Genomic DNA, 224,025 nt, shown 5'->3' on the forward strand with positions numbered 1-224,025 from the left:
ATCCAATGGTGGTATGGCCATAACGCCGTCGGCTTCTTCCTCACCGCGGGCTTTCTCGGCATAATGTATTATTTCGTGCCCAAGCGCGCCGAGCGGCCGATCTATTCCTATCGCCTGTCCATCGTGCATTTCTGGGCGCTGATCTTCCTCTACATCTGGGCCGGCCCGCATCATCTGCACTATACGGCGCTGCCCGATTGGGCGCAGACGCTCGGCATGACCTTCTCCATCATGCTGTGGATGCCCTCCTGGGGCGGCATGATCAACGGCCTCATGACTCTCTCCGGCGCATGGGACCGGCTGCGCACGGACCCCGTGCTGCGCATGCTCGTCGTCTCCGTGGCCTTCTACGGAATGTCCACTTTCGAAGGGCCGCTGATGTCGGTGAAGGCGGTGAATGCGCTCTCGCATTACACCGATTGGGGCATAGGCCATGTGCATTCGGGCAGCCTCGGCTGGGTCGGCTTCGTCTCCTTCGGCGCGCTCTATTGCCTCATCCCCTGGGTTTTCGGCCGCAAGCTCTATTCGCTGAAGCTCGTCGACTGGCACTTCTGGATCGCGACCATCGGCATCGTCTTCTACATATCGGCGATGTGGGTCGCCGGCATAATGCAAGGGCTGATGTGGCGCGCCTACACGCCGCAGGGATTCTTGGAATATTCCTTCATCGAGACCACCGAGGCGCTGCATCCCGAATATGTGATCCGCGCGGCGGGCGGCGGCCTCTTCCTCATCGGCGCGCTCATCATGGTCTACAATATCTACAAGACGCTGCGCGCGCCCGCGGCGGCGAGCGCCACAGAATTCTCGCCCCTTCCCGCCCCCGCGCAATAAGAGGAGAGAGACATGTCCGACATTGCGCGCAACGCGCCGACGGGCGGCCTGCAGAAGCGGCTCGAGACCAATTCGATCCTGCTTCTGCTGGCGATCCTGCTGCTGGTCTCGATCGGCGGAATCATCGAGATCGTGCCGCTCTTCTATCTGCACAACACGATCGAGAAAGTGGAGGGCGTGCGGCCCTATTCGCCGCTCGAGCTTTCCGGCTACAACATCTATGTGCGCGAAGGCTGCTACACCTGCCATTCGCAGATGATCCGTCCCTTGCGCGACGAGGTGGAGCGCTACGGTCATTACTCGCTCGCCGCCGAGAGCATGTATGACCATCCGTTCCAATGGGGCTCCAAGCGCAACGGGCCGGATCTCGCGCGCGTCGGCGGACGCTACTCCAATGATTGGCAGCGCGACCATTTGCGCGATCCGCGCTCCGTCGTGCCGGCGTCGATCATGCCGGGCTATCCCTTCCTCGCGCAGACGCCGCTCGACGCCGAGCATATCGTCGAGCAGATGAAAACGCTGCGTCTCGTCGGCGTGCCTTATTCGGATGCGCAAATCGACAACGCCAAGGCCGATCTTTCGGCGCAGAGCGCGCCCGACGATCCGGGCGCCGAAGCGCTGCGCCGCCGCTATCCCAATGTCGTCGTCAATGACCAGACCGGCAGGAATGGCGTCACCGAGGAGGATGCGCTCATCGCCTATCTGCAGCATCTCGGCGTCTCGGTGAATTTCAAGCTCTATGACGACAAAGCCGCAGTGAATGTGAGGTGAGCCATGACCACTTACGAATCGTGGCGAGAGCTCTCAGCGAGCTCGGGCCTTTTCTTCTTCGTCGCATTGTTCGCCGGAATCCTGGCCTATGCGCTATGGCCCTCCAATCGCGAAAAATTCCGACGCGCCGCCGAGACGCCATTGCGAGAGGACTGAAGACATGTCGACGCGACAAGCTCACAGCGACGCGGCCCGCATCGATCCGCATTCCAAGACCAGGACGACCGGCCATGAGTGGGACGGCATAGAGGAGCTCGACACGCCGCTGCCGCGCTGGTGGGTCATCACCTTCTATGCGACCATCCTGTGGTCGATCGGCTATTTTCTCGCCTATCCGGCGCTGCCGACTCTTTCTGGCGGCACGCAGGGCCTCATCGGCTGGCATTCGCGCGCATCGGTCGCGCGCGACATGGAGCAGCTGAGCGAGATTCGCGGCCCGGTGCTGGAGCGCCTCGCCAACGCGCCGCTGGAGGAGATAGAGGCGCGGCCGCAATTGCTCAGCGCCGTGCGCGCATTGGGCGCCGCCGCTTTCGCCAATAATTGCGCCGGCTGCCATGGCGCCGGCGCGCAAGGCGCGAAGGGCTATCCCAATCTCAATGACGATGATTGGCTGTGGGGCGGCAAGCTCGCCGATATTCGCCGCACCATTGAGCATGGCGTGCGCTGGGACGCCGATAAGGAGACGCGCAGCGAGACCATGCCCGCCTTCGGCCGCGATGGAATGCTCGACGCGAAGCAGATTTCCATCGTCGCCGATCAAGTGCGCGCGATGGCGAAGCTTCCCGGCGGCATAGCGACTGCGCAAGGCGCCAAGCTATTCGACGATAATTGCTCCGTCTGTCATGGCGTCGACGGCAAGGGCAATCATGACATGGGCGCGCCCAATCTCACCGACGCTCTGTGGCTGTTCGGCTCCGACAAGGAGACGATCTCGAGCCGCATCGCCAATGGCGGCGGCGGCGTGATGCCGGCGTGGAAGGATCGCCTCGACGAGCCGACGATCAAGGCGCTCACCATCTATGTGCATACGCTCGGCGGCGGCGAGTGAGGGAGAGGAAAATGACGAGCGCCGATATGGGCAAGGCGAAGAGCGGCTCGCTCTATGCGCCACGCAAGACGATCTATCCGAAAGAGGTCGAAGGCGAGTTCCGCCGCATCAAATGGTGGCTGCTGGCATTCACTCTCTCGGTCTATTATCTGCTGCCTTTCGTGCGCTGGGATCGTGGCCCCGACGCCCCGTCGCAAGCGGTGCTCGTCGATTTTCTGCATCGACGCTTCTATTTCTTCTTCATCGAGATCTGGCCGCAGGAGGTCTATTATCTCACCGGCCTCTTGATCCTCGCCGCGCTCACCCTCTTTCTGATGAACGCGCTCGCCGGGCGCATATGGTGCGGCTATCTCTGCCCGCAGACTGTGTGGACCGATCTCTATCTTTCCGCCGAGCGTTGGATAGAGGGCGATGCGCGCGAGCGCGCCCGCAAGGACGCCGGCCCACGCACGGCGAAGATTTGGCGCGAGAAGATCGCCAAGCATGCGCTATGGCTTCTCATCGCCTGGTGGACGGGCGGCGCCTGGGTGCTCTATTTCGCCGACGCGCCGACGCTCGTCTATGCGCTCGCGACCTTCCAGCCGGGAATCTCGGAAGCCTATATTTGGATCGGCATACTCACCTTCACCACCTATATGCTCGCCGGCCATATGCGCGAGCAGGTGTGCCTCTATATGTGCCCCTGGCCGCGCATACAGGCCGCGCTCACCGACGAATATGCGCTGAATGTCACCTATCGCTATGATCGCGGCGAGCCGCGCATGTCGCTGAAGCAGGCGAGCGCGCTTCGCCTCGCCGGCGCGCCGGCCGGCGATTGCGTCGATTGCGGCCAATGCGTCGCCGTCTGCCCGACAGGCGTCGACATTCGCAAAGGCGCCTCGCTCGGCTGCGTGCAATGCGGCCTGTGCATAGACGCCTGCGACGCCGTGATGGCGAAGATCGGCCGCTCGGCGCGGCTCATCGCCTATGACACGCAGATGAATTGCGAGCGCCGTCGCAAGGGCGAGGCACCCGTCTACAAGCCATTGCGCGCGCGCACCATCATCTACGCGGCGCTCATCGTGGCGATCGCCGGGCTCATGTCCGCAAAGCTGGCGACGCGCGAGGATGCGCGCCTCTCCGTGCTGCATGATCGCAATCCGCTCGCCGTCACGCTGGCCGACGGCAGCATTCGCAACGCCTATACGATTCGCTTCGCCAATATGAGCGCCGAGCCGCGTCGCTTTCTGCTGGAGACCAGCGGCGTCGAGGGCGCCGAGGTGGAGATCGTCGGCGTCGAGCCCGACGCCGAAGGCCGAATGATCGTCGGCGTCGGCGCCGATCAGACGCGCGAGACGCGCGTGCTCGTCACATGGCGCGGCGCGCGCAGAGCCAAGGGACAGACGCCGATCCTCTTCACCTCCAAAGAGCTGGAGAGCGACGCATCCGTCACTATGAGAGACGTATTCGTGACTCCATGAGGAAAAAGCCATGTCGCACACAAATCTGATGCGCGCGGCGCCGCAGCGTCGCCTCGGCGGTTGGCAGGTTCTTTCGCTGCTCGTTCTGTTTTTCGGCGTCATCGCCACGGTCGATGGCGTGATGATCTACGCCGCCATCTCCACCTTCCGCGGCGAGGAGGTGAGCCGCGCCTATGAGAGGGGCCTCGCCTATAATCTCGACATCGCCGGCGCCCGCGAGCAGAGCGCGCGCGACTGGAAAGTCGAGGCGACGATTTTGCGCCGCGGCGCCTGGGAGAATCTCGTCTCGGTTACGCTGCGCGACGAAAATGGCGGCCTGTCGGGGCTGAAGCTCATGGCGGAAATCCGCGCGCCGGTCGATGGCCGCAAGGATGTCGCCGTCGATCTCGCGGAGATCGCGCCGGGCCGCTATGAGGCGCCGATCGTCATCGAATCCGGCTTCCGCGATCTCGTGCTGGTCGCGACGCGCGACGGCCATGAAATGTTCCGCTCCAAGAGCCGCATTCGCATCGATTGAGCGCCCCATGACCATGGACGTCGATTTCTCCGCTCTCGCGACGCGCGACCGCAATGGCGCGCTACGCGTGGAGCTGGCGCTGGACGGCATGACCTGCGCCGCCTGCATTTTCGAGATCGAAGCGGCGCTGAAGGCCGTTCCCGATCTCGTCGCGGCGCGCGTGAATTACGCCGATCGCCGCCTCTCGCTGGAATGGACGGCGCCGACATTCGACTTCGCCGCCGTGTCGGAAAGGCTGCGACGCATGGGCTATCGCGCCCGGCCGTTCGAGCGCGAGAGCGGCGAGAGCGCGGAGCGCGAGATCGCGCGGCGCCTGCTGCGCTGTCTCGCCGTCGCCGGCTTCGCGACGGTGAATGTGATGATGCTGTCCGAGGCCGTCTGGCTCGGCGGCGATATGGACGAAGCGACGCGCGACTTCTTCCATGGCGTCTCCGCGCTGATCGCTCTGCCCGCCACGGCTTTCGCCGGCCAGCCCTTCTTTGCCAGCGCCTTCGCCGCGCTGCGCGCGCGGCGGCTCAACATAGACGTGCCGATCTCGCTCGGCGTGCTGCTGTCGCTCGCAATGTCGGTCTATGAGACGCTCACCCACGCGCCGCACGCCTATTTCGATTCGGCGACCATGCTGCTCGCCTTTCTGCTGCTGGCGCGTTATCTCGATTGCGCCATGCGCCGCAAGACGCGCGCCGTCGCCGCCAATCTCGCCGCTCTGCGCGCGCCCGCCGCTTGTCGCATCGCCGCCGATGGCGCGCAAAATTACGTTCCGCTCGCCGCGCTGGCGCCGGGCGATCGCGTGCTGACGCGGCCGGGCGAGCGCATTCCCGCAGATGGCGTCATCCTTTCCGGCGAGGCGAGCCTCGATGAGAGCCTCGTCACCGGCGAGACGCGCCGCCGCTGCGTTTCTGCAGGCGATACGGTCTATGCCGGCGCGCTGAATTTCGACGGCGCGCTGACGATGCGCGTGCAGGCCGCGGCCGGCGATTCGCTCATCGACGAGATCGAACGCCTGGTGGAGAAGGCGACGGCGGCGCGCTCGCGTTACCTGCGCCTCGCCGATCGGGTCTCGCGCCTCTATGCGCCTCTCGTTCATCTCGCCGCGCTCAGCGCGCTGCTCTCATGGCTCGCGGCCGGCGCATCGCTGCATGATGCGCTGGTGACGGCCATCGCCATGCTGATCGTCACCTGCCCTTGCGCGCTGGCGCTCGCCGTGCCCGCCGTGCAAGTCGCGGCGAGCGGCGCGCTGTTTCGCGCTGGCGTGCTGCTCAATTCCGACGATGCGCTGGAGCGTCTCGCCGAGATCGACACTGTCGTCTTCGACAAGACCGGCACGCTGACGACGCCGGAGCCGCGCATCGTCAATGCGCAGGAGATCGAGCCGACCTTGCTCGAGCTCGCCGCGCGGCTCGCTCATTCGAGCCGTCATCCGCTCGCTCGCGCAGTCGCATGCGAATATCCATATGCCGCGGCGATCGAGGGCGCGCGCGAGGAGCAAGGCGCCGGCGTCGTGGCCATGGTCGACGGCGTCGAGGCGAGTCTCGGCGACGCGCGCTTTTGCGGTGTCGAGCGCGACTGCGCAGCGCTGGCGGCGCGCGGGGACGCATCCGTCATCGCCTTCCGCCATGGCGAGCGCACCGCGGCGCTCATCGTGCGGCAGAGCTTGCGTTACGACGCGCGCGAGACCATCGAAGCGCTCGCGGATCGCGGCTTGCGCGTCATCATTCTGTCTGGCGATCGCGTGGAGCCGGTGGAGGCTGCGGCGCGCGCGCTCGGCGTCGCGGAGTGGCGCGGCGCGATGAAGCCGGCCGATAAGGTGGCGCGTCTCGAGGCGCTGCGCGCGCAGGGGCGCAAAGTGCTGATGATCGGCGACGGGATCAATGACGCGCCGGCGCTGGCCGCCGCGCATGTGTCGCTGTCGCCGATCGACGCTGCGGAAATCGCGCAAGCGGCGGCCGACGCCGTCTTCCTCGGCGAAGGCCTCGCGCCTATTGTGACGACGATCGATGCGGCGCGACGGGCGCGCGCGCTGATGCGCCAGAATCTCGCGCTCTCGCTTCTCTACAACATGATCGCCGCGCCGCTCGCAATAGCGGGACTGCTGACGCCGCTCATCGCCGCCATCGCAATGTCGAGCTCCTCGCTCATCGTCACGCTCAATGCGCTGCGCGCCGGCCGCCGTCGCTCCGACGAGCCGGGAGCCCTGGCGCGCAAGGACCACATGCATCACATAGCCGTAGAGAAGGAGTCGCCCGCATGAATGTCCTTCTCTTTCTCGTTCCGCTCGCTCTGCTGCTCGGCGCGCTCGGTCTCGCGGCTTTCGTCTGGTCGCTGAATGCGGGTCAATATGAGGATCTCGAAGGCGCCGCCGCACGTGCGCTCGCCGACGATGATGTGGAGGATGCGCGAGCATGAGCCTCCAATTCGATCCGCTGCTCGCGCGGCCGAGCGAGACGCTCTGCCTATGCCCACGCATGGGCGAGACCGACGATGCGCCATCGACGCTGCGGCTCGCGCTCGGCTTCGGGCTCGGCGTGCTGGCGCAGGCTTTGGCGCTCTCGCAACTGCCGCAAGCGGCGCTGCTCATCGCGCCGCGCGCGGAGGAGATCGGCTGGCCGCTGGCGCTGATGCTCATCGGCGCGGCGCTCGCCTCCTTTCCGGCGGCGCTGCTCGTCGACGGCTTCGGACGACGCGGCGCCTTCGCGCTTGGGGCGAGCCTCGGCGTCGGCGGCGGGCTGCTCGCCGCCTTCGGCATGACGCGCGGACATTTCCCGGCGCTGTGCCTCGGCGCGCTGTGGCTCGGGCTGGCGCAGGGCTTCGGCCTCTTCTATCGCCATATAGCGGCCTCCGCTCAGGGCGGAGTAAGCGTGCTGGCGGGGGGCGCGCTCGCCGCGCTGATGGCGCCGCTCGTGGTTTTTTGCGCAGAGCTCGCGGGAGGCGGAGCGGCGACCTTGCTCTGCGCATCGCTGCTGCAGATTTTCGCGCTCGCTCTGGCGGTGCGCGCGCCGCATGGTTTCGCTGACGCGCCTTCCTCTCCTTCGTCCTTCGAGACGGTCTCTACGAGACCTCCTCAGGATGAAGGAGAGGAATACGCTACAGCTCACGATCGCGATTCGGTCAAAGTCCGATTTGCGCTGCTGACGCTCGCCGGCGCGGCGGCTTGGGCGATCATGGCGGCGGCCATGCTGCGCGGACCATTGTCGCTCGCCCTCTGCGGGGCGGCGCAGAGCTTCGTCGGCGCAGCGATGGCTTGGCATCTGCTCGCAATGTATGGCCCCGCCGCGCTGGCGGCGCGCTGGCCGACGTTCTTTCCCGCGCTGAAGACGCTTTGCGTCGGGCTCATCGCTCTGGCGGGAGCTTTCGCGCTGCTGCGCTTTTCCGCCTCGCCCACGCTTCTGGCGGGGGGAATGGCGGCGATCGGCGCCGGCTGGTCGCTCGCCAATATCGGCGCGCTGCGGCTGTTGCATGAGAAAGGGCCGGTCCCGCCGGCTGCGCTGGCGCTGCATGACCTCTGCCTGCTCGGCGCGGCGGCTGCGGGCGCGCTGGCCCTTTGACCCGATTTCGCCGCATGCTTTTCGCAAATTGCTGAATTCGGCGTAGACTCCCCTCCGGGACGGGCCTGCGCGGCCGGCGCTCGCGCGCTAAATTGCCCGGCGAGGACGAGAATTATGAGCTTCTGGCGCAAAAAAGAGAGCGGCCGCAGCGAGGCTTCGCCCACGCTGGAGGCTCTGGTGCGGCGCTCGCTGGCGGCGCTGGCGCTCGAGCGGCTGGCGCGCGTCGCCGCTGGGCTGGCCACGCTGCTTCTCATTTTCCTTGCGGTCACCTTCGCTGGCCTCTGGCTCGAAATCGGCGCGAGCGCGCGGGCGCTCGGCGTCGGCGCTTTTGCGCTGGCGGCTTTGTGGATCCTCGGGCGCGGCCTCGTCGCCGGAACGCCGCGGCGGCGCGAGGCTCTGGCGCGTCTCGACGCCTCGCCCGGCGCGGAGCATCGGCCCGCCGCCTCGCTCGAGGACACGCTCGCCGGCGGCGCCGACGATCAGACGACGCGCACGCTCTGGGCGCTGCATCGCGGCCGGCTCGAGCGCAAGCTCGCGGCGATAGAGGTGACGCCGCCGGACCCCGGCCTGCCGCAGCGCGATCCTTTCGCTCTGCGCGCGGCCGCGCTGGTCGCCGCCGTGGCCGCGGCCTTTGTCGCCGGGCCGGATCGCGAGACGCGGCTTCTCTCCGCCTTCGATTGGGAGAGCGGCCCCGCTTCCGCGACGGGGGCGAGGGTCGACGCCTGGTTCGAGCCGCCGGCCTATACGGGCCGGCCGCCGATCGTGGTGCCGCAGCGCGCCGAAGGGCCTTGGGCGCAGATCTCGGCGCCCGTGAATTCGACGCTGGTGCTGCGCAGCCTCGGCGCGCGCGGCGCCGCGACGACGAGCGGCGGGCTCGCGCCGATCGAGGGCGGCAAGCAGAAGCAGGCGAGCGGCGAGGCCGAGGAACGCTTCAAGCTCGCCGGCGACGCCGCTCTGGCGCTGCGCGGCGCCGGGGAGTTCCGCATTCAGGCGATCCCGGATCGCGCGCCGACGATCGAGATCACGCAGCCGCCGCGCAATAATGCGCGCGGCACCATGACGCTCGGCTTTCGTACCGATGATGATTATGGCGTCATCGCCGGCGAGGCGGTCGCCGCTCTGCCCGCCTCGGCGCGGCCGAGCCGCTCGCTCTATCCGCCGCCGCGCCTCGCCCTGCCCGTGCCGCCGACCCGCGGCGGCCTCGGCGAGGCCAAGGCGACGCTCGACTTCTCCGACCACCCCTGGGCCGGCGCGCGCGTGGCGCTGACGCTGGTCGCCCATGACGAGGGCGGCAATGACGGCTTCTCCGCGCCGCTGGACGTCACTCTGCCGGAGCGCCGTTTCGCCAAGCCGCTGGCCCGCGCGCTCGCCGAGCAGCGCCGCAATCTGGCGCTCGACCCCGACCATTCCGCCCGCGTGCTGACGGCGGTGGACGCTCTGTCGCTGGGCTCGGCGCTGTTCGAGACCCCCTCCTCGATCTTCCTGGGGCTGAGCGCCGCCAAGGCGCGGCTGCAAGCGGCGCGCGACGACGCCGATCTGCGCGAGGTCGCCGATCTGCTCTGGGCCATGGCGCTCTCGCTCGAGGAAGGCGACGTCGCGCAGGCCGAGCGCGATCTGCGCGCGGCGCAAAAGGAGCTGCGCGAGGCGCTGGAGCGCGGCGCGAGCGAGGAGGAGATTGCCAAGCTTACGCAGGATCTGCGCGCGGCGATGGAAAAATTCCTGAACGGCCTCGGCCAGAAGAACGGCAAGAACGCGGAGCGCTCCGCGCCGCAGCAGGGCGATCAGCGCGTGCTGACGCCGGACGATCTCAATTCCATGCTGAGCGAGATCGAGAAGGCCGAGCGCTCCGGCGATCTCGCCGAGGCGCAACGCCTGCTCGACGATCTGCAGGATGTGCTGGAAAATCTTCGCCCCGCGCAGGCCGGCCGCTCCGACCCTCGCGCGCGGGAAATGTCGCGCGCGCTGGACGAGCTCGACAAGCTGACGCGCGAGGAGCAGCAATTGCGCGACGAGACCAATCGCGGCCAGCAATCGGGCGGCCAGCAGTCCGGCGGCGACCCGCGACGCGGCGGCAAGGGCCAATCCTCTTCCTCCGACGATGCGCGCGGACGGCAGAAGGCGTTGCGCGACCGCTTGGAGCATGAGCAGGACCGGCTGCGCCGCGCCGGCGAGGCCTCGCCCGATCTCTCCGACGCCGACAAGGCGATGAAGGAGGCCGAGAAGGCGCTCGGCCCCGGCGGCGAGGGAACCGGCCGCGCCGTGGACGCCCAGGGCCGCGCGCTGCAGGCGCTGCGCCGCGGGGCCGACCAGCTCGCCTCCCGCATGCAGGGCGAGGGGGAAGAAGGCGAGGGCCAGAACGGCCGCACGGGCCGCCGCGCCGGAATGCGCCCCGGCGAGGGCGCCGATCCGCTCGGCCGCCCGACCGGCCGCCAACGCGGCCAGGAGGCCGGCGCCCATTACGATCCGCTCGGCCTGCCGCCGGCCGTGCGCGCCCGCCGCGTGCAGGAGGAACTGCGCCGCCGTCTCGGCCAGCCGGAGCGCCCGGCCGAGGAGCTGGATTATTTCGAGAGGTTGTTGCGGCGGTGAGGGGGGTGCGCTGTGGTGGGCCGTCACGCCGCTGACGCACACGACGAGTCGTACACGATCCAGTCGAACTGAGCGCGAACGCCCGTTCAGTCGTCCTCCCCCGCACGGAGCGAGGCGGCGGCGTCAACGGCGCCTCTGCGTATCGACTTGGCGATTTGCTCCGCCAGCCGATTGCTCTTCATAGAACGCACCAGCGTCAATCCGCCGATCAAAATGCCGAGCATCGACCAGGCGCGAGAGAGTCGCTGCTCCTCGTCTCCGCCCGGCAAGCCGTCGGCGACGAGGCCTGCGATCTTTTTCATTTTCGTTTCGAAAAGGGCTTTGACGTCCGGTCCCGATCGCGCGACCTCGGGCGAAAGGGTCGTCATCGCGCAGCCGCATGCGAGATCGTCACGATGGGCCTTGCCGAGATAATAATCGGCGAAGGCTCGCACCCAGTCGGCGCCGTGCTCGCTCTGATACTGCGGAATGGCTCCGATCACCTCGTCGAGTCCCTGTTCCAGCGCATCGCGAAATGCGCCGTCCTTCGAGCCGAAATGGGCGTAAAAGGCTCCCGACGTGACGCCCGCCGCCTTGGCGATGGCGTCGACGCCGACCCCCGCGTACCCATGGCTGCGGAAGCTCCGACTCGCCGCATCGCGCATGCGCTCGCGGGTCTGCTCCTTCTTCGTAGACATCCGCCCTCGATGGCTTTTTATCACGATCGCTATATTTCTCGTTGACAAGATAGCGATCGTTATCCTATGTCTGATATACCGATCGTTATATTTATAGAGCAGCCGGGGCGCAATGCCCCGACCGCCGATCGCCATTTGCGGAATGGCCACGGCGTTCCAGCCGCACCAATCAGGAGAAAAATCTCATGCTCGAGAAAATCCGATTCCGATCGGCCGTCGCGGCTGTGATCGCGCTGACCGCCGCGTCAGGAGCCCAGGCAGGAAAAGCCCAGGCAGGAAACCAAGCCTGCATGACGATCGGCGGCGTAGCGATACCGAATTTTTTTGCAGAAGGAGACAATTCGATGATCATTTCCGCCGCGCTGACCGGGAGCGTGAACACGGCGGCTGGAAAGATCATCGCGCAACGACAAACCCCGACCGGTCTCGAAATGGATATGGAGCATTATTTCGGTCGAGACGACGGCGGCGCCTTTCAGACCAAGGATCTGGCAGTTCTTACCGCCGTGCCGGGAAAACCCGGTCGGTTCATGATCGAGATTTCCTACCACATTCAGGAAAATGTGACCCGTGGGACGTTGAAGGGCTACAAAGGGCAGTTCAACAGTTACGGGCTCGTCGACTTGCGTGATCCAGAAAATTTGGTCGGCCTCGTCCGCTATGCCGGCGAGATCTGCAAATAGGGCGTTTCAAAAAAAGCGCCGCCGGGCGACGCTTTGCGGCCCGGCGGGTTCTGTTGCAGCGAACTGATCGACTCCATGCGCTCCACGCGCGCAAAAAGTCGAATGTCCCCGTTCGCATCAGAGGTGAGAAGTCGAAATGAGGCTTTCGCACGCATCCGAGATCGCGATCACGAAAATCGAGGCGGACATCAAGAGACGCTTGTTCCTAGGAGGGATGCTGGGCGCCGCCTTTGCGTTTTCCACCAAGCCGCTGAGCGCGCAAATGAAAACGCTCAGCGATACGATCGTCTCTTCGGACGGGATCAGCCGCACGACTCTCGAACGCTATGAAAACAGCGCGGGGGAAGAGTTTCGCTTGGTCCTCACCAGCTATCCTGCGGGCGTGGGATTACCCGCTCACCACCATCCCTCGGTCGCCCACAACTACATACTGGAGGGCGTAGCGGAATCGCAGTACGCGGGCGAGGAGCCGAGGAGGTTTGCGGCAGGGGAGAGCTATCAGGACAAGGCCGAGGTTCCGCACATGATTTTCCGAAATCCAGACGCCTCTTCACCACTGAAATATCTGATCGCCTACACGGTCAAAAAGGGCCAGCCCTTTCTCATCATTCCGTGACATGCGAGATCGAAGCGGGAACGGACCGACACCGAGCCGAAATCCCCCGGCGCGCCCCGCCTCGCGCTCCCCGCTTGCCCATCGCCCCCCGCTCCATTAGTCATTGAACCGTAACAGAGCGAGCGCCTCTGGGAGGAGCGGCCCCCATGATGTCCAGCTGGTCCAACATCGCCGTCATGGGCGCGGTCGCCGTCGTCGCCATTGTCGTGCTGCTCGGCCTCGGCAATGTGCTGCGCGGCGGCGACGGCAATCTCTCGCAAAAGCTCATGCGCTGGCGCGTGGGCTTGCAATTTTGCGCTCTGCTGCTGATCCTGGCGATCCTCGCCTTTCGTCACTAGAGCAAGAGCCGCCTAACATGGTCCGCCTCGACAAGATCTACACGCGCGGCGGGGACGCCGGCGCCACTTCCCTGGTCGGCGGCGAGCGTCGCCGCAAGGACGATCTGCGCGTCGAAGCCTATGGCGCGGTGGACGAGACCAATGCGGCCATCGGCCTCGCGCGGCTCGCCACGGGCGAGGACGCCGCGCTCGACGCCATGCTGGAGCGCATACAGAGCGATCTCTTCGACCTCGGCGCGGAGCTGGCGACGCCGCTGAAGCCGGGTGAGGCGGCGTCGGAGAACAGCCTCGCGATCGTGCAATCGCAGGTCGATCGGCTGGAGCGCGAGATCGACGAGCTGAACGCGACCCTCGCGCCGCTCAAATCCTTCGTGCTGCCGGGCGGAACGGCGGCGGCCGCGCATCTCCATCTCGCCCGCACGGTGAGCCGCCGCGCCGAGCGCATAATGGTGGCGCTCGCCAACGCCCCGGAGGAGGCCGTCGGCGCCACGGCGCTGCGCTATGTCAATCGCCTCTCGGATTTCCTCTTCGTCGCCGCGCGCTATGCGAACAAGGACAGGGGCGACGTGCTGTGGACGCCGGGCGCGACGCGCTGAGACGACCGCCATGCCCGCGCCGCTCCCAGTCGTTCTCAGCGCTTATGATCCGCGCTGGCCTCAGCTCGCCGCCGCGCATGCGGAGCGGCTGAAGACTCTCGGCCCGCTGGTCGAGGCCATTCATCATATCGGCTCGACCTCCGTGCCGGGCCTCACAGCCAAGTGGTGAGCGATCTCGCCGAGCTCGATGCGCGGCGGAGCGAGGTGGAGGCGCTCGGCTATGAATGGCACGGCGACTACGGAATAGAAGGTCGGCGCTTCTGCACCTGCTCGGACGCCGCCGGTGGGCGCCTCGCCAATGTGCATTTCTTCGCGGCGAATTCGCCGGGAGTGGCGCGCCACCTCGCCTTTCGCGATTATTTGCGCGCGCATCCAGAGGCGGCGCGCGCCTATGAGCGGGAGAAGCGCCGCGCCCGCGCGCTGCACCCGGACAATTCGCACGATTATACCGATGAGAAGGCCGCCTTTGTGAAGGCGATGGAAAGCGAAGCGCTCGCATGGCGCGAGAGGAATCGGCGCGAACGGACCGAGCCGCTCGCGGAGTGAGGCGCCTCAGCGCTTGCCGTCGATCCAGCTCGCGAGCTTCAGATCGGTCAGCGCGCCGATCTCCGTCACCAGCGCGCCACTGGGGGCGACGAAGGCGGTGAAGGGCAGCTCGCCCTCCCAATGGCGATCGGCCTCGAAATAGAGCCGCTCGACAAAACGATCGGCGAAAGCGAAATTGACGGCCTGCTTCAGCCCCGCCTTCTCCATGCGGGCCAAGGCGCGGCGCCGGTCGCTCTCGGGATCGGCGTTGACGAAGACGAAATCGACACCCGGCGTCTCGCGGGCGAGCTTGCCCCATTCGGCGAGCTCCGAAACGCAGATGACGCAGGTCACAGACCAGAAATGCACGATGAGCGGACGGCCGACGTGAGCCTTGCGGATGGCCTCGAAAGAGCCGCGCGCGTAAGGCGCGACCTCCTGGGCGCGCGTCTCCTGCGCCTGCGCGGCCTGCGGCCATGCGAATTGCGCCAGGGCGCAGGCGGCGACGCCGGCCGCGGCCAATAGCGCATTTCTCATCGTCGGCCGCATCTTCCACGTCTCCTTCTCGCGCCCCTCCTTATTACCCTTAGCGGAAATCCGGCGTGGAGGCGAGCGGCGCCCGGCGGGCGGAAAAGAGGCCGGAAGATTTGCGCCTGTCGCATTGTGTTGTTAAGGCTGGGACCCGCGGCGCGGGGGCGCGCCGACCAACCGATCCCGCCCATGTCCGACACAGCCGACATCTCGACCGACGCGGCCGCGCGCAAAGCCTCGGCCGCCAAAGCCTCCATCGCCGCCAGCGCCGTGCTGACGGTCGCCAAGCTCGCGGCCGGCCTCGCCTCCGGCTCGCTGGCGCTGATCTCGGAGGCCGGTCATTCGGCCGCCGACGTCGCCGCCACAGTGCTGACCTATGTCGCCGTGCGCCAGGCCGAGAAGCCGGCGGACGAGAAGCATCATTATGGCCATGGCAAGGTCGAATCGCTCGCCGCGCTGATCGAGACCGGGCTGCTCTTCGGCCTCGCGCTGGTCGTCGCCGGCCAGGCCGCGCAGCGGCTCGGCGACACGGATGTCGAAATCGACGCCGGCTGGCCCGTCTTCGCCGTGCTGTTTCTCTCCATCGTCGTGGATTTCGCGCGCGCGCGGCGGCTCGGCGCCGTCGCCGAGGAGACGCAGAGCGACGCGCTGGCCGCCGATGCGCTGCATTTCACCAGCGATCTCGTCTCCTCGGCGCTGGTCATCGTCGGCCTCGCGGCCACGCGCGCCGGCTTTGCGCAGGGCGACGCGCTCGCGGCTTTCGGCGTCGCGGTCTTCATCGCCATCGCCGGCTATAGGCTCGGCCGCCGCACTGTGGCGACGCTGCTCGACGCCGCGCCGCAGGAGCTGGTGCCGCAGATACAAGATATTCTGCGCGCGACCCCCGGCGTCATAGCGGTGGAGAGCCTGCGCCTGCGCACAGCCGGCCCCATGGTGATGGGCGAGGCCGTCATCGGCGTCGCGCGGACGCTGCCGCTGGAGCGCGCCGCGCGCATAAAGGAAGACGCCAACGCCGCCATCATCCATGCGGTCCCCGGCGCGCAGATCACCCTCGCCACGCGCCCCATCGCGCTCGACGACGAGACCGTGCTCGAGCGCATTCTGCTGGTCGCCGCCCGGCGCCGCATACAGGTGCATCATATCATCGCGCAGACGGTGGGCGAGCGCCTCTCGATCACGCTGGATCTCGAGCTCGACGGCGGCATGTCGCATGGGCGCGCGCATCAGATCGCCTCGGACCTCGAGCAGGCGATCCGCGAGGAGTTCGGCGAGGCGATCGAGATCGACACGCATATAGAGCCTTCCGAGCCGCATCTGCTCGCCGGCCAGGACGCCGAGCCGCAGACGCGCCGCGCCATCGCCGATGCGCTCGCGCGTCACGCCGCGCGGGGCGGAAAAGTGGTGAATGTCCACGACGTTCGCGCGCGCGAGACGGCCGAAGGGCTCGTCGTCAATTACCACTGCTGCGTCGATCCGCAGCTCTCGGTCGACGCCACGCACGCCGCCGTCGACGAGGTGGAGCGGGCGATGCGCGGCGAATTTCCGAACATCCTTCGAATTGCGGGACATGCGGAAATAAACGACCATTCTTGAGCGCGTCGGAGCGCTCCGCGCCCAGCGTCCATATTGTCTTTTGAACGGAATGCAGCTATCCGTAGCCGGGAATAATGGAATAGTTTTTTCGAGGCCCGCGATCATGTCGAACGTCACCGGCAAAGCCTATGGAATGAACGTCATTACACCGATGAAACCCTGGCGGACATGGTTCAATCGCTTCAGCTTCATGATCTCGCGGTCGATCCCTTCCTCCCTAGGCGGCCTTCTCGGACTCCGCTTCATCCATTTCGCGCGCTGGGCCATCATCAAGCGCGACCAATGGCCCGATCTCGGCCAGGGCAAGCAGCAGATCTCCAATGACTATCTGCTGTTCTGCAGCAATTTCAACGGCACCTGGGACCAATATATCGACGCCTTCGCCGACGGCCTGCCCAACGGCCTCGATCTGCTCTGGTTCACGAGCACGAAATATCCGCATTCCGTGCCGATCACGCCGTTCAAGAATTACATTCGCGCCAATCAGATCGACACGAATTACTATTACAATTCCGTTCCCGGCGCCGCGCAGCGCGATGTGACGGCCGCCCTGCGCGTGCGCGAGGCGTTGCTGAAGCTCGAGGCGAATCTGCAGGGCTCGACGCCGGAGCAGTTCCGCGCGCTCTTCGTCCGCTATCTCAGCACGGTGCAGAACGACCTCGGCTATGAAGGTCGCGCGCCGGTCGCCAGCAATGATACGGAAAACGCCGAGATCAATCGCGAGGACTATCTGCACTTCGCCGGCGAGCTGGCGACGAGCGCCCGCTGACGCATCCGTCCGCAAGACAGAATTCACGTTTTCAAAGAGGCCGTCATGCCGACCTTCGATAGCGGAGCCTATTTCCTCACGACGCTCATTCCCGTCAGCACGACGACGATCGTCGAGGATGGCGTCCCGACCTCGCCCGTGCATGCGCTGCGCAAGCATTTGTCGCTGATGCCGCGCGGCGAGAGGAGCCCTTTCGCGACCAACACGACCAATCATTTCGCGCGTCTCGTCGTCATCGACGACGTCGCCTATAATGGTCGCGAGCAGCCCAACACGCTACTGGTCGCGGCCAGCCCCGAGCTGCCCATCGACCAGAAATACAAGGACATGCTCAATCCGGTGGTCTCGCAGCCGCAGGATCACCTCTCTTGTCCCTTCCTCTTCTTCTCCGCCGATTTCGACTCCAAGACCGGCTCGGACGCCGAGCGCGACGCCTATCTTCGCGATCTGTGGACGCAATCGGAAGCCGAGCTGCGAAAAGTCTTCAAATATTGCCTCGGCTTCGAGGCGCGCGTGCGCGATGCGGCGAGCTTCGCCAAATATGTCGCCGACTGCCAGATCGAGACGACCATGCCCTTCCATGATTATTGGGCGCATGGCGTGCCGGCGGACAAGCTGCCGAACGTGTCGCTGAAGACGGTGGGCCTCGGGGGTCTGGCGATTTTCGCGGTCGCCGCGGCGCTGGTCTATTTCTGGCTGCTGCCGCATTTCCTGCACGGCTTCATCGGCGCGCTGCTGGCGATCGGCGCCGGCGTCGGCGCCGCGGGCCTGGCGATCTATCTCTACATTCTCGACTTCGGCAAGAAGCCCTTTCCCGCAGCGCCCGACTCCACTTTGCCGGATGTGCTGAAGGCGCTCTATCTGCGTCGCGAGTTCACGCGCTTCGCCATCGATCAGCAATTCGACGCCGCCGGCTCGGATCCGGCTTCGGCGCAGCGCCTCTATGACGCTTTCAAAGCTTTCATCGACGCCAACAAGCCGGGCGATGTCGAAGGACCGACGCAAAAGCCGGGCGCAATCGGAATCTAGGGGCGGAAAATGTCAGTCGTTCTCGACCTCGCGGATATTCAGGGCAATATTCTCGAAGCCTATCCCAAGCAGGGCTATTTCAAAGGCCGCACAATTCTGCTGAACATCGGCGGCGACTCGAAGACGAGCCGCGCCGCCAATGGCCGTCATTTCGTGACCAGGCTGCTGCCGCGCGTCACCACGGCGCTGGCCGGCGCGAGCGCCAGCGATGCGGTTCAGCCGCCGGCGATCGCCGTCAATATCGCCTTCACCTTCTATGGGCTGCTCATGCTCGGCGTGCCGACGCGCACGCTGCGCGGCCTGCCCGACGAGTTCATCGACGGCATGGCCGCCCGCGCGCGCATGCTGGGCGATGATTTCAGCGGCGATCACTGGCAAGACGGATGGGACACCGTCTGGCAGAACAAGGGCAAGCCGCCGGAGGCCGCGGTCCATATTCTCATCGTGCTCAATCAGCATTATACGGCGAGCGCCGCCGATCTCGACGCGACGACGGAGGCGATCGTCGCCCTCGCCGCAGAGAATGGCGTGAGCGTGCTCGCCGGCCATAATCCGCCCGGCAAGGAGCAGACGCTCTATCAGGATATTACGGCGCTCTTCGACGCGAATGGCAAGCCGACGCCCAAGGAGCATTTCGGCTTCTCCGACGGCATCAGCGATCCTGTGTTCGAGGGGCAATATCCCGCCGACAGGCTGCAGAACGCCGCGATCGGCCAAGGCGCGGTCGATGGCAATGGCGTTTGGCGCGCGCTGGCGGCCGGCGAGTTCCTGCTCGGCTATCCAGACGAGGCGCAGGAGATTCCGGGCTCCGCCATGCCGCTCGCCTTCAGCCGCAACGGCACGTTCATGGCCTATCGCAAGCTGCATGAGAATGTCGGCGCATGGAACAAGTTCATCGGCGAGCAGGCGGAGAAATTCGCCGCCTTCCGCGGCATTCCGGTGGATGTGGCGCGCGAGACTCTGCTCGCCAAAATGGCCGGCCGCTGGTCGGACGGCGTGCCGCTGATGAAGGCGAAAGACTACGCCGAATGGCAGGCCTTCAACGAGAAATTTCCGGTCGACTCGCCGGAGCGCGAGCGCGAGCTCGTGGACTTCACCTATCGCAAGGATATCGACGGCGAGCAATGTCCGATGACATCGCATACGCGCCGCGTGAACACGCGCGACGCGCTCGACCCTTGGGTGCAGACGGATCCGAAGCAGGCGTCGGGCTCTGTGCTCAATAATCGCCGCCGCATCCTTCGCCGCGGCCTGCCCTATGGCTCCTCCGACCCGGAGGCGACGGATGATGGCGATCACGGCATTGTGATGCTGGTCGTCTGCTCGAGCCTCGCCCGCCAGTTCGAATTCGTGCAGCAGCAATGGATTCATTATGGCCTCGACGCCAATGCGGGCAATGACACTTGCCCCATCGTCGGCAATCATTCGCAGGGCGACGCCCGCAACGGCCCCAAGGCGAAATTCGTGGTGCCGTCCGAGCAGGACTCGGGCAAGCCGCCTTATATCGCCGAGGGTCTGCCGCAATTCGTGGAGACGCGCGGCGGCGAATATTTCTTCGTGCCGAGCCTCACAGCTCTGCGCATGATCGGCATGGGCACGGTCGATCCGACCTGAGGACCCCAGCGGGAAAAAGACGATGACCTTGTTGAAGAACATCTTCGCCGCTCTGCGCGCCTATGCGCTGACGCTCCTCGACGCGGTCGTCGCCCTTTTCTCGCTGATCGCGGTGACGGCGCGCGCGCTCGTCACCGGCAAGGGAACGCTGAAGGAACGTTTGGTCGGCGCGCTCACACGGCCGAGCTCACTGATCGAAATATTCGCGGTCTTCCGCGCCGTGCTGCCCAATTTCGTAATCGGCAAGCAGCTGATCACCAGCTACGAGAACAATGGCACGGCCTTCGTCTTGCGCGCCACGGATGTGATCGAGGTGCTCGACCGCGAGGAGGATTTCGCCGTCGTCTACGAGCCGAAGATGCGCGCCATCACCGGCGGCCCTAATTTCTTCCTCGGCATGCAGAACACGGCGCAATATCAGCACGACACCTCGCTGATGAAGCTCGCCATGCGCCGCGACGATGTGGAGGCTCTGGTGACGCCGCTCGCCCGCGCGCGCGCCGAGGCCTATGCGAGCGCCTTTCCGACGCGCATCGACGTGCCGCAGGAGCTGACGCTGCGCGTTCCGGCCGCGATCGTCTCCGACTATTTCGGCGTCTCCGCCCAGGCCGAGACCGACGCCATCCAATGGGCGACGAGCTTGTTCTGGTGGCTGTTCGTCGATCTCAAAGGCGAGCCGGCGATCGAGACCAAGGCGCTGATGGCCGCCGACGAGCTGCGCAAGGCGATCGACGCCGCCATCGCCGCGCGCAAGGCCAGCGGCGAGACGAAGGACGATGTGCTCGGCCGCGCGCTGGAGCTGCAGAAAGGCGCGCCGGAATTCGACGATCTCGCCATTCGCAACAATCTCATCGGCCTCGTCATCGGCGCGATTCCGACGATTTCCAAAGCCTCGGTGCAGGCGCTCGACCAATTGCTCGATCGGCCGGAAGCGCTCGCCGGAGCCCATGCCGCGGCGGTGGCGGGCGACGAGGCGCTGCTCGGCGCCTATCTCTTCGAGGCGCTGCGTTTCAACCCGGTCAATCCGGTCATCTACCGCCGCGCCAACCGCTCGACGGTGATCGCCGCCAACACGTTCCGCGCCCGTAAGATCCCGGAGGGGGCCATGGTGCTCGCCTCCAATCTCTCGGCCATGTTCGATCCGCTGCAGATCGACAAGCCGAACGAGTTCCGCGTCGATCGTCCCTGGGGCAATTACATCCTCTGGGGCTATGGCATGCACACTTGCTTCGGCGCCTATATCAACCGCGCCGTCATCCCGGCCATTCTGCGCCCCGTGCTGGCGCGACCCAATCTGCGCCGCGCGGCCGGCGCGGCGGGCCAAATCGACGCCTCGACGCCCTTCCCGCAGCATTTCGTGGTAGAGAGCGACTGACGGGCGGCTCGAGCGCGGCGCCCGTCGCCCTTCTCCCGCGAGGAGGGGAAATGAGCTCCGCCGCGCCGAAGGAAATCTCACGTGTCCGACGCCAATGCCGATATAGACGCCCTGCCCTTCGAGAAGGCGATACAGGAGCTCGAGGAGATCGTCGGCAAGCTTGAGAAGGCGAGCGTCTCGCTCGATGATTCGGTGAAGCTCTATGAGCGCGGCGAGGCGCTGAAGAAGCGCTGCGACACGCTGCTGCGCGAGGCCGAGGCCCGCATAGAGAAGATCACGCTCGGCGCCGATGGCGCGCCCAAGGGGACGGCGCCGCTCGACATGGAATGAGCCCGCCGGCGCTTCGCTTCTTTTTAAACTACAGGGCCGTCATTGCGAGGAGCGCAGCGACGAAGCAAATCCAGGGGCCGCCCAACGGCTCTGGATTGCTTCGCTTCGCTCGCAATGACGAGCGAGAGGCGAGGGTTTCGCGCCCGAATCGCTCACTTGCGGATCGTCACCTTGCGGCCGTCGCGAATATCGGCGGGCGGATCGAGCGCGATGGTCTCGTCGCCCGTCAATCCTTGATCGACATCGACATTGGTGCCGAAATCGCGCGTGATGTTGATCTTCGCGAGGCGAACGACATCGTCCTTGCCGATCACCGCGACGCGCGGCCCCTCTGCGCCGAAGAGGATCGACGGCGCCGGAATATTCACCAGCGGCCGCGGACGCGGAATATCGAGCACGACGCGCACGAACATTCCGGGCCGCAGCTCGCCGGTGGGATTGGGCACGTCCACCTCGGTGAGCAGTGTGCGCGAGGCGGCGGCGAGCGAATTGGCGTTGCGCGCGATACGGCCCTTGAAGCTCTTGCCGGGCATCTCCGGCGCCTCGACCTTGGACTCGAGACCATCGACGAGACCCGCCGCCTCCGATTGCGGCACCGACACTTGCACGCGCAGAATATCGTCGCGCGCGAGGGAGAAGAGCGGCGTGCCGCTATTGGCGTCGGCGCTGACGAGATCGCCCACCTCTATGTTGCGCGCCGTCACCACGCCGCGGAAAGGCGCGGTGACGTCCTTGAAGCCGACGAGCTGCTTCAGCCGATCCACATTGGCCTGCGCCGCGGCGATATTGGCCTGCGCGACCTCGACGCCCGCCTGCGCCGATTGCAGATTGGCGTTCTGCGTCTCGACGTTTGCAGCGTTGATGTCGTTGTTCTGCTTGCTCTCGTAATTATTTTTGACGAGTTGCGAGCTGCGGCCGTAGGTGAGCTTGGCGAGGTTGAGATTGGCCTTGGTCTGCTCCACCTGCGCCTTGGATTGCAGCAGTTGCGCCTTGTTGAGCGCGAGCTGCGCCTGCGCCTGCGCATATTGCTGGTCGAGATCGGGCGCCGAAATGCGAACGAGAAGATCGCCCTGCTTCACCTTGCTGCCGATATCGACGCGCCGCTCGGCGATATAGCCCGTCGCGCGCGCGAAGAGGCGCGCCTGCTCGAAGGCGAGCGTCTGGCCGGGCAATTCTATATGCACGGGGCCGGCGACTTTCGTCACCTTGGTCGCGCGCAGGCTGAGCGTCGCATTGGCCTGCTCCTGCTGAAACGCCTGCGCGTCATGCTCCTGCGCCGCATGACGGCGCAGGCCGATGAGCAGCACCAGAGCGAGAAGCGCGAGAAGAAGAAAGAAGGGGAGCTTGCGCAGACGCGGCGGCGGCGCCTCATGCACGCCGACGCCGGTCGAAGCGAATCCGCGTCCCTGCGGCTGCGACATCTCGGTCATAGATAATCCCTCGGAGGCTGAACCTCTCCGCGCCGCAGCAGCGAATAGAGGAAAGGCACGAAAAGCAGAGTCGAGCATGTGCCGAAAGCGATGCCGCCCATCACCGCGCGGGCGAGCGCGGCGTTCTGCTCGGCGCCTTCGCCGAGCGCGAGCGACATGGGCAGAAGGCCGACGAACATCGCCGTCGCCGTCATGATCACCGGACGAATTCGCGTCAGCCCGGCCTCGATCGCCGCCTCTTCCGCGGAGACGCCGGTCGCCTCTCTATGCTCGCGCGCGAAAGTGACGAGCAGGATGGAATTGGCCGAAGCGACGCCGACCGACATTATGGCGCCCATCAATGACGGAATGGAGAAGGTCGTGCCAGTGACGTAGAGCGCGAAGACGATGCCGCAAAAGGCGATGGGCAGAGCGAGAATGACGACGAAAGGATCGCCCCAGCTCTGGAAGTTCACCACCATCAGCAGATAGACGAAGATCATGGAGGCGACGAGGCCGAGGCCGATGCGCGCGAAAGCCTGATTTTTGCTGTCGATCTGGCCGCGAATGACAATGTAGTTGCCGGGCTTCAGCTCCGGCTCGATCTCCGCGATCGCCTTGCGCAAATCCCGCTCGACGCCGCCGAGATCGCGATCCTGAATATTGGCGTAGACGTCATAGGTCGGCTGCGTGTTGGAATGATCGGCTACGCTCTGCTCCACGCCGCGCTTCCATTGCGCGACATTGGTCAGAAGATCGACCTGCGCCGAGCCGGAGCCGCTCAGATCGGAGATCGGCGTGTTGGCGAAGGCGTTGAGCGAGGCGATGCGATATTCCGGCGTCTGCACCGCGACCTGATAGGGAATGCCCGTCACCGGATCGGCCCAGAAATTGGGCGTCACCTGGAAGGAGGACGACAGCGAGATATTCACATTATTGGCGATCTGCTGGACGCTGACGCCGAGCTGCTGGCCCTTCCAGCGATCTATGTCGACGAAGAATTCCGGCGCGTCGAGAATCTGGTGAATATGCGCGTCGACGACGCCGCGCACTTGCGTCACGCGATCCAAGAGCTTGCGCACGATGATCTTATTGCCGGGCGCATCGCGCCCGACGACGCGCAGCGCGATCGGCGCGGGAAGGCCGAAGTTCAAAATCTGCGTGACGATGTCGGCCGGCTGGAAATAGAAGATCGAATCCGGAAAGCGCTGCGGCAGGACTTGGCGCAGCTTGCGCATGTAGCCCGCCGTCGGCGCATGGCCATGCGCGAGCGAGATCATGATCTGCCCGTCATTATAGCCGACCGTTGTGCCGTCGGAGAAAGCGTAATTATAGGTGATCTGCGGCAGGCCGATATTGTCGAGGATCAGAGCGAGATCATGCGGCGGGATCGTCTCGCGAATGACGTCCTCCACCTTTTGGAACAGGCGCTCGGTCTCCTCTATGCGCAGGCCGGAGCGGCCGCGCACATGCAAGGTCATCTGTCCGGCGTCGATCTGCGGATAATAATCCTCGCCGACCGAGACGAACAGAAAGGCGCCGAAGGCGAAGACGCCGGCGACGGCGGCGAGCGTGCGGCCCTTGTGGCGCAGCACCGCGACCAGCAGCAGCGCATATTGGCCGCGCAGCTTCTCGAAGGCATGCTCGAAGCCGAGCTGAATGCGCGTCAGAATAGCGGCGAAGCCGGTGCGGCGCGCGTCGCTCTCACGCTCGCGCTCCGCGTGATGCTCATGGATGAGCAGCTGGTCCATCAAAATCGGCACCAGCGTTCGCGACAGAAAATAGGAGGCCAGCATCGCGAAGACGACGGCCAGCGCCTGCGGCACGAAGAGAAAGCGCGCGGCGTCGGTGAGGAAGAGCACGGAGACGAAGGCCGCGCAAATGGCGAGCGTCGAGATCAGCGCCGGCTTGGCGATGCCGGCGGCGCCCTCCGCCACCGCATAGCGGAAATCCTTGCCCTCTTCGAACAGGCGATAGGTATTCTCGATGGCGACAGTGGCGTCGTCCACCAATATGCCAACCGCGAGCGCCATGCCGCCGAGCGTCATGATGTTGATCGTATGTCCGAGCGCGCTGAGCGCGGCGAGCGAGGCGAGGATCGACAGCGGAATGGAGATGACGACGATCAGCGTGGAGCGCCAGGAGCCGAGGAACAGAAGGATCATCAGCGCGGTGAGACCCGCGGCGATGACGCCCTCGTGCAGCACGTCCGATATTGCGTTGGAGACGAAAACCGATTGGTCGAACAATTCGGCGATCGTCGTGTCCTTGGGGATCGACTCGCGCAGCTTGGCGATGCCGACCTTCACATTCTCGACGACATTGAGCGTCGAGGCGTTGCCGTTCTTCAATATGGTCAGCAGCACGGCGCGCGAGCCGTCGACGCGCACGATATTCTGCTGCGGCGGGTTGCCGTCGCGCACTTGCGCCACGTCGCGGATCAAGAGCGGCGCGCCATCGGCCACGCGGATCGGAATGCTGTTGAGCGTCGATAGCGCGTCGGGCGTCGAATTGAGGCGCACGACATATTGCAGATCGCCCAATTTCACGAGGCCGGAGGGCACCACCAGATTGCCCGCGGTGATGGCGTTGACGACATCGAGCGGCGTGAGGCCGCGCGCCTGCAGCGTCGACGTGTCGAGATCGACCATGATCTGGCGCTGCTTGCCGCCCCAGGGCGTCGGCAGAGTGACGCCGGGCGTCGTCGTCAGCTGCTGGCGGACGCGATAGAGGCCCATGTCGTAGAGCTGCTGCTCATTGAGGCTCTTGCTGGAGAGCGCGAGCTGAATGACCGGCACTTGCGAGGCCGAATAGCGCACGACAGTCGGCGGATTGATGCCGGGCGGCATCAAGGCGCGAATGGAGTTCATCGCCGAGACGACCTGCGTGATGGCGAGCTCTATGTTCACATCCGGCTGGAAATAGATCTTGATGACCGCGACGCCTTGCAGCGTCTGGCTCTCCATATTGCGAATGCCGTTGACGTTGTTGGAGGTGGAGAGCTCGGCATAGGTGGTGACGCGGCTCTCCATCTCGGCGGTGGAGAGGCCAGTGTAGGACCAGATGACCGTCACGACCGGGATGTCGACATTGGGGAACACGTCCTTGGGCGTCGAGACGATCGCCGCGCCGCCGAGGAACGTCATCAAAATGGCCAGGACGTAGAACGTCAGCCGAAACTTGAGCGCATATTTGACGAGTTCCATGGACGTCTTCCACTCTCACCACGCTGCGGGCGGCGCCGTCCGCATCGCTTACGCCTCGTCCGATCCCGGACCGTCGATCAGCCGACCGCGCTCCGCGCCTTCGGCTTTTTCGTCGAGCAGCTCATTTTCTCGATCAGATTGCCGCGCGCCGTCTCCAGCACGCGCATCAATGTCGCGCGGTCCTCGTCGCTGACGCCGGCCAGCGCCTCCTGGCGGGTCGCCTCGGAGATAGGCGCTATGGCCTCGATGAGCGGCCAAGCCGCCGCGGTGAGGAACAGCAGCCAGACGCGCCGGTCGGTCTCGTGCGGCCGGCGCTCCACCAGGCCCAGCGCCTGCAGCCGATCGACGGTGCGGCCGAGCGTGATCGGCTCGAGATCGAGCATTTCGGCGAGCACGCACTGGCTGACGCCCTCATTGCGCGACAGATAGGCCAGGGCCTGGGTCTGCGCGCGCGTCAGGCCTAATTCGCGGGCATTCTGCTCGAACCGCTTGCGCATCAGCCGTGCTGCATCATGCAGCAGAAAGCAGAAGGTGGTCGGCGGCGGCGAGGGCATTAGGCGCGCTTTCTATAGCAGTGCTTTTGATGAGCATGCTTATTAAATAGGTGCGGCGCGGCGAATTCAAGCCCCGCCTGAGCCGCCCCCGCCCTTCGGAAGAAAATTTCGGCCCTATTTAGGATGAAGGCAGGAGCCGATTGCCGCGCGGACCGTCGCGCCTATCGTAATTATGGCAATTCGGCGCCGAGACGGTCCCGAGCCATCACGGCTGGGAGACAAAGGGAGGATGACGGGAATGAGGCTGCTTTTGGCTTGCACATTCTTGCTGATCTGCGCGGCCTCGGCCGACGCCGCGCAGCGCGGGTCGGCCCGCCAGCGCTCGGCCTGCACGGACGACGCCTATAAATTCTGCGAGCGCTACGTGCCGGACGCCGCGGCGGTGGAAAGCTGCCTGAAGGCCAATATCGGCGGGCTCAGCCGCGCCTGCAAGGCGCAGATCCAAGGGGCCGCGGCCGCCAAGAAGCGCGGCCGCCGTCACTGACGCGCAGGCGTCAGAGCCGCCGCGCGAAACGGCGAATGTCGACGCCGTTCTGGGCGAGAAGATCGCGCAAGGCGGGCGGGAGATTTACCACGCGGGTGGCGTTGCCATCATATTGGCAGGCGCTGCGCAGGCTGACGTAATGCCCATAGATGCGATTGGTCTCCTGATCGCCGATAACCGAGCGCGCCTCGCCCAGAAGATAACCGACTTGATCTTCGCTGTATTGAGACACCAGCTGGCAGCCGACGGCGACCTTTTCGGCGCATGCCGGAAAAGAGACCAAGGTGACGACGGCCGCCGTTACGAGAATCTTCATGCTATTTCCTCGATATTGCAGGGTAAGAGCGACCTCGTGTCGCGCTGATCTTCGTATCTGACCTCCTCTCTCTTTCGGAGCTTCTTGGCCGAAGTTTGGCCCGAGGCCGCAGCGCGCCGCGCGCAACCACGCCCGCGGCGCGTCGAAAAGCGAAAACGCGACTATGTTCAACGGAATGTTTACGCTTAACGCCAATGTTCAGGGCCAGATAAGTCCTTTCCGGGACATTTGGCCCGATCGTAATGTGTAAAGCCCGCTCGAGACGGGCGGTTGGAGTAGCGTCATGAGTTTGTCGGTTTCCGGCGATGACCTCCCCTATGGCTCCGGCCCGCTGAGGGCGCGTCCGCTCGGCAATCTCGCCGCAGTGTCGATGGGCGTCGCGGCGCTTCTGGTGCTGCTGGCCTCGCTCGCCTTCGTCCGCACGCCGCAGCAGGAGGCCGCGACCGCGCCGGCCGCTGCGCCAAAGGCGAGCGCCGCGCCCAGCTACGCGTCCACGTCTGCGCCTGCGGCCGCCGCAGAACGCGTCGCCGCCTTCCGGCTCGAGGCGCCCGAGATCGACAAGGATCCGCGGATCACCTTCGATCAGCCGCTTCCTTCGGGCGGGCGCCAGGAAACGCACGCCTTCGGCGCCTTCGACACGGGCCGGCCCTATCTGCGGCTCGATATTCTGCAGCCCGCCGGCGAGAAGCTCGGCAATTCCGACTTCTTCCTCGATGTGGCGCGCCACGCCGCCCAGGCCGGTCTCGGCGTCGTCCGCATCGGCCAGCCGACGCCGCTGGTGACGCGCGCCGGCGCCTTCGAGGCGGCGGAGATCAAATTGTCGCTGCGCGAGGGCGGCGTCGCGGCCGCGGCGGCGGGCGAGCGCACCTGCCTCGCCATGCGCCTCGTCAACGCCAGCCTGTCGATGGAGATCGCCGGCATCGCCTGCGGCGCCGGCGCCAAGCCGATCGACCGCCGCGCCATGGGCTGCCTGCTCGACCGCATCTATTATCTGCCCGCCGGCGACAACAAAGCGCTGGCCCGCTCCTTCCCCAAGACGGAGGGGCCGGGCTGCCTCGCCCCCGCCCCCGCGAGCGACGCCGAGCCCGCCAAGCCCGCCGCGAAAAAACGCGCGGCGCGCCACTGAGCGCGCCTACCTAGGGGCAGTCCGGCGCTTTCGTCGGACCGCTTTCAGCTTTCATGAGGCGCCATTCGCGACGGCCGGTATCGCCCGGCGACGTGATTGGTTATGATCCTGTCGATATCGGAATCAGGAGATGAGGATGCGTCATTTCGTCAGTTTGTCGGCCGGACTCGCCTGCCTTCTCGCCCTCGCGACGGCGGGCGAGGCGCTCGCCAAAACGCATCGCTCCGCGCATCGTCATTTCATTCCCGCGGAGGGAATCGTCGTGGCGACAGGCCCCATCCCCTATGTGCGCCAGCCGCTGGTGGTTCCGCGCCGCAGCTGGCTCGATCCCGGCCCGGTCGTCCCGGTCGGCTCGACCAATCGCTACATGGTGGAAGCCACCTATTTCGCCTATCAGCCGATGGAGGACAATCAGCGCAGCTGGTTCATGCAGGAGACGCTGCCGAACCGCCGCCGCTTCGAGGTTCTGCCCTATCGCGACGGCATCGCGCCGATCTGGTGGCCCTGAGCCCCGCCTCTCGGCTTCGCTTTTTCGGCCGGCCCGCGCTTCGCGAGCCGGCCTTTTTCTTGACTTCCGCCGCTCACGCGGATAATCACCCCCGGTCCGGCGCGGGGAAACCTTCGCCGGCCCGCACCCGTGGCCGTTCCTGAACGGCCTGTCGGCCGGTTTCCGGCAGAGGAGGGCGCGTTCTTTTGACGCGAGAGGCATGCCTCGTCGCGCGGGAACGTGGTTCGGCGACGCTCGCCTCTGACCGAGGCCGGGCGCGGCGTCTCGTTTTCGCGCTTTTGCGAGGCTGCGAAAAGGAAGAGGACGCCGGCAAGTGACGAAACGCGCCGAAGCCAAATATAAAATCGATCGCCGTCTCGGACAGAACATCTGGGGCCGCCCGAAGAGCCCGGTGAACCGTCGCGAATACGGCCCCGGCCAGCACGGCCAGCGCCGCAAGGGCAAGCCCTCCGACTTCGGCACGCAGCTCAAGGCCAAGCAGAAGCTCAAGGGCTATTACGGCAATATCTCCGAGAAGCAGTTCCGCAAATATTATGCGGAGGCCATCCGGCTGAAGGGCGACTCGGGAGACAATCTGATCGGCCTGCTCGAGCGCCGTCTCGACGCCGTGGTCTATCGCGCCAAATTTGTGCCGACCGTCTTCGCCTCGCGGCAGTTCATCAACCACGGCCACATCAAGGTGAATGGCCGCCGGGTGAACATTCCGTCCTATCTCGTGAAGCCGGGCGATGTCGTCGAGGTGAAGGAGAGCTCCAGGCAGATCCTCATCGTCCTCGAGGCAGTCGGCCTCGCCGAGCGCGACGTGCCGGAATATTACGAGGTCGATCATCAGAAGATGACGGCCAAGCTCTCGCGCGTGCCGCTTCCCTCCGAAGTGCCCTATCCGGTGCAGATGGAGCCGAACCTGGTCATCGAGTTCTACTCGCGCTGATCGACTTTCGCCGGCCCGGAGCTTTCGGGCCGGCGTATCTTTATCGTCAGGCCGTGGCGCTGGGCCGGGCGGACGCCGCGGGGCGGAAGGGCGTATCGTCCTCGGGCGCTATCGGCGCATAATGGCCGAACCGTAGATTATGGCTCGCGCGCCCTTTGGCCAGCGCGCTCAGCGCATCGCCATAGCCGAGCAATTCCGCGAGCGGCGCGGTCGCCGTGATCCGCGTGGTCTCGTCGCCCTGCTCCGCCTTCAGAGCCTGCGCGCGCCGGCCGCGCAAATCCTCGATCACCGCTTCCGCAATGTCATTGGGCGCGACTGTCTCGACGCTCATGATCGGCTCGAGCAATTCGCTGCTTTTGGCCAATGCCTCCCGCGTGGCGGCGCGCGCGGCGATCTCGAAGGCCAGCACCGATGAATCCGAGCCATGGCCGGCGCCGTCCACCAGAGCCGCTTTCAGCTCCACGACAGGCCGGCCGAGAATGACGCCGCTCTCCACCACAGAGACGACGCCGCGCTCTACCCCGTCGACGAATTCGGCCGGAACGGAACTCTCCGGCGCACGATTCTCGAAAATCTCGCCGCCCGCGCCATCCGTGTCGAAGACGAGCTTCACGCGGGCGTATTGGCCGGGCCGCTTATGGGTGAAATCGATTTCCTGGCGCCGCGACAGGCGCTCGCGATAGGCGACGCGCGGCGGGCCGATGATCGCCTCGACGGGCGACAGCTCCTGGAAGCGCGCGACAATGTCTCGCAGCCCCTCCTCGCTCGCCGCCTCGAGCAGCGCCTGCGTTCCGCCGATCACATCCAGATCGGAGACGCGCAGTCCGGGCGCGCCGGCGGACAGCCGCGCGAGCGCCTCGACGAGCTCCTCCCAATCGCGTTCGAGCTTGGGCTCTATCGTCACCGAGACGAGCAGCGGCGAATTATTCATGACGGCCTCCCCACATCTCCCGTCGCCGGCGGCGAATCGGGAGTAGGCGAGGCTAGCGGCGGCGTATGACAGGACGTCATACGCCGCGCCCACGCCCGCTCAATTGCGGCGCGCGAGGGAGCGCAGAAAGCCCTCCATATCCTCGGTCAGCTCTTGATCGATCGCCGGCGCCAATTTCAGCAGCAGATTGGCGACGAATGCCTGATCATTGCGCTTTTCCTCGAGCACTTCGCGCAGCACGGGGACATTGTCCTCGATATGGGTGAGGAAGGAAATGCCCTTCTCCAATGTGTCCGTCCAGCGCTCGCGGCTCCACAGCGCCAGCGGATACATGATCTCATGGACGAAATTGGATTTGCGCGCCTGCTCGAAGAAGCGAATGCCGGTGTTCCAATTCTCCTTGGCGCGCAGCGGCGGCGGCGGAATGTCGCCGAGCAGCAGCTTCTTGCCGGCGGCGCCGACATGATCCTCGAGGCTGATGGGCGGATCCATCGGCGTGCGGAAGCTCCACAGCGAGGTCGCGCCGGGGAAATCCTTGCCCATGCTCTCGACGAGCGCGGCCTCGACCTTGTCGGCCGCCGCCTTGTCGCCCTTGAGCGCCGCCGTCATGAAGAAGGCGAATAGCGCATCGCCGCCGTAAGTGACCGCCGCGGCGGCCTTCAATTGCTGGTCCGTGAGCTTGGGCGTGACGCCGTCGGCGGGAACCGTCACATCGCCGGCGCGCAGCGCGGTGATGAAGGTCGTGATCTCCAGCCAGCCCACATAATTGGCGATGAAGGCGTCGGGATCGACATAGACGATCGCGAGATTGAGAGGCTGCTTGCGCTTTTGCAGTTCCGCCATGTCCGTCATGGGTTATCCTTCCTGTCCCCAGTTTTCGCAGTCCCAGGCTATGCTTGGGCGCTCGCTTCCCGAGCCCCTCTCTCGGGCGCGGCGCCCGTCTTCATTCGTCGGCCAGCAGCACGCCGGTGATGCAGACGTCGCCGTCGTCGATCACGAGCGAAAGCGGCGTCAGCTTCCCGCCCTGGCACGGGCCGATGAAGCAATGGCCGGTGTCGAGGTCGAATTGGGAGCGATGCTGCCCGCATTCGAGGAAATTGCCCGACTCGTCGAGGAAATTGCCGGGCGAAGTGTCGAGACGCATCTGCTCATGCGGGCAGGAATTCTCGAAACCGTAGAAGTTGTTGCCTTTGCGCGTGATGATGATCGGCCACGGATTGCTGTCGCCGTTCTCATAGGCGCGCATCAGGACGAAGCCGGTGGCTTGACCGTCCTCTATGTGGCCTGTGCGACAAATCACAAACAGATCGTCCATGGGCTGATCCCTTTCGAACAAACATCCACGCTCCGTGCGACCCGGAGCGGACCCGTGAAATCGGGTAGCAAGCGATGAGCCAGCCTGATCCGGCGCTTGACGATATGGTCAAATCACCATACCAACCGGTTCTGATACGACTTCCGGCGGAACGGTTCGGCGCGTTCCCCCTCTCCCCGCGAGCGGGGAGAAGGAAGGCGGCAAATGCCGCGCGAACCAATCAGCCGGAAGCCGTAGGAGAGAGTTGATGGTGCGCGCTGCGCTCCTCCCGAATTTTTTGAGGACCCGGACCACATGAACGCGCCCGAGCCTGACGAAGCCGCCGCTGGCGCGCGCGAGGACAATGCGCTCAAAGCGCAGCTCATCGGCAAGATCGGCCGGCTGATGAAGGAGCGCGGCCTCAAGCAGGTGGAGGCCGCGGGCCTGCTCGGCGTCAAGCAGCCGGACGTCTCCAAAATGCTGCGCGGCGATTTGCGCCAATTCTCGGTCGAGCGGCTGCTGCGTTTTCTGGTGGCGCTGGGGCAGGACGTCGAGATCGTCGTCAAGCCGCCGAGCGGCGCGGAGGCTCCGGCGCTGCGCGTCGCGCGTCTGTGACGCGGATAGACCATTCTTTTGAAAAAAGAGACGAAGGGATCGTGATGACCGAACTGCGAAGGAGCGCGAAAATATGACCGCCGCCCTTGCGATCGAGCCGAAGCGCGATGACGCGCTCGACCAGAGCATCGCGCGCGCGTCCGGCGCGCTGCGCGCGCTCGCCAGAGGCGACGGCCATTGGTGCTTCGAGCTCGAGGCCGACGCCACGATTCCCGCCGAATATGTGCTGATGCGCCATTTCCGCGACGAGCCGATCGATCACGCGCTCGAGGGCAAGATCGCCGTCTATCTGCGCCGCATTCAGGGCGCGCATGGCGGCTGGCCGCTGTTCCGCGACGGCGCCCTCGATATGAGCGCCAGCGTGAAGGCCTATTTCGCGCTGAAGATGATCGGCGACGGCATAGACGCGCCGCATATGAAGCGGGCGCGCGAGGCGATTCTCAGCCATGGCGGCGCGGCGCGCACCAATGTGTTCACGCGCGCGCTGCTGGCGCTCTATGGCGAAATTCCCTGGCGCGGCGTGCCGGCAATGCCGGTGGAGATCATGCTGCTGCCGAAATGGTTTCCCTTCCATATCGACAAGATCTCCTATTGGGGCCGCACCGTCCTCGTGCCGCTGCTGGTGCTGCAGACGTTGAAGCCGCAGGCGGTCAACCGGCTCGGCGTGCATATCGGCGAATTGTTCACGACGCCGCCGGACGAGGTGAAGGAATGGCCCAAGGGCGCGCATCAGCATAAGGCGCTGATCGCCCTCTTCGGCGCCATCGACGATCTTCTGCGCGCCGCCGAGCCTTATTTTCCCAAAGGCCCGCGCCAGCGCGCGATAAAGGCGGCGGAGGCTTTCGTCACCGCGCGGCTGAACGGCGTCGACGGGCTCGGCGCCATCTTCCCGGCCATGGTCAACAGCCTGCTGATGTATGAGGTTCTCGGCGTCCCCGCCGATGACGAGCGCATCAGGCTCGCGCGCGAATCGATCGAGCGTCTGCTCGTCGTCAAGGAAGACGAGGCCTATTGCCAACCCTGCGTCTCGCCCGTGTGGGACACGGCGCTCGCCTGTCACACGCTGCTCGAGGTCGGCGGCGAGGAGGAAGAGGCCCGCGCCCGCGCCGGCCTCGATTGGCTGGCGCCCTTGCAAGTGTTGGATGTGAAGGGCGATTGGGCCGTGCAGCGGCCGAATGTGCGTCCCGGCGGCTGGGCCTTCCAATACGCCAACGCCTATTATCCCGATGTCGACGACACCGCCGTGGTGGTGACGGCGATGGATCGCTCCTACGCCGGCCGCGCCGAGCGTCCCTATGACGAGCGCATCGCCCGCGCGCGCGAATGGGTCGAGGGGCTGCAGAGCAAGAATGGCGGCTGGGGCGCCTTCGACGCCGACAATGAATATTATTATCTCAACCACATTCCCTTCGCCGATCATGGCGCGCTGCTCGATCCGCCGACCTCGGACGTCTCGGCCCGCTGCGTCTCCATGCTGGCGCAGCTCGGCGACACGATCGAGACCGGCCCCTGCATGAAGGCCGGCGTCGATTATCTCCTCGCCGAGCAGGAGCCGGACGGCAGCTGGTTCGGCCGCTGGGGAATGAACTATATATACGGCACCTGGTCGACGCTCTGCGCGCTCAACGCCGCCGGGCTGAAGCCGGAACATCGCGCCATGCGCCGCGCCGTCGATTGGCTCGTCGCGATCCAGAACGAGGACGGCGGCTGGGGCGAGGATGGAGATAGCTATAAGCTCGACTATCGCGGCTATGAGAAGGCGCCGAGCACTCCCTCGCAGACGGCCTGGGGCGTGCTCGCGCTGATGGCGGCTGGCGAGGTCGGCCATCCGGCGGTCGCCCGCGGCATCGCCTATCTGCAGGCCCATCAGGATGCGGATGGGCTGTGGAAGGAGGAGCGCTTCACCGCCACGGGCTTCCCGCGCGTCTTCTATCTGCGCTATCACGGCTACGCGAAATTCTTCCCGCTCTGGGCGCTCGCGCGCTATCGTAACCTCGAAAGGGGCAACAGCAAAATTGTCCAGACCGGACTCTAATCGTCGCTTGGACGGCCCGGATGAGGTGGAGCCCCCGCGCTTCCTCATCATCACGGGGCTGCTCAGCGAGCGCGCCTGCGCCGAGGGCGAAGGTCTGGTGCCGATTTGCAGCGGCGCCGACACAGAGGGCCTGCGCGCCGCGCTCGAGCGCACGCAGGGCTTCGCGCTCGCCGGCGTCGTCAGCTTCGGCATAGCGGGCGGGCTCGATCCTGCGCTGCGGCCGGGCGACGTCGTCATCGGCGCTTCCGTCGTCGCCGAGAACAAGCGCTATGAAACGAGCGCCGAGCTGTCGTCCATATTGAGCGAAGGTCTCGGCGCCTCGGGCGGCAAGATCGTCTCGGGCGTTATCGCCGGCGTCGAGGCGCCCGTGCTCGACCCCAAGGCCAAAGCCGCGCTGCGCAAGAGGACCGGCGCCGCCGTCGTCGATATGGAGACGCATATCGCCGCGGAATTCGCCGAGCGCCGGCGCCTGCCGCTGGCCGTGGTGCGCGTGGTCAATGATCCGGCGGCGCGGGCGCTGCCGCCGCTGGCCACCTCCGCCGTCACGCCGGACGGCGGCGTCGATTTCCGCGCTGTGTTTCGCGATCTCGCCCGCGAGCCGCGCCAGATCGGCGATCTCATTCTCGCCGGTCTGGATTTCCGCAAATCTTCGGCGACCTTAGGCCGCTGTGGGCGTCTTCTCGGCCCGCTCCTTAGCCTCGGCCTCTCGGAGCTCTGACAGCGTCGCGATATTCTTGTCGAAGACATATTGCGCCGGCCGCTGATTCTCGAGCGAGATGTCGGGCGCAAAATCGCCTTCCGTCTTCACGCCGCGCAGAGCGACCAGCGCCGCCTTCCACGGTCGCGCGACGGCGTCCTTCACCGCCGTGGCCTCGAAGCCGCAATGGACCATGCAATCGGCGCATTTCTCGTAATTGCCGACGCCGTACGAGTCCCAATCGGTCTCGTCCATCAGCTGCTTGAAGGTCGGGACATAGCCCTCGCCCAGAAGATAGCAGGGACGCTGCCAGCCGAAGACGGTGCGCGCCGGATTGCCCCAGGGCGTGCAATGGTAGCTCTGATTGCCGGCCAAAAAGTCGAGGAACAGGCCCGACTGCACAAAGGCCCAGTCGCGTCCGCCGCGGCCGCGCTTCAGAATGCCGCGGAACAGCTCCTTGGTGCGGGCGCGATTGAGGAAATGCGCCTGATTGGGCGCGCGCTCATAGGCATAGCCCGGCGACACCGTCATGCCGTCTATGCCGATGCGCTTCACCTCGTCGAAGAAATCGGCGACGCGGGCCGGATCGGCGTCCTGGAAGAAGGTGCTGTTGATGGTGACGCGGAAGCCCTTGGACTTCGCCAGCTTGATCGCCTCGACGGCGCGCTTGTAGACGCCTGTCTGGCTCACCGCGCGATCATGCATCTCCTCGTCGCCGTCGAGATGGATCGACCAGGTGAAATAAGGGCTGGGCTTATATTGATCGATCTTTTTGGCGAGCAGCAGCGCATTGGTGCAGACGATGGCGAATTTCTTGCGCGCCATTATGCCTTCGACAATCTGCGGCAGCTCCTTGTGCAGCAGCGGCTCGCCGCCCGCGATGACGACGACCGGCGCGCCGCATTCGTCCACCGAGGCGAGGCAGTCCTGCGCCGAGAGGCGCTTGTCGAGAATATGGTCCGGATAGTCGATCTTGCCGCAGCCGGCGCAAGCGAGATTGCAGCGAAACAGCGGCTCGAGCATCAGCACCAGCGGATAGCGCTTCCGACCGGCGAGATGCTGGCGGAGGATATAGCCGCCGATCGACATGATGTAGCGAAGCGGAATGGACAAGAAAGCTGTTCCTTCCAGGGACCGGCTCTTCGACAGAGCGGCGCGGAGGCCGCCCGGCTTCGACGCGCGAGAAACACAGCGTCGGAACGTTCCGTCTAACACGAAAGCTCGACTGCGCAAACCGGCGGCCGAGATCGCCGGCTGCGGCGACTTCGCCTCGAGGATATGGCGTTTTTCAGGCCCGAGCGGATCATGATAGGGTCGCCGCCCCGTTACGGAAGGCGCGAGAGGGAAGCTTGGCCGGCGTGATCGTCAAAATCTGCGGCTTGTCCACCCTGCCGACGCTCGAGGCCACGATCGCCGCCGGCGCGGATATGGCCGGCTTCGTCTTCTTCGAGAAGAGCCCGCGCCACATCACGCTCGAGACGGCGCGAGAACTCGGCCGGGTCGCGCAGGGACGCATCCGCAAGGTGGCGCTCACCGTCGACGCCGGCGATTCCACGCTCGACGCCATCGTGGCCGCCCTCGCGCCGGACCTTCTGCAATTGCATGGGAAAGAGACGCAAGAGCGCGTGGCCGCCGTGAAGGCGCGCTTCCGCCTGCCGGTCATCAAAGCGATCGGCGTCGCCGGCGCCGCGGATGTCGCCAGCGCTGCGGCCTTTCGAGAGGTCGCCGACATTCTCCTATTCGACGCCAAGCCCGCGCCGAATGCCGCCGTCCCCGGCGGGGCCGGGACCGTCTTCGATTGGCAGCTGATGCGCGGCTATAGCGGCGGCGACTGGATGCTCTCCGGCGGCCTCGATCCCGCCAATGTGGCGGAGGCGCTGCGGCTCACCGGCGCGCCGGCGGTGGATGTGTCCTCCGGCGTGGAGCGCGAGCGCGGCGTGAAGGACGAGGCGAAGATCGCTGCCTTCGTCGGGGCGGCGCGCGGCGCATCTGTCTGACGATCTACGCCGCTTTCATCGGAGCGGCGGAGGGTCTAAGAGTGCGCCGCAGCCGAGGCGAGGAGGACCGACAGTGAACGAGCAGACCCCCAATTCCTTCCGCAACGGCCCGGACGAGAACGGCCGCTTCGGCCTGTTCGGCGGCCGCTTCGTCGCCGAGACCTTGATGCCGCTGATCCTCGACCTCGAGCGCGCCTATGGGGAGGCCAAGGCCGACCCCTCCTTCCAGGCCGAGCTGGACAGTCTGCTGAAGCATTATGTCGGCCGTCCGAGCCCGCTCTATTACGCCGAGCGCATGACCGAATATTTGCGCGGCCTCACGGCGGCGGTCGGCGGCGAGGGCGGCGCCAAAATCTACTTCAAGCGCGACGAGCTGAACCACACCGGCGCGCATAAGATCAATAATGTGCTCGGCCAGATTCTGCTCGCCCGCCGCATGGGCAAGAAGCGCATCATCGCCGAGACCGGCGCCGGCCAGCACGGCGTCGCCACCGCCACCGCCTGCGCGCGCTTCGGCCTCGATTGCGTCGTCTATATGGGCGCGGTCGATGTCGAGCGGCAAAAGCCCAATGTCTTCCGCATGAAGATGCTGGGCGCCGAGGTCCGCCCGGTGCAGTCCGGCGCGCGCACGCTGAAAGACGCGATGAACGAGGCGCTGCGCGACTGGGTCACCAATGTCTCCGACACTTTCTATTGCATCGGCACCGCCGCCGGCCCGCACCCCTACCCCGCCATGGTGCGCGATTTCCAATCGGTGATCGGCAATGAGGCGAAGGAGCAGATGTTCGAGGCGGAAGGGCGCCTTCCCGATTCGCTGGTCGCCTGCATCGGCGGCGGCTCCAACGCCATCGGCCTGTTCCACCCCTTCCTCGACGACGCGTCGGTGGAGATTTACGGCGTGGAAGCCGCCGGCCACGGGCTCGACGTCGAGAACGGCCACGCCGCCTCGCTGGCGGGCGGACGGCCGGGCGTGCTGCATGGCAATCGCACCTATCTGCTGATGGACGACGACGGCCAGATTCTCGAAGGCCATTCGATCTCCGCCGGCCTCGATTATCCGGGAATCGGCCCGGAGCATTCCTGGCTGCGCGACATCGGCCGCGTGACCTATCTGTCGGCCACCGACAAGGAGGCGCTCGCCGCCTTCCAGCTCTGCTCCAAACTCGAGGGCATCATCCCCGCGCTGGAGCCCTCCCACGCGCTGGCCAAGGTGATGGAGCTGGCGCCGCAGAAGCCGCAGGATCATCTGATGGTGATGAATCTGTGCGGACGCGGCGACAAGGATATCTTCGCCGTAGCGGAGCATTTGGGCGGGATGTGAGCTAGCCGGCGGGGCCGGCCGGGAGGGGATGCAGATGTCCAAGCCCTTTGACGACAACTCCACTCGCAACGCCGAGCGGGTTTCGAAGCGCGATCGCGGGATTAGCGCGCCGAAGCCCGAGCGCCGCTACATGCTCGATGAGCTTCTGACGGAATCGTCATTTGACGCCTCACCGGCGACCGAGGATTGGATGCGCTCGCCGCCAGTCGGCCGTGAATTGCTCTGAACGCGCGAGGCGACGATCACGCCGCCTCGACTTCCGCCTTGATGCGTTCGCCGAATTCGCGTTCCGCGATCTCGAGATCATATTTCGTCTGCAAATTCATCCAGAACGCCGCACTGTTGCCGAAGTAGCGCCCCAGCCGCAGCGCCGTCTCCGCGCTAACGCCGCGCTTGCCGGCGACGATCTCGCCGATCCGATTGGCCGGCACGCGCAATTTCAGCGCGAGCGCGTGAGCGCTCAAGCCCCGCGCCTCGAGTTCCGCGGCCAGCGTGCGGCCGGGATGGATCGGCCCGAATCGGAAACCGCCCGCGGGCGCTTCGAAAACGTCTTCGCCCTTCTTCGCCATTACGACCTCAATGATAGTCGACGATCTCGACCTCGAAGGCGTCGCCGCCCTCGAAACGAAAGGCGATTCGCCACGGCCCATTGACCTTGATCGCCCATTGGCCCTTGCGGTCGCCCGACAGCCTATGCAGCCCGACGCTGCGCAGTGGCGGCAGATCGTCGAGCGAGGCGGCGCTGTCGAGTTCCGCCAGACGCTGGCGCGCCAGTTCCGCGTCGAGGCCCGAGAACTTCGACTTGCCGGTTTCGAGAAACTGGCGCGTCGCCGTTCCTTTGACGGATCGTATCATATGTGGAGCGTATGACGCTATCCGCAAGCGAGCAACTCCGCCCCCACCCCGCCATTCCCCTTCGCCCTCCCCTATGCTATCGCCTGCGGCCATGAGCACACGCATCGACGCCCGCTTCGAAGCCCTGCGCGCCGAGGGCCGCGCCGCCCTCGTGACCTTCGTCATGGCCGGCGACCCGGACCTCGAGACCTCGCTCGCTCTATTGAAGAGCCTGCCCAAGGCCGGCGCCGACGTGATCGAGCTCGGCATGCCCTTCACCGATCCCATGGCCGACGGCCCCGCCATTCAGGCGGCCGGCCTCAGGGCGCTGCATGCGGGCATGACGCTCAATAAGACGCTCGAGCTGGTCCGCGCCTTCCGCGCGCAGGATCAGGCGACGCCGATCGTGCTGATGGGCTATTACAACCCCGTCTATGTGCATGGCGTGCCCGCCTTCCTCGAGGAGGCGAAGGCGGCCGGCGTCGATGGGCTCATCATCGTCGATCTTCCGGCGGAGGAAGACGCCGAGCTGTGCCTGCCGGCGCGCGCGGCGGGGCTGAACTTCATCCGCCTGGCGACGCCCACCACGGATGACAAGCGCCTACCCAAAGTGCTCGAAAACACGAGCGGATTCGTCTATTATGTGTCGCTCACCGGCATCACCGGCGCGGCGCTCTCGGATTATTCGGGCGTGTCGGAGGCGGTCGCGCGCATCAAGCGCAGCACGCCTCTGCCCATCGCCGTCGGCTTCGGCGTCAAGACGGCGGAGAACGCCGCCGCGATCGCGCGTTACGCTGATGGCGTGGTTGTGGGAACGGCGCTGGTCGATGCGCTGGCGAAATCGCTCGACGCGGAAAATCGCGCCGGTCCGCGGACGGTGGAGGCGGTGACGAGCCTCGTCGCCGATCTCTCCCGCGGCGTGCGCGGCGCGCGGGCGCAAGAGGCGAAGAAGGACGAGCCCTTCTCGCTGAAATCGGCCTTGGGGGCGCTCGCGAGGCTTTGGTCATGAACTGGTATTCCAACGTCGTTCCGCCCAAGATCAAAGCCCTCATCAAGCGCGAGGCGCCGGAGAACGCCTGGGTCAAATGCCCGGAGAGCGGCCAGCTGGTGTTCCACAAGGACATAGAGGACAATCTCTATGTCGTGCCGGGCTCCGGCTATCACATGCGCATTCCGGTGGAGGCGCGGCTCGCCGGCCTCTTCGACAATGGCGAACATGACATCGTGCCGACGCCGGATGTTCCGAGCGATCCGCTGAAGTTCCGCGACATCAAGCGCTATGTCGACAAGATCAAGGAATATCGCCTCAAGACCGGCCATCAGGACGCGGTGACGATCGCCTATGGCAAGCTCGAGGGCGCGGCCGTCACTGTCGCCGTGCAGGACTTCGAGTTCATGGGCGGCTCGCTGGGCATGGCGGCGGGCGAGGCGATCATCGCCGGCATGAGCCACGCCATAGAGAAGCGCACGCCCTTCATCATTTTCACCGCCTCCGGCGGCGCGCGCATGCAGGAGGGCATGTTCTCGCTGATGCAGATGCCGCGCACCACCATCGCCGTGCGCCGGCTGCGCGACGCGCGACTGCCCTATATCGTCGTGCTCACCAATCCGACGACCGGCGGCGTCACCGCCTCCTACGCCATGCTGGGCGACATTCACATCGCCGAGCCCGGCGCGATCATCGGCTTCGCCGGCGCGCGCGTCATCGAGCAGACGATTCGTGAGAAGCTGCCCGAGGGCTTCCAGCGCGCCGAATATCTGCGCGACCATGGCATGGTGGATATGGTGGTGCCGCGCACGGAAATGCGCGAGACGCTGGCCCGGCTCTGCGCGCTGCTGACCAAAGCGCCGCGCCGCGCGGCCTAGAGCATGTTCCCGAAAAGCGCCAAGCGGCTTTCGGAGACGAACATGCGAGCTCGAATCTTTCCAGGAGCGCATTCGGACGTGATTCGTCCGAATGCGCAATAAGAAGCGAAAGCCAGTCCCATGGATCAGCGCGACGCGATTCTGACGCGCTTGCTGGACCTTCATCCCAAGAAGATCGATCTGTCCCTCGGACGGACCGAATGGCTGCTGGCCGAAATGGGCCATCCCGAGCGCCGGCTGCCGCCGATCATCCATGTCGCCGGCACCAATGGCAAAGGCTCGACGCTGGCCTTTCTGCGCGCCATTCTGGAGGCCGCCGGCCAGCGCGTTCATGTCTACACCTCGCCGCATCTCTTGCGCTTCAACGAGCGCATCCGCCTCGCCGGAACGCTGGTGGACGACGCCCGCCTGCAAAAGGCGCTGGAGGATTGCGAGCGCGCCAATGGCCAGCGGCCCGTGACCTTCTTCGAGATCACCACCGTCGCCGCCTTCGCGCTCTTCGCCGAGGAGCCCGCCGATTGGCTGCTGCTGGAGACTGGCCTCGGCGGGCGCTATGATTCGACCAATGTGATCGAGAGCCCCAAGGCCACGATCATCACATCCATCTCGCGCGACCATCCTGAGTTTCTCGGCGATACGATCGAGAAGATCGCCTATGAGAAGGCCGGCATTTTGAAGCGCGGCGCGCCCGCGATCATCGGCTTTCAGCAGCATGACGGCGCCCGCGACGTGCTGGAGCGCGAGGCGCGGCGCGTCGGCGCGCCGCTCTCCATCGCCGGCGAGGATTTCCATATTCGCGAGGAGAATGGCCGCTTCGTCTATGAGGACGAGCGCGGCCTGCTCGATCTGCCGCTGCCGCGCCTGCCCGGCCGCCATCAGCAGGCCAACGCCGCCGGCGCCATAGCCGCGCTGCGCGCCGTCGCGCCGCATATTGGGCCTGAGCATATAGAGGCGGGCCTCACCCGCGCCGAATGGCCGGCGCGGCTGCAATTGCTCTCGCGCGGACGGGTGGCGGATCTGGTGCCGCCGGGCTCGGAAGTCTGGCTCGACGGCGGCCACAATGACGACGGCGGCCGCGTGCTCGCCGAGGCCATGGCGCAATTCGAGGAGAAAAGCGCCCGGCCGCTGGTCTTCGTCTGCGGCGCGCAGGTGACGAAGGACATTCGCGCGCTGATAAAGCATTTCGTCGGCCTCGCGGGCGAGGTCGTCGCCGTGCCGGTCGAGGGCGAGCATAAGAGCTGGCCGCCGGAAGAGATCGCCGCGCTGGCCTGCGCCGAGGGCATGAGATCGGCGGCGGCGCAGAGCGTCGAGGAGGCGCTGGCGATCATCGCGCAGCGCAGCTATGTGGTCCCGCCGCGCATATTGATCGCCGGCTCGCTCTATCTCGCCGCCGGCGTGCTGGCGCTGAACGGCTCCGTCATAGAGTGAAGCGACGCCTCTCCCTTCTCCCGCTTGCGGGAGCAAGGTGGCCCCGCAAAGCGGGGTCGGATGAGGGTCCGCGCCGGAAAGAGCCTCACCCTTTCGCGAGCGCTTCCAGCAGCTTGCGCGCCGCCGGACCGGAGGACGCCGGATTCTGTCCGGTAATCAGCGATCCGTCCCGCACCACATAGCTCGCCCAGTCCGCGCCTTTCGAGAAAAGCCCGCCCTTGGCGCGCAGATCGTCCTCCACCAGAAACGGCACGACCCCGGTGAGGCCCACGGCCTCCTCCTCGCTATTAGCGAAGCCCGTCACCTTTTTGCCCGCGACGAGCGGCCGTCCGTCCGGCGCGCCCACATGTCGCAGCACGCCCGGCGCATGGCAGACGAGGGCGATGGGCTTTCCCGCGCGGATGAAAGATTCCAGCAGCGCGATCGAATGCGCGTCCTCGGCGAGATCCCAGAGCGGACCGTGGCCGCCGGGGTAGAACACCGTGTCGAAATCCTCCTGGCGGACGTCGGCGAGCGGGACCGTCTGCGCGAGCTGCGCCTTCGCCGCCGCATCCGCCTCGAAGCGTCGCGTGAGGTCGGTCTGGAAATCCGGCTCATTGCTCTTAGGGTCGAGCGGCGGCTGGCCGCCCGCGGGCGAGGCCAAGGTGAGCGTCGCCCCTGCGTCCTGGAAGGCGTAATAAGGGGCGGCGAGCTCTTCCAGCCAGAAGCCGGTCTTGCGGCCGGTGTCGCCGAGCCGATCATGCGATGTGAGCACGATGAGAATTTTCATGGGGCCGCTCCGTCGTCTCGCTTTTTCGCGCAAGCGCTCGCCGGAAGATAAGGAGCCCACCGGCAGGCGCCCACTCCAATTCGCCTGCGGCGCCACTTGGATTTCGGAAGAAATTGCTCCACAAGCGTCCTGCCTCTCCCGCCGCGGGCCGAGGCGAGATCGAAAGAGCGCCTGATCGATGACCCTAATGTTGACGAGCGTCGCCAGCGTGGCGGAAGCCGAGATCGCCACCGCTGGCGGAGCGGACGTCATCGATTGCAAGGACGCCACCCGCGGCGCTCTCGGCGCTCTGCCCGTGGCCGAGGTCGCGGCGATCCTGCGTTCCGTCGCCGGTCGCCGGCCGGTCAGCGCCGTCGTCGAGCTGTCGCATGATCCGGCTGTGGCGCGCGCGGCGATAGAAGAGACCGCCGCGCTCGGCGTCGCTTTCGTCAAATTCGCGCTGCCGGCGACGCCGGACGCCGATGCGCTGATCGCGGCTCTGGCTCCGATCGCGCAGCGCGTGCGGCTCGTCGCCGTGCTCTTCGCCGATCTCGGGCCGGACCTCGACGTTCTGCCGCGCCTCGCCGCAGCTGGCTTTGCCGGCGCGCTGCTGGACACGGCGCATAAGGGCAAGGGCAGGCTCATCGAGCATTTCGACATTGGCGCGCTCTCTTCCTTCGTCGAGCGCTGCCATGCGCTGGGCCTCGAGGCGGGGCTCGCCGGCTCGCTGGAGGCGCCGGACGTTCCGCGCCTTCTGGTGACGGGCGTCGATGTGATGGGCTTTCGCGGCGCCCTCTGCCGCGACCACGACCGCAAGAGCGCGATGGACGCCACGGCCGTCGCGCTGATCCGCGATCTCATCCCCGGCGGCCCGGCGCGGGCGAGCGGCAAGGGGGCCGCGCTCGCCGCCAATGTCGATTGGTCGCTGGTCGTCGGCCGCGGCTATCTCGAGAGCCGCGAGCGCACGCGCGAGGTGGACCATGTCTTCGTGCGCGATCTCGTCATTCCGGTCGAGATCGGCGCTTATGATTTCGAGCGCGGCCGCACGCAGCGAGTGCGCTTCAATGTCGATGTCGATGTGACGCGCGTCTCCGCCGGCGGCGACGACATGCGCAATGTCTTCTCCTATGACGTCATCATGGACGCGATAAAGATGATCCTCGCCTCGGGCCACATAGAGCTCGTGGAGACGATCGCCGAGCGCCTCGCCGAGCTGGTGCTGCGGCACGAGCGCGTGCAGGCGCTGACCGTGCAGGTGGAGAAGCTCGATGTCGCGCCGGGCGCGGTCGGCATTCGCATCCGCCGCGAGCGCCAGGCCGAGACCGCCAAGGTTCACAACCTCTTTCCGGGCCTTCCCGATGCCGCCGAGCCCGAGCGCTGAGACGCGGCCTCTCGTCGTCAAGCTCGGCGGAAGCCTCGCCGCCTCCCCCGCCTTGCGCCAATGGCTGGCGGCGCTGCGCGCCTATCCCGGGCCTCTCACCATCGTTCCCGGCGGCGGCCCTTTCGCCGATGCGGTGCGAAGCGCGCAGGAGGCGCTGCGCTTCTCCGACGCGGCCGCGCATGACATGGCCATAATGGCCATGGAGCAATATGGACGCGCATTATGCGACCTCGAGCCGGGCCTCCTTCCCGCCGCGACGCCGCAGGAGGCGGCGGCCACGCATGCCCGCGACGCGGTCGCAGTGTGGAGCCCGGTTGCGATGACGCGCGCCGATCCCCAGATTCTAGCGAGCTGGGACATGACGTCCGACAGTCTCGCGGCCTGGTATGCGCATGAGGCGGGAACGCGCGCGCTATTGCTGATCAAGAGCGTCGATTTCCCACCTCCCCCTGAAGGGGAGGGTGGGGGCGCCGCATCGATCGTCGATCCCTGCTTCGCGCATTATGCGCGCGGGCTCGACGTCTACATCGCCGGCCCCGCGGCCTTGCGCGAGGCGCCTGAAACTTTCGCACGCGGCGGCCTTCCCGGCGCGCGCTTCGATTTCACCAGAGAGCAAAGCATCGCATCATGAAAAAGGTCGTCACGCCGCGCTGGGGCTGGGCGCTCACCGGCTCGGGACATTTCTTCACCGAATGTCTCGACATCATCCGCTCGCTCGACCATGTCGATCTCTTCGTCAGCAAGGCGGCGGCGGAAGTCATCCGCATGTATAAGCACAGGCTCGAGGACATGCCGGACCATGTGCGCGTGTTCAAGGACACGACGGCCAGTTCCGTTCCGGTCGGCGGCTTCTATCACAGCTATTATCACACGCTGATCGTCGCGCCGGCGACCTCCAACACGGTCGCGAAATTCGTCTATGGCATCTCCGACAATCTCGCGACCAATGTCTTCGCCCAGGCCGGCAAATGCCGCGTGCCGACGGTGGTGTTCGCCTGCGATACGGCGCCGGAGCTGGAGACGCAGGCGCCCGATCGCAAGGTGATGGTCTATCCGCGCCGCATCGACCTCGAGAACACCGACAAATTGAAAAACTTCGAGGGGACGCAGGTCGCCGAGAGCCTCGCCGCTCTGCATGAGGCCGTCGAGCGCCGGCGCCGCGAGCTTTCCGCTCGGGAGCCGATCGGGAATGTCTGAGCGCCTTTTGTTCCTCACCGGCCATCTCGCTCTGCCGCGCCTCGAGCGCATGTTGGCGGGCTTCGGAGAGGAGGCCAGGGACTGGCGCATCCACGACATAGGCGTGAAGGTCGCGGCGCTGATGACGCAGGAGATCATCCTGCGCCGCCTGCCGCGCCCGCTCACGGCCGATCGCGTCATATTGCCGGGCCGCTGCCGCGCCGATCTTTCCGCTCTCGCGGAGGCCTTCGGCGCCCCTTTCGAGCGCGGGCCGGAGGAGATCGCCGATCTTCCCGCTTTCCTCGGCAAGCGCGGCGGCAAGGCCGATCTGACGCGCCATGACATGCGCATTTTCGCCGAGATCGTCGACGCCTCCATCATGAGCGTGGAGGAGGTGATCGCCCGCGCGACGATGCTGAAAGAGGCGGGCGCCGACGTCATCGATCTCGGCTGCCTGCCGGACACGCCATTTCCGCATATGGAAGAGACGATCGTCGCGCTGAAAGAGCGCGGCTTTTCCGTCAGCCTCGATTCAGCGAAGCGCGACGAGCTGGAGCGCGGCGCGCGCGCCGGCGCCGATCATCTCTTGAGCCTCGACGAGCATACGCTCTCGATATTGCCGGATAATTCGCCGCTGGTTCCGATCCTCGTGCCCAATCCGCACGGCGATCTCGACTCTCTGCAACGCGCCGCGCGCATCGCCGAGCGACGCGGCATTTCCTACATTCTCGATCCGATCCTCGATCCCATTCACTTCGGCCTCGCCGCCTCCATAGAGCGCTATGTCGAGACGCGCCGCCGCGAGCCCCACGCCGAAATGATGATGGGCACGGGCAATCTCACCGAATTGACCGACGCCGATTCCTCGGGCGTCACCGCCGTTCTGCTGGGTCTGTGCTCCGAGCTGGACATTCGGCATCTGCTCACCGTGCAGGTGAGCCCGCATACGCGCCGCACGGTGCAGGAGCATGACGCGGCGCGGCGCATGCTGTTCGCCGCGCGCGCCGACGCCGCTCTGCCCAAAGGCTATAGCGACGCGCTGCTGCAAATCCACGACAAGCGCCCTTACGCCGCGACGCCGGACGAGATCGCCGAGCTCGCGCGCGAGCTGCGCGACGAGAATTTCCGCATAGAGGTCGCCGCGGACGGCATTCACATTTACGCGCGCGGCTTTCATCGCGTGGCGCAGGACGCAATGTCGCTCTTTCCCGAGCTCGGGGTCGAGAAGGACGGCGCCCATGCCTTCTATCTCGGCGCGGAACTGATGAAGGCGGAAATCGCTTTTCGTCTGGGCAAGCGCTATCGGCAGGACGAGCCGCTGGACTTCGGCTGCGCTTCGGATAGATCGCAGGAGGACGAGACGCGCCTGCGCGAGGCCGGACATACGCTGCGCAAGGCGCGGGAATGATGGATATCTCACGGGACCCGAGCGGGAGCAGCAGCCGATGCCGATGATCCGCGAATGCATCGTCACCACGGTCGGCCCCACGGGCCAACATCACATCGCGCCGCTCGGGCTCATCGAGCAGGACGGATTCTGGGTCATCGCGCCCTTCCGCCCCTCGACGACGCTCGCCAATCTCGAGGCCGCGCCCTTCGCCACGGCCAGCTTCATCGACGATGTGCGCATTTTCGCCGGCTGCGTCTGCGGCAGGAGCGACTGGCCGATGGAGCCGGTCCCCGAATGGCCGGCGCCGCGCCTTTCCACCGCCCTCTCGCACGCCGAGCTGGAGGTAGCGCGCAACGAGGGCGACCCTCAGCGGCCGCGCTTTTTCTGCCGGATAAGAAAAATCGTCTCCCACAAGCCCTTTTTGGGGTTCAACCGCGCTCAATCGGCGGTGGTCGAGGCCGCTATTCTGGCGACGCGGCTCGGAATGCTTCCCCGCGAAAAAATCGACACAGAAATGGCCTATCTCCGCATAGCGATCGACAAGACGGCCGGGGCCGCCGAGCGCGAGGCGTGGGAGCTGGTGACGGCCAAGATCGAGGCTTATCTTCAAACACAGTCGAAATGACCGATTCGCCCCTCGGGGGCGGAACGGCGCGGCGCGCCGGCGGCTCGCTCGATTAAATTTCGACACAAATTTTCACGAAGGATGGACAATGTCCGAAGCAATGACGACAGAGCATCTCGAGCACGCGGAGCATGCCGAGCATGTCGCCCATGAAGGCACGCCCTTCATGACGCAGGTCTCGATGACGATCGCCGTTTTCGCCGTCGTCGCCGCGACCATCGGCAGCCTGGAGACGATCGAGACCGCCGCCACGCTCGGCGCGCAGAACGCCGCCGCGCTCAGCCAGAGCAAGGCGAGCGATCAATGGGCTTTCTTCCAAGCCAAGAGCATCAAGAAGAGCGTGAACGAGGTCGCCGCCAAGCAGGGCGGCCCGCAGGCCGATCCGCTGGCCCGCGAGGCCAAGCGCTATGACGACGAGAGCAAGGCGATCAAGGCCGAGGCCGAGGCGCTCGAGCATCGGGTCGAGGAGCATTTGCACGAGGCCGAGCATCACGAGCATCGCCATCACATTCTGACGATGGCGGTGACGCTGGTGCATGCGGCGATCGCCATTGCGACCATCGCGATCATCACCCGCGGCCGCAAATGGCCATGGTATTCCGGCCTCGCTCTCGCCCTCTCGGGCGTTCTTCTCGCCGGCTACGCCTATATTTGAGCATAGCGCTTCGGCCGGGACCGCGGCGCAGCGTCGCGGCCGCCCCGGCCGAAGCCGGCCAAAAATCCGCGCATTGCCGAGTTTTCGGTCATTATTTCGTAGACTTGTCTCATTTTTAGCGACGACCGGCTCGCGCCGAGCCACCTCGCCGCCAGCGGAGCGCGGGTTGCTTTTTCAGCCGCCATCGCAATCTCTCCGCTTGTGGAGTGCCTCCGATGTCTGCATTGAGCGAATGGCTCTTCGGCGTCGACAATCTGACGCCGCATGGTTTCTGCCTCCTCTGGGAGCCGGGCCTGATCTGGCTCTTCGCGATCTCCGACGGCTTGATCGCGCTGGCCTATTTCTCCATCCCGCTGGCGCTGGTCATCATCGGGCAGAGACGCGCGGACCTCGTGTTTCGGCCCCTGCTATGGCTGTTCGCCGCCTTCATCCTGCTCTGTGGCGCCACGCACTGGCTCGATGTCGTGACCTTGTGGAAGCCGGTCTATGGCGTGCAGGGAATCGTCAAGGCGGCCACGGCGCTCGCCTCGCTCGGGACCTCGATCGCGCTATGGTGGTGGCTGCCGAGCTTTCTGGCTCTGCCCTCGCCCGATCAGCTGCGCAGGGCCAACGCCGCGCTGCTGGAGAGCGAGGAGCGGCTGGCCCATGCGCAGAAGATGGAGGCGATCGGCCAGCTGACCGGCGGCATTGCGCATGACTTCAACAATGTGCTGCAGGTGGTCATCGGCTCGCTCGGCGTCATAGAGCGGCAATTGGCGCGCGGGCGCGCCGAGGAGATCGGCCCGTCGGTGGCCGCGATTCGCAAGGCGGCAAGCTCGGCCTCCAATCTCATCGACCGTCTGCTCGCCTTCTCCCGCCGCCAGACGCTGCTGCCGCGCGTCATCGAGCCGGACAGGCTGGTCGTCGGCCTCGAGGATATGCTGCGGCGCACGCTCGGCTCCGGCGTCGAGCTCGATCTGCGGCTCGGCCGCTGCCGGCGCAGCGTCGTCTGCGACCCGTCGCAGCTCGAGAGCGCGCTGCTCAATCTGGCCATCAATGCGCGCGACGCCATGCCGGCCGGCGGCGTGCTCGAGATCGCGACCGCAGATCGCCGGCTGGACGCCGACCCCGACGATCCCGACGCCACGCCCGGCGATTATGTGGAGATCCGTGTGAAGGACAATGGCGCCGGCATGAGCCGCGAAGTGCTGGCGCATGTCTTCGAGCCTTTCTTCACCACCAAGCCGACCGGGCGCGGCACGGGCCTCGGCCTCTCGCAGATTTATGGTTTCGTGAAACAGTCCGGCGGCTTCGTGCGCATCGACAGCGCTCCGGGAAAAGGAACCAGCGTGCGCCTCTATCTGCCTGGACGCGACCAGCCCAGCCTCGCGCCGGGCGAGGCCTTCGCCGCCCTGGAGGTCGTGGAGCAGAAGCAAGATTACGCCGCGCCCTGCGGAAAGACACTGCTCGTCGAAGATCAGCTGGAAGTGCGCATGCAGATCGCCGACGCGCTCGAGGAGATGGGCTGCGATGTCATAGAGGCCGATGACGGAAACGCCGGGCTGAAGGTGCTCGAATCGGGCGAGAGCTTGCGCCTGCTGGTCACGGATGTCGGCTTGCCGGGCGTGAGCGGACGCCATCTGGCCGAAGCCGCTCGCGCCGCTCACCCCGATCTCCCGATCCTGCTCATCACCGGCTATGCCGGCAAATCGCTCGACAGCCTCGATCTCGCATCGAACATAGAAGTTCTGCGCAAGCCCTTCACGCTCGAGGAGCTCGCCGCCCGCGTGAAGATTTTGCTGGCGCGCGCCGCCGCCGCGGAATAGCCCCCGCTCAGCCGGAAGCGAGCAGAGCGACCGCGCAGGCCGGCGCGCAATCGGCGGCGGCCGTCGCGACCTCCGGGACCGAATCGATGAGATCGGCGATATCGCGATAGGCGCGGCCTTCGGCCAGAGCGAGGCGCGCGACCAAGGCGCGGCCGACGCCGGCGCCTACGATGGGCGCGCCTTCCGCCATTGCGGCGCGCGAGCGCAGCAGCGCGATCTGATCCTCGATCGAACGCATCTGCGCGCGCGCGAGAAAATCCGCGAAGGCGCGCCATTGCGCGGGCGAGGCCTCGGCGGCGTCGCGGCCGGCGAGGCGCGCGAGGCGGGCGATCGATTCGGCGACGCTCTTGCCGCGCCCGTCCGCGGTCGGCTCGGCGTCCTCTGCGACGAGATCGCCGGTCACGCGGCGCACATCGGCCATGGTCGCGAAATTCTCGCGCGCCGGCGGCGTCCAGCGGCCCGCAAAGGGCGCGAGCGTCACGCCGGCGAGCGGATCGCCGCGCGAGAAGCCCGTGTAGACCAGCTCGCCATTGGCGAGGCGCTCTGCGTCGCCGCCGCCGAGGGCGCCGACGCGGCCGCCGGAAATGGGGACGAGATCGGTCGTCGTCGAGCCCATGTCGATGAACAGCGCCTCGGGGAGTCGCCGCGCGACCAGCTCCGCGCTCGCCCGCCAATTGGCGGAGGCGATGGCCTGCGCCGCGCCGCGAACCTCGGCGAAGGGAAGGAAGCCGCCCTCCCCGGCGTAGAACAGAGTCTCGGCCCCCTTCACGCGCCGGGCGACCGCGGAGGCGATGGCGGCGACGCCGGCGGCGCGCGTCTCGAAAGCGTCGGAGAGCTCGGCCGTCATGGTGACGGCGAATCGATCCGCGGCGCCGAGGCGGGCGACCGCCTCCTCTATCGCGGCCTCGAGCCGCGCGAGGCCGTAATGCGGATTGCAGGGCAGCAGCAGGACCTCGACGATCCGCCCGTCAATGGCGCGCGCGGCCTTGAGATGCGCGCCGCCTATGTCGAAGCCGATGACGCTGGCCATGAGCCTTTCCGTTTCGATCGGCGCGTCGCGCGCGCCTTTAAAAAGCAAAAGGGGAGCCGCGAACGGCTCCCCCGATGATAAGTGATCCGGTCGAAGCCGTCAGTTGGCGCCGAAAGGATGCTTGACGTCGTTGCGCTTGGCGACGACCTCGGCGGCCTTCGGCTCGCCCTTGATGGCGCGGGCGATGGCTTCCTTCGTGGCCTGATAGTTGTACTCTTGGATCTTCTTGTCGTCGTTGGCGTCCCAATGGATGAACACGCCGACCGAGATGAAGACGTCATCGGCCTCGGCGAGCGGGATCACGCCCTCGGCGACCGAATCGGCGACCGCCTTGGCGACGCCGGCCTGCGCCGGTCCGAACATCTGAACGGCCTGCTTGGCGTTCTTGATGGTGACCTTGTTGAACAGGATCGTGTTGGGCTTGGCCAGCAGGTTCGGCGCGACGACGGCGAGCAGCGTCGTGAAGCCGTCCTTGTTGTTGACGAGCGCATTGGCGAAAGCGGTCTCGGCCGCGCTGCCGCGCGGTCCGATCAGCAGGTCGATGTGAGCGACTTCATTGCCTTCGCCGACGAGCGACTCGCCGATCATGAGCTTGTTGATCAGGGCCATTTTCTCTTCTTCCTTATCGACATGTCGCTTCGGAGACTCCGAGCCGTTCTCGGCGCCGCGCTGTCGAAGACGCGCCGCCGTCATCAATCATTTCCGCATGACAGCGGCAAGTCGGGAGGACACCTTCGGGAGGAAACCCTCGGGACCAGACCGAACTTGCGCGCTTCTCAGAGAAGGCTGCGCGCCAGCGCGAAAGCGTGGCGGAAATCGAGGCGCAGAGGCTTGTCGGAATTGGTCATCTGCCGGAAGAGGCCGGCCTCCGTTCCGTATTTGATGTCGCCGATGGCGAGCGCGCCTATGCCGAGCGCGCCCGACGGCAGCTCGACGCCCTTGTCGTGCAGCTTGACGCCCTCGACGCCGAGCGGCGGCACGGCGTTGACGTCCGCGGCGATGAGCAGCGATTTGGCGGCGGCGAGGTCTTCCGCGGACAGCACCTGCACGCCGGCGCGGGCCGCGCAGAGAGCGATCTCATGCTCGACGAGGAGAGCGCGCACCTGCTCGGACTTGCTGCCGTCGGCCGGCGTCACCTTCACGCCGAAGCGCTTCTCGATCTCCTCGGCCTGGACGGTCACGCGGTCGAGGCCGCTATAGCCGACGATCGTCACCTCGGCGCCCTCGAGCGCGGCGATGACCGCGGAGGAATAGCCGACGACGCCGGTCGCGCCATAGACGACGATCTTGGCGCCCTTGAGCTCGCGGCCCTTTTTCTCGCGCAGCACCTTCTCGACGAAGGCGACCATGGCGCCGGCGGTGGTGAAGGAGCCATAAGGGTCGGCGAAGAGCGATATCTCGAAGGGCTTCAGCAGCGCCTTCTCGGCGGCGTCCAGCATGTCGAGCGCGAGCACGGCGTCACGGCCGGCGAAGAAAATTCCGGTGCGCAGGGCGGCCGAGGGAGCGCGGGAGAACATCGCGTCCTGCACCAGAGCCGCCACCTCGTCGAGAGTGACATTCGTGTAGGGGATCGCCACGTCGAAGCCCGCGTCGATCGCCATGTTGACGTCGAACGGGCTCATATGCTTCAGCGTGCTCAACATATGAAGGATCGATTTGGCGGCCATGGGAAATTCCTAACCTTTCTGTCCTTGCCGGCGCGCGAGCGCGCTGCGCCTCGCGTGACGCCCGAGCTTAGCCAAGCTTTCGGATGAGCGATACCGGGACGGCGGGCGCGGGCGGAGCCCGGTCTCGAATGGCGAGACGCATAGACCGCAGAACGGGGCGAATGTCCAGCCTATTGTCCCGGCCCTGGACAGCGGAAGCGGGAGGCAGGCGGCCCTCAATAACCGAAGGGCGAGGACCCGAAGGAGGAGCCGGCGCCCGGCGGATCGAAGCGATAGCCGTCGGCGCCCCAGACCGGCGCGGGGCGGACCGGCGCGGCATAGGCGGGCGCGGCATAGACGGGGGCGGCGACCGGCGGCGCGTAGGCCGGGCGGCGGGAGGAGCGCTTCGCCTCGGCGGGAGCGGCGGCGAGAAGCGCGCCGGCGAGGAGGACGATCGCAAAGCCGCCGATTTTCATGATTCATCCCCTCCATGGACCGCAGATGCGGCTCCGCTGGGGAAAATCGGGCGGCGCCCGGCGGCGTCAAGGGTGGCGCGACGACGGCTTTCGCCCGCGTTTCCCCGCATCTCTTATTGCCATCGGCTCGAGCTGGGCGCATTCTTCGCGCCCATGTCGGACGAGGCGTCTCTACTCGCGGCCAACGCCGCTTATTATCGAGCCTTCGTCGCCGCGGACCTGGATGGGATGGCGGCGATCTGGGGCGATGAGGAAATCTGCTGCATCCACCCCGGCTGGCCGCCGATCTTCGGGCGCGAGCAGGTGCTGGCCTCCTTTCGCGAGATTTTGCGCAACCCCATGCAGGACCCGGTTCTGCGCCGCAGCGAGCGCGCGCTGCTCTGCGGCTCCGAGGGACGCATCGTCTGCATAGAGATGGTCGGCCAGACGGCGCTGGTCGCCACCAATTGCTTCCGGCTCGTCGACGGGGCGTGGCGGCTGGTGCATCATCAGGCGAGCCCGCTGATGGTCCAGAGCGAGCCGCCTCCGCCGCCGCAGGCGCCGCCGACGCGCTCGCTGCATTGAAGGTTCGCAGGATCGCCGAAGGTTCACATGATCGCCATGAAGGCGACATCCCCTGTTGACCTTTCGCCGCCCCTGCCTCTATAAGACCGCCCAACCAAGGGCTCGCCCCCCGGGGCGCGGGGTCTTTGCGCGAATTTCATGTCATACGGCCATCGAATGGCGCGGGCTCCCGCGCTCTGCGCCGATCGAAAGGAAAAGACCATGTCCCGCCGTTGCGAACTGACCGGCAAAGGCGTGCAGACGGGCAATCTCGTCAGCCACTCCAATCACAAGACCCGCACCCGCTTTCTGCCCAATCTGGTCAATGTGACGCTGGCCTCGGACGCGCTGGCGCGCTCCGTCCGCCTTCGCGTCTCGGCGGCGGCTCTGCGCTCGGTCGAGCATCGCGGCGGTCTGGACGGCTTCCTCGTCAAGGCGCGCGACACGGAGCTCTCCGACGACGCCCGCGCGCTGAAGCGCGAGATCGTCAAGAAGCTCGCCACCGCCAGCGCCTGATCTCGACGGCCACGGGATGCGAGCCTTTTAAGGCTCGCTCTCTTCCGAGAACGAAGACAAATAGACCCCGCGCCCTGGGCAAGAGCGCGGGGTCTTTCCCGTTTTGGCCGCCCTTGCCGACGCGAGCCCCCAGCCGCGCGCAGGCAATCGCTCCGGGCGGCGTGTCAGCCCCAGATCGACAAAGCTACGCTGAGCAGCAGGGGAAGGGTGGCCAGCGAGAAGATCGCGGCGACGCAGAGAACCCTCTGGACGTCGAGCGGCTCGTGAGACGCCGCGGGCAATCCCGCATTTCGAACTTTGCCAAAGGAAATCATACGCAACTCCCTCGTCACTCTCGGTCGGCCGATCGCTCGGACATCCGATCGTCACTGCACGCGCACCAGACGGTCGCGCCGAAATATTAATGCAACAGCCGCCCTGAAGGTTCCCCGCCGACTCGTTTTCGGCGCGGTTGAGCGCTGGTTGCGAAATTAACTCGACTTAAACTTATTCACCATTCGGTGAATTACGAGAGGCGATTCACGACGACGAGCGCCACCCCGAGCGCCCCCTCCCTCACCCTCCCCCGCTTCGCGGGAGAGGGAAGGCGGCGACGTGACGCGAAATGTCGATGAAGCGCGAAATCTGCTCCCTCTCGCGCGCAGCGGGGGAGGGCTGGGGAGGGGGCGCGGCGCAAACCCGTCACGGCGCCGTGGCGAGGACGCGCGGCCGCGGCGGCGCCGCACGTTGCGGGGCGCGCGCCGGAGCGGGCGCGGCGTTCTCGCTGAACAGCTCGGCGAGCTTTTCCGTCATCGCGCCGCCCAACTCCTCCGCGTCCACAATGGTCACGGCGCGGCGGTAATAGCGCGTCACGTCATGACCGATGCCGATGGCGATCAGCTCGACCGGCGATTTGGTCTCGATCTCCTGAATGACATGCCGCAAATGGCGCTCGAGATAATTGCCCGGATTGACCGACAGAGTGGAATCATCGACCGGCGCGCCGTCGGAGATCATCATCAGAATGCGGCGCTGCTCCTGCCGCGCCAGCAGGCGGCGATGCGCCCAGTCGAGCGCCTCCCCGTCGATATTCTCCTTCAGCAGGCCCTCGCGCATCATCAGGCCCAGATTGCGGCGCGCCCGCCGCCAGGGCGCATCGGCGGCCTTGTAGATGATGTGGCGTATGTCGTTGAGCCGGCCGGGGTTCGGCGGCTTGCCGTCGGCGATCCAGCTCTCGCGCGACTGGCCGCCCTTCCAGGCTTTGGTGGTGAAGCCCAAAATCTCCACCTTCACGCCGCAGCGCTCCAGCGTGCGGGCGAGAATATCGGCGCAGGTCGCCGCCACCGTGATCGGCCGGCCGCGCATGGAGCCGGAATTGTCGAGCAGCAGAGTGACCACCGTATCGCGGAAATTGGTGTCCTTCTCGCGCTTGAAGGAGAGCGGCTGCTGCGGATCGATGACGACGCGCGGCAGGCGCGCGGGATCGAGCATGCCCTCCTCGAGATCGAACTCCCAGGCGCGATTCTGCTGCGCCATCAGCCGGCGCTGCAGGCGATTGGCGAGCCGGCCGACGACAGAGGAGAGATGCAGGAGCTGCTTGTCGAGATAGGAGCGCAGGCGATCGAGCTCCTCGGCGTCGCACAGATCCTCCGCCTTCACCGTCTCGTCGAAGCGAGACGTGTAGGCCCTGTATTCGCCACCGGAACGATCGGCCGAGGAGGTCGGCGGACGCCGCGTCTCCATCGCCTCGTCCACATCGCCGGAGTCGATCTCCTCCAGCATCTCGCTGTCGAGAATTTCGGCGGCTTCGCTCTCGCCCTTCTCCAACGCCTCTTCAGAGGCGGTGGCGGTGTCCATCTCGGAGGAGCCGGACTGCTTGTCCTCCTCGGTCTCCTCGCCCTCGGCCTCGTCGGGGTTTTGCGGTTGGTCCTCGCTCGGCTCCTCGGCGTCCTCCTCGCCTCCCGCGCTCTCGCCCTCGAGCTCGAGCGACGCGAGCAGGCGATGCGCGAGCTGCGCGAAGCCGCGCTGATTCTCGAGCGCCGAGACGAGCTTGTCGAGATCGGCGCCGGCGCGCTCCTCGATCCAGGGGCGCCAGAGATCGACCGCCTTGCGGCCATGCGGCGGCGGCGCAATGCCGGTCAGACGCTCGCGCGCGATGAGCGCCAGAGCGTCCTCGAGCGGCGCGTCCTCGCGCGTCTCGATCTCGGAGAAGCGGGCGCGCTGATAGCGATCGTCGAGCATGGCGCCGATATTGGCGGCGACGCCGTCCATGCGGCGCGAGCCGATCGATTCGACGCGCGCCTGCTCCAGCGCATCGAAGGCGGCGCGGGCGTCGGGAGATTGCGGCTGCACGCGGCGATGGACCGCCTCATCGTGGCAGGCGAGGCGCAGAGCGATGGAATCGGCGTGGCCGCGCACAATGGCGGCGTCCTGGGCGGTGAGCTTGCGCGGCGGCTCCGGCAGGCGCGCCTTGGCCTTGTCGTCGGCGCCGAGCAGCATGGCGCGCTCCGGCGAGAAGGAGACTTCCAGCTCCGAACGCTTGGCCATGGCGCGCATCGCGCCGGCGACGGCGCGCTTGAACGGCTCTTGCGGAGCCTCCTTCGGCGAGGCAGGTTTGCGATTGGTTGCCATGGAAGTCCGTTCGATCGTGAGCTCTGCGCCCGCCTTCGGGCGAGCGAGCCTATATAGCCTATGCCGGATCGACAGTTATGAAAATCGCCGAAGACGAAATCACCCGCGGATTCCGACAACGCGCGAGTTTCTCGTTAACTATCAGCTATTTCGGTCGGCATATGACGGAGCGATGACATGATTTCAATCTAAGATGTTGAATTGTTTACTGTTTTTTCAAGGCTTCCGGTCAATTTCTCGCGCCGAAAGCCCCCGAATCCGAGCCGAGCCATGCATGAGACCGCCTCCCGATATGGAGTCGTCACCGAATTTCGCGACGTCGACGAGCTGTGCTTCAAATGGCAGGTCGAGGCGCCGGTCGGCGGCCTGCCGCCCTATGAGCAGATCGCGCTGGGCAGCCTCGGCCGGCTCGCCGACGATCTGGCGCTGGCCGGGCGCGACGAGGACGGCGGCTTCGCGTTCTTCTATGGCGGCGGCGCCTTCGAGGCCTGGCTGGGCGCGTCGCTGCGCGGCCTGCGGCTCGACGCGCTGGAGCGCAATTACCGCGACGCCATCGGCGAGGCTCTCGAGGCGGCCTGCGCGCGCGGAGCGCCGGCGGCGACGATCGCACGCAGCATTCGCGGCGGCCTGGTGCAAACTTGCGAGATCGTCGTCTTCCCGCTGTCGAGCCATTGGGGCGCGACGCTGTTTCTCGTTTTCGCGCGCGAACGGGCCTCCAAGCACGATCTCGTCGATGCGATCTATCGCGCCACCGACGGCGGGCTGGCGACGCTCGCCGCCGTCCACGCCGGCCGCGACATAATCGATTTCATCATTGTGAGCCTCAACGCCAGCGCCAGCCGATTCTTCGGCGGCGCCGAGCGCGATCAGCAATGGCGGCGCATCAGCGAGATCGTCCCGGCCTGGATGACCGACGGGACCTTCGAACGCTTCTCCGCCATTTTCCATTCGGCGCTCCCCGACACATTCGAGGTCGCGCATCGCTCGGCCGAGGGCGTCGCGATGCATTTGCGGCTCTCCGCCGCGCCCATGGGCGATCTCGTCGGCGTGACGCTCACCGACGTCACGCCGCTGAAGGCGCGCGAGGCCTCCTTCCGCCTGCTGTTCGAGAGCAATCCCATGCCCATGTGGGTGCATGATCCGCAGAGCCTGCGCATCATGGCCGTCAATGACGCGGCGGTCGCCCATTACGGCTATGCGCGCGAGCGCTTTCTCCGCTCCACCTTGCTCGATCTCTATGCGGAGGAGGAATGGCCGGCGGTGACGATCGCCCATGAGAGCGCGGCCAGTCGCCGTCCCTCGGACCGCATATGGATCAATCGCACAGCGGAGGGGCGCGAGATAAAGGTGCAGAATTACGCGCGCGAAATCTCCTTCGACGATCGTCCGGCGATATTGCTCGCCATCGTCGACGTCACCGAGCAGCGCGAGCAGGCCGCCCGCATCGCCCATCTCGCGCATCACGATCCGCTCACCGGCCTCGCCAATCGCGCGCTCTTCCGCGCGCGGCTGACGGAGGGGCTGCAGCGGCTCGAGAGCGGCGCGGAGAGCCTCTGCGTGCTCTATCTCGATCTCGACGGCTTCAAGGATGTGAATGACGCCTTTGGCCATCCGGTCGGCGATCGGCTGCTGATCGCCGTCGCCGAGCGTCTGCGCGAGACTCTGGCGCCGGGCGACATGGTGGCGCGCGTCGGCGGAGACGAGTTCGCCATCGTCCAATCGGGCGCCGGAGCGAGCGAGGCGGACCGTCTCGCCGAGCGCATCGTGAGCGCGGTGAGCGTCCCCTATGAGGTCGACGGCCATGCGGTGACAGTCGGCGCCAGCGTCGGCATTTCGGTCGCGCCCATCGACAGCGGCGACGCCGATATTCTGCTCAAGAACGCCGACATAGCGCTCTATCGCGCCAAGGCGGACGGGCGCGGCCTGCATCGCTTCTTCGAGCCGGAGATGGCGGCCTCCATTCTCGTGCGGCGCACGATGGAGGCCGATCTGCGCCATGCGCTCGCCGCCGGCGAGTTCGAGATCTATTATCAGCCGCTCGTCGACCTTTTGACCAATCGCATCGTCGCCTCGGAGGCGCTGCTGCGCTGGTTCCATCCCATGCGCGGCTCGATTTCGCCCAATGAGTTCATCCCGCTCGCCGAGGAGACCGGGCTCATCACGCCGATCGGCGAATGGGTGCTGCGCGAAGCCTGCCGCGAGGCGGCGAGCTGGCCGGAGCCGATCGGCGTCTGCGTCAATCTCTCGCCCGCGCAATTTCGCTCGCGCTCGCTGGTGGGCTCGGTCCTATCGGCGCTGGCGGCGAGCGGCCTCGCGCCGCAGCGGCTCGAGCTCGAGATCACCGAATCGGTGCTGCTGGCCGAAAACCACGCCAATCTCGCGGTGCTGCATCAGCTGCGCGGCCTCGGCGTGTGCATATCGATGGATGATTTCGGCACCGGCTATTCGAGCCTCAGCTATCTGCGCTCCTTCCCCTTCGACAAGATCAAGATCGACCGCTCCTTCGTGAAGGAGCTGCCGGAGAATCAGGAGTGCGGGGCGATCGTGCGCGCGGTTGCCGGGATCGGCCAATGTCTCGGCGTCGCCACCGTGGCCGAGGGCGTGGAGACGCATGAGCAATTGGCGCGGCTGCGCGCGGAAGGCTGCACGCAGATGCAGGGCTTTCTGTTCAGCCGCCCGGCCCCGGCGGCGGAGCTGCGGCGCATGCTGGAGAGCGATAATCAGAGATGGGCGGAGGCGATGAGCGCGGCGTGAGCTTTTCCGCCGCGGCGCGCCGTAGAATGGTGGGGGAAGTAGGACTCGAACCTACGAAGGCATAGCCAGCGGATTTACAGTCCGCCCCCTTTGCCGCTCGGGACATTCCCCCAGCTTCTCGACGGACCCTAGAGGATAGGTCCCGCGAGCGACGGCCCCGTGAAGGGCCGGTGAAGCAGGGCGCATATGGGGAATTTGCGTCCCCGCTGTCAACCCGAAAATGACCGAAGGCGTCGCCGGCCCGTCGCCGGCTCAGGACTGGCTCTGCGACTGACCCTGGGCGCGGGCGACGCTGACGCGCACTTCCGCGGTCTCGTCGCCGCCGCCGGAATGGGCGGCGCGAATGGGCGCGGCGCCCAGATGATCCAGCGCCACGGCCACGCGCACATAGCTCTCGTCCGGCGAGGCGCCGCGCGTCGGGTCGAAGCCCACCCAGCCGAGCCCCGCCACATGCGCCTCCGCCCAGGCGTGGACGGCCGCGCCGGCGTCGGCGCGCAGCGCATAGCCGGAGACATAGCGCGCCGGAATCTCGAGGCTGCGCGCGCCGGCGATGAAGACATGCGCCGCATCCTGCGCCGAACCGCGGCGACGCGCGAAGACATCGGCCGCCGCGACGGCGCCGCTCGTCGGTCCCTCCGCCACGACGAAGGCTTCGTGCAGCGCGCCGACCAGCGCGTGGAGCCTGGCCAGCGTCTCCTTCTCGCGCGCCGACGCCGCCAGCGCAAAATCGCAGATTGCGTGATCCGCCTCGGTCAGCGGCGTCTCGCGCAAATAGAGTTCCGGCGGAAAACGCTCGATCGCGCCGCGCGCGACGCCGGCCGTGTCGAAGGTCTCGACCGCTCCTTCGACGACGGTGGTGAGCGCCTCGAGCGGCCCATCGACATAGATGCTGTGCACGACATTGCCGAAAGCGTCCTCGCAGGCGCGCAGGCGGCAGTCGCGATCGACGTCGATGCGCCAGTCGAGAACATGCTGCCCGTCGTAATTGCGGGGGGTGAGCGCCAGCTTTTGAATCGCCGCCTTGGCCGGCTCCGCGTAACGATAGATCGTCTCGCGCCTGACTCTTATGTGCATCTTACACCGCAAAGGGAGCCGGAAACGCCGGCTCCGACACATTTCATTCTAGAAAAGATACTGCTCTGACACCAGAGCCCCCAGCCGTTGATTATCGGCGATGAAGCTCTGAATGAAATCATGCAGGCCATTGTGGAACACATTCTCGATGGTCGCATGCTCGAGCTGGCCGAAGACGGTGCGAGCGTGGCGCTGCGCCGGGCCTTGCTTGCCATGCGATTTGCCGAGGCGGTCGAGATTCTGCACCACGCTCTCATAGCAGGCGATGAGCGAGCGCGGCATCTCCGGCCGCAGGATCAAGAGATCGGCGACGAGCCAGGGCTTCAGACTGTCGCGATAGACCCAATGATAGGCGGTGTGCGCGGAGACGGCGCGCAGGATCGCCGTCCATTGGAAATAGTCGAGCGAGCCGCCGACCGCCTCCGTCTCCGGCAGCAGCACGTGATACTTCACGTCGAGCAGGCGCGCGGTGTTGTCGGCGCGCTCGAGATAGAGGCCGACGCGCGAGAACCAATAGGCGTCGTTGCGCAGCATGGTCCGATGCGCGCCGCCGTCATAGGCGGCGGAGACCTGCTTCACGAAATCGAGAAAGCGCGTCACCTCCTCGGCGGAGCGGCTCGCCTGCTCGAAGGCCTTGAGCTCGAGGAAGGCGCCGTTGATCGCCTCCCACATCTCGACAGTGAGCGCGGTGCGCACGGCGCGGGCGTTGACGCGGGCGAGCTCGATGCAATTGCGGATCGAGCTCGGATTGTCCGGCGAGAAGGCCAGAAATTGCGTGACATTGGCCTCGTCGACCGTCAGCCCCGCCGCGTGAAAGGCGGGCGCGGCGCCGGAGGAGAGCAGCGCGCTCTCCCATTCCGTCTCCACGCCGCCATAGGCCCGCGGCAGCGTGGCGAGGCGCCTGGACGCCTGCAGTATGCGCGCGAGAAAATCCGCGCGTTCCATATATCGGGCCAGCCAGAAGAGGTTGTCTGCGGTGCGTGAGAGCATGAGATCCCGTCGTTTCGGCGCGCTGTTCTTACTGTGAATTCGTCATGCGCGCGCGAGCGGCGCGTCGTCGATGATCCATGTGTCCTTGGTTCCGCCGCCTTGGCTGGAATTCACGACGAGAGAATTCTCCGTCATGGCGACGCGCGTCAAGCCGCCGGGCACCACGCTCGCACCATTGGGACCGTAGAGCACGAAGGGTCTGAGATCGACATGGCGGGGCGCGACGCCGCTCGCTACCGACACCGGGCAGGTGGAGAGGGCGAGCGTCGGCTGGGCGATGAAATTGGTGGGATTGTCGGCGAGCTTGGCCGCGAATTCCGCGATCTGCGCCTTGGTGGCGTGCGGGCCGACCAGCATGCCATAGCCGCCGGAGCCATTGACCTCCTTCACCACCAGCTCGCCCAAATGGTCGAGCACATAGCGGAGCGCCTCCTTCTCGCGGCAGCGCCAGGTGGGGACATTCTTCAGCAGCGGCTCCTCGCCCAGATAGAAGCGGATAACCTCCGGCATATAGGTGTAAATGGCCTTGTCATCGGCCACGCCCGTGCCGACTGCATTGGCGAGCGTCACATTGCCTGCATGATAGGCGCCCATCAGACCGGCGACGCCCAGAGCGGAATCGGGACGGAAGGCCAGCGGGTCGAGGAAGTCGTCGTCCAGGCGCCGGTAGATCACATCGACGCGGCGCGGCCCCTCCGTGGTGCGCATAAAGACGACATCGTCCTTGACGAAGAGATCGCGCCCTTCGACCAGCTCTATGCCGAGCTTGTCGGCCAAGAAGGAATGCTCGTAGAAGGCCGAATTATATTGGCCGGGCGTCAGCAGCACGCTCACCGGATCGGCCCCCGCCCCGCGCGGCGCGGCGGAGCGCAGAGTGGCGAGCAATTGATCGGGATAATTCTCGATCGGCGCGACGCGATGCAGCCCGAAGAGATCGGGCAGCAGCCGCATCATCACCTCGCGATTTTCCAGCATATAGGAGACGCCGGAAGGCGTGCGGGCGTTGTCCTCCAGCACATAGAAACCGTCGTCGTCGGTGCGGATGATGTCTATGCCGGCGATATGCACGAAGATGTCATGCGGCACGCGGCGTCCCGCCATCTCCGGCCGGAAGGCGGGATTGCGATAGACGAGCTCGGAGGGAACCACGCCCGCTTTCAAAATCTCGCCGGGGCCGTAGAGATCGGCGAGGAACAGATTCAGCGCCTTCACGCGTTGAATCAGGCCCTTCTCGAGCTGCGCCCATTCGGCGCGGGCGATGATGCGCGGCAGAATGTCGAAGGGAATGAGCCGCTCGGTCGCCTCCTGCGAACCATAGACCGCGAAGGTGATGCCGATGCGCCGAAACAGAAGCTCCGCCTGCGCCCTGCGGGAGGCGAGAAACTCTGGCTCCACCGAGGTGAGCCATTTGGCGAGCTTTTCATAAGGAACACGGGTCACGCCGTCGACGCCGTCCATCTCATCGAATTTCGCCACCTTCGAAAGCACGTTCTCGCTCTCCCTCGAGGTTTCGGCGAACGGCCGATCGCGCCGGACGATGCGCCTTTGTGGCAGAGCGTGGCAAGAAGCGAGCCAGACGGCTCGAGCGTCGCCGAAACCCTTATCGCTCCATCCCGCCTTCTAATCCGTTTGTCGTTGACAAGCCATGCGCCGCGCATCAAAACCAAAAGCGTCGGCGCGATTTTCGAGTCGCACGGCGATCCACACTTGCGAAGGACTCATGGGCAGTAGCCTCGGCAACAGCCGCCTCGGCGCAGCCGCCGCAGCCTCGTCTGCGCGCGTCGCGCCTCACACAGAAGCCCGCGGCCGAAAGGACCGCGTGAGAGGCGTCGCCAGAGCCTAGCGCTCCACCCGCCGCTCACGCCTTCGGCCGCCACAATGGCCAGAAGGACGAGAGCGATGAAGATGTTTTCCCGCCCCTATCTCAACCTCCGTCTGCGCTCGGCGCAGAGCGGCGTCATTCCCATCGTCGCGCCGGCGGAGCTGCGCGATCTGCGCCTCACCGGACGCCGCATGCGGCCGCGCGCCGCCTGGACGATCGACGCCGCCACACGCCGGCCCGTCTGCCTCTGGGACAAGGAGACGGACACGCCCGGCCGCGCCGAGGATGAGGATGCGCAGAGTCGCCAGCGCGGCTTTTCCCGCCGCCATGCGCGCCTCATCCGATCGATACGCGAAAGGCCCTTTGCGCGTCTCGCATCGCGCGCGATCGGGATATGATAGAGCGCTCTCCGATCGAACGGCGTTCCAACGAAGGATTATGAAAATCCGCGCAGTTCGTCCCGGTCGGCGCTCCCGCCGGGACGAACGGCCCAATGCGCGGCCATCGTCATCAAAACTTCACGACGCTGAACTGTAAAGGCTGCGCTCGTACGTTTTTCCCTTTCGCGCGTGCGACATGAAACTCTGCCAATATGCGAATCGCATAGAAGATCGAACGACGAGCCGATGCATTTCCGACTTCTCGCCGCACTGGCGACGCTGACGTTCGCGCTCCAATGCGCGAGCCCATCGACGGCCGCCGACAAGCCGTCCGAGACGCCCGCATTCACATCCCCGCCCGCATTCACATGGGCGGGACTGCATATCGGAGTGAACGCCGGCGGCGGCCTGCCCATTGCGAGCGGCGGAACGCTGCAGGCCGGCAGCGGCTTCACGAGCGGCGCCTTCGACCTCGCGGCGCCGAACCGCGACCGCGCCGGAGCGAGCTTCGGCGCGCAGATCGGCTATGACTGGCAGCATGGCCCTTGGGTCTATGGCCTCGAGACGGATTTGAATTTTCTCGGCCTGCGCCGCGCCTCCACCGGAATTTTTCCAGCGCCGGCCGCCTATCGGCCGCTCGGGATCACGGCCTATGGGCTGACCTCGGACGAAAATGGCGATTACTTCGCCAGCATTCGCGCGCGCCTCGGCTACGCCTTCGACCGCACGCTGCTCTACGCCACTGGCGGAATCGCCGCCGGCGGCTGGCGCGGCGCGTCCAATCTCGTCTTTTATGACGCGGGGGCGCTCGGCCTCTTCTTCGCGCCGCTCTCCAAATCCTCGCGCATGAAATATGCGATCGGCGGCGGGATCGAGCAGGCGCTCGACGACCATGTCTCGGCGCGGCTCGAATATCTCTATGTGAACCAGCAATTGCAGAACCGCGTCTACGACAATAATTTCTCCTTCCAATTCGCCGCGCGTCAACGCAGCGAGGCGCATGTGCTGCGTCTGGGCCTGAACTATCGCTTCGATCCGCAGGAGGAGGCGCGCGGAGACGCCAAGAGCGACGACGAGAAGACGTCCGACACGGCGAAGAGCGAGGACGCCGCGGGCGACGAAGAGAAAGCGAAAAAGGGCGGCAAGAAAGGCAAGCGCGCGGAAAAGGCGAAAGACAAGGAAAAGAAAGAAGAGAAGGACGACAAGAAGGACGAGGAAATCTACAGCTTCCACGGTCAGACGACCGCGGTCGTGCAGGGCTATCCCAAATATCCCGCGCTCTATTCGGGGACGCACAGCTTTCCGCCCAAGGGCCTCGCCGACGCCGGCTCGACCAGCAATCTGTTCGTCGGCATACGCCTTTGGAAAGGCGCCGCCGTCTATCTCAATCCCGAGGTCGATCTCGGCTATGGCCTCGCCAATTCCGTCGGCGCCGCCTCTTATGTGAACGGCGCCGTAGCGAAAGTCGGACGCGCCGCGCCCTATATGCGTTTCCAGCGTTATTTCCTGCGCCAGATCATCGGGCTCGACGGCGGCGAGAAAGTCGAAGATCCCGAAACGGGCTCCTTCAACGAGGTGCTGGAATCGACGCAGAATCAGCTGTCGGGCAAGGTCGACAAGGATCGGCTGATCCTCACCATCGGCAAGTTCAGCGTGCCCGATATTTTCGACGACAACAAATACGCCCATGATCCGACGACGGGCTTCATGAATTTCGGCGTCAACACGCTCGGGGCCTTCGATTACGCCGCCGATTCATGGGGCTACACCTATGGCGCCGCGCTCGAATGGAAGCAGGATTGGTGGAGCGCGCGCGGCGGCCTGTTCCAGCTCTCCGAAATTCCCAACGGCCCCTCTATCGAGCCGCAGATCGGCCGCCAATTCATGGGCGTCGCCGAATTCGAGGCGCGCTACGATCTCTTCGAGCAGCCGGGCGTGATCAAATTCCTGGCCTTCGCCGACAATGGCAATCTCGCCAAGGTACAGGACATCATCGACTTCGCTTATCTCACCGGCAATTTTCCGCCGGATGTGAATAACCCATGGATTCGCAAGCGCCATGTGAAGGTCGGCGGCGGCGTCAATGTGCAGCAGCAGCTCTCCAAGGAGGTCGGCGTCTTCCTGCGCGCCAGCATGTCCGATGGGCGCTTCGAGACGGTGGACTACACCGACATAGACCGCTCGCTCTCGACCGGCTTCACCGCCGCCGGCGCGCTGTGGGGCCGCGACAAGGACGAGATCGGCGGCGCCATGGTGTTCTCCGGCCTCGCCGGCCCGCGCGTGAGCTATTTCGGCCTCGGCGGAACCAGCGTCTATATCGGCGACGGCGGCCTCTCCTACGCCGGCGAGAAAGTGTTCGAGACCTATTACAAATACAATGTTCGCGACGGAGTCGAGCTGACGCTCGACTATCAGCTCATCGGCAATCCCGCGCACAATAGCGCGCGGGGGCCGGTCAATGTCTTCGGCCTGCGGTTGCACGCGCAATTTTGAGCGCGACGCTCGACACGCATCGAGGAGGGCGGCGTCAGTCTTCGGCGTCCGGAAGCGTCTCGAATTCGTAGTCGGGGACGCCCCAGACGAATTGCCTTTCTCCGAAGCGCACGTCCAGGCGGTAGGCCCCAGCGTCGCCTTCCCATAGGATGCGATAACGACAGATCACGGAACCGATCATGTCCGGCGATATGCCCATACGCCGTGCAACGACGGAGCCTGACCGGAAGCGAACTTTTTGCCCCGCACGCATGACTGACGAGAGGCAATTCTCGGGCCGCATCGATAGAGCGGATCGAAAAAGCCGACCCAACGCCCGACCAGCGCGATCGGTCCAGAGAGCAGGCAACAATTGCTTTCTGAGGTCTTGCGGCGAGCGCGACGTAGACATAAATTCGGTAGAATTATCCCTGCGGGCCAATCGCGGACGTCGCGGCTCTCCAAGAGCCTACCCTCGTCCTCGCGGGCTCGAATAATCGCAAGAGGGGGGCGGGAAATGCAGTCCGTCGAGGAATTTCTGGCCTATACGATCAAGCTCGAACAGGACGCCGCCAGCCGATTCGGGCAATTGGCGGATGCGATGGACGCATCGGGAAATCGAGAGGTCGGAAAGCTGTTTCACAGATTGTCGAACGCGTCTCGCGCGCATTTGAACGAAGCGCGGGCTCGTTCCGGCTTCCGCGAAATTCCCGTCATGGAGCCCCGCGACTTCATGTGGCCGGATGAGGAAAGCCCCGAGAGCGCGGCGATCTGGGCCGCCGACCCGCTCATCGGCCGCAGACAGGCGCTGGAGGTCGCGCTGGCAGCGGAAACGGCGGGGCTCGAATATTACAGGAATATCTTCGTCACGACGACCGACCCGGAAATCAAGATGCTGGCGAGGCAGTTCGTCGACGAAGAGAGCGGCCACGTCACGGCTCTGCAAAAGTCGCTCGCAATATAGGGGCCGGAGAACGCCGGCCCGGCCCCGCCACAGACTGGATCGGATCATAGTCGGGGAACCCCACTCACGCGGCGTCGCTGCAGCCGCTGCCGAACAGGATAACGCCGCTCCGCGAAACGGCACCTTCACTCTGCTCTGGCTGCAGGCCGGCAGCTGCGGCGGCTGCACGATGGCGGCGCTGGAGCGCGGCGCTTCCGGCTGGTTCGAGGAGCTGCGCGGCTTCGGCATACGTCTGCTCTGGCATCCGAGCGTCAGCGAGGAGACCGGCGAGGAAGCCCGCGCCATTCTCGCCCGCGTCGAGAGCGGCGAGGAAAGGCTCGGCGCGCTCTGCATAGAAGGCTCGATCCTCCACGGCCCGGAGGGCACCGGCCTCTTCAACAAGCTCTCCGGCACCGGACGCAGCATGCTGGATTGGGCGCGCGCTCTGGCGCCGCGCGCAGATTATTGCGTGGCGGTGGGAAGCTGCGCCGCTTTCGGCGGCGTGCCGGCCGGCGCGCCCGACCCCACCGACGCCAGTGGGCTGCAATATTCCGGCGTCGATATGGGCGGGGCGCTCGGCCCCGATTATCGCTCGGTCAAAGGGCTGCCGGTCGTCAATGTCTCCGGCTGCGCGCCGCATCCGGGCTGGATCATGGAAACGCTGCTCGCGCTGTCGCTCGGCCGTTTCACGCAGGCCGATATGGACGATTACGGCCGGCCGCGCATTTTCGCCGACCATCTCGCCCATCACGGCTGCAGCCGCAATGAATTCTATGAGTTCAAGGCCAGCGCCGAGGATGTCTCCGAGCGCGGCTGCCTGATGGAGCATTTGGGCTGCAAGGCGACGCAGGCGGTGGGCGACTGCAATCAGCGCGCCTGGAACGGCGGCGGCTCCTGCACCCAAGCGGGCTCGACCTGCATCGCCTGCACCTCGCCCGGCTTCGAGGCCACGCGCGGCTTCCATCGCACGCCCAAGATCGGCGGCATTCCGGTCGGCCTGCCGCTGGATATGCCGAAAGCCTGGTTCGTCGCGCTCGCCGCCCTCTCCAAATCGGCGACGCCCAAGCGCGTGCGCGAGAACGCCCGCAGCGACCACGTCGTCCGCGCGCCGACGCCGGGGGCAGAGAAGAAGAAGCCATGAGCCGCATAATCGTCGGGCCGTTCAATCGCGTCGAGGGCGATCTCGAGGTGACGCTCGACGTCGAGAATGGCGTGGTGCGCGAGGCGCGCGTCTCCGCCTCGCTCTATCGCGGCTTCGAGCAATTGCTGCTCGGCCGCCCGGCCGCCGACGCTCTGGCGATCGCGCCGCGCATCTGCGGCATTTGCTCGGTCTCGCAATCTCTCGCCGCCGCCGCCGTGCTGCGCGCCGCCCAGCCGATCGCGCCCGCGCCCAATGGGCTTCTGGCCACCAATATCGCCCATGCGGCGGAGAATATCGCCGACCATCTGACGCATTTCTACGTCTTCTTCATGCCGGATTTCGCCCGCGCCGCCTATGCCGGGCGGCCCTGGCATGCCGCCGCCGAGGCGCGCTTCAAAGCCGTCTCCGGCGCGGCGCTGCGCGAGGCGCTGCCAGCGCGCGCGCGCCTACTGGAAACGATGGGGCTGATCGCCGGCAAATGGCCGCACAGCCTCGCCTTCCGCGCCGGCGGCGTGACGCGGGCGCTGGCGCTCGGCGACGAGATGCGGCTGCGCGCGCTGCTCGCGGATTTTCGCGGCTTTCTCGAGCGCACGCTCTTCGCCGCGCCGCTGGAGGCCGTGACCGCCCTCTCCACCATCGAAGAGCTCGATCGCTTCGCGGACAGCGCCGCCGGCGATTTTGCGGCCTTTCTCCGCATCGCCCGCGATCTTCGCCTCGAGGAGATGGGACGCGGCCCCGGCCTGCTGCTCTCCTCCGGCGCCTATTTCGGCCCGGAGGGCCATCGCTTCCCTGCCGGCCTCCTCGACACGAAGACGGGCGGCCTGCGCGAGCCGCCGCTCGATCATATCGAGGAGGATGTCTCCCACGCCTATATGCGCGACACCGCCGCCGATCCCGCCCTTTCCGACACGCTGCCGGATATTCACCGCGAGGGGGCCTATAGTTTCGCCAAGGCGCCGCGGCTCGAGGGCCGCGCCGTGGAGGTGGGGGCGCTGGCGCGTCAGGCGGTCGCCGGCCATCCGCTGATCCGCGATCTGCTCGCGGGCGGCGGCTCCACCGTCCTCGCCCGCATCGTCGCGCGCGTCCTCGAAATCGCGCTGCTCGCGCAGGCGATGGAGGATTGGACCCGCGCGCTGGCGCCGAGCGAGCCCTATTGCGCGCCCGACGCGCCGCTCGCCGACGGCGCCTTCGTCGGCTTCGTCGAGGCGGCGCGCGGAACGCTCGGCCATTGGGCGAGCTTCCGCGACGGCCAGATCGAGCGCTATCAGATCATCGCGCCGACGACCTGGAATTTCTCGCCGCGCGACGCCGCCGGCGCTCCCGGCCCGCTGGAGCAGGCGCTCGCGGGTCTTTGCGTCGGCGAAGACGGCGCGACCAATGTCGCGGTGCAACATATCGTGCGCTCATTCGACCCCTGCATGGTCTGCACGGCGCATTGACTGTCTAGACTCTTTCCGCGACTGGAAAGCCGCTTCTCCTCGCAGAGCCCTCCGCGAGCGAAGAGATTTTCGGCAATCGCCTGAGAGCCTGGAAAGATTCTCCTTATCCTCGCGCTGGCCCACAACTTGCGCTCTTTTGGGCAAGCGGCGCCGTCGCGCGAATGCCGCATTGCACAAGGGTGGGGAAAATATGGCCGCCATCGAAACCTTCTACGACGTCATTCGCCGTCAGGGCGTCACGCGCCGCAGCTTCACCAAATTCTGCTCGCTCACCGCGGCGAGCCTCGGCCTCGGTCAGACCGCCGCCACGCAAATGGCGCAGGCGCTGGAGACCAAGCCGCGCATTCCGGTGATCTGGATGCATGGGCTGGAATGCACCTGCTGCTCGGAGAGCTTCATCCGCTCGGCGCATCCGCTGGCCAAGGATGTCGTGCTGTCGATGATCTCGCTCGACTATGACGACACGATCATGGCCGCAGCCGGACATCAGGCCGAGGCGATACTGGAAGAGACGAAGGAAAAGTACAAGGGCAAATATATTCTGGCCGTCGAGGGCAATCCGCCGCTGAACGAAGGCGGCATGTTCTGCATCGACGGCGGCAAGCCCTTCGTCGAAAAGCTGAAATGGATGGCCGAGGACGCCATGGCGATCATCGCCTGGGGCGCCTGCGCCTCCTGGGGCTGCGTGCAGGCGGCCAAGCCCAATCCGACGCAGGCGACGCCGATCGACAAGGTCATCAAGGACAAGCCGATCATCAAAGTGCCGGGCTGCCCGCCCATCGCCGAGGTGATGACCGGCGTCGTCACTTACGTCACCACTTTCGGCAGGCTGCCGGAGCTCGACCGGCAGGGCCGGCCGAAAATGTTCTACTCGCAGCGCATCCACGACAAATGCTATCGCCGCCCGCATTTCGACGCCGGCCAATTCGTCGAGGAATGGGACGATGAGGCGGCGCGCAAGGGCCATTGCCTCTACAAAATGGGCTGCAAGGGTCCGACCACCTATAACGCCTGCTCCACCGTGCGCTGGAACGGCGGGGTCTCCTTCCCCATCCAGTCCGGCCATGGCTGCATCGGCTGCTCGGAAGAGGATTTCTGGGACAAGGGCTCCTTCTACGACCGGCTGACCAAGATCAACCAGTTCGGCATAGAGCATAACGCCGATGAGGTGGGCCTCGCGGCCGCGGCCGTCGTCGGCGGCGCCGTCGCCGTCCATGCGGGCGTCACCGCGGTGAAGCGCATCACGACCAAGCACGAAGGGTGATTTGAGCAAGAGATGCTTCGCAACGAGGAACCGATGATCGCCCCACCGTCATTGCGAGCGCAGCGAAGCAATCCAGAGCCGCGGGGCGACCTCTGGATTGCTTCGTCGCTTCGCTCCTCGCAATGACGGTTCTAGGTCCAGCGCACGCGAAGCGATCAGGCGGAAGTCGTATCAGACGCCGCCCGCACAGGGAGGGCTCCGAGAAGCCACGCTTCAGAGCCTTCCGCATCATGAACGAAACGCAAAGAGCGCCGACTGCAACGGCCGATCTCGAGGAAACGCGATCATGGGCATTCAGACGCCGAACGGCTTCAATCTCGACAATTCCGGCAAGCGCATCGTCGTCGATCCGGTCACGCGCATCGAGGGTCATCTGCGCGTCGAGGTCAATGTCGACAAGAACAATGTGATCCGCAACGCGGTCTCGACCGGCACCATGTGGCGCGGCATCGAGGTCATCTTGAAGGGCCGCGATCCGCGCGACGCCTGGGCCTTCACGCAGCGCATCTGCGGCGTCTGCACCGGCACACATGCGCTGACCTCCGTGCGCGCGGTGGAGAACGCCCTCAACATCAGCATTCCGGAGAACGCCAACTCCATCCGCAATATGATGCAGCTGGCGCTGCAGGTGCACGATCATCTCGTGCATTTCTATCATCTGCATGCGCTCGACTGGGTCGATGTGGTCTCGGCGCTCTCCGCCGATCCCAAGGCGACCTCGGCGCTGGCGCAGTCGATCTCCGATTGGCCGCTGTCCTCGCCCGGCTATTTCAAGGATCTGCAGATCCGCCTGCGGAAATTCGTCGAATCGGGACAGCTCGGCCCGTTCAAGAACGGCTATTGGGGCCATGCGGCCTATAAGCTTCCGCCGGAAGCGAACCTCATGGCCGTCGCGCATTATCTCGAGGCGCTCGATTTCCAAAAGGAGATCGTGAAGGTCCAGACGATCTTCGGCGGCAAGAATCCGCATCCGAACTGGCTCGTCGGCGGCGTGCCTTGCGCCATCAACGTCGATGGCAATGGCGCGGTCGGCGCGATCAATATGGAGCGCCTCAATCTGGTGACCTCCATCATTCAGCAGTCGATCGAATTCGTCGAGAAGGTCTATGTGCCGGATGTGCTCGCCATCGGCTCCTTCTACAAGGACTGGCTCTATGGCGGCGGCCTCTCCGGCAAGAATGTCATGGCCTATGGCGATATTCCCGAGCACGCCAACGACTTTTCCCCCGGCAATCTCGGCCTGCCACGCGGCGTGATCCTCAATGGCAATCTGAAAGAGATTTTCCCGGTCGATCACACCGACCCGGAGCAGATCCAGGAGTTCGTCACCCATTCCTGGTACAAATATCCGGACGAAACCAAGGGGCTGCATCCCTGGGACGGCGTCACCGAGCCCAATTACAAGCTCGGTCCCAACGCCAAGGGCACGCCGACCAATATTCAGGAGCTGGACGAAGCCGGCAAATATTCCTGGATCAAGGCGCCGCGCTGGCGCGGCAACGCCGTCGAGGTGGGGCCGCTGGCGCGCTATATCGTCGGCTACGCCCAGGGCAAGGCGGAGTTCAAGGAGCCGACCGACGAGTTTTTGAAGAAGCTCGGCGTTCCGGTCACGGCGCTGTTCTCGACGCTCGGCCGCACGGCGGCGCGCGCGCTGGAGGCGCAATGGGCGGTGCGCAAGATGGAGCACTTCCAGAACAAGCTGATCGCCAACATCAAGGCCGGCGATTCCTCCACCGCCAATATCGACAAATGGAACCCGCAGGCCTGGCCGAAGGAGGCCAAGGGCTTCGGCTTCACCGAGGCGCCGCGCGGCGCGCTCGCCCATTGGATCAAGGTGAAGGACGGCAAGATCGAGAATTACCAGTGCGTCGTGCCGACGACCTGGAACGGCAGCCCGCGCGATCCCAAGGGCAATATCGGCGCCTTCGAGGCCTCGCTGATGGACACGCCGCTGGCCGATCCGCAGAAGCCGCTGGAGATTCTGCGCACCATCCACTCCTTCGACCCCTGCCTCGCCTGCTCCACGCATGTGATGAGCGAGGACGGTCAGGAGATGACGCAAGTCAAGGTTCGCTGAGGAGGCGAGGTCATGACCGAGGCGACGCAAATCCATGGCGTGCTCGACGCTCACGGCGAAAAAGCCGCCGAGCTGCAGAGCGTCTATGTCTATGAGGCGCCGGTGCGACTCTGGCACTGGATCAATGCGGCGGCGATCATCGTGCTGGCGACGACGGGCTATTTCATCGCCTCGCCGCTGCCTTCGACTCCGGGCGAAGCGAGCTCGCAATTTCTGATGGGCTATATTCGCTTCGCCCATTTCTCGGCGGGCTATGTGCTCGCCGTGGCGCTGCTCCTGCGCATCTATTGGGCTTTCGTCGGCAATGAGCACGCCAAGCAGATTTTCTATCTGCCGGTGTGGGACCGCCAATGGCTCTCGGGCGTTCTCTATGAGGCGGGCTGGTACGCCTTTTTGGTGAAGCGGCCGAAGAAATACATCGGCCATAATCCGCTCGGCCATCTGGTGATGCATCTCTTCATGCTCAACCTGGCCTTTCTGGTGGTGACGGGCTTCGCGCTCTATTCCGAGGGCGCCGGCCGCGACAGCTGGCAGTACAAGCTGTTCGGATGGGTGTTCGCGATCTGGCCGAACAGCCAGGACGTCCATACTTGGCATCATCTCGCCATGTGGGGCGTCGTGCTCTTCGTGATCATCCACATCTACACCGCCGTGCGCGAGGATATCGTCTCCCGCCAGAGCCTCATCTCCTCGATGATCTCCGGCGAGCGCGTGTTCCGCGACGAAGCCGACAAGTGACGCCATTGCGTGGCGGCGACGCGGCTCGACGCCGCCTCGCCGCCATGGCTTGTGAGAAGTGACTGAGGAGACGCGATGCGCACTCTCATTCTCGGCATAGGCAATATTCTCTGGGCCGATGAAGGCTTCGGCGTGCGCGCGGTGGAGGAGTTCCATGCGCGCTATGAGACGAGCGGCGACGTCACCATTCTCGACGGCGGCACGCAGGGCCTCTATCTGGTGCAGTTCGTCGAGGCCTGCGATCAGCTGCTCGTCTTCGACGCCATAGACTATGGGCTCGAGCCCGGAACCTTGCGCATCGTGCGCGACGGCGAGGTTCCGCGCTTCATGGGCGCAAAGAAGATGAGCCTGCATCAAACCGGCTTTCAGGAGGTGCTCTCCGCGGCCGATCTGCTCGGCCGCTATCCCTCGCGCCTCGCGCTGATCGGCTGCCAGCCGCAGGACCTCGAGGATTGGGGCGGCCCGCTGACGCCGCCGGTCGTCGCGGCGATCGAGCCGGCGCTCGACGCAGCGGTCGCGACTCTGACAGAATGGGGCGTCGAGTTCCGCCCGCGCGCGGAGAGCGCGCAGAGCTTCCAGCGCCTGCTGGGGCATGACCTCGACCACAACGCCTATGAGAGGCGCCTCGGCGCCGCCGATGAGGAGACGAGACCATGAAGGCGATCCGTTTCGCGGCTGCGACCGCCGCTTTTCTGCTTCCGGCGACGGCTATGGCGCATCCGGGCGCGCATCCGAATGATCTCGCCTATGACATCGCCCATATTTTCACCGAGCCGGATCATCTCCTCGCCATGGCGATGGCGCTCGGCTGGGGCGCTATGGTCGTCGCTGTGGGCCTCTGGTTCAAGCCCTGGCGCGCCTCGTCCTGGCGCTGAGGGAATCGCGAGCATGTGCGTCGGCTTTCCCATGACCGTCATCGAAGGCGACGCTTTCGAGGCGCTGTGCGAGCGGCGCGGCGAGCGTCACGCCGTCTCCATGGCGCTGGTCGGCGCGCAGCCCGCCGGGACGCAGGTGCTGGTCCATGTCGGCACTGCCGTCCGCGTTCTGGACCCGCTCGAGGCCGCGCAGATCGACGACGCTCTGGATGCGGTGGAAAAAGCCCTCGCCGGCGAGAATGTCGATCACCTTTTCGCCGATCTGGTCGATCGCGAGCCGCAGCTGCCGGAATTCCTGCGGAAGTAACGGCCCTGGAAAGCTGCCGCACAAAGCGGTAAGCTGCTTTCCAGGCACAGCCTGTCAAGTCTTCGGCTCCGACTGGAAAGCTTCTTTCGACTCAGTCGCCTAGCTCGTCGCCGTCGCGAGCCGCCCATGGCATGACGATTGCGGCCTCCTCGGCAAAAATAAAATGGGAGGACCGCATGTCCGGGTCGTTGCAGCTCGCGCTGAGCGAAAAAACCGGCGTCGCTCTGCTGGACGAGACCAATATCGACGCTTTTCTGGCCCCGCCGCCCGGCGCGAGCGCGCATACGCTGCTCTTCTTCGGCGGCGATCCGGACCAGCGCAGCGAGACCCATGATGTGGCGATCATCTTTCCACAGCTGGTCAAAGCCTTCGCCGGAAGGCTGCGCGCCGCCATCATCGCGCCCGCCGCGGAAAAGGCGCTGGAAGGACGCTTCAGCGTCTGCGTCTATCCGAGCCTCGTCGTGACCTTTGGCCGCGAGACTCTCGGCGTGCTGCCGAAAGTCTATGACTGGTCCGAATATCTCTCGCGGATCGAGGCGCTGCTGCAATTGCAGGCCGCGCCGGCGAAAGAGCCGCGCGTGCGCATCACCTTCACGGAAGGGGAGACGAGCTCATGAAAGCCGGATTCTGGGTTTCGCCGGACGGCGCCGACGAAGCGATGACGGTCATGCCGATCGGCTATGACGCCGAGGCGGAGACCAAGCGCAGCGTCATCGCTTTTCTCGCGACCGCGACCGGCGAGCAGGCGGTGGCGGAATGTCCGCGCGCGGCGGCTCTGCTGCCGCAGCTCGCCGATGCGCTCGCCGCGCAACGCGCCGATGCGCCGAGCAAGCTCTTCGACATTACCGATTATGAGGCGAAAGAGCGCGAGCTGATCGGCCAGGTGCTCGGCGAGGGCGAGGTGAGCGGCGTCGCCGCCCTCCCCGACGGCGTCACTGCGCAAATCCTCGAGGCCTCCATGGCGGGCCTGTGGCGCGTACGCTTCACCGACGCACAAGGACGGCTCACCGCCGATTATCTCGAGATCGCCACCATTCCCCATGTCGTCGAGCGCGCAGCGGAAATCACCGCCGAGCGCATCGCCATCGGCGCGGAGCCGGAGGGCGCGATGAATGTGATGCCCATGCTGGCCGAGATCGACGCGCGCATGCGCGCGCACAAGCCCGGCGATCCGTCGCATGTCATCAATTTCTCGCTGCTGCCCGTGTCGGAGATCGACATGGAGCATTTGCAGCAAACGCTCGGCAACGGCCCCGTGCAGCTGATCTCGCGCGGCTATGGCTCGGCCAAGATCACCGCGACCGGCGCCCGCAATGTGTGGTCGGTGCAATTCTTCAACGCCATGGGCACGATCATCCTCGACACGTTGGAGATCGGCGACACGCCCGCCGCGGCTTGCGCCGCCGATGAGGATTTCCACGATTCGGCGGAACGTCTGCGCGAGATTCACGAGGCCTATTTCACATGAGCGATGAAACGCTTCCCGATATCGCCCCGGACGCGCGCATGGAATGCGGCGTGTGCTGGCATGTCTATGATCCGGCCGAGGGCGATCCCGTCTGGCAGATTCCGCCGGGCGTCGCCTTCGCCGATCTTCCCGCCGATTGGCGCTGCCCCGAATGCGACGCGCCGCAAGAGAAATTCTTGAGGTGCGAGAATTGAGCGACGCCGCGGCGAGAGGCGAGAAGCTCGCGGATTTCTACCGCCGCGTCCATGAGACGTCGATGCGGGACTCCGGCCTCTGCAACGAGGCGCTCGCCGTCGAGCCGGTGGGCTTTCGCGACTTCGGCCCTTATGCGCTGGGCGTGATCGTCACGCCCTGGTTCGCCAATCTCGTCGTCACCGCGCCGTGCGAGGGCGCCGATGCGCCCTTCCCCGATCCGGCGCGGCTGCAATTGCGCTTTCCGGCCGGCGACGTCGATTTCAATGTCAGCGAGATCGACGGCTTCGGCCGCATCGCCGCCTGCTCGCTGTTCTCGCCCATGGATGATTTCGCCGATCACGACGCCGCACGGACCGCTGCGCGCGCGGCGCTGGACGCACTGCTCGATCCGGCGATGAGCGAAGCGCCGAAGCGCGAGCCGGAGCCTGCCAGCGCGCTCGATCGGCGCGCATTGTTCGGCGGCCGTCGACGCGGCGACGAAGAGGCCTCGCCATGAGCGTAGGCGCCGATCTCGGAGGGCTCGGCCCCGGCGCGATCTCCATCGTCGCCGAGCTCGCCGATGATCGCATCTGCTCGGTGCGCGTGCGCTCGAGCCGGCCCGCGCATCTCACGCGTCTGTTTCACGGCCGCCCCGCCGCGGAAGTGGCGCCGCTCGCCGGACGGCTGTTCTCGCTCTGCGGCCTCTCCCACGCCTTCGCCGCCTCGCGCGCCATCGCCGCGGCGCGCGGAGAAATTCGCAAGCCCACGCCGCAAAATCTCGTCGCGCTCGATTGCGAGCGCCTCTCCGAGACATTGCGCGCGCTGACGACACTGGCGGAGGATGCGGTTCCGCCGACCGCCCTGCGCGCCGTGCTGACGCTGACGCGCGAGCTCGCGACAGGCGACGCGCGCGACCGCGGCGCGACGGCCGCAAAGCTACGCGCCGAGACGGCGAAGCTCGGCCTGCCGAACGACGTGAGCGGCGATACGCCATTCGGCAAATTATCGCGCGAGCTGGCGCGCAGTCCCGCCATAGCCGCGAGCGCGCCCGATACGCTGCGCGCAGAGGACGATGCCCTCGTGCATGAAGGAATACGGGCGCAGGGCGAGAGCTTCAGCGCCACGCCCAGCATCGCCAGCCGCGCGCCGGAGACCGGCGCCTTCGCGCGTCATTGGCGCGAGACCGATCTGTCGCGCGGCGCAATCTGCGCGCGCTTTTCCGCGCGCATGATCGATCTCGATCGGCTCGTGACGCGCCTCTCCAACGGCGCGGAAGACGCCTTCCGCAGCGAGGCTCCCGCTGCGCGCGAAGCCTATTGCGCGGTCGAAACTTCGCGCGGAGAGCTGTATCATTGGGTTCGACTCACACCGGACGATAGGATCGAGAATTATGCGATCGTCGCGCCGACAGAATGGAATTTCCATCCCGCCGGACCCTTCGTCGCCGCCCTGCTCGGCGCGCGAATTCCGCGCGCCGCGGCGGCGCAGACGATCACGCGCCTCGCGGGCCTCTTCGACCCCTGCGTCGCCTTTCGCGTCGAGCTTCGCGAGGCCACCTATGCATGAGATGGCGCTGACCGAGAGCATCGTCGAGCTGATCGAGGAGGAGAGCCGCAAGCAGGGCTTTTCCCGCGTGCGCGTGGTGCGGCTCGAGATCGGCGCGCTCAGCCATGTGGAGCCGGAGGCGATCCGCTTCTGCTTCGAGGCGGTGGCGCATGGCGGAATCGTCCAAGGCGCGCGGCTCGACATCGTGCGCATTCCCGGCGAAGGCTGGTGCCTCGATTGCGCCAAGACCGTCGCCGTCGAAGAAAGATTTGGTCCTTGCCCGGACTGCGGCGGATATCATGTCCAAGTCACCGGTGGCGAGGATATGCGAGTGCAGGAACTGGAGGTCGACTAATGTGCACGGTCTGCGGATGCGGAACGTCCAGCATCGAAGGAAAGCCAGAACATAGCCACGACCATCCGCATGATCATGCGCATGGCCACGCTCACGATCATCATCATGGTCATGACCATGACCACCCCCATGATCACGATCATCATCATGATCACGATCACGGCCATCATCATGATCACCAGCATCCGCACGATCATGACCATCCTCACGCGCATGATCACGATCACGCGCATGATGATCACGGCCATCGCCACGATTACGGCTCCGGCCCCGCGGGCGTTCATGTTCCCGGCCTCAGCCAGGAGCGCATCGTCCGCATAGAGCGCGACATTCTCTCCAAGAACAATGACCACGCCCGCGAGAACCGGGTGCGCTTCGAGCAGTCGGGCGTCTTCGCGCTCAATTTCGTGTCCAGCCCCGGCTCCGGCAAGACGCAGCTTCTCGTGCGCACGATCAGCGATCTGAAAGATCGCTTCCCCATTTCCGTCATCGAAGGCGATCAGCAGACTTCCAATGACGCGGAGCGCATCCGCGCGACCGGCGTTTCGGCCTTGCAGATCAACACCGGCAAGGGCTGCCATCTCGATGCGCATATGGTCTCGCGCGCGCTGGCCGAGCTCACTGTCGCGCCCTCCTCGCTGCTCTTCATCGAGAATGTCGGCAATCTCGTCTGCCCCGCAGCCTTCGATCTCGGCGAGGCCCATAAGGTCGTCGTGCTCTCGGTGACGGAGGGCGAGGACAAGCCGCTCAAATATCCCGAAATGTTCGCGGCCTCCGATCTCATGCTGCTGAACAAATCCGATCTTCTGCCGCATGTGGAGTTCGATGTCGGGCGTTGTCTCGCCAATGCGCTGAAGGTCAATCCAGACCTGCAGACATTGGTCGTCTCCGCGCGCACCGGCGAGGGCATGGCGGCTTTCTACGCCTGGATCGAGGCGCGCGCTGCGCGGGCCGCCGCGAGAAGCGCACGCGCCGCCGCGGCGAAGTGAGGAGAAAAGGCTTATGCCGTCCAGCGAGGCGACGAGGCTGAGGCTGCGCGTGACCGGCGCCGTGCAGGGCGTCGGCTTTCGGCCCTTCGTGCATTCGCTCGCCGACCGCTATGCGCTCGCCGGCTTCGTGCGCAATGATTCGCATGGCGTGCTGATGGAAGTGGAAGGCGCGCGCGTCGATGATTTCGTCGCGGCGCTGCGACGCGAGCCGCCGCCGCTCGCGCGCATCGACACGTTGGAATGCGAGACGATCACGCCGCTGCGCGACGCCAAATTCTCGATCGAGCCGAGCCGCGACGGCAAGACGCAGACGTGCATCACGCCAGACGCCGCCATCTGCGACGATTGCCTGAATGATCTCTTCGATCCGAAGAGCCGTTTCTATCTCTACCCTTTCGTCAATTGCACCCATTGCGGCCCGCGCTACACGTTGACGCGACGCCTGCCCTATGATCGCGCGCAGACATCCATGGCGCCTTTCGCAATGTGCGATGATTGCGCGCGCGATTACGCCGACCCGACCAACAGGCGCTTTCACGCGCAGCCGATCGCCTGCCCGAAATGCGGTCCGCAACTCGCGTATCTGGGGCCGCGAGATGCGAGCCTGAAGGCTCGCGGTCCAGGCGCCGCAATGGACCGCGAGCCTTCAGGCTCGCATCACGCCGCGCTCATCCGGCAAATCGTCACGACTCTCCAGAGCGGCGGCATTGTCGCGCTGAAAGGAATCGGCGGCTTTCACCTCCTCTGCGACGCGCGCGATGAAACAGCCGTCGCCGAGCTGCGCCGCCGCAAGGGTCGCGACGCCAAGCCCTTCGCGGTCATGCTCGCCGACGTGGCGGCGGCAACGCGCGCCGGCCTGTTCGGCGAAGATGAGCTACGCCTACTGCAATCGCGCGCGCGGCCGATCGTCATCGTCGAAAAGCGCGAGGAATTCGTCCCCTCCGTCGCGCCCGGCCTCTCACGCATCGGCCTCATTCTGCCCTATGCGCCGCTGCATCATCTGCTGTTTCACGCCGCCGCGGATCTGGCGCTCGTCGCCACCAGCGCCAATCCGAGCGGCGAGCCGCTGATCGTCGATGACGAAGAGGCGCGCGAGAAGCTCGCCTCCATCGCCGATCTCATCGTCGGCCATGATCGCGCCATCGTCGCGCGCGCCGACGACAGCATCGCCACCATCATCGCCGGCGCGCCTGCGTTGCTGCGCCGCGCGCGCGGCTTTGTTCCCGAGCCCATCGCTCTCGCGAATGACGGCCCCGACATTCTGGCGCTCGGCGCGCATCTCAAATCCACCATCACCGTCACGCGCGGACGCGAGGCTTTCGTCTCGACGCATATCGGCTCGCTCGACGATCGCGCGACGATCGATTTCTATCGCGAGACCATCGCGCGCATGCTCGATATTCTCGATGTGAAGCCCGAGCGCGTCGCCTGCGATCTCCACCCCGATCTCGCCTCGACGCGCTACGCCGAAGAGACGGGGCTGCCCGTCATTCGCGTGCAGCATCACGCCGCACATATCGCCGCCATCGCCGCCGAGCATAAAATCGAAGGCCCGATCCTCGGCGCTGCGCTCGACGGCTATGGCTATGGCGACGACGGCGGCGCCTGGGGCGGCGAGCTTATGCTGGTCGATGAAGGCCATTGGCGCCGGCTCGGCCATATCGCGCCTCTGCCGCTGCCCGGCGGCGACCGCGCCGCGCGCGAGCCCTGGCGCATGGGCGTCGCCGCGCTCGCCGCGCAGGACCGCTGCGGCGATGTGTTCGATCGCTTTCCCGGCATGGAGCTCGCCGGCAAGGTGGCGATGCTGGCGAGCGCGCCGAATGTCGCTCGAACGACGAGCCTCGGCCGCATGTTCGACGCCGCCGCGGCGCTGCTCGGCGTGCGGCTCGTGCAGCAATATGAGGGACAGGCGGCGATGGAGCTGGAGGCGCTGTGCCAAAGCCCGCGCGCGCTGGCCAATGGCTACAGCATCGAGAATGACATTCTCGATCTGACCAAGCTCTTCGCCGCGCTGCTGAAGCCGGGCCTCTCCGCCTCGCAAGGCGCCGAGCTGTTTCATGGAACGCTGATCGAAGCGCTCGCGCAATGGCTTCGCGCGGCGGCGCAGGCGCGCGGCCAAACGCGCGTCGCTCTCGGCGGCGGCTGCATGATGAACAAAATTCTCGCGGAGGGCCTCGTCTCGCGCCTTCGCGATTTTGGAATAGAAGCGCTGCTCGCGCGCGCGGCGCCGACGAATGACGGCGGACTCTCGCTCGGCCAAGCCCATATTGCGCGAATGAGAAAGGTCTAACGAGATGTGCCTCGCCATTCCCGCTCGCGTTGAGGAGCTGCTGCCCGATGATATGGCGCGCGTCAGCGTCGATGGCGTCGGCAAGCTGGTGTCCGTCGCGCTCGTCGATGGCCTCGCGATCGGCGATTATGTCGTGCTGCATGTCGGTTATGCGCTCGCCAAGATCGATGAGGAAGAGGCGATGGCGACGCTCGCTCTGCTGCGCGAGGCCGCGGCGCTGGGAGACGCACAATGAAGCATGTCGACGAATATCGCGACGGCGATCTCGCCCGCGCCATAGCGCAGCGCATCGCTGCAGAAGCGCAGAGCGATCGGCAATATCGCTTCATGGAGTTTTGCGGCGGCCATACGCATGCGATCTCGCGCTATGGCATTGAGGATCTGCTGCCCGAGAATATTCGCCTCATTCACGGCCCCGGCTGCCCCGTCTGCGTGCTGCCGATGGGCCGCATAGACGACGCCATTCGCCTCGCCGCACGCGAGGAGGTCACGCTCTGCACCTATGCCGATCTGATGCGCGTGCCCGCCTCCGGCGGCTCCAGCCTGATGAAGGCCAAGGCCGACGGCGCCGATATTCGCATGGTCTATTCGACGCTCGACGCCATCGCCATCGCCGAGAAGGAGCCGCAGCGCCAGGTCGTGTTCTTCGCCATAGGCTTCGAGACGACCACGCCGCCGACCGCGCTCGCCATTCGCCTCGCGCAGAAGAAGGGCCTGACGAATTTCTCGATCTTCTGCAATCATGTGCTGACGCCGGCGGCGATGCAGGCCATTCTCGACACCGATGATGGCGTCGAGATCGAAGGCTTCGTCGGCCCCGCGCATGTCTCCACCGTCATCGGCTCCGCGCCCTATCGGCGCTTTTCGACCGATTATCGCAAGCCTGTCGTCATCGCCGGCTTCGAGCCGCTGGATGTGCTGCAGGCGATCTTGATGCTGGTGAGACAGATCAACGAGGGTCGCTGCGAGATCGAGAATCAATATCGCCGCGCCGTGACGGAGAGCGGCAACGCCAAAGCCATCGACGAAGTCGCGGAGATTTTCGAGCTGCGCGAAGCCTTCGAATGGCGCGGGCTCGGCGAGATTCCGCACAGCGCGCTGAAGCTGCGCGAAGCTTACGCCGAATTTGACGCGGAGCGCCGCTTCCCTGTGGCGACCAAGCCGGCGCGCGATAATCCGGCCTGCGAATGCGGCGCGATTCTGCGCGGACAAAAGCGCCCGCAGGACTGCAAGCTGTTCGGCGTCGCCTGCACGCCGGAGACGCCCATGGGCTCCTGCATGGTCTCCTCGGAAGGCTCTTGCGCGGCCTATTGGGCTTATGGAAGATTCCGGCAATATCAAAACGAAACGCGGAAAGCGTCATGAACAAGCATGAGCCGGCAGGCCGCAAGCTCGATCTCCGCAATGGCCGCGTGGAGCTTTCGCACGGCTCCGGCGGACGCGCCATGGCGCGGCTGATCGGCGAGATTTTTCACGCCGCCTTCGACAATGAATGGCTCGCCGCCGGGAATGACCAGGCGGCCTTCGACATTCCCGCCGGACGCATGGCGATGACCACGGACGGATATGTCGTCTCGCCCTTGTTCTTCCCCGGCGGCGATATCGGCAAGCTCGCCGTGCATGGCACGATCAACGACATCGCCATGGCCGGCGCGCGGCCGCTGCATATGTCGGCGAGCTTCATCATAGAGGAAGGCTTTCCGCTCGCCGAGCTGAAGCTGATTGCAGAGAGCATGGGCGAAGCCTCGCGCGCGGCCGGCGTCGCCATCGTCACCGGCGACACCAAAGTGGTGGAGCGCGGCAAGGCGGACGGCGTCTTCATCTCGACGAGCTGCGTCGGGATCATTCCGGCCGGGCTCGCGCTTTCAGGCGACAAGGCGCGGCCGGGCGATGTCGTGCTGCTCTCCGGCTCCATCGGCGATCATGGCGTCGCAGTCATGTCGAAGCGCGAGAATCTCTCCTTCGATACAGAGGTGCTGTCCGACACGGCGGCGCTGCACGAGCTCGTCGCCGCTATGGTGGAGACGGCGGGCGGCGCCATTCGCCTGATGCGCGATCCGACGCGCGGCGGTGTGGCGGCGACGCTCAACGAGATCGCGCATCAATCGCGCGTCGGCGTGCGCATCGACGAGAAAGCCATTCCCATCGCGCCGCAAGTGGCCGCCGCCTGCGAGCTGCTGGGGCTCGATCCTCTGCATGTCGCCAATGAGGGCAAGCTGCTCGCCGTGGTCGCGCACGAGGCCGCCGATGCGCTGCTCGCCACGATGCGCGCGCATCCGCTGGGCGCGCAGGCCGCGCGCATCGGCGAGATCGTCGCCGATGAGCATTGCTTCGTGCAGATGACGACCGCCTTCGGCGGCGGCCGCATCATCGACTGGCTCTCCGGCGAGCAATTGCCGCGCATCTGCTAGAGTCTTTTTGTTATGAGGCGAGGCGTCGAGATGAACAAGCGCGAGGACAGCCGCGAGATGGAGAGCGAGGCGACGCCGATCTCCCGCGGCGCCACTGTGCTCATCGTCGATGATGAGAAGCGTTCGCTCGAATCGCTGCGCCGCGTGCTCGGCGGCGCGTTTCAGATCGTCTGCGCCAGCAGCGCCGCCGAGGCGGAAGCCGTGCTCGCCGGCGATCTGGTGCAGGTGATCCTCTGCGACCAGCGCATGCCGGGCGAGAGCGGCGTCGAATTTTTGACGCGCGTGCGCGAGCATTGGCCGGAGCCGGTGCGCATGATCATCTCCGGCTATACGGATGCGGAAGACATTATCGCCGGCGTGAATGAGGCCGGCATTTTTCAATATGTCACCAAGCCCTGGGATCCCGATAAGCTCATCCAATCGGTGCGTGAGGCCGCGCAGCTCTATGCGGCGCAGAAGGATGGCGGCGCCGCGCCGCCGCTCGAGGCCAAGCCCTCGCATGAGCGATTGCAGCGGCTCGCCAGCGACAGGCGCCGCGCGGAACGGCGCATGTTCGAGTTCGGCCGCATCGTGCATGCGCCGGAAAGCCCGATGCGCCAGACGCTCGCGCTAGCGCGGCGCGCGGCGGAATATGACATCTCCGTGCTCATCACCGGCGCCTCGGGCACGGGCAAGGAGCTGCTGGCGCGCGCCATTCATCACGGCTCGGCGCGCGGCGAGAAGAGTTTCGTCGTCGAGAATTGCGGCGCGCTGCCGGATGAATTGCTCGAGAGCGAATTGTTCGGCTGCAAGAAAGGCGCATTCACCGGCGCCTATCAGGATCGCGTCGGCCTGTTCGAGGTCGCCGATGGCGGCTCGATTTTTCTCGACGAGATCGGCGACACATCGCCTTCCTTTCAGGTGAAGCTGCTGCGCGTGCTGCAGGAGGGCGAGATTCGGCCGCTCGGCGCGCAGCGTCCGCGCCGCGTCGATGTGCGCGTCATCGCCGCCACCAATCGCAATATCGTCGCCGATGTGGAGGCGGGACGCTTTCGTCGCGACCTCTATTATCGCCTCGCCGCTTTTCCCATCCATCTGCCGCCGCTCGTCGAGCGACGCTGCGACATCGCCATCATCGCCGCGCGCATACTCGTCGCCGTGAACCAGACCTTCAATCGTCGCGTGCCGGGCTTCGAGCCGGAAACGCTGCGCCTGTTGGAGCGCTATGGCTGGCCCGGCAATGTGCGCGAGCTGCACAATGAGATTCAGCGCATGGTGGCGCTGAGCGACGGCGACGCCAATCTGCCTCCAGGCCTGCTGTCGCCTTGCATAGCCGATCATCGCGCGACGACCGCATGCGACGACCAGCAGCGATTCACGCTGAAGGAGCGCGTCGAGATGCTGGAATGCGCGTTGATCAAAGAATCGCTGGAGCGCAACGGACGCAACATCAGCCATGTGGCCGACGAGCTCGGACTGTCGCGCGTCGGCCTGCGCAGCAAGATCGCCCGCTATGACATCTCCCGCGTCGTCGATGACGAAAGCTGACGTCAAATCCTACGCCAAGCATGGCGATCTCATCGCGCTCGTCGCGGGCAAGGAGGAGATCGCGCTGTCGGAAGGCGGCGAGTCCGTCTGGCTCGAGGTCATCAAGAAGATGGACGAGGTCTATGCGGACCTCATCGGCTATGAGGCCGATCTCGAGCGCAAGAATGGCGAGCTGGAAGCGGCGCGCAATTTCATTCAGAGCGTCATCGCCTCCGTCTCCGACGTGCTGATCGTCTGCGACGAGCGCGGCGCGATTCTGCAGGTCAATCCTGCTTTCGAGGCGCTCGCGGGACGCGGCGAGGCGGAGCTGAAAGGCGCCTCCGTCGCGGCGCTGTTCGTCGCGGAGGACGAGGCGCGCGCCGCCGCCATCGTCGTCGGCCAGGCGCGCGATCCGACCAGCGTCGAATTGCGTTTCCGCACGAGCAACGGCCCTTCCGATCTCATGGCGATCAATTGCTCGCCGCTGTTCGACTCGGATGGACGAAGAGCCGGCGCCGTCTTCACTGGCCGGCCGATCGGCGAATTGCGCCGCGCCTATGAGGCGCTGCATCGCGCCCATGTCGATCTGCAGCAGGCGCAATCGCGCCTCGTCGAGCAGGAGAAGATGGCGAGCCTCGGCCGGCTAGTCGCTGGCGTCGCGCATGAGCTCAATAATCCGATCAGCTTCGTCTATGGCAATATTCATACGCTCGACCGCTATCGCAAGGGGATCGCCGCCTATCTCGAGGCGATTCATGCGGGCGCGAGCGCGAAGGAGCGCGAGAAGCTGCGCCGCGCGAGCGGCATAGACGAAATTCTCGCCGATCTCGAGCCGCTGATCGACGGCACGCTGGAAGGCGCCGTGCGCATCAGCGAGATCGTCAAGAATTTGCGTCGCCTCTCCTTCAGCACCAAGGCGCCGCGCGAGGCGGTGTCATTGTCGAAAGTGGTGGAGACGGCCGCGCAATGGGCCTCGCGCAGCAAGAAGGCCAAAGCGCGCATCGTCGCCGATCTCGAGCCCGAGCTCTACGCTTCAGGACAGAGCGGACAGATTCATTCCGTGCTGGTCAATCTCATCGACAATGCGCTCGACGCCGTGCGCGAGGCGGAGCAGCCGTTCGTCTCCATCACCGCGCGCGGCGAAGGCGATTGCGCGATCGTGATCGTAGAGGATAACGGCAAAGGCGTGCCGGAGGCGCTGCGCAGCCGCATCTTCGAGCCTTTCTTCACCACAAAGGCGGTCGGCGAAGGCACAGGGCTCGGCCTATGGATCAGCTATTCCATCGCCCATGAGCATGGCGGCTCGATCGAATACGACACATCGCCGGAGGGCGGCGCACGTTTTATGCTGCGGCTGCCGCGCGCGACGGAAGGCGAGACGCGCGACTTGCGAACCTGAATTGCGAACCTGAAGACCCGCGGCCCGAGTGGGGCGGAAGGCCGCGAGTCTTCGGCTCCGCATATCGTCGCCTCAAGAGGCGACGACGCGAATCTTATTTTCGGCGCGCGCGTCATGCGCGTCCTCGAGATCGATGGCGCTCGCCTCTCGCGTTTTCGAGTGATCCGCGGCGAGCACGAGATAGACCGCCGGCAGCACGAAGAGCGTGAACAATGTGCCGATCGACAGGCCTGAGGCGATGACGAGACCCATATTGTAACGCGAGGCCGCGCCGGCGCCGCTCGCCATGATGAGCGGCAGAACGCCGAGCACCATCGCCGCCGTCGTCATGAGGATCGGCCGCAGGCGGATCGAAGTCGCTTCTATGATCGCGTCATATTTCGACTTGCCGAGATGCTGCTGCTCATTGGCGAATTCGACGATGAGAATGCCGTGCTTGCTGATGAGGCCCATCAGCGTGACGAGGCCCACCTGCGTGTAGATGTTGATGCTCGCGCCGCCGAAGCCCAGCATGATGAAGACGAGCGCGCCGGCGATCGACATCGGCACGGAGACGAGAATGATGAGCGGATCGCGGAAGCTCTCGAACTGCGCAGCGAGCGCCAGGAAGATGATGATGAGCGCGAAGCCGAAGGTCCCTGCGAAGCCGCTCGATTCCTGCACGAACTGCCGTGAGGAGCCGGCATAGTCGATCGTGTAGGACGGCGGCAGCGTTTTCGCGGCGACCTCCTTCAACGTCTCCAGCGCCTCGCCGGCGATGACGCCGGGAGCGGCGACGCCGGAGATGGTGAAGGAGTTGATCTGCTGGAAGTGATTGAGCGACTCCGGCACGACCATGGTCTGGAACTTCGCCACCGTCGACAGCGGCACGGAAGAGCCGTCCGCGGTCTTGATGTAATAGTTCAAGATCTGATCCGGATTGAGCCGGAACTGTTGCGCCATCTGCGGGATGACTTTGTACGAGCGCCCGTCCAATCCGAAATATTGCGTGTAGCCGCCGCTCAATCCAGTCGTGAGCGCGCCGCCGACGTCGAGCATCCGCAAGCCGAGCTGCGCCGTCTTCTCGCGATCGATGACGAGCGACATCTGCGGCTGGTCGATCTTCAGATCGGTGTCGAGGAACATGAACTTGCCCGTCGCCAGCGCCTTGGAGAGGAAGTCGCGCGAGATATCGTTCATCTTGTCGAATGTGTCGGTGCTCTGCACGACGAATTGAATCGGCAGACCATTGGAGCCCGGCAGCGGCTGCGGCTGGAAGGTGACGAGACGCTGGCCCGGAACGGAGCGCGCGAGCTCCTGCTGCAGCGTCTGCTGCATCTGCTCGGCGGTAATCTTGCGCTTGTCCGGCGGCGTGAGAACGAGGCCGCCGAAGATGAGGCCGGGCGTGACGATCTGGAAGGAGCTCGTCATTTCGGGATGCTTGGCGAAGGTCTTGTAGACCTGATCGCCATAGAAGAGCTTCTGCTGCAATGTGGCGTTGGGCGCAGAGGTGGATTGCGCGAAGACGACGCCTTGATCCTCATTGGGCGCGAGCTCGTTCTTCGAATTCGAATAGAGCCAAAAGATGCTCGCGAGCACAATGCCGCCGAAAGCGAGCGTCACCGGCACGAAATGCAGGGAACGCGCCAGCAGATGCTGATAGCGATCCTTGACCCAATCCATCTTGGCGTCGATGAATTCGATGATGCGCGTTTCCAGCGTCTCCTCGCCGCGATGCGGCGCTTTCAACACCAGCGCGCAGCTCACCGGCGACAGCGTCAGCGCGATGACGGCGGAGACCGTCACGGCTCCCGCCAGAGTGAAGGCGAATTCGACGAAGAGCGCGCCGGTAAGGCCGCCCTGAAAGCCGATCGGCACATAGACGGCGATCAGCACGATGGTCATCGCGATGATCGGACCGGCGAGCTCGCGCGCCGCCTGGAAGGCCGCGTCGAAAGGCTTCATGCCGTCGGCGAGATGGCGATTGACGTTTTCGACGACGATGATCGCGTCGTCGACGACGAGGCCGATCGCCAGAACCAGCGCCAGCAGGGTGAGCAGATTGATCGAGAAGCCGAGCGCCAGCAGAATGGTGAATGTGCCGATGAGCGACAGCGGGATGGCGACGATCGGTATGACCACCGAGCGCCAGGAGCCGAGGAACATGAACACGACGCCGGTGACGATGAGTATCGCCTCGATCAGCGTGTGAATCACCTCGTCGATGGAGCTGTTCACGAAGTCGGTCGTGTCATAGACGATATCGCTGTTGAGACCCTGCGGCAGCGATTTCAAAATGTCGGGATAGGCTTCTTTCACGCCTTTGACGACATCGAGAAGATTGGCGTTGGGCGCGACGAGAATGCCAATATACACCGCCTGCTTGCCATTGAAGGCCACGGCGGATTCGTAATCCTCCGAGCCGAGCGTGACATTGGCGACGTCCCGCAGCTTCACATTGGCGCCGTTCACCTGCTTGACGACGAGATTGCGGAACTCCTCGAGCGAATGCAGCGAGGTGGCCGCGGTGAGCGTGACCTGCACCATCTCGCCCTTGGTCGAGCCGAGGCCGGCGATATAGTCATTGCCCTGCAGCGAGGCGGAGAGCTCGCTGGCGGTGAGGCCATAGGCGGCGAGCTTGACCGGATCGAGCCATGCTCTCAGCGCGAAGGTCTTGCCGCCGATGAGCTCCGCCGTCTGCACGCCCGGCACGGATTGCAGGCGCGGCTGCACGACGCGGATCAGATAATCGGTGACCTGGCTCGATGTCAGAATATCGCTATTGAAGCCGATATACATGGCGTCGGTGGTCTGGCCGATCTTCACCGTGATGACCGGCCGCTGCACAGCGGACGGCAGCTGATTGAGCACCGAGTCGATCTTGGTGCTGATCTCGGTCAGCGCCTTGCCGGAATCATAGTTGAGCCGCAGATTGGCGGTGATGGTGCTGGTGCCGACCTGGCTCGTCGAGGTGAGATAGTCGATGCCGTTCGCCTGCGCGATGGCGTTCTCGAGCGGCGTGGTGACGAAGCCGGCGACGGTCGCCGGATCAGCGCCGAAATAGGAGGTCGTCACCGTCACGACGGCGTTTTGCGTGCGCGGATATTGTAGCGTCGGCAAGGTGAAGAGCGAGCGCAGGCCCAGCACCAGGATCAAGAGGCTCACCACGGAGGCGAGCACCGGGCGACGCACGAAAATGTCGGTGAAACGCATGTTCGTCGTCTCCGTTCACTGATCCACGGGCTTGGGATTGGGATCGACCGGCGGCTGCTGCGTGTCGGAAATATTCAGCGGCGAACCGTTTCTCAGCTTCACCTGTCCGGCGGTGACGACGGTCGCGCCCTCCGTCACGCCCTCCAGCACGGCGACCTCGTCGCCGCGCGTCGCGCCGAGGCGCACAAAGGTCTGATGCGCCGAAAGGCCTGCGCCTTTTTCATCCGGCTTCTGCACGAGAAACACGGAATTGCCGAAAGGCGCATAGACGATCGCCGTCTGCGGCAGGGTGATGAGGCGCTCGGGCTTGCCGGTCGCAATGTCGATCTGCGCGAACATTCCGGGCTTCAGCTCGAGAGCGGAATTGGCGAGGCTGGCGCGCACCTGCACATTGCGGCTCGCCTGATCCACCTTGGAGTTGATCGCGACGATCTTGCCGGTGAATTTCTTATTCGGAAACGCATCGACGCCGGCGTCGATCGATTGGCCGACCTCTATGCCGTTCAGCGCCTGCTGCGGCAAAGTGAAGTCGAGATAGATGGGATCGAGCGCCTGCAGCGTCACGATGACGGAACCGGCGCCGATATATTGGCCGAGATCGACCGCGCGAATGCCGAGCCGCCCGGCGAAGGGCGCGCGCAATGTCTTTTGCGCGATCACCGCCTCCTGCTGCGCGACTTCCGCCTCGGCGCTTTTGAGATTGGCGAGATCGGTGTCGACCGTCGCCTGGCTCGCGGCGTGAATCTTCAGCTGCGCCTGATCGCGCCGCAGATTTATGCCGGCGAGCTCTGCGGCCGCCTTTTGCGAGGCGAGCTTGGCGAGATCGGTGTCCTTGCGCAATTCCAGCAGCAGCTGGCCCGCCTCCACTTGCTGGCCGGATTGAAAGTGGATCTTCTCGACGATGCCGGAGGCCTCCAGCGAGAGATCGGCGCCGTTCACCGCGCGAAACGTGCCGACTGCAGTGAGCTTGGGCCGCCATTCCTGATAGCCCGCGGTCGTGACCGAGACGGTCTGCGGCGGGTTGGCCATGGAGGCGAGAAAGCCCTTGATCATCGTGTTGCGAAACACGTTGAAGCCATAGAGTCCGCCGAAGACGAGCGCGACGATCGCGAGCATGATCGCCATCGGCTTCGCCATGGGTCCGAAACGATCCTGCAGCAAGGTTCTAGCGACCATCTCGAGCTTCCTCCGCCTGGGCTCTGATCGCCGCGGCGATCGGCGATGTAGCGATAATATCCGTGGGTTTGGCCTGCGAGGCCGGCGTCTCGTCGATGCGGTTCCACCAGCCGCCGCCGAGCGATTGCAACAGCGCCGCCGTATCGGCGAAGCGCGCCGCCTGCGCCTTCACGCGGTTGAGCCGCGCGGTGAGCAGCGTCTGCTCGGCGTTGAGCACGATCGAATAGGTCGTCGAGCCGGCGCGATATTGCGCGCGCGCGATCTCGAGGCTTTCCGCTGCGGCTTTTTCCGCCGCCACTTGCGCACGCAGCGTGCCGGCGTCGTATTTCACCGCCTGCAGAGAATCGGCGACATTTTGGAAAGCGGAGATGACGGTGGAGCGATATTGCGCCTCCGACTGCTCGAAGGCCGCGACCTTGGCCTCGCGCGTGTGGAACAGCGAGCCGGCGTCGAAGGCCTTCGCCGAGGCCTGGGCGGCGAGCGTGTAGACCATTGTCTGCGGCGTGAACAAAGTGGTGAAATTCGTCGCCTGCGCGCCGCCCGTCGCGGTGAGCGAGAATTGCGGGAGCATGTTCGCCGTGGCGACGCCGATCTCCGCGCTGGCCTGATGCAGCTGATTCTCCGATGCGAGAATATCCGGCCGCTGGCGCACCAGAGTCGACGGCAGGCTGACCGGCAATTCGCCGGGCAGGCGCAGGCCGGAGAGATCGACCGCCTCGCCTTTGTCGGCGTTGGGGAAGCGGCCGAGATAGGCCATCAGCAGATTGCGGTTCTGCGCACGCGCTTTTTCCAGCGGCGGCAGAGTGGCCTGCGCCTGCGCGAGCTGCGCGCGCTCGGACAGCACATCCGCCTGGCTGACGGCGCCGAGCTCGAAGCGCTTCTCGAGCAGATCGAGCTGCGTGCGATAGGCGGCGATGAGATCGCGCGTCACCTTGATCTGCGAGGCGTAGGAGGCGTCGGCGATGGCCGCGGTGACGACATTGGCGGTGAGCGCGAGATAGGTCGCCTCGAGCTGGAAGCGCTTCTGCTCGGCGGCGGCCGTGTCGCTCTCCAGCGTGCGCCAGGACTTGCCGAACACATCCGGCGCGAAGGACACCGACACATTTGCGTTGTGCAAGCCATAGACGAAGGTCGAGCTGGAGCTGGACGAGGAGGACGAAGACGATGATGACGACGAGCTAGAGGAAGTGAGGCCGGAATATTGCGCCGTCGTCGACTGCTGGCGCTGATAGCTGTCGCCGAGCGTCGCCTGCGGCAGGAAGGTCGCCGAATTGGCCTCTATCGTCTCACGCGCCTGCCGCAGCGCCGCCTCGGCCGCCATTATGTCCGGGTGATTCGCCACCGCCTCGGCGACGAGGGCCGATATCTGCTTGGAATGGAACAGCTTCCACCATTCGCCGGGCACATCGCGGCCATGGGCGAAGCGCTGCGAGGCGCCGCCGGCGGCCGCCGCGGATTCGGTGGAAGCGCCAATCTTGCCATAGCCAGCGCTCGCCGGAGCGGGAGGCGGAACAAAATCAGGCCCGACCGCACATGCGGACAGCGTCAGCGCTGCGAAAGCAGCGGCGCTGCGAGCGGCGGCGGGCGGGATTCCCACATGAGGCGCGGTTTTCGCTTGTCGGAAGCGGCGTCGCGAAAATTTCGGCATGACCCTCTCGAAAACTGAACCGTTCAGTTTTAATATTAATGCAGAGCCCGCATGTCAATGCTAAAACTGAACGGTTCAGTTTTTCCCGGGGATGGAAAAGCAACGCAAAGGCTGAGACAAGGCCTGCGTGGGACTGCTGCGGGAGGAGGGACAGAATGACGGGGTTGGACCTGAGCATATGACCGAGGAAGCGGAGGCGACCGCGACGGAGCCGGCCACAGACCATGTGCCGAATCGCAAGGAGTGTCAGATCCTCTCGGCGGCTCGGACTCAATTTCTGGAGCAGGGCTTCGCCGAGACGTCCATGGACGGAATCGCGCGCGCGGCGGGCGTGTCGAAAGCGACGCTCTACGCCTATTTCCCCAGCAAGGAAGCGCTGTTTCGCAATCTCATCGAGATCGAATGCAGCCAAAAATGCGTCGATGTCCCCAAGCCCGATTTCGACCTCGGCGCCGAGCAGGCGCTACGCGAGCTCTGCGCGCATTTCGTCGCCCGCTTCCTGACCCGGGAATGGGCCGCTTTTTTCAAGGCGGTGTCGAGCGAGCGCTGGCGCTACCCCGAGCTCTGCCATCTCTATTTCAACAGCGGCAAGCAGAATGTCCTCGATCTCGTCTCCGGCTATCTCGACGAGGCGAAGGCGAAAGGCCTGCTCGCCTTCGACGACGCGCAGATGGCGGCGGAGCAATTGCTGCATCTCACCGTCTCCGATTTGCCCATGCGCGTGGCGCTGGGATTGGAGCTGCGCAGCGAGGCGGAATATGAGCGGGTGATGGAGTCCGGCCTCGCCGTGTTCTTGAAGGCCTATGCGCCTTAGCGCTTCCGCCTCTCCCGCTTTCGCGGGAGAGGGGAGAATTGGCGCGGCGCGCATGGCCACGCATCGATCGGACGAGTCCGTCCGATCGGAAAGCGCTCTAATGCGCAGGTCCCATCGCGCGGCGACAGGCGCTCTCGCATTCCTTGCACACATCCGCGCAGATGCGACAATGCTCGTGATGCTTGGCGTGGCGTCGACACTCCTTCTCGCAGGCGCGACACATATCGACGCAAGCCTGTAGAACGGCGCGCATCGCCGTCTCATCCGTCGCGCTGCGCCGCGAGGCGATGGCGCCCGCCGCGAGGCATATGTCCGCGCAATCCTGATCGAGCCTTATGCAGCGACGAAGATCGGCGACATTCTCCTCGGTGAGGCAGGCGTCGGCGCAAACGGCGCAGGCCTGCGCGCAATCGAAGCAGGCTTCGACACAGCCGACGAGCGCGGCGTCGGCGCGGCCGCGCATTTGCGGATGGCTGGCGATGATGGCTTCCACATGCATGAGTCGTCTCCTTCAGGATTTGCTTCAGGATTTGGCCGCGTGCTCCGGCCTGCCCTTGCGTTTGGTGGCGGCGAATTCCTCGAGCTGCTTCTCGGTCATGGAGTCGAGCATCGAGCGCGAGGCTCCTTTGAGCTCGCTCTTTGGAATCTCGCCGCGCTTGGCCGCCAGCGCAGCGCCGGCGGCCATTTGCTGAGCCTTTGATTTGGCGGGCATGGGCTCCTCCCCTTCGACGTCTCGCGCCGCGGGAAGGCGACGCGGGGCGGAGGATAACCCCTTCGCGCCGGAGAGGTTCCTTCAGCCGCGCCACGACATGCGCAGGCGCGGCGCTCGGCCGCCGCTCGCGAGATAGACGCCGATGGACACGCAGAGCAGCGCGATCTGCTCTATCGGCGAAGGGATTTCGCCGAGCATCGGAACGGCGATCAGCGCCGCCATGGGCGGCACCAGAGCCGAAAAGGCAGCGCCCGCCGAAGCGCCGAGCAGCTCTATGCCTTTGCCGAAGAGAAACAGCGCCACGATCGACACCATGACGCCTTGGAACAAGGTCTGAATCACAATGTCGCGCAACGGCGCGTCCATTCCATGCAAGCCGTGAAAGGCGAGATAGAGCGGCCCATAGAGAATGAGCGAGCCTGTCGAGACCAGCGCCGCGGCATGCAGCGAATCGAGGCCCGACGCGCGCAGCACGATCGCATAGCCGGCCCAGACGAAAGCCGCGCTCAAAAGCAGAATATGCCCAATCTGCGTCTCGCCGAATGACAATGCGCCCGGACCCGCTATCGCGGCGCCGCCCAGAGCGATGAGCGCATAGCCGATGAGGCGGCTCGCGGTGAAGCGTTCCCGCGTGAGCAGAAACGACAGCAACGCGACGAAGAGCGGCATGGAGCCCGGTAGCAGCGCGCCCGCATGAGCGACCGGCGCGAGCCTGAGCCCGCTGGCGGCGACGAGAACATAAGGTGCGCCGGCGCTGCAGACGAGAATGAGGAGACGCAGAGGGCCGAGCCGCTCGAGCGCGAGCCCTTTGCGCAGCACGATGGGAAACAGCAGCACGCCGGCGGCGCCGAAGCGCAGCATTGTGAGATCATAGACCGAGAGCGTCGTCGTCACGCCTAGCCGCGTGACGACGAGCCACGTCGCCCAAACGGTGACGGCAGAAACGCCGAACATCGCGCCCGTGGCGTATCGCGCCGTCTGCGGAGCGCTTTCGGCGACACCATCGCTCATCTTCCTCATCCTTACACTCGAAAGCTCGCGCCTACAGCTCTTAATGGAGAGCGGGCGAAAGCGCAGCTTCTATCTTTCACGACGCCCACCTAGCTGCGTGGACATCACTTTATTCCCTGCTGAAATTGGTCCTTGCTGACTTTAAAAGCGTCAGTCCGCGTGTCGAGGTATACCCCATTTCCGAGTGGCCTCAGCCATGGAAAGGGACCATTCCACCAAGGTAGCAACTTATCGATCACCGGCGCATCGGTAATCTCGAAGATCGCGCGCGCAATCCGCACACCTGACCCGAATTTCTCCGCGAGGTCGTTCGGATCGACGCGCTCGACCGTCTTGGGATCGGCAATGTCGCGGAAACGCACGAGCAGGGGCAGCATGTCGAGAGGAACAGCGGTCGCGCCCCGCGCCTGGGCCATCCTGTCCATTGCAGCGGCGTCGATGCCGTATTCGCTCCACAGATCACGATGCAACCGCGAGAATACGTCGAACGGCTCGCCGCTTTCTTTCCGCTCCTGGTCGGGCGTCAGCAGAACGAACAAAACGCCACGCGGTCCAAGATCGATAGCGACCGCCTCTCCTTTCGTGCCAAAAGAGACGGCGTTGCCGAGACCTTTAAACATGCCGTCGTTGAAGCTTCCGACCGTCTCCATGACGCTCCAGCCAACCCGTCGTCCCTCGGGCGTTTCGACTTCAACGGTCAGACGATAGCGATTCCGGCGCAATGCGCTGCTGCATCCGCCCAGTCCCAGCGCACCGGCCAGAAGAAACATTCTTCGTGTCGCAAGCATGCCGCCCGCCCCATGTCAAAGAGAACTACGCTGGACCATCTGCATGTCGAACCTAAAGAGAGCTAACTTATCCCTTCCACTCGAAAGCTCGTGGCGACAGCTCTTAACGGAGAGCGGGCGAAAGCGCAGCTTCTATCTTTCGCCATATTTCATCGCGGTCCCGTTTGACCTCGCTCATCGCCGCGCCATCTCACGGCAATGTCTTCCTATCTGCCTATAGGCGAGCTGTTCCTGCTCGGCTTCCGCACGCCGCAAGTTCCGCCCTGGATGCGCGGTTTCGCGCGCGACTATGGGCTCGGCGGCGTCATCCTCTTCGATTACGACTGCACGGATCGCAAATATGAGCGCAACATCTTCTCACCCGCGCAGGTGAAGGCGCTCTGCGAAGAGATTCACGCGCTGCCGACGCGGCCGCTGATCTTCATCGATCAGGAGGGCGGCAAAGTGCGGCGGCTGAAGGAGGAGCGCGGCTTCGCGCCGCTGCCGAGCGCGCGCCAATTCGGCCGGCTGACAAAACAGGAGCGGCTCGACGCGCTGCGTCCCGCCTATGCGGAAATGCGCGATCTCGGCATTGACGCCGATCTCGCCCCCGTCGTCGATCTCGACATAAATCCCGACAGTCCCGACATTGGCTCGGCGCAACGCAGCTTCTCCGCCGATCCACGCATCGTGGAGGATTGCGTCGCAGCGCTGGTCGAGGTCGCGCGCGCGACCGGGCTGAAGCTGTGCCTGAAGCATTTTCCCGGCACGGGCGGCGCCAAGGTCAATCCGCACGATCATGTGATGGATCTCTCCGATTGCATCACCGACACGCAAGTGAAAATCTTCGAGACGCTGGCGCCGCGCATTCCCATGGTTCTGTTCAGCCATGGCGTGGTGAATCAGTGGGAGAAGGACACGCCCTGCTGTCTCTCTTCCGTCGCCATTCGTAAATTGCGGCAATGGGCGCCGCAGACTGTGGTCGTGACCGACGATCTGCAGATGCAGGGCGTGCAAAAGCTGATGACGACGGAGGAGGCCGCGCTGCGCGCCTTGCGCGCCGGCGCGGATTTCATCCTCATCGGCAATAATATGAAGGACGAGCAGGACGAATCGGCGCGCTATGCGCAGAAGCTTCTCGACGCCTGCGAGACGGATGCGTCTCTGCGCGCCAATGCTCAGGCCGCGATCGAGCGCATCCAGCGATTGAAGGCGTGACGCGCGCGCCTCACCATTCCTCGGCGGAGCGCTCGCCGGCGACCCAGGTCGAAACGATGCGAAGGCTCTGCGGATCGAAGGCCGTCATATCGGCGCGATAGCCGGCGACGAGCCGGCCGAGCCTTTTGCCGAGCCCCAGGAAATTCGCCGGATTGGCGGAAGCGAGAACGAGCGCGCGCTCGAGCGGAAGATCGAGCAGCGAAACGCAATTGCGCACCGCGCTCGCCATATCCAGCGAAGCGCCGGCGAGCGTCCCCTCCGCCGTCACGCAGCGTCCGTCCTTTATGAGAATCTCCCTGCCCTGCAAGACGAATCCGCGTCCGTCGCCGCCGACCGGCGGCATTGCGTCGGTGACGAGCATGGGATGGCCGAGGCCGGCGCGCAGAGCGAGGCGTAAAATCGCCGGATCGACATGCTCGCCATCGACGATGAGCCCGTAATGAGCGGTCGAAGATTCGAGCGCCGCCGCGATCGGCCCCGGCTCGCGGCTCGCGAGCGGACGCATCGCGTTGAAGAGATGGGTGAAGCCGGTCAGCCCTTCCGCCATTGCGGCGCGCGTCTGCGCGTAATTCGCCATGGAATGGCCGAGCGCAATTTTGCAGCCGGCGGCGACGAGCTCGGTGATGAAGCCCGTCGGCGCCTCCTCCGGCGCGAGGGTGACGAGCGACACGCCGCCCGGCGGCGGCGCGAGCATCTCGATATGATGCGGCGATGGCGCGCGACGGAGATCGGCGCGATGCACGCCGAGCCGCTCCGGCGAGATGAACGGGCCTTCGAAATGCACGCCGAGCACGCCGGGCGCATGTGGGAGAATGTCGGTCACGGCGCGCTTGGCCGCGATCATCTTCTCATCCGTGTCGGTGATGAGAGTCGGCAGCAGCGAGGTCGTGCCGAATTTGCGATGCGCCCGAAGGATCGTCGCGATCGCCTCCGGCGTCGGCGAATCGTTGAACAGAACATCGCCGCCGCCATTCACCTGAATATCGATGAAGCCCGGCGCGAGCCAGACGCCTTTCGGCAGCTCGAGCACATCGGCGCCGCGCGGAATCTCGCGACGCAAAATGAGCGAGACGATGTTCTCGCCCTCTATCACCACCGCGCAGTCGCGATGCGCCGTTTCGCCGTCGAAGACGACGTCGGCGGCGATCGTTCGGCGCGACTCCTCGCTCATCGCGTGCGCGTCACCTTTTGCAAATGGCGCGGGCGATCGACATCGACGCCGCGCGCCGCTGCGAGCCGCGCCGCCATGGCGTAAAAGCTCTGAATGAGGCAGATGGCGTCGGTCTCGGGATGATCGGATGCGATCGTCGGCAAGCGATTGCGCGTCTCATCCTCGCGATCCGTCGTGAACAGAGCCGCGCCTTTGCCGCGCAAATCCTCGGCCAGACGACGCATGCCGCTCGCCGCCTCATCGGTCGGCGTCAGCATCAGGATCGGATAGAGCGGCGAGACCAGCGACACCGGTCCATGCATGAATTCCGCGGAGCTGAACGCCTCCGCATGGAGATTGGCCGTCTCCTTCAGCTTCAGCGCCGCTTCGCGTGCTATGGCCAGCGTCGGCCCGCGTCCTATGGCGACGAGACTTTCCGCACGCGAGAAGGCGTCCACCATTCGCGACCAATCGAGCTCGGCCGCGCGCGCGAGCCGCTCCGGCAGTCGCGCGAGCGCATCCTCGAGCGCGCGATCCTGCGACCACAGCGCGACGAGACGCGCCAGCGCGGCGAGCGAGGCGATGAAGGTCTTCGTCGCCGGCACCGCGAATTCCGGCCCTGCGGCCATTGGCAGAACGAACTCGCATTGCGCGGCGAGCTCGCTCTCGACCTCATTGACGAGGCAAGCGGTGACGGCGCCGCTGCGGCGCGCGGCGGCGGCCTGCTCTATGAGATCATTGCTGCCGCCCGACTGCGAGATCGCGAGAAAGAATTGGCCGTCGAGCCGCAGCGCGCCGCCATAGACGCTGGTGATGTTCGGCGCGGCGGAGGCGACCGGAAGGCCGAGTCCACGCTCGATGAGATGCTTTGCGAATGTCGCCGCATGAGCGGAGCTGCCGCGCGCGCAAGTGACGACGACGCGCGGGTCTACATCGCGCAAGCGCGCGACGAGCGGCGCGAGGCGCGGGGCGATGAGCCCCTGTTGCTTTGCGACCACATGCGGCGCCTCGCGCGCTTCGATCGCCATTTGATTGTCTTGCATGATCATCGGCGGCTCTGCTGCAGCTCTGTCACGCCCCCCGCCCGCGTCCCTTATGGCACGGGAGCGCGCTTCGAGCGAGCGCGAAATCCTTTGCGCGGCAGCGTCTTCGCTTGCGAATTCCACTACGAAGGACGAACTGTTCCGTAAGGAGGCGTCACATGGAAACGGAACGTCCGAGCCCACGCTATTCGTCGATCGACGCATGGGAGCCGAGCGAGATTCTCGACGCGATGATCGAAGGGCAATTCGCCGCCGTCGCCGCCGTGCGCGCCGCGCGTCCGGCGATGGAAGCGGCGGCGCTCGCGGTCGTTCGGCGCCTCGCGCACGGGGGACGCATCGTCTATGTCGGCGCCGGAACATCGGGCCGGCTCGCGGTGCAGGACGGCGCCGAGCTGACGCCGACCTTCAGCTGGCCACAGGAGCGCCTGCTGCTGCTGATGGCGGGCGGCGACGACGCGCTGCTGAAAGCCGTGGAAGGCGCCGAGGACGAGACCGAGCGCGGCGCCGAGCTGATGCGCCGCCATGCGATCGGCGAGGCCGATGTCGTCATCGCCGTCGCGGCGAGCGGCACGACGCCCTTCACCCTCGCCTGCCTGCGCGAGGCGGCGCGGCATGGCGCCTTGACGATCGGCGTCGCCAATAATCGTGACGCGCCGCTGCTCGCCGAAGCGGAGCATGAGATATTTCTCGACACGGGATCGGAAGCGATCGCAGGCTCGACGCGCATGAAGGCCGGCACTGCGCAGCGCGTCGCGCTGCTGATGCTGTCATCGCTGGTGATGATTCTGCAAGGCCGCGTCTATGAAGGGCTGATGGTCGATGTGCAGGCCTCCAACAAAAAGCTCGCGCGTCGCAGCGAGCGCATTCTGGCGCGGCTCACCGGACGCGAGAGCGCGGAGATAGGCGCGGCGCTGCGTCGCGCGGGCGGCAGCGTGAAGCTGGCCTATCTGCTGCTCGAGGGCCATGGGCTCGGCGAAGCGCGCGCCGCGCTCGAAGGATCGCGCGGTCATTTGCGCCGGGCGGTGGAGGCGCTCGCCGGCGCGCCGGCCGAGGGACCGAAAAAATCCGGCGTGACGGAGGCCCATCGGCCCGAATTTTGATGCGTCTTCGGCGAAGAGGTATAATAAATATTCGCCGGAAAGGATTCGCGAGAGCCATGACAGTCAACAAGATCGACGCGCTGCTGGCGCTTCGCAGCGAAGGACGTTTCCTGGTCGGACGCGATCGCATCAAGCTTTTGGAGGCGGTCGCCGAATATGGCAGCATCACCAAGGCCGCGAAGGTCGTCGGCTTCAGCTATAAGACGGCGTGGGATGCTGTGAACGCCATCAATAATCTTCTGCCCAGCCCCGCCTTTGTGACAAAGGCCGGCGGCCGCTCCGGCGGCGGCGCGGAGGTGACGACGGAAGGGCGCCGGCTCATCGCCACATTTCATCGGCTGGAGGAGCGGCTGTCGCGCATCTCCTCGCTCATCGCCGAGGAGGGGCTCGAGGATCAGGATGATTTTCTCCTTTGGAGCGTGGGCGTAAAAATTTCTGCGCGCAATGTATTCCAGACGGAAGTCGTCTCGGTGAAGAAATGGCCGGTCGATGTCGAGGTGACGCTGCGCGTGTCGCCGGAGACCTCCATTCACGCCATCGTCACCAATGACTCGGCGGTGGAGCTGGGCCTCGAGCCGGGACGCAAGACTCTGGCGCTGATCAAATCCTCCTTCGTTCATCTCACCACGCCCGAGCACACGCCCCCCGGCGTGCGCAATCAATTCGTCGGCGTGGTGCGGCGGCGAATCGACGCGGAGCGCAACAGCGAGGTCCTGCTGGATATAGGCGCGGGCAAGACGATGCACGCCGTCGTCCCGCGCCAGACGGCGGAAGACCTCGGCATTGCCGAGGGCGAGCGGGCCGTCGCCAGCTTCAGCCCGACCGACGTCATCCTCGCGGTCGACTGATACGATTTCCGTTTGAACCGCTCGCATTGTGGCTTGTCATTCCCGGCGGGCTGAAAGCCCGACCGGGAATCCAGAGCCACAAAAGCGCTGGTTTTGCTCTGGATTCCCGATCGCTCGCTTTGCGAGCGTCGGGAATGACACCGAACCAATCAAGCGGATCGGGTATGACAATCGAATTCTCTATCGCTGGTAGAAAGATCAATCGGCGGGCTGCCCGCCGATAAAATGAGCGCTCGCGTCGATTGACACGCCCGCGGCGGCGCTTTTATGTTTTCATTATGTATCGCCTCGACATAGCGAGTCGCCTCGCCCTTCTTCCTAGCCGCCGCAATGTGCTGGCGGCGATCCCTTCCGCGCTCGGCGTCGCTTTGCTCGGCAGGCCCGCGCGGGCGGCGGACGAGCGCCTCGTCGTCGTCACCTCCTTCCCGGAAGAGCTGACGACGCGCTATGAGGCCGAGTTCGAGAAGCTCTATCCCGGCGTTCACGTCCAATTCGTCTGGAAGCAGTCGCGCGACGCGCTCGCGCTGCTGAGCGACAAGGACCAGGGCGGCGCCGATGTCTATTGGGCGCCCGCTCTCGGAAATTTCCCTATATTGCGCGACCGCGGCGCCTTTCAGAAATTCTCGGTCGATCGCGCCGCTCTGCCCGGCCGGCTCGGCGATCAGCTCCTCTCCGACCCGAACGGCCTGTTCGAGGCCTATGACGTCGCCGGCTATGGGATCGTGGTCGATCCGGCCGCGCTCGCGCGCGACGGGCTGAAGCCGCCAAAGAGCTGGAGCGACCTCGCCTCCCCCGCCTATGCCGGCCGCATTGTCATGCCGATTCCGGCCAAGGTGGGCTTCTCGCCGGCGCTCTATGACATCGTGCTGCAGTCGGAAAGCTGGGAGCGCGGCTGGGCGCTGCTGGCGGAAATCGCCGGCGGCGCGGAGCTGCTGGGCTCCGGCTCCGGCCCGACGGCGAGCGTCAAGGACGGCCATGCGGCGCTCGGCCTCACCATCGACTTCTTCGCCTTCAATGCGCTGGCCAATGGCGAGAAGCTCGCCTTCATCTATCCGGAGAAGACCGCCTTTCTGCCCGCCCATATCGCCATCACGGTGGGCACGCAGCGTTTTTCGGCGGCCAAGGCCTTCGTGGATTTCGCGCTCTCCTCCAAGGGGCAGAAGCTGATGATGGAGGCCGACAGCAGCCGCCATCCGGCCCGGCCCGACGCCTATGCCGGCAAGCCGGCGGCGGTGGTCGATCCCTTCGCCCTGCCGCCGGGAACCTTCTATCCTTATGACGCCGAGATCGGCCGGCGGCGGCCCGGCGCGGTCAGCGTGATGTTCGACCTCGCCATCGCCGAGCGCCACGCCGAGACACAGCGCCTTTGGCGCGCCATACACGCCGCCGAGGCGCGGCTCGCCGCCGCCCCCGACTCTGCAGGCGCCGCCGCTGTGGCGAAGGCGCGCAAGCTCGCCGGCTTTACGCCTATTTCTGAGGCCCAGGCGAAAGATTCCGCATTTCTCGATCGTTTTTCCAGCCGCGAGCTGAAGGACGGCGACCTCGCCGCCCGTTGGCGCGCAGAAATTTCATCGGCCCGAGCCGAGGCGCTGAGCCTTGTCGCTTCCGCCGAGCAGCGTCTGTGAGGCGGCGGCTTCTCCTTCCCTTCGCGCTGCTTTTTCTCTCCGCCGGCGCGCCCTATGAGAACCCCAAGCTCGACGGCGACGCTTTCTCCCGGCCCCTGGCCGGGCTGGACGAGGGTTTTCTGCGCGGCTTCCGGCAGGGAAGCGCGCTGTTCCATCAGGCCTGGGTGATCGGCCCCTCGCAGGATCAGACCGAGATCACAGGGCTGGGACCGCTCTATAATCGGCTCTCATGCATCGCCTGCCATGTGAAGAACGGCCGCGGCCCGGCGCCGGACCCGGAGAATGGCATCGCCCGCGCCATGGTGGTGCGGCTCGGACTGCCCGGCCGCGACGCCCATGGCGGCCCCCTGCCCCATCCGGCCTATGGCGGGCAGCTCAATCCAGAGGGCAATCCGGGCGTGCCGGGCGAGGGCCGCGCGATCGTGACGTTCGACGAGATCGAGACGCGGCTGGCAGACGGAGAGACCGTCTCGCTGCGTCGTCCGCACCTCTCCTTTCGCGATCTCGCCTATGGGCCGCTCGGCGACAATGTGCGGATCTCGCTGCGCAATGCGCCGCCGGTGTTCGGCCTCGGCCTGCTCGAGGCCGTGCCGGACGATGAGATAACACGCCATGCGGTGGGCCAGGGCCGCGGCCGGCCGAACCATGTCTATGACATGGCGGCCGGCCGCATGGCGCTCGGCCGCTTCGGCCTCAAGGCCAATCAGCCGGATTTGCGGCAGCAAATCGCCAACGCCTTCGCCGAGGACATCGGCGTCTCCTCCTATCTCTTCCCCGAGCCCAATTGCACCGCTGTGCAGCCGGAATGCCGCGCGGCGGCGGGACACGAGATCGAGCTGACCTACACGCGGCTCGAGGCCTCGCTCGCCTATATGCGCGGCCTCGCCGTGCCCGCTCGCCGCAATCAGGACGATCCGCGCGTCGCCAAAGGCGAGGCGCTGTTCCGCGAGATCGGCTGCGCCGCCTGCCATCGCGAGACGATGAAGCTCGGCCCGGTCGGCTTCGCGCCCTGGCTGAGCGGGACCGAAATTCATCCCTATAGCGATCTTCTGCTGCACGACATGGGCGAAGGGCTCGCCGACGGACGCGAGGATTTCGAAGCCGGCCCGCGCGACTGGCGCACGCCGCCGCTTTGGGGCCTCGGCCTTGCCGGCCGCTTTGGAACGCCCGTGGATTTTCTCCACGACGGCCGCGCCCGCACCGTCACAGAGGCGATCCTCTGGCACGGCGGAGAGGCGGAGGGCGCAGCGCAGCGGTTTCGCAGCCTGACGCGCGAGGAGCGGGGAGAGCTGCTCACATTTTTGGGGTCGCTCTAATGGCGACCATTCGCAAAGGCCCCCTCCTTCACCGTCCCCCGCCAATGGCGGGAGAGGGAAGCGGGCAGCGCGGCGCGAGTTCTCGATGAAGCGCGGAATCTGCTCCCTCTCCCGCGAAGCGGGGGAGGGCTGGGGAGGGGGCGTCGGGACTACGGGACTATCGGGGGAAGAACCATGAAATCAAGCAGACTGGCGCCCTTGGGCGCCGCCAGCGTCGCCGCGCTCATCGCAAGCGGCGCGGCGCTCGCCGAGCAGCCGCAACCTTTCGATCTCGGCGAGATCCACGTCGGCGCCGAGCGCAAGAGCGCGCCGGCGGACAAGAAAAAGGACGACGGCCCGGCGCCGCTGCAGCAAACCGACTCCTATGGCGGCGTGACCATCAGCAACCGCCAGAACGAGACCTTCCAGCGCGACTCGCTCGATCGCGCCGTCAATCTCGCGGCCGGCGTCGTCAGCAATTCGACAGGCGGCACGCGCAATGAGCAGAACATCTATGTACGCGGCTTCGACCGCTGGCAGGTTCCGCTCACCATCGACGGCGTTCGCGTCTATCTGCCAGCCGACAATCGGCTAGACTTCGCGCGCTTCATGACGCCGGACGTCGCCTCGGTGCAGATCGCCAAGGGCTATGTCTCGGTGCTCGACGGGCCGGGCGGCATGGGCGGCCAGATCAATCTCGTCTCGCGCAAGCCGACAAAGGAGATAGAGGGCGAGCTGCGCACCGGCCTCGAATTCGGCCGCGACGGCAGCTATGAGGGCATAAAGACCTATGCGCTGCTCGGCACGAAGCAGGACAATTATTATCTGCAGCTCAGCGGCTCCTGGCGCGATCTGCGCGGCTGGATGCTGCCGGAAAGCTATACGCCGACCAATAATCAAGGCGAGGGCTTCCGCGGCAATTCAGGGACCTATGATTGGAGTCTCAACGCCAAGGCCGGCTACACGCCCAATGACACCGACGAATATTCGCTGAGCTTCATCCGCCAGGACGGCAAGAAGGGCGCGCCCTATCACACCACCGACGGGCTGAACAGCCAGCGCTATTGGCGCTGGCCCTATTGGCGCGTGCAGAATCTCTATTTCCTGTCCAACACCAAGATCGGCGATTCCTCCTATGTGAAGACCAAGGCCTATTGGAGCAAGTTCGACAACGACCTCTTCTCCTACAACGACCCCTTCCTCGCCTATCAATCCTCGGCCAAAGCCTTCCGCAGCTATTATCAGGATTATGCGCTCGGGGCCGATATAGAGGTCGGGCATGATTTCGGCGAGGTCGACACGCTGAAGATCGCCGGCCACTACCGCTTCGACGAGCACGCCACCTGGCAGGAATATTACGGCGTCAATGTCGCCAATAAATCGACCGGATGCGTCATAAACGTCATCTGCTTCACTCAACCGGTCGTCTACACGCAGGAAGACACTTATTCGATCGCGGTCGAGAACACCTTTCATCCGACCAAGGACATCGATCTCGTCGGCGGCTTCGCCTACGACTGGCGCCATCTGCGCAAGGCAGATGATTTCGTGGTCGGCACGGGCGTCATCGGCTATCAGCTGCGGGATGTGCAGGCCCCCAATTTCCAGGGCGCGGCGATCTGGCGCTACAGCGACACCAACAAAGTCTATTTCAACGTCTCCGACCGCGAGCGCTTCCCCACCATCTTCGAGCGTTTCAGCTCGCGTTTCGGCGGCGCCACCTCCAACCCCGGCCTGATGCCGGAGCGCGCGATCAATTTCGATCTCGGCTGGGCGAGCGAATTCGCGCCGGGCAGCCGCATTCAGTTGGACGCCTTCCACTCCATCGTCCGCAATCTGATCCAATCCGTGCCGGCGCCCGCCTATGGCGCGAGCGTCACTCAGAGCCAGAATGTCGGCGACGCCAGCTTCTGGGGCGGGGAAGTCTCGGTCGATTATCGCGCCTCCGACGAGCTGTCGCTGGGCGGCAATCTGACGCTGATGCGCCGCTCGGTCTATGCGCCTTACATCCTCAACTTCCAGCCGACGGGCGTGCCGGATGGCAAGCTGTTCCTCTATGCCGGCTGGCGGCCGCTCGAAGGGCTGACGCTGACGCCCAATGTCGAAATGAACAGCAATCGCTGGACCTCGAACACGGCGGGGACGATCTATTATCGGACCGGCGCGTTTTTCCTGGCCAATTTCACCGCCGAATATCAGCTCCATCCGAACTTCAAGATCGAAGGCGGCGTGCGCAACATGTTCGACACCGCCTACACCTTCACCGACGGCTATCCCGAGGCAGGGCGCAGCTTCTTCCTCGGCGCCAAGGCGACGTTCTAGAGCGCCTGCCGATCGAACGGAATCGTTCGATCGATCAGAATTCGCTCCCCCGCGAGAATCGAGAGCGCGATCCGATCGGATTGGATGGCGCTCCAACGGCTCGCGGGGCTCGCCGCGCGGCGGCCCCGACGGCGACGCTTTGCAAGCGGGCGCGGCGCGGCTACCAATGGGGAAAAGGGGCGCGGGTGATTCGTTTCGGCCGCGTTCCCGCTCTGGCCGGCGCCGACCCATGGCGATCCGGCGGCTCCTTCGGATGGCCCCATGACCAAATTCGCGCTCGACGCCCTCGATCTCGCCGCGCTTCTCTCCTCCCGCGTCTGCCATGACGTGATCTCGCCCGTCGGCGCCATCGTCAACGGGCTGGAGGTGCTGGAGGAGGAGAAGGACGCCGAGATGCGCGGCCATGCGCTGGCGCTAATCAAATCCAGCGCCGCGGAAGCCTCCGCGCGATTGCAATTCTGCCGCCTCGCCTTCGGCGCCGCCGGCTCCAAGGGCGCCGAGATCGACACCGGCGACGCCGAGCATGTGACGCGCCAGCTGCTCGCCGACGAACGCACCAAGCTCGAATGGAGCGTGCCGCGCGTGCTGATGTCGAAGAATAAGGTGAAGCTGCTGCTCAATCTCTGCCTGATCGCCGATGCGGCGATTCCGCGCGGCGGCGTCATCTCCGTCGTCTCCACCGGCGAGCGCGACGATATTTCCTTCACCTTGGAGGCCAAAGGCGTGAACGCCCGCATCGCAGCGGCGATTCCGGGCCTGCTGGCCGGCGAGCCGGAAGAAGGCGTCGTCGACGCGCGCGCCATTCAGGCCTATTACGCCGGCCTCGTCGCCAAGGCGAGCGGGCTCGACGTCGTGATCTCCACGCAGCCGGAGCATGTGACCATCACCGCCCGCCCTTCCGCCGAGCAGGCGGAGGAGGAGATCGAGACGCCGGCGGCGCTCGAAGCCTGAGGAAGCCTCCGCGCCAGGCGACCTCGAGCGCGGGGATTTCAGTTCTTTTAACCAGAATGCGTCAAGAATGGCGTCGACGCCGCTCACGCGGCCAGAGACGAACGACGCCATGGATGAACTTCTCAACGATTTCCTCGTCGAGACCGCCGAGCACATTGATGCGGCGACGATGGAGCTCGTCTGTCTCGAGAAGGACCCGGGCGATCAGGCGCTCATCGCCAGCCTCTTCCGCCATGTGCACACGATCAAAGGCACCAGCGGCTTCTTGAAGCTGCCGCGCGTCGGCCGGCTGACCCATTCGACCGAAGCGCTCATCGGCGCTTTGCGCGACGGCGCGCCGATGACCGCCTCGCATGTCACGCTGATCTTCGCGGCCGTGGACCGGCTGAAGGATATTCTCGCCGAAATGGGCCGCTCCGAGGAGGAGCCGGCTGGCGACGACGACGATCTCATCGCCGCTCTGGAAGAGGCGACGCGCCGCTCCCGCCTCGGCGAGGAAGAGCCCGACCCCGCCGAGGCGAGCGGCGCCGCTGCGCCCGCCTCCCGCGCCGCTGCGACGCCGGGCGAGACGCATTCCGCCGGCGTCGCCCATATCGGCGAGACGGTCCGCGTCTCGGTCAATGTGCTCGATCGGCTGATGGGCATCGTCTCCGAGCTGGTCTCCACCCGCAATCGTCTGCTCGAATTGTCGAGCGCCTGGGCGGGCGGCGACGAGGCCATGAGCAGCACGGTGCAGACGCTCTCCAACATCACCAGCGATCTGCAGGATGCGGTGATGAGCGCGCGCATGCAGCCGGTCGGGCGGCTATTCTCGACGCTGCCGCGGCAGGTGCGCGATCTCGCCCATGATCTCGGCAAGAAGATCGTCATCACGACGGAAGGCTCGGACACGGAGCTGGACCGGCAGGTGATCGAGCTGATCCGGGCGCCGCTCACCCATATCATTCGCAATTGCGCCGACCATGGCGTCGAATCCCCGGCCGAGCGCGCGCGCATCGGCAAGAGCGAGACCGGCGTCATCTCGGTGCGCGCCGCCTATGACGCCGGCCAGATCATCATCGACATCGCCGACGACGGCCGCGGGCTCGACGCCTCGCGCATCCGCTCCAAAGCCTTGGCGATCGGGCTCGTCTCGGAGGCCGATATCTCCAAGCTCAGCGACAGCGAGCTGTTCGAGCTGGTCTTCACGCCGGGCTTCTCGACTGTCGATGGCGTCACCAGCGTCTCCGGCCGCGGCGTCGGCATGGATGTGGTGCGCGAGAACATTCAGTCGATCGGCGGCTCCGTCTCGCTGACCTCGCGCCATGGCCGCGGCGCCTGCGTCACTCTGCGCATTCCACTGACGCTCGCCATCACGCCGGCGCTGATTTTGACGACCAATGGCGCGCGCTTCGCCATACCGCAGATGACCGTGGTCGAGCTGGTCGGGGTCGGCCGCGGCTTCGAGCATGCGATCCAATATATCCATGACGCGCCGGTGCTGCGCCTGCGCAATGACGTGCTGCCTCTGCTCGATCTCGCCGCGACGCTCGGCCTCGGCCGCCCGGCGCAGGAGAGGACGCGCGACGGCTTCGTCGTCGTGCTGCGCATCGGCAGCGCGCGCTTCGGCCTGCTGGTGGAGACGATCGCCGATGTGCAGGAGATCGTCATCGAGCCGCTGGTGAGCGCGGTGGCGCGGCTCGGGGTCTTCTCGGGCCAGACGATTCTCGGCGACGGCTCGGTGGTGCTGATTCTCGATCCCGCCGCTCTGCTCGAGCACGCCGGCCTGCAGCGGCTCGCCGAGCGCCCGGCCGAAGCGACGACGCCGGAAGTCTTCGTTCCGCGCACGGAGAAGACGCGCATCATCATCGTCAAGTCCGGCCCCGGCCCGCTGAAGGCGCTGCCTCTGTCGCTGGTGCTGCGCATAGAGGATGTGCCGCGCGAGCGGCTGATCGCCTCGGACGGCGCCTTCGTCATGGCCTATCGCGACAGCCTGCTGCCGATCATTCCGGCGACGACGGACATGGCGCTCGACCGCGCCTCCTATCCCATACTCGTGCTGTCGGGAGCCGGCCAGTCCATGGGCCTGCTGATCGAGGACATCATCGACGTCACCGACGAGATTCTCGATCTCCAGAGAGAGAGCGGCTCGGCGCATATTCTCGGCTCCATCCAGCTCGGCGGCGATATCGTCGAGTTTTTGGACGCCACCTATTTCATGCGCATCGCCTGCCCGGCCGCCGTGGCGCGCGGCGTCAACAAGCGGCATCGCATTCTGCTCGTGGACGACAAGGCCTTCTTCCGCGACATGCTGGCGCCGATCCTCGGCTCGGCCGGCTATGACGTGACGACCGCGGCCTCGGCGCCGGAAGCGCTCTCCTTCCTGCGCAAGGGGCTGTCCGTCGAGGCGGTGGTGACGGACACCGACATGCCGGAGATGGACGGCTATAATTTCGCCCGCGCGCTGCATGCGCTGCCCGGCCTCGCCGAGCTGCCGGTGGTGGCGCTCGCCGCCCAGGCGGCGCCCAGCGTGCTCGCGGCGGCGAAGGCCTGCGGCATCGCCGCCGTCGCCGGCAAGTTCGATCGGCGCGCGCTCATCGAATGCGTCGGCCGCCTGCTCGACAAGACGGACACGGCGCCGCGCGATCTCGAATTGCGCATCATGTCGGAGCTCGCCGCATGACCCAAACGCAACGCGACGCGAACGGGCGCCGCCGGCAAGGCGATACGGGCAAGGAGCAGTCGCGCAACTTCACCATAAAGGTGCGCGGTCAGACCTTCGGCCTGCCGGTGGAATGCGTGAAGACGATCTTCCATATCGAGCAGGTGACGCCGGTTCCGCTGGCCCCGCGCGAGATCGCCGGCCTCGCCAATCTGCGCGGCCGCATCGTCACCGCGCTGCGGCTCGACCGCTGCCTCGAGATCGACGACGGCGACCACTCCGATTCGAATCTCGCGGTCTGCATCGAGCACAATGGCGAGCGCTACGCTCTGCTCATCGACGAGACCGGCGACGTCGTCACCTGCGAGGAAGACGACCGCATCCTCTGCCCGACCCATGTCGGCCAGCAATTCGTCGACGCCACCAACGCCTGCTACCGGCTCGACGACGATTTTCTGCCCATACTCGACATAGCGGCGCTGGTGAGGCGCCTGTCGAGGCCGGGCGAGAGCGGCGGCCGCGACGGACATTCGAGAGACGCATCCCGAGGAGTAGACTGATGAAGCAGATTCTGGTCGTCGACGATTCCGCGGTCATCCGCAAGGTCGCGCGCCGCATTCTCGAAGGGATGCAATTCTCCACCGTGGAGGCGGAGAACGGCCGCAAGGCGCTGGTCGCCTGTGAGCAATCCATGCCGGACGCGATCCTGCTCGACTGGAACATGCCAGAGATGGACGGCGTCGAGTTCCTGCGCGCGCTGCGCAAGATGCCGGGCGGCGCCGGGCCGAAAGTGGTGTTCTGCACCACGGAGAACGAGGCGAGCTATATCGCCCAGGCGATGGACGCGGGCGCCGACGAATACATAATGAAGCCCTTCGACCAGCATGTCGTGCGCTCCAAGCTCGAGGACATAGGCGTCATCTGAGGCGCGGGCCGCGACGGAACAGGAGCGCTCTCTTCAGGGAGCGACGGCGAAATGCGGAAATGTGCGGAGCCTCGCCATTTTCGGCCGGGCGCGACGGATATGGCGGAGGGCGCGCGATGAGCCTCGCCTTCGCGCGGCTGCGCCGTCTCATCGGCTCGCTCGTCGGCGTCTCGCTCGGCGCCGACAAGCTCTATATGGCGCAGAGCCGGCTGGAGCCGATCATGCGCGCGCAGGACTGCCGCGACCTCTCCGAGCTGATGCGCCTCATCGAGCGGCGCGAGGACGAGGCGCTGCTGCAGCGCGTCGTCGACGCGATGACCAATAATGAGACCTCCTTCTTCCGCGATCGCGTCCCCTTTCAGCGGCTGAAGCGTGATTGGCTGCCGGAGCTGATGGCGCGGCGCGCCGAGACGCGGCGCCTGCGCATCTGGTCGGCCGCCTGCTCGACCGGCCAGGAGCCCTACTCCATCGCCATGGCGCTGGCCGAAATGGGCGAGGCGCTCGCCGGCTGGAGCGTCGAGATTCTCGCCACCGATGTTTCGGAGACCGCGCTGACGACGGCGCGGCGCGGCGTCTACAGCCAGTTCGAGGCGCAGCGCGGCCTTTCTATCGGCAGGCTGCTGGCCCATTTCGACCAGAAGGACGGCCTCTGGCGGATCCGCGACGAGCTGCGGGCGAATATCGCCTTCCGCAAGCTCAATCTGCTCGATGACTTCTCTGGCGAGGCGCCCTTCGACATCGTCTTTTGCCGCAATGTGCTCATTTATTTCGAGCCTGCGGTGAAAAGCCGCGTGCTCACGCGCCTGCGCGACACTCTCGCAGACAATGGATGTCTGGTCCTGGGCGCGGCCGAGACGATCGGCGAGCGCATCGGCGGCCTCACCCCTGCCAGCGACGCCGCCTGGCTGCTGCTGCCGCGCCCTTCGCCGCGGCCGCTCGCCGCCATCGGCGCGTGAGCGCGGCTCGCGGCCTTCCCTCTGAACGCGCGAAGGGGCTCCCGAGGGAGCCCCTTTTCGATTCTTGCGGCCGTCTTCGCCGATGGGTCAGGCGGTGATGCGCTCGTCCGCTTCGCTCGGCTCGCGCAGCACATAGCCGCGGCCCCACACTGTCTCTATGTAATTGCGGCCGTCGCTGGCGTTGGCGAGCTTCTTGCGCAGCTTGCAGATGAACACGTCGATGATCTTGAGCTCCGGCTCGTCCATGCCGCCATAGAGATGATTGAGGAACATCTCCTTGGTGAGCGTCGTGCCCTTGCGTAGCGAGAGCAGCTCCAGCATCTGATATTCCTTGCCGGTCAGATGCACGCGGGCGCCGGAGACCTCGACCGTCTTCTGGTCCAGATTGACGACGAGATCGCCGGTCGTGATGACCGATTGGGCGTGGCCCTTCGAGCGGCGAACAATGGCGTGAATGCGCGCCACCAGCTCGTCCTTGTGGAAGGGCTTCGTCAGATAATCGTCAGCGCCGAAGCCCAGACCCTTCACCTTGTCCTCTATGCCGGCGAGGCCGGACAGGATCAGAATCGGCGTCTTGACCTTGGCCACCCGCAAGGTGCGCAGCACCTCGTAGCCGGACATGTCGGGCAGATTCAAATCGAGCAGGATGATGTCGTAATCGTAGAGCTTCCCGAGATCTATGCCTTCCTCGCCGAGATCTGTCGCATAGACGTTGAAGTTCTCGGATTTGAGCATGAGCTCGATGCTTTGAGCGGTCGCGCTGTCATCCTCTATCAGTAAAACGCGCATTTTCGGTCCCCACCCAGCTCCACCAAATCTTCCCCCGGACGTCGTCGCGTCGCCCGAGCGTCGACGATGCGCCGCGCTTCGTCGGCCGCCCGCCAAGATCCATATCTATTTGTCGAAACGCTAAGCGGTAATGGTTAACAAACCCTGACCTTCGGCCCGGCGGCAAACCAGAACCTTAATCGTCGACGGCTAAGCGCCGAGACGCGCCGGGAACAGCGTCTCTCGAGGGAGACGAATCGACCGGCCTTCTGTTTATACAAGCCGTCCGCCCGCCTGCGAAGCGGCGCGCGGCTACGCAAACGCCGCGGCGAAAGCTTCGCGAAAGCTCGCCGCGCGGCCGTGTCGCGCAGCGCTCACGATTGACTTATGCGCGGGCTTTCTCCTATATGCCGGCGCGGCGTCGCAGAGACGCGTTTCGTGCGGGGGCTTGCGCGCCCGCGAAAAAGGCGAAAAGAGACAGCCGCAGGGGCGAGAAAAAAGCGCCCTACGAGACCAAAATTAGATCGAGGGCCGTGGCGGCGGCCAGCCGATGACGAGCGGTCGGCGCGAGGCGATGACGGCTCTTCGATCGGCGACCTGAGCGAGCGGAGACCCAAGGTGAAGAGAACTTATCAACCCAGCAAATTGGTGCGCAAGCGCCGTCACGGCTTTCGCGCCCGTATGGCGACCGTCGGCGGCCGCAATGTCCTCGCGGCGCGCCGCGCCCGCGGACGCAAGCGCCTGTCCGCCTGATTTTCGCCGGCTTCTCGGCCAGGGAGGACGGGAGGCGTGAGCGAGAACATCCCAGACGAAACGCGGAAGACCAAACCGCGACGCCTGCGCAAGCGGCGCGAATTTTTGCGCGCCGCCGCGAGCGGGCTGAGCCGCGGCGCGCGCGCCTTCAAGCTGCAGGCGGCGGCGCGGGAGGGCGGCGACATGGACGCGCCGCGCTTCGGCTTCACCGTGACGAAGAAGATCTCCGGCGCCGTCGGTCGCAACCGCATTCGGCGCCGCCTCAAGGAGGCGCTGCGGCTCTGCGGCGCTTCCGGTCTCCCGGGCTATGATTATGTCTTCGTCGCCCGACCCGACGCGTTGACCGCGCCCTTTTCGGAATTGACGGCGCAGATCGTGGATGGGCTGACCAAGCTCAGGCCCGGCCAAAAGGGCCGGAACCGGCGCAACTCCTAAAGACAGGCCGCAGGCGTCATGAACGAATATACCAAGAATGTCCTCATAGCGGCCGGCCTGTCGATGCTGGTGATCGGCGGCTGGGATTTTTTCTACGCCTTTCCCAAGCTCGATCGGCAGCAGAAAGAGGCGCAGCTCGCGCAGCAGCAAAAGCCCGGCGCGCCGCAAAAGCCGGTCGCCGCCCAGCCCGCCGACAAGGCCGCGCCCGCGGCTCGGCAGGCGCAGCCGCAGCAGACCGCCGCCGCCGCCAAGCCCGCGCCCAAGACGCGCGAGGCCGCTCTCGCCGAGAGCAAGCGCGTCGCCATCGACACGCCTTCCATCTCCGGCTCCATCTCGTTGAAGGGCGGCCGCATCGACGATGTCTCGCTGAAAAATTATCACGAGACCGTCGATCCCAAGAGCCCGATCATCGTGCTGCTCTCGCCGGAGAACGCGCCGCAGCCCTATTACGCCGAATCGGGCTTCCTCGCCTCCGACAAGGATCAGGCGCCGCCCGCCCTGCCGAACAGCGAATCGCTGTGGAGCGCCGATCACGATCAGCTCTCCGTCGGCCAGCCCTTGACGCTCAGCTTCGACAATGGCCAGGGCCTCGTCTTCAAGCGCAAGATCGCGGTCGACGACCAATATATGTTCTCCGTGACCGACAGCGTCGAGAATCACGGCCAGGGTTCCGTCACCCTCTATCCCTATCTGCGCGTCTCGCGCATCGGCGCTCTGCAGAGCGCCGGCTATGCGGCCCTGCACGAGGGCTTCGTCGGCGTGCTGGGCGAGGCCGGCCTGCAGGAGCTGAAGTTCGAGAAGGTCGAGAAAGAGCCGCACGCCACCAAATCTTTCGAGGCGACCGGCGGCTGGCTCGGCTTCACCGAGAAATATTGGGCCGCCGTGCTGGTGCCGCAGCAGGACCGCACGCTGGTGGCGCGCTTCTCGGCTTCGGGCGCCGGAACGACCAAGGCCTATCAGGCCGATACGGTCGAGGCGCCGCTGACCGTGGCGCCGGGCGCCTCCGGCTCCGTCGCCTCGCGCATCTTCGCCGGCGCCAAGGTCGTCGACACGCTCGACGCCTATGAGGGCCAGGGCATCAAGCTCTTCGATCGGCTCATCGATTGGGGCTGGTTCTACTTCCTCACCCGGCCGATGTTCCGCATCATCGACGGCCTGTTCCATGTGCTCGGCAATTTCGGCCTCGCCATTCTGGCCGTCACCGTGCTGGTCAAGATCGCCTTCCTGCCGCTCGCCAATAAGAGCTATCTGGCCGTGGCCAAGATGAAGGCGATTCAGCCCAAGATCGCGGAGCTGAAGGCGAAATACGGCGACGACAAGCAGGCGCTGAGCCGCGAGCAGATGGAGCTGTTCAAGCGCGAGAAGGTCAATCCGGCCGGCGGCTGCCTGCCCGCTCTGCTGCAGATTCCGGTGTTCTTCTCGCTCTACAAGGTGCTGGTCATCACCATCGAGATGCGCCACGCGCCCTTCTATGGCTGGATCAAGGACCTCTCGGCGCCGGACCCGACCAATATCTTCAACCTCTTCGGCCTCATCCCCTTCGACCCGACTCAGATTCCGGTGTTCGGCTCGTTTCTGTGGCTCGGCGTCTGGCCGCTGGTCATGGGCGTCTCCATGTGGATGCAGATGAAGATGAACCCGGAGCCGACCGACGAGGTGCAGAAGATCGCCTTCGGCTGGATGCCGGTGATCTTCACCTTCTCGATGGGCGGCTTCGCCTCCGGCCTCGTGATCTATTGGACCTGGAACAATGTGCTCTCGGTGGCGCAGCAATGGGTCATCATGAAGCGCGCGGGCGTCAAGTTCGAGCTGTGGGACAATCTGAAGAACACCTTCGCCTTCCTCAAGAAGCCCGCCTGATCCCGCCTTGACCGAAGCCCGCGACGAGGATTTCACAGAGCCGGGCCGGCTGCTCTTCGCCGGCCCGTGCGATTTTATATTCGCCAGTGCGAAATCCGGCGATCTGCCGCCGATCGGCCCGCCGGAGATCGCCTTCGCCGGCCGCTCCAATGTCGGCAAGTCCTCCCTGCTCAACGCCCTCACCGGCCGCAAGGCGCTGGCCCGCGTCTCCAACACGCCGGGGCGCACGCAGCAGCTCAATTTCTTCGCTCTCGGCGCCGCCCCGGGCGCGGAGCCGCTGCGCCTCGTCGACATGCCCGGCTATGGCTACGCCGCCGTCGGCAAGGAGAAGATCGCCAATTGGACGCGGCTGATGGAAGAGTTTCTGCGCGGCCGCGCCTCGCTGATCCGCGTCTTCGTGCTCATCGACAGCCGCCGCGGCGTGAAGGATCTGGACGAGCAGATGTTCGATCTGCTCGACCGGGCCGCCGTCTCCTATCAGATCGTGCTGACGAAGCACGACGAGCTGAAGGTCTCCGAGCGCGAGGCCGCTGTCGCCGCGGTGGAAGCGGCGCTGGCCAAGCGCCCGGCCGCCTTCCCGCGCCTCGCCGTCACCTCCTCCCGCTCGGGCGATGGCGTCGCGGAGCTTCGAGCCGGGATCGCGCGGCTGCTGGCCGAACGAAACGCTTGAATATTGCAGCCTCGTCCTTTCTAAAAGGGTCGAGCTTCATCCCACCACAGGCGGACCCATGACCGAGGATTCGGCCGACAGCGCGCTCCAGCAAGCACGTATTCTCATGCAGGCGCTGCCGCATATGCTGCGCTATGACGAGGCGACCGTCGTGGTGAAATATGGCGGCCACGCCATGGGCGACGACAAGGTCGCGCGCGACTTCTCCCGCGACATGGTGCTGCTCGAGCAATCGGGCGTGAACCCCGTCGTGGTGCACGGCGGCGGCCCGCAGATCGGCGCCATGCTGGGCAAGCTCGGCATAAAATCCGAATTCGCCGATGGGCTGCGCGTCACCGACAAGGCGACGATGGAAATCGTCGAGATGGTGCTCGCCGGCTATATCAACAAGCAGATCGTCGGCTTCATCAATTCCGAGGGCGGCCGCGCCATCGGCCTCTGCGGCAAGGACGGCCGCATGGTGACGGCCGAAAAGCTCGCGCGCACCAATCATGAGGACGGCAAGGCGATCGATCTCGGCTTCGTCGGCGAGGTGTCCAAGGTCGACACCACAGTGCTCGACCAGGTGCTCGGCCGCGAGCTGATCCCCGTGCTCGCGCCCGTCGCGCAGGGCCTCGACGGTGAGACGTACAACATCAACGCCGACACTTTCGCCGGCGCCATCGCCGGCGCGCTCGGCGCCAAGCGCCTCTTGTTCCTCACTGACGTTCCCGGCGTGCTGGACAAGAACAAGCAGCTCATCAAGGAGCTGAAGGTCGAAGATATTCCGGGCCTCGTCGCCGACGGAACCATCACCGGCGGCATGATCCCCAAGGTCGAGACCTGCATGTATGCGATCGAGCGCGGCGTCGAAGGCGTCGTGATTCTCGACGGCAAGCTGCCGCATGCGGTGCTGATCGAGCTTCTGACCGATCATGGCGCCGGCACGCTGATCACGAGGTGACGCATTGACGGGCCGCGTCATTGCGAGGAGCGCAGCGACGAAGCGATCCAGGAGCCGTCTCACGACTCTGGATCGCTTCGCTCCGCTCGCGATGACGAGCGCGCGATGACAGAGCCCGCCGATCAGCCACGATTACTGACGATCGCCAATCGCTTCGCCCATGTCGACACATGGGTCTTCGATCTCGACAACACGCTCTATCCCGCCTCATCGGACCTCTGGCCGAAGATCGACCATCGGATCACTCTGTTCATGATCCGCCTGTTCGGCCTCGACGGAATGTCGTCGCGCGCACTGCAGAAGCATTACTACAAGCAATATGGCACGACGCTACGCGGGCTGATGACCGAGCATGGCGTCGACGCCGACGCTTTCTTGAAATTCGTCCATGACGTCGATCGCTCATCGCTGCTGCCCAATCATTCGCTGGCGGCGGCGATCGCGGCGCTGCCGGGCCGCAAGCTCATTCTCACCAATGGCTCGCGCGAGCATGCGCTCGACACGGCGAAGCAGCTCGCCATCGATCATATTTTCGAGGATGTCTTCGATATTGTCGCGGCCGATTTCATCGCCAAGCCGCATGAGGAGGCCTATGAGCGCTTCTGCGATCGCCATGCCGTGGAGCCGAAGCGCTCGGCGCTGTTCGAAGATATAGCGCGCAACCTTGTCATCCCCCATGCGCGCGGCATGACCACCGTGCTGGTGACGCCGGAAGCAGGTCATGAGGAGAAGCGCGAAGCCTGGGAGATCGCCCATGGACGCGAGCCGCATGTGGATTTTACAACCAATGATCTCGCGGGATTTTTGGAGGGGCTGACGGCGACGTCACAACCCCAGTAGAGGCCTGATCTTCGTCGTCATCGGACCGCAGGCGGCCCGAAGCTTTCCTCCTCATGCAGGTTTTCCGGCGTCACCCCGGCGAGAAGATCATCCAGAGAGTATTCGGGCGCCGTAAGCGGCTCGATCACCACGCGGCCGCCTTCGACGCGCACCTGGACAGCTTGGTCGATCTCGAGGCGCGCCTGCTCCACAACGGCCGAGGGTATGCGCACAGCCGCGGAGTCGCCCCATTTTTCGACGATCGCTCGCATCGGGAAACCTCGCGTATCTGCATCTTAGAAACCGACGACCGGGGCGGCGCATCGTCGATGCCGATTTCCCATCCCGTTCAGAAACTGTCACATTTTCGCAACGAACGCGCATTCTTTCTACCATTGCCTTGACTGTAGCGCGCGCGCTCTCTTCAATGCGCCAATGATGCGAGCGGGGGCACATCGGCGTTTCGGAGCGAGCGTGATCGCGCGCGCACTCGCCTGCCTGCTCATGCTGCAGGGTTTCATCGCCGCCGCAGGCCCGACGCTCGCCGAACAGACACGAGACGTCGCCGGCTGGACCGAAGCTCATGCGACGACGTCCGAGCTCTGCAATAGACAAAGCGGCGAACGTCCGTCGGGCGATCACTCCTCCTGCGAACATTGCGTGTTGTGCATGCTCGGCGCGCGCAGCGCGGCGTCGATCGTCGCAGCGATCTGGAACGCCGCAACGATCGTGCTGGCGGCCGATCTGCATTCGCACGCGCCGCCGCGCAGCACGGACGCCGCAAAGCTCTCGACGCCGCTCGGCTGGGCCAGCAGCTGGTCGTCGCGCGCGCCGCCCTCCTTCTCCTGATCCGAAACGAATCGCGGCTGTCTCGCCGCATCTCCCCATCGGAATCGCGCGCGCCTGCGTGGCGTCGCGCCAGGAGTCTTTGCCTATGTCTCGCAACGCCCTCATGCGCGGCGCATCCGCCGGCGCGCTGTCTTTCGTCGTCTTTTCATCCGCCGCTGCGCAGGAAGCCCTGCCCGCCATCGACATCTCCGGCGAGCATCGCCCCGTCGCCGGTCCCTCGCGCGGAAAGCTGCAACCGCCGAATGGCAAGCTGCAGCTCGATGTCACCTCGCAGACCGGCAGCCGCCTCGGCCTGACGCCGCGCGAGACGCCCTCCTCCGTCTCCATCGTCGATCGCGCGACGATCGAGGCGCGCGGCGCGCAAACGACGCAGGAAGTCATTCAGCGCATGCCGGGCGTCATCGCCTCCGACCCGCCGGGCTCGGCCGGCGCGATCAGCCTGCGCGGCTTCGGCGCGTCGTCGGTAACGCAGATGTTCAACGGCATCACCGTGCAATATGACGCCATCGCCGGCCGTCCGGTCGACAGCTGGCTCTATGACCGTATCGAGCTTCTCGGCGGCGCTTCCTCCTATCTCTACGGCCAGGGCGCCGTCGGCGGCGCGGTGAATTACGTCAGCAAGGTCGCCACGCGCGGCGAGGAGCGCAATGAGGCACTGCTGATGGGCGGCATGTGGTTCAACCGCCGCGCCTCCTATGGCTTCAACAAGCAGCTCGACGAGAATAATTGGCTGCAATTCGATCTGAGCTACAAAGGCTCGCAAGGCTGGGTCGAGGATTCCAATCACAATTCCGGCGCCGGCTCCATCTCCTGGCTCACCGATATCGCGCCCGGCCTCTCCAATACTGTCGCGGTGGAGTTTCAGAGCGAGCAGCGCGACGCCTATTGGGGCACGCCGGTTCCGCGTCCGCTCGGCGGCACGGGCACGATTCCCTGGGGAACCTTCGGCCTGCCGGTGCTCGATCTCAAATTCGATCCGGGCGTACGCTTCAAGAACTACAACAGCCTGAAGCCGGTCTTCGACCAGCAGGTGCTGTGGGCGCGCGACATTACGGAATACAAGCTCGACGAGGAGACGAGCTTCAAAAACACTTTCTATCTCTATCGCGCCGACCGGCAATATCAGGACGTCGAATCCTATCGCTACAATGCGACCAACACGCTGATCGACCGCAGCGGATCCTATGCGACGCGCCATATTCAGAGCCTGATCGGCGACCGGCTGGAGGCGACGAACGAGACGGTGATTCTCGGGTTCAAATCGAAAACGGTCGCGGGCGTCGACTATTCGCTCAATGAGCAGACCCGCAACGGAAGCCTCGAATCCTCGAGTCAGATCGTCGATTCTGTCGACCCTTACGGCTATCGGGCCTATAAGCTCTATCAGGACAATCCGAGCGCCACGAGCTATGTGGGCGGCGCGCGCAGCAAGCTCTACACGCTCGCGCTCTTCGCCGAAAATCGGCTGTCGCTGACAGAGCAGTTGCATCTCGTCACCGGCCTGCGCTGGGAGAAGATCAGCCTCGAGCGTTTCAACTACCGCATTCCGACCGCGCCGAGCGCCTCCAATCCTTTCGGCGATCCCGCCTATTTCGGCAAAGGCTACGAGCCGATCACCTGGCGCGCCGCGCTGATGTACGACGTGACCAAGGAGGCCAATGTCTATGTCTCCTACAGCACCGCGGCCGATCCTCCCTCCGGCATTCTGCTCACCAACAACGCCGGCGGCATGCGCAATTTCGAGCTCACCACCGGCTGGCAGATCGAGGCGGGAACGAAGCTCGATTTCTGGGAAGGCAGAGGCTCGGCGACTCTCGCCGGCTATTTCATCGAGCGCAACAATGTCACCACTTCCGATCCCGCCAATCCGAACAATGTCGTCAATGTCGGCAAGCAATCGTCGAATGGCATAGAGGCCAATGTCGGCGTGCAGGTGTTGGATAATCTCAGCGTGCAGGGCAACGCCGCCTGGATCAATCCGAAATTCGAGAGCTTCGAGGAGGCGGCGACGATCGCCGGAACCACTCTTCGCGTGTCGCGCGCCGGCAATCGGCCGACCAATATGGCGCGCTGGATCGCCAATGGCTGGATCACCTGGGATTTCCTGCCCGAGTGGCAGGCGACCTTCGCGGCGCGCTTCGTCGGCGATCGCTTCGCCGACAACGCCAACACCATGCGCATACCGGCCTATACGACTTTCGACGCCGGCCTCTCCTGGCGCATAATGCCGAACGCCAAGCTGACCGCCATGCTGAAGAACATCACCGACGCCGCTTATGTCGAATGGGCGACGGGCGGCTCGGGGCCGCTGCTGCGGCTCGGCCAGCCGCGCACGGTCGAATTGTCGCTGAAGATGACCTTCTGAGGAGGCGAACATGAAGAGATATCTCTATCTCGCTCATCGCTGGCTCGGGATCGGGCTTAGTCTCTTCATGGCCATGTGGTTCTTCTCGGGCGTCGTCATGATGTATGTCGGCTATCCGAAGCTCTTGCCGTCGGAGCGGCTGGCGGCGCTGTCGCCGCTCGATCCGGCGCGCTGCTGCGTCGATCTCTCCCGCGCTTTCGACACCGCGGGAGAGAGCGGCGCGCCGCAATCCGTCCGCCTCACCAGCATCGCCGGCGCGCCGACTTTCATTTTCGAGCGGCGCGCGAAGGACAGCGGCCCGCAATTCACGGCGGTGCGCGCCAGCGACGGCGCGCGCGTGACCAGAGTTTCAGAAGAGAACGCCATCGCCGCCGCGCGCGCCTTCCTCGACGGCGAAGCGAGCTATGACGGCGTCATCGACGAGGACCAATGGACGCATTCCAAAGGTCTCGACGGTCTGCGCCCATTGCACCGCGTCTTCATGTCGGATGCGGATTCGACGCTGCTCTATGTCTCCTCCGTCACTGGCGAAGTGGTCCGCGACGCGACGCGGACGGAGCGCATCTGGAACTGGGCCGGCGCCTGGATCCATTGGCTCTATCCGTTCCGCGGCGGCTGGTTCGAGGCCTATTGGCACGATATCATCGTCTATTCCTCGCTCATCGGAACCGTGCTCGCCGTCACCGGCCTCGTCGTCGGAGTGATGCGCTGGCGCTTTCGCGCGCCCTATAAGACCGGCGCGCGCACGCCCTATCGCGAAGGCATGATGAAATGGCACCATATCGTCGGCCTCATCGGCGGCGCGACGGCGATCACTTTCGTCTTCAGCGGCATGATGTCGATGAACCCTTGGAAAATCTTCGAGACGAAATCGGCATTCGACGCCAAAGCCTATTATGGCGGCGCGCTCGCACCGGAGCGATTCCATCTTTCCATCGCGCAAGCGCTGACGAAATTCGCCGATGACGGATTCTCGGCGCGCGAGCTCGAGCTGCGCGTCATCGACGGCGCCGGCTATTATGTCGGCTTTAGCGCCGGCGGCGCGACGCGAATCTTGCGCGCAGAGGCCGACGCCGCGCCCGCCTTCACGCTGCCATTCGACGAATTGAAACGGCTCGGCGCGCGGCTCGTGCCCGGCGCGAAAGTCACGGCGGCGACGGTGATGGAGAGTTACGACTTCTATTATTTCGCGCGCGCGCCGCACACCATGCATGGCGATGTCGACAAGCGCCTTCCCGTGCTGCGCCTGGAATTCGACGACGCTGCGGGAACCTGGGCGCATATCGACCCGCATACGGGCGCCGTGCTCGGCAAGCTCGATTCGGGGCGCCGCACGAGCCGCTGGCTGTTCGCCTTCCTGCACAGCTGGGACGCGCCGGCGCTGCTCGCGGCGCGGCCCTTGTGGGATGCGCTCATGCTGGCGCTCAATGGCGCGGGCTTCGCGCTCAGCGTCACCGGAATCGTCATCGGCTGGCGGCGGCTGAAGCGCAAGCTCGGCGAGCGCCGGGCGCCGGCGCGATCGGCGTCGCCGAGCTTGGCGCGATCGAGCCGCGCATGACCACCGTGCTGGTGACGCCTGACGCCCGGCCATGAGGAGCGCCGCGGGCTGGCGGCGGGCTGATCCCGCGGGGCCGGGCGGGCGAGCGCCGACCGAGCCTACCGACATGGAACGTCATTTGCGTAATCGGTCAGCGAGGTCGCGCTTCGACGAATTGAAGCCGCCTCGAAGCCTTTTCGATGGTTTGGGGAGCGAGCCATGGTCGATTCGATTGGCGCCGTCGTGGTGGGAACGTTCGGCCTCGCGGCGGAGGCGGCGGCCAAAGGCGCGGCGGGCGCGGCCGTCATCGACGGCTATGACGCCCTGAAGTCTGGACTTTCAGCCTTCGCCAAGAGGGAGATCGCCGAGCTGGAGCCGCGACCGCGTTCGATCGGAATGCAAATCGCCGTCGCTGAAATCATCGACGCCCAATCGGAGGAGACGAGAACGGCGCTTTGCGTCCTCGCCGCGACGCTCATCGCCCGGCTGAGGGACGGCGCTCCGGCCGCCGGACTCGACATCGACCGCCTCGCCGCGCTGGAAGCGCAGCTCAGCGCCCTCGCTCCAAAATAGGGGCCGCCGCCGGCAGCCGCGCGCTGTCGAGATCGGCGCCGTGGAAGCTCGCGCCTGTGACATCGGCGCCCGAGAGATCGGCGTCGCCGAGCTTGGCGTGATCGAGCCGCGCATTGCGTAGGCTCGCGCCGGCAAAGCGCGCCGAGGCCAAGACCGCATGGGTGAGATTGGCGCCGGTCAGATCGGCGCCGTCGAAAATCGCGGCGGTCAGATCGGCGCGCACCGGGACCATGCCCTGATTGGCCGGATCGGCGCCGAGGTCGGCCTCGACGAGCTTCGCCTTCACGAAGCGCGCGCCGCGGCCGCCGCCGATGATGCGGGCGCGCGTCAGATCGGCGCCGGAAAAATCCGCCTCGTCGAGAATGGCCGCATAGAGGATCGCGCCGGAAAGATCGGCGCCCGACAGATCGGCCTCGCGCAGATCGGCGCGGGTGAGATTGGCCTCGCCGAGCCGCGCGCCGACGAGCTTCGCCCCGGCGAGCCGGGTGGCGAAGAGATCGGCGCGCCTCAGATCGAGCCCCGAGAGATCGAGGCCGGAGAGATCGAGATCGGTGAGCGCCACCGGCTTTCCGGCGGAGGCGACGATCAGTCTCTCTATATCGGCGCGGCTTCGGTCCGCCGCCGCGGCCGCCGGCGGCGCGAGAATCAGGAGGACGGCGGCCAAAAGGCGTCTCGCTCGGGCCGAGGTCATGTTGAAGGCTCCCTCGCTCTGCGTCGCTTCTGTGGCGACGGCGGGCGAGCCTACCCCCGCCACGCCCCCGCGGCCGCGGGAAAGAATGCGCTGCGGGTGGGAAAGACGTCCCGCCGCCGGCGCGGCGATCGGCCCCTATTTCCGCGATTGACAGGGCGGCGGCCTTGCCGCCTATAGCCCTGACCCTTTCCACGGGCCGCCTGCCCGCGCCGTCTCGGAGCTAGACGATTTCATGCCGCACACTGGTCTCGAGAACCTCATCACCACCGCCTTCGAAGACAGGGCCAATATCGACGCCTCCACGCAGGGCGACATTCGCCACGCGGTCGAGAGCGCGCTGCGTCTGCTCGATTCGGGCAAGCTGCGCGTCGCCGAGAAGATCGAGGGCGCGAGCGGAGCCGGCTCCTGGAAAGTCAATCAATGGCTCAAGAAGGCCGTTCTTCTCTCCTTCCGCCTCAACGATATGAGCGTGATCGAGGGTGGGCCGGGCGGCGCGAGCTGGTGGGACAAGGTTCCCTCCAAATTCGCCGGCTGGGGCGCGGCCGAGCACAAGGCCGCGGGCTTCCGCTCCGTGCCGGGCGCGATCGTGCGTCACTCGGCCTTTGTCGCGCCGGGCGTCATACTCATGCCGTCCTTCGTCAATCTCGGCGCCTATGTGGACGCGGGGACGATGGTGGACACTTGGGCCACGGTCGGCTCCTGCGCGCAGATCGGCAAGAATGTGCATCTTTCGGGCGGCGTCGGCATTGGCGGCGTGCTCGAGCCGCTGCAGGCCGGCCCCACCATTATCGAGGACGACTGCTTCATCGGCGCGCGCTCGGAGATCGTCGAGGGCGTCGTCGTCGGCCAGGGCTCGGTGATTTCCATGGGCGTCTTCATCGGCGCCTCGACCAAGGTGATCGACCGCGCCACCGGCCAGATTCACATCGGCTATGTGCCGCCCTATTCGGTCGTTGTGTCGGGCAATCTGCCGGGCAAGCCGCTGCCGGACGGCTCGGCCGGGCCTTCGCTCTATTGCGCCGTCATCGTCAAGACGGTGGACGCGCAGACGCGCGGCAAGACGGCGATCAACGAGCTGCTGAGGGACTGATGGAGCTGCCCTCGCGCGAGCGCCTGAGCTTCCTCTATCGCACGGAGGAAGGAAGCCTCGACCGCGCCGGCTGGCGCTGCGGCGTCGCGGGCCTTCTGGCGATCCTCGTCCCGCTGACGCTGATCTGGCTGGCGCTCTTCCCCTACACGGATCACGATCTGTCGAAGGACCCGTTCTTCGTCTGGCAGACGGTGGTCGCCTACGCCTATCTCGCGCTCTATTCGCTCGCCGTGCTGCTGATCGCGGTGAGCTTCGTCAATCTCTCGGCCAAGCGCTTCCGCGCGCTCGGCCGGCCGGCGCCGCTCGTCTTCGCCGGCCTGCTTCCCTTCGCCCTTCTGGTGGCGGGCGCCATGCACTGGCTGCAGCCGCGCGTCGCCGAGGTGATGCCCTATTGGCCCGTGGCGCTCACCGATCTCGCGCTCGCCGCGGTCGCGCTGTGGACGGGGTATGCGCTGGGGGTGAGAGAGGGCGGGAAGTGACGGTTTCACCTTGCAGCAACAATAAGCAGCCCTCATGCTGAGGAGGCGGCGAAGCCGCCGTCTCGAAGCATGAGGGCTGCGATGCCGATCGAAGGGGCGACAGTCTACATGCCGCTCTGCGCTGATGGCGCATATTACACCGGCCTGACTCGCAAGAACGTCGACGAGCGCGTCAGCGAGCACAATCAGGGAATCCATGAAGGGTTCACGGCGACGCGCCGGCCGGTTCGCCTTCTCTGGTCGGCGCATTTCGAACGCCTGACGGAAGCGATTGCGACTGAACGGCGCATCAAGGGCTGGAGCCGGGCCAAGAAGGAAGCGCTGATCCGCGGAGATTATGACGCTCTTCCTGGCTTGGCCGCTCGCCGCGGAAAGAAGGAACGTCGAGACTGCGGCGGCCCCTCGCCCTTCGAGACGCCTGCTACGCAGGCTCCTCAGGGTGAGGGGACTTGAAGGTTCGGGCAGGCCAAAGCCCCCACGCGTTGACGCCTCCGCCCGGCGCCCATAGTGTGCGCCCCTCTTCGCAACCGCAACAAAAGCCGCATCATGCCCATGTCCGAGCCTTTGCCCGCCGATCTCCTCGAAGCCGCCCGCGTCTCGCCGGCCTGGCCGTTCGAAGAGGCGCGCAAGCTCGTCAAACGCGTGGCCGAGACCGGCCAGACCAAAGTTCTGTTCGAGACCGGCTATGGCCCCTCGGGCCTGCCGCATATCGGCACCTTCGGCGAGGTGGCGCGCACCTCCATGGTGCGCCATGCCTTCGAGGTGCTGACCGAGGGCAAGATCGAGACGCGCCTGCTCGCCTTCTCGGACGATATGGACGGGCTGCGCAAAGTGCCCGACAACATCCCCAATAAGGAGCTGGTCCGCGCCCATCTCGGCAAGCCGCTGACCAAGGTGCCGGACCCGTTCGGCACGCATGAGAGCTTCGGCGCGCACAACAATGCGCGGCTGCGCGCCTTTCTCGACGCTTTCGGCTTCCGATACGAATTCGCCTCCTCGACGGACTATTACACCTCCGGCCGCTTCGACGCGGCGCTGCTGCATATGCTGGCGCGCTATGAGGAGGTGATGAAGATCATGCTGCCGACGTTCCGCGAGGAGCGCGCGGCGACATATTCCCCCTTCCTGCCGGTTCACCCGCATACGGGAATCGTCATGCAGGTTCCGCTCGATTCCATCGACGCCGCGGCGGGGACCATCTCCTGGCGCGATCCCGAGAGCGGCGAAGCCTTCGTCACGCCCGTCACCGGCGGCCATTGCAAGCTGCAGTGGAAGCCCGATTGGGCGATGCGCTGGTATGCGCTCTCCGTCGATTACGAGATGGCCGGCAAGGACCTCATCGATTCAGTGAAGCTGTCCTCGGCCATCGTGCGCGCGCTCGGCGGCCGCCCGCCGGAGGGCTTCAATTACGAGCTCTTCCTCGACGAGAAGGGCCAGAAGATTTCCAAGTCCAAGGGCAATGGTCTGACGATCGAGGAGTGGCTGACCTACGCCAGCCCGGAGAGCCTCGCGCAATTCATGTTTCAAAAGCCAAGCGCGGCGAAGAAGCTCTATTTCGACGTCATTCCGCGCAATGTCGACGATTACCTCTCCTTCCTCGAGGCCTATCAGCGGCAGGCGTGGAAGGAGCGGCTCGGCAATCCGGCGTGGCACATTCACTTCGGCGCGCCGCCGGCGCCGGAGACGCTCGCCCATGACGGCGACGCCAAGGGGACGACGATCTCCTTCTCCATGCTGCTCAATCTGGCGACCGTCGCCAACGCCGAAGATTCGTCGGTGCTGTGGGGCTTTCTGCGCCGCTATGCGCCGAATGTGTCGCCGCAGAATCATCCGCGCCTCGATAAGCTGGTCGGCTATGCAGTCGCTTACTTTCGCGATTTCGTGCGGCCGGCGAAAAAATATCGCGCGGCCGACGATGTGGAGCGCGACGTGCTGACGACTCTTTCGGAGACGCTGGCGTCGCTGCCGAAGGACGCCAGCGCCGAGGATATTCAGACCGCGCTCTATGATGTCGCGCGCGCCGTGCCGCGCTATCAGGATTTGAAGGCGAAAGGCGCGACGCCGGAGCGGCCGGGCGTGTCGAACGACTTCTTCAACATGCTCTATGAGGTTCTGCTCGGCGAGAGCCGCGGCCCGCGCTTCGGCTCCTTCGTCGCGCTGTTCGGCATTGACGAGACGCGCGGCCTCATCGCCAAGGCGCTCGCCGGGGAGTTGACGAAGGCCGCTTAGGCCGCCGCTGGCTTCGGCCGTCATTGCGAGCGAAGCGAAGCAATCCAAAAGCCGTGAGGCGGCCCCTGGATCGCTTCGTCGCTTCGCTCCTCGCGATGACGATGTCCTAGAGCAATGGAACAGGAGCGACGAACATGCGCGCTGCGGATGCGGATATTCTGATCCTGCCGGGGCTCGGCGGCTCCGGCCTCGAGCATTGGCAGACGCGCTGGGCGAAGAAGCTCTCCACCGCGCGCTGCGTGGCGCAGGCGGATTTCGATGCGCCGCGCTTTCCCGAATGGATCGAGAGCATAGAGCGCGAGATCGCCGCGGCGACGCGCCCTGTGGTGCTGGTCACACATTCGCTCGGCGGCATTGCGGCGCTGCATGTCGCCGCGCGCGGGAGCGACAAGATCGCCGCCGGCTTCCTCGTCGCGCCACCCTCCGAGCGCGCGATCACCGAGCTAACGGCGATCGATCCCGCCTTTCTGCCGATTCCGCGCGAGCGGCTGCGCTTTCCGACGCTTCTCGTCGCCAGCTCCGACGATCCTTATGCCGAGGCGGAGTTCTCGAGGACATTGGCGCAGGACATAGGCGCGGAACTGGTCGACGCCGGCGCAGCCGGGCATATCAACGCCGATAGCGGCCATGGGCCTTGGCCGGAGGGCTCGCTGCGTTTCGCGGGCTTTCTTTCCAAGCTGTAGAACGCGCGCCCCTCAGCGCCCGCGCATCGCCTCTATCTCCCTGCGCGCCCGCGCCTCCAGCGCATCGGCGGCCTCTCTCGTCATCAGCCGGCGCGGCGTCGCCACATCGAGCGTCGCGCCGACGCGCGCCGGGCGCGGCGACAGAAGAAAAATCACATCGGCGAGCTCGATCGCCTCGCGCAGATCATGGGTGACGATCAGCGTCGTCACATGGCGCTCGTCGATGAGCGCGGCGATGCGCGCGCGCAGATCGCGCGCCAGCGCATCGTCGAGCGAGACGAAGGGCTCATCCAGCAGCAGAAGATCCGGCTCGATCGCCAGCGCCCGCGCAATGGCGACGCGGCGCGCGAGGCCGAGCGACAATTCGCCCGGAAAATGCTGCGCGTGCTCCTTGAGCTCCAGCGCGGCGAGCAGAGCGGCGAGCGCCTCCTCGCTCGCCTGCGGCGCGGCGACGCGCAGATTGTCGATGACGCTGCGCCAGGGCAAAAGGCGCGGCTCCTGAAACACCATGCCGAGCCGCCCGCCGGCGGGAAGCGTCACCGCGCCGGAAAATTCCGTATCGAGCCCGGCGATGATGCGCAGCAATGTGGTCTTGCCGCAGCCCGACGGGCCAACCACGGCGCCGGCGCGGCCGACGGGGAGCGAGAAGCCGAGATTTTCCAGCGCCCGCTGCGGCCGGCCGCCGCCGGAGAGATAGTCCTTATGCGAAACCCTGACCTCGAGCAGGGCGGCGGCGCCATCGCGAGACATGTCGTTCAAAGGGCTGCACCAGGAGAGTTTCGACGGCGAGCATCAGCAGGACGAAGGGAATCGCATAGGCGAGCAGCAAACGCACGTCGAAAAGCTGAAACGCCATATTGATCTCGAAGCCGACGCCATTGGAGCGGCCGATCAGCTCCACCACCAGCACGATCTTCCACACCAGCGAAAGCCCCGAGCGCGTCGCCGCCGCGATATAGGGCGCGAGCTGCGGCAGGACGATATGCCGCAGCCGCGCGGCCGGGCGCAGGCGGAAGACATCGGCCATCTCATCGAGCTCGTGATCGAGCGCGCGGGCGCCCTCCCGCATCACGACAATGGCGTTGGGCAGCTTGTTGAGCGCCACCGCGCCCACCGCCGCCGCCTCGGTGAGGCCGGCCCAGAGATAGGCCAGCACAATGACGACCAGCGCCGGCAGATTGAGGAGAATGACCAGCCAGGGATCGAACAGCCGGTCCAGCGCCCGCCGCCTTCCCATGGCGTAGCCGAGCGCCGCGCCCAGACTCATGGCCAGCAGAAAAGCGGCGGCGACGCGCGCCAGAGTCGCCGCGAGATTGGTGAAGAGCGCGCCGCTCTCGGCCTCATGGGCGATCGCCTCGAAGACAGGGAGCGGCCCGGGCAAGCGGCGCGGATCGGAAAACAGCGCCGCGCCCTGCCAGAAAGCCAGCAGCAGCGCCAGCGACAGGAGGCGGATCACCGCACCGCGCTCGCCGCGGGCTCGTAGAAAGTGCCCGCGGGCAGCGCCTTCGCCGAGCCGACCAGCGCCGGGCCGCCGATCTCGGCGAGAGTGGCGTAGAGCCCGGCGGCGTCCTCCCGCTCCTGCTCGACGCTGCGGGCGGGAATGCCCTCCACATAGCTCTTGCGATAGAGCGCGAGCACGGCGAGGTCCTTGGCCGGAATGCGCTGCATGGCGACGCGCCAAGCGGCGTCGGAGGCGGCGATCAAATGGCGCGCCTTGTCGATCATGGCGAAGAAGCGCGCCAGCGGCGCGGGGCTTTTCGCGGCGAAGCCCTCGTCGAACACATAGCCGGTGACGACCGGCGCGCCCTTGGCGCCGAGCGCCGTCTCCACCTTGCGCAGATCAATGACGCGGGAGAGGCCGCGCGCCTCGAGATCGGCGGCGAAATTCCAGAATTCGAGCGCGGCGTCCAACTCGCCCTCGGCGGCTTTCTCGGCGATGAGCGGCGGCGCGCCGTAAACGATCGTCGCCGATTTGGTGAGATCGATCCCAGAGCGCTGCGCATAGGCGCGCAGCAGCAGCCAGCTCTTGTCGAGCGGGCCGCCGGCGACGCCGAGCTTCTTGCCGGTGAGATCGGAGAGGCTCTTCACCGTTTTGTCGCGCGCCATCAGCGCGCCTATGGCGGTGGAATGCGGATAGAAGGTGAGCTTGGCGCCATCGGCCCGCTGGCGCGCCACCCACAGCCAGTCGGAGACCACGATATCGACGGAGCTGCTCTGAATGGCGATCTTGGCGGCGTCGGTGTTGGCGAGCTCAGTGACCGTCAGCTCGAGCCCCGCCTCCTTATCGAGCCCGAAGGCGGAGACGACGGCGAGCTCCCAAACGCCCGAGCCAGTCTTCTGCAGGCCGAGGCGGAGCCGGTCGGCCGCGCGCGCCGGCGCGACGGCGAGAAGCGCGACCAGCGCCGCGAGCAGGAGCGTTTGGAAGATCGGTCGCAAGATGAATCCCGCCTCTGTGCAGGGCGATCGCGTGAACGACAAATCGGGCGCCTTCACCCTCCCCTTTATGGGGAGGGTCGGATGGCGCAGCCATCCGGGGTGGGGTCGCACGGCAGAGACTCGGCGGAAACACCCCCACCCGATCGCCTTCGGCGCTCGACCTCCCCCCTCGTCGAGGGGGAGGTGGAAACGCCTCTTTAGGCGCCAATTCTCGTTCACCCCGCGCCTCTTTGATTATTTCTCACGAGGCAGGATAGCACAATTCCTGGAGCAGACGCGCAAAACGCCCGCGACGCTGCGTCGCTCACGCCGCCTTGCAGCGCCGCAGCCCCCGCCACGCCAGCACGGCGAGCAGCAGAGCCGGCAGCCCCACGCCGGCCGCGAGCGCGGAGGCGACGCCGGCCGAGGCGCTCGCCACATCCGCGCTCGCGGGGAAGCGCGGCAGAGCGGCGTAATCGGCCTGCGTCAACGACTGGCCCGCATGGGCGCGCGACCAGAAGAAATCGCGCCAACGCTTGTGGAAGTCGTCGAGCTGGGCGGAGAATTCCGCATAGCGGCGGTCGCCGGAGCCGGCGATATCGGCGACCGAGCGATACATCACCAGCGCCGGCGAGAGAAAGGACAGCTGGTCGGCGAGCGCGCGCTGGCGGGCGAGCTGCGCCTCGTGACGCGCCATCACCGCCTCGACCCGCGCATTGGCCGTCTCCAGCACGGCGAGGCGGCGAATGGTGCGCTCCTTGGCGTCGCCGAGCTTCATCTCTGCCGCCGCAGCGTCGGGATGCTCTTCGGCGTAACGGGCGAGCGCGGCGTCGCGCTCGCGATCGGCGTCGGTCGTGGCGGCGCGCGCGGCCAGCGTCATTTCCGAGCGCGAAGGCGCCGGATAGAGCGCGTCGGCGAGCGTGTTGACGGCGGCGGGCGCGATCATGGTGAGGCCTGCCCAGACGGCGATGAGCGCCAGCGCATTATAGGCGGAGCTTTTGCCGAAACTGTCGATGACGGCCGCGAGCAGCGCCCAAAAGGCGCCATAGGCGAAGATCGCCGCGATGAGCAGCGCGAAGGCGCCGGAGCCGAGCGGCTCGGCCCCGCGCAGAAGATAGACGCCGGCGCAGGTCGCCGCGATCATCGCCAATATCGGCAGGCCGGCTCGCGCCGCGAGCTTGCCGAGCAGAACGGCGGTCGGACTCTCCGCGCTGGCGAGGGTGAGGGCGAGCGTGCCCTTCTCGCGCTCGCCCGCCGAAAGATCGAAGCAGAGCGCGAGAATCGTCAGCGGAAACACGAAGACCAGCACGAAGGCGAGATCGATCGAGCCGCTGGCGAGATGCGCCGGATTCTCGATCTCATCGGCGAAGAAGAAACTGTCCTTGGTCCCGCTCGTCACTTTCAGCGCGGCGGGAAAAAGATCGCTCTGCCCTGTGGCGACGATCGCGAGCGGGGTCGGCTCCAGCGCCGCCACCGCCGCCGCAGAGCCGCCGCCGACAAAGGCCGCGTTGCGCGGATCGCGATAGGGCGGCGTTTCGCCCTTCACGCGGCCGGCGTCCAGATCGGCGAGCGCCTTGCACAGCGAATCGAGACGCAGCGTCTCGTCGCGCCGCGCATCCTCTATCGCCGCTTTTTGCGCAGCGATGCGCTCGGCGCCGTCGAAAAAGGCGAGCGCGCTCATCGTCGCGATCGCCGCGAGCACGGACCAAGCGGCGGCGTCGCGCCGCAGAAGCCGCCATTCGAACCGCCATGCGGCGAGAAACGCAGAGAAGGTCATGGCGGGCCTCACAGGGGTCTGAGGCGTCGCGCGGCGAAGCCGGCGAGCGCCGCGGTCAGCACGGCCCAGAGCGCGAGCGCGACGAGATCTCCGCGCGCATGGGAGAGCGCGAAGGAAACGGCCGGCGCGGCGTAATCGAAGGAGGGGATGCGCTCCCACATATCGCGTGACGCGACATAGGCGGCGTCGCCATAGCGCGCATTATGGATGAGGTCCTCGCTCGCCGCCGTCTGAATGCGGCGCCTGTGCGCCTCCGCCGCGGTGGCGAAATCATATTGATGCCAGGAATCCGTTCCCGAGAAGCTCGTCGAGAAGGGCTGCATGGCGAGCGCGGGGAAGAGAAAGCCCGGCGCCGCGCGCAGCCTGTCCTGCGCGTCGAAACCGGCCTGCAGCGCGCCGAAATGCTTGTCGAAAATGACGAAGCCGTTCTCGTCGTCCTTGCGTAGCGCGAGGCCGCGGAAATTGACCGGCAGATCCTCTATGCGCGAGACGCCATATTGCGCCAGCACGCCGTCGCGAAAGGCGACGAAGGCCGGATGAGATTCGTCGTGGCCGAATGTCTTCTTCTTGTCCTCGGCGATGGCGTTGCGGAATTCGAGCGCCGTCGGCAGCGTCGCGACGCGCTTGGCGACATCTGTCATCACGCGCGGCGCCAGAAAACAATTGGCGAGCCAGAAGGCGAGCAGGAGCACCAGCGCCGTGCGCGTGGATTTGGCGAAAGCCGACACGCCGAGCGCGAGAAAAACGAAGCCGGCGAGATAGAGGCCATAGCCGAAGGAGAGCGCCAAAAGACGCTCGAGCTGATCGGCGACGGAAAAATCATGATCGGCGAGGAAGAGCGTCGCCAGCACGGCCGCTGCGAAAGCGGGAATGAGCAGGACCGAAAGAGCGCCGAGCGCGGCGAGCGCCTTGCCGGCGAGGATATCGACCGGCGAGGCGCCGAGGCTCATCAGCTGGCGCAATGTGCCGCGCTCGCGCTCGCCCGCGAAACCGGCGAAGCCGAGCAGAACGGCGACGAGCGGCATGATCGTCTGCAGCACGAAAGCGAAGGACAGTCCCCCGAGCCGCGCGCCGACGCCGGCGTCGCGCGCCGCGCGAAATTGCGCCTCGTTCTGCTTATGCGCCTCCAGCCAGACGGCCTCGCCGACATAGGCGTCGACGCCCGGATCGGCGAGCGCCAGCGGGCTCTGCGGCTTGAAGGCGTATTGGCCGAAATGCGCGGCGGCGTGCGGGTTCTTCGCGCCTTGGCCAGTCCACAGCGCGCGATCGGTCGCGGCGGCGGCGGCGCGCTCGCGATCCAGCCGCATATGCTGCGCGGCGCCGAAAGCGAGCGCGCCGAGCATCAGCAGGAAGACGAGGCCGAACAGCCAGGCGAGCCGGCTGTCGCGGCGCAGCTCCGCCCATTCCTTGAGAGCCACGGCGCGGGCGACGCGCCAGCGGCCGGCGGGCGCCTGAGTCGCGGGCGCTTTCGCGACGACGATCTCGCTCATGCCGCCGCTCCTCTGAACTGCTCGAGATAGGCGCGCTCGAGGCCGAGATGATCGACGTCATCGGCGCCGAAGACGGAAACGAGCCGGCCCGCCTGCATCACCCCGATGCGCGTGCCGCATTGCTTGGCGAGGAAGAGGTCGTGCGTGACCATCAATATGGCCATGCCCTGCTTGCGCAGCTTCTCGACGAGAGCGGCGAATTCATTGGCGGCGAGCGGATCGAGGCCGGAGGTCGGCTCGTCGAGCAGCAGCGCCTGCGCGCGCCGCGCCAGAGCGACGGCGACGCCGACCTTCTGCCGCATGCCCTTGGAATAGCCGGAAACGCGCCGGAAGGCCGCCTCCTCCGCGAGCCCGGCCTCGCCGAGCAGCGCCAGCAATTCCGCCCGCGCGAGGCGCCGGCCGCCGGAAATCTCGGTGAAATATTCGAGATTCTCGAGCCCGGTGAGCGCGCCATAGAGCATGACGGTCTCAGGGATATAAGCGAGACGACGCCGCGCCTCGAGCGGCTCGCGCGCCGAATCGACGCCGCCGACCAGCGCCTGGCCGGAGGTCGGCGCGATGAAATTGAGGAAGAGATTGACGGTCGTCGTCTTGCCGGCGCCATTGGGGCCGAGCAGACAGAACGCCTCGCCGCCGGGAATATGCAGATTCAGCCGGTCGAGGGCGGGGCGATCCGCCTTGCCCTCATATCTCTTGGTCAGCTCGCGCGCTTCCAACATGCGAAATCGCCTCCCGACGCCGAGGGCTGTTTTCGCAGCTTTCCGCGCATAGCGTGGGAAGTCGTCTCGAAGCGCCCGTCCGACCCGGCATCACATCGGCGCGCGCTCGCACGATACGACAGCGCAGTCACGCCCGATCGGCAGTGCTGGCCTCTGTGCTGTCGTATGCAATTCGCGCGAGCTTTTCATGCTCGCGCCTTCCGTGTCAATGCGCATCGAGCGGACTAGCGCGATCAGAAAGTGAGCCACCGCTCGAAATCATTCATGTCGATGCAGAGCATCCCAGCGCGCCCCAGCGCCTCGCGTTCGAAAGGCGAGAAAATCGGCGCATACACCGCTTTTTCGATTCTCCAGTCGCGATAGGGCGCGCCGGTCTTCGTCGCCAAAAACCGCGAGACATGTTCCTCCAAGCTCGCGAGCGCTTGCGAGTCGTGCGCGCTGGCCGAACGCTTGCAGGAACCGAAACGGATACGACGATTGGCTTCGTCCAGCGCGATCATATCGATTTCGATGTCGCTGCCGTCGGCCTTGTTCCAATAGCCGGCGACGAGTTCTGTCAGCGGAAAATCGCCGACGCCTTTGCGGGAACATTCCTCGGTGATCTGGCGCACGAGCTTTTCGAAAGTGTAACCCTCGTGGGTTTGCAGAGAGACGTTGGCTTTGGCGACGGCCTCGTCGATCGGGCGAATTCGGGCGAGTCGCACATTGCGTTGAATTGCGGCGAGCCATGCGCTCAGAAAGTTATCTGTTATGACATAGCGGGCGTTTCGCTGCTTTTCGGACGAGAGGATTGGGTGGAGCTTTTCCACCATCCCGTATTTTTCATTGAGCACCTTCAGATAGCCGGCGAGCTGATTTTCCTGCGCGGGACCGGTGCGGTCATATTCCGCCCTCAACTGGCCATGCGACAACGGCCCGAGACGCGCCAGGAGAATCAGGACGGTGTCGTATCGCCCGCGCAGTTCTCGAAGAAACCAATTGTCGGCTTCATCCCTCAGCGGACTTGATCCCTCGAAAAACATGGTCCGAAGAGTCTCGGATCGATAGGAGGCTATCGACTTCAGCACGCCTTGATCGAAACAGTCACGGTAGAACTTGGGAACTCCTTCGAAGATCGACCACAGAAACAGGCGATGACGAGGATCGGTGATCCCATGAGCGCGAAACATCTCGAATAGGGTTTCGAAATCCCAATGGCCGATGTGCAAGCTGTCGGTGACACGGTTGAAGAGCGGAGAGGCGCGATCCTCGAGAATTGCCGTCATTTCTGTATGGATGGAGCCAAGTGTGAAGAGCCCCCCGCCAATGTCTGAACGCGAACGGGCGAAGTCGACTTCCGACTGCAAATATGACTGGAACTCGACCAGTGACGCCCGGTTGAAATATTGAAACTCGTCGAGCGCGATTATCCATCCCAACGCCCACGAGTCGCGCAACAATACGGCGATCGACTGAAAATCTTTGCAGACGCGCCGCGCATCGTCTTGCGGGGCTCCAACGTCTTCGATCGAATCCTCGAATGCTTGGATGACGCCGCGCGGGTCGCTATCGGGAACCTGCACATAGATGGCTTTGTCCGCGAGCCCCCGCCGCCGGATCGCCTCCTGAATCAGCGACGTCTTCCCGATCCGCCGCCGTCCGGAGATCGCGCAAAAGAAAAAGCGCCGGCGCGCCAAGATCTTATCGATCTTGGCGAGCTCGACACGCCTTCCGTAGAAGCCCCATTCCGCCATCGGCTCTCGCTAACATAAAAATTTTTATGTTAGCCTATATAGGGCTGATAGCGGCTTTTTGACAATGCGTTATCGCACGAGGCTCACTTCTTCCCCGCAGCCGCGATCACATCCTCGAGCGAGCGCAGGCCGGTGGTCGGGGCGTTGACCAGCACCGCCATATTGCCGGGGGCGTGCTCGTTCTTCCACATCTTCGTGTGCGCGTGCGGGATCTTCGCCCAGGTGAAGACTTCCGACAGGCAGGGATCGACGCGGCGGTCCACGACGAAGCGATTGGCGGCGGCCGCCTGCTTCAGATGCGCGAAATGCGAACCCTGAATGCGCTTTTGCCGCATCCACACATAGCGGGCGTCGAAGGTGAGGTTGAAGCCGGTCGTGCCGGCGCAGAACACCACCATGCCGCCGCGCTTCACCACCATGCAGGAGAGCGGGAAGGTCTGCTCGCCCGGATGCTCGAAGACGATGTCGACGTCCTTCTTGCCGGTGATGTCCCAGATCGCCTTGCCGAAATTGCGGGCGGCCTTGGACCAGTCGTTGAACTCCGGCGTGTTGACCGTCGGCAGCTGGCCCCAGCAGCCCTTGAAGTCCTTGCGGTTGATGACGCCCTTGGCGCCGAGCGAGAGCACATAGTCGCGCTTGCTCTCGTCCGAGATCACGCCGATGGCGTTGGCGCCGGCAGCCGCGCAGAGCTGCACGCCGAACACGCCGAGACCGCCCGAGGCGCCCCAGATGAGGACATTGTCGCTGGGCTTCAGCCGGTGCGGCTCATGGCCGAACAGCATGCGATAGGCGGTGGCCAGCGTCAGCGTGTAGGAGGCCGACTCTTCCCAAGTGAGGTGCTTGGGGCGCTCCATGAGCTGGCGGTCCTGCACGCGGCAGAATTGGGCGAAGGAGCCGTCCGGCGTCTCATAGCCCCAGATGCGCTGCGAGGCGGAGAACATAGGATCGCCGCCATTGCACTCCTCATCGTCGCCATCGTCCTGGTTGCAGTGGACGACGACCTCGTCGCCGACCTTCCAGCGCTTCACCTTGGAGCCGACGGCCCAGACGATGCCGGCGGCGTCGGAGCCGGCGATATGATAGGGGAGCTTGTGGACGTCGAGCACGGAGATCGGCTGGCCGAGCGCGGCCCAGACGCCATTGTAATTGACGCCTGCCGCCATCACCAGCACGAGCACGTCATGGCTGTCGAGCTCCCAGGTGGGCACCACCTCGAGCTGCATCGACTCCTCGGGCGGTCCATGCCGCTCCTTGCGGACGACCCAGGCGTGCATCTTGGCGGGAACATGGCCGAGCGGCGGAATCTCGCCGATGTCGTAGAGGTCTTTCAGTTCGGTCAACGTCTGGCTCCTCGGGGAACTCTTATCGGGCCGGCGGCGGGGCCGAGGGCGCCATTGATATACGGCCCGCTTTCGCCTGAACAGAGGGATATTCGGCCGGGATGAAGGAGGGGGGCCGGCCGGCGATTTCGCCCGCTCACTCCACCGGCTTCCAATTCTCCGCGAAATAGCCTTCCGCATCCAGCGGGGCGACCTGCTTTCCCGGCCGCGCCTTTTTGCCCGCGCATTTCCATTCGTAGATCGTGTCATGGCCGGTCGCGGCCATGGGGATGAAGTCGGAACCCGGATTCTCGCGGCAATATTGCGCGGCGCCGGGCAGAGCGCGCGATCTGTTCGCCTTGAAGCAGGGGAGATTGGCGCCGGTCACGCAGGCGAGCGTCCGCCCGCCCGAGCAGCGGTAATAGGCTCCGCCAATGTCTCCAGAGAGGCCGAAAGCGCGGCGGATCGCCGGCGCGAGGGAGGCGGGAGCCGCGCGCGGGGCGGAACTCGCGCCCGATGCGCAGAGTGGCGCGGCGGCGGCAGGAGCGGCGAGCGTGAGAAGAGCGGAAATCAGAGCCGAGCGAAATGGAACAGACAGCGCCGTCATCGACCTTCTCCCTCGACGGGGCGCGTCCGGGACGGCGCCCTAATCCTCCATCTTCAGCGCAGCGATAAACGCCTCCTGCGGAATCTCCACGCGGCCGAACTGGCGCATCTTCTTCTTGCCTTCCTTCTGCTTCTCGAGCAGCTTGCGCTTGCGGGTGGCGTCGCCGCCGTAGCACTTGGCCGTCACATCCTTGCGGAAGGCGCGCACCGTCTCGCGGGCGATGATCTTGCCGCCGATCGCCGCCTGAATCGGCACTTGGAACATATGCGGCGGGATCAGCTCCTTGAGCTTCTCGCACATTTGCCGACCGCGCGAATCGGCGCGCGTGCGATGCACCAGCATGGAGAGCGCATCCACCGGCTCGGCGTTCACCAATATGCTCATCTTCACGAGATCGCCGACGCGATAATCGGTGATGTGATAGTCGAAGCTGGCGTAGCCCTTGGAGATCGACTTCAAGCGATCGTAGAAGTCGAACACCACTTCGTTGAGCGGCAGGTCATAGACCGCCATGGCGCGCTTGCCGACATAATTGAGATCGACCTGCACGCCGCGCCGATCCTGACAGAGCTTCAGCACCGCGCCGAGATAATCGTCCGGCGTCATGATCGTCGCGCGGATCCAGGGCTCGAGAATCTCGTCGATCTTCACCACATCCGGCATATCGGCCGGATTGTGCAGCTCGATCTCCTCGCCGTTGGTCAGCTTGATCTTATAGACGACCGAAGGCGCCGTCGCGATGAGATCGAGATCGAACTCGCGGCGCAGACGCTCCTGAATGATCTCGAGATGCAGCAGCCCCAAGAAGCCGCAGCGGAAGCCGAAGCCGAGCGCGGCGGAGGTCTCCATCTCATAGGAAAAGCTCGCGTCATTGAGGCGCAGCTTGCCGATGGCGGCGCGCAAATCCTCGAAATCGGCGGCGTCCACCGGGAAGAGGCCGCAGAACACCACCGGCTGCGCCGGCTTGAAGCCCGGCAGCGGCTCCGCGCATTGCTTTTTGTCTTCGGTGATGGTGTCGCCGACGCGCGTGTCGGCGACCTGCTTGATCTGCGCGGTGATGAAGCCGACCTCGCCCGGCCCGAGCGAGGCGACATCCTGCATCTTCGGCTTGAACACGCCGATCTTGTCGACCTCGTAATGGGCGTTGGTGCCCATCATGAGAATCTTCTGCCCCTTGCGCATGCGCCCGTCGATGACGCGCACCAGCACGACGACGCCGAGATAGGCGTCGTACCAAGAATCGACCAGCATCGCCTTGAGGGGCGCCTCATCGTCGCCCTGGGGCGGCGGCAGGCGGGTGACGATCGCCTCCAGCACATCGGGAATGCCGATGCCGGTCTTGGCGGAAATGAGCACGGCGTCGGCGGCGTCGAGGCCGATGACGTCCTCGATCTGTTGCCGGATGCGGTCGGGCTCCGCCGCCGGCAGATCGATCTTGTTCAGAACGGGCACGATCTCGTGACCGGCGTCGAGCGCCTGATAGACATTGGCGAGCGTCTGCGCCTCGACGCCCTGGCTGGCGTCGACGACGAGCAGCGAGCCTTCGCAGGCCTTCAGCGAGCGCGAGACCTCATAGGCGAAATCGACATGGCCGGGCGTGTCCATGAGGTTCAGGACGTAATCCTTGCCGTCCTGGGCCTTATAGTCGAGGCGCACCGTCTGCGCCTTGATGGTGATGCCGCGCTCGCGCTCGATATCCATCGAATCGAGCACCTGCTCGACCATATCGCGCGCGGCGACGGTCCCCGTCGCCTGGATCAGCCGGTCGGCGAGCGTCGACTTGCCGTGGTCGATATGCGCGACGATGGAGAAATTGCGGATATTGTCGATTTTGCGCGTCGTCATGCGGCGGGGATAGCAGCGCCGGGGTGGGAAGGGAAGCGGATTTGACAGGAGCGGGCGGGCTCTGCTCCTCTCGCGCCCCCGCTCCCCGAGACGTCAGGCGCCGCCATGATCCGGGTCCAATTCCGGCTTTTGCTTTCTCTCGCTCTTTCCATCCCTTCTTTTTCGGCCCTCGCCCAGAGCTTCGACTGCGCCAAGGCGACGACGGCGGTGGAGCGTCTCGTCTGCGCCGATCGCCGGCTCGGCGCGCTGGATGGCGAATTGGGCGCGGAGGTGAAGCGCAGCCTCGCGGCCGATCCGGCGCATCGGGCCGAAAAGCTCGGCGAGGCGCGCAAATGGCTCAGCGAGCGCGATCGCCTATGCGCCCTGCCGGCGGGGGAGCTTCGTGGAGAGGCGCGGGCGAAGGCGCTCGCCTGCCTCGCCGCCGCCTATGAGGCCCGGCTCGCCGCGCTGAAAGCGGCGCCCGCCGCGCCGGAGACCAGCGCGATCTGCCGCAAGCTCGCCGATCGTTACGCCGCCCTCCTCGCGAAGGACCCAGAGGCGCCCTACAAAGAATCCTTCTATGCCGAGAGCCCATTGCAGGTGCTCGCCGCCGCGCCGGACGCCGGCGTCATGGTCGCCGCGCCGGCGGCCAATATCGACGACGTCACGCGCGCCAAGCTCGCCGCCTGGGCGAAGGCGGAACCGCAGCCTTTCGTCTTTCCAGATACGCTCGCCGCCGAAATCGTCGCGCTGGGCGCCCATACGCGGCTCGTCATCGATCGGCTCCCCGGCGAGGCCTATTACGCCGCCGGCGTCACCGAGGGGACGATGCATTGCTATTCGGCGATCTATTTCAGCGTTTCCGGCGGCGCTGCGCGCAAAGCCGCGGAGCCGGACGGCGGCGAGGAGGGCTGCGGCGCTTCCCCCGACTTCGGCAAGCTCGATGGCGCTCCAGTCGCCTTTGAAGAGGGCCACGATTATTCGCCGTCGCTCTCCTCTTATGTCGCGGTCAAGCCCTGGCGCGCAGGTCGCTTCGGTCCGGCCTGCACGGCGCATTTCGAATTCGCGCCGAAATTCGCCGAGCATGCGACCTACAACCAATGGGAGGAGCATTGCGCCGGCGCCGATTGCGAGGCTTTGCGCAAAGAGGCGCTCTCCCTCGTCGAGGCGGCACAGAAGCAGCCGCTCGCCGCGCGTAAGGCGGCGCTCGCTCGGCTCTCGGCGACGCAGGCGGAGGAATTCGCGAAGATGGAAGAGGCGGCCGGCCCAGATTTCTCGGGCGAGCCCGACGATCCTGCGCAATATGGCGACGAAAATGGAAAGGCGCTGAGGCTTCCCTTCCTCCATGGCGGCCGGCTCTATCTCGCCGAGCTCGGTCATTTCACCATCGGCTGGCGGGTCTTTTCCGATTGGCGAGTCGCGTTGGAGCAGCTCGACAAGGGCAAGCTCGCAGAATCGTCGGTCTTCGCCATCGGCATGACCAAAGGCGCGCTGCGCGGCGCCTCGGCAAAATGAAAATGGCGCGCACATCGCAGGGACGCGCGCCATTTTGAATTCGAGGCGAAACGCTCAGCTCTGCTTCAAGCGGGTCTCGATCTCGCTCTTCGCCTTGGCGTAGAGCTCCAGCGCGCGGGGCTTGGCCCATTGATAGGCCTCGACCAGACGCGGCGCGAGCCAGCGCAGGAACTCGGCGCTCAGCCGGCCGGCCGTGGCCGCGCCCTCGACGATACGGTCGAACCAAGGCAGCGCCGCATGGCCCTCCGGGATTTTGGAGCGCGTCCAGGCGACGGCCAGCTTCAGCTTCTCCTGCGCATAATCGGCGAGCACGACGAGCGGATCGGGCGAGCCGGCGGCGGCGAGCCGGTCCTTCAAATGGGCGATCTCGGCGCTCGCCTGCGCGGCCAGCACGGCGGCTTTCTCCTTGGCGCCATGGGCGGCGGAGAGCTCGGCGCGCAGAGCGTCCAGCTCGGCGCTCAGCCGATCGCGATGCGCGACGACGCCCTCATGCTCGGCGATAGCGGCCGCGACGGCCTTCGCCTTCTCTTCCGCAGCGGCGGACAGCTCGGCGCGGGCGGTCTCCAGCTCCTTCGACAAGGCGCTCGCCTTGGTGATGAGCTCGATTTTGTCCTTGGCGTGACGATCGCGCTCGGCGGTCATCGCCTCGAGCTGCGCGTCCAGGCTCACGGCTTCGACGCCGTTCGACGCCTCCTCGGCGACGGGGGGCTGTTCGGACAGGTTCATCTCCTACCTCTCTTCGTGGCCTAGAGACGCATCCGGCGCGAAACATAGAGAATTTTGCCGATTCGGCAAAAGCCGAATCTTCCCTCCATGCGCCCGCGCCCGCTCACGGCCGATCTCGTCGATCTGTCCGCGCCGAACCGCACCTAGCGTTCGGCGCAATGAGATCAACCGCTTGTGAAACTCACCTCGCTCGCTCCCGCATTCGAGGCCGATCGAGGTCCTGCCGCCGCGCGCTCAGCGATCGGCGAAGAGGGGGGTGACGCCCTCCGTATCTATATAGACGACGCCGTCCTCGATCTTGACCGGATATTCGGCGAGCCGGCTTTCCTGGGGATGGATCGGATCGCCGGTGCGCAGATCCCACGTCCAATTATGGAGCGGGCAGGTCAGCACCTCGCCGTCGAAATCGGCCGTGTCCAGCGGCGCATTGGTGTGCGGACACACGCCCTGGAAGGCCTTGATCTCTCCGCCGAAGGCGAAGGCCAGGATGATGAAATGGGAATCTGCGATGACGAGCCGCATTTCCCCTTCGAAAACAGTGTCCTCCTTGCAGACCCTGGTGAACATGTCCTTGCTTCTCCGAATGCCCGCCGCAGCTTCGCGGCGGCCCGCGCTAGGCCCAGCAAGAAAAGCGCCGACCCGCCCCGGCGCCGCGTTGATTTCGCCCGAAGGCGCGCCCATAGTCCCGCCCGTGAGCGCGAAAGAGCCGAAATTCTGCGTCGTCCAGACGACGATCGACAGCGAGGCGGGCGCTGAGCGCCTCGCCCGCGCCCTGCTCGCCGCCAAGCTCGCCGCCTGCGTTCAGATACTCCCCATCCGCAGCTTCTACGTGTGGGAGGGCGAGACGCGCGCCGACGCCGAATTTCTGGTGCAGTCCAAAGCGCGCGCGCAGGATTATGACGCGCTCGCCGCCGCCATTCGCGCCGCGCATCCTTACGAGGTCCCGGAGATCATCCGCCTCGACATCGCCTCCGGCGATCCCGCCTATCTCGACTGGGCCGCGCGCGCCACCATGCGGGACGCCCCCGCCTCCTGAGCGGCGGGAAACGCCCAGCCCCACGCAAGCCTCGCTCGGCAAAGATCATCGCGCCGGCCGCGGCCGCGCCGCCGCGCCTCCGCCGGCAGGAGAGAGCATGCGCGCGGAGTGGAGCCAGTCATGACGTCGGTCTACTCGTCGCTGACGACAGCACAGATCGCCCGTCTGCCGACGACCATCATGCGTCAGCTCGACACCTCGGACATAGAGGCGCTCGACACGACGCAGATCGCCGTGCTGACGGCGACGCAGCTCAATAATCTCTCGACCACCAATCTTCAGGCGCTGGTGACGACGCAGGTCGCCTCTCTGTCCAAGGCGGCGTTGATCGGGCTCGATCTGTCGCAGTTTTCGGCGCTCGCCTCCAGCGATTTCGATTCCTTCACCACGACGCAGCTTTCCGCGCTCACCAGCACGGAGCTCAACGCGCTCGACACCAGCGAGCTCGGCAGCCTGAGCACGACGCGGCTGCAGGCGCTGACCGCCGCGCAGATCGCCGCGCTCTCGACGACCGAGGTCTCGCGCCTCACCACGACGCAGATCGCCAGCCTCTCCTCGACGCAGGTGCGCGGCCTCACCGCCACGCAGCTCGATGCGCTCAGCCTCGATCAGATCATCGCGCTGCAGGTGAGCAATCTGAGCGCGGCGCAGGCGCGCACGCTGAACGGAACCGAGCTCGGCGCGCTCACCACGACGCAGCTCGCCTCGCTGTCCTCGACGCAGATCGGCTCGCTGACGACCACGGCTTTCGACAGCCTCTCGCAGACGGCGGTGCAGAATTTGACGGCGACGCAGCTCGCCGGCGTCGCCGCGACGCAAATCGCGGCGCTGACGACTGCCGATCTCGGCGAGTTCGCCACGACGCAGCTCTCGGCGCTGACGCTCACGCAGACGCGCGCCCTCACCACGACGCAGCTCGCGGCGATGACCTCGACCGAGATTCAATCGCTCACTGTCGCCAATCTCTCCAATGCGCAGATCGCCGGGATGAACGCGACCGGCGTCGGCAATCTCTCCGACGCGCAGGTCGCGGCGCTGGTCCCGACGCAGATCGCCGCTCTCTCCACGACGACGCTCAACGGACTCACCACGACGCGGCTCGGCGCGCTCACCACGACGCAATTTGCCGGCCTCTCCGCCGCGCAGATCGCCGGCCTCTCCGATACGACGCTCGCCAATCTGACGGAGACGCGCCTCGTCGCGCTGACGACGACGCAGGCGCGCGGGCTGACGGCGACGCAGCTCGCCGATCTTTCGACGACGGGGCTGCAATCGCTCGACGTCACCGAGCTCGCCGCCGCGCAATTTGCGGCGATCGACGCGACCACATTCTCCGATCTCTCCACCACGCAATTCGCCGCGCTGTCCTCGACGCAGATTCGCGCGCTGACGACGACGCTGCTGAACGTGCTGTCGGCGACGATGATCGCGAGCCTGACGACGACGCAGGTCGATTGGCTGACCGCCGGGCAGATCGCCGGACTGACGACGACGCAGATCGGCAATCTGACGACGACGCAGACTTCCGCGCTCGCCGCCACGCAGGCGCGCAGCCTGACGACGACGCAGCTCGTCGCCATGACGACGACGGCGATCCAGTCGCTCGCCATTGTCAATCTCACTGCTGCGCAGATCGCCGCGCTCGTCACCAGCAACGACGGCGGATTGAGCGTCACGCAGGTCGGCGCGCTCGCTTCGACGCAAATGTCGGCGCTCTCCACCACATTCCTCAATCTGCTGACCACGACGGAGCTGCAGAGCCTCACCACCACGCAGGCCGCGGCGCTCACCTCGGCGCAGATCGGCGGACTTTCGGCCGACGCAATCGACAGGCTGACGACCGCGCAGCTCGCAGCGCTCACCTCGACGCAGGCGCGCGGCCTGACGACGACGCAGCTCGACGATATGACGACGGCGCAGATCCAATCGCTGACCATATCGCAGCTCTCGGCGGTACAGATCGCCGGTCTCGGCTCCGCCGCCTTCGGCAATCTCTCCACGAGCCAGCTCTCCAACCTGACCTCGGCGCAGATCGCTGGGCTGACGACGACGCAATTCGACGCTTTCAGCGCCACGCAGATCGCCGGCTTCACCACCACTCAGCTCGCCGGCCTCACCGCGACCGAGGTCAATTCGCTGGAGACGACGCAGATCGCCGCGCTGAGCGCGACGCAGATCGCCGCAATGCCGACGCGCGCCTTCGCCGGCCTCGCCGACACGCAGGTCGCCGCGCTGACGACGACGCAGCTCGCCGCTTTCGCCACGACGCAGATCGCCGCGCTCACCTCCACCGCCGCCACGGGGCTGACCAGCGCGCAGATCGCTTCGCTCGCCACGACGCAAATCTCCGCTCTGACGGCCGCGCAGACGCGCGCTCTCGCCGATTGGCAGATCGCCACGCTGAGCACGACGCAGCTCGGCGCCTTGACCACGACCGAGGCCGCCGCTCTCACCTCGACGCAGCTCGCCGCGCTGTCTCTGACGCAGATCGACACGCTGACCACGACGCAGGTTGCGGCGCTCTCGGCCGTGTCGATCGGCGGATTCTGGCAGAGCCAGATCGCCGAGCTGTCGATGACGCAAGTCACGGCGCTCACCTCGACGCAGGTCAAGGCGCTCGCCGACACGCAGGTCGGCGCGCTCTCGGCCGCGCAGCTCGGCGCGCTCACCTCGACGCAAGTCGCCGCGCTTTCGACGAGCGGCTTCGGCGCCCTCACCTCCACCGCAGTGGCCGCTCTCACCACGACGCAGATCGGCGCGATCGGCGCGCTGCTGACGGCTGCCCTGTCGGATGCGCAAATCGCGGCGCTGAGCACGACGCAGATCGCGGCTCTCTCCGCCGCGGCCATGTCCGGCCTCGGCGCGGCGCAGATCGCCGCCATGTCGATGACGCAGCTCGCGACGCTCGCCACCACGCAGATAGCCGCGCTGGCGACGAGCGCCGTGGCCTCGCTGTCGACGGCCAATGTCGCCATGCTGACGACGACGCAGGTCGCAGCGCTCACCTCGACGCAGATGCGCGCCATGTCGGATGCGCAGATCGCCGCTTTCTCCATCGCGCAGCTCGCCGCATTGCAGAAGGCGCAGCTCGCCGCGCTTTCGACGACCGGCGTCGGCGGATTATCGACCAGCGACATATCCTCTCTCACCACCACGCAGCTCGGCGCGCTGACCACGGCGCAGATGAGCGTGCTGGTCGACACGCAGCTCGCCGCTCTCACCGCGACGCAGATCGCCGCGCTGGCCGCGACGCAGATCGCGGGCCTTTCGGCGGATGCGGTCGCCAGCCTTTCCACCAGCGTCGTCTCCGCGCTCGCCACCACGCAGCTGCGCGGCTTCACCGCGCGTCAGCTCGGCGCGCTGACGCTCGGCCAATTGGGCGCGCTCACCACGACGCAGCTCGTCGCGATGACGACGACCGAGCTCGCCGGCCTCACCGACATTCAAGCGGCGGCGCTGTCGACGACGCAGCTCGGCGCGCTCGCCGGCACGCAGATCGCCGCGCTCACCACCACCGCCGTCGCCGCACTGACGACCACCGAGGTTGCCGCGCTCAGCACGACGCAGATCGGCGCCCTCACATCGACTCAGGCCGGCGCGCTCTCCGCAACGCAGATCGCCGCCTTCGGCCTCGATCAGCTCGCGCGGCTGACCTCGACTCAGCTCTCCGGCCTGTCGACCGCGACGATCGCCGGCCTCACGCTCACCGAGCTGCAGGCGTTGACGACGACGCAGCTGCGCGGCCTCACCGCGGCGCTGATCGGCGCGCTGACGACCAGCGAGCTCGCCGCGCTGGCGACGACGCAGATCGCCGCTCTGACGACGCAAGAGCTGCAAGGCCTGACGCAGACACAGGCGGCGGCGCTCGCCGCGACGCAATTCGACGCGCTCGCCGCCACGCAGATCGCGGCGCTCTCCACTTCGGCGATCGGCGGGCTGACGACGACGCAGGTGCAGGCGTTGAGCGCAACGCAATTCGGCGCGCTGGCGGCGACGCAGATTTCCGCGCTGAGCAGCGCGCAGCTCGCCGCGCTGACCACGACGCAAGTGGGCGCGCTCACCGCGACGCAGGCGCGCGGGCTGACCTCCACCGAAGTCTCGCAGCTCGACGCCACCAGGATCGGCGCGCTCTCGACCACGGCGATCAAATATCTCACCAGCACGGCGATCGGCGGCCTCACCGCCACGCAGATCGGCCTGCTGACGACGACGCAGCTCGCCAGCGTCGCCTCGACGCAGATCGCCGCTTTGTCCAGCACCGCCATCGCCGGGCTCAGCAGCGACGAGATCGGCGCGTTGACGACGACGCAGTTCCGCAGCTTCTCCTCCACGGGCGTGGCGGCGCTGACGACGACGCAGGTGCAGGCGCTCACCACGGCGCAGATCGGCCTGTTGACCAGCACGCAGATCGGCGGCCTCGCCGCGACGCAAGTGGCGGCGCTCACCGCGACGCAGCTCGGCCTGCTGGCCGCTTCGCAGATCGCCGCGCTGGCGACGACGGGCGTCGGCGGATTGACGCAGACGCAGGTCGGCGCGCTCACTGCCACGCAATTCTCCGCGCTGACCGCCGCGCAGATCGCCGCTCTGTCGACGAGCGGCGTCGGCGGGCTGACGACGACGGAGCTCGGCGCGCTCACCACGACGCAATTGCAGAGCTTTACCTCCACCGAGATCGGCGCGCTCTCGACCACGCAGCTCGCCACGCTCACCACGTCGCAGCTGAAGACTCTCACCGCGCAGGAAATCTACGGGCTGACCTCGGCGCAGGTCGCCGCGCTCGGCACGGATCGGCTGACGGCCTTGAGCGCGGCGCAAATCTCCTATCTCTCGACGACCGGCGTCGCTGGACTCAGCCAAACGCAGATCGCCGCCCTCGCCGACACGCAATCGGCCGCGCTCTCGGCCGATCAGATCGCCGCTCTCTCGCCCACCGCCGTCGCCGGGCTCAGCACGACGGAAATCGCCTCGCTGAGCTCCACGCAATTCGCCAGCCTCTCGGCCTCCGCCATAGCGGCCCTGACCTCGTCGCAATTCTCGAGCCTCACCTCGACGCTGATCGCTCTGCTCTCTGCGACCGAGCTCGGCGGCCTCACCGCGACGCAGGCGGCCTCGCTCACCACGACGCAGCTCTCCGCATTGAGCGAGACGCAGATCGGCGCCGTCTCCTCGGACGGAATCTCCGGGCTCTCGGCGACACAGATCGCCGATCTGACGACGACGCAATTTTCCGGCTTCCGATCCACGCAATTCGCGGCGCTGACGACGGCGCAGATGCAGGCGGTGACGACGACGGAGATCGCGGCGCTGACCAACGCCCAGCTCGGCGGCCTGCTGCGCCCGCAATTGCGCGCGCTGACGACGACGCAGGTCGGCGCGCTCACCACATCGCAGATTTCCGCGCTGGCGACGACGCAGGTCGTCAATCTCACCACCACCGAGATCGGCGCGCTCTCGTCCACGCAATTCAACGCGCTGACCTCGACGCAGATCGGCGCGCTCACCACGCAGCAGCTCGCCAATCTCGACGGCCCGGTCATCGCCTCCTTCAACGCGCTCCAGCTCACCGGCCTCACCACGACGCAGGTGGCCGCGCTGACCACATCCGCCATAGCGGCGTTGACGACGACGGAGCTGCTGGCGCTCAACGGCAATCAGATCGCCGCCTTCACCACGACGCAGATCGCCGGCATGACCACGCAGCAGCAGGCGGCGCTGGCGCTGGCGGTCTCGTGATTTCAAAATGACCGGGAGGCGCCCCGATTCGCGCCTGACGCAAAAGGGAGCCCGCCGCGGGCAATGACCGACGAATTGAACGAGCCATTGGGCTTGAACGAGCCGCTGGAGCCACGCCCGGCGCGCCCTCGCGGCAAGCGGACGAAAAGCGTCGTCGCCGCATTGCTGCTCTGCGGAGCCGGCGGCGCCGCGCTTCTCCTGTCCTTGCGCGATCCGCAGGCGGGCCAGCCCGTCGCCGTCGCGCGCATCGAAATGGTCGAGCCGCCGCCGGCGCCGGCGCCGGCGAGCGTTCCCATGGAGCGCGCGTCGGTCACGGAAACGGACAAGCGCGCCGATGAGATCGCCGATATCGAAAAGCGCTCGGGCGTCAAGGTCACGCGCGTCGGCGGCGGCGAGCTTCCCGGCGCGCTCATCATAAGGCTCGACGAGCAGCATACGGCGCTCGCGCCGGCGCCGGACAAGCGCCTGGTGGAGAAAGGCCGCAGCGGCCCGCTGCCCAAGATCGGCGCCGATGGCGCGAAGCCGATGGAGGTCTACGCCCGCCCTGCGACGATCAGCGCGCGTCTGCCCGCTGGCGCGCCGCGCATCGCGCTCGTCGTCGGCGGCGTCGGCCTCAATGCGCAGCTCACGGCGAGCGCCATCGACGAATTGCCCGGCGCCGTCACGCTGGCGCTCGCGCCCTATGGCGCCGATCCGGAGAGCGTCGCCGCCAAGGCGCGCGACCGCGGCCACGAGATTTTGCTGCAGGCCCCGATGGAGCCTTATGATTATCCGCGCGAAAATCCCGGGCCGCATACGCTGCTGACGACGCGCGGCGCCGGGCTCGAGGATCTGCACTGGCTGATGAGCCGATTTTCGGGCTATATCGGCATGGTGAATTATCTCGGCGCGCAATTCACCGCCGACGAGACCGCGCTGACGCCCACGCTCACCGACATAGCCGGGCGCGGGCTGCTCTTTCTCGACGACGGCACGTCGCCGCGCTCGCTCGTTGCGACCCTCGCGCCGCGTCTCGCCTTGTCGGCGGCGCGGGCGGATGTGGCGATCGACGCCGGCGCCTCGGGCGAGGCGATGGAGAAGGCGCTGACGCAGATCGAGGCGCTCGCGCGCCGCAATGGTCAGGCGATCGTCACAGCCGGCGCGCTGCCGCAGACGATGACGCGCCTCGCACGTTTCGCGCGCGAGCTCGAGCGCAAGGGAATTGCGCTCGTGCCGCTGAGCGCGCTGGCGTCGCGGATCGAGGACAAAGAGGCGAGAGCCGGAAAGTGGAAATGAGCGAGCTGGCCTACAGACCCTGCGTCGGCGTCATGCTGATCAACGCCAAAGGCCTCGTCTTCCTCGGCCGGCGCCTCTCCAAGCGCGCCGATCCGCAGGTGATCGAGCATGAATGGCAAATGCCGCAAGGCGGCATAGACGCAGGCGAGGAGCCGCTCGCCGCCGCGCTGCGCGAATTGCACGAGGAGACCAATGTGACCAGCGTCTCCGTGCTCGCCGAGGCGCAGGATTGGTACAGCTACGATCTGCCGCCCGAGGCCTCGAAGCGCTGGAAAGGCAAATATCGCGGCCAGACGCAGAAATGGTTCGCTTTCCGCTTCGAGGGCGAGGAGGCGGAGATCGACATAGAGCGCCCCTGCGACGGCCAGCACGAGCCGGAATTCGACGCCTGGCGCTGGGAGCGGGCGGCGCTATTGCCGCAGCTGATCGTGCCTTTCAAGCGCGACGTCTATGAGCGCGTGGTTCGCGATTTCGCTCATCTCTCGGGAGACTGAGGCGCCGTCGTCGCGCCGAATATGGGCTCGAAGGCGCGGCGCAAAGCCGCGTCCACCGCCGCCATATCGGAGACCTTGCCGAGATCGGCGAGGCTCGTCACGCCAAGATGCGCCTGCCGCACGCCGCAAGGCGCTATGCCGGAAAAATGCGTGAGATCCGGCGCGACATTGAGCGCCAATCCGTGGAACGTCGTCCAGCGCCGCACGCGCACGCCGATCGCCGCAATCTTGTCCTCGGCCGGCTCGCCGAAAAGGCCCGCAGGCTTGTCCGGCCGGCGCGTCCATACGCCGACGCGATCCTCTCGCCGCTCGCCGGCGACGCCGAGCGAAGCGAGCGTTTCGATGAGCCAGGCCTCGAGCCCGGCCACATAGGCGCGCAGATCGCGCTTTCGCCGCGTGAGGTCCAGCATCACATAGGCGACCCGCTGTCCCGGCCCGTGATAGGTGAACTGCCCGCCCCGCCCGGTGCGATGCACGGGAAAGCGCGCATCGAGCAGATCGGCCTCCTTGGCCGAGGTTCCGGCGGTGTAGACGGGCGGATGCTCGAGCAGAAGGACGCGCTCGGGAGCGGCGCCATCGGCGATGCGCTCGACCAGCGATTCCATCTCGGCGACGGCGGCTTCATAAGGCGTGAGACCGGGAGCCACGACCCATTCCACCGGCGGCGAGCCGGGCCGGGGAAGCAGCGAAAGCGCGCAATCGTCGCGCAACAATGGAGCGGTCATGAGAGGGAATGTATCGCGTCGCGCCGCGGCGCTCCAGCGGCGCGCGCGTCACGCTATCTGAACGATTCTATTTTTTCACCGCCGCATCGATCCGCCGCGGCAGAGGAAATTCCGCGCTTTCATACAAGCCGCGGATCGCCGCGCCCGTATAGGTCGCCTCGGCCACCTCGAGCGAGCAGGTTCCGAGCAAAGCGGCGGGCATATCCTCGACAGCATAGCGAATCGCCTCCGCGGCCTGGGCGAAACGCCGGAATTCGACGGAGTTCTGATAGGATCGCGACCGCTTGGCGAGCGTCTTGGATGAGAAAAGGCCGGCTTCCATGCCGTAATCGAATGCGCTCATCGCTCTTCTCCCTGTCGTCCGCGCTTTTCGGCGCGAAAATCGATCACGACGCCGCCGCGCAGCCGTGTGGACGAGACGACGCGAGCGACGCGCACAACCCTCCGAAGCGAGAAATTACCAGGCGAATTCCATTCCCGCTTCCGTCACGACACGTTCGAGACCGTCCCGGTCTCCTTTGATGACATATTGGAATCCGGCGCCGCTGTCGGGCAGCAGGCGCATGATCCGGAATGTCTCTTTTTCCGTTCGCGCGCCTAGGCGATGATAGATTTGCGCGCCGAGACGAAACTTATGCGTCGGCGCTTCTTTGCGAAGCCGCTGATAGCGGGAGAGCTCATTCGAATGCGCGCTCACAATGTCGGCCCTTTCGGATGGAGTGCGACGCGCCGATCCGCGAAGGAACGACGCGCCTCCACCGGGGGAGAAGACCCCGCGCTCGCCGCCGGTACATCCGCGGTCGGCGCGCAGGGCCTGATCGCTAAGGTCAGTCGACCTTCAGCTGATCCGCCGATGATTTGCCGCTGCGCCGGTCGACGACGATCTCATAGGAGAGCTTCTGGCCCTCGGCGAGGCCGTTAAGGCCCGCGCGCTCGACAGCGCTGATATGAACGAAGACGTCGGCTCCGCCGGACTCCGGCTGAATGAAGCCGAAACCCTTTTGCGCATTGAACCATTTCACGATGCCGGTCTGCATGACTTGTCCTTTCGAAGAACAGGGGGGATTGAGGCGTTCGCGACATGCGACGCCTCGCTTGATCGATGTTCTGGAGAGGAAGTCATAATGCCCGGGGCGCCGTTAGGCGCGAAGCAGGAGTCGACCGGCCGAAAACTCGATAGAACGTATGTGGGGCATTCGGGCGGATAATACAAGCGTGGCCGGAGAGAATTCGCGAAGCTCTCGCCTCGCGCGACCTTGCGCTCCCCGGCCCGCCCGCTATAGACCGCGCCATCGCCTCTCCCATTTAGTTGTCTCATGTCCGTGCTCTCCGTCTATCTCCGCGTCCTCGCGCAGCTGAAGCCGCAGAAACGTCTCGCGACGATCCTCGTCGTCGCCAATCTCGCCGTGGCCATTGCGCAATTCGCCGAGCCCATGCTGTTCGGCCGCGTCATAGACGTGCTCACGCGCGCGCAGGCGGTGGGCGTCAAGCTCGCCTGGGGCGATCTCGTGCCGCTGCTGGCGGCCTGGGCCGGCTTCGGCCTCTTCTCCATCGCCGCGTCTGTGCTGGTCGCGCTGCATGCCGATCGGCTCGCGCATAGAAGCCGGCTCGCGGTCATGGCCGCCTATTTCGAGCATGTGCTCGATCTGCCGTCGAGCTTTCACGCCGGCGCACATTCCGGCCGGCTGCTGAAGGTGATGCTGGAGGGCGCCTCGGGAATGGCGGGGCTGTGGCTCTCCTTCTTCCGCGAGAATTGCGCCTCCTTCGTCGCGCTCTTCGTGCTGCTGCCGGCGACGCTCTTCGTCAATTGGCGGCTCGCTCTGCCGCTCATCGTGCTCGTCATCGTCTTCGGCGCGCTCACCTCCTTTGTCCTGCGCCGCACCGAGCAATTGCAGAGCAAGGTGGAGCGTCACCATTCCTCGCTCGCCGAGCACGCTTCCGACGCGCTCGGCAATGTCGCCGTGGTGCAGAGCTTCACGCGCGTGCAGAGCGAGACCAATGCGCTGCGGCGGATCATCGACGAATTGCTCGCCGCGCAAATTCCGGTGCTCTCCTGGTGGGCGCTGGCGGCGGTAGCGAGCCGCGCCTCGGCGACGCTCACCCTGCTCGTCATCTTTCTGCTCGGCGCCTGGCTGCATTTGCAGGGCCTCGCCTCCATCGGCGAGATCGTCGCCTTCATGAGCTTCGCGACCATGCTCATCGGCAGGCTCGAGCAAATGGTCGGCTTCCTCAATGTGCTGTTTCTGCTCGCGCCCAAGATCGCCGAATTCTTCGCCATTCTCGACACGCGGCCGACGGTCGCTGATCGCGAGGATGCGCGCGATCTCGGCCGGCTCGCGGGCGCCGTCGCTTTCGAGAATGTGAGCTTTTCTTATGGCGGCGAGCGTCTCGCGCTGCGCGACGTCTCCTTCTCGGCGCGGCAGGGTGAGACCATCGCGCTGGTCGGCGCGACCGGCTCGGGCAAATCGACGACGCTCGGTCTCTTGCATCGCGTCTTCGATCCGGCGCAGGGCCGGGTGACGATCGACGGGGTCGACATTCGCGACATGACGCTGACCTCGCTCCGCCGCAACATAGGCGTCGTGTTTCAGGAGCCTATGCTGTTCGCCCGCTCGATCGAGGAGAATCTGCGCGTCGGCAAGCCGGACGCCAGCGAGGAGGAGATCGCCCGCGCAGTGGAGCTGGCGCAGGCGCGCGATCTCGTCGCGCGCCAGAGCGACGGGCTTGCAACCTTGGTCGGCGAGCGCGGCCGCACATTGTCGGGCGGCGAGCGCCAGCGCCTCTCCATCGCGCGCGCGCTGCTGAAGGACCCGCCGATCATGATTTTCGACGAGGCGACCAGCGCGCTGGACGCGACCACAGAGCGTCAGTTGCAAAAAGCGCTGGAGGCGGCGACGGCGGGCCGCACCACTTTCATCATCGCCCATCGTCTGGCGACGGTGCGCCATGCGGACCGCATATTGGTGCTGGATCGCGGCGAGATCGTCGAGAGTGGGACCTTCGACGGACTGGTGGCGAAAGGCGGCCTGTTCGCCGAGCTCGCCAAGGCGCAGTTCATCACCACCGGGGCGTGACCCCTCTCCGCGAGACCCAGAGCGGCGGTTGCGCATTCGGCGGCTCCGACGCTTAAGCGATTGTTTCCTATAGGGGCAGAACCGCGCCATGCGCTCTGGCTCTCGCTCGTCGTCGCGCCTATCCTCAATGAAACGGCGCGAGCGATCCATGCTGACCAAATACCTGCAACGCTTTTCGCGGCGTTCGGACGAGCTTCCGGACGCTGCATTGATCGAGCTCGTGGATGTCGTCTACAGGGCTCTTCCTCCCATCGCCATCATGGGCGTCACCATGGTCGGCATCGGCGCCCTGCTGACAATCCGGACAGGCGACGGCCTGCTTTTGCTCGTGACCCTCGCCGGCGCGATCGTCTCCGCCGCTCGCATCGCTCTCATGCTGCTCTATCGCCGCCGGCGGGCCGCCGCGCGCCCCACGGCGAGCGAAGCCAGGCAATGGGACCAGCGCTACGCCGTCGGCAGCTTCGCCTTCGCCGCCTTGCTCGGCGCGCTCGACGCGCGGGCGCTCACGGTGGAGGCCGCCGTGTCCGACCTCATATTGAGCCCGATGCTGGTCACGACGCTGATCCTCGCCTATGGGGCGGGCGTCGTCACCCGCCTGTCCGCCCGCCCGCAGCTCTGCTGGGGGAGCGTGGCTCTGGCGACCATACCGACAGTCGCGGGTTTCGGCATGCGCGCGATCGCCGCAGACGGCTGGTACGCGCAGACGGTCTTCGCCACTCAGGCGGTCGTCGTCGGCGTTTTCGCTCTGGCCGGCCTCGGGCTGGTCGAGGATTTCTATGACACGGTGCGACAGCAGATCATCGCGAAGCTGGATCTCGCGGCGCTGGCCGGCAGAGACCATCTGACGGGCCTCGCCAATCGCATTCTCCTGCAAGAGAAGCTGGAAGAGGCCGGCGCGCGCATCGAGCAGACCGGCGGCCTGTTCGCGCTCCATTATCTCGATCTCGACCGCTTCAAAGAGGTCAATGACAGTTTCGGCCATATCACGGGAGACGCCCTCCTCCGGGCCGTCGCCGAACGGCTGACGCAGACCGTGCGCCAGGGAGACACTGTCGCTCGCCTCGGAGGCGACGAATTCGTCGTCATCCAGCTCGGGATCCAGCTCTCCGACGAGGCGGAGCTTCTGGCGCGCCGCATCGTCCAGGCGGTCGGCGCGCCTTACGAACTCCTCGGAGGGAAAATTCAGATCGGCGTCAGCATCGGCGTCGCCTTGGCTCCGCGAGACGGAGCCGGGCTCGAGCAGCTCGTGTCCTGCGCCGACGCCGCCCTCTACCGAATGAAGCGCAAGGGACGCGGCGGCGGCTTTTGGGCAGAGGAGGACGCGCCTCTCGCCAGGAATGTCGCCTGACCGAAGCCAACCGGGGATGCGGGGGCGAAACCGCGCATTCCCACAACATATCGCGCCCTATTTCTTGCCTTCCCCGCTATTTTGTGGCGCTCTGGCGCGCATGAAATTCCAGCGGCTCCGACTTCTCGGCTTCAAGAGCTTCTGCGAGGCCACAGATTTTCTGATCGAGCCGGGCCTGACCGGCGTCGTCGGGCCGAATGGCTGTGGCAAGTCCAATCTCGTCGAGGCCCTGCGCTGGGTCATGGGCGAAAGCTCCTACAAAAACATGCGCGGCTCGGGGATGGATGACGTCATCTTCTCCGGCGGCGGCTCGCGCCCGGCCCGCAATGTCGCGGAAGTCGGCCTCGTGCTGGACAATAGCTCCCGCACCGCCCCGGCCGCTTTCAACGACGCCGAGACTTTGGAAGTCACCCGCCGCATCGAGCGCGAGGCGGGCTCTACCTATAGGATCAATGGCCGCGAGGTGCGCGCCAAGGATGTGCAGCTGCTGTTCGCCGACGCCGCCACCGGCGCGCGCTCGCCGGCGCTGGTGCGCCAGGGGCAGATCGGCGAGATCATCTCGGCCAAGCCGCAGGCGCGCCGCCGCATTTTGGAGGACGCCGCCGGCGTCGCCGGCCTCCACTCCCGCCGTCACGAGGCCGAGCTGCGCCTGACCGCGGCCGCCGATAATCTCACCCGCCTCGAGGATGTGTTGAAACAGGTCGACGGCCAGACCGAGAGCCTGCGCCGCCAGGCGCGGCAGGCGCAGCGCTATCGCGCCGTGGCGGCGGAAATCCGCAAGAATGAGGCGCTCGCCGCCTATATCGCGCATCGGCAGGCAAGCGAGCAGCTGAAGCTCGCCGAGCGCAAGCTGGAAGAGGATTTAAAGCTCGTCGAGGAGCGCACGTTGCAGCAGGCCGAGGCCGCGCGACTGCAGGCGATCGCCGCCTTCGAGCTGCCGAAGCTCCGCGACAAGGAGGCCGAGGCCGGCGCGGCGCTACATCGGCTGATCATGGCCCGCGACGCGCTGGACGGCGAAGAGAAGCGCGCCAAGGAGCGCATCGCCGAGCTGACCCGCCACGCGGAGCAATTCGCCCGCGACGTCGAGCGCGAGCGCGCGCTGATCGACGACGCCGCCGAGGTGACGCAGCGGCTCGAGGACGAACGCGGCGAGCTCGCCGAGCAGGACGCCATCGGCGCCGAGCGCGAAGCGGAAGCGCGGGAGCGTCTCGCCGAGATAGAGGAGGCGCTGGCCCGCACCGAGGCCGAACTCTCCGAGGCGCAGCAATCGCTGGCCGGCGTCAACGCCCAGCGCGGAGCGCTGGAGGCGGCGCTGCGCGAGGAGACGCAGCGCGTCTCGCGTTTCGAGGCCGAGCTGACCCGCGTCGAGACGGAATTCGCGCTGATCGCCGGCCAGGGCGGCGCGGCGGAGGAGGTGGAGCGCCTCGCCGAATCGCTCGAAATGGCGAGCGAGCAGGCGCGCGAAGCCGACGAGACCGCTCTGATGGCCGAAGAGGCGGCGATCGAGGCGCGCGAGGCGGAGAGCCTATCGCGCCAGCCGCTGGCCGAGGCCGAGAAGCGCGCCGGACGTCTCGAGACCGAGGCGCGCACGCTGGAAAAGCTGCTCGAATCGGGCGGCGGCGATCTCTGGGCGCCGATCGTGGAGAGCGTCAGCGTCGAGAAGGGCTATGAGACCGCGCTCGGCGCCGCGCTCGGCGACGATCTCGACGCCTCCATCGAGACCTCCGCCCCGGCCCATTGGGCGCTCACCTCCGGCGCCGGCGATCCCTCGCTGCCGCCGGGCGTGCGCACGCTCGCCGAGATGGTGCAGGCTCCGCCGGCGCTGGCGCGGCGCCTCGCGCAGATCGGCGTCGTGCTGCGCAGCGAGGGCGCAGCATTGCGCTCCATGCTGAAGCCTGGCCAGCGCCTCGTCTCCAAGGAAGGCGACCTCTGGCGCTGGGACGGATTCACCCAGGCCGCCGAGGCGCCGACGCCGGCCGCCCGCCGTTTGGCCGAGAAGAATCGCCTCGCCGATCTGCGCCTCGAGGCCGCAGCCGCCCGCGAGGCCGCCGACGCGCTCGCCGACGAGGCGCAGACGGCGCAGGAGCAGGCGCGCGCTGCCGCCCTTGCCGAGAGCGCCGCCCGCGAGGGTCAGCGCCGCGCCCGCGCCGCGCTGGAAGAAGCGCGCGAGCGCCATGTCGTGGCGGAGCGCCGCCTGGGCCAGATCGCGCAGCGCCTGTCGGCGCTCGAGGAGGCCAAGGCGCAAATCCTCGCCAATCGCGACGAGGCGGCGATGAAGCGCGAGGGCGCCGCGCGTGCGCTGGACGCGCTGGACGAGCCAGCCTCGCTCGCCGGCGCGGTGGAGCATGTGCGTTCCCGCGCCGCCGCCGAGCGCGCTCAGGCCGGCGAGGCGCGCGCCGCGCTCACCTCGCTGCGCCATCAGGCCGAGACGCGCGCCGCGCGCAAATCGGCGATCCTGCGCGAGAACGCCTCCTGGATGGAGCGGCGCGACCGCGCGCAGGACCGCATATCGGAATTGGAGCGCCGCCTCGAGGATTCGCGTGACGAGCAGGAGCGGCTGATCGATTCGCCGGAGACCTTCCTGCTCCAGCGCCGCAATCTTCTCTCGGCGATCGAGGAGGCCGAGGCCGCCCGCCGCGCCGCCGCCGATGCGCGCACGACCGGCGAGACGGCGCAGGCGGAATCCGATCGCGCCGCCCGCATGGCGCTGGAGGCGATGAGCGCCGCGCGCGAGGAGAAAGCCCGCAGCGAGGCGCAGCTCGAGGCCGCGCGCCGCCGCTCGGCCGATGTGGAGCACGCCATCGCCATGGAATTGGAGAGCGAGGAGCATTCGCTCGCCGAGCTCGCCGGCGTCACCGGAGAGGAGACGCAGCTGCCCGCCATTCCCGACATAGAGCGCAAGCTGGAAGGGCTGAAGGCGGATCGCGAAAGATTGGGCGCGGTGAACCTGCGCGCCGAGGAGGAGCTCGGCGAGATCGAGACGCAGCGCGACAAGATGATGGCCGAGCGCGAAGACCTCGCCGAGGCGATCAAGAAATTGCGCGGCGCCATCGCCAGCCTCAACAAGGAAGGCCGCGAGCGCCTGCTCGTCGCCTTCGAGCAGGTGAACGCGCATTTCAAGGAGCTGTTCAGCCTGCTGTTCGGCGGCGGCACGGCGGAATTGCAGCTCATCGAGAGCGACGATCCGCTGGAGGCCGGCCTTGACATTCTCGCCCGCCCGCCGGGCAAGAAGCCGCAGACGATGACGCTGCTCTCCGGCGGCGAGCAGGCGCTGACCGCAATGTCGCTGATCTTCGCGGTCTTCCTCACCAATCCGTCGCCGATCTGCGTGCTCGACGAGGTGGACGCGCCGCTCGACGATTACAATGTCGAGCGCTTCTGCGCTCTGCTCGAGGATATGCGCAAGAAGACCGACACGCGCTTCGTCGCCATCACGCATAATCCCATCACAATGGCGCGCATGGATCGCCTGTTCGGCGTGACGCAGGCCGAGCGGGGCATATCGCAGCTCGTCTCCGTCGATCTCGAGCAGGCCGAGAGATACGCGCAGGCGGTCTGAGGCCGCGCCGTCGCGCTCACGGAATGAACGACTGTTTTCGTCGCATCATTCCGCCGCCTCCTCGCGCGCCGTCTCGACGAGGCGCTTCAAATCGGAGAGGCCCTGCTCGAATGCGCCGCCGACCATCTTCTCCGGCTTCATGACGAGGCTGAACAGCTTGCCGAGGAAGGGCTGGCGGCCCTTCATGTCCCAGGTGACGAGCGAGCCGCCATCCTGCGGCGCAATGGTGAATTCGACACGATTGCTGCATCTCATAGGCCGATCCATGCGCAAGGCGACGACCACTTTCGACGGCGCGACGGATTCGACGATCTCGACGCGTCCGGCGCCGACTTTCGCATCGCCCTCGAAATCGCAGGCCGCGCCGACGCCGCGCTCCGGGCCGGCATAGGAGAGCTTCACGCTCTTGTCCTTCACGAAAGGACTCCATTCATTGGTGGCGCGCGGATCGTCGACGAGCGGGAAAACGCGCTCCGGCGGCGCGGCGACGAAGATGGAGCGCGCAATGTGGCAGACGTCCGGCTGGCGCGCCGCCAGCACGAGAATGACGGCGATGATGAGGGCGACGCCAGCGCCGATAATTTCCAACATGTCCAACCTCGTGAAGGGGCGGAGCGGCGCCCGCTTCCACGCGGGCGCCGCGCGCCGTCATTGCGGCACGACCACCATCCAGGGAACGCCGAAGCGATCGGTGAGTATGCCGAAAGCGGGTGAGAAGAAGGTCTTGGTCAAGCGCATCTGCGTCTCGCCGCCATCGGCGAGCGCCGCGAAGACGCGTTCGGCCTCCTCGAGGGTCTTGGCGCCGTAGGAGAGCGAGAAGCCTTTGAAGCCGCCGCTCTCGGCGCCGTCGCCATCCGAGCCGAAGACGACGGCGTCGCCGATCTGCAGCGCCATATGCATCACCTTGGCGTTCCAGCCCGGCGGCATCATGTCCGCCGGCGGCGCCAGAGGCGAATCCTTGTAGCGCATCAGCATCTGAACCTGCGCCCCGAGCGCTTTCTCATAAAAGGCCGCGGCTTCCTCGGCGCGGCCATCGAAGATGAGATAGGGTTGAATTGTCATCACATGTCTCCCCGCGAGCGCCGCGGAAGGGCGCTCGTTTCGTGGGGGAGATCATGTCCGCGCGAGGCGTTTCGTCAACAGGCGCGAATCGTCCAGCGCTCTCGTCGCCGTTATTTTGGGACGACTATCATCCACAGCACGCCGAAGCGATCGACCGCCATGCCGAAGCTCGTCGCGAAAAAGGTCTCGCCCAAGGGCATGCGCGCTTCGCCGCCGTCGAGGAGCGCGGCATAGAAGCCTTCTGCCTGCGCTGCGTTCTTCGCCTCGAGCGAGACGGCGAAGCCCTCGAAGTGAGCGGCGTCTGTGCCGCAGCCATCCGATAGGAAAATTTCCGAATCGCCGATCCGAAGGCAGGAATGCATGATCTTCGCGCCCCAATCGGGCGCGAGCGCTCCGGGCGGCGGCGGCTCGGGACTCTCGTCGAAGCGCAGCAGGAAATTCACCTCGGCGCCGAGCGCCTTTTGGTAGAAGGCGATGGCTTCATCGGCGCGGCCGGAGAAGAAGAGATAAGGCTTCATCGTCATCGAATGCTCCTTTGCTTTTAAAAGATTGTGGAGGCGGGTCAGCCCTGGACGAGATAGCTCTCCAGCTCATCGAATGTTCCGGCCCAGCCATTGCTCAGCGCCTCGAGCGCGCCGGCGAAGGTCGCGATCTCTTCGGCGCTCGCCTCGAAGGGCCGCGCGACGAGCGTCAGCTCGCCGGCGCCGTCCTTTTCGGTGAAAACATAAGTCGTCTCGACCTTCAGCGGCCAAGTCTCGCTCAGCGGATGCCGTGTGAGCCCGCGATTCGCGTCGGAGAAGGAGGCGATGAGCGTGATGCGCGTCGGCGCCTCGATCTCGCGATATTCGAAGAGCCCCCACATGGGGCCGCCGTCCGGCGCCCGCAGGCCATAGTGATAGGAGCCGCCCGGACGGAAATCCATTTCCGAGGCGATGACCGGAACGCCCTTCGGCCCGAACCATTGCGCCATTCGCTCGGGCTCGGTGAGGGCCTTCCACAGAAGGTCGCGCGGAACAGCGAAGCGGCGCGACGTGGAGAAGACAGGATCGGCCGATTCCTCGACGAAATCGCCGAGGCGATCGAGATTTTCGGCGAGGCCGATCGCGACGCCATATTCACGCTCGGCGCGATCGCGCTCGACGAGCGTCGGGAAGCGCATCCGCCAGTCGATGCGCGTCTTCTCGCCTTCTTGCGAGAAGGAGATGGTCGTCTCCTTTCTCACAGGATCCGCGTCGTCGTCGCCCGGATGGACATAGGCGATGCGCTCGGGCCGCTGTATCTCGCGAAAGACGATCTTGTTCTCGTAATCGCGCCCGTCCGGGCCGTGCATGACGAAGCGCCAGACGCCGCCCGGCGCGAATTCGAAAGCTTGCGTCGTGAGCGAAAAACCCTTCGGCCCGAACCAGCGCGCCAGTCGATCGGGCGCGGCGAAAGCGTCGAAAACAAGCGCGCGCGGCGCATCGAAGAGGCGCGTCCCGGAAATCTCCGGAACGTCCGAAGGGACTGAAATGCGAGCATCGTCGGACATGACGCCTCCTCAATGATCGCTTGTCGCCAGCTCGCGCGCGAGCTCGGCGAGATAGTCGAATGCGCCGGTCCAGCCATGCTGGTGCGAGGCGGCGGATTCGGCCGTGGCGAGGCCGCTCTGCACGAAGATCATCTCGGTCTTGCCGCCCTGCTCCGTGAGCTCCACCTCGATCGTCGTCAGCGCTTTCGGCTCGAGATGATTGCGCTCCCATTCATGGGTCAGCACGAGCCGCGCGGGCGCCTCGATCTCGAGATATTCGCCATGATGGATGAACTCCTCGCCCTCCGGCGAGCGCATTCCGGCGCGCCATTTGCCGCCGATGCGCAGATCATTCTCGACAAACAGCACGTTGAATGTCGCGGGGCAGAGCCAGCGCATCATATGCTGCGGCTCCGTCCAGCATTTGAAAACGAGCGCGCGCGGCGCCTCGAATGTGCGCAGCAGAATGAGCCGATGCGGCGCATCCGCTTCGCCGGTCTGGCGCGCGAGGCCCTCGAGAATTCCAGCCCAGCCGGCGCGGATGGCGAAGGATTTGGCGAGCGCTTCCGTCGTCATATGATGCGTCAGCGTCAACAGGCTGCCGGCGCCGTCCGGGCGAATGTCGATCTCGATCCGCGTGGATGGGCCTTCGCGCTGCAATCCCAGAGTGAAGACGAGACGGCTCGGGCGTTCGATCTCGATATATTCGCCGAAATGCGTCGCGAGACTCTCGCCGCGCTGCTCATGGATGGCGAAACCGCCGCCGATGCGCGCGTCGATCTCGACATGAGCGGATTGTCCCGAGGGCGTGCGGAACAGCCAGCTTTCGACGGCTTTGGGATCGAGCCATGCGTCGAAGAGGACCGCCGGCGGCGCGGCGAAGCGCCGCGTGATCGTGAGCGGCGGGATGGCGTCGTCAATTCTTTGGAGCATCGGGGTCGCCCTTCTGCAATTCGGCGAGATAGGCGTCGAGCCGATCGAAGCTCTCCTCCCAGAAACGCCGATAGGTCTCGAGCCAATCGGAAACTTCGCGCAGCCGGGCCGCGTCCAGCTTGCAGGGACGCGATTGCGCGGCGCGGCCGCGGGTGATGAGGCCGGCCTGCTCGAGCACTTTCAGATGTTTCGAGACCGCAGGCTGGCTGATGGAAAAAGGCGCTGCGAGCTCGCCGACCGAGGCTTCGCCCTGTGCGAGCCGGGCGAGGATCGCGCGGCGCGTCGGGTCCGCGAGAGCGGCAAAGGTGGCGCTGAGGGGGTCCGGCATCTATTACCTGTTAGATATTTAACTTATTAGTTATATAACTGACCCGGAAATAGGCTGTCAAGCTTCCCGCTTCGAAAAGGCGCGGCTCCGTTTGGGATTTCACGGCGGCCGGCGCTGCATGGCGCGCGGCGCGCAGACGATCGATCGTCTCCCCGCTCAGCTCTTGCGAAGGATCTTGTCGAGCGCCTTCCCGCGCGCCAGCTCGTCGATCAATTTGTCCAAATATCTTATTTCCCGCATGATCGGCTCCGCGATTTCCTCGACTCGAACGCCGCAGACGACGCCCTTGATGGAGGCGCGCAATGGATTGAGCTCTGGAGCGAGCGCAAAAAATGTCTCGAAGTCGGTCTGCTCGTCCAACCGAGACTGAAGCCCCGCTCGATCATAGCCGGTCAGCCAAGAGATGATCTGATCGACCTCCTCCTTCGTGCGTCCCTTCTTCTCGGCTTTTGCGACATAGAGAGGATAGACGCTCGCAAAGCTCGTCGTATAAATTCGGTGTTTCGTCATGGGTTTGGTCTCCGAAAATCATCGACGGCGCGCGTCGCGACGGCCATTCGCCGCCCGCCCCGAGCCTTGCCTCTGAATTTGCCCTCGCCTATAAGCCGCAGCAGCGCGTCGGCATCCGACACCCCTGGAGGCGAAAGGCGCGCTTTCTCTTTGAAAAAAGGACACCGAAATGGCCGAGATCAAGAAGCTCGCGGCCACGGTGCGCAGCGGGACAGGCAAGGGGGCCGCCCGCAGCGTTCGCCGTGAGGGCCGTATACCAGGAGTCATCTATGGCGGCGGCGAGGCGCCGACGCCACTGTCGCTCGACAAGAAAGAGCTGACCAAGCTCATCTACGCCGGGCATTTCCTCACGACGATCTTCGAGCTCGACATCGACGGCAAGCCCGAGCGCGTCATTCCGCGCGACTATCAGCTCGATGTGGTCAAGGACTTCCCGCTGCATGTCGACTTCCTGCGGCTGAAGGCGGGCTCGCGCCTGCGCGTCGACGTTCCGGTGCATTTCATCAATCATGAAGCGGCGCCCGGCATCAAGCGCGGCGGCTCGCTCAACATCGTCTTCCACGCGATCGAGATGTGGGTGCCGGCCGACAATATTCCGGACGCCATCACCGGCGATCTCACCGGCCTCGACTTCAACGATTCGCTGCAGATCTCGGCTTTCACCCTGCCGGCGAACTGCAAGCCGACCAATCCCGACAAGAACTTCACGGTGGCGTCGATCGCGCCGCCGGTCGTCTCGGCCGAGGAGATCGCGGCCGCTGCGGCCGCCGCCGCGGCTCCGGCCAAGGGCAAGGGCGGCAAGGCGGCCCCGGCGGCCAAGGCCGCTCCGGCCGCCAAGGCTCCCGAGAAAAAGAAATAAAGGAGACGGGCGATCGGCGCTGGCCGCCGATCGCCCTCCTTCGGCTCGGAGCCCATAGGCCATGCTGCTCTTCGTCGGCCTCGGCAATCCCGGCCGCGAATATGCCGGGAACCGGCACAATATCGGCTTCATGGCGGTCGAGAAGATCGCCGACGCCCATGGCTTCTCTGCGTCGCGCGCGCGCTTCCAGGGCCTCGTCCGCGAGGGGACGATCGCCGGCGAGCGCGTGCTCGCGCTGCTGCCGCAGACCTATATGAACGAATCCGGTCGCTCGGTCGGCGAGGCGCTGCGCTTTCACAAGATCGCGCTGTCGGATGTCGTCGTCTTTCATGACGAGCTCGATCTCGCCCCCGCCAAATGCCGCGTGAAGATCGGCGGCGGCGCGGCCGGGCACAATGGCCTGCGCTCCATCGGCGCCCATATCGGGCAGGATTTCAAGCGCATGCGGCTCGGCATCGGCCATCCGGGCGACAAGGCGCGCGTGCATTCTTACGTTTTGGGCGATTTCGCCAAGAGCGAGGAGCCCTGGGTGAAGGCGCTCTGCGGCGCGCTGGCCGACAATGCCGCGCTGATCGTCAAAGGCGACGACGCCGGCCTGCAGAACAAGATTCATCTCGCCATGGACGCCGCCGGCTTTTCCGCGCCCAAGCGCGTGGGCGAGGCGTGATCGCGCGCGCGGCCTTCGCCCTCGCGCTGCTCTGCGCGAGCATGGCCCACGCTGCAGAGGAAAAGCCGGCCCAGGCCTATGGCGAGGATCATCCCGCCTGCCTCGAATGGACCGACGGCTGCCTCGTCTGCGCCCGCCTCGAGGATGGCTCGGCCGGCTGCTCCATGGTGGGCGCGGCTTGCCTGCCGGCCGCCGTCTCCTGCCTGAAGAGCAAATGAAGCCCGGGCTCGGCGGCTGAATTTCAGGTGAACGCCGCATTCAAAACGGGTTCAGCGCGAGCACGGCATGATGCGCAAGTCGATCGGGGAAATGTCCCCGTCCAAGGAGACAGCCATCATGAAGACCAACGCCATTCTCGCCATCGCCCTTTTCGCTTCCGCTCCGGCTTTCGCCCAGACCGCGACCGTCCCCGGCGCGAAGCCCCCGGCCGGCCCCGCCGCCGCCGCGACCACCGCGACTGCGCCGGTCAAGCAGGTCGTCGCCGTCTCCGCGCCGCTCGACATCAATTCCGCGACGGTGGAGCAGCTCTCCGGCGTGAAGGGCCTCACCCACACTCTGGCCGAGGCGATCGTGAAGGGCCGGCCCTATAAGGCCACGGACGAGCTGGTGAAGAACCGCATTCTCACCGATGCGCTGTTCGCCCAGGTCAAGGACGGACTGACCGTCAAGGATGGCCAGGCCGTCAAGCACAACTGATCCGAGGCCGGCGCCTCCTCCCCGCAGGCCGCTCGCGAAACGCCCGTCGATCCTCGGCGGGCGTTTTCGCGCGTTTTAAAAAATAATACGTAAATTCAATTTGTTACAGCGCTCGCGCGGATGCGGCGCGTCCGCATGCGCTCAATCTGCGCGAGAAAGTCGGGGAGATCGGCGCAGCTTTGCCCCGCAGCCCCTTTCCGCATCGGCCCTTAATGCGTATATTGTGAGCTGCCGACCTTCGGGACGGCTATGGCGATAAACGAACTCCGTAATAAACCTATCGGACCCGGGGGCGGTACCCGGCGCCTCCACCAGAGGCCGTCACGCGAGACATGCATGTTTGGCGCGGCGGCTTGTGGCGGGGGCGAAATAGGATCGACGAGGGCGTAAAGGGTGCTTTTTCGCTCGGCATGATACCGCCGTTATCGGGTCAAACCTTATAGTTGCCAACGACAACTATGCTCCGGTGGCCGTCGCTGCGTAATGCAGTGAAGGTACTGGGATTCAAGCCCTAGGGGGTAGCACTTCTAGGCGGGGCTCGGAGGCGCCTGGCAACAGAAGCCTCCACTTTCGTCCCGGCGGGGCAGAGCGAACAGGGGTTCTCGGCGAGCGTCATGTCCACCGACCTCATCAGATACGATCTTCTCGTCCAGGACGCGCTTCGCGGCGTCATGCGCAAGGTTCTCGCCGATGCATCGGCCGCGGGCCGGTTGCCGGGCGACCATCATTTCACCATCAGCTTTCGCACCAAGGCGCCGGGGGTCCGAATCTCCAAGCGCCTCGCGGAGCAATGGCCGCAGGAGATGACCATCATCCTGCAGCATCAATATTCTAATCTCATCGTCGATGAGCGCGGCTTCTCGGTGGGCCTGTCCTTCCGCAGCATTCCCGAGCAGCTCTATGTGCCCTTCGAGGCGGTGACGGTCTTCTCCGACCCGTCTGTCGATTTCGGCCTCAAATGGGAGGTCGACGAGCTCGCCCCCGCCCGCGAGGAAGAGGAGCCGGCCCGTTTCCCGACGCGGCCGCAGCCCGCCGCCGGCGAGACGACGCCCGTCCGGCCCGGCCCGCGCCCCGCCCGCAGCGAGAAGCGCCCGGATTCCGCGCCGCCCGCGACAGAAGAGAGCGGCGGCGAGGCCGCCAAGATCGTCTCCATCGACGCCTTCCGCAAGAAGACCTGATTCGCCATGGGCGAGATCGTCAATCTGCGACGCGCCCGCAAGGTCAGGGACAAGCGCTCCAAGGAGGCGGAGGCGGAAGCCAATCGCATCGCGCATGGCCGCACGAAAGCCGAGCGACAGCTCGGCGAAGCGACGGCGCGCCTCGAGACGGAAAAGCTCGACGCGCATCGGCTAGAGGCGCCGCAATCCGAGCCGGAGTGACAAAAGCGAGCCTGAAGGCTCGCGATCCAATGTGCGGCCTGGACCGCGAGCCTTCAGGCTCGCTCCTTCAGGCGAACAGCCATTGCTTGAGCGAGAAGCCCGAGCTCAGCGCTTTCCGATAATTCTCATAGAGCGCCAAATGGCCGGTCGCGGGCTTGGGCAGCTCGCTCTTCTTCAGCTTGCGGAAGAAGGGGCCGAGAATATCCTCGAAATTCTGCGTGGTGTAACGCCCGCCATAACGGTCCGAGACGCGCTCGGCGACATTGGCGAACAGCAGGACCAGCGCCTTGAACAGCGCCGGATTGGCGATATTCGCCTCCGCGCCATGATAGCGCAGCCCGTTGAGGCAGGCGCGCAGATAGGCGTTGAGCACCTGATAGACATCCTGCGCCGAGGCGTCGACGAAAGCGCCGTCGATGGATTTCAGCGCGGCGTTGAAAGTCACGCGCGAGATCTTGCCTTTGCGCCGCTCTGAAGGGCTGAGCAGGCCGGCGAGCACGCTCTTCTCGTCATTGGAGAAGAGGTCGAAGACATTGTGCAGCAGCGCCTCGGCCTCGGTCTCCGATTCGGAGAGACGGCGAATGTCCAGCAGCAGCTCCGGTGGCACCGGACGCTGCTTGGTGTTGATGTCCATGAACAGCTGACATTCCTGCGATCGCGTCAGCCTATTGTAGACGACCACCGGCACTTTCACGCTCTTGGCCGCGAGATTGAAGCCATAGACGCGATGCTGCCCATCGATGATGAGGAAGGAGCGCGGGTCCTTGCGGAAGGTCAGCTCGCCGCTCTTGCGGTCGAATTGGAGCTGCGCGCGCGGCTGCGCGGAGAGAATGATCGCGCTCGGCACGCTGCCGAAGCCGCTGTCGATATAATCGGCGATCTCTCGCGCGCGTTTTTTGTCGAGCAGGCGCTGGAAACCGTCGATCGGATTGTCGAGCCGCGCCTCCACCGTGCAAGTGGCGGCCAGCAGATCGCTCGGCAAAACCAGCGTGTAGAAACGATGCTTGCCCTGGGTGACGAGCAGAGCCGGCGCGTCGGCGAAGCCGGCGCCCGTCCGCCGCGGCGCATCCGACGTCTCGTCCGGCTCGCCGGGAAGCGCGGCTTCGAGCGCGGGCTCGACCTCGCTCGGCTCGGCATGATCGGAAGGCGGCGCGTCGATCGGATTTTCCATGTTCAGATCCTTCGGGAAAGCGCGCCGGAAGGACCGGCGAATCGTCGCATTGAACCGAATCGAACACGTAACCGGCCGAATCCTAGCGGCGAGGCGGCAAAGAACAAGGCGAATCGCAATCGGGTCGACAAAAAAACCGGCCCCTTTCGGAGCCGGCTTGTTTTTCTTTCAGCTTTGCGCGCCGCTCAATATTTGGCGAGCACGGGCTGCAGCAGGCCGCCGCCGAAGCGATAGGTGACGCCCGCCGAGACGACGATCGGGTTGATCGGCAGCGACACTTTGACCGGAACGAAGATCGGGCCGAGCGCCGCCGCCCCCGGCACGAAAGCGACGGCCGTCGCGTGAACCATCGGATGAATGCCGATATATTTGACGTCGACGTTCACGCCCCAATGCTCGTTGAACATATAGTCGAAGCCGGCTTGGCCGACCACGCCCCAAGAGGGAGCGACAGTCGCCCATTGGAAGGTGGCGAGCGCTCCGGGCAGGCCGAGACCGGCCAGCGTCGAGCCCGCCGCGAAGGGGATGCCCCAGACATCGTTGTTGACGCGCGTGCCCCAGAAGGCCGTGAAATTCGCGCCGACGCCGAGATAGGGCTGGAACTGGCCGAAATTGGTGAAGTGATACTGCGCCATCAGGGACGGCGGGAACACCCAGGAGCGCGCGAAGTCGCTGGCGATGGTGCCCGTGCCCTGAATGTGATGCGGCGCGACGCAGCAGATCGCCTCGATCGCCCAGTTCTTGGTCAGGTAATAGGCGACGTCGAGCATGGGAACGATCGACGTCGAGGTGTTGGTGCTGGCGCCGGAGATCACGCCATTCGCGCCGGTGAGGCCCGAGAGGCGGCCGATGGAGCCGAGCGCCGGATGGGCGATGCCCTGATCATAGACAGTGCCATGGCCGTCCAGCGGAATGACGCTGCCGACCTTCAGGCGAACCTGGAAGGGCTGATAGCTGTCGACGAAGGCCGGCGGCGGCGGCTCCTTGAGCGACGAAAGGCCGTCGGCGCGCGAGACGAGGCCGGGCGCGAAGGGGTCGAAGTGCCAGTTGAGGCCGACGCGGACATTGTGGAAACGGGTCGGCGAATTCTGCGTCGCGGCGAAGACAGGCGTCGTCGCGCCGAGGATCGCCGCCGTGCCGCCGTTTAGAGAGACGGAATTGGCGTTGGTCGAGCCGAGATCGACATAGAGATATTCCGCCTTGACCGACCAATTCGGGATGGGCGACCATTCGACGCCGCCGCCCGCCGTCCAGCCGGTGCGCGTGTCGTCGGAATAGCCATGGCCGACTGCGGCTCCGGCGAAACCGGCGCCCACGGCGGCGAAATTATCCGCGAAGCCGACATTGTGGATCACCTGGCCATAGGCGAAGCCGCCCGTGCCATAGATCATCAGATTGGGAATGGACGGAAGCACGAAGCCGACGCGGCCGCGTACAGTGCCGAACCAGTCGACGCCCTTGGTCGAATCGGCGCTCTGCAGATGCGCGCCATTGCCGTCGAAGACGCCGACCGCCGATTTCGCCTTGCTCTCCACGTCTGTGGCCTGAATATCGGCCTCGAGGCCGAGAACTAGCCAGGGGTTGACCTGATGATTATAGCCGACCTGTCCGCCGCCGATGACGCCGTGCAAATCCTGCGAGGCGCCCCAGGCGGAGCCCAGCGGCGTGACCGGCGCGAGCGAGCCCGCCGAAATATAGCCGAGACCACCCGTCTCCCGGCTGGAATCGCCGAAGCCATAGCCGATGTTGATGCCGCCGTAGAGGCCGGTCCAGCTGAAAGCCGGGGGAGGAGGCGGCAACGGCGCGCTCTTCATCGAAGGAAGATCGGCCGCCTGAACCGTAGCGCTCGCTGCGGTCAACACGGATGCGGCGAGCGCGCCGCGCAAAACACTTCTCATCAGGCTCCCCCGTCGATTGATCTTAGGACGGCGCGCAAGGCGGCCGTCCGAGTCGGCGCTCAAATTGCTCCGATTTTCGACAGGAGGACTTGATCTAGATCAAGGACTGCCTCGTCTCACAATTCTTTCTCTACAGCTGTGACTCTTTGGCAACAGCTCGCGACAGTTGCCATTGCGCGGCGATCCTATTAATCGGGGGGCGAACCGCCGGATTCTGCGGCCTTTCTGGGGCGAAACGGCAGAATAGCGGGAGATTCGTCGGCGCCGCCCGCTCGGAAAGCTCGGTCGCGGCTGCGACAATTCGACTTACCCGAAACACGAGCCGAAGTCCGCGGCGAGGCCGCGTCCGGCGGGGGAGACACAATGCTCGAAGCGGCCTTGGCGCATGGGCTGAAGACAGAGGAATATGAGCGCATCGTCGCGCTGATCGGCCGCGCGCCGAGCCTCACCGAGCTCGGAATATTCTCGGCCATGTGGAACGAGCATTGTTCCTACAAGTCTTCGCGCATTCATCTGCGCAAGCTGCCGACCAAAGCGCCCTGGGTCATCAAGGGGCCGGGTGAGAACGCCGGCGTCATCGACATTGGCGGCGGCGACGCCTGCGTCTTCAAGATGGAGAGCCATAACCACCCGTCCTTCATCGAGCCTTATCAAGGCGCGGCGACGGGCGTGGGCGGCATTCTGCGCGATGTCTTCACAATGGGCGCGCGGCCGATCGCCTGTTTGAATCTCCTGCGCTTCGGCAAGCCGGCGCATCCCAAGACGCGGCGGCTGGTCGCCGGAGTGGTCGCCGGCGTCGGCGGCTATGGCAATTCCTTCGGCGTGCCGACGGTCGGCGGCTCGACCGAATTCGACGAATCCTATGACGGCAATATTCTCGTCAACGCCATGGCGGTCGGCCTCGCCCGCACGGATTCGATCTTCTATTCGGCGGCGGCGGGCGTCGGCAATCCGATCGTCTATCTCGGCTCCAAGACCGGCCGCGACGGCATTCACGGCGCCAGCATGGCCTCCGCCTCCTTCGAGGCCGACGCCGAGGAGAAACGTCCGACCGTGCAGGTCGGCGACCCCTTCTCGGAAAAGCTGCTGCTCGAGGCCTGTCTCGAGCTGATGGCCTCGGGCGCCGTGATCGCGATCCAGGACATGGGCGCGGCCGGCCTCACCTCCTCCGCCGTGGAAATGGGCGCCAAGGGCAATCTCGGCATAGAGCTCGATCTCGACGCACTGCCCTGCCGCGAAGAAGGCATGACCGCCTATGAGATGATGCTCTCGGAGAGCCAGGAGCGCATGCTCATGGTGCTGAAGCCCGAGCAGGAGAAAGAGGCCGAGGCCATTTTCGTGAAATGGGGCCTCGATTTCGCGATCATCGGCAAGACCACCGATAATCTGCGTTTCGTGGTCAAGCATAAGGGCGTCGTCGAGGCCGATCTGCCGATCAAGGAACTGGGCGACGAGGCTCCGCTCTACGACCGCCCCCATGTCCCGACGCCGAAGCCGCCGGTTCTCAATGCGGCTTCGATCGCGCCGCTCGGCTCCAATGCGCGAGCGCTGCTCGCCCTGCTGGCGACGCCGGACCTCTGCTCCAAGCGCTGGGTGTGGGAGCAATATGACCATCTGATCCTCGGCAATACGGTGCGCGCGCCGGGCGGCGACGCCGCCGTCGTGCGCATCCGCGAGGGGCGCAAAGGCTTGGTGCTGACCACCGACGTGACGGCGCGCTATTGCGCGGCCGATCCGGCGGAGGGCGGCCGCCAAGCTGTCGCGGAGGCCTGGCGCAATATTTCGGCGCGCGGCGGCCAGCCTCTGGCGCTCACCGACAATCTCAATTTCGGCAATCCCGAAAAGCCCGAGATCATGGGCCAGTTCGTCGGCTGCCTGCAAGGCATTGGCGAGGCGGCGCGGGCGCTCGACTTCCCGATCGTCTCCGGCAATGTCTCGCTCTACAATGAGACGCAGGGTACGGGCATTCTGCCGACCCCGGCGATCGGCGGCGTCGGCGTGATATCGGATGTCGCGCTCGCCTCCACCATCGCTTTGCCCGAGGGCGGCAAGACTATTCTGCTCATCGGCGAGACGACAGGCTGGCTCGGCCAGTCGCTCTATCTGCGCGATCTCGCCGGCCGCCGCGACGGCGCGCCGCCGCCGGTCGATCTCGAGGCCGAGAAGCGCAATGGCGATTTCGTGCGCGCGCTCGTGCTCGAGCAGCGGGCGCTCGCCGTCCATGATCTCTCGGACGGCGGCCTCGCCGTGGCGCTCGCCGAAATGGCGATCGCCGGCGGCGTCGGCGCGACCATAGACCGCCTGCCGGAAGGCCCGGCCCATGCGATCCTCTTCGGCGAGGATCAGGCGCGCTATCTGGTCGTGGCCGAGCCGGCGGAAGCGGCGGCGATCGAGGCCGATGCGAAGGCCGCGGGCGTGGCGGTTCTCGCTCTCGGCGCGACAGGCGGAAACGAGTTGCATCTGCCCGGCGAGGCGCCGATATTGCTATGCGACGTGCAACATGCGCAGCAGGCGCCGTTGCCGGCCTATATGGCCGGGGACGACAGCGTCTTCGCTCTAGGCTTTTAGGAGGTCGATGCGCAATGGCGATGGAAAGAAGTGAAATCGAGCGTCTCATCAAGGCGGCCATACCGGACGCCGTGATCGAGATCACCGCGCTCGCCGACGACGGCGATCATTGGGCCGCCTCGGTGAAGTCGGAGACCTTTCGCGGCAAGAGCCGCGTGCAGCAGCATCAGATGGTCAACAAGGCTTTCGGCGAGCGCCTCGGCGGCGAGCTGCATGCTCTGGCGCTGACCACGATCGCTCTCTAAAATCGTTTCTACGCCCGGCGGCGCTCGCCGGGCCGCCTGCAACGGAACCTTGAATTCCGCTAGACGAGGTAATCCCAATGTCCGAATCCACCACTACCGCGATCAAGAACGAGATCGACAGCGCCGATGTCGTGCTGTTCATGAAGGGCACGCCCGCCGCGCCGCAGTGCGGCTTCTCCATGCAGGTCTGCCAGATTCTCGGCCATGTCGGCGTTCCCTTCAAGAGCGTCAATGTGCTGGCCGATCCCTTCATTCGCGACGGCATCAAAGCCTATTCGCAATGGCCGACGATTCCCCAGCTCTATGTGAAGGGCGAGTTCATCGGCGGCTGCGACATCACCCGCGAGATGTTCCAGTCCGGCGAGCTGACCGCGCTCTTCGATAAGGAAGGCATTCCGCACGGGCAGACGGCCAAGGCGTAAGAAACCGGCGCCAGCCATTCTATCCGCCGGTCCGCTCTGTTTTTTCACGGCGGCCGCTCGCCGCGGACGCGTAATTGCGTCCGCGGCTCGATTCGCTGGATTTCATTTGCACCGTGAGGGCCGGCTTCCGGCCCACGAGATTTGCTGTCGATGCGGCAAAGCGTGCGCTCGCACCACACCTACGGACTCTCTCCGATAGCCAGCCCTGCCCGCGGTATGGAATATCCTGCGCACGCCAGATCGCGCCGCGCAGTTTTTCGCCGATCGGCGCATGTTTGCTGGATCGGAGCCGATGATGGATATCTCCTATTGCGTTCACGCTGAGAAAGCGATCGACGATTTCACAGCGCAGGATGGAACGATCCGGTTCTACAATTTCGTGAAGGCCATCATGTTGCGCGAAAAAGTCGAAAATGTCCTCGACTTCGGCGCTGGGCGCGGCGCGTTCTGGTCGGACACGCAATCCGCCTACCGTCGCCACCTTCGGGACTTGCGCACGACGGGCGCACGAGTCACGGCGGCCGACATAGACGAAGCTGTCTTGAGCCATCCTTGCTCGCATGAGCAGGCGCTGCTCGTACCCGACGCGCCATTGCCCTTCCCGGATGGAGCTTTCGATCTCATCGTGTCTGATACGACTTTCGAGCACCTCGAACATCCCGAGGTCGTCGCCAAGGAGCTCTTGAGAGTTCTAAAGCCGGAAGGCTATATCTGCGCGCGGACGCCGAACCGGTGGGGCTACGTCAGGCTGGCGAGCAATCTTCTACCGAACAGATTCCACGTCGGGGTGCTGAAGTCGGTTCAGCCCGGCCGCGATGCGTCGGATATTTTCCCGACATTCTACCGATTGAACAGCCCACAACAAGCAAAGCGGGTCTTTCGCGGGAAGCCGGTCTATCACTACTACGACAGCGGCGAGCCCTCCTATTATTTTGGAAGTCCCTGGCTCTATCGAGCCTTCAACCTGCTCCACAGAATTCTTCCGGCCCCGCTCTCGACCTCGGTCTGCCTGTTCATCCGCCAGCAGTGACGCAGCCGCCGCTGATCGTCACCCGCCGATTGTCACGCCCTTCATGCGGGCGAAAGTGATCGCCAGCAAGGCTACATGCTGCGCATTGACGATGGCCCCGCCGAGCGCGAGATCGAGCGCCTCGCGCCAGGGGACGCGCTCGACGCGAATATCCTCGCCGCTGTCGAGATTCAGAGGCGCGACCTCTTTCGCGCCTTCGCCATAGAGGACATGCACCCAGTTGGTGTGGGTCGCCGGATTGGGCGAAAGACGCGCCAAATGTCGCAATAATGGCGCGGCGTGTCCGGTTTCTTCCAGCAGCTCGCGCGCCCCGGCGGCGACGGGATCGCTCTCATGCGGGTCCATTCTGCCGCCCGGCAGCTCCAGCGACGCCACGCCGGCGCCATGGCGATATTGGCGCACCATGAGCAGACGGTCCTCCTCGTCCAGCGCGACGACATGGACCCAATCGGAATATTCCAGCACGTAATAGGGATCGAGCGAGACGCCGCGCTGCGTCACGCAATGATCCGCGCGCAGCGTGAGCCAAGAATCCTGCACGAGCGTCTGCGAGGAGCGGACCTCCCAGGGCCGCAATATGTCGTCGGTCAAAGCGCCATCCTCAGGGAGTCGGCCGCGAGGAGATCTCCGCCGTGCGCGTCACCAGAGAGCGGCCCTCTTCCGAATCCCAATTGGCCGGCCCCTGCATCAGGCCGATTCGGCAGCCGGAGCCGTCGATCAAAAAGGTCGTCGGCAGGCCCAGCGCCTGACCGCTCTGGCGCAGCTGGAAGAAGATTTCCGCTTTGGGATCGGCGTAATAGGCGAGATTCTTCGCGCCGATCTCGCCGAGGAAGGCCTTGGGCCGTTCGAGCCTGGAGGTGTCGACATTGATCGTCACCACCTCGAACTTGTCCGAGCCGGCCGCCGCCTGCAGACGGTCCAGCGCGGCCATTTCGCCGCGGCAGGGCACGCACCATGTGGCCCAGAGGTTGAGCAGCACGGTCTTGCCCTTAAAGTCCTCGAGCTTGCGCGGCTGGCCGTCCGGCCCGGTGAAGGTCACTTCCGGCATGAGCTCGGGCTCATTGGCGATGGCCATGGCCGCGACCTCGCCCTTGGCGAGCGCCGACACGCGCTGCGAGATGTCGCGGGAGGCGGCGCAGGCCTGGCTCACCGCGCTCGTCTTGCCGCTAGAGCCGCCGTTCACGTATAGAACGCCGGCGACGGCGGCGACGACGAGAGTCGCGCCCGCGATTTTCGGCAGATTGCCTCGGCTGGAGCTTTCCATCTGGTCGGTCATCGATCCTGTTCCGCGAGGAGTTATGACGAGCAAAATATGGGGCGGCCGCTTTCAAAGCGCAACCGACGCGATTCTGGAGGCGATCAACGTCTCCATCGATTTCGATAAGCGCCTCGGTCCACAGGACGTGAGAGGCTCGCTCGCGCATGTCGCCATGCTGGCCGAAACCGGCATAGTCGCGCCCGAGGACGCCACCGCCATCACGCGTGGTCTAGAACAAATCCGCGGCGAAATCGAGGAGGGGCGCTTTACCTTCTCGCGCGCGCTCGAGGACATTCATATGAATGTCGAGTCCCGCCTCGCCGAGCTCATCGGCCCGGCGGCCGGGCGACTGCATACGGCGCGCTCGCGCAACGACCAGGTGGCGACCGACTTCCGCCTCTATGTGCGCGATGCGATCGACGACATAGACGCGCAATTGGCCGATCTCCAGCTCGCCCTCGCCGAGAAGGCGCTGGAGGAGGCGGGCAGCGTGATGCCCGGCTTCACCCATCTGCAATCGGCCCAGCCCGTCACTTTCGGGCATCATTTGCTCGCCTATGTCGAAATGCTCGCGCGCGATCGCGGGCGCTTTGCCGACGCCCGCGCGCGGCTGAACGAATCGCCGCTCGGCGCGGCGGCGCTGGCCGGCACGTCTTTCCCCATCGATCGCGAGAAGACGGCCAAGGCGCTCGGCTTCGCGCGGCCGACAGCGAATTCGCTGGACAGCGTCTCCGATCGCGATTTCGTGCTGGAGACGCTTTCCGCAATGGCGATCTCGGCGACGCATCTTTCGCGTTTCGCGGAGGAGATCGTGTTGTGGACGACCTCGCAATTCGCCTTTGTCGCGCTCTCCGACAAATTCACCACCGGCTCCTCAATCATGCCGCAGAAGCGCAATCCCGACGCCGCCGAGCTGGTGCGCGGCAAGACGGGACGCATCATCGGCGCGCTGCAGGCGATGCTTGTCGTGATGAAGGGCCTGCCGCTCGCCTATTCCAAGGATATGCAGGAGGATAAGGAAGGCACATTCGACGCGCTCGACAATTTCGCGCTCTGCGTGGCGGCGATGGCCGGCATGATTCGCGACATGAGCGTCGATCGTCCGCGCATGCGCAAGGCGGCGGGCGCCGGCTACGCGACCGCCACCGATCTCGCCGATTGGCTGGTGCGCGCGCTGAATCTGCCGTTCCGCGAGGCGCATCATGTGACGGGGCGCATCGTCGGCATCGCCGCCGAGCGCAATCTCGGCCTCGAGAAGCTGCCGCTGGAGACGATGCAGGAGGTCGAGCCGCGCATCACCGAGGATGTGTTCAGCGTGCTCGGCGTCGAGAAATCGGTGAAGAGCCGCGTGAGCTATGGCGGCACGGCGCCGGAGAATGTGCGCAAGCAGGCGCGCCGCTGGCTGAAGCAATTGGCGAAGAAGTGAGAGTGAGCAGGGCGATCGGGTGAAGGGCCGCCACCCTCGCCCTCATGCTGAGGAGGCTCCGCAGGAGCCGTCTCGAAGCACGAGGGCGAGCTCCAGAAGGCGGCGCATGAAGGTTCCTCGTCCTTCGAGACGCCCGCTACGCGGGCTCCTCAGGATGAGGAAACCTTCACCCGATCACCCTGTGAGAGTGAGCGCGCGGTCTCGTCATCCGCGCGCTTTCGTCTATAGTGCCGGCCCGATCCGGCTCCGATGGATGAGACATATGGCTGATCTGCTCCGGCCGCGTTCGGCGGCGACGCTTCTGATTCTCGCGCTCGCGCTCTCCGGCTGCGGGCGGCGCGGCCCGCTCGACTATCCGCCCGAGGTCGCGGCGCGGCCCAAGGCCGTGGTCGTGCAGAAGACGACGCTGACGCCTGTCGGCGGCAAGACGCCGGTCGCCGAGGATGTGAAGGCGGTGGAATATATCCCCGGCACGCCGGGCTATCGGCCGCCCGAGCAATATCCTTTCATCCTCGATCCCCTGCTGGACTGAAACGAGCGACATGCATCACTTCGACTATCGCGCCGGCGCGCTGCACGCCGACGATGTTCCGTTGGCGAAAATCGCCGAGCAGGTCGGAACGCCCTTCTACTGCTATTCGGCGACGACGATCCGCCGGCATTTCCAGGTCTTCTCGGCGGCCTTCGCCGGGCTCGACGCTCTGGTCTGCTATGCGCTGAAGGCCAATTCCAATCAGGCCGTGCTGACGCTGCTCGCCGGCCTCGGCGCGGGGATGGACGTCGTCTCCGGCGGCGAGCTGAAGCGCGCCCGCGCCGCTGGCGTTCCCGCGAGCAAGATCACATTTTCTGGCGTCGGCAAGACGCAGGCCGAGATCGCGCTGGCGATCGACGAGGGCATTTTCTGCTTCAATGTGGAATCCGAGCCCGAGCTCGCCGAGATTTCCCGCATCGCCTCCGCGAAGGCCAAGCGCGCGCATATCTCGCTGCGCGTCAATCCCGACGTCGACGCCAAGACCCACGCCAAAATTTCGACCGGCCTCGCCGAGAATAAATTCGGCGTGCCGCTGTCGCACGCGCGCGAAATCTACGCCCATGCGGCGAAGCTGCCCGGCCTCGAGGTCACGGGAGTCGATATGCATATCGGCTCGCAGATCACAGATCTCGCGCCCTTCGACGAGGCTTTCTCGCTGCTCGCCGAGCTGGTCGCGGGGCTGCGCGCCGATGGGCACAACATTTCCCATGTCGATCTCGGTGGCGGGCTCGGCATTCCCTATCACGAGGGCGAGGATCCGGCCTCCTATCACCCGGATCGCTACGCCGAGATCGTGCGCCGGCATATCGCCGGGCTCGGGTGCAAATTGCTGTTCGAGCCGGGGCGCCTCATCGTCGGCAATTCGGGAATATTGGTCACGCGCGTGCTCTATGTGAAGCAGGGCGAGGCCAAGTCCTTCGTCATCGTCGACGCCGGCATGAATGATCTCGTGCGCCCGACGCTCTATGACGCCTGGCACGAGCTGATCCCGGTCGCGCAGGCGTCGCCGTCGTATCCGCGCATTATCGCCGACGTCGTTGGGCCGGTGTGCGAGACGGGCGATTATATCGCGCTCGGGCGTTCGATCCCGGAGCCAGCGCAGGGCGATCTATTGGCCATTCTGACGGCCGGCGCCTATGGCGCGGTGCAGGCGGGAACCTACAACAGCCGCCCGCTCGCGCCGGAGGTTCTCGTCGATGGCGACAAATGGGCCGTGGTGCGCGAGCGCCCGAGCGTGGAACAGCTGATCGCGCTGGATTCTGTGCCGGAGTGGCTGCGGAAGTAAGGGGCTGCGCGTCGATTTTTGAAAGGCGCAAACATGCGGCGTTTTTCGTCTTTTGGATTGCCGGCGTCGGCGCTGTTCGCAGTTGTTTACGCGCTCCTCCTCACGGGAGCGCCGACGCTGGCGGAGGAGGCAACTTGGTTCTTCGAGGCGAAAAACAACGCTAGTCCCGCCAAATTCGGCTTTACGAGCGGTTCTTCAGGCGAGTCCGTATTCGTCTCCGGCGCCTGCGAGAAAAGCGTCCATCTCGACGTCGCCTTCAGGCTCTCCGCCTTGGCGGAACTGGTCAAATCCGGGGCCTATCCTTCGATCAATTTCGTTATGGACGGCGTGGCCGAGAAATTCGCCATCGGTCGACTGAATATGAATGAAAGCGGGCCGTCGATGTGGACGCCGACGGTCGAAGGCCTTCCGAAGGAACTCTTCGAGAAATGGGCCAAAGCGAAGAAGGTGTCGATTCAATTGCTGGCCGACGAAAGGGTGCTGGATATTTATCAGGCGTCGACTGATCGCGGCCGCGCGAAAGCCATAGCGAAGGTAGCAAAGGAATGTTTTTGACGGGTCTTTCGGCCCAGGCCCGGCTCAGCGCAGGAACTTCAGCGCCGCGAGCAGGAAGCCGCCGAGCGCCATTTGCGTGACCACGAGCCAGCGGAGAATATCGACCTTGAGGTTGGCGGCGGAGGTCTCGATCTTCGATTCGAGCTTCAGCTCGACCTCACGTATATCTGCCTTCGTAGCGAGCGAGCCGGCGTCGATCTCCCGAAAGGCTTCGACCACGCCAGTGGCTTGCTCTTCCGAGAAGCCTCTCTTGCGCAGAATTTGCACGATAGCGAGTGAGTCGAGCGTCAGAGCGGTCATGGACGCTAAGATAGCATGTCGGCGGCTCCGTTCAACTTTCCCGCGACGACATTCGTTCTGACGATCCCGAGCCCGCCTGAGACGGCGCCTTACGCCCGCCCCTCCACGCTCTTCTCGATGATCTGCGCGAGATCGGTCATGATCGCGTTGAGATCGTAATTCTTCGGCGTGTAGACCGCCGCCACGCCATTGTCGCGCAGCAGCTTCTCGTCCGCCGGCGGGATGATGCCGCCGACGACGAGCGGAACCTCGCTGAGGCCCTTTTCCTTCATCAGCCGCAGCACCTCATGGGCGAGCGTCACATGCGAGCCGGAGAGGATCGAAAGGCCGACGCAATGCGCGCCTTCCTTCTGCGCCGTCTCGACCAGCTCGGCCGGGGTCGAGCGAATGCCGGCATAGATCACGTCGAAGCCGGCGTCGCGAGCGCGCACGGCGATCTGCTCGGCGCCGTTGGAATGGCCGTCGAGGCCCGGCTTGCCGACCAGAAACTTGGCGCGCTGGCCGATCTTGGTGGAGACGCGCTGCACCTCCTCGCGCACCGCGTCGAGCTGGCCGCCGACCTGCCGCGCCGTGGCGGAGACGCCGGTCGGCGCGCGATATTCGCCGAAGACGCCGCGCAGCACCGTGCCCCATTCGCCCGTCGTCACGCCGGCCTTGGCGGCGGCGATCGAAGGCTCGACCATATTGCGGCCTTCCTTCGCCGCGCGGACCAGCTCGTCGAGCGCCGCCTGCGCGGCCTTGGCGTCGCGCTGCTCGCGCCAGGCGTTCAGCCGCGCGATCTGCTCGGCCTCGACATGCTCCGGCACGACCATGATCTGATTGTCGCCCGCAGTGAGCGGCGAAGGCTCGCCCTCGGTGAACTTATTGACGCCGACGACGATCTGCTCGCCGGCCTCGATCGACTCGAGCCGCGCGGTATTGGATTCGACCAGCTTCGACTTCATATAGCCGAGCTCGACCGCCGCGGCGGCGCCGCCCAGCTCGTCGATCTTCGTCAGCTCGGCGACGGCCTCTTCCTTCAGCGCCGCGACCTTTTTGGCGATCACCGGATTGCCGTCGAAAATATCGCCAAATTCCAGAAGGTCGGTCTCATAGGCCATGATCTGCTGCATGCGCAGCGACCATTGCTGATCGAAGGGCCGCGGCAGGCCGAGCGCCTCGTTCCACGCTGGCAGCTGCACGGCGCGGGCGCGCGCATTCTTGGACAGCACGACGGCCAGCGACTCGATCAATATGCGATAGACGTTGTTCTCCGGCTGCTGCTCGGTGAGGCCGAGAGAATTCACCTGCACGCCATAGCGGAAGCGGCGGGATTTCTCGTCCGTGACGCCATAGCGATCGCGGGTGATCTCGTCCCACAGCTCGACGAAAGCGCGCATCTTGCACAGCTCGGTGACGAAGCGCATCCCGGCATTGACGAAGAAGGAGATGCGTCCGACGACCTCGGCGAAATCCTTTTCCGAAAGGCCGGCGGTCTTCACCCCATCGAGAATGGCGCAAGCGGTGGCGAGCGCATAGGCCAGCTCCTGCGCCGGCGTCGCGCCGGCCTCCTGCAGATGGTAGGAGCAGACATTCATCGGGTTGAACTTGGGGCATTCCTTGGTGGTGAAGAGAATGAGGTCCTGCGTCAGCCGCAGCGACTGCGCCGGCGGAAATACATAAGATCCGCGCGAAAGATATTCCTTGATGATGTCGTTCTGCGTCGTGCCCTGCAGCTTTCCACGCGGCGCGCCTTGCTCGTCGGCCGCCGCAATATAGAGCGCGAACAGCCAGACGGCGGTGGCGTTGATGGTCATCGACGTGTTCATATCCGCGATCGGAATGCCGTCGAACAGCGTGCGCATGTCGCCGAGATGCGACACCGGCACGCCGACCTTGCCGACCTCGCCGCGCGAGAGGATGTGATCGCTGTCATAGCCGGTCTGGGTCGGCAGATCGAAAGCGATGGAGAGACCCGTCTGGCCCTTGGCGAGGTTGGAGCGATAGAGAAGGTTCGACTCCTTGGCCGTGGAATGGCCGGCATAGGTGCGGAACAGCCAGGGCTTGTCGCGACGGGGTGCGGATTCGGTCATGTGTTCGGTCCCTCCGGGACTTGCGATAACATAAGACGCAGGCGGGACGGAAGCGGGCGGACGGCCGGGCGTCAGCCGCTCTTGCGGCCGAGCGCCCGCTCCATGGCATAGACGCGCAAAGCCGAGGAGAGATTGGCGCGGCCACGGCCGGCGTCTATGCGGGCGACGAGGCCGGCGAGCGAGCAGCCCTCCTCCTCGGACGCCGCCTTCAGCGCCTCCCAGAAAATGCGCTCCAGCGACACGCTGGTGCTGTGGCCGGCGATGACCAGCGAATGCTTGGCGACGGTCGAAGAATTGTCCTCCGCCGCCGTCGCCTCGGAGGTCGCGGCCCTCGTCGAGGGCGCGCGCGCGCGTTTGCGGGTCATGGTCTCATCGGTTCCGCGCTCCGGCGATCGGAAAATGTTCTGTCTTGTCCCAATAGAATGGCCTGACGCACAGCTCGCGCAAGGCGCGCCAGGAGGCGAGGGCCAGCATCAGGCTCCACAGCGGCCAGCGCAGCAGCGCCGGCCAGAGCCAGAGCATATCCGCCTCGCCCATGGCGACCGCGCGCGGCCAGGCGCTCGCCGCGAGGCCGCCGGCGGCGATGAGGCAGAAGAGACCGCTGGCGAGGCCGTCGGCGAGCGTCTTCGGCGCCAGCAGCGCGCCGAAACCCGCGTCATGGACGAGGAAGAAGAGAAAGATCGGCGCATGCAGCGGCGCGACGAAACCGCCCGCCAATAGGGCCAGCACTGTCGCGCCGCGCGCGGCGCCGAGATCGGCGAAATAGGCGGAAGGGTCGCGGCAATGGACCAGCGCCGTCTGCATCCAGCCCTTCATCCAGCGGCTGCGCTGCGCCACCAGCGCGGTAAAGCGCGTCGGCGCCTGCTCCTGCGTGCGCGAGGCGAAGGTGCGGACCGCATAGCCGCGCCGCGCCAGCCGCAGGCCGAGATCAGCGTCCTCCGTCACATTGAACGCATCCCAGGCGCCGACGGCGCGCAGCGCGGAAAGGCGAAAATGATTGGAGGAGCCGCCGAGAAAAAAGGGCAGGCCCGCCGCCGAGGCGCCCTTGTCGATCACATCGAACAGGACGGCATAGTCGATGCAGAACATGGCCGTCATCCAGCTGCGCCGATGATTGTGGATGAACAGGCTGGCCTGCAGGCAGGCAAGATTTTCATCCGCGACGGCGAATAGCGCAGCGGCGTCGCGCAGCTGGCTGCGGTCGGGCAGATCTTCCGCGTCGAAAACGGCGACGAGCGAGCCGCGCAGAAAGGGCGTCGCCACATTGAGCGCGCGCGGCTTGGTGCGCGGCGCGCCGGGCGGCGCGACGATGATCTCCCACCCCGGCCGCAGATGCGCGGCGCGCAGCGCGGCGGCGGTCGCGTCGTCGTCGCTTTCGACCACGAATTTGACGTCCAGCTTGGCGCGCGGATAGTCGATGGCGTCGAGCGCCTCGGTCAATTGCGGAACCACGCCGGCCTCGTCATAGAGCGCCACGATGATGGAATAGAGCGGCAGATCGCGCTCCTCCAGCGCCGGCGCGGCGCCGCGCGCCTCTTTGCGGATCGCACAGAAATAGAGGCGCAGACCGATATTGGCGAGAAACAGCAGAGCGAGCAGCGCCGAGGCCGCGCGCGAGAGCGCGCCGGCCGGCGAGAGCCAGGCCGCGAGCAGAATGAGATTGCCGAACGCGAAAGCGATGGGCGCGCGGCCGCCGAGCGCCCGCCGCGCCGCCAGTTCCGGCGCGACGCGCTCCACCGAATAGGCGGCGGCCTCGGCCAGCCGACGCGCCGAGGAGCGGCGTAGCGCCTCCTCGAAATGGGAGGGGCGCGTGATGGCGAAGAGCGGCCGCCCGGCGGAAGAACGCGTCACGCCGACGAGCCGGGCGATGTCGTCGCCACGCGGCGCGAACAGCCAGCGCATCCCCCGCGGCTCCTCGGCGAGGCGGGCGTAGCCGCGCGCGGCGTCCTGCTCCAGGCTCTCGGACGGCTCCAGCGCGGGCGGCGCGTCGAGATAGGGGACGCGCAGCTCGGTCGCCAGAATGCGATAGAAGCGCTCCTCCGGGATCAGCCCTTCGGCGATCAGCGCGGCGTCGGCCTTCACGCCCTGCCGCCGAGCGATCGTCGCGCCATATTGCAGCATGACCAGCGGCGCGCCATGGGCGGCGAGAAAGGCGATCTCCGGGGGAAGCGGCCGGCCGGCGCCGGGCGCTTGCGTCTCCGGCGCCGGGCGGGCGCGCTGGCGGGCGAGCGTGGACTCGGGCTCGCGGCGGCGCGCGAAAGCGGCGCTTTCGTCGCGATGGGGCGCCGGCGGATACGGCGAAACCCTATCGACCGGATTCACGCTCATACGCTAATCTCCGCGACGCGCGGGCTCTGCCGCGCCGGGCGGCTGCGAGGCCTCGAATGATGTGCGAGAAAAGAACTGTGGCGGAAGCTTGGCGCAGAAGCGAAACTTTGACAAGCTTACGCTGCGCGCTCGCAGCGGTCATGGTGTCCGTCACCGCGCCGGCCGGCGCCGCGGACAACGTCGTCGCGGCGGCGCCCTCCTTCTGGGACCCGGCCCGCAAGCTGGAGAAGCCCGATCTCTCGGCGATCAAGCAGATCCGCTTCCTCACCGAGGATGATTTTCCGCCCTTCGATTTCGCTCTGCCGGACGGAACCATCGCCGGCTTCAACGTCGATCTGGCGCGCGCCATTTGCGAGGAGCTGGAGCTCTCCTGCACCATTCAGCGCCGTCGCTGGGACACGCTGGTCGCCGCACTGGACGAGAACGCCGGCGACGCCGCCATCGCCTCTTTCGCCATCACGCCCGAGACGCGCAAGAAGGTGGATTTCACCCAGCCCTATTACACGACGCCGGGCCGCTTCGTGGTGCGCAAGGATTCGGTGCTGCCCGGCGCGACGCCCGAGGCGCTCGCCGATCGCACGATAGCGGTCGCCGCCGACAGCGCGCATGAGGCCTATCTGCGCAAATTCTTCCCCGCCTCCACGCTCGCGACCTATCCCAGCGCGCAGCAGGCGCGCACGGCGCTGAAGGAGGGCCGCGCCCATGCGATGTTCGGCGACGCCATCTCGCTGGCCTTTTGGCTGAACGGCGCCGACGCCGCCGATTGCTGCATGTTCAAGGACGGGCCTTACGCCGATCCCGCCTTTTTCGGCGATGGCGTCGGCGTGGCGGTGCGGAAGAACAATGTGGCTCTGCGCCGAGCGCTGGATTACGCGCTGGCGCGCGTCGCGCAAAAGGGCGTCTACGCCGAGCTCTATCTGAAATATTTTCCCGTGGGACCTTATTGAAAGGCCCCGTCCCCTCGCCGCCGAAGACGCGCGAGGGGCGGGAGCCGAATCCTCATCCTTCCGCGCGGAACTCGCGCGCGAGGGCCTTCTCGATCTCGGGCAGAGGATGGCGGGTCAAATCCTTGTCCAGCTCGCCCTTCACCTTGCTCTTGGCCTTATGGCTCAGCTCCTGGCGCAGCTCGCCGAGCACGCGCGGCGGGGCGATGATGACGACCTCGCTCAATTCGCCGGATTCCGCGGCGGTATTGATGCGCTCGGCGATCGCTCGAGCGAAGTGCTCCTTTTCCAGCTCGTGCCAATCGGCGTTCTCCACGGCGCTGCGCGGCGCTCCGGCCGTGCCGTAAACGCGGCCCGGCGCATCGCTTCCCTGGTCGCGCGTCGCGGGATTTTCGTCCACCCGCGCCTCGACGACGCGCAGATCGAGCAGATCGGGATCGCCGTGATTTTGCAGAAACAGGGCTCTACGGCCGTCGCCGACGAGAACCCAGGCCCCATTGTGAACGGCAATATTGGTCATGTTGTTCTTCTTTCGTTGAAGACCCACACGACTCCATTTGGGAAGGGGAAGGGGCGACGGCAACCGTGGTCGATTGCCGCGCTTCAGCCGGGAAGCGGCGCAGGCTCGCGCTCCCGAGGGCAGAAAATGGCCTCGCGCGCCAAAGGCGGATGAAAAATCGATTATGAGAAATGAGCGTGGCGCATCACGGCCCGACCGCCCTTTTCCGGCTCACGCGGGGAGAGGGAGAGAAAGCGATGCGCGCGCAGAGGCCGCGAGCAGTCTCGGCATGCTCGCCGGTCCTAGGCGGCCGCCTGCTTGCGCTTCGTCTGATCGCCGCGACCTGCGAGCAGGCCCGGTATGGAGATATCCTCGTCGAGCGCGTCCCAGTGCAGGCCCTCGTCGCTGATCGTGAAAGCGAGGCGCTGCTCTCCGGTCGCGTGCAGCAGCCGAGGAAACCATGTGAGCGGAACGCCGAGAATGCGCCCGTCCGATAGCTCGACCCAGAAGCTGTCGTCATCGAAGCGCACGGATTTAGCCGAAATGCTCACGCCAAGCCCTCCAACGAATCGCGCGCTCGATACCAATCCCCTCGTGCTGAGGAGCGCCTGAAAGGCGCGTCTCGAAGCGCGGGCCGCGTCAGCAATCGCCGAACTTCGGCCAAGGCGCGGCGCGGGAAGAGAGCCGGCGATCTCGCCCTCGGCCCGCCCTTCGAGACGCCCGCTGCGCGGGCTCCTCAGGGCGAGGGGTTGGGGCGAGACCGACGGCTTGTCGTCTCCTCGCCGCCTCAGCCTTCCAGCAGACGCCTAGCGATGACCTGCGCCTGAATCTCCGCCGCGCCCTCGAAGATGTTGAGGATGCGCGCGTCGCAGAGGACGCGGGAGACCGGATATTCCAGGGCAAAACCATTGCCGCCGTGAATCTGCAGCGCATTGTCCGCCGCCGCCCAGGCGACGCGCGCGCCGAGCAGCTTGGCCATGCCGGCCTCGAGATCGCAGCGCTTGCCCTCGTCCTTCTCGCGCGCGGCGAAATAGGTGATCTGGCGGGCGACGTGAATCTCGATCGCCATTGTGACGATCTTGTCGAAGACGCGCGGGAAGGCGAACAAAGGCTTGCCGAATTGCACGCGCTCCTTGGCGTAGCGCAGGCCGAGATCGAGCGCCGCCTGGGCGACGCCGAGCGCGCGCGCCGCCGTCTGAATGCGGGCGGATTCGAAGGTCTCCATCAGCTGCTTGAAGCCCTTGCCCTCCTCGCCGCCCAGAAGATTTTCGGCCGGCACCTCGAAATTGTCGAAGCCGATCTCGAACTCCTTCATGCCGCGATAGCCGAGCACCTCGATCTCGCCGCCGGTCATGCCCTTGGCCGGGAAGGGAGTCTCATCCGTGCCGCGCGGCTTTTCGGCGAGCAGCATGGAGAGGCCCTTATAGCCCTTCTCGTTCGGATTGGTGCGGACCAGCAGCGTCATCACATCGGCGCGCACCGGATGGGTGATCCAGGTCTTGTTGCCGACCACCTTGTAGACATCGCCCTCGCGCGTCGCGCGGGTGCGCAGGTTCGCGAGGTCGGAGCCATTGTTCGGCTCGGTGAAGACGGCGGTGGGGAGGATTTCGCCAGTGGCGATCTTGGGCAGATATTTGTGCTTCTGCTCCTCCGTGCCGCCGACGAGGATCAATTCGCCCGCGATCTCCGAGCGCGTGCCGAGCGAGCCGACGCCGATGTAAGCGCGCGACAGCTCCTCGGAGACGACGCACATGGCGATCTTGCCGAGGCCCGATCCGCCATATTCCTCCGGAATGGTGAGGCCGAAGACGCCCAGCTCCGCGAGGCCGGTGATCACCTCGAGCGGAATATAGTCGTTCTTCAAATGCCATTCATGCGCGTGCGGCGTGACATTGTCGCCGGCGAATTTGCGCATCTCGCTGCGGATCGCCTCCAGCGTCTCGTCGAGGCCGGTGGCGCCGATGGTCTCGGCGGCGCCATTATGGTCGATCAGCTCGGCGAGGCGGGCGCGATTGGGCGCGGTGGCGCCGCTCGCGATGAGGCTGTCGACCTCCGGGATGCGGCGGGCGGCGACATCGGCGGACGTCAGGCCGAAATCCGAGAGACGGACGAATTCGCCCTGGCTCATCGGAATGCCGCCGAAGACCTGCGCCAGATATTCCGCGAAAGCGATGCGGGTGAGCAGATTCTCCACCTCGCCATAGGCGCCCTCGGCCTGGAGCCGATCGGCGTAGGCGAGCAGCTCGCGCAGGCTCTGCACATAGGTGGCGAACCAGGAGAGGCCGTGAGCGGCGTGCTGCTCGGTCTCGATCAGCTCATTGGAGAGCTTGCCGTCCTTGGTGACGCGGGCGCGGACGGCGGCGAGCGCTTGCCCATAGAGCGCCTCCACGGAGGCGAAAGCCGCCTGCGCCTCGGGCAGCCAGGTCGTGGAGGTGGTCTCGGTAGCGCTCATTCTCTCTCGCTCTTTCTGGGACAGGCCCGGCGGGGCCGGGGGTGGTGACAGGATTTTTTCTAAATGCCGCCAATTGCGGGAGGACGCAACCGTTCCGCGTCCGGGCCGGCTCCTAGGGCTGGATCGGGCAAAAGGCGGGCTCCGCCCCCGAGATCACAGAAAAAGCGAATTTCGCTCCGATAGCATCGGGCCGCCGAGCTCGATCATTGCGGAGGCCCTCATGTTTCACGATCCCGATTTCATGCCCTTCACCCCGCGGAAAAAGCCGTCCTATGGGGCGGTGACGCGCAATTACCTCGAGAATTATGCGCCCGAGGCCTATCGGACCGATTTCTTCACCGCCAAAGGCCTGTGGCCCTTTTTCCCGCGCATGCACTATGTCGTGAAACCGGAGCTGATCGAGGAGCTGCTGGTCTCGCGCGCCGACGCTTTTCGCCGCGACGACATCGCCGCCAAGGCGCTGCGCGGGCCTGTCGAGGGCGACACGCTGTTCTTCTCGGAAGGCGCGGAATGGAAATGGCAGCGGCGCGCCATTTCGCCGGCCTTTCGCTACGAAAATATTCTGGCGCTCGTGCCCTATTTCGTGCGTTGCGCGCAGGCGCAGGCCGAGGAATGGCGCCGTCTCGGCGACGGCGCCGAGGTGGACATCACCGAGGCCATGTCACGCACGACATTCGCCGTGATCGAGAAAGCGGTGTTCGGCGCCTCGGAGAATTTCGACGGCGAGCGCTTCATCGCGGCGCTGCGGCCAGTGCTCGGCAGCTTCGCCTGGCGCATGCTGGCCGTGATGTTCCGCCTGCCGCCGGATTGGACGCCCTATCCGGGCCTGCTCTCGGCGCGCGCCGGCTCGCGCTTCGTGCATGAGGAGACGGTGAAGCTGCTCGCCGAGCGCCGCGCCCGGCCCGAGCCGACGCGCGACATTCTCGGCCTTCTGCTGTCGGCGAAGGACCCGGAGAGCGGCCGCGTCATGACCGACGCGGAGCTCGTCGCCAATCTCCACGGCTTTCTGCTCGCCGGCCATGAGACCTCCGCCGTCGCGCTGGCCTGGACCTTCTGGCTGCTGGCCAAGGATCAGGCGAGCCAGCAGCGCGCCCGCGAGGAGGCGGAGCGCGTCGCCGGCGACGGCGAGATCACGCCAGAGACGGTGGAGAGCCTCGTTTTCACCCGGCAGGTTTTGCAAGAATCGATGCGGCTCTTCCCGCCCTTCGCCGCGCTCGGCCGCCAGCCGCGCGAGGATACGACGCTCGGCCCTTATCGCGTGGGCGCGAAGGAGCCGATCTATGTGCTCATCTGGTGCCTGCATCGGCATGAGAAGCTGTGGGAGGAGCCGACCGCCTTCGACCCCGACCGCTTCTCGCCGGAGCGGGTGAAGGCGCGTCATCGCTACGCCTATCTGCCCTTCGGCGCCGGGCCGCGCATTTGCGTCGGCATGGGCTTCGCGCTGACGGAGATGGCGACCATCGTCGCGACGCTGCTACGCGAGTTCCGCTTCGAGACCGTCCCCGGCCATCGTTTAGAGCTGGCGCCGACCTTCGCCATGCGGCCGAAAGGCGCGCTGCCGCTGCGCCTGACGCCGCTCGCGAAACATGCGCCGGCCCAGCGGGCGGCGCATGACGCTGAGGTTCCGTGACTCAGGCCGCGGCCTTCAGCGCGGCATCGAGATCGGCGAGAATATCGTCGATATGCTCTATGCCGATCGCGAGGCGCACATAGCCGGGCGTGACGCCGGTCGCGAGCTGCGCTTCCGGCGACAGCTGCGAATGCGTCGTCGTCGCCGGATGAATGGCGAGGCTGCGGGCGTCGCCGATATTGGCGACATGATAGAAGAGCTTCAGCGCATCGATGAAGCGCCGGCCGGCCTCGAGGCCGCCGGCGAGCTCGAAGCCGACCAGCGCGCCATATTTTCCCTTCAGATATTTATCGGCGCGCTCGCGCTCCGCGCCGCTCTGGCGCGAGGGATGAATGACCTTCGTCACCTCGGCGCGCTTCGACAAAAAATCCGCGACCGCCTGCGCATTGGAGACATGGCGCTCCAAGCGCAGCGGCAGCGTCTCTATGCCCTGCAGAGTGAGAAAGGCGTTGAAGGGCGAGACGGCGGCGCCGAGATCGCGCAGCAATGTCGTGCGCGCCTTGATGATATAGGCGACGGGGCCGAGCGGCTTGACCGCCTCCACCCAGACGGCGCCGTGATAGCTGGCGTCCGGCGTGTTGAGCGCGGGCTGGCGCTCGGGAAACTTCTCCCAATCGAAATTGCCGCCGTCGATGATGGCGCCGCCGATCGACGTGCCATGGCCGCCGATATATTTGGTCGTCGAATAGACGACGATCGCCGCGCCATGCTCGAGCGGCTTCACCAATAGCGGCGCGGCGGTGTTGTCCGCGATGAGCGGAATGCCGTATTCGCGCCCGATCGCCGCAACTTCCGCAATAGGGAAGACGGTGAGCTTGGGATTGGGCAGAGTCTCGGCGTAATAGGCGCGCGTGCGATCGTCGGTGGCGCGGCGGAAATTCTCCGGGTCGCTCGGATCGACGAAGCGCACCTCGAGGCCCTGATCCTTCAGCGTATTGGCGAAGAGATTCCAGGTGCCGCCATAAAGATCGGTGGAGGCGACGACATTGTCGCCGGCGCGCGCGAGATTTTGCAGCGCGAAGGCCGAGGCCGCCTGGCCGGAAGCGAGCGCGAGCGCCGCGACGCCGCCCTCGAGCGCGGCGAGACGCTCCTCGAGAATGGAGGTCGTCGGATTGCCGATGCGCGTGTAGATATTGCCCAGCTCCTTCAGCGCGAAGAGATTTGCGGCGTGCTCCGTGTCGCGGAACTGATAGGAGGTCGTCTGATAGATGGGCGGCGCGACGGCGCCGGTCGCCGGATCGGAACGCCAGCCGGCGTGGAGGGCCAGGGTCTCGGGATGCTTGCTGTCGATCGGCATTTCCGTCCTCGTTTTTGGCGCCACGGCGCACTCGCGGGCCGGATTAAACCGGATTATTAGTCTACTGGCAATGTGGGGTTTAAAGGCGTCGCCGATCGCCTCCTGCGCGACGATCCGTCGCGAGCGGAAGCGTCTCGCAGCGGCCCGCGGTAAATTGAAACGATTCTTGCTTACCCCGTCTGTCGCGTCGAGACGCGCGGCGCCGTTTCGCGGGCGCCGCGTCCCAAACCGATCGGGGAGAGTATTATGGCCTTGAAGATTATCGCGTCGCAATGCACCGTCTGCGGCGCCTGCGAGTTCGACTGTCCGACCGCCGCCATTCGCATGAAGGGCGACACCTATATCATCGACCCCAAGAAGTGCACGGAATGCGACGGCGAGTCTCCGCATTGCGCCGAGGTTTGTCCGGTTCCCGACACTTGCGTCCCTGCGTGACGCCAGACGCGACCAGATAGTCGGCGACGAAAGCAGCCCTCCCCGGCGGAGTTTCTCCGGGGAGAGGCGAAGCCTGCTTATTTTCCGTGGCCCGGCGCGCTAGCGCGCCGCCCGCCTTTCAGAAGCCTACAAAATGCGGCGTGCTGAAAGTTCTCCGATGAGATCGTGAAATTTCAGCTCAACTTTATGTCCGTTATATTGCTTACAGCTACTCCATGGACTTTCAGTCCCTGCGCCAGCACTCCGTTCAAAACCGGGCAGACAAAGAATAAGTCCCGATATACATGTTCCGCACGATGATCGATTACATAGGAAAGCGCCCGGAGGTAAATAGCCGGAGATCTGAACAAGTAGACGCCAGCGGAAGCCTCTTCCGATATAACGCGTTTCTCCGCCGCCTCGACAACAGTGCCCGCGGCGTCTCGGCGTAAGTATGAATAGGCGGGATGATTAGAAGGGAACGTCAAACTGACTGCTCCCACCGAGATATCTGTGAAAAGCGAGAGTGCGCTAGCGTGTTCGTCGAACAGGATGTCCGCCAGATCGAAGCATAAAAACTCCTCTGCGTGGCCGACTAGCGCGACCCCGGCAAGAATGGTCAGCGCAGCCCCTCGGGTGTAGTCCGAGAGAAAAACTTGGCGCGCATTAGGATACCATCGCGCCAATTTATCCGATGCAAACCGTCGGCTTATAAAACTATCACGCAAGACGAAACTCAAGTCGGAGTCTGTTACCTGACCGTTGCGCCACCAGGCGCGACTTTCTAACGCTAGACGCAACAAAGGCGTCCCGTGTACCTCGAATTCCGATTTGACACGACCATCGGACTGCTCAAAATCAGGTCCGGCTAGGGGGACAATGACTTGCATCGAGCGCCCTTCTCAATTTGGCGCGTCGGCTGACGCAGGCGCGCCGATGTTTTTCAGATAGGCCTGAAGGTCAGATGGGGTGCCGAGCCCGTGCATAGCTGCCGCTGGAATTTCATATACGCCAATTCGAGCGCCATTCCGGATCATATGATTATAAACTGGACACGTATAAAATTCGTTATTGATTCTGTCGTTCTCTACGAACATATCGATTGTCGCATTTATTAGATCTCGGGCGCGACGAAAAAAGTATATTCCGACGGTTGCTAGATTCGAAATTGGCTTTTTTTCTGCTACCTCCAATACGAGGCCGCTGGCGTCAAGACGCGCAAACGACCACTTGGGATCGCAGTCGGTATCTTGAAATACAAGGATAGAGCCATCGAGGTTGCGATCGATACAATCACGAACATAGGCGTCGACGGAGAAATCAACGACCTGATCGGAGTTCGCGACCAAGATGGGATCCTCATCGTTGAACAATCGGCGTGCAAGCATGATAGTGCAGAGAGTGCCTTCGGTAAGACGATCGACAGGAACTACCTCTGAGTGTTCCGAGAGGTGGTTTATGATAGAATCTTGGCCATAGGTATGTTCTTTGCGGACAAGCACGACTGTTTTCGAGTCTGTCAGCTTTACATTTTGCAGGACATGTTCGATCATAGGTCGCCCAGCGACGTCTATAAACGGCTTCGGCCGCGCCCATCCCGATTTTGCGAATCTGCTTCCCTCTCCCGCGGCGGGCACCACGACCGTGACTCGCGGAATGGCCGCTCCCGAGCGACGAGAACGCAATCGCAGATCGACAAAATCCTTCACCTTTTGTGGCGAGTAAAAACTATAGTAGGCCGTCGAGGGGACCGGAATGTTCACGACACGTTTATTCATCAAAATGAGCTGGTTGAGGCTTGGAGCGATAAAAAACTGTTCACCGACCTTATCGTCTGCAGCTATCGTCGCCATTGCGGCGTCGACAAAATCCTGCGCTTTCCTGAAATAGTATAGGCCAGCGATAGCATGCTCGCTGATCACGGACTTTTCTGCTGCCTGAACGACTTCTCCATTATCGTCAAGACGAACATAAGACCAGCGTGGATGCACCGATCGGAAAGTGACGACACCGGCCGCCCCGGATGATGCCTCGAAGTTTGCCAGTAAGGCAGCTATGTCGACGTCGAGAACCTGATCGCCATTGCAAACTAGCAAAGGCTCACCCATGTCCAACGCGTCGACCGCCAATAGGCAAGTACAAAGAGCGCCTTTCGTCGGCGTTGCGAGCGAAATGACTTCTGCGTTCTCGCCAGCCCGCAGTCGAAGAATGGAATCGAGGGAGAATTTGACGACGTCCTCCCGACAGACAAGGAAAATGAAACGCGCGTCAGGAGCTGCTCTTTTCAGAGGCGCTAGGACGTGTTCGATCATCGTCTCGCCATCGATATCAATCAATGGCTTAGGGAAATGGTATTCGCTAGGATCGAAGAAGATAGACTCGCCAGCTAGCGGTATTAAAATCTGAAGCTTCGAGTTCATAATCTTTCCCTAGTCCCGCTCGTTGATAGCCGTAATGAGCGTTGCGACCTTTTCATAAGTGACATCTGACACGCTGCCCACCACCATCAAATGACCTTTGCTGGCCTGCGCTGCAGCGATTCCGTGTTCATTATCTTCGAGAATCAAACAGTTTTCAGGAGGAAGCCCAAAACGAGCCATCGCGGTTTCGTACATTTCGGGATCTGGCTTGGCTCGCGACACATCCTGGTTCGAAATAATGAGATCGATATATTGGTCGAGCTTCGATAAGCGCATCATCAGCTCGATAGAACTGCGCACAGAGTTCGAACAGACTGCTAGTTTGAGACCATCCAGTTTCAACCGCGATAGTGTACGCTGATGGATGAAATTTGGCTTGCAGAGAGCGTGAGCCAGCTCGATCGTGTAGCTTTGCTTCAGATCATTCAGAAAGGGATGGAGGCCTACCGGTAACCCTTTCGATTTCGTCAAAATCTCCAGCTTACGCCGCGTTGGCAGGCCATCGTAGGTGGCAAGGTGAGCGTCCCGATCGATCGCCTTGCCGAAAAGGGCTAGCGCACGGTTCAGCGCCTCATAATGCCAATCTTTCGCGTCGATCAGCACGCCATCCATGTCGAAAAGAACAGCCTTTATCATTGGTCCACCTGAAAGAACGATAAGGCTTCGACTGGAAAGTCAGTGCAGACCATCACTTGGTCGTTATGCGCGGGGTTCAGCTTTGCGCGCCATTCGTTCCACGCTTCGAGATGTGGACGAGCGTGAAGTTCGGGCGAGACTAGGGCGATCAACTTTCCGTCTGCGAGCGCCTTATGCCCCCACTCTGAGGGACTGTGCGGAATCTCGAAAGAATCGAGCCACACGCCCGCGCACTTGTCATAGAACGCAGGGTGTGTTTCGGCATCGCTGAGACGACAAAACACGCGAGCTCTCGAATTGAAATAGCTCCGCATATCCGGGACCGACATATCGAATACGAAAGCCGTCTCGATCGCGTAATCTTCCAGAAGCGCATTTAGCGCCAACGCTAATCCATCGGCTTTGATATTGAGCGCCAAGCGGCCTGTCGCGTTCATGCGTCGGTAGAGCGCGAATAGCTGGTCAACGGGCAAGGCAAAATCGGACCGTGGCGGATCGTGAGAAACGACAAGAACATTGTCGAGGTCACGGATGTCCGTCTCCACTCCGAAGCCGGCGGCAAACGCTCTCTCGAATGCCTCCAGGCAATTTTTTTCGGACACGGATGTCCAAACCCCACGATGGGCAAGGATTTGCGCTTTCATAGCTATTGCCCTATTGCCTATCGAGGCTGACTGAAACCAGATCAACGGCCACCAAAGGTGCCTCCTATCCATACCGACGGGGATCGAGCGCCCATTTCTCGGTGGGCGCACACCTCGATTTCAGGCCAGCCTTTTCCAGCATCATTCGAAGTGGATCCTCAGCAACCTCCGAACTGCCTATCATGGCGCCAAGCTCTTCCAAAGTTCCACAATTCCATGCAGCACGCATATCTATAGGTGTTGCCACCCCAAATTGGTCGTTTACGATGCCTTCCCCATCGGGGGGGATATCGTGGATTGTAGTATAACGACCAGCCTCGAACCAATGATGATAGTATTTGCCCAATCGAATATCCATGTCTGGCCTTGAATGAATAACAAAGTCGAATAGCCCTAAACTGTCTACGACTTGCAAGCCAATCTTCGAAAGGTAGTATTGATAGAACATGTTTTTTGTTGGATTCCCGAGAGGAAGCCGCTCCATGCCACATAATGCGTAGATAGTTTGATCGCTGGGCGGCTCGATGAACAAGGCATGATCTACGTCCGGCTGACGCATAAGGGCTTCAGCATACGTTCGATCTTCGAGCAGCCAAGTGGCGAAAAATAAGGCAGGCTGATCGCCATTTGCCTTGACCTCATCGACTAACGCCCGCGCGCGTTCGAGGCTGGAGTCGAGATTTGGGCGAAAAGGCCCTCTCATGAAAATTGCCACGCGCATTATTGCAGCCTTTGATCTACAGCGCTTTCGGGGGTGGCGATTGATAGACGTGTGCCAAACTGGCGTCAAGCCACACCCATGACTCCAACCCCAAAGCACCCCGCTTGACTCTCCCCCACGGCGGAGTCAGCTTGAGAACAAATAGGCAACACTCTGGAGATCGGGGACCCGATGTCGCGCAGCGGCTCATCGGAACGCATTGTTTTTTTGCGTCGTCGGATCGCCGCGCTGGAGGCGGGCGGCGCGCCCGCGCCTGCGGCCGTTCCACGGGACGAGGGGCTGTCGCGCCTGTTCGATCCCGGCCGCGGCGGCCTGCGCGAGGCCTTGCCGGCGCGGCCGACCGACGCGGCGGCGGCGGCGGGCTTCGCCTTCGCTCTGGCGCTGAGCCGGCTGCGCCTGCGGCCGCAGGGCGGGATCGTCTGGATCGCCGAGGATATGGCGGCGCGCGAGCTCGGCCTGCCCTATGGGCGGGGACTGCAGGCGGCGGGCCTGCCTCCGGAGCTTCTGGTGCTGGCGCGCACGCACCGTCCGCGCGAGACGCTCTGGGCCATGGAGGAGGCGCTGAAGAGCGGCGCCGCCGTCGTCATCGCCGAGAGCTGGGCCGATGCGGGCGCCTATGACCTCACCGCCTCGCGCCGGCTGGCGCTCGCCGCCCGCCGCGGCGAATGCGCCGGCCTGCTGCTGCTGCCGCGCGCGGCCGGCGCCGCGCAAAGGCTCGCCAGCGCCGCCGAGGCGCGTTTCGAGATCGCCGCCGGCGCGCCGCCGCCCCGGGCCGAGGGCGCGCCGCGGCCCCTGCCCGGCCCGCCCGCTTTTCGTCTGCGCGTCGTCAAGGCCCGCGGCCTCGTCGGCGCCTTCGACCCACAGGCTTGGCGCGACATTGTTTTCGACCATCAGGAGGCCGAGTTCCATGGGGCGCCTTTCCATGCGTTGCCTCGCCGTGCATCTGCCACGCCTTTCGACCGACCGGCTCTCGCGCAAAAGCGCGCCTTCGCCTGAGGCGGAGGCACCATTCGCCGTCTGGGCCAATCTCGCCGGCGCCGAACGGCTGACCGCCGTCGACGCGCGCGCCGAGGCGGCCGGGCTCGCCCCCGGCATGGCGGTCGCCGACGCACGCGCCATGCGCCCCGCCTTGCGGCTGGCCGAGGCCGACCCCCGAGCCGACGCCGAGCTGCTGGGGCGGATCGCCGATTGGTGCCGCCGCTTCACCCCACTCGCAGCGGCCGATCCGCCGCATGGGCTGCTCATGGATATTTCGGGAGCGGCGCATCTCTTCGGCGGCGAGGCGGCGCTGCTGGCGGAGGTCGAGCGCCGCCTCGCCGCCCAGGGCTTTGCGGCGCGAGCGGCGATCGCGCCCGGCCCGGCGCTGGCGCGGGCGCTGGCGCGCTTTTCCCGCCTGCGCCATGTGGCGGGGGGGACGACGCAGGCGGAGCTGGAGGCGATCGCCGCCGGCCTGCCCATCGCCGCGCTCGATCTCGACGCGGCGGCGCGCCTCAGGCTCGATCGCGCCGGCCTACGCAGCCTCGGCGATCTGCTGGCGCGGCCGCGCGCGCCACTCACGGCGCGGCTCGGGGCGGAGGCCATGGCGCGGCTCGACGCCATCGCCTGCCGCCGCCGCGAGCCGATCTCGCCGCGCTTCGAAGCCCCGGATTTCATGGCCGAGCGCCGCTTTCCCGAAGGCCTCACGCGGCAGGAGGACATTGAGCGCACGCTGCACGGCCTCGCCCAAGAGCTGTGCCTGCTGCTCGAGCGCCATGGCGTCGGCGCGCGGGAGCTGGAGGCGGTCTTCTACCGCGTCGACGGCGCCGTCGCGCATATAGAAACGGGGACCAGCCGGCCGCTGCGCGATCCCGGGACGATCGCCCTGCTGCTGCGCGAGCGCCTCGCCGTGCTGGCGGAGGAAGGGCTCGACACGGGCTATGGCTATGATGTGCTGCGGCTCGGCGCCGCGCGCGTCGAGCGCTGCGCCGAGCCGCAGGAGGATCTCGGCCTCGCCGGACGGGCAAATGCGCATGACGCGCGGCTGGACGATCTCGTCGATCGACTCGGCGCGCGGCTCGGGCCGCGCCGCGTGCTGCGGGTCTATCCGCAGGCCTCGCATATTCCAGAGCTCGCCGTCACGCTGCGGCCCGCCTCCGGCCCAGCCCCCGCGGCGGTGGAGGAGGCAGCGCCGCCTCCCTATCTCCGCGAGGGCGTCCCGGCGCGGCCGCTGCGGCTGTTCGAGCGGCCGGAGCCGATCGAGGCGGTGGCGCTCACGCCCGACGGGCCGCCGCTACGCTTCCGCTGGCGCCGGCTGCTGCACGAGCTCGCGGCCTATGAGGGGCCGGAGCGCATCGCCCCGCAATGGTGGAGCGCGCCGGAAAACGCCGCCACCCGCGACTATTTCTATGTGGAGGATCGGGAGGGCGGACGCTTCTGGCTGTTTCGCGAGGAGCTCCTCGACCGCGAGAGCCAGCCGCCGCGCTGGTTCGTGCATGGCTTGTTCTGACGGCCCGCCCTCATGACAGTCCGGGCCGCCGCGTCATCTTATCGTCACGCTTCGGGGCGAAACCGAACCCTGCTCTCCTCGCGACGTTCTCTTGCGACGCGCGGATGAACGATGGGCGGGCTCCGCGCCGGCGTCTCATCCCGCCGCCCGAGGGCGCGCGCAACAGGAACGAACGAGATTCCTATGAACGGACGCCGCGAGGCCCGCCGATCGCCTTTGAACTCCGCCGCCCGACGTCGTATCGAAGAAGCCTATTCCGCGCATATTCGACGACGCATCGAGGAAAAAGCGAAATTGAAGCGGCCAGACAGCGATCTTTCGGAAGCCGGCGTCGAGGCGCCGGCCGAGGAGAAGCCCAATCCGGACCAGGGCGCCGGTCTCGATCTGCTGACGACGGCGCGCCGCTATATCGCGCCCAATCTCGGCAAGGCGCTCGGCGGCGTCGCCAGCCTCGCCGTTTTCGCGCTCGCCGGCTTCGCCCTCGCCAGCGCGATCTCGAGCGTCAAATTCTCCGACGTCCGCGCCGCCATAGCGGCGATGAGCGCCGAGCAGATTTTCGCCGCTCTGCTGCTCACCGCGCTCTCCTATGTCGCGCTCACCGGCTATGACGCGCTGGCGCTGCGGCAATTGCGGCTGCATGTGCCCTATCGCATCGCCGCGCTCGCCTCCTTCGCGAGCTACGCCTTCTCCTTCAATCTGGGCTTTCCCGTCGTCACCGCCGCGGCCGTCCGCTATTGGATCTATGCGCGCGTCGGCGTCACCGCCGTGCAGGTGGCCAATATCACCGTCATAGCGGGCGTCACCTTCTGGCTCGGCATGACCTCTGTGGTCGGCGTCGGCCTCATGGCGCGCGCCAGCGAGCTCGGCGCCATAGACAAGCTGCCGGCCTTCCTCAATTTCGGGCTCGGCCTCGCGACCTGCGCGGGCATCGGCTATTATGTCGTCTGGGTGTCGCTGCGCCGGCGCCGGGTGCGGCTGCGCGGGCATTTCTTCGAGCTGCCGGGCCTCGCGCCCACCGGCGGCCAGACTCTGCTCGGCGTCGCCGATCTCTGCTGCGCCGCGGCCGCGCTCTATGCGCTGCTGCCGCATGACGTCGATCTCGATTTCGCGACTTTCGTCTCGGTCTATGTCTTCGCCTGCATTCTCGGCGTCATCAGCCATGCGCCGGGCGGCATCGGCGTTTTCGAGGCGACGATGCTGAACGCGCTGCCCTCGCATTCGCAGGAGAGCCTGCTGGCCTCGCTCCTGCTGTTCCGCGTCATCTATTACTTTTTGCCATTTATTTTCGCGCTCGCGCTGCTCGGCGCCGATGAGGGCTCGCGGCGCTGGAACAGCCTGCGCGAGACCATCGCGCGCATATTGGAGACGCGCGAGTGATACGACTTTCGGCCGTGTTCTCCCGCTCACGGGGGAGCGCGAAACCGATAGGCCGCACGCCGCGTGATCGTGGAATAAAGACGTTTCCTCATCCAGGGACACGATGACGAGAGGACCGATGCCGGATCTACGCCGACGCTATCAGGGCGAAGCTCTGCTCGGCCTCGTCATCGACGCGCTGCCGGAGGCGGTCTTCGTCATCGATTCGGAGGCGCGCATCGTCGCCTCCAATCGCGCCGCGCGCTCCGTGCTGCCCTCCTTGCGGCCCAATGATCCGCTGGCGCGCAGCCTGCGCTCGCCCGATGTGCTGGACGCGCTAGACCGCGTGCTGCGCGGCGGCCAGCCGGAGAAGGTCATCTGGCTCGAGCGCCTGCCGGTGGAATGCTGGTTCGAGGTGCATATCGCGCCGCTGCGCCTCGAGGGCTATGAGAACGCCGCCGTGGTGAGCCTGCGCGATCTCACCGAATCGCGCCGCGTCGAGCGCATGCGCGTCGATTTCGTCGCCAACGCCAGCCATGAGCTGCGCACCCCGCTCGCCTCGCTGCTCGGCTTCGTGGAGACGCTGCAAGGCCCGGCCCGCGACGACGCCAAGGCGCGCGACCGCTTTCTCTCCATCATGCGCGATCAGGCGCAGCGCATGTCGCGCCTCGTCGACGATCTGCTCTCCCTCTCGCGCATCGAGCAGCATCTGCATCTGCGCCCGGACACGCCGGTCGATCTCGGCATTCTCGTCGCCCATATCGTCGACACGCTCGCGCCCATGGCGGAGGACGGCGGCATAGAGCTGAAGCTCGACATAGAGGACACGGTCGTCGTGCCGGGCGACCGCGACGAGCTCGCCCGCGTCGCCGAAAACCTCATCGAGAACGCGATCAAATATGGGGCGGGTCCGGTGGAGATCACGCTCTCCCCGCTCGGCGCCTCCGCCGTCTTCTCGGTGCGCGATCACGGCCTCGGCATCCCGCCGGAACATTTGCCGCGCCTCACCGAGCGTTTCTATCGCGTCGACGCCGGCAAGAGCCGCGCCAAGGGCGGCACGGGACTCGGCTTGGCGATCGTCAAGCATATCGTGGCTCGCCACCGCGGCAGGCTCGCCATAGATTCCGCGCCAGGAAAAGGCGCCACTTTCCGCGTATTTTTGCCATTGATCGACCCGGAAAAGCCCGACAGCGCCTGATCCAGCGCAGATTTAGCAAATAGATTCAGTTGGATACTATGTCATGTGACAGTCATCCAGCTGTCGTAAAACCCTCGTCGCGCGCCTCTAGGGTGCGCCTCGCTGGGGCGCTGGACGCGCGCCGACACAGTGAACCTCGAGCTCGAAAGAGACCGAACATGCTTTCCAAAGTTTTCCATCGTGTCGCTCTGGCGACGACCCTGGCCGTCGCCACGGCCGGCGCCGCCCTCGCGATCGACATTTCGGGCGCCGGCGCCACCTTCCCCTATCCGATCTACGCCAAATGGGCGGACAGCTATAAGAAAGAGACCGGCAACGGCCTCAATTACCAGTCGATCGGCTCGGGCGGCGGCATCAAGCAGATCAAGGCGCGCACCGTGACCTTCGGCGCCTCCGACCAGCCGCTGAAGGCCGAGGAGCTGGAGGCCGCCGGCCTCACCCAATGGCCGCAGGTGATCGGCGGCATCGTGCCGGTCGTCAATCTGGACGGCGTCGCCTCCGGCGATCTCGTCCTCGACGGCAAGACGCTCGGCGCCATCTTCCTCGGCGAGATCAAGAGCTGGGACGACGCCGCGATCAAGAAGCTGAACCCGAAGGCCAAGCTTCCCTCGGCCGCGATCGCCGTCGTGCATCGTTCGGACGGATCGGGCACGACCTTCAACTTCACCAATTACCTGTCCAAGGTCAGCGCGGACTGGAAGGCCAAGGTCGGCGAGAACGCCTCGGTCGAATGGCCGGTCGGCATCGGCGCCAAGGGCAATGAGGGCGTCGCCAACAATGTGGCCAACACCAAGGGCGCCATCGGCTATGTCGAATACGCCTACGCCAAGCAGAACAAGCTGACCTACACCAAGCTCGTCAACAAGGACGGCAAGACCGTCGCGCCGACGACGCCGACCTTCCAGGCCGCGGCCTCCAACGCCGATTGGGCCAATGCGCCGGGCTTCTATCAGATCCTCACCGACCAGCCGGGCGCGCAGTCCTGGCCGATCACCGCCGCCACCTTCATTCTGCTGCCCAAGGCGCCGCAGGATACGGCTGCGGCCGGCGAGGCTCTGAAATTCTTCGGTTGGGCCTTCGCCAAGGGCAATAAGGCGGCCGAGGAGCTGGATTACATCCCGCTGCCGACCAATGTCGTGGCTCTGATCAAGAAGAGCTGGACGGCCAATATCAAGGATGCGAGCGGCAAGCCGCTGGCGTCGATCAACTGACGCATCGATGCGCGCCGGCGAGATCATCCTTGGACGAGATCATCCCTGGAGATATCGCCGGCGCCCCTCGACGCGAGGGGCAGAGGTGGCGGAATGGCGCGAGACGAACCGCCCGAGGACGAGCTTTCCCGCTTCTTTTCGACGCGGAACGCCTCGACGCGGTGAGTTCCCTCGAGACCTGCGCTATGACCTCAGATGAAAAATCCGCCTTCGGGAGCGCGCGATGGACGCCGGCTTCAACCGCCAAACGAGAGACAATAGCGTGTCGGACCTAGCAATCGTAGATGCGACGCCCCGCGCCGCCGAAGTCGACCGCGGGAAAGTTCTCGGCCGCATGGCCTTGTTCGACTTCTTCTTTCATAATTTGACCCGCGCCGCCGCGGTGCTCGTCCTTCTGATTCTCGGCGGCGTGATCTTCTCGCTGATCTATGGCTCGCTGCCGGCGATAAAGGCCTTCGGCCTCGGCTTTTTGACGACGGAATCGTGGAATCCCGTCACCGAGAGATTCGGCGCCGTCGCGCCCGTCTACGGCACTCTGGTGACGTCGACCATCGCCATGGTCATCGCCGTGCCGCTGGGCCTCGGCATCGCCATCTTCCTCACCGAGCTCTGCCCCCATGCGCTGCGCCGGCCGATCGGCGTCGCCATCGAGCTGCTCGCGGGCATCCCGTCGATCATCTACGGCATTTGGGGCCTGTTCGTGCTGGCGCCCTTCCTGCAGCAGCATGTGCAGCCGGCGCTGATCTCGCTCACCGCCGACATTCCCGTGCTGTCGAGCCTCTTCGCCGGCCCGCCCTATGGCATCGGCATGCTGACGGCCGGCTTCATTCTGGCGATCATGGTGCTGCCCTTCATCACCTCCATCTCGCGCGACGTGTTCGACACGGTCCCGCCGGTGCTGAAGGAGGCAGCCTCGGGCGTCGGCTGCACGACATGGGAAGTGATGCGCTATGTCGTCATCCCCTACACGCGCGTCGGCGTCATCGGCGGCGTGATGCTCGGCCTCGGCCGCGCTCTCGGCGAGACGATGGCCGTCACCTTCGTCATCGGCAACGCCCATAAGGTGTCGAGCTCGCTGCTCGCGCCCGGCACGACCATCTCGGCGACGATCGCCAATGAATTCACCGAGGCTGTCGGCGACCTCTACACTTCCGCGCTGATCGAGCTCGGCCTCATCCTCTTCGTCATCACCTTCTTCGTGCTGGCGGCGGCGCGCTTCATGCTGATGCGCATCGAGCAGAAATCGGGAGCCTGACCCTTGTCCCTCTATACCTCCCGCCGCCGCACCAATGTGATCGCCACCACGCTGTGCTGGACCGGCACCGTCTTCGGCCTCGCCTGGCTGGTGCTGATCCTCGGCGCGCTGATCTATGAGGGCGCGCGCGGCCTCTCGCCGGCCGTCTTCACCGAGATGACGCCGCCGCCCGGCGCCACCGGCGGCCTGCTCAACGCCATCGCCGGCTCGCTGGTGATGACGACGATCGGCGTGCTGCTCGGCACTCCGCTCGGAATGCTCGCCGGCACCTATATGGCCGAATATGGCCGCTACTCGAAGCTCAGCACCGTGGTGCGCTTCATCAACGACATTCTGCTCAGCGCGCCCTCCATCGTCGTCGGCCTCTTCGTCTATACGGTGGTGGTGGCGCAGGTCGGGCATTTCTCCGGCATAGCGGGCGCTCTGGCGCTGGGCGTGCTGGTGGTGCCGGTCGTCGTGCGCACCACGGAGGACATGCTGCTGCTGGTGCCGCTGCCGCTGCGCGAGGCGGCGACGGCGCTCGGCCTGCCGCGCTCCCATATGCTGATGCGCGTCGCCTATCGCGCGGCGAAATCCGGCATCGTCACCGGCGTGCTGCTGGCCATTGCGCGCGTCTCCGGCGAGACGGCGCCGCTGCTCTTCACCTCGCTCAACAATCAGTTCTGGAGCACGGATCTCAACGCGCCGGTCTCCAGCCTGCCCGTCGTCATCTTCCAATTCGCGCTCTCGCCCTACAAGGACTGGCAGCAGCTCGCCTGGACCGGCGCTCTGCTCGTCACCATCGCCGTCCTTCTGCTCTCCATCACCGCGCGCGCGCTCAGCAGCCAGGGAAAAAACAAATGACCGCCATGCCGGTTGTCGAAGCCACTATTCCGACGAAAGTCTCGGTTCGCGATCTGGATTTCTATTACGGGTCGTCGAAGGCGCTGAAATCGATCTCGCTGCCGCTCTACACCCATAAGGTGACGGCCTTCATCGGCCCGTCCGGCTGCGGCAAATCGACTCTGCTGCGCATATTGAACCGCATGTACGACCTCTATCCCAAGCAGCGCGCCGAGGGCGAGGTGCTGCTCGACGGCGAGAATATCCTCGACCCGCACATCGATCTCAACCTGCTGCGCTCGCGCGTCGGCATGGTGTTCCAGAAGCCGACGCCCTTCCCCATGTCGATCTACGACAATATCGCCTTCGGCATTCGCCTCTACGAGAAGCTCTCGCGCAGCGAGCTCGACGGGCGCGTCGAGGCGGCGCTGCGCGGCGCGGCGCTGTGGGACGAGGTGCGCGACAAGCTGAATTCGAGCGGCCTCGGCCTCTCGGGCGGCCAGCAGCAGCGCCTGTGCATCGCGCGCACCGTCGCCATTCAGCCGGAGGTGATCCTCTTCGACGAGCCCTGCTCGGCGCTGGACCCCATCTCGACCGCGAAGATCGAGGAGCTCATCGACGAAATGTCGGAGCGCTACACGATCGCCATCGTCACCCACAACATGCAGCAGGCGGCGCGCGTCTCCGATTTCACCGCCTTCATGTATCTCGGCGATCTCGTCGAATTCGGCGAGACCAATAATCTCTTCACCGCGCCGCAGAACAAGAAGACGCAGGACTATATCACCGGCCGCTTCGGCTGAGCGCGCATCGCGCACGAGGACATTGAGACCATGAGCGAACATATCGTCAGCTCCTATGACCGCGACCTCGAAGTGCTCGGCCGCAGAATCGCCGAGATGGGAGGCATCGCCGAGAAAATGCTCGCCGAAGCCATGGATGCGCTCGCCAATTTCGACATTGAGCTCGCCCATCGCGTCGTCGCCACCGATCAGCGCCTCGACGCGCTGCAGCGGGAGATAGAGGAGAACGCCATCCTCACCATCGCGCGGCGGCAGCCGCTCGCCATCGATCTGCGCGAATGCATCGCCGCTATGCGCATCGCCGCCGATCTCGAGCGCGTCGGCGATCTCGCCAAGAGCATCGCCAAGCGCACGGTGAAGATCCTCTCCGAGGCGCGCGTGCCGCGCGCCGTCATCGGCCTCAAGACGATGGCGGAAGTCGCCGCCATACAGCTGAAGGACGTGCTCGACGCCTACGCCCAGCGCGATGTCGAGCGCGCCCGCGCCGTGTGGACCAACGACAGCGAGCTCGATGCGCTGGAAGATTCGGTGTTCCGCGATCTCCTCACCTTCATGATGGAGGACCCGCGCAACATCTCCTTCTGCACGCATCTGCTGTTCTGCTCGAAGAACATAGAGCGCATCGGCGATCACACCACCAATGTCGCCGAGACAATCGTCTATCTCGTCACTGGCGAGGCGATGCCGACCGACCGCCCCAAAGGCAAATCGGCGAGCCTTCCCGCCAGCGCGGAACCGGATGAGCCTACGAAATGAATGAAATCCGCGTCGCCGCTCCGCGCGAGGCGCCGCACGACCGCGCGCCGCGCATACTCGTCGTCGAGGACGACGCGGCGCTGGCGCTGCTGCTCGGCTATAATCTCGAGGCCGAGGGCTTTCTCGTCGAGCATATAGAGCGCGGCGACGAGGCGGAGATCCGTCTCTCCGAATCGCAGCCCGATCTCGTTATTCTCGACTGGATGCTGCCCGGCGTCTCCGGCCTCGAGATCTGCCGACGGCTGCGCGCGCGCGACGACACGCGCAGCATGCCGATCATCATGCTCACCGCGCGCGGCGACGAGAATGAGCGCGTGCGCGGCCTCTCCATCGGCGCCGACGATTATGTGGTGAAGCCCTTCTCGCCGCCGGAGCTGATGGCGCGCGTGCATGCGCTGCTGCGCCGCGCGCGGCCGGAGCGCGTGGCGACGCGGCTCGTCGCCGGCGACATAGACCTCGACCGCGAGACGCGCCGCGTGAAGCGCGGCGGGCGCGAGATTCATCTCGGCCCGACGGAGTTCCGTCTGCTGGAATATCTGATGGAAAAACCCGGCCGCGTCTTCTCGCGCGCGCAATTGCTCGACAGCGTGTGGGGGCTCTCGGCGGAGATCGACGAGCGCACCGTCGACGTGCATGTCGGCCGCCTGCGCAAGGCGATTATCCGCGGCCGCGAGAAGGACCCGATCCGCACCGTGCGCGGCACCGGCTATTCCTTCGACGAGACCTTCGGGAGGAATTGAGGGGCGATGCGAGCCTGAAGGCTCGCGGTCCAGGGGGCGCTTTGGATCGCGAGCCTTCAGGCTCGCTTTTGTCTGCACGCGCTCCCTCTGCCCATCGTCATTGCGAGCGCAGCGAAGCAATCCAGAGCCGTGGGGCGGTCCCTGGATCGCGTCGTCGCTACGCTCCTCGCGATGACGGCGGCGGCGGGCTCGACCTATGAACGCCCCGCCAGCTCCGCCGCGCGATAGCCCGACCTTATCGCGCCCTCGATCGTCGCCGGAAGGCCGGTCGCAGTCCAATCGCCGGCGAGGAAGAGATTGCGCCACCCCGTCACAGCGCCGGGGCGGCGCTGCTGCTGCGCCGGCGTCGCGGCGAAAGTGGCGCGCTTTTCCTTGACGATCTGCCATTGCGGCAGCGCCGCCGGCAGGCCCGTGGCGGCGGCTGCCTCGGCCCATATGCGCTCGGCGAGGCTCTCGCGGGACTCGTCCATCAGCCGATCGGCGCCGCTGATCGTCACCGAGAGCCTGTCCTCGAAAGCGAACAGCCATTCGGTGAGCGAGCCGATCATGCCGAGCAGCGCCGGCTGCCCCGGCGGCGGCGCGATCTTGAAATGCGCATTGACGATGCCGCGGAAATCATCCGGCGCGACGAGGCCCGGAACGAGCTCCTGCGCGGCCCAGGGCGGGACGGCGAGCGCGACGCTGTCATTCTCGCCGAGCGCGATTTTCTCGTCGCCGAAATCGAGCGCTGTGGCGCGCTCTTCGGAAAATTCGATTCCCTTCAGCCGCGCGGCGAAACGCGGCGCGGCGCCGCGCGCGGCGAGAGCGTTCAGCGCCGGCTCGATGAACGCCGTCCCGAGCCCGCGCCGCGCGACCAGCGGACGGCAAGCGGCGCCGCCAGCGGCCAGCGTCTCGCGCAGCACGGCGGCGGCGAGCGCGGCGGAGGAGCAGCGCGGCTCCGTATTGAGCGCGGAGAGCAGCACCGGCCCCCACAGCCGCTCATAGAGCACGCCCGAGCAATTCATCGCCTCGCCGATGGTCGCGCCCTTTTTGGCGAGGAGAATGCCGATCGCGCCGAGATAATCCGCAGGCGCCGTGCCGGGCACGCGGCGATCCGCCACGAAAATCCACCAGGGCAGGCGCGAGGCGTTCGGCCTCATGCGCCAGCGCGTTCCGTCGCGCGTGTCCAAAAAGTCGAAGGCGCATTCCTTCGGCCCGACCAGCTCATCCACCGAGCCGATGCGGCGGGCGTAATCCAGCGCCGTGGCGTTGCCGGAGAGCAGCAGATGATTGCCATTGTCGATGACGAGATCGAGGCTGGAATCATAATAGGACCGGCAGCGCCCGCCCGCCATGCGCGCGGCTTCATAGAGCGCGACGCTGCGGCCCTCGTCGGTCAGACGAATGGCGCAGGAGAGGCCGGCGAGACCCGCGCCGATGATATGCGTCGTTCCGCTCACGTCAGCGCGAATCTCAGCAGGGCCAGCAGGACTTTCGTCCGCGAGGCGGAGACCGGCGCGCGCGGCGGCGCGAAGCCGCGCGCCACCAGACGATCGAGAACCGAGCGATAGGCCGTCGCCATCAGATAGGGCGCCTTCACCGCGCGCTGCGGCGAGACGCGCATCAGCAGCTCCGATTCCGCGTAATGCTTGCGCGCGCGCTCGGCCACTGCAGCGCAGACTTGCTGAAGGCCGGGGTGCGCCAGCACTGCGCCGCGCGAGAAATCGGCGACGCCCGCGGCCTCCAGCGCCTCGCGCGGGAGATAGAGCCGCCCGCGCGCCTCGTCCTCGTCGAGATCGCGCAGAATATTGGTGAGCTGCAAGGCGCGGCCCATGTGATAGGCGAGCATGCGCGCCTTGGTCGGCAGCGCGCCGCCGGCGCTCTCCGCCTCATCGGCGAGGCCGAAGACGCGCACCGACAAGCGCCCCACGGCGCTCGCGACATGATCGCAATAGAGATCGAGCCGATCCCACTCGGGCGCGCGAATGTCCTCGACGACATCCATGGCCATCCCGTCTATGACCGCCTCGAAATCGGCGCGCTCGAGGCCGAAGCGGCGCACCGGCCGCGCCAGATCGGCGCAACGCTTATGCGTGCGGCCGGCGTAGAGCGCATCGAGATCGCGCCGCCAATCGTCGAGCTGGGAGAGGCGTAGGGCGCGGTCGCCCTCCTCGTCCGCAATGTCGTCGACGGCGCGGCAGAAGCCATAGATCGCATACATCGCATCGCGCCGCTCGGGCTCGAGAATGCGCATGGCGAGATAGAAAGAGCTTTTCGCGGCGACCCGCGGCGCCTCGGGGGCGATCGTCTCCATGCTCATCGCGCGACGCTCGCGGCGGAGGCGGCGCGCGGCGAGACGAGCCGGCGCAGCAGAGTGATCCCGGCGCCGGCCAGCGCCGTGAGCAGATATTGGCGCTTGGAGGCGTGAACCTTCTCGCTCAGCGGATCGGCGACACGCAGCCGCGCGGTGAGCGTCTCGGCGAGGCGCTGGATCGCGCCCACTTCCATGGCGAGGCGCGTGTCGACGATGAGATCGGCGAAAGGCGCGCTCTCCTTCAGCAGCCCCTGCGTGCGCTCGGCCAGCGCGCGCAATGTCGCGGCGAGCTGCGGCGAGGCGCGATCGGCGGCGAGCATCTCGACGCTCGCGCCATTGGCGGCGAGCATGTCCTGCGGCAGATAGACGCGATCGAGATTGCGATAATCTTTCGCGCAATCCTGCAGATGATTGATGATCTGCAGCGCCGCGCAGAGCGCGTCATTCGGCCCCCATGTCCGCGCGCGATCCTCGCCATGGACGTCGAGCACGAAGCGGCCGACCGGCATGGCCGAATAGCGGCAGTAATCGATGAGATCGTCCCAGTCGCGATAGCGCAATTGCGTCACGTCGCGGCGGAAGGCGATGAGCAGATCCTGCGCATGGCGGGGCTCGAGGCCGCGGACGGCCAGCTCGGCGCGCAGCTTTGCTGCGACGGGGATATCCTCGCCGGAGCCGAGCAGCGCCGCCTCCATGCGGTCCAGCATGGCGATCTTCTGATCGCCCGGGAGCGTCGCATGGTCGGAGATATCGTCCGCGGCGCGCACGAAATCGTAAAAGGCGAGGACGGCCGCGCGATGGCGCGGCGCGAAGAGAGAGGCGACGGGGAAATTCTCGTCCTTATGGCCCTTCCCCGAAGCGGCGGCGGCGATGTCGCTCATGTGATCGCTCATCCTCCTCAGGGGGCCTGGTAGCGGCCCTTCCAGGCGCCGCCGCGCCCGCGTGTGTGCCGCCAAGCCGACAATAGCGTGAACCACGTATAGCAGGCCGCGACCGCCGGCAAGGCGAAGGCGCCGAGCCGATTGCGTCCGTAGAAACGCAGAGACGGCATATAGGACTGCGCCATCAATAGATAGGCGACGAGCGCGATATAAGCCGCGGGCTCCGGCGCCGCGAAGGCGAGAATGGGCGGCGCGAGATAGACGAGGCCCATGCCGAGGACAGCGCCGGCCAGCCGCCAGGGCGAATAGCCCAATTGCGCATAGGCGGAGCGCGTCACCATCTGCTCTATATCGCGCAAATGCGGATAGGGCCGCAGGCTCCAGGCGTCGTCGGTGAGGCCGAGCCAGATCGGCCCCTGCTTCTTCATGAGCTTGCCGAGCGCGCAATCGTCGATCAGCGCGCCGCGGATTTGTTGCAGGCCGCCGGCCTCCTCCAGCGCCGCGGGGCGCACCAGCATCACCCCGCCGGCCGCCCCGGCGACCGGGCTTTTCGGGTCGTTCACGCGCGGGAAGGGGTAGAGCATCTGGAAGAAGAAGACGAAAGCCGGCACGAACCAGCGCTCGGCGAGGCTCTCGCAACGCAGCTTGACCATCAGCGAGGAGAGCACCGTCCCGCGCGCCGCCGCCCCGGCGACGAGCCGCTCGACGAGGCCGGGGGCGAAGGCGATGTCGGCGTCGCAGAACAAGATGAAATCGGGCGAGACGCCGCTGGAAAGGACATGGGCGACGCCGCGGTCCATGGCCGCGAGCTTGCCGGTCCAGCCCTGCTCCGGTCGACCCTGGAGCACTGTGAGGCGCTCCTCGGCGCCTTCCTCGCGGGCGCAGGCGCGGGCGACCTCGGCCGTGCCGTCGGAGCTCTCGTCATCGACGAGGACGATCTCGAGCCGGCCGGAGAACTCCTGGCGGAACAAAGATCGCAGGCCGATGGCGACGACGTCGGCCTCGTCGCGCGCCGGAATGACGGCGACGACGCGGACGCCCATGGGGACTTGCGCGCCCTTGGGGACGAAACGGCGGTCGTGCTCGGTCAGGCGCCAGAAGCCGCCATTGCCGAGCAGGAGATAGAGCCAGACGAGGAGGCCGACGCCTCCGAGGACAATCGCGATCATATTCCGAGCGTTCGCGTCGCCGGGGTCGCCGGGGACGATGTGACGAGGGCTCGGCCATAGCATCGCCGCGGCCGCGAGGCCAGCCCGGCCGGCGAACGCCGCATCGCAACCGCCGGCGTCTAAGGGATTTTCCTCAGAAATGGCCGGCGGCGGCTTCTCTTCCATCTGGAACAGGCGTATATCGCCGCGCCGGCGCAGCCGGGTCCGAGCATGTCGAACAGCATGTCGAGGGACCGGCGGCGCGCCCGCGCATTCCGATGTCATTCGAGGAAATTTCCATGGATCCCAATGTGGCGCGTGACGCGGCGGGCTCTTCCTCTCGATGCGACACGGAGGGCGCGGCGGCGACGCAGCCGGCGCCCGTCGCCGAGGGACACGGCTCGGCGACGAGCGCGGGCCTCATCATCGGCTCGATCGGCGTCGTCTATGGCGACATCGGCACCAGCCCGCTCTATGCGCTGCGCGAGTCGCTCGCCCACGCCAAATCCGGCGGGCTCGGCGAGGATGTCGTCATCGGCACGATCTCGCTGCTCATTTTCGCGCTGATCTTCACCGTCACCGCGAAATATGTGTTCTTCCTGATGCGCGCCGACAATCGCGGCGAGGGCGGCATTCTCTCGCTGATGGCGCTGGCGCAGATCGCGCTGGGCCGGCGCGCGAGGCCGGTCTTCCTTCTCGGCGTCGCCGGCGCGGCGCTATTCTCCGGCGACGCCATCATCACGCCGGCCATCTCCGTGCTCTCGGCGGTCGAGGGCCTCGAGATCGTCAATCCGAAATTCGGCGAGTTCGTCTTTCCCATCACAGTTGCGATTCTCGTCTCGCTGTTCTGGGGGCAGAGCCATGGCACGGCGCGCGTCGCCGCGCTGTTCGGCCCGGTGATGGCGATCTTCTTCATCGTGATAGCGGCGCTCGGCGCCTCCCATATCGGCGATGCGCCACAGGTTCTGCGCGCCTTCGATCCGCGCCACGGCTTCGTCTTTCTGCTGACCCATGGCTGGGTCGGCTTCGCCGTGCTGGGCTCGGTCTTCCTCGTCGTCACCGGCGCCGAGGCGCTCTACGCCGATATGGGCCATTTCGGCCGCGCGCCGATCCAGATCGCCTGGATCTTCTTCGTGCTGCCGGCGCTGTTCCTCAATTATCTCGGCCAGGGCGCGCTGATCCTCGCCGATCCCAAGGCGATCGAGAATCCCTTCTTCCTGCTGGCGCCGGACTGGGCGCTGCTGCCGCTGGTCATTCTCTCGACCCTCGCCACCGTCATCGCCAGCCAGGCGGTCATCACCGGCGCCTTCTCCATCGTGCGCCAGGCGATACAGCTCGGCCTGCTGCCGCGCCTCGAGATTACCCACACTTCCGCGACGCAGGAGGGGCAGATCTATATCGGCCGCGTGAACCGGCTGCTGCTGATCGGCGTGCTGGTGCTGGTCACGGCCTTCAAGAGCTCGAGCGCGCTCGCCTCGGCCTATGGCATCGCCGTCACCGGCACGATGGTGACGACGACGGCGCTCGCCTTCATCGTGGTGTGGCGCAAATGGCATTGGCCGCTCTGGGCGGCGTCGCTGTTCATCCTGGCCTTCCTGACCGTCGATCTCGCCTTTCTCGCCGCCAATCTGATGAAGGTGGTCGAGGGCGGCTGGGTTCCGCTGCTGCTCGGCGGCGGCTCCATGGTGGTGATGTGGACCTGGGTGCGCGGCACATCCTTGCTCGCCGAGAAGACGCATCGCGATTCGATCCCGATCCGCGATCTCATCGCCATGCTGGAGAAATCCAAGCCGACGCGCGTGCCCGGCACGGCCGTCTTCCTGACCAGCGACCCGGAGGTAGCGCCCACCGCGCTGCTGCATAATCTCAAGCACAATAAGGTGCTGCACGAGCGCGTGCTGGTCATATGCGTGAACACGGAGGACACGCCGCGCGTGCCGGCGGAAAAGCGTTTCGAGATCGAGAAGCTCGCGCCCGACTTCACCCGCGCGACGCTGCATTTCGGCTTCATGGAGAGCCCGCGCGTGCCGGCGGCGCTGGCGGCGATGCGCAAGGCGGGGGTCAAATACGACATTATGACCACCTCCTTCTTCCTCGGCCGCCGCTCGATCAAGGAGAGCCCGGCCTCGGAAATGCCGGTCTGGCAGGACAAGCTCTATGTCGCTCTGACCCGGCAATCGGCCAACGCCACCGACTTCTTCTCCATACCGACCGACCGCGTGGTGGAGCTGGGCGCTCAGCTGACGATTTGATTATGACAACCGAAACAAAAGAAGAGCAGGACCCAACAGATTTTTTCAAGGGACTCGTGGGGCTGATTTATATTTCGACAGGCGTGTTTTTGGGAATAATGCATTTGCTTAAAGCAATTAATTTTGTAGATACATTTGGATTTCTAGCATTATATTCTATTGTTATAACTTACTTTGCGCTGACTGTTTTATTTATATCATATATAATATATACTAATTTAGATATTTTTCGAAAATACGTTATGACGCGCTATGTAAAAAATGGCGACGCCGGTATGAAAATTTTACTTACTTTTGTTTTTTTAATTGTTTTGGCAGCAGTTGTGCTTCCGACTTGGAAATTTGGGTTCTTGCAAATAATAAGAAACTTTGTTGAACGTGGCGAATCGAGAGTTTTGGTTACAGTACACTTAGCAATTGCGTTTTTAGTGTTCGCTTCTTGGTCTGGTGTCTGCGTTCTCGATATCTCTAGAAAGAACGCAGAGCCGAAGAATTGACCATTTCTATTCCAGAGGATTTTATAAGAGGGATGAAATCCACGGACAGAGCCGTCGCAGGCGCGATTACGTGGTTTCCACGATTTGCCCTCGCGCCGCGCATTTCCGAGAATCGCGCCAGCGAGCAGTGTCGCGTGCGCGTAGCCTGGGAGGGCCGCCTCCCCCGCGCCGCGACCGGCGGGAGGATGCAATGGCCAATCTGAATTTCGACGATTTTCGCGATCTCGGAAAATATCAGCTCGACGCCTTCAACACCGCGACCAGCTCGACGGCCAAGAGCCTGCGCGCCATAGCGGAGGAGGCGACCGACTACTCCAAGCAGTCGCTCGACAATAGCCGCAACTATTTCGAGAAGCTGCTGCGCGTGCAGAAGATCGACGACATCATGCAATTGCAGTCGGAATTCTACCGCAACGCCTATGGCGATTTCTTCGCCCGCGCTTCGCGCGTCGGCGAGCTGTGCTCCAACCTCGCCAAGGAAGCCTTCGTCTCCGCCCAGAGCGCGGGAGAGCAGGCGGCCAAGGCGAACCAGGAGGCGGCCAGCAAGATCATCGCCGACATCAGCGAGCAGACCGAGAAGCTCGCCGCCAAGGCGCGCGAGGCGGGCAAGGGGGAGCATTAGCAAAGGCGCCCTTGCGCCGGCGCGCGAGTTTTGCCACATAGGGCGCGGGAGGTTGGCGGTGGACGCTCCACTCGCCAACCGGGTCAGGTCCGGAAGGAAGCAGCCCTAACGAGTTCCGGGCGGGTCTTCGTCCAGCCTCCCACTTTAGGTTTTGCGGAGAATTTTGCATATGGGCGATGCGTCGTATCACGGCTCCTGCCAATGTCGGGCGGTGACATTCGAGGCGACGCTGGACCTCGACCACACCATCACATGCAATTGCTCCCGTTGTCAGCGACTGGGCGCCGTCTTGAGCTTTACGCCCGCGGAAAAATTCCACTTGAGCTCGGGCGAGGATGCTCTCGTCGAATATCGTTTCAACAAGAAGATGATCGCTCACCGATTCTGCAAGATCTGCGGGATCGAGCCCTTCGCCCAGGGCGTGTCGCCGGATGGCGCGCAAATGGTCGCGGTCAACGTCAATTGCCTCGACGGCGTCGATCCGCGCGCGCTGGCGTCGACACACGTCGACGGGAGAAGCGTCTAGATTTTCGCCGCATGGCGGTGGATAAGGCGGTCGCGAGCCTTTAGACTTCCGCCATGGATGACGCGATGTTTCCCGATCCGCAAGCCGCCGGCGCGCCTTCCGCCGCCTATCGCGTGCTGGCGCGCAAATATCGCCCCTCCGGCTTTGCCGATCTCATCGGCCAGGAGCCGATGGTGCGCACGCTCGAGAACGCCTTCGAGCTGAACCGCATCCATCAGGCCTATCTGTTGACCGGCGTGCGCGGCGTCGGCAAGACGACCACCGCGCGCATTCTCGCCCGCGCCTTCAATTACGAGCTGCCCGCCGAGGGCGGCCGCCCCGCCGTCGATCGCCCGACGATCCATATGGACGCGCTCGGCGCGCATTGTCAGGCGATCATCGATTCGCGCCATCCCGATGTGCTGGAGATGGACGCCGCCTCGCACACCGGCATCGACGATATTCGCGAGATCATCGAGAACGCGCGCTATCGCCCGGTGATGGCGCGCGTCAAAGTCTACATCATCGACGAAGTGCATATGCTCTCCAAGGCCGCCTTCAACGGCCTGCTGAAGACGCTGGAAGAGCCGCCGGAACATGTGAAATTCATCTTCGCGACGACGGAGATCGACAAGGTTCCCGTCACCGTGCGCTCGCGCTGCCAGCGCTTCGATCTGCGCCGCATAGACGCCGGCCTGCTCGCCGCGCATTTGCGCAAGATTTGCGATCTCGAGGCCGTGACCATTGAGGACGAGGCGCTGGCCATGGTCGCCCGCGCGGCGGAAGGCTCGGCGCGCGACGCGCTGTCGCTGCTCGATCAGGCGATCGCCCATGGCGCGGCGGGCGGCGGCGCGATCGCCGCGCAGGACCTGCGGCTGATGCTCGGCGTCGCCGACAAATCGCGCGTCATCGATCTCTTCGAGGCGGCGATGAAGGGCGAGATCGCCGCCGCCATCGCTTTGCTGCAGGACCAATACGACGGCGGCGCCGATCCGGCGCAAGTTCTGCTGGAGCTGGCCGAATTCACCCATCTGGTGACGCGGCTGAAGCTCGCGCCGGACGCCGCGCAATCCAATGCGCTGACCGAGGAGGAGCGCCGCCGCGGCGGCGATGCGGCGGGAACGCTCTCCATTTCCGTGCTGACGCGGGCGTGGCAGATTTTGATGAAGGGCGTCGATGAGCTGCGCAGCTCGCCGCGTCCGCTCGCCAGCGCCGATATGGTGCTGGTGCGTCTGACCCACGCCGCCGAAATGCCCTCGCCGGAGGAGGCGCTGCGCAAGCTCGGCTTCGGCCAAAGCGGCGCGCCGCGTCCGGCGCCGAGCCCGACTCCGTCGACGGCGCCCGGCGAGCGGCCCCCGGTCGCGCTCGCGCCGGCGCCCAAGGTTTCGCCCAAGCCCGCGGCTTTCTCGCCAGCGCCTTCGGCACTCGCGACCAGCGCCGCGCCGGCCCAGCGCCGCGCCGCGGAGCCATCCCCGGCGACGGGGGTGAAAATCGCCGATTTCCGCGCGCTCGTGGCCCTGGCCGGCGAGAAGCGCGACATACAATTGAAGATCGCGCTCGAGACGGAAGTTCGCCTCGTGCGCTTCGAGCAGGGGCGCATCGAGTTCGAGCTGACGCCGGGCGGCTCGACGCGGCTGCCGCAGCTGCTGATGCAGAAGCTGCAGGACTGGACCGGGACGCGCTGGCTGGTGGCGCTCGCCGCCGGCGGCGCGCCGACGCTGCGCGAGGAGGCCTTGGCCCGCGAGAGCGAGAAGCGCTCCGGGATCGAGGCCGATCCGCTGGTGGCGAGCATATTGGCGCGGTTTCCCGGCGCGGAGATCGTCGCCGTGCGCGGCAAGGAGACGGAGCAGGCCGCGACGGCCGGCGCCGAATTGGCTTATGACGACGAGGAGCCGGACGACGTGTGAAACGTCGCTGCGCGAGGAGAGAAATATGCTCGACTTCATGGGACTGATGAAGCAGGCGCAGGCCATGCAATCGAAGATGGCCGAGCTGCAAGGGCAGCTCGACCAGACTCTGGTGGAAGGCGAGGCCGGCGGCGGGCTGGTGCGCGTGACGATGACCGCCAAAGGCGCGCTGCAGCGCCTCGCCATCGATCCGAGCCTGCTGAAGCCGGAGGAGAGCGACATTCTCGAGGATCTGATCGTCACCGCCCATGCGCAGGCGCGCGCCAAGGCGGAGGAGACGCTCGCCGAGAAGATGAAGGAAGTGACCGGCGGATTGCAGCTGCCGCCGGGGCTGAAGCTGCCGTTCTGATCGCTCCGAGCGAAACAAAGTGGCCGAACGCATCGCCGGACCCGAGATCGAGCGCCTCGTGCAATTGCTGGCGCGATTGCCCGGGCTCGGGCCGCGCTCGGCGCGGCGCGCCGTCCTGCATCTCATGCGCAAGCGCGAGGAATTGCTCGGCCCGCTCGGCGAGGCGATGCGCGTCGCGCATGAGCGCATCCTCACCTGCACGACCTGCGGCAATATCGACACCAGCGACCCTTGCGCCATCTGCCGCGACGGGCGGCGCGACGCCGGCATTCTGGTCATTGTCGAGACGGTGGCCGATCTCTGGGCGCTGGAGCGCGCCGGACTGCTGGCGGCGCGCTATCATGTGCTCGGCGGCGTTCTGTCGCCCCTGGATGGCGTCGGCCCCAATGAGCTCAACATTGCGAGCCTGATGCAGCGCGTGAGCGAAGGCTCCGTGCGCGAGGCGATCATCGCCGTGAACGCCACGGTCGATGGGCAGACGACGGCGCATTATCTCGCCGATCTTCTGGCCCCGCTCGGCGTGAAGACGACGCGCCTCGCCCATGGCGTGCCGGTCGGCGGCGAGCTGGATTATCTCGACGAAGGCACGCTGGCCGCAGCGCTGGAGCGCCGCACGGCGTTTTGAGAGCCCCAACGAAAAACCGGGTCGCCAGCGCGCCTGGGGAGGGTTTGCGCCGACGACCCGTAGTCGGGCCAAGTCGAGGATGCGTGAAAAGTCGAGGATTTAGAAAAGCCGGGTCAGCTCGAAACAGGTCAGCGAAGAAAAAGCGCGGGCAGATTCATGCGGTTTCTGTCCGCTCACTTTGCAAATCGCGGCCTTCGCCGCCTTCCTTCTCCCCGCTCGCGGGGAGAGGGAGAATGCGATCACGGCGCGGGGGCGGATTTCGCGCCGCCCGTCGGCGCCTCGGAGACCAGCGCCACCTTGGAGTAGCCGGCGGCGTTGATCGCTCCCATGGCCTCGACGACGCGCCCGTAAGGCACGGTCTTGTCGGCGCGCACATGGATGCGGCGATCCTTGCTGTTGTCGCTGCCGTCGCTGAGCGCGGCGAGCAATCCGTCCGCCGGAACCTCGCGCTTATCGACGAAGAAGCCTCCGCCCGCGTCGACGCTGACGACGATCGGCGGCTTCTGATCGTTGAGCTGCTTGGCCTGCACCTTCGGCAGATCGACCGGAATGCCGGAGGTCATCAGCGGCGCGGCGACCATGAAGACGATGAGCAGGACGAGCATCACATCGACGAGCGGCGTGACATTGATATCGGCGATCGGCTGAGAATCGAATTCCGAATCGTGCTTACGCAACGCGAAGGCCATGACGCTCTCCCTTGCGCGACAGATGACGGGACAGCTCGACCTCGAAGACGCCGATGAAGGCGGTCACGCGCTTGCCGTAAGCGCCGATGTCGCCGCTGATGCGGTTGTAGAAGACCACCGCCGGAATGGCGGCGACGAGGCCGAGCGCGGTGGCGAACAGCGCCTCGGCGATGCCGGGCGCGACCACGGCGAGGCTGGTGTTGTTGGAGGCGGCGATGCCCTGGAAGGAGTTCATAATGCCCCAAACCGTGCCGAACAGGCCGACGAAAGGCCCGACGGCGCCGATGGTGGCCAGCCCCGGCAGACGCTGCTGGAGCTGATCGAGCGCGGCGGCGCTGGCCAGCACGGACACGCGATGCACGCGCTCCTGCAGAGCGTCGCGCTGCCCCTCGGAGGCGACGAGATCGGAAGAGCGCTGATACTCCTCCACCGCGGCCTTGTAGACTTGCGCCAGCGGATCGCTGGCCGGCGCGGCGAGGAAGGCGGGCGCGACCTCCGTCACCGGGAGATCGTTCTGAACGCTCTCGATGAGCGCGCTGGCGCGGCGATGCAGCAGCGACAGGCGAATGAGCTTCTCGGCGATCACGGCCCAACCCCAGGCCGAAGCGAGCAGCAGCAGCACGATGACGGTCTTGACGATCGAATCCGCCTGCAGAAACAGCTCGACCGGTGAGAGGGCGTGGGCGACGGCGGCCGAAGCCGCGCCGATTGCTGGATCACTCATCTTGATTTTCGTCCTTTGTCGGCGAGAGAGACTTTTGCGGCGAGCGTCCTCGCCGCGGCTTTCGAGCGAATTAGAAGACGACGCCGCCGCTGACGGCGAAGACGCGTCCGATCGCCGGCAGCGATCCGCAGCGCGAGCCGACGCGCGTCGCTATGGCGTCCAGCGTGGCGTTGCCGGAGGAGGAGACGATGTTGAAGCCCGTCATCGCGCCGCCGGCGCTGAATGTCGCGCGATAGGCGACGCGGCCATGCTTGGGAATAGGCCCGTCCGGCGCCGCGCTGCGCGCCGAGCGCTGCATGCAGGACAGGAACTGATTGGCGGCGATGGATTGCTGCGCATTGGAGTTGGCCGTCGCGGCCTGCGAAGGCGCGGCGTCCTGGCGCGCGGCGGCGGCGGGGCGCGGCGTCGGCGGCTTTTTCTCCACCACTTTGGGAACGGGCTTGGGCGCCGGCGGCTTCGGCGGCTCGATCGGCGCGACAGGCTCGATCGCCTCGGGCGGCGGCGGCGTGTCGTCGATCTCCTCGGGCTGCGGAATCTCCTCCGGCGGCGGCTGATCGACCGCAGGGCTGGGCACGACGACGAGCTCGAGCGGCTCTTCCGTCGTCGGCTCCGTATGCGGCAGCGCGAAATTCACCGCCGCGGTCAGGAGCAGCGCATAGGCCAGCACCGCCGCGACGCGCACCGGATAATTCGGACGGCCGCCATCGGGCAGCAGAAGCGATTGGGTGGTGCGAAACTCTCCCGTCGTCGTGATCGTTTCCGGCGCCGCAATGAACGCCTCCGCAGCCGCAGCCGTCATGGAATGATCCCCCTCGTGCGAAACATTACCTGCCATTAAAGATTATAATTCCTATAGACGCAATGGGCTTAATTGCGGCTTTTATCGATTCGGCGAAATTCGCTCGCTAGCGCCGATCCCGCAGAAACGATGTGCTATTGCGGCCGAAGACGAGAGGTCGTCATTTCGGCTCCGCCAGCCTGAGGCGCCGCGCTGCGCCGCGAGCCGCCACGAAAGCGCTCGAAAAGCTCGCTTGAAGCAGATAGCCGCCGGTGGGCGCGTCGAAATCGAGCATCTCGCCGGCGACGAAGACGCCGGGAAGCTTTTTCAGCATCAGATCATCGTCGAGCGCCGCGAAGCGCACGCCGCCGGCAGTGGAGATCGCCCGCTCGAGGCCCGCCGTCGCGACGATGGCGAGCGGCAGATTTTTCACGCGCTCCGCCAGCGCGTCCGGCGCCTGCGGCAATGGCCCGCAGAGGCGCAGCAGCGCGATCTCCAATTTCGTCAGCCGCAGCGTCTTGCGCAGAAAGCTCGCCATCGATTGCTTTTCACGCGGGCGCGCGAGCCTTTGCGCGAGCGCCTCCGCCATGCTGCTGGGGCGCAGATCGACATGCAATGTGGCGCCCTCGCCGCGCGCGAGCGCGCGTCCGAGCGCGGAAGCGAGCGCATAGACGGGACCGCCCTCGATTCCCCTTCGCGTGACGACAATATCGCCGAGACTGCGCGCCTCGCCATGGCGTAGCGCGATCGTCTTCAGCGGCGTCCCCTCGAAAGCCTTTGCGAAATCGGCCGGCCAATCGATGACGACGGCGCAATTGGCGGGAAGGAGCGGCGCGATCTCGACGCCCTTCACCCGCAGCCTCTCGACCCAGCCGCCATCGGCGCCGAGACGCGGCCATGAGGCGCCGCCGAGCGCCAGAATCGTGGCGTCCGCCGCGATCTCGCGGCGCTCGCCTCTCGCATCCGCGATCAGCAATGCGCCGCTCTCCGAAAAGCCCTCGAAAGTGGCGCGCGTCTCGATGCGCACGCCATTGGCGGAGAGCCGCCCGAGCAGCGCCCGCAACAGAGGCGAGGCCTTGAAGCTCTTAGGGAAGACGCGCCCGCTGGAGCCGACGAAGGTCTCCTCTCCCAGCGCGGCGCAATAATCGCACAGGCTCTGCGGCGGAAAGGCGCCGATGATCGGGCCGAGCCGATCTGCGGCTTCGCCATAGCGGGCGATAAATCTATCGAGGGGCTCGCTATGCGTGATATTGAGGCCGCCGCGCCCGGCCATCAGAAATTTGCGGGCGACGCTCGGCTTGCGCTCATAGACGGTCACGCTCGCGCCTTGCCGCGAGAGCAGGTCCGCGGCGAACAGGCCGGCCGGTCCGCCGCCGATGACGACGCATTTCGGCGAGGAAGGGGCGGGCGTTATGGCGCGGGCTCCGATGCGAAAACGAGGACAGGCGCGCTGGTTAGCACGCCGACAGCACGAGAAGGAAATCCATGCGCGAAGGCGCCGCAGAAATCGCTTTGATCGAAGAGGAAGACGATATTCTGTTCTCCTTCGAGGTTCCGCCGGAGGCGGCGGGGGCGCGGCTCGACCGCTTCCTCGCCGAGCGGCCGGAGCTCGTCGCCGCGCATCTCTCCCGCACGCGGCTGAAGTCGCTGATCGAGGACGGACGGCTGACGATCGGCGCCGCCGCCGCCCGCGACGCCAGCCGCCGCCTCGCTGCGGGCGATTCCGTCACCCTCGCCGTGCCGCCGCCGGAGCCCGCCGAGCCGCAGCCCGAAAATATTCCGTTGAATGTGGTGTTCGAGGACGCGCATCTGCTGGTCGTCGACAAGCCCGCCGGCCTCGTGGTGCATCCCGCCCATGGCCATGAGACGGGAACGCTGGTCAATGCGCTGCTCGCCCATTGCGGCGCCACCCTCTCCGGCATAGGCGGCGT

Annotated in this window: 218 protein-coding genes, 1 tRNA gene, 2 other RNA genes and 1 pseudogene (2 of these 222 running past the window's edge); 140 read left to right on the forward strand and 82 right to left on the reverse strand. The window is 65.7% G+C overall.

The genetic code is table 11. The features are described 5' to 3' along the window. From ccoN to EDE12_RS00265, 10 genes are all read left to right on the forward strand, one after another. A protein-coding gene (ccoN, locus tag EDE12_RS00220) for a cytochrome-c oxidase, cbb3-type subunit I (RefSeq protein ID WP_134188005.1) crosses the window boundary here: on the forward strand, positions 1–834 show its 3' portion. It extends 771 nt beyond the left edge of the window; only the last 834 of its 1,605 coding nucleotides appear in the window; its start codon lies off the left edge, out of view; it ends in the stop codon at positions 832–834. A 12-nt stretch (positions 835–846) separates the two neighbouring features. Beyond that, positions 847–1,605: a cytochrome-c oxidase, cbb3-type subunit II gene (gene ccoO, locus EDE12_RS00225; RefSeq protein ID WP_026600067.1), complete on the forward strand. Its 759-nt coding sequence runs from the start codon at positions 847–849 to the stop codon at positions 1,603–1,605. A 3-nt stretch (positions 1,606–1,608) separates the two neighbouring features. Next, positions 1,609–1,761, forward strand: a complete 153-nt coding sequence (locus EDE12_RS00230) for a cbb3-type cytochrome c oxidase subunit 3 (RefSeq protein WP_026600066.1) — start codon at positions 1,609–1,611, stop codon at positions 1,759–1,761. A gap of 4 nt (positions 1,762–1,765) precedes the next feature. Next, positions 1,766–2,653, forward strand: a complete 888-nt coding sequence (gene ccoP, locus EDE12_RS00235; protein WP_026600065.1) for a cytochrome-c oxidase, cbb3-type subunit III — start codon at positions 1,766–1,768, stop codon at positions 2,651–2,653. 11 nt (positions 2,654–2,664) lie between these two features. Next, positions 2,665–4,113, forward strand: a complete 1,449-nt coding sequence (ccoG, locus tag EDE12_RS00240) for a cytochrome c oxidase accessory protein CcoG (RefSeq protein ID WP_024878573.1) — start codon at positions 2,665–2,667, stop codon at positions 4,111–4,113. Between the two features lie 10 nt (positions 4,114–4,123). Further along, a complete protein-coding gene (locus EDE12_RS00245) occupies positions 4,124–4,630 on the forward strand; it encodes a FixH family protein (RefSeq protein WP_024878572.1) in 507 nt (168 codons plus the stop codon). Between the two features lie 7 nt (positions 4,631–4,637). Beyond that, positions 4,638–6,881 carry a heavy metal translocating P-type ATPase gene (locus EDE12_RS00250; RefSeq protein WP_051592629.1) on the forward strand — a complete coding sequence of 748 codons (2,244 nt, stop codon included), beginning with the start codon at positions 4,638–4,640 and terminating at the stop codon, positions 6,879–6,881. Further along, positions 6,878–7,036, forward strand: a complete 159-nt coding sequence (gene ccoS, locus EDE12_RS00255) for a cbb3-type cytochrome oxidase assembly protein CcoS (RefSeq protein WP_024878570.1) — start codon at positions 6,878–6,880, stop codon at positions 7,034–7,036. The genes EDE12_RS00250 and ccoS overlap by 4 nt, the downstream gene beginning before the upstream one ends. Then, the gene (locus EDE12_RS00260) at positions 7,033–8,175 is read left to right on the forward strand and encodes a hypothetical protein (protein WP_026600063.1); all 1,143 of its coding nucleotides are present in this window, start codon (positions 7,033–7,035) and stop codon (positions 8,173–8,175) included. Before ccoS ends, EDE12_RS00260 begins: the two co-directional genes overlap by 4 nt. 114 nt (positions 8,176–8,289) lie before the next feature. Then, complete coding sequence (locus tag EDE12_RS00265; RefSeq protein ID WP_026600062.1) at positions 8,290–10,761, forward strand: TIGR02302 family protein; 2,472 nt, start codon at positions 8,290–8,292, stop codon at positions 10,759–10,761. Between the two features lie 86 nt (positions 10,762–10,847). On the opposite strand, the gene EDE12_RS00270 is transcribed toward EDE12_RS00265, so the two are convergent. Continuing rightward, positions 10,848–11,438 (reverse strand): TetR/AcrR family transcriptional regulator, encoded by a 591-nt coding sequence (locus tag EDE12_RS00270; RefSeq protein ID WP_024878567.1) that lies wholly within the window; start codon positions 11,436–11,438, stop codon positions 10,848–10,850. Between the two features lie 185 nt (positions 11,439–11,623). Between EDE12_RS00270 and EDE12_RS00275 the strand changes: the two genes are divergently transcribed. The 5 genes and pseudogenes from EDE12_RS00275 to EDE12_RS00295 all read left to right on the forward strand — a co-directional run bounded on the left by EDE12_RS00275 (position 11,624) and on the right by EDE12_RS00295 (position 14,217). Further along, positions 11,624–12,121 carry a hypothetical protein gene (locus EDE12_RS00275; protein WP_134187957.1) on the forward strand — a complete coding sequence of 166 codons (498 nt, stop codon included), beginning with the start codon at positions 11,624–11,626 and terminating at the stop codon, positions 12,119–12,121. 136 nt (positions 12,122–12,257) lie between these two features. After that, the gene (locus EDE12_RS00280; protein WP_024878564.1) at positions 12,258–12,737 is read left to right on the forward strand and encodes a cupin domain-containing protein; all 480 of its coding nucleotides are present in this window, start codon (positions 12,258–12,260) and stop codon (positions 12,735–12,737) included. 146 nt (positions 12,738–12,883) lie between these two features. Then, positions 12,884–13,075, forward strand: a complete 192-nt coding sequence (locus EDE12_RS00285) for a twin transmembrane helix small protein (protein WP_018266862.1) — start codon at positions 12,884–12,886, stop codon at positions 13,073–13,075. 17 nt (positions 13,076–13,092) lie between these two features. Further along, positions 13,093–13,671: a cob(I)yrinic acid a,c-diamide adenosyltransferase gene (locus EDE12_RS00290; RefSeq protein ID WP_024878562.1), complete on the forward strand. Its 579-nt coding sequence runs from the start codon at positions 13,093–13,095 to the stop codon at positions 13,669–13,671. Positions 13,672–13,681: 10 nt separating this feature from the next. Continuing rightward, positions 13,682–14,217: pseudogene (locus EDE12_RS00295) on the forward strand (GrpB family protein). A gap of 6 nt (positions 14,218–14,223) precedes the next feature. Here EDE12_RS00295 and EDE12_RS00300 read toward each other — a convergent pair. Next, positions 14,224–14,745 (reverse strand): thiol-disulfide isomerase, encoded by a 522-nt coding sequence (locus EDE12_RS00300; protein WP_245267217.1) that lies wholly within the window; start codon positions 14,743–14,745, stop codon positions 14,224–14,226. A gap of 171 nt (positions 14,746–14,916) precedes the next feature. Between EDE12_RS00300 and EDE12_RS00305 the strand changes: the two genes are divergently transcribed. The 6 genes from EDE12_RS00305 to EDE12_RS00330 all read left to right on the forward strand — a co-directional run bounded on the left by EDE12_RS00305 (position 14,917) and on the right by EDE12_RS00330 (position 21,437). Beyond that, a complete protein-coding gene (locus tag EDE12_RS00305) occupies positions 14,917–16,320 on the forward strand; it encodes a cation diffusion facilitator family transporter (protein WP_024878560.1) in 1,404 nt (467 codons plus the stop codon). A 103-nt stretch (positions 16,321–16,423) separates the two neighbouring features. After that, positions 16,424–17,089, forward strand: a complete 666-nt coding sequence (locus EDE12_RS00310) for a hypothetical protein (protein WP_024878559.1) — start codon at positions 16,424–16,426, stop codon at positions 17,087–17,089. 45 nt (positions 17,090–17,134) lie between these two features. After that, entirely contained in the window at positions 17,135–18,118 is a 984-nt protein-coding gene (locus tag EDE12_RS00315; protein WP_051592628.1) for a hypothetical protein, read from the forward strand. Between the two features lie 9 nt (positions 18,119–18,127). After that, positions 18,128–19,732: a hypothetical protein gene (locus EDE12_RS00320; RefSeq protein WP_026600060.1), complete on the forward strand. Its 1,605-nt coding sequence runs from the start codon at positions 18,128–18,130 to the stop codon at positions 19,730–19,732. 22 nt (positions 19,733–19,754) lie between these two features. Beyond that, entirely contained in the window at positions 19,755–21,107 is a 1,353-nt protein-coding gene (locus tag EDE12_RS00325) for a cytochrome P450 (protein WP_026600059.1), read from the forward strand. Positions 21,108–21,188: 81 nt separating this feature from the next. Continuing rightward, on the forward strand, positions 21,189–21,437 hold the full coding sequence (locus EDE12_RS00330) for an exodeoxyribonuclease VII small subunit (protein ID WP_026600058.1): 249 nt from the start codon (positions 21,189–21,191) through the stop codon (positions 21,435–21,437). A gap of 152 nt (positions 21,438–21,589) precedes the next feature. On the opposite strand, the gene EDE12_RS00335 is transcribed toward EDE12_RS00330, so the two are convergent. The 3 genes from EDE12_RS00335 to EDE12_RS00345 all read right to left on the reverse strand — a co-directional run bounded on the left by EDE12_RS00335 (position 21,590) and on the right by EDE12_RS00345 (position 26,606). Beyond that, on the reverse strand, positions 21,590–22,867 hold the full coding sequence (locus EDE12_RS00335) for an efflux RND transporter periplasmic adaptor subunit (protein WP_026600057.1): 1,278 nt from the start codon (positions 22,865–22,867) through the stop codon (positions 21,590–21,592). Then, entirely contained in the window at positions 22,864–26,052 is a 3,189-nt protein-coding gene (locus tag EDE12_RS00340; RefSeq protein WP_026600056.1) for an efflux RND transporter permease subunit, read from the reverse strand. Before EDE12_RS00340 ends, EDE12_RS00335 begins: the two co-directional genes overlap by 4 nt. A gap of 77 nt (positions 26,053–26,129) precedes the next feature. Beyond that, positions 26,130–26,606, reverse strand: coding sequence for a MarR family transcriptional regulator (locus EDE12_RS00345; protein WP_026600055.1), 477 nt, complete (start codon positions 26,604–26,606; stop codon positions 26,130–26,132). Positions 26,607–26,844: 238 nt separating this feature from the next. On the opposite strand from EDE12_RS00345, the gene EDE12_RS00350 reads away from it, so the two are divergent. Next, on the forward strand, positions 26,845–27,090 hold the full coding sequence (locus EDE12_RS00350) for a hypothetical protein (protein ID WP_018266875.1): 246 nt from the start codon (positions 26,845–26,847) through the stop codon (positions 27,088–27,090). A gap of 10 nt (positions 27,091–27,100) precedes the next feature. On the opposite strand, the gene EDE12_RS00355 is transcribed toward EDE12_RS00350, so the two are convergent. Further along, positions 27,101–27,406 carry a hypothetical protein gene (locus tag EDE12_RS00355; RefSeq protein WP_024878551.1) on the reverse strand — a complete coding sequence of 102 codons (306 nt, stop codon included), beginning with the start codon at positions 27,404–27,406 and terminating at the stop codon, positions 27,101–27,103. A gap of 283 nt (positions 27,407–27,689) precedes the next feature. On the opposite strand from EDE12_RS00355, the gene EDE12_RS00360 reads away from it, so the two are divergent. The 3 genes from EDE12_RS00360 (at position 27,690) to rpsD (ending at position 29,971) form a co-directional block, all read left to right on the forward strand. Further along, the gene (locus EDE12_RS00360; RefSeq protein WP_024878550.1) at positions 27,690–28,532 is read left to right on the forward strand and encodes a hypothetical protein; all 843 of its coding nucleotides are present in this window, start codon (positions 27,690–27,692) and stop codon (positions 28,530–28,532) included. Positions 28,533–28,668: 136 nt separating this feature from the next. Then, positions 28,669–29,040, forward strand: coding sequence for a hypothetical protein (locus EDE12_RS00365; protein WP_024878549.1), 372 nt, complete (start codon positions 28,669–28,671; stop codon positions 29,038–29,040). 313 nt (positions 29,041–29,353) lie between these two features. Continuing rightward, a complete protein-coding gene (rpsD, locus tag EDE12_RS00370) occupies positions 29,354–29,971 on the forward strand; it encodes a 30S ribosomal protein S4 (protein ID WP_024878548.1) in 618 nt (205 codons plus the stop codon). Between the two features lie 46 nt (positions 29,972–30,017). Here rpsD and EDE12_RS00375 read toward each other — a convergent pair whose 3' ends face one another. From EDE12_RS00375 to EDE12_RS00385, 3 genes are all read right to left on the reverse strand, one after another. Further along, positions 30,018–30,902: a hypothetical protein gene (locus EDE12_RS00375; protein ID WP_024878547.1), complete on the reverse strand. Its 885-nt coding sequence runs from the start codon at positions 30,900–30,902 to the stop codon at positions 30,018–30,020. Positions 30,903–31,001: 99 nt separating this feature from the next. After that, the gene (locus EDE12_RS00380; protein ID WP_024878546.1) at positions 31,002–31,754 is read right to left on the reverse strand and encodes a hypothetical protein; all 753 of its coding nucleotides are present in this window, start codon (positions 31,752–31,754) and stop codon (positions 31,002–31,004) included. Positions 31,755–31,845: 91 nt separating this feature from the next. Further along, positions 31,846–32,217 (reverse strand): Rieske 2Fe-2S domain-containing protein, encoded by a 372-nt coding sequence (locus tag EDE12_RS00385; protein WP_024878545.1) that lies wholly within the window; start codon positions 32,215–32,217, stop codon positions 31,846–31,848. A gap of 294 nt (positions 32,218–32,511) precedes the next feature. Between EDE12_RS00385 and EDE12_RS00390 the strand changes: the two genes are divergently transcribed. From EDE12_RS00390 to EDE12_RS00400, 3 genes are all read left to right on the forward strand, one after another. Next, positions 32,512–32,811: a helix-turn-helix transcriptional regulator gene (locus EDE12_RS00390; protein ID WP_024878544.1), complete on the forward strand. Its 300-nt coding sequence runs from the start codon at positions 32,512–32,514 to the stop codon at positions 32,809–32,811. A 73-nt stretch (positions 32,812–32,884) separates the two neighbouring features. Continuing rightward, positions 32,885–34,846, forward strand: a complete 1,962-nt coding sequence (gene shc / locus EDE12_RS00395; RefSeq protein WP_026600054.1) for a squalene--hopene cyclase — start codon at positions 32,885–32,887, stop codon at positions 34,844–34,846. Positions 34,847–34,853: 7 nt separating this feature from the next. Further along, the gene (locus EDE12_RS00400) at positions 34,854–35,564 is read left to right on the forward strand and encodes a phosphorylase (RefSeq protein WP_026600053.1); all 711 of its coding nucleotides are present in this window, start codon (positions 34,854–34,856) and stop codon (positions 35,562–35,564) included. Here the strand turns inward: EDE12_RS00400 and hpnH are convergent. After that, complete coding sequence (hpnH, locus tag EDE12_RS00405; protein WP_026600052.1) at positions 35,505–36,656, reverse strand: adenosyl-hopene transferase HpnH; 1,152 nt, start codon at positions 36,654–36,656, stop codon at positions 35,505–35,507. The two genes, EDE12_RS00400 and hpnH, sit on opposite strands and share 60 nt — an antisense overlap. Before the next feature lie 236 nt (positions 36,657–36,892). Here hpnH and EDE12_RS00410 point away from each other — a divergent pair, with 236 nt between their 5' ends. The 3 genes from EDE12_RS00410 to EDE12_RS00420 all read left to right on the forward strand — a co-directional run bounded on the left by EDE12_RS00410 (position 36,893) and on the right by EDE12_RS00420 (position 39,087). Further along, positions 36,893–37,540, forward strand: a complete 648-nt coding sequence (locus EDE12_RS00410) for a phosphoribosylanthranilate isomerase (protein WP_026600051.1) — start codon at positions 36,893–36,895, stop codon at positions 37,538–37,540. Positions 37,541–37,613: 73 nt separating this feature from the next. Beyond that, positions 37,614–38,861 carry a tryptophan synthase subunit beta gene (gene trpB, locus EDE12_RS00415; protein WP_024878539.1) on the forward strand — a complete coding sequence of 416 codons (1,248 nt, stop codon included), beginning with the start codon at positions 37,614–37,616 and terminating at the stop codon, positions 38,859–38,861. A gap of 34 nt (positions 38,862–38,895) precedes the next feature. Further along, positions 38,896–39,087, forward strand: coding sequence for a hypothetical protein (locus tag EDE12_RS00420; RefSeq protein ID WP_134187958.1), 192 nt, complete (start codon positions 38,896–38,898; stop codon positions 39,085–39,087). Between the two features lie 16 nt (positions 39,088–39,103). Here EDE12_RS00420 and EDE12_RS00425 read toward each other — a convergent pair whose 3' ends face one another. Together EDE12_RS00425 and EDE12_RS00430 are read right to left on the reverse strand one after the other, a co-directional pair. Continuing rightward, positions 39,104–39,430 carry a HigA family addiction module antitoxin gene (locus tag EDE12_RS00425; RefSeq protein ID WP_051592625.1) on the reverse strand — a complete coding sequence of 109 codons (327 nt, stop codon included), beginning with the start codon at positions 39,428–39,430 and terminating at the stop codon, positions 39,104–39,106. Positions 39,431–39,437: 7 nt separating this feature from the next. After that, the gene (locus EDE12_RS00430) at positions 39,438–39,716 is read right to left on the reverse strand and encodes a type II toxin-antitoxin system RelE/ParE family toxin (RefSeq protein WP_024878537.1); all 279 of its coding nucleotides are present in this window, start codon (positions 39,714–39,716) and stop codon (positions 39,438–39,440) included. Between the two features lie 91 nt (positions 39,717–39,807). On the opposite strand from EDE12_RS00430, the gene trpA reads away from it, so the two are divergent. From trpA to EDE12_RS00445, 3 genes are all read left to right on the forward strand, one after another. Then, on the forward strand, positions 39,808–40,704 hold the full coding sequence (trpA, locus tag EDE12_RS00435) for a tryptophan synthase subunit alpha (RefSeq protein WP_026600049.1): 897 nt from the start codon (positions 39,808–39,810) through the stop codon (positions 40,702–40,704). Continuing rightward, complete coding sequence (gene accD / locus EDE12_RS00440) at positions 40,701–41,561, forward strand: acetyl-CoA carboxylase, carboxyltransferase subunit beta (protein WP_024878535.1); 861 nt, start codon at positions 40,701–40,703, stop codon at positions 41,559–41,561. The genes trpA and accD overlap by 4 nt, the downstream gene beginning before the upstream one ends. Positions 41,562–41,681: 120 nt before the next feature. Then, positions 41,682–42,989: a folylpolyglutamate synthase/dihydrofolate synthase family protein gene (locus EDE12_RS00445; protein ID WP_026600048.1), complete on the forward strand. Its 1,308-nt coding sequence runs from the start codon at positions 41,682–41,684 to the stop codon at positions 42,987–42,989. Between the two features lie 85 nt (positions 42,990–43,074). Here the strand turns inward: EDE12_RS00445 and EDE12_RS00450 are convergent, their stop codons facing one another. Further along, positions 43,075–43,758, reverse strand: coding sequence for a type 1 glutamine amidotransferase domain-containing protein (locus EDE12_RS00450; RefSeq protein WP_026600047.1), 684 nt, complete (start codon positions 43,756–43,758; stop codon positions 43,075–43,077). Positions 43,759–43,936: 178 nt separating this feature from the next. Between EDE12_RS00450 and EDE12_RS00455 the strand changes: the two genes are divergently transcribed. From EDE12_RS00455 to EDE12_RS00485, 7 genes are all read left to right on the forward strand, one after another. After that, positions 43,937–45,118: a (5-formylfuran-3-yl)methyl phosphate synthase gene (locus tag EDE12_RS00455; RefSeq protein ID WP_024878532.1), complete on the forward strand. Its 1,182-nt coding sequence runs from the start codon at positions 43,937–43,939 to the stop codon at positions 45,116–45,118. Next, the gene (locus EDE12_RS00460) at positions 45,096–45,749 is read left to right on the forward strand and encodes an aspartate kinase (protein WP_026600045.1); all 654 of its coding nucleotides are present in this window, start codon (positions 45,096–45,098) and stop codon (positions 45,747–45,749) included. The genes EDE12_RS00455 and EDE12_RS00460 overlap by 23 nt, the downstream gene beginning before the upstream one ends. Beyond that, entirely contained in the window at positions 45,746–46,315 is a 570-nt protein-coding gene (locus tag EDE12_RS00465) for a flavoprotein (RefSeq protein WP_024878530.1), read from the forward strand. Before EDE12_RS00460 ends, EDE12_RS00465 begins: the two co-directional genes overlap by 4 nt. Beyond that, positions 46,308–47,702: a DUF6513 domain-containing protein gene (locus tag EDE12_RS00470; protein WP_026600044.1), complete on the forward strand. Its 1,395-nt coding sequence runs from the start codon at positions 46,308–46,310 to the stop codon at positions 47,700–47,702. The genes EDE12_RS00465 and EDE12_RS00470 overlap by 8 nt, the downstream gene beginning before the upstream one ends. Before the next feature lie 37 nt (positions 47,703–47,739). After that, entirely contained in the window at positions 47,740–48,309 is a 570-nt protein-coding gene (locus EDE12_RS00475; protein ID WP_026600043.1) for a DUF447 domain-containing protein, read from the forward strand. A gap of 88 nt (positions 48,310–48,397) precedes the next feature. Next, on the forward strand, positions 48,398–48,964 hold the full coding sequence (locus tag EDE12_RS00480) for a DUF4337 family protein (protein WP_026600042.1): 567 nt from the start codon (positions 48,398–48,400) through the stop codon (positions 48,962–48,964). A gap of 215 nt (positions 48,965–49,179) precedes the next feature. Further along, complete coding sequence (locus EDE12_RS00485; RefSeq protein WP_024878526.1) at positions 49,180–50,769, forward strand: ATP-binding protein; 1,590 nt, start codon at positions 49,180–49,182, stop codon at positions 50,767–50,769. Positions 50,770–50,776: 7 nt separating this feature from the next. On the opposite strand, the gene EDE12_RS00490 is transcribed toward EDE12_RS00485, so the two are convergent. The 4 genes from EDE12_RS00490 to EDE12_RS00505 all read right to left on the reverse strand — a co-directional run bounded on the left by EDE12_RS00490 (position 50,777) and on the right by EDE12_RS00505 (position 53,921). Next, the gene (locus tag EDE12_RS00490) at positions 50,777–51,799 is read right to left on the reverse strand and encodes a hydantoinase/oxoprolinase family protein (RefSeq protein WP_026600041.1); all 1,023 of its coding nucleotides are present in this window, start codon (positions 51,797–51,799) and stop codon (positions 50,777–50,779) included. 99 nt (positions 51,800–51,898) lie between these two features. Next, the gene (gene fae, locus EDE12_RS00495; protein WP_026600040.1) at positions 51,899–52,408 is read right to left on the reverse strand and encodes a formaldehyde-activating enzyme; all 510 of its coding nucleotides are present in this window, start codon (positions 52,406–52,408) and stop codon (positions 51,899–51,901) included. A 167-nt stretch (positions 52,409–52,575) separates the two neighbouring features. Continuing rightward, positions 52,576–53,466, reverse strand: a complete 891-nt coding sequence (locus EDE12_RS00500; RefSeq protein WP_024878523.1) for an NAD(P)-dependent methylenetetrahydromethanopterin dehydrogenase — start codon at positions 53,464–53,466, stop codon at positions 52,576–52,578. A 215-nt stretch (positions 53,467–53,681) separates the two neighbouring features. Then, a complete protein-coding gene (locus EDE12_RS00505; protein ID WP_024878522.1) occupies positions 53,682–53,921 on the reverse strand; it encodes a hypothetical protein in 240 nt (79 codons plus the stop codon). A 72-nt stretch (positions 53,922–53,993) separates the two neighbouring features. On the opposite strand from EDE12_RS00505, the gene EDE12_RS00510 reads away from it, so the two are divergent. Together EDE12_RS00510 and rpmB are read left to right on the forward strand one after the other, a co-directional pair. Then, positions 53,994–54,485 (forward strand): nuclear transport factor 2 family protein, encoded by a 492-nt coding sequence (locus EDE12_RS00510; RefSeq protein WP_245267216.1) that lies wholly within the window; start codon positions 53,994–53,996, stop codon positions 54,483–54,485. A 201-nt stretch (positions 54,486–54,686) separates the two neighbouring features. Next, positions 54,687–54,980, forward strand: a complete 294-nt coding sequence (gene rpmB / locus EDE12_RS00515) for a 50S ribosomal protein L28 (RefSeq protein ID WP_024878520.1) — start codon at positions 54,687–54,689, stop codon at positions 54,978–54,980. Positions 54,981–55,661: 681 nt separating this feature from the next. On the opposite strand, the gene cobT is transcribed toward rpmB, so the two are convergent. After that, a complete protein-coding gene (gene cobT, locus EDE12_RS00520) occupies positions 55,662–57,590 on the reverse strand; it encodes a cobaltochelatase subunit CobT (RefSeq protein ID WP_024878519.1) in 1,929 nt (642 codons plus the stop codon). A gap of 270 nt (positions 57,591–57,860) precedes the next feature. On the opposite strand from cobT, the gene EDE12_RS00525 reads away from it, so the two are divergent. Then, positions 57,861–60,344 (forward strand): EAL domain-containing protein, encoded by a 2,484-nt coding sequence (locus tag EDE12_RS00525; protein WP_026600038.1) that lies wholly within the window; start codon positions 57,861–57,863, stop codon positions 60,342–60,344. Between the two features lie 27 nt (positions 60,345–60,371). Here EDE12_RS00525 and EDE12_RS00530 read toward each other — a convergent pair. From EDE12_RS00530 to EDE12_RS00545, 4 genes are all read right to left on the reverse strand, one after another. Next, positions 60,372–60,456 (reverse strand) — tRNA-Tyr (locus tag EDE12_RS00530). A 140-nt stretch (positions 60,457–60,596) separates the two neighbouring features. Beyond that, positions 60,597–61,418, reverse strand: coding sequence for a transglutaminase family protein (locus tag EDE12_RS00535; RefSeq protein ID WP_024878517.1), 822 nt, complete (start codon positions 61,416–61,418; stop codon positions 60,597–60,599). A gap of 48 nt (positions 61,419–61,466) precedes the next feature. Continuing rightward, positions 61,467–62,408, reverse strand: coding sequence for an alpha-E domain-containing protein (locus EDE12_RS00540; RefSeq protein WP_026600037.1), 942 nt, complete (start codon positions 62,406–62,408; stop codon positions 61,467–61,469). Between the two features lie 42 nt (positions 62,409–62,450). Beyond that, the gene (locus tag EDE12_RS00545; protein WP_024878515.1) at positions 62,451–63,896 is read right to left on the reverse strand and encodes a circularly permuted type 2 ATP-grasp protein; all 1,446 of its coding nucleotides are present in this window, start codon (positions 63,894–63,896) and stop codon (positions 62,451–62,453) included. 411 nt (positions 63,897–64,307) lie between these two features. On the opposite strand from EDE12_RS00545, the gene EDE12_RS00550 reads away from it, so the two are divergent. From EDE12_RS00550 to EDE12_RS00665, 24 genes are all read left to right on the forward strand, one after another. Beyond that, positions 64,308–64,628 (forward strand): hypothetical protein, encoded by a 321-nt coding sequence (locus EDE12_RS00550; RefSeq protein WP_024878514.1) that lies wholly within the window; start codon positions 64,308–64,310, stop codon positions 64,626–64,628. A 228-nt stretch (positions 64,629–64,856) separates the two neighbouring features. Continuing rightward, positions 64,857–67,103 (forward strand): carbohydrate porin, encoded by a 2,247-nt coding sequence (locus tag EDE12_RS00555; RefSeq protein ID WP_026600036.1) that lies wholly within the window; start codon positions 64,857–64,859, stop codon positions 67,101–67,103. Positions 67,104–67,599: 496 nt separating this feature from the next. After that, entirely contained in the window at positions 67,600–68,046 is a 447-nt protein-coding gene (locus EDE12_RS00560; RefSeq protein ID WP_024878512.1) for a ferritin family protein, read from the forward strand. A gap of 130 nt (positions 68,047–68,176) precedes the next feature. Further along, positions 68,177–69,166 (forward strand): HupU protein, encoded by a 990-nt coding sequence (locus EDE12_RS00565; protein ID WP_026600035.1) that lies wholly within the window; start codon positions 68,177–68,179, stop codon positions 69,164–69,166. After that, positions 69,163–70,605 carry a nickel-dependent hydrogenase large subunit gene (locus EDE12_RS00570; protein WP_026600034.1) on the forward strand — a complete coding sequence of 481 codons (1,443 nt, stop codon included), beginning with the start codon at positions 69,163–69,165 and terminating at the stop codon, positions 70,603–70,605. Before EDE12_RS00565 ends, EDE12_RS00570 begins: the two co-directional genes overlap by 4 nt. A 190-nt stretch (positions 70,606–70,795) precedes the next feature. Continuing rightward, entirely contained in the window at positions 70,796–71,869 is a 1,074-nt protein-coding gene (locus EDE12_RS00575) for a hydrogenase small subunit (protein ID WP_026600033.1), read from the forward strand. Between the two features lie 286 nt (positions 71,870–72,155). Then, complete coding sequence (locus tag EDE12_RS00580) at positions 72,156–73,946, forward strand: nickel-dependent hydrogenase large subunit (protein WP_026600032.1); 1,791 nt, start codon at positions 72,156–72,158, stop codon at positions 73,944–73,946. Between the two features lie 12 nt (positions 73,947–73,958). Then, positions 73,959–74,684: a Ni/Fe-hydrogenase, b-type cytochrome subunit gene (cybH, locus tag EDE12_RS00585; protein ID WP_026600031.1), complete on the forward strand. Its 726-nt coding sequence runs from the start codon at positions 73,959–73,961 to the stop codon at positions 74,682–74,684. A 75-nt stretch (positions 74,685–74,759) separates the two neighbouring features. Beyond that, on the forward strand, positions 74,760–75,341 hold the full coding sequence (locus EDE12_RS00590) for a HyaD/HybD family hydrogenase maturation endopeptidase (RefSeq protein WP_026600030.1): 582 nt from the start codon (positions 74,760–74,762) through the stop codon (positions 75,339–75,341). Further along, positions 75,338–75,559 carry a hypothetical protein gene (locus EDE12_RS00595; RefSeq protein ID WP_026600029.1) on the forward strand — a complete coding sequence of 74 codons (222 nt, stop codon included), beginning with the start codon at positions 75,338–75,340 and terminating at the stop codon, positions 75,557–75,559. The genes EDE12_RS00590 and EDE12_RS00595 overlap by 4 nt, the downstream gene beginning before the upstream one ends. 13 nt (positions 75,560–75,572) lie before the next feature. After that, positions 75,573–75,866, forward strand: coding sequence for a HypC/HybG/HupF family hydrogenase formation chaperone (gene hypC / locus EDE12_RS00600; protein WP_026600028.1), 294 nt, complete (start codon positions 75,573–75,575; stop codon positions 75,864–75,866). A 176-nt stretch (positions 75,867–76,042) separates the two neighbouring features. Next, positions 76,043–76,483 (forward strand): hydrogenase accessory protein, encoded by a 441-nt coding sequence (locus tag EDE12_RS00605; RefSeq protein WP_036292099.1) that lies wholly within the window; start codon positions 76,043–76,045, stop codon positions 76,481–76,483. Beyond that, positions 76,480–77,334, forward strand: a complete 855-nt coding sequence (locus EDE12_RS00610) for a hydrogenase expression/formation protein (RefSeq protein WP_026600026.1) — start codon at positions 76,480–76,482, stop codon at positions 77,332–77,334. The genes EDE12_RS00605 and EDE12_RS00610 overlap by 4 nt, the downstream gene beginning before the upstream one ends. Next, positions 77,331–77,528 (forward strand): rubredoxin, encoded by a 198-nt coding sequence (locus EDE12_RS00615; RefSeq protein WP_026600025.1) that lies wholly within the window; start codon positions 77,331–77,333, stop codon positions 77,526–77,528. Before EDE12_RS00610 ends, EDE12_RS00615 begins: the two co-directional genes overlap by 4 nt. Beyond that, on the forward strand, positions 77,516–78,025 hold the full coding sequence (gene hybE / locus EDE12_RS00620) for a [NiFe]-hydrogenase assembly chaperone HybE (protein WP_245275843.1): 510 nt from the start codon (positions 77,516–77,518) through the stop codon (positions 78,023–78,025). The genes EDE12_RS00615 and hybE overlap by 13 nt, the downstream gene beginning before the upstream one ends. Continuing rightward, positions 78,022–79,074 carry a nickel-dependent hydrogenase large subunit gene (locus tag EDE12_RS00625; protein WP_026600023.1) on the forward strand — a complete coding sequence of 351 codons (1,053 nt, stop codon included), beginning with the start codon at positions 78,022–78,024 and terminating at the stop codon, positions 79,072–79,074. The genes hybE and EDE12_RS00625 overlap by 4 nt, the downstream gene beginning before the upstream one ends. Further along, positions 79,067–79,408, forward strand: a complete 342-nt coding sequence (gene hypA / locus EDE12_RS00630) for a hydrogenase maturation nickel metallochaperone HypA (protein WP_026600022.1) — start codon at positions 79,067–79,069, stop codon at positions 79,406–79,408. The genes EDE12_RS00625 and hypA overlap by 8 nt, the downstream gene beginning before the upstream one ends. Further along, positions 79,408–80,397, forward strand: a complete 990-nt coding sequence (gene hypB / locus EDE12_RS00635) for a hydrogenase nickel incorporation protein HypB (RefSeq protein ID WP_026600021.1) — start codon at positions 79,408–79,410, stop codon at positions 80,395–80,397. Before hypA ends, hypB begins: the two co-directional genes overlap by 1 nt. Before the next feature lie 13 nt (positions 80,398–80,410). Further along, on the forward strand, positions 80,411–82,687 hold the full coding sequence (gene hypF, locus EDE12_RS00640; protein WP_026600020.1) for a carbamoyltransferase HypF: 2,277 nt from the start codon (positions 80,411–80,413) through the stop codon (positions 82,685–82,687). A 4-nt stretch (positions 82,688–82,691) separates the two neighbouring features. After that, a complete protein-coding gene (locus EDE12_RS00645) occupies positions 82,692–82,922 on the forward strand; it encodes a HypC/HybG/HupF family hydrogenase formation chaperone (protein WP_024878496.1) in 231 nt (76 codons plus the stop codon). Then, entirely contained in the window at positions 82,919–84,052 is a 1,134-nt protein-coding gene (gene hypD, locus EDE12_RS00650) for a hydrogenase formation protein HypD (protein ID WP_024878495.1), read from the forward strand. The genes EDE12_RS00645 and hypD overlap by 4 nt, the downstream gene beginning before the upstream one ends. Continuing rightward, positions 84,049–85,098, forward strand: a complete 1,050-nt coding sequence (hypE, locus tag EDE12_RS00655) for a hydrogenase expression/formation protein HypE (RefSeq protein ID WP_026600019.1) — start codon at positions 84,049–84,051, stop codon at positions 85,096–85,098. Before hypD ends, hypE begins: the two co-directional genes overlap by 4 nt. A 30-nt stretch (positions 85,099–85,128) precedes the next feature. Then, the gene (locus EDE12_RS00660) at positions 85,129–86,625 is read left to right on the forward strand and encodes a sigma-54 dependent transcriptional regulator (RefSeq protein ID WP_198029893.1); all 1,497 of its coding nucleotides are present in this window, start codon (positions 85,129–85,131) and stop codon (positions 86,623–86,625) included. Beyond that, on the forward strand, positions 86,612–88,003 hold the full coding sequence (locus EDE12_RS00665) for an ATP-binding protein (RefSeq protein ID WP_026600017.1): 1,392 nt from the start codon (positions 86,612–86,614) through the stop codon (positions 88,001–88,003). The genes EDE12_RS00660 and EDE12_RS00665 overlap by 14 nt, the downstream gene beginning before the upstream one ends. A gap of 72 nt (positions 88,004–88,075) precedes the next feature. On the opposite strand, the gene EDE12_RS00670 is transcribed toward EDE12_RS00665, so the two are convergent. From EDE12_RS00670 to EDE12_RS00680, 3 genes are read right to left on the reverse strand one after another with little or no spacing between them, the layout of a single operon-like run. Further along, positions 88,076–91,195, reverse strand: a complete 3,120-nt coding sequence (locus EDE12_RS00670; RefSeq protein WP_036291347.1) for an efflux RND transporter permease subunit — start codon at positions 91,193–91,195, stop codon at positions 88,076–88,078. Positions 91,196–91,210: 15 nt separating this feature from the next. Then, on the reverse strand, positions 91,211–92,371 hold the full coding sequence (locus tag EDE12_RS00675) for an efflux RND transporter periplasmic adaptor subunit (protein WP_036291345.1): 1,161 nt from the start codon (positions 92,369–92,371) through the stop codon (positions 91,211–91,213). Beyond that, on the reverse strand, positions 92,361–94,019 hold the full coding sequence (locus EDE12_RS00680) for an efflux transporter outer membrane subunit (RefSeq protein WP_134187959.1): 1,659 nt from the start codon (positions 94,017–94,019) through the stop codon (positions 92,361–92,363). Before EDE12_RS00680 ends, EDE12_RS00675 begins: the two co-directional genes overlap by 11 nt. A 178-nt stretch (positions 94,020–94,197) precedes the next feature. On the opposite strand from EDE12_RS00680, the gene EDE12_RS00685 reads away from it, so the two are divergent. Further along, a complete protein-coding gene (locus EDE12_RS00685; protein WP_024878488.1) occupies positions 94,198–94,833 on the forward strand; it encodes a TetR/AcrR family transcriptional regulator in 636 nt (211 codons plus the stop codon). A gap of 97 nt (positions 94,834–94,930) precedes the next feature. On the opposite strand, the gene EDE12_RS00690 is transcribed toward EDE12_RS00685, so the two are convergent. The 4 genes from EDE12_RS00690 to EDE12_RS00705 form a co-directional block, all read right to left on the reverse strand. After that, positions 94,931–95,332: a four-helix bundle copper-binding protein gene (locus EDE12_RS00690; RefSeq protein ID WP_026600015.1), complete on the reverse strand. Its 402-nt coding sequence runs from the start codon at positions 95,330–95,332 to the stop codon at positions 94,931–94,933. A gap of 24 nt (positions 95,333–95,356) precedes the next feature. Next, complete coding sequence (locus EDE12_RS00695) at positions 95,357–95,545, reverse strand: DUF3008 family protein (protein ID WP_026600014.1); 189 nt, start codon at positions 95,543–95,545, stop codon at positions 95,357–95,359. An 81-nt stretch (positions 95,546–95,626) separates the two neighbouring features. Next, a complete protein-coding gene (locus tag EDE12_RS00700; RefSeq protein ID WP_026600013.1) occupies positions 95,627–96,556 on the reverse strand; it encodes a DMT family transporter in 930 nt (309 codons plus the stop codon). A 104-nt stretch (positions 96,557–96,660) separates the two neighbouring features. Further along, positions 96,661–97,326: a hypothetical protein gene (locus EDE12_RS00705; RefSeq protein WP_134187960.1), complete on the reverse strand. Its 666-nt coding sequence runs from the start codon at positions 97,324–97,326 to the stop codon at positions 96,661–96,663. Between the two features lie 216 nt (positions 97,327–97,542). On the opposite strand from EDE12_RS00705, the gene EDE12_RS00710 reads away from it, so the two are divergent. Next, entirely contained in the window at positions 97,543–98,541 is a 999-nt protein-coding gene (locus EDE12_RS00710; protein WP_026600011.1) for a glycoside hydrolase family 3 N-terminal domain-containing protein, read from the forward strand. 10 nt (positions 98,542–98,551) lie between these two features. Here EDE12_RS00710 and nagA read toward each other — a convergent pair whose 3' ends face one another. Together nagA and EDE12_RS00720 are read right to left on the reverse strand one after the other, a co-directional pair. Next, positions 98,552–99,712, reverse strand: a complete 1,161-nt coding sequence (gene nagA / locus EDE12_RS00715) for an N-acetylglucosamine-6-phosphate deacetylase (RefSeq protein ID WP_026600010.1) — start codon at positions 99,710–99,712, stop codon at positions 98,552–98,554. Beyond that, the gene (locus EDE12_RS00720; RefSeq protein WP_026600009.1) at positions 99,709–100,740 is read right to left on the reverse strand and encodes an SIS domain-containing protein; all 1,032 of its coding nucleotides are present in this window, start codon (positions 100,738–100,740) and stop codon (positions 99,709–99,711) included. The genes nagA and EDE12_RS00720 overlap by 4 nt, the downstream gene beginning before the upstream one ends. Positions 100,741–100,892: 152 nt before the next feature. Here EDE12_RS00720 and EDE12_RS00725 point away from each other — a divergent pair, with 152 nt between their 5' ends. The 10 genes from EDE12_RS00725 (at position 100,893) to EDE12_RS00770 (ending at position 113,397) form a co-directional block, all read left to right on the forward strand. Continuing rightward, positions 100,893–101,834: an N-acetylmuramic acid 6-phosphate etherase gene (locus EDE12_RS00725; RefSeq protein ID WP_026600008.1), complete on the forward strand. Its 942-nt coding sequence runs from the start codon at positions 100,893–100,895 to the stop codon at positions 101,832–101,834. 56 nt (positions 101,835–101,890) lie between these two features. Further along, entirely contained in the window at positions 101,891–102,682 is a 792-nt protein-coding gene (locus tag EDE12_RS00730) for a TOBE domain-containing protein (RefSeq protein WP_024878480.1), read from the forward strand. Positions 102,683–102,924: 242 nt separating this feature from the next. Continuing rightward, positions 102,925–104,307 carry an extracellular solute-binding protein gene (locus EDE12_RS00735; RefSeq protein WP_245275842.1) on the forward strand — a complete coding sequence of 461 codons (1,383 nt, stop codon included), beginning with the start codon at positions 102,925–102,927 and terminating at the stop codon, positions 104,305–104,307. Continuing rightward, the gene (locus EDE12_RS00740; protein ID WP_026600006.1) at positions 104,304–105,623 is read left to right on the forward strand and encodes a di-heme oxidoredictase family protein; all 1,320 of its coding nucleotides are present in this window, start codon (positions 104,304–104,306) and stop codon (positions 105,621–105,623) included. Before EDE12_RS00735 ends, EDE12_RS00740 begins: the two co-directional genes overlap by 4 nt. A gap of 174 nt (positions 105,624–105,797) precedes the next feature. Further along, the gene (locus EDE12_RS00745; protein ID WP_024878477.1) at positions 105,798–107,924 is read left to right on the forward strand and encodes a TonB-dependent receptor; all 2,127 of its coding nucleotides are present in this window, start codon (positions 105,798–105,800) and stop codon (positions 107,922–107,924) included. A gap of 261 nt (positions 107,925–108,185) precedes the next feature. After that, positions 108,186–108,875 (forward strand): histidine phosphotransferase family protein, encoded by a 690-nt coding sequence (locus EDE12_RS00750; RefSeq protein ID WP_024878475.1) that lies wholly within the window; start codon positions 108,186–108,188, stop codon positions 108,873–108,875. 109 nt (positions 108,876–108,984) lie between these two features. After that, positions 108,985–111,537: a hybrid sensor histidine kinase/response regulator gene (locus EDE12_RS00755; protein WP_026600004.1), complete on the forward strand. Its 2,553-nt coding sequence runs from the start codon at positions 108,985–108,987 to the stop codon at positions 111,535–111,537. Then, positions 111,534–112,076: a chemotaxis protein CheW gene (locus EDE12_RS00760; RefSeq protein WP_026600003.1), complete on the forward strand. Its 543-nt coding sequence runs from the start codon at positions 111,534–111,536 to the stop codon at positions 112,074–112,076. Before EDE12_RS00755 ends, EDE12_RS00760 begins: the two co-directional genes overlap by 4 nt. Beyond that, positions 112,076–112,441 (forward strand): response regulator, encoded by a 366-nt coding sequence (locus EDE12_RS00765; protein ID WP_024878472.1) that lies wholly within the window; start codon positions 112,076–112,078, stop codon positions 112,439–112,441. Before EDE12_RS00760 ends, EDE12_RS00765 begins: the two co-directional genes overlap by 1 nt. 116 nt (positions 112,442–112,557) lie before the next feature. Further along, a complete protein-coding gene (locus tag EDE12_RS00770) occupies positions 112,558–113,397 on the forward strand; it encodes a protein-glutamate O-methyltransferase CheR (RefSeq protein WP_026600002.1) in 840 nt (279 codons plus the stop codon). An 87-nt stretch (positions 113,398–113,484) separates the two neighbouring features. Here EDE12_RS00770 and EDE12_RS00775 read toward each other — a convergent pair whose 3' ends face one another. After that, entirely contained in the window at positions 113,485–114,186 is a 702-nt protein-coding gene (locus EDE12_RS00775) for a response regulator transcription factor CtrA (protein WP_018266958.1), read from the reverse strand. A 597-nt stretch (positions 114,187–114,783) separates the two neighbouring features. Between EDE12_RS00775 and rpmH the strand changes: the two genes are divergently transcribed. The 6 genes from rpmH to EDE12_RS00805 all read left to right on the forward strand — a co-directional run bounded on the left by rpmH (position 114,784) and on the right by EDE12_RS00805 (position 119,666). Then, positions 114,784–114,918 (forward strand): 50S ribosomal protein L34, encoded by a 135-nt coding sequence (gene rpmH, locus EDE12_RS00780; protein WP_024878470.1) that lies wholly within the window; start codon positions 114,784–114,786, stop codon positions 114,916–114,918. Between the two features lie 36 nt (positions 114,919–114,954). After that, positions 114,955–115,353 carry a ribonuclease P protein component gene (gene rnpA / locus EDE12_RS00785; RefSeq protein WP_026600001.1) on the forward strand — a complete coding sequence of 133 codons (399 nt, stop codon included), beginning with the start codon at positions 114,955–114,957 and terminating at the stop codon, positions 115,351–115,353. Between the two features lie 18 nt (positions 115,354–115,371). After that, the gene (gene yidC / locus EDE12_RS00790) at positions 115,372–117,213 is read left to right on the forward strand and encodes a membrane protein insertase YidC (protein WP_026600000.1); all 1,842 of its coding nucleotides are present in this window, start codon (positions 115,372–115,374) and stop codon (positions 117,211–117,213) included. Between the two features lie 7 nt (positions 117,214–117,220). Next, positions 117,221–117,883: a ribosome biogenesis GTP-binding protein YihA/YsxC gene (gene yihA, locus EDE12_RS00795; protein WP_026599999.1), complete on the forward strand. Its 663-nt coding sequence runs from the start codon at positions 117,221–117,223 to the stop codon at positions 117,881–117,883. 58 nt (positions 117,884–117,941) lie between these two features. Next, complete coding sequence (gene argB / locus EDE12_RS00800) at positions 117,942–118,826, forward strand: acetylglutamate kinase (RefSeq protein WP_026599998.1); 885 nt, start codon at positions 117,942–117,944, stop codon at positions 118,824–118,826. A gap of 105 nt (positions 118,827–118,931) precedes the next feature. After that, positions 118,932–119,666, forward strand: coding sequence for a pyrimidine 5'-nucleotidase (locus EDE12_RS00805; protein WP_026599997.1), 735 nt, complete (start codon positions 118,932–118,934; stop codon positions 119,664–119,666). A gap of 17 nt (positions 119,667–119,683) precedes the next feature. Here the strand turns inward: EDE12_RS00805 and EDE12_RS00810 are convergent, their stop codons facing one another. Then, on the reverse strand, positions 119,684–119,917 hold the full coding sequence (locus EDE12_RS00810; RefSeq protein WP_024878465.1) for an AbrB/MazE/SpoVT family DNA-binding domain-containing protein: 234 nt from the start codon (positions 119,915–119,917) through the stop codon (positions 119,684–119,686). A gap of 202 nt (positions 119,918–120,119) precedes the next feature. On the opposite strand from EDE12_RS00810, the gene EDE12_RS00815 reads away from it, so the two are divergent. The 4 genes from EDE12_RS00815 (at position 120,120) to EDE12_RS00830 (ending at position 124,969) form a co-directional block, all read left to right on the forward strand. Next, a complete protein-coding gene (locus tag EDE12_RS00815) occupies positions 120,120–120,494 on the forward strand; it encodes a hypothetical protein (protein WP_024878464.1) in 375 nt (124 codons plus the stop codon). A gap of 85 nt (positions 120,495–120,579) precedes the next feature. Beyond that, on the forward strand, positions 120,580–122,859 hold the full coding sequence (locus EDE12_RS00820) for a TonB-dependent siderophore receptor (RefSeq protein WP_245275841.1): 2,280 nt from the start codon (positions 120,580–120,582) through the stop codon (positions 122,857–122,859). A gap of 10 nt (positions 122,860–122,869) precedes the next feature. Then, positions 122,870–124,417: a PepSY domain-containing protein gene (locus tag EDE12_RS00825; RefSeq protein WP_026599995.1), complete on the forward strand. Its 1,548-nt coding sequence runs from the start codon at positions 122,870–122,872 to the stop codon at positions 124,415–124,417. A 198-nt stretch (positions 124,418–124,615) separates the two neighbouring features. After that, on the forward strand, positions 124,616–124,969 hold the full coding sequence (locus EDE12_RS00830; protein ID WP_026599994.1) for a hypothetical protein: 354 nt from the start codon (positions 124,616–124,618) through the stop codon (positions 124,967–124,969). Here the strand turns inward: EDE12_RS00830 and EDE12_RS00835 are convergent. After that, the gene (locus EDE12_RS00835) at positions 124,947–125,660 is read right to left on the reverse strand and encodes a pentapeptide repeat-containing protein (protein ID WP_245275840.1); all 714 of its coding nucleotides are present in this window, start codon (positions 125,658–125,660) and stop codon (positions 124,947–124,949) included. The two genes, EDE12_RS00830 and EDE12_RS00835, sit on opposite strands and share 23 nt — an antisense overlap. 232 nt (positions 125,661–125,892) lie before the next feature. Here EDE12_RS00835 and dapD point away from each other — a divergent pair, with 232 nt between their 5' ends. From dapD to EDE12_RS00860, 5 genes are all read left to right on the forward strand, one after another. Then, entirely contained in the window at positions 125,893–126,750 is an 858-nt protein-coding gene (gene dapD, locus EDE12_RS00840) for a 2,3,4,5-tetrahydropyridine-2,6-dicarboxylate N-succinyltransferase (protein WP_026599993.1), read from the forward strand. Continuing rightward, on the forward strand, positions 126,750–127,229 hold the full coding sequence (locus EDE12_RS00845) for a hypothetical protein (RefSeq protein ID WP_024878458.1): 480 nt from the start codon (positions 126,750–126,752) through the stop codon (positions 127,227–127,229). The genes dapD and EDE12_RS00845 overlap by 1 nt, the downstream gene beginning before the upstream one ends. 81 nt (positions 127,230–127,310) lie before the next feature. Beyond that, positions 127,311–127,682 (forward strand): GIY-YIG nuclease family protein, encoded by a 372-nt coding sequence (locus EDE12_RS00850; RefSeq protein ID WP_026599992.1) that lies wholly within the window; start codon positions 127,311–127,313, stop codon positions 127,680–127,682. A gap of 93 nt (positions 127,683–127,775) precedes the next feature. Further along, a complete protein-coding gene (locus EDE12_RS00855) occupies positions 127,776–129,458 on the forward strand; it encodes a lysine--tRNA ligase (RefSeq protein ID WP_026599991.1) in 1,683 nt (560 codons plus the stop codon). Between the two features lie 134 nt (positions 129,459–129,592). Further along, positions 129,593–130,141, forward strand: a complete 549-nt coding sequence (locus tag EDE12_RS00860) for an alpha/beta fold hydrolase (protein ID WP_026599990.1) — start codon at positions 129,593–129,595, stop codon at positions 130,139–130,141. 12 nt (positions 130,142–130,153) lie between these two features. On the opposite strand, the gene EDE12_RS00865 is transcribed toward EDE12_RS00860, so the two are convergent. From EDE12_RS00865 to lepA, 10 genes are all read right to left on the reverse strand, one after another. Next, positions 130,154–130,891 carry an ATP-binding cassette domain-containing protein gene (locus EDE12_RS00865; RefSeq protein ID WP_026599989.1) on the reverse strand — a complete coding sequence of 246 codons (738 nt, stop codon included), beginning with the start codon at positions 130,889–130,891 and terminating at the stop codon, positions 130,154–130,156. Next, positions 130,842–131,597, reverse strand: coding sequence for an ABC transporter permease subunit (locus tag EDE12_RS00870; RefSeq protein WP_026599988.1), 756 nt, complete (start codon positions 131,595–131,597; stop codon positions 130,842–130,844). Before EDE12_RS00870 ends, EDE12_RS00865 begins: the two co-directional genes overlap by 50 nt. Continuing rightward, a complete protein-coding gene (locus EDE12_RS00875; protein ID WP_051592698.1) occupies positions 131,594–132,580 on the reverse strand; it encodes an ABC transporter substrate-binding protein in 987 nt (328 codons plus the stop codon). The genes EDE12_RS00870 and EDE12_RS00875 overlap by 4 nt, the downstream gene beginning before the upstream one ends. Before the next feature lie 301 nt (positions 132,581–132,881). Then, positions 132,882–134,333 carry a DUF3526 domain-containing protein gene (locus EDE12_RS00880; protein WP_026599986.1) on the reverse strand — a complete coding sequence of 484 codons (1,452 nt, stop codon included), beginning with the start codon at positions 134,331–134,333 and terminating at the stop codon, positions 132,882–132,884. Between the two features lie 8 nt (positions 134,334–134,341). Beyond that, complete coding sequence (locus EDE12_RS00885) at positions 134,342–135,823, reverse strand: DUF3526 domain-containing protein (RefSeq protein WP_026599985.1); 1,482 nt, start codon at positions 135,821–135,823, stop codon at positions 134,342–134,344. Then, a complete protein-coding gene (locus tag EDE12_RS00890; protein ID WP_018266982.1) occupies positions 135,820–136,542 on the reverse strand; it encodes an ABC transporter ATP-binding protein in 723 nt (240 codons plus the stop codon). The genes EDE12_RS00885 and EDE12_RS00890 overlap by 4 nt, the downstream gene beginning before the upstream one ends. Positions 136,543–136,775: 233 nt before the next feature. After that, positions 136,776–138,275 carry a DUF234 domain-containing protein gene (locus EDE12_RS00895; protein WP_026599984.1) on the reverse strand — a complete coding sequence of 500 codons (1,500 nt, stop codon included), beginning with the start codon at positions 138,273–138,275 and terminating at the stop codon, positions 136,776–136,778. A gap of 83 nt (positions 138,276–138,358) precedes the next feature. Further along, positions 138,359–139,615 (reverse strand): crotonyl-CoA carboxylase/reductase, encoded by a 1,257-nt coding sequence (ccrA, locus tag EDE12_RS00900; protein ID WP_026599983.1) that lies wholly within the window; start codon positions 139,613–139,615, stop codon positions 138,359–138,361. Between the two features lie 136 nt (positions 139,616–139,751). Next, a complete protein-coding gene (locus EDE12_RS00905) occupies positions 139,752–140,201 on the reverse strand; it encodes a hypothetical protein (RefSeq protein WP_024878447.1) in 450 nt (149 codons plus the stop codon). A gap of 39 nt (positions 140,202–140,240) precedes the next feature. Next, positions 140,241–142,046, reverse strand: coding sequence for a translation elongation factor 4 (gene lepA, locus EDE12_RS00910; protein WP_026599982.1), 1,806 nt, complete (start codon positions 142,044–142,046; stop codon positions 140,241–140,243). Between the two features lie 105 nt (positions 142,047–142,151). Here lepA and EDE12_RS00915 point away from each other — a divergent pair, with 105 nt between their 5' ends. After that, the gene (locus EDE12_RS00915; protein WP_026599981.1) at positions 142,152–143,540 is read left to right on the forward strand and encodes a hypothetical protein; all 1,389 of its coding nucleotides are present in this window, start codon (positions 142,152–142,154) and stop codon (positions 143,538–143,540) included. 54 nt (positions 143,541–143,594) lie between these two features. Here EDE12_RS00915 and EDE12_RS00920 read toward each other — a convergent pair whose 3' ends face one another. After that, positions 143,595–144,266 carry a hypothetical protein gene (locus EDE12_RS00920; protein ID WP_026599980.1) on the reverse strand — a complete coding sequence of 224 codons (672 nt, stop codon included), beginning with the start codon at positions 144,264–144,266 and terminating at the stop codon, positions 143,595–143,597. Positions 144,267–144,500: 234 nt separating this feature from the next. Next, entirely contained in the window at positions 144,501–144,833 is a 333-nt protein-coding gene (locus EDE12_RS00925; RefSeq protein WP_024878443.1) for a Rieske 2Fe-2S domain-containing protein, read from the reverse strand. 124 nt (positions 144,834–144,957) lie between these two features. Between EDE12_RS00925 and cutA the strand changes: the two genes are divergently transcribed. The 4 genes from cutA to EDE12_RS00945 all read left to right on the forward strand — a co-directional run bounded on the left by cutA (position 144,958) and on the right by EDE12_RS00945 (position 152,804). Next, a complete protein-coding gene (cutA, locus tag EDE12_RS00930; protein ID WP_026599979.1) occupies positions 144,958–145,302 on the forward strand; it encodes a divalent cation tolerance protein CutA in 345 nt (114 codons plus the stop codon). A 120-nt stretch (positions 145,303–145,422) separates the two neighbouring features. Beyond that, positions 145,423–151,035 carry a hypothetical protein gene (locus EDE12_RS00935; protein WP_026599978.1) on the forward strand — a complete coding sequence of 1,871 codons (5,613 nt, stop codon included), beginning with the start codon at positions 145,423–145,425 and terminating at the stop codon, positions 151,033–151,035. Positions 151,036–151,098: 63 nt separating this feature from the next. Beyond that, a complete protein-coding gene (locus EDE12_RS00940; protein WP_026599977.1) occupies positions 151,099–152,310 on the forward strand; it encodes a divergent polysaccharide deacetylase family protein in 1,212 nt (403 codons plus the stop codon). Then, positions 152,307–152,804, forward strand: a complete 498-nt coding sequence (locus EDE12_RS00945; protein WP_024878439.1) for an RNA pyrophosphohydrolase — start codon at positions 152,307–152,309, stop codon at positions 152,802–152,804. The genes EDE12_RS00940 and EDE12_RS00945 overlap by 4 nt, the downstream gene beginning before the upstream one ends. Here EDE12_RS00945 and lipB read toward each other — a convergent pair. From lipB to EDE12_RS00965, 4 genes are all read right to left on the reverse strand, one after another. Continuing rightward, entirely contained in the window at positions 152,786–153,529 is a 744-nt protein-coding gene (gene lipB, locus EDE12_RS00950; protein ID WP_036291334.1) for a lipoyl(octanoyl) transferase LipB, read from the reverse strand. The two genes, EDE12_RS00945 and lipB, sit on opposite strands and share 19 nt — an antisense overlap. Positions 153,530–153,596: 67 nt before the next feature. Further along, positions 153,597–153,872 carry a hypothetical protein gene (locus tag EDE12_RS00955; protein WP_024878437.1) on the reverse strand — a complete coding sequence of 92 codons (276 nt, stop codon included), beginning with the start codon at positions 153,870–153,872 and terminating at the stop codon, positions 153,597–153,599. Positions 153,873–153,986: 114 nt separating this feature from the next. Further along, positions 153,987–154,226: a hypothetical protein gene (locus tag EDE12_RS00960; RefSeq protein ID WP_024878436.1), complete on the reverse strand. Its 240-nt coding sequence runs from the start codon at positions 154,224–154,226 to the stop codon at positions 153,987–153,989. Positions 154,227–154,356: 130 nt separating this feature from the next. After that, the gene (locus EDE12_RS00965) at positions 154,357–154,566 is read right to left on the reverse strand and encodes a cold-shock protein (RefSeq protein WP_024878435.1); all 210 of its coding nucleotides are present in this window, start codon (positions 154,564–154,566) and stop codon (positions 154,357–154,359) included. A gap of 279 nt (positions 154,567–154,845) precedes the next feature. On the opposite strand from EDE12_RS00965, the gene EDE12_RS00970 reads away from it, so the two are divergent. From EDE12_RS00970 to smc, 3 genes are all read left to right on the forward strand, one after another. Next, on the forward strand, positions 154,846–156,603 hold the full coding sequence (locus EDE12_RS00970) for a glucan ABC transporter ATP-binding protein/ permease (protein WP_026599975.1): 1,758 nt from the start codon (positions 154,846–154,848) through the stop codon (positions 156,601–156,603). Positions 156,604–156,751: 148 nt separating this feature from the next. Beyond that, positions 156,752–157,951: a GGDEF domain-containing protein gene (locus tag EDE12_RS00975; protein WP_036292089.1), complete on the forward strand. Its 1,200-nt coding sequence runs from the start codon at positions 156,752–156,754 to the stop codon at positions 157,949–157,951. Between the two features lie 100 nt (positions 157,952–158,051). After that, positions 158,052–161,510: a chromosome segregation protein SMC gene (gene smc, locus EDE12_RS00980; RefSeq protein ID WP_024878432.1), complete on the forward strand. Its 3,459-nt coding sequence runs from the start codon at positions 158,052–158,054 to the stop codon at positions 161,508–161,510. 45 nt (positions 161,511–161,555) lie between these two features. On the opposite strand, the gene EDE12_RS00985 is transcribed toward smc, so the two are convergent. The 7 genes from EDE12_RS00985 to EDE12_RS01015 form a co-directional block, all read right to left on the reverse strand. Beyond that, positions 161,556–162,101, reverse strand: coding sequence for an SRPBCC family protein (locus EDE12_RS00985; protein ID WP_024878431.1), 546 nt, complete (start codon positions 162,099–162,101; stop codon positions 161,556–161,558). A 57-nt stretch (positions 162,102–162,158) separates the two neighbouring features. Continuing rightward, positions 162,159–162,572 carry a VOC family protein gene (locus EDE12_RS00990; protein WP_024878430.1) on the reverse strand — a complete coding sequence of 138 codons (414 nt, stop codon included), beginning with the start codon at positions 162,570–162,572 and terminating at the stop codon, positions 162,159–162,161. Between the two features lie 110 nt (positions 162,573–162,682). Beyond that, positions 162,683–163,096: a VOC family protein gene (locus EDE12_RS00995; protein WP_024878429.1), complete on the reverse strand. Its 414-nt coding sequence runs from the start codon at positions 163,094–163,096 to the stop codon at positions 162,683–162,685. Positions 163,097–163,134: 38 nt separating this feature from the next. Next, positions 163,135–164,100 carry an SRPBCC family protein gene (locus tag EDE12_RS22060; protein WP_084768607.1) on the reverse strand — a complete coding sequence of 322 codons (966 nt, stop codon included), beginning with the start codon at positions 164,098–164,100 and terminating at the stop codon, positions 163,135–163,137. Positions 164,101–164,109: 9 nt separating this feature from the next. Beyond that, on the reverse strand, positions 164,110–165,012 hold the full coding sequence (locus EDE12_RS01005; RefSeq protein ID WP_026599973.1) for an SRPBCC domain-containing protein: 903 nt from the start codon (positions 165,010–165,012) through the stop codon (positions 164,110–164,112). Continuing rightward, a complete protein-coding gene (locus tag EDE12_RS01010) occupies positions 164,996–165,340 on the reverse strand; it encodes a metalloregulator ArsR/SmtB family transcription factor (RefSeq protein ID WP_026599972.1) in 345 nt (114 codons plus the stop codon). Before EDE12_RS01010 ends, EDE12_RS01005 begins: the two co-directional genes overlap by 17 nt. Positions 165,341–165,496: 156 nt before the next feature. Beyond that, positions 165,497–165,850 carry a DUF2200 domain-containing protein gene (locus EDE12_RS01015; RefSeq protein WP_026599971.1) on the reverse strand — a complete coding sequence of 118 codons (354 nt, stop codon included), beginning with the start codon at positions 165,848–165,850 and terminating at the stop codon, positions 165,497–165,499. A 169-nt stretch (positions 165,851–166,019) separates the two neighbouring features. On the opposite strand from EDE12_RS01015, the gene EDE12_RS01020 reads away from it, so the two are divergent. The 7 genes from EDE12_RS01020 to EDE12_RS01050 all read left to right on the forward strand — a co-directional run bounded on the left by EDE12_RS01020 (position 166,020) and on the right by EDE12_RS01050 (position 169,451). Continuing rightward, entirely contained in the window at positions 166,020–166,709 is a 690-nt protein-coding gene (locus EDE12_RS01020; RefSeq protein WP_024878424.1) for a 50S ribosomal protein L25/general stress protein Ctc, read from the forward strand. A 61-nt stretch (positions 166,710–166,770) separates the two neighbouring features. Then, the gene (gene pth / locus EDE12_RS01025) at positions 166,771–167,376 is read left to right on the forward strand and encodes an aminoacyl-tRNA hydrolase (protein WP_026599970.1); all 606 of its coding nucleotides are present in this window, start codon (positions 166,771–166,773) and stop codon (positions 167,374–167,376) included. Beyond that, entirely contained in the window at positions 167,373–167,594 is a 222-nt protein-coding gene (locus EDE12_RS01030; RefSeq protein ID WP_051592621.1) for a hypothetical protein, read from the forward strand. The genes pth and EDE12_RS01030 overlap by 4 nt, the downstream gene beginning before the upstream one ends. Before the next feature lie 118 nt (positions 167,595–167,712). After that, positions 167,713–168,072, forward strand: a complete 360-nt coding sequence (locus EDE12_RS01035; protein ID WP_024878422.1) for a helix-hairpin-helix domain-containing protein — start codon at positions 167,713–167,715, stop codon at positions 168,070–168,072. Positions 168,073–168,262: 190 nt separating this feature from the next. Beyond that, positions 168,263–168,641, forward strand: a transfer-messenger RNA (tmRNA) gene (gene ssrA / locus EDE12_RS01040). A 45-nt stretch (positions 168,642–168,686) separates the two neighbouring features. Continuing rightward, positions 168,687–169,250 carry a ClpXP protease specificity-enhancing factor SspB gene (locus EDE12_RS01045; RefSeq protein ID WP_026599969.1) on the forward strand — a complete coding sequence of 188 codons (564 nt, stop codon included), beginning with the start codon at positions 168,687–168,689 and terminating at the stop codon, positions 169,248–169,250. Positions 169,251–169,256: 6 nt separating this feature from the next. Further along, positions 169,257–169,451 (forward strand): DUF4169 family protein, encoded by a 195-nt coding sequence (locus EDE12_RS01050; protein ID WP_026599968.1) that lies wholly within the window; start codon positions 169,257–169,259, stop codon positions 169,449–169,451. A gap of 67 nt (positions 169,452–169,518) precedes the next feature. Here EDE12_RS01050 and EDE12_RS01055 read toward each other — a convergent pair whose 3' ends face one another. Further along, positions 169,519–170,622, reverse strand: coding sequence for a DGQHR domain-containing protein (locus EDE12_RS01055; RefSeq protein WP_026599967.1), 1,104 nt, complete (start codon positions 170,620–170,622; stop codon positions 169,519–169,521). 185 nt (positions 170,623–170,807) lie between these two features. Then, positions 170,808–172,520 (reverse strand): OmpW family outer membrane protein, encoded by a 1,713-nt coding sequence (locus tag EDE12_RS01060; RefSeq protein ID WP_024878418.1) that lies wholly within the window; start codon positions 172,518–172,520, stop codon positions 170,808–170,810. A gap of 363 nt (positions 172,521–172,883) precedes the next feature. Here EDE12_RS01060 and purL point away from each other — a divergent pair, with 363 nt between their 5' ends. The 4 genes from purL to EDE12_RS01080 all read left to right on the forward strand — a co-directional run bounded on the left by purL (position 172,884) and on the right by EDE12_RS01080 (position 176,785). Continuing rightward, entirely contained in the window at positions 172,884–175,088 is a 2,205-nt protein-coding gene (gene purL / locus EDE12_RS01065; protein ID WP_026599966.1) for a phosphoribosylformylglycinamidine synthase subunit PurL, read from the forward strand. A gap of 14 nt (positions 175,089–175,102) precedes the next feature. Continuing rightward, positions 175,103–175,333, forward strand: coding sequence for a BolA/IbaG family iron-sulfur metabolism protein (locus EDE12_RS01070; RefSeq protein WP_024878416.1), 231 nt, complete (start codon positions 175,103–175,105; stop codon positions 175,331–175,333). Positions 175,334–175,410: 77 nt separating this feature from the next. Then, positions 175,411–175,755 (forward strand): Grx4 family monothiol glutaredoxin, encoded by a 345-nt coding sequence (grxD, locus tag EDE12_RS01075; protein WP_024878415.1) that lies wholly within the window; start codon positions 175,411–175,413, stop codon positions 175,753–175,755. Positions 175,756–176,146: 391 nt separating this feature from the next. Continuing rightward, positions 176,147–176,785 (forward strand): class I SAM-dependent methyltransferase, encoded by a 639-nt coding sequence (locus EDE12_RS01080; RefSeq protein ID WP_245267430.1) that lies wholly within the window; start codon positions 176,147–176,149, stop codon positions 176,783–176,785. Between the two features lie 18 nt (positions 176,786–176,803). Here the strand turns inward: EDE12_RS01080 and EDE12_RS01085 are convergent, their stop codons facing one another. Both EDE12_RS01085 and EDE12_RS01090 read right to left on the reverse strand, forming a co-directional pair. After that, positions 176,804–177,376, reverse strand: coding sequence for an NUDIX hydrolase (locus EDE12_RS01085; RefSeq protein WP_036291331.1), 573 nt, complete (start codon positions 177,374–177,376; stop codon positions 176,804–176,806). Between the two features lie 10 nt (positions 177,377–177,386). After that, on the reverse strand, positions 177,387–178,061 hold the full coding sequence (locus EDE12_RS01090) for a TlpA family protein disulfide reductase (RefSeq protein WP_026599964.1): 675 nt from the start codon (positions 178,059–178,061) through the stop codon (positions 177,387–177,389). A 22-nt stretch (positions 178,062–178,083) separates the two neighbouring features. Between EDE12_RS01090 and argH the strand changes: the two genes are divergently transcribed. The 4 genes from argH (at position 178,084) to EDE12_RS01110 (ending at position 181,841) form a co-directional block, all read left to right on the forward strand. After that, the gene (argH, locus tag EDE12_RS01095) at positions 178,084–179,469 is read left to right on the forward strand and encodes an argininosuccinate lyase (protein WP_026599963.1); all 1,386 of its coding nucleotides are present in this window, start codon (positions 178,084–178,086) and stop codon (positions 179,467–179,469) included. A 262-nt stretch (positions 179,470–179,731) separates the two neighbouring features. After that, entirely contained in the window at positions 179,732–180,001 is a 270-nt protein-coding gene (locus EDE12_RS01100; RefSeq protein ID WP_024878410.1) for a lipoprotein, read from the forward strand. A gap of 10 nt (positions 180,002–180,011) precedes the next feature. Further along, on the forward strand, positions 180,012–181,286 hold the full coding sequence (gene lysA / locus EDE12_RS01105; protein WP_026599962.1) for a diaminopimelate decarboxylase: 1,275 nt from the start codon (positions 180,012–180,014) through the stop codon (positions 181,284–181,286). A 33-nt stretch (positions 181,287–181,319) separates the two neighbouring features. Next, on the forward strand, positions 181,320–181,841 hold the full coding sequence (locus tag EDE12_RS01110; protein WP_026599961.1) for a hypothetical protein: 522 nt from the start codon (positions 181,320–181,322) through the stop codon (positions 181,839–181,841). 24 nt (positions 181,842–181,865) lie between these two features. Here the strand turns inward: EDE12_RS01110 and EDE12_RS01115 are convergent, their stop codons facing one another. The 4 genes from EDE12_RS01115 to EDE12_RS01130 form a co-directional block, all read right to left on the reverse strand. Then, positions 181,866–182,141 (reverse strand): hypothetical protein, encoded by a 276-nt coding sequence (locus EDE12_RS01115; RefSeq protein ID WP_026599960.1) that lies wholly within the window; start codon positions 182,139–182,141, stop codon positions 181,866–181,868. 89 nt (positions 182,142–182,230) lie between these two features. Beyond that, on the reverse strand, positions 182,231–184,213 hold the full coding sequence (locus tag EDE12_RS01120; protein ID WP_026599959.1) for a protein meaA: 1,983 nt from the start codon (positions 184,211–184,213) through the stop codon (positions 182,231–182,233). A 71-nt stretch (positions 184,214–184,284) separates the two neighbouring features. Continuing rightward, entirely contained in the window at positions 184,285–184,578 is a 294-nt protein-coding gene (locus EDE12_RS01125) for a ribbon-helix-helix domain-containing protein (RefSeq protein ID WP_024878406.1), read from the reverse strand. Between the two features lie 4 nt (positions 184,579–184,582). After that, positions 184,583–186,541 (reverse strand): glycosyltransferase, encoded by a 1,959-nt coding sequence (locus tag EDE12_RS01130; protein WP_051592618.1) that lies wholly within the window; start codon positions 186,539–186,541, stop codon positions 184,583–184,585. Between the two features lie 140 nt (positions 186,542–186,681). Here EDE12_RS01130 and EDE12_RS01135 point away from each other — a divergent pair, with 140 nt between their 5' ends. Then, on the forward strand, positions 186,682–187,488 hold the full coding sequence (locus tag EDE12_RS01135) for a transporter substrate-binding domain-containing protein (RefSeq protein WP_024878404.1): 807 nt from the start codon (positions 186,682–186,684) through the stop codon (positions 187,486–187,488). 52 nt (positions 187,489–187,540) lie between these two features. Here EDE12_RS01135 and EDE12_RS01140 read toward each other — a convergent pair whose 3' ends face one another. The 3 genes from EDE12_RS01140 to EDE12_RS01150 form a co-directional block, all read right to left on the reverse strand. Next, the gene (locus EDE12_RS01140) at positions 187,541–188,005 is read right to left on the reverse strand and encodes a host attachment family protein (RefSeq protein ID WP_024878403.1); all 465 of its coding nucleotides are present in this window, start codon (positions 188,003–188,005) and stop codon (positions 187,541–187,543) included. Between the two features lie 281 nt (positions 188,006–188,286). After that, positions 188,287–188,535, reverse strand: a complete 249-nt coding sequence (locus tag EDE12_RS01145; protein ID WP_026599957.1) for a DUF2442 domain-containing protein — start codon at positions 188,533–188,535, stop codon at positions 188,287–188,289. Positions 188,536–188,771: 236 nt separating this feature from the next. Beyond that, positions 188,772–190,436 carry an acyl-CoA dehydrogenase family protein gene (locus EDE12_RS01150; protein WP_026599956.1) on the reverse strand — a complete coding sequence of 555 codons (1,665 nt, stop codon included), beginning with the start codon at positions 190,434–190,436 and terminating at the stop codon, positions 188,772–188,774. 220 nt (positions 190,437–190,656) lie between these two features. On the opposite strand from EDE12_RS01150, the gene EDE12_RS01155 reads away from it, so the two are divergent. Then, the gene (locus EDE12_RS01155; protein ID WP_051592617.1) at positions 190,657–192,066 is read left to right on the forward strand and encodes a cytochrome P450; all 1,410 of its coding nucleotides are present in this window, start codon (positions 190,657–190,659) and stop codon (positions 192,064–192,066) included. 1 nt (position 192,067) lies between these two features. Here the strand turns inward: EDE12_RS01155 and EDE12_RS01160 are convergent, their stop codons facing one another. Beyond that, positions 192,068–193,363: a PLP-dependent transferase gene (locus tag EDE12_RS01160; protein WP_026599955.1), complete on the reverse strand. Its 1,296-nt coding sequence runs from the start codon at positions 193,361–193,363 to the stop codon at positions 192,068–192,070. Positions 193,364–193,609: 246 nt separating this feature from the next. On the opposite strand from EDE12_RS01160, the gene EDE12_RS01165 reads away from it, so the two are divergent. Next, on the forward strand, positions 193,610–193,798 hold the full coding sequence (locus tag EDE12_RS01165; protein ID WP_018267040.1) for a 4Fe-4S dicluster domain-containing protein: 189 nt from the start codon (positions 193,610–193,612) through the stop codon (positions 193,796–193,798). A gap of 173 nt (positions 193,799–193,971) precedes the next feature. On the opposite strand, the gene EDE12_RS01170 is transcribed toward EDE12_RS01165, so the two are convergent. The 5 genes from EDE12_RS01170 to EDE12_RS01190 form a co-directional block, all read right to left on the reverse strand. Next, a complete protein-coding gene (locus EDE12_RS01170) occupies positions 193,972–194,667 on the reverse strand; it encodes a hypothetical protein (protein WP_026599954.1) in 696 nt (231 codons plus the stop codon). 12 nt (positions 194,668–194,679) lie between these two features. Beyond that, positions 194,680–196,197 (reverse strand): glycosyltransferase family 2 protein, encoded by a 1,518-nt coding sequence (locus EDE12_RS01175; protein ID WP_036291315.1) that lies wholly within the window; start codon positions 196,195–196,197, stop codon positions 194,680–194,682. Between the two features lie 9 nt (positions 196,198–196,206). Beyond that, positions 196,207–196,833 carry an HAD family phosphatase gene (locus EDE12_RS01180; RefSeq protein WP_026599953.1) on the reverse strand — a complete coding sequence of 209 codons (627 nt, stop codon included), beginning with the start codon at positions 196,831–196,833 and terminating at the stop codon, positions 196,207–196,209. Then, positions 196,830–197,477: a hypothetical protein gene (locus EDE12_RS01185; RefSeq protein ID WP_036291314.1), complete on the reverse strand. Its 648-nt coding sequence runs from the start codon at positions 197,475–197,477 to the stop codon at positions 196,830–196,832. The genes EDE12_RS01180 and EDE12_RS01185 overlap by 4 nt, the downstream gene beginning before the upstream one ends. 64 nt (positions 197,478–197,541) lie before the next feature. Then, a complete protein-coding gene (locus EDE12_RS01190) occupies positions 197,542–198,198 on the reverse strand; it encodes a hypothetical protein (RefSeq protein WP_134187961.1) in 657 nt (218 codons plus the stop codon). A gap of 207 nt (positions 198,199–198,405) precedes the next feature. Between EDE12_RS01190 and EDE12_RS01195 the strand changes: the two genes are divergently transcribed. From EDE12_RS01195 to phoB, 10 genes are all read left to right on the forward strand, one after another. Next, positions 198,406–199,194 (forward strand): hypothetical protein, encoded by a 789-nt coding sequence (locus EDE12_RS01195; protein ID WP_245275838.1) that lies wholly within the window; start codon positions 198,406–198,408, stop codon positions 199,192–199,194. Further along, a complete protein-coding gene (locus EDE12_RS01200; RefSeq protein ID WP_245275837.1) occupies positions 199,106–200,683 on the forward strand; it encodes a DNA polymerase Y family protein in 1,578 nt (525 codons plus the stop codon). Before EDE12_RS01195 ends, EDE12_RS01200 begins: the two co-directional genes overlap by 89 nt. A gap of 294 nt (positions 200,684–200,977) precedes the next feature. Beyond that, positions 200,978–202,060, forward strand: a complete 1,083-nt coding sequence (locus tag EDE12_RS01205) for a lysylphosphatidylglycerol synthase domain-containing protein (RefSeq protein WP_348625807.1) — start codon at positions 200,978–200,980, stop codon at positions 202,058–202,060. A gap of 118 nt (positions 202,061–202,178) precedes the next feature. Then, a complete protein-coding gene (locus tag EDE12_RS01210; RefSeq protein WP_024878393.1) occupies positions 202,179–203,237 on the forward strand; it encodes an ATP-binding protein in 1,059 nt (352 codons plus the stop codon). A gap of 158 nt (positions 203,238–203,395) precedes the next feature. Next, positions 203,396–204,448 (forward strand): phosphate ABC transporter substrate-binding protein PstS, encoded by a 1,053-nt coding sequence (gene pstS / locus EDE12_RS01215; protein WP_026599949.1) that lies wholly within the window; start codon positions 203,396–203,398, stop codon positions 204,446–204,448. Positions 204,449–204,782: 334 nt separating this feature from the next. After that, the gene (pstC, locus tag EDE12_RS01220; protein ID WP_245267429.1) at positions 204,783–205,703 is read left to right on the forward strand and encodes a phosphate ABC transporter permease subunit PstC; all 921 of its coding nucleotides are present in this window, start codon (positions 204,783–204,785) and stop codon (positions 205,701–205,703) included. 3 nt (positions 205,704–205,706) lie between these two features. Then, a complete protein-coding gene (gene pstA, locus EDE12_RS01225; protein WP_024878390.1) occupies positions 205,707–206,546 on the forward strand; it encodes a phosphate ABC transporter permease PstA in 840 nt (279 codons plus the stop codon). Beyond that, on the forward strand, positions 206,543–207,328 hold the full coding sequence (gene pstB, locus EDE12_RS01230) for a phosphate ABC transporter ATP-binding protein PstB (protein ID WP_024878389.1): 786 nt from the start codon (positions 206,543–206,545) through the stop codon (positions 207,326–207,328). Before pstA ends, pstB begins: the two co-directional genes overlap by 4 nt. A 30-nt stretch (positions 207,329–207,358) precedes the next feature. Next, positions 207,359–208,084: a phosphate signaling complex protein PhoU gene (phoU, locus tag EDE12_RS01235; protein ID WP_018267050.1), complete on the forward strand. Its 726-nt coding sequence runs from the start codon at positions 207,359–207,361 to the stop codon at positions 208,082–208,084. Continuing rightward, complete coding sequence (gene phoB, locus EDE12_RS01240; protein WP_024878388.1) at positions 208,081–208,824, forward strand: phosphate regulon transcriptional regulator PhoB; 744 nt, start codon at positions 208,081–208,083, stop codon at positions 208,822–208,824. The genes phoU and phoB overlap by 4 nt, the downstream gene beginning before the upstream one ends. A gap of 194 nt (positions 208,825–209,018) precedes the next feature. On the opposite strand, the gene hpnE is transcribed toward phoB, so the two are convergent. Genes hpnE through EDE12_RS01260 form a run of 4 tightly spaced genes read right to left on the reverse strand, consistent with a single transcriptional unit; the run spans position 209,019 to position 213,167 of the window. Continuing rightward, positions 209,019–210,263, reverse strand: coding sequence for a hydroxysqualene dehydroxylase HpnE (hpnE, locus tag EDE12_RS01245; RefSeq protein WP_026599947.1), 1,245 nt, complete (start codon positions 210,261–210,263; stop codon positions 209,019–209,021). After that, positions 210,260–211,123, reverse strand: coding sequence for a presqualene diphosphate synthase HpnD (gene hpnD, locus EDE12_RS01250; protein ID WP_084484763.1), 864 nt, complete (start codon positions 211,121–211,123; stop codon positions 210,260–210,262). Before hpnD ends, hpnE begins: the two co-directional genes overlap by 4 nt. After that, positions 211,120–211,998 (reverse strand): squalene synthase HpnC, encoded by an 879-nt coding sequence (hpnC, locus tag EDE12_RS01255; protein ID WP_036291313.1) that lies wholly within the window; start codon positions 211,996–211,998, stop codon positions 211,120–211,122. Before hpnC ends, hpnD begins: the two co-directional genes overlap by 4 nt. 17 nt (positions 211,999–212,015) lie before the next feature. Next, positions 212,016–213,167: a glycosyltransferase gene (locus tag EDE12_RS01260; protein ID WP_026599945.1), complete on the reverse strand. Its 1,152-nt coding sequence runs from the start codon at positions 213,165–213,167 to the stop codon at positions 212,016–212,018. Positions 213,168–213,445: 278 nt separating this feature from the next. Here EDE12_RS01260 and EDE12_RS01265 point away from each other — a divergent pair, with 278 nt between their 5' ends. The 8 genes from EDE12_RS01265 to recR all read left to right on the forward strand — a co-directional run bounded on the left by EDE12_RS01265 (position 213,446) and on the right by recR (position 219,903). After that, positions 213,446–215,398, forward strand: coding sequence for a potassium transporter Kup (locus tag EDE12_RS01265; protein WP_245275836.1), 1,953 nt, complete (start codon positions 213,446–213,448; stop codon positions 215,396–215,398). Positions 215,399–215,400: 2 nt separating this feature from the next. Then, positions 215,401–215,895, forward strand: coding sequence for a hypothetical protein (locus tag EDE12_RS01270; protein WP_134187962.1), 495 nt, complete (start codon positions 215,401–215,403; stop codon positions 215,893–215,895). A gap of 190 nt (positions 215,896–216,085) precedes the next feature. Further along, positions 216,086–216,517 carry a phasin family protein gene (locus EDE12_RS01275; RefSeq protein ID WP_026599943.1) on the forward strand — a complete coding sequence of 144 codons (432 nt, stop codon included), beginning with the start codon at positions 216,086–216,088 and terminating at the stop codon, positions 216,515–216,517. Between the two features lie 46 nt (positions 216,518–216,563). After that, positions 216,564–216,661, forward strand: an RNA gene (gene ffs / locus EDE12_RS01280) — signal recognition particle sRNA small type. Positions 216,662–216,686: 25 nt separating this feature from the next. Then, positions 216,687–217,043 (forward strand): GFA family protein, encoded by a 357-nt coding sequence (locus EDE12_RS01285; RefSeq protein WP_024878381.1) that lies wholly within the window; start codon positions 216,687–216,689, stop codon positions 217,041–217,043. Between the two features lie 53 nt (positions 217,044–217,096). Continuing rightward, positions 217,097–218,929, forward strand: coding sequence for a DNA polymerase III subunit gamma/tau (locus tag EDE12_RS01290; protein ID WP_026599942.1), 1,833 nt, complete (start codon positions 217,097–217,099; stop codon positions 218,927–218,929). Positions 218,930–218,954: 25 nt separating this feature from the next. Then, positions 218,955–219,278 carry a YbaB/EbfC family nucleoid-associated protein gene (locus tag EDE12_RS01295; protein ID WP_018267059.1) on the forward strand — a complete coding sequence of 108 codons (324 nt, stop codon included), beginning with the start codon at positions 218,955–218,957 and terminating at the stop codon, positions 219,276–219,278. 19 nt (positions 219,279–219,297) lie between these two features. Further along, on the forward strand, positions 219,298–219,903 hold the full coding sequence (recR, locus tag EDE12_RS01300) for a recombination mediator RecR (protein ID WP_018267060.1): 606 nt from the start codon (positions 219,298–219,300) through the stop codon (positions 219,901–219,903). Positions 219,904–220,142: 239 nt separating this feature from the next. On the opposite strand, the gene EDE12_RS01305 is transcribed toward recR, so the two are convergent. From EDE12_RS01305 to EDE12_RS01320, 4 genes are all read right to left on the reverse strand, one after another. Beyond that, the gene (locus tag EDE12_RS01305; RefSeq protein WP_024878378.1) at positions 220,143–220,592 is read right to left on the reverse strand and encodes a biopolymer transporter ExbD; all 450 of its coding nucleotides are present in this window, start codon (positions 220,590–220,592) and stop codon (positions 220,143–220,145) included. Further along, positions 220,573–221,316, reverse strand: a complete 744-nt coding sequence (locus tag EDE12_RS01310) for a MotA/TolQ/ExbB proton channel family protein (protein WP_024878377.1) — start codon at positions 221,314–221,316, stop codon at positions 220,573–220,575. The genes EDE12_RS01305 and EDE12_RS01310 overlap by 20 nt, the downstream gene beginning before the upstream one ends. Before the next feature lie 70 nt (positions 221,317–221,386). Further along, entirely contained in the window at positions 221,387–222,115 is a 729-nt protein-coding gene (locus EDE12_RS01315) for a hypothetical protein (protein WP_051592616.1), read from the reverse strand. A 160-nt stretch (positions 222,116–222,275) separates the two neighbouring features. Then, positions 222,276–223,577: a TIGR03862 family flavoprotein gene (locus tag EDE12_RS01320; protein ID WP_348630677.1), complete on the reverse strand. Its 1,302-nt coding sequence runs from the start codon at positions 223,575–223,577 to the stop codon at positions 222,276–222,278. Between the two features lie 2 nt (positions 223,578–223,579). Here EDE12_RS01320 and EDE12_RS01325 point away from each other — a divergent pair, with 2 nt between their 5' ends. Next, positions 223,580–224,025: the beginning of an RluA family pseudouridine synthase gene (locus EDE12_RS01325; protein WP_026599940.1), read on the forward strand. The gene runs 586 nt beyond the window's last position; 446 of the gene's 1,032 nt are visible here — the first part of the coding sequence; the start codon lies at positions 223,580–223,582; the stop codon falls past the right edge of the window.

Source organism: Methylosinus sp. sav-2 (assembly GCF_004366495.1).
Lineage (GTDB): Bacteria > Pseudomonadota > Alphaproteobacteria > Rhizobiales > Beijerinckiaceae > Methylosinus.

Bases quoted from the DNA above. Each gene is read 5' to 3' on its own strand.
- EDE12_RS00250 (WP_051592629.1), top strand. From the start codon at position 4,638: ATGACCATGGACGTCGATTTCTCCGCTCTCGCGACGCGCGACCGCAAT.
- EDE12_RS01270 (WP_134187962.1), top strand. From the start codon at position 215,401: ATGACAACCGAAACAAAAGAAGAGCAGGACCCAACAGATTTTTTCAAG.
- EDE12_RS00675 (WP_036291345.1), bottom strand. From the start codon at position 92,371: ATGGTCGCTAGAACCTTGCTGCAGGATCGTTTCGGACCCATGGCGAAG.
- EDE12_RS00890 (WP_018266982.1), bottom strand. From the start codon at position 136,542: ATGTTGGAAGCGCGCGAGCTGACCAAGAGATATGAGGGCAAGGCGGAT.
- hypD (WP_024878495.1), top strand. From the start codon at position 82,919: ATGAAGCATGTCGACGAATATCGCGACGGCGATCTCGCCCGCGCCATA.
- EDE12_RS22060 (WP_084768607.1), bottom strand. From the start codon at position 164,100: ATGTCCGACGATGCTCGCATTTCAGTCCCTTCGGACGTTCCGGAGATT.
- EDE12_RS00555 (WP_026600036.1), top strand. From the start codon at position 64,857: ATGCATTTCCGACTTCTCGCCGCACTGGCGACGCTGACGTTCGCGCTC.
- EDE12_RS00975 (WP_036292089.1), top strand. From the start codon at position 156,752: ATGCTGACCAAATACCTGCAACGCTTTTCGCGGCGTTCGGACGAGCTT.
- EDE12_RS00460 (WP_026600045.1), top strand. From the start codon at position 45,096: ATGCCGCCGAGCCCGAGCGCTGAGACGCGGCCTCTCGTCGTCAAGCTC.
- EDE12_RS00605 (WP_036292099.1), top strand. From the start codon at position 76,043: ATGTCCGGGTCGTTGCAGCTCGCGCTGAGCGAAAAAACCGGCGTCGCT.
- EDE12_RS00670 (WP_036291347.1), bottom strand. From the start codon at position 91,195: ATGCGTTTCACCGACATTTTCGTGCGTCGCCCGGTGCTCGCCTCCGTG.
- EDE12_RS00300 (WP_245267217.1), bottom strand. From the start codon at position 14,745: ATGCGGCCGACGATGAGAAATGCGCTATTGGCCGCGGCCGGCGTCGCC.
- EDE12_RS00310 (WP_024878559.1), top strand. From the start codon at position 16,424: ATGTCGAACGTCACCGGCAAAGCCTATGGAATGAACGTCATTACACCG.
- EDE12_RS00850 (WP_026599992.1), top strand. From the start codon at position 127,311: ATGCCGATCGAAGGGGCGACAGTCTACATGCCGCTCTGCGCTGATGGC.
- EDE12_RS00610 (WP_026600026.1), top strand. From the start codon at position 76,480: ATGAAAGCCGGATTCTGGGTTTCGCCGGACGGCGCCGACGAAGCGATG.
- EDE12_RS00760 (WP_026600003.1), top strand. From the start codon at position 111,534: ATGACCCAAACGCAACGCGACGCGAACGGGCGCCGCCGGCAAGGCGAT.
- EDE12_RS00765 (WP_024878472.1), top strand. From the start codon at position 112,076: ATGAAGCAGATTCTGGTCGTCGACGATTCCGCGGTCATCCGCAAGGTC.
- EDE12_RS01310 (WP_024878377.1), bottom strand. From the start codon at position 221,316: ATGAGTGATCCAGCAATCGGCGCGGCTTCGGCCGCCGTCGCCCACGCC.
- EDE12_RS00280 (WP_024878564.1), top strand. From the start codon at position 12,258: ATGAGGCTTTCGCACGCATCCGAGATCGCGATCACGAAAATCGAGGCG.
- EDE12_RS00505 (WP_024878522.1), bottom strand. From the start codon at position 53,921: ATGAAAATCGGCGGCTTTGCGATCGTCCTCCTCGCCGGCGCGCTTCTC.
- EDE12_RS00855 (WP_026599991.1), top strand. From the start codon at position 127,776: ATGCCCATGTCCGAGCCTTTGCCCGCCGATCTCCTCGAAGCCGCCCGC.
- EDE12_RS00965 (WP_024878435.1), bottom strand. From the start codon at position 154,566: ATGCAGACCGGCATCGTGAAATGGTTCAATGCGCAAAAGGGTTTCGGC.
- EDE12_RS00695 (WP_026600014.1), bottom strand. From the start codon at position 95,545: ATGCCCGCCAAATCAAAGGCTCAGCAAATGGCCGCCGGCGCTGCGCTG.
- hypA (WP_026600022.1), top strand. From the start codon at position 79,067: ATGCATGAGATGGCGCTGACCGAGAGCATCGTCGAGCTGATCGAGGAG.
- EDE12_RS00425 (WP_051592625.1), bottom strand. From the start codon at position 39,430: ATGGCGAAGAAGGGCGAAGACGTTTTCGAAGCGCCCGCGGGCGGTTTC.
- EDE12_RS01180 (WP_026599953.1), bottom strand. From the start codon at position 196,833: ATGATAAAGGCTGTTCTTTTCGACATGGATGGCGTGCTGATCGACGCG.
- EDE12_RS01160 (WP_026599955.1), bottom strand. From the start codon at position 193,363: ATGCCGATCGACAGCAAGCATCCCGAGACCCTGGCCCTCCACGCCGGC.
- EDE12_RS01155 (WP_051592617.1), top strand. From the start codon at position 190,657: ATGTTTCACGATCCCGATTTCATGCCCTTCACCCCGCGGAAAAAGCCG.
- phoU (WP_018267050.1), top strand. From the start codon at position 207,359: ATGAGCGAACATATCGTCAGCTCCTATGACCGCGACCTCGAAGTGCTC.
- EDE12_RS01090 (WP_026599964.1), bottom strand. From the start codon at position 178,061: ATGACCGACCAGATGGAAAGCTCCAGCCGAGGCAATCTGCCGAAAATC.
- EDE12_RS01185 (WP_036291314.1), bottom strand. From the start codon at position 197,477: ATGAAAGCGCAAATCCTTGCCCATCGTGGGGTTTGGACATCCGTGTCC.
- EDE12_RS00290 (WP_024878562.1), top strand. From the start codon at position 13,093: ATGGTCCGCCTCGACAAGATCTACACGCGCGGCGGGGACGCCGGCGCC.
- EDE12_RS00575 (WP_026600033.1), top strand. From the start codon at position 70,796: ATGGCCGCCATCGAAACCTTCTACGACGTCATTCGCCGTCAGGGCGTC.
- EDE12_RS00535 (WP_024878517.1), bottom strand. From the start codon at position 61,418: ATGCACATAAGAGTCAGGCGCGAGACGATCTATCGTTACGCGGAGCCG.
- EDE12_RS01060 (WP_024878418.1), bottom strand. From the start codon at position 172,520: ATGAGAAGTGTTTTGCGCGGCGCGCTCGCCGCATCCGTGTTGACCGCA.
- EDE12_RS00820 (WP_245275841.1), top strand. From the start codon at position 120,580: ATGTCTCGCAACGCCCTCATGCGCGGCGCATCCGCCGGCGCGCTGTCT.
- EDE12_RS00685 (WP_024878488.1), top strand. From the start codon at position 94,198: ATGACCGAGGAAGCGGAGGCGACCGCGACGGAGCCGGCCACAGACCAT.
- ccoP (WP_026600065.1), top strand. From the start codon at position 1,766: ATGTCGACGCGACAAGCTCACAGCGACGCGGCCCGCATCGATCCGCAT.
- EDE12_RS01005 (WP_026599973.1), bottom strand. From the start codon at position 165,012: ATGCTCCAAAGAATTGACGACGCCATCCCGCCGCTCACGATCACGCGG.
- EDE12_RS01135 (WP_024878404.1), top strand. From the start codon at position 186,682: ATGGTGTCCGTCACCGCGCCGGCCGGCGCCGCGGACAACGTCGTCGCG.
- EDE12_RS00455 (WP_024878532.1), top strand. From the start codon at position 43,937: ATGACCCTAATGTTGACGAGCGTCGCCAGCGTGGCGGAAGCCGAGATC.
- EDE12_RS00645 (WP_024878496.1), top strand. From the start codon at position 82,692: ATGTGCCTCGCCATTCCCGCTCGCGTTGAGGAGCTGCTGCCCGATGAT.
- EDE12_RS00345 (WP_026600055.1), bottom strand. From the start codon at position 26,606: ATGCCCTCGCCGCCGCCGACCACCTTCTGCTTTCTGCTGCATGATGCA.
- EDE12_RS00835 (WP_245275840.1), bottom strand. From the start codon at position 125,660: ATGACCTCGGCCCGAGCGAGACGCCTTTTGGCCGCCGTCCTCCTGATT.
- EDE12_RS00500 (WP_024878523.1), bottom strand. From the start codon at position 53,466: ATGGCCGCCAAATCGATCCTTCATATGTTGAGCACGCTGAAGCATATG.
- EDE12_RS00690 (WP_026600015.1), bottom strand. From the start codon at position 95,332: ATGCATGTGGAAGCCATCATCGCCAGCCATCCGCAAATGCGCGGCCGC.
- EDE12_RS00750 (WP_024878475.1), top strand. From the start codon at position 108,186: ATGACCAAATTCGCGCTCGACGCCCTCGATCTCGCCGCGCTTCTCTCC.
- EDE12_RS00270 (WP_024878567.1), bottom strand. From the start codon at position 11,438: ATGTCTACGAAGAAGGAGCAGACCCGCGAGCGCATGCGCGATGCGGCG.
- EDE12_RS01285 (WP_024878381.1), top strand. From the start codon at position 216,687: ATGGGCGATGCGTCGTATCACGGCTCCTGCCAATGTCGGGCGGTGACA.
- EDE12_RS01055 (WP_026599967.1), bottom strand. From the start codon at position 170,622: ATGGAAAATCCGATCGACGCGCCGCCTTCCGATCATGCCGAGCCGAGC.
- hypF (WP_026600020.1), top strand. From the start codon at position 80,411: ATGCCGTCCAGCGAGGCGACGAGGCTGAGGCTGCGCGTGACCGGCGCC.
- EDE12_RS00720 (WP_026600009.1), bottom strand. From the start codon at position 100,740: ATGATCATGCAAGACAATCAAATGGCGATCGAAGCGCGCGAGGCGCCG.
- EDE12_RS01170 (WP_026599954.1), bottom strand. From the start codon at position 194,667: ATGCAAGTCATTGTCCCCCTAGCCGGACCTGATTTTGAGCAGTCCGAT.
- EDE12_RS00230 (WP_026600066.1), top strand. From the start codon at position 1,609: ATGACCACTTACGAATCGTGGCGAGAGCTCTCAGCGAGCTCGGGCCTT.
- EDE12_RS00660 (WP_198029893.1), top strand. From the start codon at position 85,129: ATGAACAAGCGCGAGGACAGCCGCGAGATGGAGAGCGAGGCGACGCCG.
- EDE12_RS00895 (WP_026599984.1), bottom strand. From the start codon at position 138,275: ATGGCGGAATGGGGCTTCTACGGAAGGCGTGTCGAGCTCGCCAAGATC.
- EDE12_RS00810 (WP_024878465.1), bottom strand. From the start codon at position 119,917: ATGCGAGCGATCGTCGAAAAATGGGGCGACTCCGCGGCTGTGCGCATA.
- EDE12_RS00905 (WP_024878447.1), bottom strand. From the start codon at position 140,201: ATGACGGCGCTGTCTGTTCCATTTCGCTCGGCTCTGATTTCCGCTCTT.
- EDE12_RS00325 (WP_026600059.1), top strand. From the start codon at position 19,755: ATGACCTTGTTGAAGAACATCTTCGCCGCTCTGCGCGCCTATGCGCTG.
- smc (WP_024878432.1), top strand. From the start codon at position 158,052: ATGAAATTCCAGCGGCTCCGACTTCTCGGCTTCAAGAGCTTCTGCGAG.
- trpA (WP_026600049.1), top strand. From the start codon at position 39,808: ATGAGCACACGCATCGACGCCCGCTTCGAAGCCCTGCGCGCCGAGGGC.
- EDE12_RS00625 (WP_026600023.1), top strand. From the start codon at position 78,022: ATGAGCGTAGGCGCCGATCTCGGAGGGCTCGGCCCCGGCGCGATCTCC.
- EDE12_RS00730 (WP_024878480.1), top strand. From the start codon at position 101,891: ATGACAGTCAACAAGATCGACGCGCTGCTGGCGCTTCGCAGCGAAGGA.
- EDE12_RS00480 (WP_026600042.1), top strand. From the start codon at position 48,398: ATGTCCGAAGCAATGACGACAGAGCATCTCGAGCACGCGGAGCATGCC.
- EDE12_RS00465 (WP_024878530.1), top strand. From the start codon at position 45,746: ATGAAAAAGGTCGTCACGCCGCGCTGGGGCTGGGCGCTCACCGGCTCG.
- EDE12_RS00470 (WP_026600044.1), top strand. From the start codon at position 46,308: ATGTCTGAGCGCCTTTTGTTCCTCACCGGCCATCTCGCTCTGCCGCGC.
- EDE12_RS01050 (WP_026599968.1), top strand. From the start codon at position 169,257: ATGGGCGAGATCGTCAATCTGCGACGCGCCCGCAAGGTCAGGGACAAG.
- EDE12_RS00570 (WP_026600034.1), top strand. From the start codon at position 69,163: ATGAGCCGCATAATCGTCGGGCCGTTCAATCGCGTCGAGGGCGATCTC.
- purL (WP_026599966.1), top strand. From the start codon at position 172,884: ATGCTCGAAGCGGCCTTGGCGCATGGGCTGAAGACAGAGGAATATGAG.
- EDE12_RS00665 (WP_026600017.1), top strand. From the start codon at position 86,612: ATGACGAAAGCTGACGTCAAATCCTACGCCAAGCATGGCGATCTCATC.
- EDE12_RS01080 (WP_245267430.1), top strand. From the start codon at position 176,147: ATGTTGCGCGAAAAAGTCGAAAATGTCCTCGACTTCGGCGCTGGGCGC.
- EDE12_RS00860 (WP_026599990.1), top strand. From the start codon at position 129,593: ATGCGCGCTGCGGATGCGGATATTCTGATCCTGCCGGGGCTCGGCGGC.
- EDE12_RS00710 (WP_026600011.1), top strand. From the start codon at position 97,543: ATGTCTTCCTATCTGCCTATAGGCGAGCTGTTCCTGCTCGGCTTCCGC.
- EDE12_RS01260 (WP_026599945.1), bottom strand. From the start codon at position 213,167: ATGATCGCGATTGTCCTCGGAGGCGTCGGCCTCCTCGTCTGGCTCTAT.
- EDE12_RS00595 (WP_026600029.1), top strand. From the start codon at position 75,338: ATGAAGGCGATCCGTTTCGCGGCTGCGACCGCCGCTTTTCTGCTTCCG.
- nagA (WP_026600010.1), bottom strand. From the start codon at position 99,712: ATGAGCGAGGAGTCGCGCCGAACGATCGCCGCCGACGTCGTCTTCGAC.
- hpnC (WP_036291313.1), bottom strand. From the start codon at position 211,998: ATGAGCGACATCGCCGCCGCCGCTTCGGGGAAGGGCCATAAGGACGAG.
- EDE12_RS01035 (WP_024878422.1), top strand. From the start codon at position 167,713: ATGAAGACCAACGCCATTCTCGCCATCGCCCTTTTCGCTTCCGCTCCG.
- EDE12_RS01140 (WP_024878403.1), bottom strand. From the start codon at position 188,005: ATGACCAATATTGCCGTTCACAATGGGGCCTGGGTTCTCGTCGGCGAC.
- EDE12_RS01265 (WP_245275836.1), top strand. From the start codon at position 213,446: ATGGATCCCAATGTGGCGCGTGACGCGGCGGGCTCTTCCTCTCGATGC.
- EDE12_RS01070 (WP_024878416.1), top strand. From the start codon at position 175,103: ATGGCGATGGAAAGAAGTGAAATCGAGCGTCTCATCAAGGCGGCCATA.
- EDE12_RS00725 (WP_026600008.1), top strand. From the start codon at position 100,893: ATGGAAACGGAACGTCCGAGCCCACGCTATTCGTCGATCGACGCATGG.
- EDE12_RS01045 (WP_026599969.1), top strand. From the start codon at position 168,687: ATGTCCACCGACCTCATCAGATACGATCTTCTCGTCCAGGACGCGCTT.
- EDE12_RS00450 (WP_026600047.1), bottom strand. From the start codon at position 43,758: ATGAAAATTCTCATCGTGCTCACATCGCATGATCGGCTCGGCGACACC.
- EDE12_RS00925 (WP_024878443.1), bottom strand. From the start codon at position 144,833: ATGTTCACCAGGGTCTGCAAGGAGGACACTGTTTTCGAAGGGGAAATG.
- EDE12_RS00540 (WP_026600037.1), bottom strand. From the start codon at position 62,408: ATGCTCTCACGCACCGCAGACAACCTCTTCTGGCTGGCCCGATATATG.
- EDE12_RS00335 (WP_026600057.1), bottom strand. From the start codon at position 22,867: ATGACCGAGATGTCGCAGCCGCAGGGACGCGGATTCGCTTCGACCGGC.
- EDE12_RS00920 (WP_026599980.1), bottom strand. From the start codon at position 144,266: ATGAACCTGTCCGAACAGCCCCCCGTCGCCGAGGAGGCGTCGAACGGC.
- ccoS (WP_024878570.1), top strand. From the start codon at position 6,878: ATGAATGTCCTTCTCTTTCTCGTTCCGCTCGCTCTGCTGCTCGGCGCG.
- EDE12_RS00705 (WP_134187960.1), bottom strand. From the start codon at position 97,326: ATGTTTCTTCTGGCCGGTGCGCTGGGACTGGGCGGATGCAGCAGCGCA.
- EDE12_RS00560 (WP_024878512.1), top strand. From the start codon at position 67,600: ATGCAGTCCGTCGAGGAATTTCTGGCCTATACGATCAAGCTCGAACAG.
- EDE12_RS00360 (WP_024878550.1), top strand. From the start codon at position 27,690: ATGAGTTTGTCGGTTTCCGGCGATGACCTCCCCTATGGCTCCGGCCCG.
- EDE12_RS00265 (WP_026600062.1), top strand. From the start codon at position 8,290: ATGAGCTTCTGGCGCAAAAAAGAGAGCGGCCGCAGCGAGGCTTCGCCC.
- EDE12_RS00865 (WP_026599989.1), bottom strand. From the start codon at position 130,891: ATGTCTCGCGATGGCGCCGCCGCCCTGCTCGAGGTCAGGGTTTCGCAT.
- EDE12_RS01100 (WP_024878410.1), top strand. From the start codon at position 179,732: ATGGCTGATCTGCTCCGGCCGCGTTCGGCGGCGACGCTTCTGATTCTC.
- EDE12_RS00680 (WP_134187959.1), bottom strand. From the start codon at position 94,019: ATGCCGAAATTTTCGCGACGCCGCTTCCGACAAGCGAAAACCGCGCCT.
- EDE12_RS01200 (WP_245275837.1), top strand. From the start codon at position 199,106: ATGGGGCGCCTTTCCATGCGTTGCCTCGCCGTGCATCTGCCACGCCTT.
- EDE12_RS01110 (WP_026599961.1), top strand. From the start codon at position 181,320: ATGCGGCGTTTTTCGTCTTTTGGATTGCCGGCGTCGGCGCTGTTCGCA.
- EDE12_RS00880 (WP_026599986.1), bottom strand. From the start codon at position 134,333: ATGACCTTCTCTGCGTTTCTCGCCGCATGGCGGTTCGAATGGCGGCTT.
- EDE12_RS00940 (WP_026599977.1), top strand. From the start codon at position 151,099: ATGACCGACGAATTGAACGAGCCATTGGGCTTGAACGAGCCGCTGGAG.
- ccoG (WP_024878573.1), top strand. From the start codon at position 2,665: ATGACGAGCGCCGATATGGGCAAGGCGAAGAGCGGCTCGCTCTATGCG.
- EDE12_RS00915 (WP_026599981.1), top strand. From the start codon at position 142,152: ATGATCCGGGTCCAATTCCGGCTTTTGCTTTCTCTCGCTCTTTCCATC.
- pstB (WP_024878389.1), top strand. From the start codon at position 206,543: ATGACCGCCATGCCGGTTGTCGAAGCCACTATTCCGACGAAAGTCTCG.
- EDE12_RS00825 (WP_026599995.1), top strand. From the start codon at position 122,870: ATGAAGAGATATCTCTATCTCGCTCATCGCTGGCTCGGGATCGGGCTT.
- EDE12_RS01020 (WP_024878424.1), top strand. From the start codon at position 166,020: ATGGCCGAGATCAAGAAGCTCGCGGCCACGGTGCGCAGCGGGACAGGC.
- EDE12_RS00485 (WP_024878526.1), top strand. From the start codon at position 49,180: ATGTCTGCATTGAGCGAATGGCTCTTCGGCGTCGACAATCTGACGCCG.
- EDE12_RS00350 (WP_018266875.1), top strand. From the start codon at position 26,845: ATGAGGCTGCTTTTGGCTTGCACATTCTTGCTGATCTGCGCGGCCTCG.
- EDE12_RS00580 (WP_026600032.1), top strand. From the start codon at position 72,156: ATGGGCATTCAGACGCCGAACGGCTTCAATCTCGACAATTCCGGCAAG.
- phoB (WP_024878388.1), top strand. From the start codon at position 208,081: ATGAATGAAATCCGCGTCGCCGCTCCGCGCGAGGCGCCGCACGACCGC.
- cybH (WP_026600031.1), top strand. From the start codon at position 73,959: ATGACCGAGGCGACGCAAATCCATGGCGTGCTCGACGCTCACGGCGAA.
- pth (WP_026599970.1), top strand. From the start codon at position 166,771: ATGCTGCTCTTCGTCGGCCTCGGCAATCCCGGCCGCGAATATGCCGGG.
- EDE12_RS00945 (WP_024878439.1), top strand. From the start codon at position 152,307: ATGAGCGAGCTGGCCTACAGACCCTGCGTCGGCGTCATGCTGATCAAC.
- EDE12_RS00885 (WP_026599985.1), bottom strand. From the start codon at position 135,823: ATGAGCGAGATCGTCGTCGCGAAAGCGCCCGCGACTCAGGCGCCCGCC.
- EDE12_RS01210 (WP_024878393.1), top strand. From the start codon at position 202,179: ATGCCGGATCTACGCCGACGCTATCAGGGCGAAGCTCTGCTCGGCCTC.
- EDE12_RS01290 (WP_026599942.1), top strand. From the start codon at position 217,097: ATGGATGACGCGATGTTTCCCGATCCGCAAGCCGCCGGCGCGCCTTCC.
- EDE12_RS00770 (WP_026600002.1), top strand. From the start codon at position 112,558: ATGAGCCTCGCCTTCGCGCGGCTGCGCCGTCTCATCGGCTCGCTCGTC.
- EDE12_RS00805 (WP_026599997.1), top strand. From the start codon at position 118,932: ATGACAGAGCCCGCCGATCAGCCACGATTACTGACGATCGCCAATCGC.
- grxD (WP_024878415.1), top strand. From the start codon at position 175,411: ATGTCCGAATCCACCACTACCGCGATCAAGAACGAGATCGACAGCGCC.
- shc (WP_026600054.1), top strand. From the start codon at position 32,885: ATGACCGCCGCCCTTGCGATCGAGCCGAAGCGCGATGACGCGCTCGAC.
- EDE12_RS00830 (WP_026599994.1), top strand. From the start codon at position 124,616: ATGGTCGATTCGATTGGCGCCGTCGTGGTGGGAACGTTCGGCCTCGCG.
- EDE12_RS00590 (WP_026600030.1), top strand. From the start codon at position 74,760: ATGCGCACTCTCATTCTCGGCATAGGCAATATTCTCTGGGCCGATGAA.
- EDE12_RS00990 (WP_024878430.1), bottom strand. From the start codon at position 162,572: ATGACAATTCAACCCTATCTCATCTTCGATGGCCGCGCCGAGGAAGCC.
- EDE12_RS00615 (WP_026600025.1), top strand. From the start codon at position 77,331: ATGAGCGATGAAACGCTTCCCGATATCGCCCCGGACGCGCGCATGGAA.
- EDE12_RS01190 (WP_134187961.1), bottom strand. From the start codon at position 198,198: ATGCGCGTGGCAATTTTCATGAGAGGGCCTTTTCGCCCAAATCTCGAC.
- pstS (WP_026599949.1), top strand. From the start codon at position 203,396: ATGCTTTCCAAAGTTTTCCATCGTGTCGCTCTGGCGACGACCCTGGCC.
- EDE12_RS00430 (WP_024878537.1), bottom strand. From the start codon at position 39,716: ATGATACGATCCGTCAAAGGAACGGCGACGCGCCAGTTTCTCGAAACC.
- EDE12_RS00775 (WP_018266958.1), bottom strand. From the start codon at position 114,186: ATGCGCGTTTTACTGATAGAGGATGACAGCGCGACCGCTCAAAGCATC.
- EDE12_RS00320 (WP_026600060.1), top strand. From the start codon at position 18,128: ATGTCAGTCGTTCTCGACCTCGCGGATATTCAGGGCAATATTCTCGAA.
- EDE12_RS00390 (WP_024878544.1), top strand. From the start codon at position 32,512: ATGAACGCGCCCGAGCCTGACGAAGCCGCCGCTGGCGCGCGCGAGGAC.
- accD (WP_024878535.1), top strand. From the start codon at position 40,701: ATGAACTGGTATTCCAACGTCGTTCCGCCCAAGATCAAAGCCCTCATC.
- EDE12_RS01150 (WP_026599956.1), bottom strand. From the start codon at position 190,436: ATGAGCGCTACCGAGACCACCTCCACGACCTGGCTGCCCGAGGCGCAG.
- EDE12_RS00550 (WP_024878514.1), top strand. From the start codon at position 64,308: ATGAAGATGTTTTCCCGCCCCTATCTCAACCTCCGTCTGCGCTCGGCG.
- EDE12_RS00985 (WP_024878431.1), bottom strand. From the start codon at position 162,101: ATGTTGGAAATTATCGGCGCTGGCGTCGCCCTCATCATCGCCGTCATT.
- EDE12_RS00475 (WP_026600043.1), top strand. From the start codon at position 47,740: ATGCCGATGATCCGCGAATGCATCGTCACCACGGTCGGCCCCACGGGC.
- EDE12_RS00380 (WP_024878546.1), bottom strand. From the start codon at position 31,754: ATGACGGACATGGCGGAACTGCAAAAGCGCAAGCAGCCTCTCAATCTC.
- EDE12_RS00285 (WP_018266862.1), top strand. From the start codon at position 12,884: ATGATGTCCAGCTGGTCCAACATCGCCGTCATGGGCGCGGTCGCCGTC.
- EDE12_RS01125 (WP_024878406.1), bottom strand. From the start codon at position 184,578: ATGACCCGCAAACGCGCGCGCGCGCCCTCGACGAGGGCCGCGACCTCC.
- yidC (WP_026600000.1), top strand. From the start codon at position 115,372: ATGAACGAATATACCAAGAATGTCCTCATAGCGGCCGGCCTGTCGATG.
- EDE12_RS00420 (WP_134187958.1), top strand. From the start codon at position 38,896: ATGTCCAAGCCCTTTGACGACAACTCCACTCGCAACGCCGAGCGGGTT.
- EDE12_RS00375 (WP_024878547.1), bottom strand. From the start codon at position 30,902: ATGAATAATTCGCCGCTGCTCGTCTCGGTGACGATAGAGCCCAAGCTC.
- EDE12_RS00970 (WP_026599975.1), top strand. From the start codon at position 154,846: ATGTCCGTGCTCTCCGTCTATCTCCGCGTCCTCGCGCAGCTGAAGCCG.
- EDE12_RS00525 (WP_026600038.1), top strand. From the start codon at position 57,861: ATGCATGAGACCGCCTCCCGATATGGAGTCGTCACCGAATTTCGCGAC.
- EDE12_RS00445 (WP_026600048.1), top strand. From the start codon at position 41,682: ATGGATCAGCGCGACGCGATTCTGACGCGCTTGCTGGACCTTCATCCC.
- EDE12_RS01010 (WP_026599972.1), bottom strand. From the start codon at position 165,340: ATGCCGGACCCCCTCAGCGCCACCTTTGCCGCTCTCGCGGACCCGACG.
- cobT (WP_024878519.1), bottom strand. From the start codon at position 57,590: ATGGCAACCAATCGCAAACCTGCCTCGCCGAAGGAGGCTCCGCAAGAG.
- EDE12_RS01015 (WP_026599971.1), bottom strand. From the start codon at position 165,850: ATGACGAAACACCGAATTTATACGACGAGCTTTGCGAGCGTCTATCCT.
- EDE12_RS01130 (WP_051592618.1), bottom strand. From the start codon at position 186,541: ATGAGCGTGAATCCGGTCGATAGGGTTTCGCCGTATCCGCCGGCGCCC.
- hypE (WP_026600019.1), top strand. From the start codon at position 84,049: ATGAACAAGCATGAGCCGGCAGGCCGCAAGCTCGATCTCCGCAATGGC.
- EDE12_RS00755 (WP_026600004.1), top strand. From the start codon at position 108,985: ATGGATGAACTTCTCAACGATTTCCTCGTCGAGACCGCCGAGCACATT.
- EDE12_RS00275 (WP_134187957.1), top strand. From the start codon at position 11,624: ATGCTCGAGAAAATCCGATTCCGATCGGCCGTCGCGGCTGTGATCGCG.
- EDE12_RS00935 (WP_026599978.1), top strand. From the start codon at position 145,423: ATGACGTCGGTCTACTCGTCGCTGACGACAGCACAGATCGCCCGTCTG.
- EDE12_RS00260 (WP_026600063.1), top strand. From the start codon at position 7,033: ATGAGCCTCCAATTCGATCCGCTGCTCGCGCGGCCGAGCGAGACGCTC.
- EDE12_RS00700 (WP_026600013.1), bottom strand. From the start codon at position 96,556: ATGAGCGATGGTGTCGCCGAAAGCGCTCCGCAGACGGCGCGATACGCC.
- EDE12_RS01115 (WP_026599960.1), bottom strand. From the start codon at position 182,141: ATGACCGCTCTGACGCTCGACTCACTCGCTATCGTGCAAATTCTGCGC.
- EDE12_RS00305 (WP_024878560.1), top strand. From the start codon at position 14,917: ATGTCCGACACAGCCGACATCTCGACCGACGCGGCCGCGCGCAAAGCC.
- EDE12_RS00490 (WP_026600041.1), bottom strand. From the start codon at position 51,799: ATGGCCAGCGTCATCGGCTTCGACATAGGCGGCGCGCATCTCAAGGCC.
- lipB (WP_036291334.1), bottom strand. From the start codon at position 153,529: ATGACCGCTCCATTGTTGCGCGACGATTGCGCGCTTTCGCTGCTTCCC.
- pstC (WP_245267429.1), top strand. From the start codon at position 204,783: ATGGCCTTGTTCGACTTCTTCTTTCATAATTTGACCCGCGCCGCCGCG.
- EDE12_RS00955 (WP_024878437.1), bottom strand. From the start codon at position 153,872: ATGAGCGCATTCGATTACGGCATGGAAGCCGGCCTTTTCTCATCCAAG.
- EDE12_RS01120 (WP_026599959.1), bottom strand. From the start codon at position 184,213: ATGACCGAATCCGCACCCCGTCGCGACAAGCCCTGGCTGTTCCGCACC.
- EDE12_RS01315 (WP_051592616.1), bottom strand. From the start codon at position 222,115: ATGACGGCTGCGGCTGCGGAGGCGTTCATTGCGGCGCCGGAAACGATC.
- EDE12_RS00365 (WP_024878549.1), top strand. From the start codon at position 28,669: ATGCGTCATTTCGTCAGTTTGTCGGCCGGACTCGCCTGCCTTCTCGCC.
- ccoO (WP_026600067.1), top strand. From the start codon at position 847: ATGTCCGACATTGCGCGCAACGCGCCGACGGGCGGCCTGCAGAAGCGG.
- EDE12_RS00385 (WP_024878545.1), bottom strand. From the start codon at position 32,217: ATGGACGATCTGTTTGTGATTTGTCGCACAGGCCACATAGAGGACGGT.
- EDE12_RS00315 (WP_051592628.1), top strand. From the start codon at position 17,135: ATGCCGACCTTCGATAGCGGAGCCTATTTCCTCACGACGCTCATTCCC.
- argB (WP_026599998.1), top strand. From the start codon at position 117,942: ATGACCGAGGATTCGGCCGACAGCGCGCTCCAGCAAGCACGTATTCTC.
- argH (WP_026599963.1), top strand. From the start codon at position 178,084: ATGACGAGCAAAATATGGGGCGGCCGCTTTCAAAGCGCAACCGACGCG.
- hpnD (WP_084484763.1), bottom strand. From the start codon at position 211,123: ATGAGCATGGAGACGATCGCCCCCGAGGCGCCGCGGGTCGCCGCGAAA.
- EDE12_RS00845 (WP_024878458.1), top strand. From the start codon at position 126,750: ATGGAGCTGCCCTCGCGCGAGCGCCTGAGCTTCCTCTATCGCACGGAG.
- rpmB (WP_024878520.1), top strand. From the start codon at position 54,687: ATGTCCCGCCGTTGCGAACTGACCGGCAAAGGCGTGCAGACGGGCAAT.
- hypB (WP_026600021.1), top strand. From the start codon at position 79,408: ATGTGCACGGTCTGCGGATGCGGAACGTCCAGCATCGAAGGAAAGCCA.
- EDE12_RS00340 (WP_026600056.1), bottom strand. From the start codon at position 26,052: ATGGAACTCGTCAAATATGCGCTCAAGTTTCGGCTGACGTTCTACGTC.
- hypC (WP_026600028.1), top strand. From the start codon at position 75,573: ATGTGCGTCGGCTTTCCCATGACCGTCATCGAAGGCGACGCTTTCGAG.
- EDE12_RS00995 (WP_024878429.1), bottom strand. From the start codon at position 163,096: ATGACGATGAAGCCTTATCTCTTCTTCTCCGGCCGCGCCGATGAAGCC.
- EDE12_RS01165 (WP_018267040.1), top strand. From the start codon at position 193,610: ATGGCCTTGAAGATTATCGCGTCGCAATGCACCGTCTGCGGCGCCTGC.
- fae (WP_026600040.1), bottom strand. From the start codon at position 52,408: ATGGCCCTGATCAACAAGCTCATGATCGGCGAGTCGCTCGTCGGCGAA.
- EDE12_RS00745 (WP_024878477.1), top strand. From the start codon at position 105,798: ATGAAATCAAGCAGACTGGCGCCCTTGGGCGCCGCCAGCGTCGCCGCG.
- EDE12_RS01295 (WP_018267059.1), top strand. From the start codon at position 218,955: ATGCTCGACTTCATGGGACTGATGAAGCAGGCGCAGGCCATGCAATCG.
- EDE12_RS01275 (WP_026599943.1), top strand. From the start codon at position 216,086: ATGGCCAATCTGAATTTCGACGATTTTCGCGATCTCGGAAAATATCAG.
- dapD (WP_026599993.1), top strand. From the start codon at position 125,893: ATGCCGCACACTGGTCTCGAGAACCTCATCACCACCGCCTTCGAAGAC.
- EDE12_RS01305 (WP_024878378.1), bottom strand. From the start codon at position 220,592: ATGGCCTTCGCGTTGCGTAAGCACGATTCGGAATTCGATTCTCAGCCG.
- lysA (WP_026599962.1), top strand. From the start codon at position 180,012: ATGCATCACTTCGACTATCGCGCCGGCGCGCTGCACGCCGACGATGTT.
- EDE12_RS00245 (WP_024878572.1), top strand. From the start codon at position 4,124: ATGTCGCACACAAATCTGATGCGCGCGGCGCCGCAGCGTCGCCTCGGC.
- EDE12_RS01175 (WP_036291315.1), bottom strand. From the start codon at position 196,197: ATGAACTCGAAGCTTCAGATTTTAATACCGCTAGCTGGCGAGTCTATC.
- lepA (WP_026599982.1), bottom strand. From the start codon at position 142,046: ATGACGACGCGCAAAATCGACAATATCCGCAATTTCTCCATCGTCGCG.
- EDE12_RS00355 (WP_024878551.1), bottom strand. From the start codon at position 27,406: ATGAAGATTCTCGTAACGGCGGCCGTCGTCACCTTGGTCTCTTTTCCG.